Raw genomic sequence first — 222,937 nt, forward strand, 5'->3', positions numbered from 1 at the left:
CAGCGATTCACCGGAGAAGGCCGAGATGGCCAGAGGCACCGTCTGGACCGATTCCTCGGTGCGGCGGGCGGTGACGACGATGTCGTCGACGGCCGACGGTTCGCCGCTCTGCGCGTCCTGCGCCATCGCCATCGACGAGGCGGCGCTCCATGCTGCGCCAGCCAGCAGCACGCTCTTCATGACCTTGTTCATGCGAAACCCCATCCTGTTGTTCGTTTCCAGCCGTTCGACGCTTTATTCAGCGTTCGATGATTTTCGGGAAACTGACGCCGATTGACACGGGTGTCAAACGGCTCCGCTTCCCGAGCGTAAAGTCGGCAGGTGGCTGTGGCGCCGTTGCACCGACGCGGTCCTCATGGCTAGCTGGCTTCGATGACCAAGCTTGACCTTCCATCTCCGTCGGCTGCGGCTCCCGCCAGACGCGGCCGACCGCCCAAGGTGAGAGCTCAGGCCGAAGGCGGCGATACCCGTGAGGCCATTCTGGACGCGGCCGAGGATCTGTTTTCCAAACACGGCTTCTATGGGGTCACCATCCGCGAGGTGGCGCGCGAGGCGGGCGTGGATACCGCCCTGGTCCACTATTATTTCGGGGCCAAGCGGGGCCTGTTCGACGCGGTCTTCCTGCGCCGGGCCGAGGTCTGGAACGACGAGCGCGTCGCCGCGATCGACCGCTATGCCCTGGCCAACGCCGGGTCCATGACGCTGGAGGGCCTGTTGAGGGCCTTCCTGGATCCGCCGTTCCAGTGGTCGTTGAAGGGCGGGCCGGGCTGGAAGCACTATGCGGCCCTGGTGGCGCAAACCAATGCAAACCCGACGTTTGGGGGCGAGACCATGGCGCGCTATTTCGATCCGGCGATCCGCCGTCTGATCGAGCTGATCCGCACCCTGCTGCCGGAGGCCCGGGAGGTCGATCTGTACTGGGCCTGGCACAATCTGTCGGGGGCCCTGACCCTGACTCTGGGCGAGACGGGGCGGCTGGACCGGCTGTCGGACGGGCTGTGCCGGTCGGGCGATTTGGAAACGGCTTGCGACTACATGGTCCGGTTCGCCGCCGCCGGGTTTCGGGCGGTTTGCCAAAACGCGCAGGGCGCTGCTTGAGAGCGGCCGGTTGCTAACCCAGAAAGACCCGCCACATCAGTCGGCCGGGAAAGAAGGTGAACATCCCCGCGATCAGCAGCGCCCCTACGAACAGGCCGGTCATCCGCGCCCGGTGCGCGGCGATGTCGTGGGTCCGGGCGGCGTAGAGCGCCATCGGCAGGATGATGATGGTCCAGCCGGTGAACAGGTGGATCAACGAGAATGCGCCGTCGTTGATGTTGCGGATGAAGATCGAGCTGATGGCCACGGTCGCCATCGCGATCGCCCAGGTCCAGCCCAGGGTTCGGTGCAGGGTGGTGCCCTTGATGCCCGCCAGCAGGACCACCCCGATCACCAGCGCGATCGCGGCTGCCGCGATATGGACCTGAAGCACGAGGGCCTGACCGGCCAGCAGGGACCAGTCGGGCGCATGAAGGCGGACGGGCAGTCCCCAGCCCGGCGCAACGATGAACAGGAACCATCCCAGAACGGCCGCGCCGATCAGGGGTGGTGCCAACGTCAGGGTCTGGCGAAGGGGGCTCTGGGTCGGGATCACGTGGGTCATGGCGACGGTCCTTGTGGGTTCGAGCCATCGTCCATGCGCGCGCCCCGGCCGCCCAGGGCCACTTCGCCGCCGACCGCGCCGCCTTCGCGAACGGACGCCTCCTACCGCACGGTGAAGGCCGTTCGCGCGCCCCGGGCCGTCACCTCGATCGAGGCGGCGTCGAAGGGTGGGGGTCCGAACCGTCCGCGTGCATCGTTGGAGAAGCCATAGGCCTCCCTCGGCACACCGATGGGCCACAGGGTCAGATCGCCGTTTCCGTCCGTGTCGTGAAACGCCGCCACCGCATAGCGCCCGGGTGCCAGTCCCGGCACGACGACCGAGGTGACCGCGCCTGTGCGCGGCACGGTGCGCGTCGCGACCGGCCCCTCGCCACGGCGGAAGGAGGCTGCGTCGCGATAGACGGCGACGGCGATCGAGCCGCCCGTGCCGCGCGAGGTGATGTCCAGCGTCAAATCGGACGCCAGGGCCGGGCTCGCCAGGGCCAGCGTCGCCAGGGCCGTGACGATCGCCGCGATTGCCAACCTCATCGAAACGCCTTTTGGTGATCCGGGAACGCCCCGACCCCTGATGCCACTCGCCGGAGCCGTCCGTCCAGCCATGACCGCTATCCCCACACCGACCGCGCCGCGTCCGGTTCGTCCGCTGAACACAGGTCTGGCGCGCGGCCTGGGCGTCGCCTCCATCGCGGGGGTGGTGCTGGCCTTGACCGGCGCGTTCGGCACGGTCGAGGTGCCGCTGTGGCTGAGGCTGGCCTACTGGGTGCCCGTGATGCTGGCGGGGGCGTCGTGGGGGCACGTCTGTTCGCGCATCGTCGATCGGTGGATCGACATGGACGAGCGGCCCTGGCTGACGGTCGCGGCGCTGACCGCCGCCATCACCGGCCCGGTCTCGCTGCTGGTGTGGTTCGCGACCGGTCTGGTGTTCGAGGGCCGGGTCTATCCGCTGTCGTCCCTGCCCCTGATGGTCGGGCCGGTGCTGACGATCACAGCGGTGATGAGCGCGATCAACGTCTTCCTGGGCAAGGCCCAGCCGATCCAGACCCACGCCGCCCCGACCGGCACCGCCCCCGCCCGCTTTCCCGACCGCCTGCCGATGAAGCTGCGGGGTGCCGCCATCCGCGCGGTCCAGGCCGAGGACCACTATCTGCGCATCCACACCGATCGGGGCTCCGACCTGATCCTGATGCGCCTGTCCGATGCGCTGGAGGAGCTGGAGGGGCTGGAAGGGTCCCAGACCCACCGCAGCTGGTGGGTCGCGCGGGATGCCGTGCGCGACATATCCCGGGGCGACGGCCGCGCGACTTTGACGCTAGACGGCGGACTTACCGCGCCGGTCAGCCGCCGCTATGCGCGGGCCTTGCGGGAGGCGGGCTGGTACTAGGCTCGCCACGCCCCGTGAAATCCGGCAGGCAGGGCCACGTCGGCCCGCCACGTCGCGACCGGCCCGTCCGCGACCCGCGCCACGTCGAAGACGTGCAGTTCGGTCACGCCTTCGGCCAGATTGATGGATGGCGCGACCAGCCAGGCGTCGCGCTCGGCGGTGGTGCCGGGCTTGGGCACGAACACGGCCTCTTCCATGATCTGGGTGTCGTCGAAGTTGAAGCCGTGGCTGCGACCGGTCTTCCAGTCCTGGATCGCCAGTCCATTGGGAAGCGGTCGACCGCCGCGTTCGCCGGCGACATGGACGGTCAGGTCGCGGGCGAGGCCGGCGCGGCGCGGATCGCCCTTGGGAAACTCTGCCGCCATTCCCGACGACGCCATCTCGGCGCGGCCGTCGGCGTACAGGGTGATCAGCTTCAGCACGCTGGGCCGACCGGGGACCGTGCCGCGTCCGGCGACCAGGATCCGCGCGCCCTCGATGGCGAAGGTATTGTCGACATTGGCCGCGACGTCGAAACGGATGGTGCCGTCCGCCTCTTCCCAGGCATCGCCCAGGTGGAAGAAGGAGAAGGTCTCCAGCTCGAACAGTCGGGTCCGGGTCAGGTCAGCCTTGTCGACCACCAGGATCTGGGTGCCCAGCTCAGGCTTCCAGGCGAACTGGGTCAGAAAGGGCATGCTGCGATGGTCGAACACCCAGGGCTGCAGCACGAAGATCAGCGACCGCTCCGTCGCCGTGAAGTCATGCAGATAGCTGGCGCGCGGCAGGGTCACGACCTGGGCGTCGATCAGACTGCCGTCGCGGTTCAGGTGCCAGACGATGGCCTGCTCGCCATTGGTGCCGACGTTCCAGATCGTGCCGTCCGGCGCGAACCGAGGATGGGCCTGGAACGGCATTCCCTTCAGATCCGAACGCAAGGTCACGAAGTCTTCCGTGGCCAGGGTCGCGGCGTCCATCGCCAGGGGCGCGCCGCCCTCCCACAGCGCCCACACCTTGTCGCCGGTGACCATGACGGCGGTGTTGGCGGCATTGGCGTCGTCGTTGGACCCGATCCGGGCGCGCGCATCGCCGGGAGTGCCGAAGCCCGGCGTGACGACGGCGTCCAGCTCGGTCTCGGTTCGGCGCTTGGGCGTGTCTGCGAACCGGGCCGCCAGGGTCGCGCTCCCTTCGGCGAGCGTGAACGACCGCATAAGGCCGTCGCCGTCGAACCAGTGGGTGGCCGATCCGCCCGGCCTGCGGAACTTGCCCGGACCATTGCGGAACAGGGTCCCCCCCAGCCCCGCCGGTGCCCGGCCATGGACCAGCCGCATGGCGCGCGGCGTGATGTCGCCCTCCAGATCGGCGGTCGCCAAGGCCCAGGGGGCGGCGACGTCCTGGGCGATCGCGGCGCGCACCATCTCTGGCGTGGCGACGGCGGCGGACAGGGCGGCGGCACCCATCAGGACATGGCGGCGGGAGAGGGTCATGGCGCGTCTCATTTGAAAGTGTTGGAACAATCCGGGCTCAAGCAGCGAGCGACCGCGTCGCGAGCGGTAGCCCCCCTAGGCTTCAGCGAATGCTGATCGTCTGGGCCGTCGCGCCGGCCACGGCGAAGTGCGCGCGGTCCCAACCCGCCGGACCCATGTTGCCGACCGCGTTGTTCGAGAAGGCGAAGGGCTCGGTCGGCATGCCGAAGGGATTGGTGTCCATGCGGCCATTGCCGTTCACGTCGTGGAAGGCCTTCACCCCGTAATCCCCGGCCGACAGGCCATCGAAGGTGACCGAGTGCTCGCCAGCGGCGACATCGATGCGGGCGGCGCGGACGGGCTGGCCCCCGCCATAGGTCGCTTCGTCATACAGGGCGACCATCACCGCGCCGGTCTCGGCACCGGTCTCGAAGGTCAGGCTGACCGAAGCCTCAGCGCCGGGTTCGACGGCAAGGGCGGGAGCGGCGGACAGCATTACGGCGACGATCATGGAGGCGGTGCGGAGCATGGCGGGTATCCTCGGCTGGAAGGTCCGACCACCGGCCCTTCGACGACCGACCCTCGGAGAACCGACCGATGGCTGCCAGCGCGTTTGCGGCGATGCCCGCTCGGGGTTCGCGAACGGCGGGGTATGGTCATCGGCGCTGCGTGAACGGACAGGTGGCCGCACGGCCTCCGCCAACGAACGCTTTTCGCGCCGACGTTTGAGGCGCATCATGGCCAGCGACGAAAATCCGGAGACCGTCGATGACCAAGTCCGTTCCCCAGGCCGCGCTCGCCCTGTCCCTCGCACTCGCCGCCTCGGCCTGCGCAAGCACCGGCCGACCGAACAGCTATGCCGCCGAACTGGCTCAGCTGGAGCAAAGCTGCACCGCGCGCGGGGGCATACTGACCCCGGCGGACGTCGGACGACAGCTGGATCGGCCCCAGACAGAATACGCCTGCAAGATCAACGACGGCGGGACGCGACTGCGCGACTGAGCGCACGATTCGACCCCGGTTTGACCGTGTCGCCGCACCGGTTCAGAACCCGGTGATTGTGCGGGAGGCTCAGTGACCGGACCGATCGACAGCGTGGCCATCGTCGGCGGGGGGTTCTCGGGGGCCATGCTGGCGGCGCGGCTGGCCGAGCGAGGCATGTCGTCGACCCTGATCAACCGGACGGCCGATTTCGGGCTGGGGGTCGCCTATTCGACGCCGTTCGACGGGCATCTGCTGAATGTTCGCTCGGGACGGATGAGCGCCCTGGCCGACCGACCGGACGATTTCGTCGAATGGCTGACCGTGAACCATCCGTCTATGTCGGACCCCGACGGTTTCGCGCCGCGCCGTCTGTTCGGCCTCTACGTCCAGTCCCGCCTGGCCTCGGTCGAAGCCGCCCGGCCCGGTTTAATCCGAAAGGTGATCGGAGCAGTCGCAGCCATCGATCCTGCCGGCCTTCGCCTGCAGGACGGCCAGACCCTTGCCGCCGACGCCGTCGTCCTGACCACCGGCAATCCTGCCCCGTGCACCGCGAGCGCCGCCGATCCGTCGAGCGCCGTCATCCGCGATCCCTGGGACAGGGGTGCGCTCGGCCGGATCGGGATGGCCGACGACATCCTCCTGATCGGCACGGGCCTGACGATGGTCGATGTCCTGCTGAGCCTGGACGCCGGCGGATGGACCGGTCGTGCGACGGCCCTGTCTCGTCGCGGGCTGCTGCCCCGGGGCCATGCCCTGCGCCCGGACAGCCCCGTGTCGCCGACGCCTTTGCTCCTGACCTCCACCCTGTCCAGCCGGCTGGCAGAGGCTCGCCGCCTGTCCGCTGAGGGCAGTTGGCGCGAGGTGATGGAGGGCCTGCGCCCCCTGACTGCCGATCTATGGGTGCAGGCCGACCTTCGGACACGCGGCCGGATGGTCCGCCATCTGCGGCCCTGGTGGGATGTCCATCGCCATCGGGTGGCACCCGCCATCACCGCCGTCATCGACGGTCTGCGCGGGAGCGGCCGTCTGGATGTCGTCGCCGGGCGGGTTCGCGAGATCGCGGCCGATGGCGAGGGCGTAGGCGTGACCTGGACCCCACGGGACGGCCGCGCACGCCCGGCGCTGAACGCCCGCTGGCTGATCGACTGCACGGGGCCGGGCCACGCGCCCGACGCCGATCCCCTGACCGCCCCACTGCTGGTTTCAGGCCGCGCGCGACTGGATCCGCTCCGCCTGGGGCTCGATCTCGACCCGTACGGTCGGGTGCTCGATGCTGCCGGCGATCCCGACCCCCGGCTTTATGTCCTCGGCCCGCCGGCCCGCGCCGCCTTCTGGGAGACCATCGCCGTGCCCGATATCAGGAAGCGGGTCGAGGACGTGGTGGCTGCCCTGGCCGGTCAGGCATAGGCCCCGCTGCGCAGGTTGATGCCATATTCGACGTGCGCCTTGAGCGCCGACAGCATCTGGGTCCAGCCCATGCAGTTGCCATAGGACGCCTTCAGACCTTCGGGCGTTTCCTGCCAGCGTTCCTCGGCGATGGTCACCAGGGTCCGCCGGTCATCGTCCAGCGGCCTGAACGTCATGGTGACGGTGGTCTTGCCTTCGTCGGCCGCCTTGGCCGACCAGCGCAGGACGATCCTTTCGTCCTGCACGACCTCGATCACCTCGACCGGAAAGGCACCGGGGAAATCGGCGAAGTCCCACTGGACCGTGGCCCCCGTCTCCAGCCGCCCGACCGCGCCGCCGGTGGTGAAATACTGGGACAGCTTGGCCGGATCGGCGACCGCCTCGAACACCTCGTGGACCGGCTTGCCGACCCGCGTCGACACCTCGAATTTCAGCTCCATCGTCCCACTCCATGGTTGATGGCGGGCCTTATATGTTATAGAAACATAACATGTCAAACGACGACGCTCTGGACGCCGTGTTCAAGGCCCTGGCCAACCCCGTCCGCCGCCGTCTGCTGGATGCGATGAAGGACGCCCCGCGCACGACGGGCCAGCTGTGCGAGGCGGAACCGTCGCTGGATCGATGCACGGTGATGCAGCATCTGAAGGCGCTGGAGGGGGCTGACCTGATCATCGTCCGGCGCGAGGGTCGGGAACGCTGGAACCACCTGAACGCCATGCCGATCAAGGCGGTGCACGACCGCTGGCTCGCGCCCTATACGCGGGGCGCGGTGGCCATGCTGGCCGACCTGAAAGACCGCGTGGAGGGCTAGCCCGCCGCCTTCACGGCCGCCGAAACATCGGCAACGACACGTTTGACCAGGGCGCCGTCATCGCCCTCAGCCATTACGCGGATCAGTTTTTCGGTGCCGGAAGGTCGGACCAGCAGGCGGCCCGAGCCGTTCAGCGCCGCGTGCCCCTCGGCGATGGCCGCCTTCACCCCGGCGTCCTCCAGCGGCTTGCCGCCGGTGAAGCGCACATTCTGGAGCAGCTGCGGCACGGGCTCGAACTGGCGGGCCAGTTCGCTCATCGGCTTGCCGCTCTCGACCAGCACGGCCAGCACCTGAAGCGCCGCCATCAGGCCGTCGCCTGTCGTGGCATGGTCGTGCAGGATCAGGTGGCCCGACTGCTCGCCGCCCAGGTTGAACCCGCCCGCGCGCATCCGCTCCATCACATAGCGGTCGCCCACGCTGGTTCGCTCCAGCGTCAGGCCGTCGGCCTTCAAGGCGCGTTCCAGCCCCAGATTGGACATGACCGTCGCCACCACGCCGCCGCCCTTCAGCACGCCGCGCCGCGCCCAGTCTCGGCCGATCAGGGCCATGATTTGGTCGCCGTCCACCACCTTGCCGTTCTCGTCGCAGATGATCAGCCGGTCCGCGTCGCCGTCCAGGGCGATGCCGATGTCGGCCCTGTACTGCTTGACCGCCGCCGCCAGGGTTTCTGGATGGGTCGAGCCACAGTCGGCATTGATATTGGTCCCGTTCGGCGACACGCCCACGGCGCAGACCTCGGCCCCCAACTCGAACAGGGTGGTCGGCGCGACGCGGTATCCAGCCCCGTTGGCGCAGTCGATAGCGATGCGCAGGCCCGACAGCGACAGGTTGCGGGGAAAGGCCGCCTTGGCGATCTCGATATAGCGCGGCGGGGCGTCGTCGATCCGTTTGACCCGACCCAGCCGGTTGGACGGGGCCAGACCCTCATCCAGGCCGGCGTCCATCATCGCCTCGATCTTCAGCTCGATCTCGTCCGACAGCTTGTAGCCGTCGGGCCCGAACAGCTTGATGCCGTTGTCGGCGTAGTCGTTGTGCGAGGCCGAGATCATGACGCCCAGGTCCGCGCGCATGGAGCGGGTCATCATGGCCACGCCCGGCGTCGGAATGGGGCCGAAGGTTCGCACGTCCATCCCGACCGATGCGAAGCCCGCGACCAGGGCCGGTTCGATCATATAGCCCGACAGGCGGGTGTCCTTGCCGATCACGACCAGATGGCGGCGGTCGTCGCCCGACATGAACAGCTTGCCTGCCGCCAGCCCGACCCGCAGGGCGATCTCGGCCGTCATCGGCGACACATTGGCTTTGCCGCGAATGCCGTCGGTCCCGAAATATTTGCGCTCGCCCATCGTCAGCTCCCGGCCGAAATCATCCGAAACGCCTTTTTAGGTGATGACGTCTTAAGCCCGTCCTAGAGCAGGACATCGACGCCGTCATCATTGGGCGGGGCGGACCCACGGAGACCCCCTATGTGCGGCATCATCGGCGTCACCGGCACGGGTCCGGCGGTTCCCCGGCTGATCGACAGCCTGAAGCGGCTGGAATATCGCGGCTACGACTCCGCCGGGGTCGCCGCCATGGTCGACGGGCGGATCGAGCGTCGTCGCGCCAAGGGCAAGATCCGCGAGCTGGAGGCGGTCCTAGCCACCGAACCCCTCAACGCCACGATCGGCATCGGTCATACCCGCTGGGCCACCCACGGCGCACCGACGACGCCCAATGCCCACCCGCACAAGGCCGGTCGCGTCGCCCTGGTCCACAACGGCATCATCGAGAACTTCGCCGAGCTGAAGGCCGAACTGACCGCCGAAGGCCGCGTCTTCGAGAGCCAGACCGACACCGAAGTCGTCGCCCATCTGCTGGACCATGAACTGTCGTCGGGAAAGGCGCCGCTGGACGCCTTCAAGGCGACGCTGGATCGCCTGACCGGCGCCTATGCCCTGGCGGTGCTGATCGAAGGCGAGGACGAGCTGATCCTGGGCGCACGCAAGGGCTCGCCCCTCGTCGTCGGCTGGGGCGAGGGGGAGATGTACCTGGGCTCGGACGCGCTCGCGGTCGGGCCTTTCACCCAGAAGATCAGCTATCTGGAAGAAGGCGATTTCGTTGCCGTCACCCGCTCGGGCGCGACGATGTTCGACGCGTCCGGTGCTCCGGTGGACCGGCCGGTGGTGCAGGTCTCCGCCTCCTCGGCCATGGTCGAGAAGGGCGCCTATCGCCACTTCATGGAAAAGGAAATCCATGAACAGCCCGACAGCGTACAGCACACCCTGTCTCATTATCTCGACCTGGTGACCGGCAAGGCCAAGGTGCAGACACTGCAAGCCGGGGCGATCGACTTCGCCGCCGTCGACCGCATCCAGATCGTCGCCTGCGGCACTGCCTTCTATGCCGGCCAGATCGGTCGCTATGCCTTCGAGAAGATTGCGGGTCTGCCCTGCGACGTCGAGATCGCGTCCGAGTTCCGCTACCGCTCGCCCGCCGTGACGCCTGGCACCCTGGCCGTCGCCGTCAGCCAGTCGGGCGAGACCGCCGACACCCTGGCCAGCCTGACCTGGTGCAAGGGTCAGGGACTGAAGACGGCCGCCGTGGTCAACGTCCATTCCTCGTCCATGGCGCGCGAAGCCGATGTGCTGTGGCCCACCCATGCGGGGCCGGAGATCGGCGTCGCCTCGACCAAGGCCTTCACCGCCCAGGTGTCGGCCCTGCTGGCTCTGGCCGTCGCCGCGGGCGTGGCGCGCGGCAAGGTCGACGGCCAATCCGAGGGCGAACTGGTCAAGGCCCTGTTCGAGGCTCCCCGCCTGATCGCGGAGGCCTTGCAGATGGACGCCGACATCCGGGCCGTCGCCCACGACCTGGCCAAGGCGACCGATGTCCTGTTCCTGGGGCGCGGGGCGATGTTCCCTCTGGCCATGGAGGGCGCGCTGAAGCTGAAGGAGATCAGCTACATCCACGCCGAGGGCTATGCCGCCGGGGAGCTGAAGCACGGCCCCATCGCCCTGATCGACGAAGCGACCCCCACCATTGCACTGGCTCCCCTGGACGATGTCTTCGAGAAGACCGCCTCGAACCTGCAGGAGGTGGCCGCGCGGGGTGGACCGGTCATCATGATCGCGCCGCGAACGGCCCCCGATCCGCACGGCGCGGGCATTCAGCGCATCCATGCGCCGGACTGCCATCCCCTGATCGCGCCCCTGGTTTATGCCGTGCCGGTGCAGCTGCTCGCCTATTACACCGCCGTCCAGAAGGGCACCGACGTGGATCAGCCCCGCAACCTGGCCAAGTCCGTGACGGTGGAGTGATCCCCAAGCGGAGGGAGACGAAGCCGCGCGACATGCGTTAGGCTGCCACCACTGTCAGGGGAGCTCGTCCATGCCGTCATCGTCGTCCCGCGTCCGCAAGGCCGTATTGCCCGTCGCCGGTCTGGGCACCCGCGTCCTGCCCGCCGCCAAGACGACGCCCAAGAACATGCTGAACGTGTTCGACCGGCCGATCCTGTCGCACATCGTCGAGGAAGCGCGCGCCTCCGGCATCGAGCACATCATCTTCGTCGTCGGGCGCGGCCAGGGCTCGATCGAGGACTATTTCGACCACGCCTACGAGATGGAGGCGATCCTGAAGGCCAAGGGCAAGGATGCGATCCTGGACATGGTGGTCGCCGACCTGCCCCGGCCGGGGGAGATGAGCTTCGTGCGTCAGATGGCACCGCTGGGTCTGGGTCACGCCGTCTTCTGCGCGCGAGACCTGATCGGGGACGAGCCGTTCGCCGTCATGCTGCCCGATATGCTGATGATGGCCGACACCCCCGCCCTGAAGCAGGCCATCGACGCGCACGAGCGCACCGGCGGCAATGTCGTCGTGGTCGAACAGGCCCCCGAGGGCGAGACCCACAAATACGGCATCGTCGCCCTGGACGGTCACGACGGCCGCCTGAACCGCATGGTCGGCATGGTCGAGAAGCCGCCCCTGGGGACCGAGCCGTCCAACCTGTTCATCTCCGGCCGCTATGTCCTGACGCGCGACATCTTCCCCTTGCTGGCCGACCAGCAGACCGGCGCGGGCGGCGAGATCCAGCTGACCGACGCCATGGCCCGGCTGATGAAGGTGCGCGATTTCCACGCCCTGGAATACGAAGGCACGACCTATGACTGCGGTGATCCGGTCGGTCTGCTGCGGGCCAACGTCGCCTATGGGCTGAAACACGCCGGCCTGGGACAGGCTGCGCGGGCAGCGATCGAAGGCTTGCTTTAGGCCCTGGGCCGAACCGTCACGCTTTGCCCGCCCTCGTCCTTCGGCTACGCATATCCCAACGATCACAAAGGGAAGCGACGGCATGAAGGTTCTGGTCCTGGGCGGCGACGGTTTTTGCGGCTGGCCGACGGCGCTGCATCTGTCGGCGCGGGGCTGGGACGTGGTCATCGTCGACAACCTGAGTCGCCGCGACATCGACGTCGAACTGGGCGTCCAGTCCCTGACGCCCATCGGCACGATCCAGGACCGGATCGCCGCCTGGAAGGACGTGTCGGGCAAGGACATCGGCTTCGTCAACCTGACGGTCGGCAAGGATTTCGACGGCCTGGTCGCCCTGATCCGAGAGGAGAGGCCCGACAGCGTGGTCCACTTCGCCGAACAACGCGCGGCCCCCTATTCGATGAAGTCGGCGCGGCACAAGCTCTACACCGTCGACAACAACATCAACGCCACCAACCACCTGCTGGCCGCCATCGTCGAGAGCGGGCTGGACGTGCACCTGGCCCACCTGGGGACCATGGGCGTCTATGGCTACACCACCGCGGGTCTGCGCATCCCGGAAGGCTACCTGACCGTCACGGTCCAGACGGACTTCGGCCCGACCGAGCAGGAAATCCTGTTCCCGCCGAACCCGGGCAGCATCTATCACATGACCAAGACCCAGGACGCTCTGCTGTTCCAGTTCTATGCCAAGAACGACGGCGTCCGGATCACCGACCTGCACCAGGGCATCGTCTGGGGTGCCCAGACCGAGGAGACCAGGCAGGACGAGCGGCTGATCAACCGGTTCGACTATGACGGTGACTACGGCACGGTGCTGAACCGCTTCCTGATGCAGGGGGCTCTGGGCCATCCGCTGACGGTGCACGGCACGGGCGGGCAGACGAGGGCTTTCATCCACATCCAGGACACGGTGCGCTGCGTCGAGCTGGCGTTGCAAAACCCGCCGAAAGGGGGCGATCGCGTCAAGATCCTGAACCAGATGACCGAAAGCCGCCGCGTCCGCGACCTGGCCGCCCTCGTCGCCGACCTGACGGGGGCCGAGGTCCATAATGTCGCCAATCCGCGCCAGGAGGCGGACGAGAACGAACTGGTGGTCGCCAACGACCAGTTCCGCGATCTGGGCCTGAAGCCGATCACCCTGGCCGAGGGGCTGATGGCGGACGTCACCGACATCGCCCGCCGCTATGCCGACCGGGCCGACCGATCGAAGATTCCGTGTGTGTCCGCCTGGAATGGCGCGCGGGCCGAGGCGATTCGGGCGGCCCCCGCCTGTGACGCGGCCCCGACCCGGCCAGCGCGCGCCAAGGTCCTCGGCTGATCCGCTCATGACCAAGCCGTCGCTGCTGATCTTCGGGACGGGCTATCTGGGCCTGACGGCGGCGCATGAGGCGACGCGGCGCGGCATGGGCGTCGTCGCCACCTCGCGCGACCCGGACCGCCGCGCGGCCATGGAGGCGCAGGGCATCACGGCCGTCGATCCAGAGGATGAAAGGGCGATGCAGGCGGCGGTCGCCGAGGCCTCGGCCATCCTGATCACCGCCCCGCCGGACGCCAAGGGCTGTCCCGGCGCGCGCGGCCTGTTGCCCGCCCTGACCGCCAGCGGGGCCTATCCGGACTGGATCGGCTATGTGTCCTCCACCGCCGTCTATGGCGACCGCGCGGGCGGCTGGGTGTTCGAGGACGACGCCCTGAACGCCGCCAGCCTGGAGGGCGCGCGCCGCGTCCGGGCCGAGGCGGACTGGCTGGACGCCGGGCGCGGCATGGGGCTGACGGTGCAGATCTTTCGTCTGCCCGGCATCTATGGACCTGGCCGTTCGGTGGTGGATCGTCTGCGTGACGGCTCGGCCCGGATCGTGCGCAAGCCCGGCCAGATCTTCAACCGGGTCCATGTCGAGGACGCGGTGGCGGGCACGTTCGCCTCCATCGCCCGCCCACGACCCGGGGCCGCCTACAACCTGTGCGACGACGAGCCGTCCTCCGCCGACGTAGTCATGATCTGGGCCGCCGCCCGCATGGGCCTGCCCAGCCCGCCCGAGGTCGACTGGACCGACCCCTCGGTCTCCGACGCGATGCGGCGGTTCTACCTCGACAGCAAACGCATCTCGAACGCCCGCGCCAAGGCCGAACTGGGCTGGCGACCGATGTATCCGAGCTGGCGGGAGGGACTGGAGGCGCAGCTGGCCGATTAGAACGGCAGCAGGTTTCTCTGCCGCGAATAGGCCATCGTCCCGACGTTGGCGCCCAGGCGCAGGCCGACGCCGGTGCGGACGGGGGCCAGGACGATGCCGTCGGCTCGCTGGTAGTTCACGCCCACGCCGCCGACCAGATAGGCCGAGCCCTCGACCCCTGGATAGCGGCGATAAATCGCGTCGGGCGCATACAGGCCATAGACCAGGGTGAAGACCCTGGAGGCGTTGCCGCCGACGTCCCAGCCGACCGAAATCCCCTGCCAGAACACCTCCTGCGAGGCCGACAGGTCCTTCATGTGCAGGGCGCCGCGACCGTAGCGCAGGCCGACGACAGCAGCCCCGGCACCCTCTTCGCCCGCGATATAGGCCGTGGGGCGGTCGCCCTGATCGGCGAAGATCTTCTCGATCGCGGCCCCCATGGCCTCGGCCGCGATGCCCAGCTCGCGCGACCCTGCCGCGACCAGTTCGTCGGCGGTATAGGCCGGTGCCGTGTCGTCCGAGGCAATCGGATACTGCGGCTCGTTCGGCGCACCCGCCTGGGGCGTGGTGGCACAGGCGCCGAGCGCGGTCATGGCTGTGGCGGCGAAGCCGGTCTGGATCAGGTGGCGGCGGTGCATGGCGGTGTCCCCGAAAGCTGTTCGTCCGCGACGCGGGCGAGGCCGCAGGGTCGCTGGGTTTTGCGGCAGACTTGGGGCTGTAGAGTTAACGAGACCTTACCGGCCCCATCAACTTCGCAGGACCGCCCCCAGCTTTCCGGCCGCCGTTACGATCCGAGACGAAAGTGCCTCGATCTCCGGCTCGGTCAGGGTCGCCTCGCGGGGCTGGATGACGACTTCGAGGGCGATCGACTTCGATCCTTCGGCCACGCCCGGCCCGCGATAGACGTCGAACACGCGAACCTCGGCGATCAGGGCCTTGTCCGCGCCCTGCACCGCCCGGACCAGATCGCCCGCGGCCCGGTCGTCCGCGACGACGAAGGCGAAGTCGCGGGTCAGGGGCATCAGGTTGGGAAGGTCCGCATTGCCGCGCGCCTTGGTCGGCTTCGACTTGGGCTCGGGCACCGCGTCCAGGACGATCTCGAACGCCAGCATGGGGCCGTCCGCATCGAGTGCCTTGAGCACGCGCGGGTGGACCGCGCCGAACTCGGCGATCACGGTCTTGGGTCCCAGCTGAAGCCGCGCCGACCGGCCCGGATGCCACCAGTCGCGGTTGGACCCCTGCGCCAGCTGCAACGATCCGACCGGCGCGCCGATGGCGTCCAGGACGCTCATCAGATCACCCTTGAGCCCGAACAGAGCGTCTTCGCCCGGCCCGGCCCAGTGACGCGCGGCGCGGGCGGAGATCAGGCCCGCGATGACGGTGCGCTGATCGCGAGGCTGGTCGCCCAGATAGATCGGCCCGATCTCGGACAGGGCGACGTCGGCGTGGCCGCGCGCGGCGTTCCTGGCCGCCGCCTGGATCAGGTTGGGCAGGATCGAGGGCCGCATGCAGTCCAGGTCGGACGCGATGGGGTTGTCGACGATCAGCCGTTCGTCGCCACCCCCGAACAGGGCGGCGATATCGAGCCGCGTGAAGGACCAGGTGACCGCCTCGGCATAGCCCAGGGCCGCCAGGGCGCGGCGGGCGATGCGCACCCGGGTCTGGCGCGGGTTCAGCACGCCCTTCGACGGCGATCCCTGATCGGGCAGGGGGGTGGAGGGCAGGTGCTGGAAGCCGTGGATGCGGGCGACTTCCTCGACCAGATCGGCCTTGCCCGAAACGTCGCGACGCCACGACGGGGGGGTCACGATCCACGGACCGGGCGCATCGGCGGGCGCGGCCTGCACGAGGAAGCCCAGCTGGCCCAGGATGGTGCCGATCCGGTCGTTCGTCAGGTCCATGCCCGACAGCTGTTTCACATAGGCGGGGTCGAAGGCGAAGGCGGCCGGGCTGGCCGGGGGTTCGCCGACGAAGACGATCTCGGACGGTTCGCCGCCGCACAGGTCCAGGATCAGCCGCGTCGCCAGCTCCAGCCCCGGCGTGACCGAAACCGGATCGACGCCGCGCGCGAACCGGTACTGGGCGTCGGAGCTGATGCCCAGGCTGCGACCCGTCTGGGCCGTGACCAGCGGATCGAACCAGGCGCTTTCCAGGAAGACGTCGGTCGTCTCGTCCGAACAGCCGGTCGATTCTCCGCCCATGACACCGCCCAGGCCGACGGGGCGCTCGCCCCCGGCGTCGGCGATGACACAGACGGTCGGATCGGCGGAATAGGTCTTGCCGTCCAGGGCGATCAGATGCTCGGGCGTGCCGGCCGCGATGTGCTCGCTCCCGGCCGAGACCTGTCCCGCCCGCACCAAGATCTCGGAGCCGACCAGCTTGCCCACATCATAGACGTGCAGCGGCCGGGCGCGGTCATAGGCGATCAGGTTGGTCACATCGACCAGCCGGTTGATGGAGCGCAGGCCGATGGCCTGAAGCCGGGTCTGCAGCCAGGCCGGCGACGGACCATTTCGAACGCCCCGGATCACCCGCCCGGCGAACACCGGGCACATCTCGGGCGCGTCCAGCCGCACCGTGATCGGACAGGGGAAGGCCCCCCGCACCACGGCGATGTCGAAATGCTTCAGCGTGCCCAGCCCCGTCGCCGCCAGATCGCGCGCGATCCCCGTGACGCCCAGCCAGTCCGGCCGGTTGGGTGTGACCTCGAAATCGATGACCGGCTCGGCCCCGAACAGTTTGGCCACGGGCGTGCCGACCGGAATCTCCGGCGGCAGTTCCTGGATGCCGTCGCTCTCGTCGGCCAGCTGCAGTTCGGAGGCCGAACACAGCATGCCGTTGGACACCACGCCCCGAACGGGCTTTTCGACCAGGGTGACGCCCAGACCCGGCACCCAGGCGCCGATCGGGGCATAGATGGTGGTCAGGCCCGCCCGCGCATTGGGAGCACCGCAGACGATCTCCTTCATCCCGTCGACCGTCTCGACCTGACAGACCTGCAGGCGGTCGGCGTTCGGATGCCGCTCGGCCGACACGATCCGGGCCACGGTGAACGGGGCCAGCGCCACCGTCGGATCGGTGACGTGCTCGACCTCCAGCCCGGCCATGGTCATGGCCTCGGCCACCTCGGCGGCGGAGGCGGTCGTCTCGAGGTGGTCCTTCAGCCAGGAGAGCGTGAACTTCACGAGAGGGTCCCGAACCGCGGCGTCGTGCGGATCGCCTTCATGCTGTCCATGAAGGCGGGTGCGCCGGTGAAGCCCACTTCGGTGAACTCGCACCCTTCGAACTTGCAGTTCAACAGGGGCACCGCGCCCGTCGCCCGCTCGCCCAGCGGCTGGAACAGCAGGTTGTTGATGTCGCCGCGCGGATCGCCGAAATTGCAGTCGTCGAAGCTGGTGCCGCGCGAGGGCATCAGCAGGGCCGGTCCGTTGATCCGACAGCCCCGGAACACCCGGTCCTGAATGGCCGGAACCATGCGGGCCATGCTGGCCGCCAGGATCTGGTGCACGAACAGGTCGACGTCCTCGAACAGGGCGGCGTCGAAATCGGTCGGGGCCTTGAAGGCGCGCGTGATCGGCAGTCTGGAGGTCATGTCAACTCAGTCCACTGGAGGGATTGGGGGCGGCGAAGGCTGAAAAGCCGTAGTGGGCCAGCCAGCGCACGTCGGCCTCGAACATGGGGCGCAGGTCCGGCACGCCGTATTTCAGCATGGCCATCCGATCGACGCCCATGCCGAAGGCGAAGCCCTGCCATTCGTCCGGGTCGATGCCGCAGCTTTGCAGAACATTGGGATGCACCATCCCGCACCCCAGGATTTCCAGCCAGTCGTCGCCTTCGTTCAGCACCAGCTTGCCGCCCGAACGGTCGCAGCGGATGTCCATCTCGGCCGAGGGCTCGGTGAACGGGAAGTGGTGCGGCCGGAACCGTGCATGGATGCCCTCCAGCTCGAAGAAGCGCGCGACGAAGGTCTCCAGCGTGGTCTTCAGGTGACCCATGTGGATGTCCCGGCCGATCACCAGACCCTCGATCTGGTGGAACATGGGGGTGTGGGTGGCGTCGGAATCCTTCCGGAAGGTGCGGCCCGGCGCGACGATGCGGATCGGCGGCTCCTGGCTCATCATCGTCCGCACCTGCACCGGGCTGGTGTGGGTGCGCAGGACCTTGCGCTCGCCCGTTTCGGGGTCGGGCCGAAGGAAGAAGGTGTCGTGGGTCTCGCGCGCCGGGTGTTTGGGTGGGAAGTTCAGGGCGGTGAAGTTGTGGAAGTCGTCCTCGATGTCCGGGCCCTCGGCCACGGCGAACCCCATCTCGGCGAACAGGGCGATCATCTCGTCCATCACCTGCATCGTCGGGTGGACCCCGCCCTTGCGGCGCGGGCGAGACGGCAGGGTCAGGTCGATGCGTTCGGCCAGCAGTCGGGCGTCCAGCTCGGCGGCTTCCAGCTCGGTCTTTCTCGCGGCGATCGCGGAGGTCACCCGATCGCGCAGGCCGTTGATGACCGGCCCCTGTTCGCGTCGCTCGTCCGGGCTCATCGCCCCCATGCCCTTCAGCAGGCCCGAGATCGTGCCGGTCTTGCCCAAGGCGGCGACACGGACGCCTTCGACCTCGGCCACGCTGGTCGCGCCGCCGATGGCGTTGATCAGGTCGAGTTCGAGGCTGGCGAGGTCGGTCATGGTGCGGTTCGTCTAGCGGCTGCGGGCCACAGGGGAAAGTGCGTGGGCATCCGCTGGCGCGCCGCGCAACGAAAAAGGGCCGACGCGATGCGCCGACCCTTCAAAGTCAGTCGTCAAATAATCCGTACGGACTATTCAGCGGCCTTCAGTTGACCTGCCGATTCCTTGCCGGTGCGGCGATCTTTTTCGACTTCGTACGAGACCTTCTGGCCTTCGTTCAGGCCGTTCATGCCAGCGCCTTCAACGGCCGAAACGTGAACGAACACGTCCTTGCCGCCGTCCGAGGGCTCGATGAAGCCGTAGCCTTTAGTGGAGTTGTACCATTTGACAGTGCCGGTAGCCATTTTAAGGACCTCCGTTAGCAGTTTGCATCAGGCAAGAGCGCCTGAAGCCTGTCGGGTCTGAATGGGATCGGCCAGAAACTCGGTGCGTTCGCAAAGAGAGAGGGGCGTTACGCAGAGAGATCGACAGCCGTCATATGGACCGAAACGGCCCTGTGCACAACCTGAGTCTCGATGGCGCGGGATTCAGGCCGGGACCGGCCCGTCCTCGTCCTCATCCTCAAGATCCGCGTCGGTGGGCTTGGAGGCCGGGTCTTCGCCCTCCGGCGCGACATAGTGCGCGACGCACAGCTTGCGCAGGGCCGATGTCAGGGAACCGCCGTACAGACGGTCCTGGACGCGTTCGTGGCCTTCCTGCTGCAGGCGGGTCTTGATGTCGCCCACGGTGCGGCACTCGCCGCTGCGGGCCAGTTCGTAGGCGCGTTCGAGGGTCGTGGGTCGAAAGTTATTGCTCATCGCCCCTAGATAGGGACGCCCGGGCCGATAAGCGAGACGGCTCAGTCAGGCGTCACCCCTGGGGCCACGCCCAAGAAGCCGCCCGACGGTCGCCGCCTGCCTGCGGGTGAAGGCGACCACTTCGCGGCTGGCCTGGGGCGAGCCGACGGTATCGGCCATGGTTGCACCCCGCGCACCGATGTCCGCGCCCCGAAGGATCGTCGTGTCGATCGCGGTCTGATGCTCGATCTCGGCGTTCAGCTTGGCTCCCATCAGCACGACCTGAACCGACAGCCAGACCCACAGCAGAAAGCCCATCGCCGTGGCCAGCGGCCCATAGGAATCCATCCTCACGAAGGTCGTCAGATACCAGCTGAAGGCAAACGAGATGAACACGCTGACGCTGGCGGCGAAGACCGCGCCGGGCACCAGCCAGCGAATGCGGGCCCGGGTCCGGCTGGGGCCGAACCGGTACATGGCCACGAGCGTCAGGATATAGACCGCGAACAGCAGGGGCCAGCGCAGGGGGGCCAGTCGCTCCCAGTCGTCGGCCAGACCGAACAGCCCCAGGAAGATCGGCACGCCGACCACCAGGGCGGCGCTCAGCAGGACCGCCGCGAGCCCGGACAGGGTGAAGGCGAAACACAGCAGATTGTACTGCAGGAAATCGCGCTTCTCGACCTCGCGGTAGGCCACGTTGATGCCGTGAAACAGCGTCTTGATCCCGTTGTTGGCTGTCCACAACGACAGCGCCAGGGTCCAGATCAGGGTGAAGGTCAGGGCACCGGTCGATCCGGCCGCCAGCCGTGTCATCTCCTGACCCAGGAACCCTGCGACATTGGCGGGCAGGAAGGAATACAGGAAGGCGACGCGCGCGGAAGCGTCGGCCGGATCGGCGAACAAGCCATAGACGGTGACGAACGCCGCCAGCGTGGGAAAGAGTGACAGCAGCATCAGAAAGGTCACCCCGCCGGCGACAAACCCCACCTGCTCGGTGAAATAGCCGTTGGCGACCCGCCATCCGATGTCGATCCATCCCTTGGGCGGGATGTGGGCGGGTCGCCGCGCCAGGCGACCGCGCCTGGGGGCCATCAGGTCCAGCGCCTCGGGGGTCGGTGGCTTGACCGGCGTCGGGCCCGGCCGTTCACGCCGCAGTTCCAGCCCGTATCTGTGCCCTTGGCTATAGATCAGGTGCGCGGCCCCCGCGCCCGCCGCCAGCCCGCCCGCGACGGCCGCCGCGATTTTCCAGAGGGTCGAGAAGGCGCGCGGCTGGTCAGGGGTCATCGGGGCGGTGAACGGCTCAGGCTCCGGAGGCGTTCCGGCAGGGTGAGCTTGCCTGAATAAACGACCTGGGGCACTGACGCGATGTGGCCAATCCCCCTATCGCAACGATCGCCGCTCTGTACCGCCACCCGGTCAAGGGCTTCACGCCCGAGCCGCTGCCGGAGGCGAGGCTGGCCCCCGGCCAGGCCTTCCCCGGCGACCGGTTGCGCGCCGTCGAGATCGGACCGTCGGGGTTCGATCCCGCCGCTCCCGCCCACATCTCGAAGATGCGGTTCGCGGTGCTGGCGCGCCTGCCGGAACTTGCCCGGGTGCGGACCCGGTGGAACGAGACGGCCGACACGCTGACCCTGTCGGTTCCGAATGCGCCCGCTCTGACCGTTCGGCTGGGTCGAGCCGACGACGACCGCAAGCTGGAAGCCTGGCTGACCGATGTCCTGGGCGAGGCGGCGACGGCTCCGTTGCGCCTGCTGGACGGGGCCCGGCACCGGTTCATGGACGATCCGGCAGGGGCCGTTTCCGTGCTCAACCTGGCCAGCGTGCGTGATCTGTCCGAACGGCTGGGCGTGGAGGTCGATCCCCTGCGGTTCCGGGCCAATGTCTGGGTCGAAGGCTGGCCCGCCTGGATCGAGAACGACTGGACCGGCCGGGGGCTCATGCTGGGCGAGGCGAGTCTGAGCGTGGTCAAGCCGATCGTCCGCTGCGTGGCCACCCATGCGAATCCGGCCACCGGAGAAAGCGACATCGACGTGGTGTCCGCCCTCCACGACCTCTATGGCCATCGCTGGTGTGGCCTCTATCTCTCGGTCCAGGCGGGCGGCGCGTTGCGCCCCGGAGACCGCGCGGAGCTGATCTGAATGACCGATACGCCGACCCTCGTTTCCGCCTGGAAGGCGACGCAGGCTGAGCTCAAGGCCGCGCGCCTCGACAGCCCCGCCATCGACGCCCGCCTGTTGCTGGAGGCGGCGTCGGGTGCGTCACGTCTCGACATCCTGACCGACCCGCACCGGCCGCTGACGTCGGATCAGCAGACGACCCTCTCTGGCTATCTGGAGCGGCGGCTGAGGCGAGAGCCCGTGTCGCGCATCCTGGGCCGCAAGGGGTTCTGGAAGATCATGCTGAACGTGACGCCGGATGTGTTGAGCCCCCGCCCCGACACGGAGACCCTCCTGGATGTGGCCATGCTGGCGTTCGAGCCGGCGCAGGCGTTCAGCGTGATCGACCTGGGCACGGGCTCCGGCGCCATCCTGCTGGCCGTGCTGTCCGAACGGCCCGGCGCACACGGCGTCGGCACCGACATCTCGTCGGAGGCCCTGGCCGTGGCGCGAGAGAACGCGGCCAACCTGGGCCTGGACGGCCGCGCGACCTTCCTGCGGACCGAATGGGCGACCGGCTTCGGTGACGCCAGCTTCGACTTCGTCGTATCCAACCCGCCCTATATTCCATCGGGCGACATCCCCGGTCTGGACCCCGAGGTGCGCGACCACGATCCGATCCTGGCGCTGGACGGCGGGCCTGATGGCTTGCAGGCCTATCGCGACCTGGCCCCCGAGATCGCCCGCATCCTGAAACCCGGCGGCATCTTCGCCGTCGAGATCGGTTGGGACCAGGGTCATCAGGTCAAGGCCTTGTTCGAGGCTGCGGGGTTCAAGGACGTCAAGGTGGTCAAGGATCTGGGCGATCGACATCGGGTGGTGACGAACGGTCCCGACCCCCGAACGACGCCGATCCGGGCCTCATAGGAGCGACCGAACAAACCCCTTCCAAACCGCACCGACCCGCGCTAAGTCTTCGTTTGTCTCCCTCCCAACCGCATCTCGCTGGACCGCCTCTCGAGGTTCCGTGACGCTCGGCCGGGACGCGCGTGAAGGTCGGTGGCTGAAAACAGTCCCCAGCGGACCACGACGGGCGGCGCAAGTCTTTCCGATCACATCGCTGCCGGGATTGGCCCCCAGCGAACCGGAACCTCGAACACCGGCCTGTCTCCCTCGCACCTGTCGCGCAGGGCCACGCCAAACCAGCACGGTAAGCCTCGATGCGAGATTTCAAGGGCATGAAGCGCCAGCGCGGCCGCAACCGGAAACCCGGTGGTGGCGGCGGCAATGCCAATGCGGCCAACCCGAACCGGTCCTGGGACTCGCAAGGGCCCGAGAACATCAAGGTCCGGGGCAATGCCCAGACCGTCTATGAGCGATACCAGCAGCTGGCGCGCGACGCCGGATCCTCGGGCGACCGGGTGCTGGCCGAGAACTACCTGCAGCACGCCGAACATTACTTCCGCGTCCTGCGCGCGCTTCAGCCCCAGCGGCCGGTCAGCGAGATCGCCGCGCGCGAACTGTCCAACCAGGGCTATGACATCGATTTCGAGGACGAGACCGGCGCCCAGGCCGCCGCCTTCCTCGCCGCCCAGCAGGCCGCCGACCGCATCCAGCAACAGAGCGACGCCCGCGACGCCGAGGCCGCACAGGGGTCGCAGCAACCGCGCGAACAGCGCGAATGGACGCCGCGCCCGCCGCGTGAAAACCAGAACCGCGACAACCAGGACGGCGGACAGTCCCGGGCCGATGGCGATCAGGGTGAGGGTGGCCGTCGCGAGACGCGTCGCGAGCGCTGGGAGCGTCGTCGCGAGGAACGCAACCGACGCTACGAGGCCGAAGGCGGCACCCCGGACACCCGAACCTATGAAGAGGCGGAAGGCAACCGTAGCGAGCATCGGGGCGACAACGGTCGTGACGGGGCGCGCGGCGAAGACCGCAACGAAGGCATCCGCGAGAGCGGGTCCGATGCCATCGCCTCGACCGCGCCGATCGCCTACACACCGCCTGCGGAGGCCGCGACTGTCGTGGCTGAACAGTCGGCCCAGCGACCCGCGCGTCGAACGCGCAGCCCGCGAGCCGAAGCGGACACCGAGGGGTCCGGCGCGCTTCCCGGGTTTCTGACGCGCTCCTCGGCTCCCGCGCCCGCCGCCGCCGACGCCCCTGCGGAGCCGGCACCGAAGCGCCGGGCACCTCGAAAGAAGGCCGACGTCCCCGCCGAGGGTGAATAGAGCGGTCACAACTCCCGCGTTTACAGCAATACAACTAATGCGCGTTATCCCTGATGCCAGGGAGGATGCGTCATGCAGTTTGTTCTACTGGTTTTGGCCCTGGCCTTGTCGGCCTGCTGGGCCGGGGTAAGGCTCGGTCTTCAAGCCCGGCGTGAGTCGTCGCGGCTGGCCGAGATGAACGCGACGCTGGAATCTCGTGTCGAGGACCGGACCCAGGCCCTGCGGCTGGCCCTCGACGCCGCCGATGAACAGGCCCGGCGACTGGGGGCCGCCAATCAGGCGAAGTCGGATTTCCTGGCCGCCATGTCGCACGAGCTGCGCACGCCGCTGAACGCCGTGATCGGCTTTTCCGAGCTGCTCCGCATGAATGCGGCGGCCGAACCCCTGACGCGCCGCCAGACACAGGCCGTCGAGCAGATCGCCGCCTCCGGCCAGCATCTGCTGGCCCTGATCGAGGAGGTGCTGGACCTGGCGCGCATCGAGGCGGGCAAGCTGTCGATGTCGATCGAGCGGGTCGATCCGCAGCTGGTGGTGCGACAGGTCTGCGACGCCCTCCGACCCCAGGCGGAGGCGGCTGGGGTTACCCTGCGCAACCCGCCCCCGACGGCCGGGTTCGGCGTCGTCGCCGACCGGACGCGGTTGCGCCAGGTGCTGATCAACCTGGTCTCCAATGCCATCAAATATAACCGGGCCGAGGGCTCGGTCCTGCTGGAGGTGCGACAGACGGCCCAGGGCGTCGCCCTGTCGGTGCACGACACGGGCTTCGGCATTCCCGAGGACCGGATCGCGGAGCTGTTCCAACCCTTCAATCGGCTGGGGCGCGAGACCTCCGACGTCGCCGGCACCGGAATTGGGCTCGCCGTTTCGCGTCGCCTGGCCGAGGCCATGAACGGACGTCTGGAAGTGGCCAGCCGGTCGAACGAGGGCTCGACCTTCACCCTGCATCTGCCGTTGGCGGCCGGGGTCGCTGCCACGACCCTGGCCACCGCGCCGGTCACGATCGGCACCTTGCCAGCGGCGACCCTTCTGTATGTCGAGGACAATCCCTCGAACGTCGCCCTGATGCGCCACGTCGTGACGGCCCTGGGCCCGATCCAGCTGCACGTCGCCGAGACCGGCCACGAAGGTTTGGCCCTGGCCCGCGACCTGCGGCCCGACGTCATTCTTCTGGACATCAACCTGCCGGGCTTGTCGGGGTTCGAGTTGAAAGCGCGACTGGACGCCGATCCGTTGACACGGGGCCTTCCGGTGCTCGCCCTGTCCGCCAGTGCCATGCCCGCCGATATCCGGCGCGGGCGCGAGGCGGGATTCAGGGACTACCTGACCAAGCCGCTGGATATCCCTGCCCTGGCAGCGGCCCTGAACCGCGCGTTGACGACGGACAGTGAGACCGAACGCCCCAGAGCGGCCTGATCAGCCACGCCGGAGCCCGGCGACGAAGAACCCGTCGAGCCCCCCCTGTTCGGGCCAGTGGGAGGGCAGAATCCGAAGCCAGCCCTCGGGGGTCAGCGCCTCGCCCGGTGCCCCGACGGCGGCGGGGTCGGCGGGCACCGTCCGGAAGTCCGGGTTGCGACGCAGGAAGGCGATGATCTGGGTCTCGCCCTCCTCGCGTTCCAGCGAGCAGACGCAATAGACCAGCCGACCGCCTGGCTTGACCCGCAGGGCCGCCGCATCGAGCAGACGGTGCTGGACGTCGGCCAGCTTGGCGACCTCGGCGGGCTTGGTGGCACGCAGGACTTCGGGATTGCGACGCAGCGTGCCGGTCGCGGTGCAGGGCGCATCCAGCAGAACCGCGTCGAAGGTGCTGGGATCGTCCCAGTCCTCTGCGGCGGTGACTACGATCTCAGCAGACAGCCCGGTTCGCTCCAGGTTCTGGCGAAGGCGACGCAGCCGCGCCTCGGACCGGTCCATCGCCACGACAGACGCGCCCGACGCCGTGAGCTGCAACGTTTTGCCACCAGGGGCCGCGCACATATCGAGGGCGGTCTCTCCGGCCTTGGGCGCCAGCAGCCGCGCAGGAATGGCGGCGGCCGCATCCTGGATCCACCATCCGCCGGTCTCATAGCCGGGCCAGGTCGAGACATCGCCGCGCACGCCCGAACGGACTGTTCCGCCCGGAAGGATCGTCGCTTCCAGCGCTTCGGCCAGCGCGGACGCGTCCTCGGCCGGCTTCAGGCTGATATCGGTCGGCGGCTCCTCGCGGGCGGCCAGGGCGATGGCGGCCAGGGTGGCAGGGCCATAAGCCTGACGCCAGCGCGCCGCGATCCAGTCAGGCAGGTTGGACTCGGCCGTCGTCAGGCCGGGCCCTTCGCGCTCGATGCCGCGCAGAACGGCGTTGATCAGGGCCTTGTAGGGCCTCGTCTTGGCATCGCGCTCGGCCAGTTTCACCGCCGTGGACACGGCCGCGAACGCGGGGGTGCCCAGCACCAGCGTCTGGGCCAGCGAAACCCGCAGGATGGTGCGCACGGCCTCGGGTGGCGACTTCTGCAGCCGCTGGTTCAGGATGTGATCGATCTCGCCCAGCCGCCGCAGGGCGGCCATGGCGACCGCGCGGGCAAAGGCGCGGTCCGGTCCCGGTAACGCCGCGACGGCGGGCAGGGCCATCGCCTCGTCCAGCCCGTTGCGACGCTCCAGCGCCGCGTTGAGCAGGATACCGGCCGCGATCCGGGCCTCGACCCCGATGTCGACCGCTCCATCCGGGTCGGCGGGACGCTGAATCGGCTCACGCCTCGGCCCGCGCGCCTTGTCGGCCATGCGTCGGCCCCGGGCACCGGAATCCTTGCCTCTGGGGGAACCCCCGCTCAAACCGACACCGTCATACTGAAACCTGCGCGCCCAGCTCGACCACGCGTCCCGGCGGGATGTGGAAGAAGTCGGTCGGGTTGGCGGCGTTGCGCATCAGGAAGATGTACAGCTTGTCCTGCCACAGCGGCATGCCCTGCGCCGCCGACGGCACCACCGAGCGACGGCCCAGGAAGAAGCTGGTCGACATGATGTCGAACTTCAGCCCCTGTTTGCGGCACAGACCCAGCGCACGGGGCACCTGCGGGCTTTCCATGAAGCCGAAGGACAGGGTGATCTTCTTGAAGTCGTCGTTGATCGGCTCCATCGTCACGCGCTGGCTGTCGGGCACGCGCGGTCGGTCGGTGGAGCGGACCGTCAGGATGATGTTCTTCTCGTGCAGCACCTTGTTGTGCTTGAGATTGTGCATCAGGGCCACCGGGGCGACGTCGGGGTCGCTGGTCAGGAAGATGGCGGTGCCCGGCGCGCGATGCGGCGGCCGCGCCCGCAGCATCTCGATCAGATCGGCCAGCGGCAGACTGTCCTTCTTGGCCTTGGCCGACAGGATCTGCGACCCCCGCGTCCAGGTCCACATGATCAGGATCAGGATCGCCCCCAAAACCAGCGGCAACCAGGCTCCGTCGGGGATCTTCAGCAGGTTCGAGGTCAGGAACACGCTGTCGATGAAGCCGAACGGGATCAGGCAGCCCAGCACGGCCCACAGCGGCCATCTCCAGCTCTTGCGGATGACCGAGAAGCTCATCAGCGTATTGATCAGCATCACGCCCGTGACCGCCACGCCATAGGCGGCCGTCAGATTGTGCGAGCTCTGGAACACGAACAGCAGCGCCAGCACCCCCACCATCAGGAAGGTGTTCACCGCCGGCACGAAAATCTGTCCGGCTTGCGTTTCGGACGTGAAGCGGATGTCGATGCGCGGCAGCAGGCCCAGCTGGACGGCCTGTTGCGTGACCGAGAAGGCCCCTGTGATCACGGCCTGGGAGGCGATCACGGTCGCCGCCGTAGCCAGGGCCAGCATCGGCCAGTAGGCGAACTGCGGCACCATCGACCAGAACGGGTTCTCGGCCGCGCCCGGGCTGTCGAGGATGAGCGCGCCCTGGCCCAGATAGTTCAGGGTCAGGCAAGGCAGGACGAAGCACAGCCAGCCCATGCGGATCGGGGCCTTTCCGAAGTGGCCCATGTCGGCATACAGCGCCTCGGCCCCCGTCACCGCCAGGAACACGCTGCCCAGGATGATGAAGCCCAGCACGCCGTCGTGCGCCAGCAGCATCACGCCATAATGGGGCGAAAGGGCCCGCAGCACGCTCAGGTCGTCGAAGATGTGCACAAGGCCGAGCCCGCCCAGGCTCAGGAACCACAGGGCGGTGATCGGACCGAAATATTTGGCCAGCCCGGCCGTGCCTCGCGACTGCGCCAGGAACAGGCCGATCAGGATCGCGGCCGAGATCGGCACGATGAAGGCATCCAGCCGCGTACCGATGCCCGGCGCGTCCTTCACCCCTTCGATGGCCGACAGGACCGAGATCGCGGGCGTGATTATGCCGTCGCCATAGAACAGGGCCGCGCCGCAGACCCCGAGCGCGAAGATCCAGGCCGATCGACGCCCGACCGCGTGGGTGGCGAGGGCCATCAGGGCCAGGGTCCCGCCCTCGCCCTTGTTGTCCGCCCGCATCAGGAAGATGACGTATTTGAACGTCACCACGATCATCAGCGCCCAGAAGGCCAGCGATACGACGCCGATCACAGCCAGGTCGCCGCCAACGCCAGATTGGGCATGGCCGATCGCTTCACGCAGCGCATAGAGCGGGCTGGTGCCGATGTCGCCGAACACGACGCCGATCGCGCCGATGGTCAGGGCCCAGAATCCGGCCTTGCCATGCCCCGGGGCCACGACCGGCGCGGGCGTGCCATGAATCGCGTTGATGAGCGGGGCGGGGGGGGCGCCGTCGCTCGGTGGGGGGGATGCGTCCCCTGCCATGAAGATCCTCCGGGCACCGCGACTGCGGACCCATCAAAGCGGAGCGCCTTTAGGCGCATTGCGCGGGGGTTTCAATCGCGCGACGGCGGTTTCGGTTGCACCGTGTCGGTCGCGCCGGAAGACGACATTTGTGATTCGCCCGCCGGGTGCCTACCTTGAGGGCTGGAACCGAACGAAAATGTCAGACAGCCAACGCTTTCCCGTCGCCGCCCACGCCCTGGCCTATCTGGCCCACAAGGGCGCGTATGACGCCGCCCATGCCGCGCCCAGCGCCATTCTGGCCGCCTCCGTGCCGACCAACCCCGTGGTTATTCGCCGCGTCACGGCCCTTCTGGCCAAGGCCGGGCTGATCGCGACCCGACCCGGTGCTTCCGGGGGATCCTGGCTTTTGCTTCGCCCCGAGGACATTCGGCTGGATGTCGTGCTGAAGGCCGTCAACGGTTGCGCCCACCTGGGCTCGGCCCCGGCCGGCGCCAAGGGCTGCCCGGTCGGTGAACACATTCCGCGCCAGGTGGGCAAGGTCCTGACCCTGGCCGATCAGGCGGCGTCGGAGGCGCTCAGCCGCATCACCATCGCCGACCTGCTGGCCGAGAACCCGCCGGCCCTGGCCGGGCTTGCCGTTCACGGAGCCTGCACCGAAGCGGTCCGTGCCGCGTCCAGGGTGCCTGCCTGACCCCCGATGCGTCGCCGCATCCTGATCACCGGAGCCTCGGCCGGAATTGGAGCCGCCCTGGCCCGGGTCTATGCCGAGCATGACTGGGACCTGATCCTGACCGCGCGGCGCGAGGCGGCCTTGACGGCGCTGGCCGACGAGATCGCCGCCCGTCACGGCGTGGATGTGGCTGTCATCCCCGCCGATCTTGCGAATCCGGACGCGGCGACGGGGTTGATCGAGGCGGTCGGCGCGCGCGGCCTGACCGTCGATGGCCTGATCAACAATGCGGGGTTCTCTCGCACGACCGGCTTTCTGGCCACCGATCCGACGCAGCACTCGGCCATGATCCAGGTCATGCTGTCGGCCCCGGTCGCCCTTTCCCGGCTGGTTCTGCCCGGCATGGTGAAGCGCGGGTTCGGACGGATCATCAACGTCGCCTCCCTGGCGGGTCAGATGCCCGCGACCGGCGGCGACACCCTTTACGGCCCGATCAAAAGCTTTCTGATCAAGGCCTCGCAGGGTCTTTGGCTGGAGACGCGAGGCACCGGCGTCCACGTCACCGCCCTGTGTCCCGGCTACACCCTGACCGAGTTTCACGACGTCAACGGCTCGCGCGCTCAGGTGTCGTCGGCCTATCCGGCCTGGATGTGGCAGACGGCCGAGCACGTCGCACAGGTCGCCTATGCCGCCTGCGAGGCGGACAGGCCCCGGGTCACGCCGGGTGTGATGAACAACGTTCTCGCCGCATTGGGCAAGCTGTTGCCGGACAGCCTGGCGCTGCGGTTGGTCGCCGGCCATGCGCGGCGGCTGAAGCGGATATGACCCGCCTTGCTTGAGCCCAGGCGCAAATCAGGCGCTAGGATAGACCCATGGCGGCATCGTCCCGGGCAATCTTCGGTCTGATCGGCACGGGTGGCCATGCGCGCGAGACCATGGCCTTCGCCAGCGCCTTCATCGAGACAAGGCCGGACCTGAAGATCGACGGCGACCGGATCGTGTTCGTCGACCGTCAGCCGGGCCCGGCGATCGGCGGCCACGCGGTCATGAACGAGGACGGCTTCATCGCGCTGGACAGCCCTCGGCATTTCGCTGTCGCCATCGGCGACGGAGCAACGCGCAGGGTCGTGGCGGAGCGGCTGGAGGTGGCACGGTGTCGGCCTCTGAGCCTGATCGCGCCCAGCGCCACGGTCGCGGCCGGCGCGGCGGTCGCGCCTGGTGCCCTGATCGGCCCCTATGGCCTGGTGAGCCCCGACGTGACCATCGGCCGGAGTTTCGTTTGCAACGCCTATGCCAGCGTCGCGCACGACAGCGTGGTCGGTGACTTCGTCACGCTGGGCCCGCGCGCCTGTGTGAACGGCGCGGTCCGGATCGGGGACGGGGTCACGATCGGGGCCGGGGCCCTTATCAAACAGGGTCTGACGCTGGGGCGGGGCTGCGTCATCGGCATGGGGGCGGTGGTCATCCGCGATGTGCCGCCCGGGGCCACGGTCGTCGGCAATCCGGCGCGGGTGCTGACCGCATGAGCGAACCCGTCTTCTTCATCGCCGAGGCCGGGGTCAACCACAACGGCGACATAGGGCTGGCGCTCAAGCTTGTGGATGTCGCCCGGCAGGCCGGGGCCGACGCCGTCAAATTCCAGACCTTCCGCGCCGAGGCCATCTCCGCGCCCGAAGCGCCCATGGCCGACTATCAGAAAGCTCGGGCCGGCGCGCCCAGCCAGGTCGAGATGCTGCGGCGACTGGAATTGCCTCACGCCGATTTCGCCCGCATCGCCGACCACTGCCGCGCCACCGGCATCGAGTTCATGTCCTCGCCCTTCGACCTGGACAGCGCCACCTTCCTGGCCAGCATCGGCATGACGAAGTTCAAGCTGGCCTCGGGCGAAATCACCAACGCCCCTTTCGTGCGCGGGGTCGCCCGGCTGGCTGCGGAGGCTGGCGGGTCCGTCATCCTTTCGACCGGCATGAGCACCCTGGACGAGGTGGCCGAGGCGGTCGGCTGGATCGGAGGGGCGGGGTGCAGCGACCTGACCATCCTGCACTGCGTGTCCAACTATCCGGCCCCGGCCAAGGACGCCAACCTGCGGGCGATGGACACCCTGGCTGCGGCGTTCGGACACCCGATCGGCTGGTCGGATCACACCCTTGGCGACGCCGTGTCCCTGGCCGCCGTGGCGCGCGGGGCTCGGATGGTCGAGAAGCATTTCACGCTGGACAAGGCCCTCGCCGGCCCCGACCACGCCATGTCGCTGAGCCCCCAGGAGCTGACCCACCTGATCGCCGGTGTACGCGCGGTCGAGGCCGCGCTGGGCGACGGGATCAAGCGGCCGGTGGACGCCGAGCGCGAGATCATGACCGTGGCCCGCCGCAGCCTGTTCGCCGCGCGCGATATCGCGGCCGGGGCGGTGGTGACCGACGCTGACCTGATCGCTCTCAGACCGGGCGATGGCTTGTCACCGGCGCGGACGGATCACGTCGTGGGCCGGACGGCGAAGGGTCCGCTGGCGGCCGGGACCAGGATCGCGACGACCGATCTGGCGTAAGGCCTTAGTGGCCTGCGTCCGGGTAGGGGGTGGTCACGCCGCTGGCGAACATGCCCGGCAGGGCCTCGCCCAGACCCGCCAGGATGAACTGGATCGCCAGGGCGCACAGGATCAGGCCCAGCACCCTCACGATGATCGCCATGCCCACGTCGCCCAGCACGCGGCTGATCGGCGCGGTGGCCGAAAAGGTCACGAAGGTCGCGAACGCGGCCGCTCCGATGGCCAGCATGCCCGCGACGGTCCCCGCATAGCCCAGCTTCTGCGCCTCGCCCGCCTGGATGATGATGGTCGAGATCGCGCCGGGTCCGATCAGCAGCGGCATGGCGAAGGGCACGATCAGCCGCTTGAACCGCCGCTGGGCATAGCCGCGCACGTCCTTGGCGTCGGCGGCGGCATCGGCGTCCGCGAACATGGTCAGGAAGTCGCCCCGCGTCATGTCCAGCCCCAGCAGCAGCAACAGGATGCCGCCCGCGATCCGGAACGCCGCTAGCGAGATGCCGAAGAACTGCAGCAGCCACAGTCCCGTGAAGAAGAAGAAGGCCAGGAACACCGCGATGAAGATGCAGATCAGGGCCGAGACCGACAGCCGCTGACGCGCCGTGGCTCCCGTCGTGGCGGCGGCGAAGATCGGGATGTTGCCGATCGGGTCGACCAGAGCGAACAGGGCCACGAACAGGTTGACCCCCAGATCGAGCGCGTTCATTGCCTTGTCCTTAGCCTACATCGTCAAACGCCGGTCCGCCGACGCCCCTGTGCGCGGTGTCTAGCCGGTCATCCGGAGAACGTCGATGACCTCGCCTCTCGCGTCGGACCCGCGCCTGATCGTCGGACTGGACCTGCCCTCGGTGGAGGCCGCGCGCGCCCTGGTCGATCGGCTGGGCGAGGGGGTGACCTTCTACAAGGTCGGGCTGACGCTCTTGGCCCGGCCGGGCGGCGTGGCCTTCGCCCACGACCTGCGCGCCATGGGCAAGTTCGTGTTCCAGGACTGGAAGCTGCACGACATCGGGGCCCAGGTCGAAGGCGCGGCCCGCTCGGTGGCCGAGGGCGGCTGCGACCTGCTGACCGTCCATGCCGAGCCGCAGGTCATGCAGGCGGCCGTGAAGGGACGCGGTCCGTTCGGCACGAAAATCCTGGCCGTCACCGTCATGACCAGTCTGTCGGACGAGGACCTGAGGGAGATCGGCTATTCCGCCCGCGCGGCCGATCTGGTCGAGACCCGCGTGCGCCAGGCGCTGGACTGCGGGGTCGATGGCGTCGTCTCCAGCCCGCTGGAGGCTCAGCGCGTCCGAGAAATCGCGACCGAGGCGGGCCGTCCGGACTTCCTGATCGTGACGCCAGGCGTTCGTCCGGCCGGAGTCGACGTCGGCGACCAGCAGCGCGTGGCCACGCCCGCCGCCGCCCTGACCGCAGGGGCGAGCCATCTGGTGGTCGCCCGCCCGGTGATCGCGGCCGCCGATCCGTGCGCTGCCGCTGCCGCGATCGTCGCCGAGATGGCCGGAGCGGCCTAGCCCCGCTCGCCCGGCTCCTGGCGATAGGGAATCGAGACCCCGTCGTCGCCGGGAGGCAGGTCGCCGTAGTAGTCGGCCGGGGCCTGAATATAGACCGGAGCCTGCTCGATCACCTGCGGCGCGTATTCAGCCGGCGCATAGCTCTGCGGGGCATAGGGCTGGGGCGCATAGGTCACCTGGGGCGGCGCATAGGGCGCGGCTTCATAGCCGCCGCCACCGTAGGCCTGGGCCTCGTAGCCGCCGTCAGAAGACTGGCTCTCGTAGCGCTCGTAGGTCTGGGCCGAGTAGCCCTGCTGCGCGTAGCCCTGGCTCTGGTAGGATTGGCTTTCGTAGCCACCCTGATAGCCATGATCGCCATACCCGACCGGCTCCAGCGGGGCGGCATAATAGGGCTGGGCCACGTAACGCGGACCCTCGCAACCGCAGTCGCTCGGACCATACTGGCCGCGATCCGAGTGATCGTCGCGCTCGGAATACCGGTTCCCGCGATCATGGCCGCCATCGTATTCACCGCCGCAGCGGTCGTGGCAGGACGGAGGGGGCGGCGGAGGCGGGGCTCCACACGATCCGCACCGATCCGTCGTCACATAGCGGCGTCCGAACCCGCGTACGGAATAGCCGAACGGGCGGCTGGGACCATAACCGGGCCCCCGCACGACCACCGCACCCGCATTGCCGCCGTAGCCCAGCGAGTCCCATCCGCCATAGCCGCTGCCCGAGACGATCGCGCCGCCGTATCCGCCACCACCCCGGATCGCGCCGACGTCATAGCCGCGTGCGTTGATCACAGCGCCCGCGCCCGCATACGAACCGGAATAGGCGCTGGCACTCGCGTTGGCGTTCACATTGACGTTGACGTTGGTGTTGTAGCCACCGCCGCCGTGGCCCGGATAACCGCCGCCCGGGTGACCGCCACCGCCGCAGCCGCTCATGCAGCCACCACCACCGGGATGGCCCCCTCCGCCGGGAGGTCCGCCGCGCTCGCCCGCCAGAGCAGGTCCGGCCAGCGCCAACAGGGCTGCGAATGTCGAGATCAGAAGGGTTTTCACTGGGCGAGACTCCACGCGTTGCGTGCAGCCTAGAGCGTCAAATCGCGCTTCGGTTCCGGATGCGCCTGACGCGGGAGGGATGCGTTTCAGACGTGGTTAAATCTCCCGTCCCCGGCGTGAAGCTGACCCTTACCGGTCGTAGAGGTAGGCCCCGGTGCCGCAATAACAGTCGTGTCCACGCGGGGCCCGATCGTCGTTGTATCCATAAACGTCGTGGTAGCCGCGGCCCGGCGGGCTGGACCACCGGGTCCATTCTCCGCTGCGGGATTGCCCATAGCCGTGATGGCCGTAACCGCCGCCGTAGCGGGTGTAGCGAACCGGAGGCCGGTAGGCGTAGGGATCGCCGAACCGGCCGTCCCAAGCCGACCCATAGCCGTAGGCGGAATACCCCGGTGCGTAGCCTGTGGCCGCCCGCCCGGTCGCCCCATAGGCGCGACTGTTCCATTCCGTGATCGGCGGCGCATAGGCCGGGGCTGAGCTGTAAGATTGGCCATAGGTCGTGACCGGCCCCTGTCCGTAGGCGGGCTGGCCCCAGGTCTGCGCGGAGGCTGTCGATGCGGCAGCGGTGAAGGCGACGGCGACGAGCGTGGCGGGCAGACGCATGGGCAGGCTCCAGCGGGATGTGTTTGGTTAACACCGTTCCGCCGAATTCGTTCGCGCCGCGCCCGAGCCGGGCCCCGATGCCCGGCGACGGTTGTCCGCAAGGCATGCCCTCGCTACGACAGTCCAGCCCCTCTCCTGCAGACTGATCCCTGACCCATGGCCGACCAGACCGACAAACAGACCTTTTCCGACCAGGAGGCCCTGGACTTCCACCGGCTGCCCCTGCCGGGCAAGATCTCCATGGCCCCGATCAAGCCGATGGCGACCCAGCGCGACCTGTCTCTGGCCTATTCGCCAGGCGTGGCCGTGCCCGTGCTGGCGATCGCCGCCGATGCCGACAGGGCCTACGACTACACGTCCAAGGGCAATCTGGTCGCCGTCATCTCGAACGGCACGGCGATCCTCGGCCTGGGCAACCTCGGCCACATGGCGTCCAAGCCGGTGATGGAGGGCAAGGCCGTCCTGTTCAAGCGGTTCGCCGACGTCGACAGCTTCGACGTCGAGGTCAAGACCACCGACCCGGACGAGTTCATCACCGTGGTCAAGAACATCGGCGACACCTGGGGCGGCATCAATCTGGAGGACATCAAGTCCCCCGAATGCTTCGTGATCGAGAGCGAGCTGCAGGACCTGCTGGACATTCCCGTCTTCCACGACGACCAGCACGGCACGGCCATCATCTCGACCGCCGGCCTGATCAACGCCGTCCACATCACCGGCAAGAAGATGGACGAGATCAAGGTGGTGCTGGCCGGGGCCGGGGCTGCGGGCCTGTCCTCGATCGGCCTGATGAAGGCCGTGGGCGTCAAGGCCGAGAACACCGTCATCTGCGACCGCGACGGTGTCGTCTACAAGGGTCGCCCCACCGGCATGGACCAGTGGAAGGCGGCCCACGCCACCGACACGCCGCTGCGGACCCTGGCCGAGGCCATGGTCGGGGCCGACGTGGTGCTGGGGCTGTCGGCCAAGGGCGCGATCACCAAGGAGATGGTGGCCTCCATGGCCCCCAATCCGATCATCTTCGCCATGGCCAACCCGGACCCGGAAATCACGCCCGAAGACGTGATGTCCGTGCGCTCCGATGCCATCATCGCCACCGGCCGGTCCGACTATGTGAACCAGGTCAACAACGTCCTGGGTTTCCCCTACATCTTCCGGGGGGCCCTCGACGTCCGGGCGCGGCGCGTGAATCACGAGATGAAGGTCGCCTGCGCCCACGCCCTGGCCCAGCTGGCGCGCGAGGATGTGCCCGACGAGGTCGCCGTGGCCTATCGCGGCAGGAAGCTGAAGTTCGGCCCCGACTACATCATCCCCACGCCCTTCGATCCGCGCCTGATCTGGTACATCCCGCCCTTCGTGGCGCAGGCGGCGATGGACACCGGGGTCGCCCGCGTCAACATCGACGACATGGACGCCTATCGCGCCCAGCTGCGCGAGCGCGTCGATCCCTCCGCCGCCCTGATGCAGAAGATTTCGTCGGCTGTGCGCGCCGCGCCGAACAAGCGCGTGGTCTTCGCCGAGGGCGAGGAATCGACCGTCATTCGCGCCGCCTGGGCCTTCAAACAGGCCGAGCTGGGCACGCCGATCCTGCTGGGCCGCGAGGACCTGATCAAGAAGAACGCGGCCGAGGCCGGTCTCGACTTCGCGGAGATGGGCATCGAGATCGTCAATGCGCGGGTGTCGGAGATGAACGACGCCTACACCGACTGGCTCTACGAAAAGCTGCAACGTCGGGGCTACCTGCGGCGCGACGTCCAGCGGATGATCAATCAGGACCGCAACTACTTTGCCGCCGCCATGGTCGCGCGGGGCCAGGCCGATGCGGTGGTGACCGGCACGACCCGCAACTTCAACATGGTGCTGAAGGAAGTCCGGCGGGTCCTGGATGTGAAGGACAGTCTGATCGGCCTGTCGATCGTCCTGGCCAAAGGACGCACCATCTTCGTGGCCGATACCTCGATCCACGAACTGCCCGATGCCCAGGAACTGGCCGACATCGCCATCCAGGCGGCCGCGACGGTCCGCAAGCTGGGCCGCACCCCGCGCGTGGCCTTCCTGTCCTATTCGACCTTCGGCAATCCGCCGGGCGAGCGCGGCGACAACGTCCGCGCCGCCATCCGCATCCTGGATTCCATGGGCGTCGATTTCGAGTACGAGGGCGAGATGCCACCGGAGCTGGCGCTCGATCCCGGCCAGCGGACCAACTATCCGTTCATGCGCCTCAGCCGCGATGCCAACGTCTTGGTCATGCCGGCCCTGCATTCGGCCGCCATCTCGACCCAGCTGGTCCAGGCCCTGGGCGGCGCGACCGTGATCGGGCCGCTGCTGGTCGGGCTGGAGAAGTCGGTCCAGATCGTGTCGCTGGGGGCCTCGGTGTCGGAGATCATCACGGCCGCCACCTTCGCCGCCTACGAGGAAGGCGTCAGCGTCGCCTTCGAACCCGAGGATGAAGGCGGTGCCCCGCATCCCAGCCGGGAAGCGGAACAGTCCATGGAAAGCTTGCCGATCTAGGCCGTACGGGTCCGGCGCGCTTCCAGCGACAGCCGGACCCATTCGATGAGCACGAAGACGATCGCCGCCACGCCCAGCCAGGCCGCGATCACGAACATGGCGGCATAGCCCTGCGCCTCGATCAGCTCGCCCAGCGCCCCGCGCCCCAGGGTGCCGATCAGCAGCGCCAGCGAGATGAAGACCGCGAACTGCACCGCGCCGAACATCCTGTTCGACAGGGCGGACAGATAGGCCACGAAGGCCGCGCCTGCGAACCCGCCGGCGATGTTCTCGCCCGTGATCGCCAGCATCAGGCGGGCCAGGGCCTCGTGGATGCCGAAGGCTCCGAACAGGGCGTATAGCCCGGTCGCCGACATGAACGGCCCGATCGTCGGCGCGCCCAGCGCCAGATCCATCATCAGCAGATTGGTCGCCGCCGACAGGATGGCTCCGATCAGCAGGCTCCACATCCGGCCGATGACCAGGAGCGCCCAGCCGCCCAGGCCGATGCCGACGATGGTCATGATCACGCCGAACGTCTTGGACGCCAGCGCGACCTCGGCCTTGGTATGGCCCAGCGCCCCGCCCGTGTCGCCCATGTAGAAGGGAAAGGCGAACGGTCCCCAGACGCCGTCGGTGATGCGGTAGGTCAGGATCAGGCACAGCACGACCACAGCGCCCCAGCCGAGACGCCCCATCAGTTCGACCAGCGGGGCCAGGATGGCGTCGTAAAGCGTGTCTGCGAAGCGCGGCGCGCGGACCGATTCCGCCTCGGTCGCGCCCCGGCCTTTCCAGACGATCAGACCGGCCAGGGCGGCGGGCAGGATGACGGTTGCCCCGACGATCCAGGGTCCCCACTTGGCCGTGAAATCACCCGCGCTGGGTGCGGGGCTGGTCGTCAGGGCCACGATCATGAAGGTGATCAGCATATAGGCGGCCCAGCCCCAGGCCAGCAGCGTCGCGGTCAGGACCGCCAGCCTCAGCCGGGGCGAGCCGCGCCGCTCGCGCGCGACATGGGCCTGTGACGTCGGCTTGGGCTCGGGCGCGATCAAGGTGCCGATCAGGCCCAGACCCATCAGGATGCCCGCCGTGACGAAGACGCCGGGCCAGCCGATCGCCGTGGCCAGCAGCAGCGACCCGGCCCCGCCCGCCAGCGCCGCGGTGCGATAGCCGAGCTGATAGATGGTCGACAGCAGGTCGATGGGCGTCGTCTCGTCGGCCACCTCGATCCGCCAGGCGTCGATGACGATGTCCTGGGTGGCGAAGGCCAGGGCACCCAGAGCCGCGCCCAGCGCCAGCGGGCCGAGCACGCCCGATTCCGGACGCGACAGGGCAACCAGGCACAGCGACACCCCGATGATGACCTGAAGCACCAGCAGCCAGCTGCGGCGTCTGCCGAAGCGCTTGCCGATCCCCGGCGGGGTCCAGCTGACGGCGGGCGACCACAGGAAGCGGAAGGCGCCGAACAGTCCGATCCAGCTCAGGATGCCGATGGTCGCGATCGGTACCTCGGCCTCGGTCAGCCAGGCGTTCAGCGTGCCGATCAGCATGGCGAACGGCAGACCGGCAGAGAACCCCAGCAGCAGCATGGCCAGGGTCCGCCGCTCGCGGAAGGCGGCCTTCAGCACCGCCAGTCCCTTGGGCTTCAGATCGGTGGCGGCCACGGGTGCGGCATCGGTCGGTGTCGTGTGCGTCATGGACGGCGGCGGCCTCATTCTTTCGAGCGGCCGGTCTTTCGCCGGTTCGCCCTATCCTGCGGCGACCTTGGCGCGGAAGTCCCCGGTCGTCCAGCGGGCCAGGGATGAGCGCAGCGCGTCCAGCTCCAGCGGCTTGACCAGATGATCGTCCATCCCGGCTTCCAGGCAGGCCTTGCGGTCCTCGGCGAAGGCATTGGCGGTCAGGGCGACGATGGGCGTGCGGTCGCCCGTGGCGCGGATCGCGCGGGTGGCGGCGGGGCCGTCCATGACCGGCATCCGCATATCCATGAACACCAGATCGTAGCGGGCGCGTTTCATGGCGGCGACGGCTTCGCTGCCCGTGGCGGCCGTCTCCACGACGCAGCCTTCGCGCCGCAACAGGGTCTTGGCCAGAAGCGCACCCACCGGATTGTCCTCGGCCAGCAACACACGGGTGCCGGCGAACCGGACGGGCAGGACCCGGTCGTCCTCGGGCGCGGCCAGGCGCGGAATGCCGGGCATGACCTCGGCCTGCTGGGCGGCCAGCACCCGCTCGACCAGAGAGGCGCGTCGCAGGGGCTTGATCAGATAGCCTGCGAAACCGACCCCGCGATAACGAGCGATCAGTTCGCGCTCGGACGGCTTGAGCAGGATGATCCCGCGTCCACCCTCGGGCAGGGCAGCGAGCGGTAGGCCCGTCTTCTGGGTCTCGGCATGATCGACCAGGGTCACGGGGGCCAGGTCGCCTGCGGGCCAGGCCGAGCCGCCGCTGGCCAGAACCTGAGCCTCCGCTGCCGCGCGGACGAAGGGGTCGGGGCTGCGGACCGCGACAGGCAGCCCATCCAGCGGACGGGCGCGCGGTGCCGCGTCGGTGGCGGCATCGAACGTCGCCTCGAACCGGAACCGCGACCCACCGGTTGCGCCGGCCTCGGGGCGATCCTCGACCGTGACGGTCCCGCCCATGGCCCGTGCCAGTTTCTGCACGACCGCCAGGCCCAGCCCGGCCCCGCCGTGGCGGGTGGCGTCCGAGGCATCGACGTGGCCGAACTCCTCGAAGATGCGCGTCCGAGCCTCGGCCGGAATGCCCGGGCCGGTGTCGTCGACGATGAAGGCCAGGACCGGACGGGCGTCGTGGCCCCCCGCGCGTTCGACGGCGATGCGGACACCGCCGGTGTCGGTGAATTTCACGGCGTTTCCGGCCAGGTTGAACAGGACCTGACGCAGACGACCCTCGTCGGCCATGATGTCGGGCGCATCGGCCGCGACCGACCAGACGATTTCCAGGCCTTTTTCGTGGGCGCGCGGGCTCAGCAGTTCGGCCACGCCGCGCACCAGCCCCTCGGGATCGACCGGGGCCAGATCGAACTCCAGCTTTCCCGCTTCCAGCCGGGCATAGTCCAGCAGGTCATTGACCAACCCCAGAAGGTGCTCGGCCGAATCCCGCGCGGCTTCCGCATAGGCGCGCTGGGCTCCGTCCAGCCGGGTGCGGGTCAGCAGGCCCAGCATGCCGATCACGCCGTTCAGCGGCGTCCGCATCTCGTGGCTCATCAGGCGCAGGAAGGGGTCTGCCCCGCCCAGAGCCTTCTGCTCGGTCGCCCCTGCCGATATGCTCGCCCTGGTCCGCCGCGCCATGCCCGCCTCCACTCAGGCGGCAGAGTGGGCGAAAGGCGTTAACGACGGCCTATCGCTTCACCACGCCGGCATCGCTGCCCGACCGCCACCCTGACGTTCGAAGTCGCCCTGTGCCCCCACGGTGGACCGTCGATAGATCAGGGCCTCGGCGATGTGGCGACGCAGGACGCCGGTCGACCCTTCCAGGTCGGCGATGGTGCGGGCCAGGCGCAGCGTCCGCGTCCAGCCGCGCGCGGTCAGGCCACCCGCTTCGCCCGCTCGCATCAGCAGGGCCCGCCCCGCCTCGTCCGGCGTGGCGAACCGCTCCAGCACCTCGCCCGACGCCCGGGCATTCAGCGCCTGCATGGGGTCGAGCCCCGCCTCTCTCACCCGGTCTTCCTGCATGGCGCGGGCGACGGCGACACGGGCGGCGGCCTCGGCCGTGCCTTCGGCCGGACTGGGCAGGGCCATGTCGGCGGCGGTCACCGGCGGGGTCTCCACCGTCAGGTCGATGCGGTCGAACATCGGGCCGGAGATGCGGTTCTGATAGTCGCGCTGGCACCGGGGGGCCTTGCCGCACGCCCCCTTGCCCGCGCCGCCCAGCCCGCACCGACAGGGGTTCATGGCCGCGACCAGCTGGAACCGGGCCGGATAGCGGACATGGGCATTGGCGCGGGCCACCACGATCTCGCCCGTCTCCAGCGGCGCCCGCAGACTATCCAGCGCCTGGGCCGAATATTCGGGCAGCTCGTCCAGGAACAGCACGCCGTTGTGGGCCAGTGACGCCTCGCCCGGCTTGGCGCGCAATCCCCCGCCGGTCAGGGCGGCCATGGAGGCCGAATGGTGCGGCGACCGGAACGGCCGCTCGCGCGTCAGCGCCCCGCGCTCGATCAGCCCCGCGACCGACCAGACCATCGAGGTCTCCAGAAGCTCGGTCGGGGTCAGGGGCGGCAGCAAGCCCGGCAGGCGCTGGGCCATCATCGACTTGCCCGACCCCGGCGGGCCGACGAACAGCAGGTTATTTCTTTGACATGACGATTTTTTGGGTATGGTCGGAGGTATGCTAGCGATCGGATACGCACGATGGAGTTCCCTCGAACAGGGCAAGGGCAGTACGCTAGATCGTCAACTTCAAGCTATCCGTGGATACTGCACGTCGCAAAAGCTGCAGCTTACGGAGATGGTCGTCGACGAGGGATCTAGCGCCTACGCCGGGACCAATATCAGCTCAGGCAATCTCGGCCGCCTCGTCCGAAAAATTGAAGAGGGTGCGATCGGCAGGGATTCCGTTCTTGTCGTGGAGCAGCTCGACCGCATCAGCAGGCTGCCGCCAAGTCAGGTGGTAGCCTTCATTCAAAGGGTCACCAATCTTGGCGTTACGATTGCCACGGCAAATGATGGCCAATCGATAAGTGCCAGTTCGATCGATGCCGACCCGATAAGTTTCATGGCATTGGTGTTCAATTCTTTTCGAGCGCACCAAGAAAGCAAGCACAAGAGCGAACGCCTAGCAGCTAGTTGGAGGATCAAGCGGGAGCGCTTGGAAGGCAACGATCTGCTTCCCTTAACGGGAGTCTGTCCCGCATGGCTTGTTCTCGATGCGGCTACCCGAAAGTTCGTTCCCGTTCCGGCCCGTGTTTCCATCGTCGTCGAAATCTTTGAGAGGACGGTGGGGGGTGAAGGCAAGCGGTCAATCGCTACGGACCTAAACAGGCGTGGCGTTCCGACGTGGGGGAGGGGCAAGAGCAAAGCAGCTGGCTGGCATCCCAGCTACGTCCAAAAAATTCTGACCAATGCCGCGGTGGTCGGAGAGTATCAGCCGCATTCAAAGCCAAGGGGCGAGACCAAGCGCTCGAAGGTTGGCGATCCTATACAAGGCTACTTCCCTTCGGTGGTGTCCGAAAGCTTATGGGCGGCCGTTCGGAGCATGAAGGCGATCCGTCCAGGGAACAACGGTCAGCGGGGCGATGTAAATAATCTGCTCACGGGTCTCACCAGGTGCGGTCACTGCAAAGGTTCCATGGTTTTTCAGATGAAAACCGGTGAGGGCGTTAGGGTCCGAAATGGTAAGGCTTCAGTCCAGCATAGAGCCAGCTACCTGAGTTGTTCGGGTCGCAGCCGGGGCTTATCGTGCAGGAACGGAAGGCATTTCCGTTATGAGCCATTGGAAAAGGGAATACTGGCAGCATTTCTCAACGCAGCACTGAGTGACCGTTTTTTTGAACGCCCCCTGACCCTGACCGCTTTGGTGGAAGAGGAACACCGGGCTCTCCGTCAGTTCGGGAGCGAGAAGGATAAGGCTGCTCGCCTTTTGGACTTATTCGCTGAGACAGGCGATATGGATGTCCGAGAACGGTGGCTTTCGGCGAGCGCCGAGGTGAAGCGGTTGGAGTCGCAGCTTCAAAACACTGCCGTCAGGCTTGCGACGGCTAGAGGATCGACGACGCCAGAGCTTCATGTTGGACGGGTGCAAGCTGTTCAACATTTGATCAGCGGCGAACGCACCGATGAGCGGCGAGACGCCCGAGTGAAGGCTGCCAACAGCCTCCGAGAACTTATCGACCACATAGAATTCCACGCAGGTGGCGATTTGTATCTCGCACTGCGGGGGTCGAACACCGTAGTTCACATGGACTCAACCGGCGCTGTGCTCGGCGATGTGAGTGTCGGCGGCCCGACGATCCCAGGCGCTCACGAAGCCGGAAAGAGCATTCTTAGAGCTGGCGATTAGCCGGTTTTTCGAGTATAATATTCGCATAAAACGAGCCCCTAAACTCGTCCAAATCTCCACAATAGAACTTCAATAACCCACTCTCGTGCGGCCCTATACCCGTGCGTCTTACCCTCCCCACATCATCACCCACCATCATGTCCGCGTGTCCCGTGGGCACCCATACCTCATGACCGTTCCACCCACCTTCGCCCGCAACGATCCCCGATTACGCTTCCGGCACGTCGAGCAGTTCATCCAGGGCTGCCCCGACCGCTATTTCGTCACGCTGACGATGAACCGGCGTTTCGACCCGATGAGGTTCTCAGCCGAAGTGGGCCAGACGATGCACCGGGTGAACGCCAAGCTGTTCGGCAATCACTATGGGCGAAGCCGAGACGGCAAGAAGATGCGACTAGCGACGCTGGCGACCCAGGAGACGACCCTTAACGGCGGCCTTCACACCCACATGCTGGTCGGCGTGCCAGAGGGGTCGTTGTCGTTGAAGACCAACCCCTGCCCTGTCGCCGTACCCGACCTGATCATCCAGACCTGGATCGAAGGCGACCCAAAATATCGCCGCCGAGACGGTCAAGACGCTTGTGACCTGTACGATTTTTCGGGCGGCCAAGGCTACATATACAAGGGCGTCAGATCCCTGCTGGACCTCGACAACGTCGATGTCCTGAACACCATAATTCCCTGATCCAGAGATACTGCCCCCGACTAGATGCCGGGGATAAGCCATAACCCACACGGGCAGGCCCCTCTCAGCGAACCCTGATAATTCAGCCCTCGGTCAGACCCCTGTCAGACCTTGATTATTAAGTGTGTCTGAAAGGCATTAGAGAGCTCTGAGAGTGATTGAAATAATATTCAAATATCATCAGAGACGCCCGAAGGGCATCGACGAACGCAGTGAGGAGATCAGTTAATACCCTCTGCAGCCCCTTAGGAACCCGGTGGCCCTTAGCGCATGCAGGACTGGTCTGGGATCGGTCGGCAGCTTCAGTATCGGGTGTTTAGATCAGACGCAGACGGTCGAGGTAGCGGCTGCGCTGGTTCGGTCTGGAGCGCTGGCTTAGTTGAATATCGTTATACCAGCTATGTCGCGGTCCATGTCGCTGGTGCATTGAGCCGTTTGTAACGGCTAGCGGTACTGTTCCGACCTTTATGACGGCTGCGAAAGGCCGCTTGCCTTCTCGATCAACCGCACGATGGAGTGGATGGTCGCGAGGTAGAAATAGAACATCCAACTGAGCCAGATTTTCCGATCGTAGTCGGTCTGCTGGTCGGCGTTGTGGTGACGGATGCCGAAGTTGTTCGCAATGTCGAAAAGCGCACCGTCATCCTTCTTCGTCATCACCTTTTTGGCCTGCGGACGCAGGTACTCCAGCACGTCAGCGAGGTCCCTCACCGCATCGCGCCTGTCGTCGGGCGTGGACTGCCGCTTGCGGAACTTGGTGATGGCTGACTGAACGCGATCTTGGATGTTGGCGTCGCCGTGCGGCAGCGAGACGTTCACGAGGTTCTCAGTCCCCATGGGCGCCCGCTCCATGATCTCGCCCGTGGGGCTAAGCTCATAGCCCTCGCTGTAGCGATCCAGCAGCACGTTAATGGTGTCGCGGAACTCGGTTTGACCTGGCCCGGCCTTGAAGGTCTGCCAGTGCATCCCGCAACCGAGCTGCATGTGCATCTGCCCGCTGGTGGGCTTGGAGACGTGGTCGAACAGGTACTCGATGACGCTGAAAAGGTCGTCCTCGGAGTAGCTCTCGAACCGTTTCTCGATAGGCCAGAGATTGGGCTTGTTGAGGCTGAATAGCATTCGAGCGCCAATGTCTGCGCCTAGCAGCCCTTCAATCCTGTCGGGCTCGTCGATGCACCAGAAGCCGAAGTGCTCCGCGAAATACCCTGCCAGCTCCAAGCGCGTGTACTCGGACAGGAAGAGCGTCTTGATGGTCGGAAGATCCAGTCGCCCACCTGCCGGCCCAATTCCGTTCCTCTCCGCGTAATAGGTTCGGCGCTGAGGCTGGAGACCCGGAGGCAACGGAGGCATGGGCTTGGTGTCGATCACATCCAAGAGCCGCGCGAGGGTTTCATCACCCTCTTCCTGAGCGATATCGCGGGCGATCTGCACCACCCTGTCATTCGGCAGCTCAAGGAGGCGCGCCTTGGCATACTTCTGCTTCCCGCCCATCGCCTCATTCCGATCCCCAGCCCTGAGGCCAAAGCGAAGGCAGAACGAGGGAACTTCGTTGGCCGACTGCGTCTCGACCACGATGGCGATCTGGTCCCGCAGTTGCTTAATGAAACCAGCCGGATAGGGCTTCTGAGGGCTGTTGGTCGTCATAGCCGGTACAAATGCAACCCTGTTCGCCAGCAGTGTAGCTTGGCTTCGCGGACACGGCTACCGTGGGTAGATGACCGAAGGGCAGACCACCCTGGCTATCCAACTCAGCGTCAGCGCGGTCGTGTCGATTGTGGTGGCTTGGCTGGCCGTGTCACTGGCCGCCAGCCCCACCCTCCAGCGGTTCTACAAAGAGCGCATCTGGGAGCGAAAGGCGAACGCCTACACCACGATCCTTGAGGCGCTCTTTGTTTGGCTCGACTACTACGGGACGCATTTCGAGGCAGCGATTGAGCGGCGGGATTTGACGCCCGAGCGGATCGCAGAACTGAGCAAGCAAAAGACGAAAGCGCGGACAGCCATGATGCGGAGCGTCGAGGGCCAGAGGTGGCTGCTAGGCAGCGAACTCAACGATGCCATCGACACGATGGATCGAGCCCTCCGGCAACAGAAGAACAGCTTGGAGGAAGAGCTCGATGACGCGTGGGGCGCCGTTCGCGACGCGAGGGTGACTATCACGGCTCTGGCCCGAAAGGACCTAGCAGTTGCGGAGCCCATTCAGGGCGATCAAGGGCAGGGTAATGCGATGGGTAGGAAGCGCCGTATTTGGGCTTGGCTGGAGGTCGGCAACCGACCAGTCACGGCCAAAACACAGAGGAAATGTTCAGCTTCCTCTTTGAGGTCTTAAAGCGGACAGCCGTGGTCGCCGCTCTCGCCTACGCGGTGATGCTGGCGAACAATAGCGGCGACATGTCCATGTTGGCTTTGGCGGTCGGCTACCTACTGCTGACGTTCTGGTCGCTCACTTGGCTGATTAAGACCCAAAAGGCCGATGACGCGCCCAACACTATGTGGGGCAAGTTCGTTATTTGGGCGTTTTTTGCCATCGCAATCGCCATGTTAGCTAGCAGCTTCTGGGCGTTCATCCACCAGCATCATGACTGGTCGCAGTATATCAAAACTGGAGTCATGCCGGACGCCCGCCCGGAGTCGTGAGCGTGCTCGCCGACCACGGCTTGTTCAGAGGTAGAGTTTGCCGCTTGGCACATAGTCGACGATTGATCCGATGGCGGTTTAAACCCTACCTTTCTGGTGATTACGCTGAGGCCGTGGGGCTTGTTTCCTCAAATAGAGGGCGTGGCTGATGTCATGTTTTTGCCGATCGTTGAATGACCGCTCCGGTGCATTGCGCGGCTCAAAGAAGGGCGAGTAGCGCCATCGTCGTGGATGGATACCACTTGCCGTTCCGAGGCGATGCGATGCCGCGCCGATTGAGTTCAGCCGCGATGGCGTAAGCGCTGGAATGGCCCGCTGCCTTGATGCTCTCGACCACACACGCCAACTCCTGTCTGTACCGCAAAACGAGGTTACGCTTTGCAATACGAGCCGAGGTAAGGTCGCCACAGTGACGCCCCAACGCCGCTGCGCCTGTGGGATTGCCAAGTCGCGACACAGCACGACCAGACCGCGCCGAAACGTGGATCTCACCACCATCAATCTTCTGTTTGATTGCCGCGAGCGCCTCTTTGGTGCGACGGGAAATGGCTTCACGTTCGGCCTGGGCGATGACGGCAAGGACGCCGATGGTAAGGTCGTTTGCGTCGGGTACGTCGGCGGCAAGGAATCTGACTCCGCTGTCTCGGAGGGTGAGCAGGAAGGCCGCGTTCCGCGATAGACGATCCAGCTTCGCGATGACCAGAACGGCGTTCGTGATTTTGGCATGGTGCAAGGCGCGGGCGAGGGTCGGACGGTCGTTGCGCTTTCCGCTTTCGACCTCTGTGAACTCCGCCAACAGGGTCAGATCACGCTGGCGAGCGAGGTCCGCAACGGCGGCCTTCTGAGCATCCAGACCGAGGCCGCTTCGCCCCTGTGCTGCCGTGCTGACGCGGTAGTAGGCGACGGCTTTCATTCGGCCTCCAGATCGTCGTTTCGATGCTGGGGCGTCCTCTGGAATGTTGGTAGAGGGCAACGGCGATCATGTATCGCAGCCAGGAAGCGGACTCTTCCAAGGTCCGCTATGGGTGGTTAGCGGACATTGCCTTTGCAGAGGCGCAGCGGCCCTCAGAGCGCCAGAAGCGGAAGTTGAACTCGCGCCAGGAAGGCGACGTCACATGTGCAACTGACCAAGATAAATCTGCGTGGTCAGGCGAAGCCGATGGAGACGGAGGCTTCGTCAATCGTCATTGGTCGGCGACGTCAAACCCGTCTCCGGGCGTCATCGGCCGGTGCAGCTTAATCCCGACTTTGTCCAGATAGGGCTCGTAGACGTCGTAACGCTGCTTGAGGAAATAGTCGCGCGCGTAGCCGTCATGGACCGGCATGACAGATTTCGGCTTCATCCGCTTGGCGAAGGCATGGACGGTGAGCTCGGTCAGAAAGGGCGCCATCACCGGAAGGGCCAGCACCTCCACGCCCACGAATCGATCCAGACGGCTGTCGAAACTGTCGCCCGGGTTGAGGAAAACGTCATTGACGAGGAAGGCGGTCAATTGCGGGCTCTCGTCCGACAGGATGGGCTCATGCGCGACCGCCTGAGCCTGCAGTCGGAACGCGCCGAAGATCCGTTCACCCACCTCGAAGACCGTGACCGACAGGCCCTTCTCGCTGAGCTTGTTGGCGACCTCGCCGTTGCCGACGAGCGTTGCGCCACTCGCCTGCACGATCCTGCCCAACGCATCAGGGTCGATGTGATCCGGATGGCCGTGCGTCAGGACGATCGTCGAGACGTCCGAAAAGACAGCGGGATCGACCCGTCCGTCGACGAACGAGAATTTGCCCGGATCGAAGAGCAGTCGATCTGCACCGACCGTCAGGCGCAGGCAGCTATGGACGAACTTGTCGATACGCATGCGGCCGGTCCTATTCCGACTGTCTCTGGACGACCGGGCCGATCGCCTCGGGCGAGCCCGAGGCGATGACCAGCCAACGGCGGGGTGCGCCGGCGTCGGCGGCGACCACCTGACGGATCGGGCCCACGGCATTGACGACCGCGGACCCGGCCGGATTGGTCATGAACTTCGCCAAAGGCTGCAGCATCCCCGATCCGTCCGCCGTCTCGGCGAAGGCGATGACATAGGGCTTGCCGGGTTCGAGGCCTGCGGCGGCGATCTGCAGCATCTGCACCTGCCCCTGCTCGAACAGGGTCGCCTGCGACCGGGCGTCACCGTCGCCCGTCAGGACGAGTTGACGCGAGGCGCGGGCGGTGCCCAGGGGCATGAGGTTGGCCTTGCCGTCACCCTCGGTGACCGCACGCGGCACATAGGTGACGCCCTGCGGTCCTTGGCCGATCGGCACGGTGGCGATCACGCGGTTGGCCAAGGTGTCGATGACCGCCACGCCGTCGCCATTCTCCAGCCCGACATAGATCCGCGAGCCGTCGCCGGAAGGCCACAGACCATGCGGCAGCGACCCCACCGCGATCTCGGTCACGGGGTCGAAGGTGTCGGTGCGGAAAACCTTGACGACGTTCTCGGTCCCCACGGTGACATAGGCGAACTGACCATCCCGATTTCGCACGATGTTGACGTGGTTGGTCAGCGGGCCGGTGTCGAGCGTCTGAAGCACGGCGAATGGCGGACGGGCGTCGAACACCATCGTCTTGCCCACGTCCTTCAGCGTCATCCAGACCTGGCTCCCATCGGGCGTGGCGGCGATGTCTGGGCAGAACGGACTGGCCTGGGCCACCCGACCGACGATCTCACGGGTCGCAGTCTCGACCACGACTGTCTCGGGGCTGAAGCTGGAGCAGATGTAGGCATAACGGCCGTCCGGCGAGAAGATCGTCATGCCCGGCCCGTTGGGCGTCTCGACCCGGGCGGTCTCCTGATAGGTCGCGGCGTCCAGCACCGAAACGTAGGCCTCGCCCCGCACCGTGACCCAGACCTCTTTGCCGTCCGGTGTGAAGAAGGCCTCGTGCGGAGAGCGTCCGACATAGGTCGTGTGTTTGACGGTGTTGGTGGCCGTGTCGATGAAGCTGACCGAGTTGGACCCGATCGAGACCACGGCGATCGTCTTGCCGTCCGGCGCCGCGCCGATGCCGTGGACCAGCAGCTGACCCCTGTAGAGCGGGCTGAGGTTGGCCGGGGTCGGCTCACCGAGGGAGATCACGCCCAGAAGGCTGTTGGTCGAGGGATCAACCACCGAGACCGTGTTTGAGAACTGGTCGGCCGAATAGAACCGGTCCTGCCCGGTGATCGGGATCGCGGGCGCCGCCGCCGCGCCCGGAACCTGATCGGCGAGAACCGGGGACGCCATCAAGGCCAGGGCCATGGCGAAGGGCGTTTTCGAAACGAAAGTCATGGGTCAGTGTCCGATATGAGGTGCGGCGGGCGCGTTGGGCGTCGGGCGGGTGGCCGAGCGGTCGAGGAAGCCTTGCATTAAGGCGATCTCCTGGGTCTGTTCGACGATGATCCCCTGGGCCAGACGGCGCATCGGCTCGTCCTTGCCGTAGGCGAGTTCGATCCGCGCCATGTCCACCGCGCCCTGATGATGGGGGATCATCATGGCGGCGAAGTCCCGGTCGGGATCGCCGATCGGCGCGATCATCATCGCGGCGTGCATGCGCGACATGGCCTCGGCCATTTCCGTATTGAAGGGGGAGCGGGGTGCCTGGGCGAAGGCCATAAGCACAGCCCCGGCGAGGGCTGATCCGGCCATGAGCGCAATGAGTTTCAGCGGTGAGGTCATGCGGCGGTCATCCATGATCGCCTGATCCTGGACGCCGTTCACGCCCGCCGCCAACGCGAAGTTCCGCTCGGAACGTTCGTCGCCATCGAACGATCCCTGTGCTTGGACCGGCGGACGCCTTAGGCTTCCGATATGACGCTCGACCAGCTCCGCATCTTTGTCGCTGTCGCCGAGCGGCAGCACGTCACCCGCGCGGCCGAGGCTTTGAACCTCACCCAGTCGGCCGTCAGTTCGGCGATCACTACGCTGGAGGGGCGGCATGGCGTGGCCCTGTTCGACCGCGTCGGCCGCAGCATCGTCCTGAACGCGGCGGGACAGGTCTTTTTGGAAGAAGCGCGCGCCGTCATCGCTCGCGCCTCGGCGGCAGAGGATGCGCTGGATGATCTCGGCGCGCTGAAGCGGGGCCGGCTGTCGATCCAGGCGAGCCAGACCATCGCCGGCTGGTGGCTTCCCGCCCGTCTGGCAGACTTCCACGCTCGACATCCCGGCATCCGCATCGACGTCGCCATCGGCAATACCCGGGACGTGGCCCAGGCCGTCATCGACGGACGGGCGGAACTGGGGCTGGTCGAGGGCGAGGTGGACGAAGCGGTCCTGACACGCACGGTTCTGGATCACGATGAACTGGTGCTGGTCGTCGCCGCCGATCATCCCATGGCCCAGGACGGCGCCGGTCCGCCCGACCTCAAGACCCTGTCCTGGGTCCTGCGCGAGCCCGGCTCGGGCACCCGTTCGGCCTTTGAGGCGGCTCTGGCCGAACGCTGCCTGACGGTAGAAGATTTGGACATCTCCATGACGCTGCCGGGCAACGAAGCGGTGGCCGCCGCCGTCGCGGCTGGTGTCGGGGCGACCGTCGTATCGCGAACGGTCGTCGCCGCCCGATTGCGCTCAGGCGAGCTGGCGTTATTGCCGCTCGATCTGCCCGCGCGCCCTTTCTGGCTGCTACGCCACAAACAGAGATATCGGTCAAAGGCGGGCGAGACCTTTCTTGGCCTGCTCCCGACCTCTTGAGCTGCCGAAAACCGTTCGCTCTGGCCGATCAATCAGTTCGCATCATTCCGTTGGAACACCCGAGCGCTGGCGCTCATTGTCGGCTGGCAGCGCACGCTCCTGATCGAGGACGCGGGTCGCGCTTCGGAGTTCTGCCCAATGGTTCACGACACCCACGCCCGCGACGTCGCCTTCGGCCTTCATCCGTTCGCAAATCTGCAGTCCCCTGCCGAGGTCGTGCGTCAATTCACGCCGAACTGGTTCGCCGCCACCATGGGAACCGGGATACTGGCGCTGGCGCTGAACCAGCTGCCCGTCACGATCCCCGGCGTGAAGATCGTGGCGGAGGGGCTGTGGCTGTTCAACATCGGACTTTTCGTCCTGTTCAGCGGTCTCTATGCGGCCCGCTGGATCTTCTTCTTCGACGGCGCGCGACGGATTTTCGGCCACTCGGTGGTGTCTATGTTCTTCGGCTGCATCCCCATGGGGCTGGCGACGATCATCAACGGGCTGATGGCGTTCGGCCTGGCGCGCTGGGGCGACGGGGTCGCGCCCTGGGCCGAAACCCTGTGGTGGATCGACGTGGCAATGGCCGTCGCCTGCGGGATCGCCATCCCCTTCATGATGTTCACGCGCCAAACCCATACGATCGACCAGATGACCGCCGTCTGGCTCCTGCCCGTCGTCGCAGCAGAGGTCGCCGCCGTGACGGGAGGGTTGATCGCGCCGCATCTGGCCGATCCTTCTTCGGCGCTGGATGTGCTGGTGGTCAGCTATGGCTTGTGGGCCCTGTCGGTGCCGCTGGCGATGAGCATACTGGTCATCCTGGTGCTGCGCATGGCCGTCCACAAACTGCCGCACGCCAGCATGGCGGCATCCAGCTGGCTGTCTTTGGGTCCAATCGGGACCGGCGCTCTGGGGATGCTGGTGCTGGGTCAGGCCGCGCCCGCCATCTTCGCCGCAAACGGCCTTGGCCAGTATGGCGACGCTGCGCGCGGGATCGGGCTGATCGGCGGACTTCTGTTGTGGGCATATGGCCTGTGGTGGGCGGCGATGGCCGTCCTGATTACCCTGCGCTACCTGCGCCAGGGTCTGCCGTTCAACCTGGGTTGGTGGGGCTACACATTCCCACTGGGCGTCTTCTCCGTCGCGACCCTGAAGCTGGGGACGCTGCTGCCGATTGCGGCCTTCAACATCCTCGGCCTCGGACTGGTCGGGGCGCTGTTGGTTCTCTGGCTCGTCGTCGGCGCTCGAACCCTGCGCGGCGCCTGGAGAGGCGACCTGTTCGTCGCGCCCTGCCTGTTGGACGCCGCCTCGCGAGACATTCCCTGCGAACGGTCGGCGCCTCCGGCTTGACGCAGGTGTCAGACCAATCTTCGTTTGAAGCCGGTAAGCAGACGTTCCGGAGGGCTGAGATGAGCCAGACTCGGACTTAGAGACTCAAGACTGCGAATGTCCGCAATGGGTCGAAAGCGGTCAAAGCCGTTGGGCCGGAAAGCGGACATGCACGAGGAGCGTTCAGTGTTGATCATCGCATGGCCACCGCGCCGATACGCCGTCTAGAATGTCCGACGACGGTCGGCTTTGCAGGTATAGCGCAGGTCGGAATTCCAGTTTCGCCCACGGGAAGGCGCCGCAACCTTAGAACGTCCGAACACTCCGCTTCGGCCAGTCTGGGTAGGGTGTGGGTCGGCCAGGTTTCTGCAAGGCGAAAGGGCCCTCAAACCCAGGTGTGGCATGGCCTACGCCCAACTTCTTCCCTGGATTTCGTAATGCGGGGGTCAGGTGTTCGAGTCACCTAAGCGGCACCACTTCCTTTGACATGGCAGACCGTTCGTGACGCCAGGGCATGGCTGCGCCCGCTGTCGTCCTCACTTGAACATATAAGCATATCTTTATATGTCTGCCCGCCACCCCGCCCATCATGGGCTGCTCGGAGCATCGCCTTGTCCCGTTCTTCCTTCCTGTTCACCTCGGAAAGCGTTTCCGAGGGCCATCCCGACAAGGTCGCGGACCGCATCTCCGACACCGTCGTGGATCTGTTCCTGTCCAAGGACCCGTATGCCCGCGTGGCGTGCGAAACCCTGACCACGACCAATCTGGTGGTGCTGGCCGGCGAGATTCGGGGCGAGGGCGTGATGGACACGGCCGGCAACTGGGCCCCCGGCGTCGAGGCCGAGATCGAGGCCGCCGTGCGCGCCGCGGTCAAGGACATAGGCTATGAGCAGGCCGGCTTCCACTGGGAGAAGTTCGAGTTCATCAACCGCCTGCACGGCCAGTCGGCCGACATCGCGGTCGGCGTCGACGCCGCCGGCAACAAGGATGAAGGCGCGGGCGATCAGGGCATCATGTTCGGCTATGCCTCGAACGAGACGCCGGAGCTGATGCCGGCCACCCTGCAGTACAGCCACAACATCCTGAAGCGTCTGGCCGAGGTCCGCCACGGCGGCGAGACCCGGCTGGAGCCGGACGCCAAGTCCCAGGTCACCATCCAGTACGAGGACGGCAAGCCCGTCCGCGCCACCTCGATCGTGCTTTCGACCCAGCACGCCGCCGGCCTGTCGTCCGAACAGGTGGCCGAGATCGTCAAACCCTACATCCTCGAAGTGCTGCCGGAAGGCTTCACCGACGAGAACACCGTCTGGCACATCAACCCGACCGGCATCTTCGAGATCGGCGGGCCCGACGGCGACGCGGGCGTGACGGGTCGCAAGATCATCGTCGACACCTACGGCGGCGCGGCCCCCCACGGCGGCGGCGCCTTCTCCGGCAAGGACCCCACCAAGGTCGACCGGTCGGCCGCCTACGCGTGCCGTTACCTGGCCAAGAACGTCGTGGCGGCGGGTCTGGCCGATCGCTGCACCATCCAGATCTCCTACGCCATCGGCGTGGCCAAGCCCCAGTCGATCCACGTCGACCTGCACGGCACCGGCAAGGGCGCGGTCACCGAGGCCGTTCTTGAAGACAAGATCCTGGGCCTGATCGGCGGTGCCACGCCGCGCGCGATCCGCGAGCATCTGGGCCTGAACAAGCCGATCTACGCCCGCACCTCGGCCTACGGCCATTTCGGCCGCACGCCGGATGCGGATGGCGGTTTCAGCTGGGAGAAGACCGATCTGGTCGATCAGCTGAAGGCGCTGGCCTGACCCTGTCGCTTCGGCCCCCGCGCGACCGCGCGCAGGGGCCGAACCGCCCGCCATGGGGCGCTGACGGTTCCTGACTCGGTGCCCCGGTGGGGATCGCGACGCTTGACGACAGACCCGTCTCAGCGCCTTTGTGCGGCTGATCCGGGCGATCTCCGCTCGGGCTGGGGAATTCGACTATGAAAAAGATGCTCGGCGCAGCCGTCTGCGCTCTGATGATGATCGCCGCCGGCGGCTCCGCCATGGCCCAGGACGGTGACGAGGACGACTACACCTTCACCCTGTACAACAACTCGTCCTCGACGATCGTGACCTTCCACCTGGTCGCCAAGAACGACGACAGCTGGAGCGAGGACCTGATCCCGAACAACGTCATCGAAAGCGGTGACGAGTTGTACATGACGTTCAACCCGAACGAAGACGAGTGCGAATACGCCACCGCCGTGACCCTGTCCGACGGTTCGGAATTCGCCGACGTCATCGACTACTGCGGCATCGACGGCGTGGCCGTGGACGACGACGGCATCCGCGCCTATTGATCTATCTCATCCCGGCCCCGTCGCGCGACGGGGCCGGGATGCTCTTCTTTCCGGCACGATCAGGCTCTAGACAGCCCCGATGCCCGCCTCGCGCCCCCGATCCGAACAGTCCGAACCCCGCAGCCCCGACGCGCCCTTGCGCTCGTTCGGTCGCATCAAGTCGCGTGCGGTCAAGCCGCGACAGGCGGCCCTGTTCGACACCCTGATGCCCACCATCCGCCTGCCCGATCCGTCGGCCGGTCCGATCGATGTCGCGGCCCTGATGCCTCAGGCGACCGAGGCCTGGCTGGAGATCGGGTTCGGCGGCGGCGAGCATCTCGCGGCCCAGGCAGCGGCCCATCCGAACGCCCTGATGATCGGCTGCGAGCCCTTCATCAACGGCGTCGCCTCGGCCCTGCGCCATGTCGAGGAGGGCGATCTGAAGAACGTCCGCCTGCATGACGACGATGCCCGCGCGGTGGTCCAGGCCCTGCCGGACGCCTCGCTGGACCGGATCATGATCCTGTTCCCCGACCCCTGGCACAAGGCGCGCCACAACAAGCGCCGCCTGATCCAGCCCGCCTTCACCGCCGACCTGGCCCGTGTGCTGAAACCCGGCGGACGCCTGCGGTTCGTCACCGACTGGAAGGACTATGCGGGCTGGGCGCTGGAGCGGATGCTGGCGACGCCGGACCTGATCTGGCTGGCCGACGAGGCCTCGGACTGGCGCGTCGCCCCCACCGATCACGTCGTCACGCGATATGAAGAGAAAAAGCTGGGCGATACCGAGCCGCTGTTTCTGGAGTTCGAGAAGGTCGCCTGACGCAGAGAAAACTGCGCTCAAGCAGCGAGCGACCGCGTGGCGAGCGTTAGCGCGTCGCGAAGCGACACAGGCGCTATGCCTGCCTGAACCCCAGCACGTCCTGCATGTCGTAGAGACCCGCTCGGCGCGTTCGCACCCAGGCCGCGGCGGCGACGGCCCCCTTGGCGAACAGCGACCGATCGATGGCCGAATGGCTGAGGGTCAGGACTTCGTCCTCGGAGGCGAACAGCACCGTGTGTTCGCCGACGATGCCGCCCGCGCGGATCGAGGAAAAGCCGATCCTGCCCGTCTCGCGCGCCTCTCCCACGCCGTCGTACGGCGGGCTGCGCAGATCAATCAGATCCCGGCCGCGCCCGTTGGCGGCCGCTTCGCCCAGCATCAGGGCCGTGCCGGACGGGGCGTCGATCTTGCGCCGATGGTGCGCCTCGGTGATCTCGATGTCCCAGTCGCGCGCGTCCAGACGCAGCGCGGCGTGTTCGACCAGACCGATCAGGATGTTGACGCCCAGCGAGAAGTTTCCGCTGCGGACGATGGCGATCTTCTCCGCCGCCGCCGCCAGGGCCGCGTCCTGCTCGGGCGAGAAGCCGGTCGAACCGATCACCAGGGCCGGTCCGCCGGTCTGGGCGCAGGCGCTCGCCAGGGCGACCGAAGCCTCGGCAGTGGAAAAGTCGATCACCACGTCGCAGCGCGACAGGTCCGGCGTCTCGCCCCAGTCGAAGCGCGCGGCGACCATGACGTCGCTGCGGGCATCCAGAACCTGATCGACGGCCCGGCCCATCTTGCCGCGTGCGCCGGAGATTCCGACATGGAACAGCTCACTCATGCGCTGGCCGTCACTGGACGTTTTCGCGAGACGTCTTGGTGTCCTCGGCCCCCAGGATATCCGCCCAGAACCGCTTGGCCTTGCCCGCGAAAGAGGAGTTCCGGGGGTTCTGGCTGTCGCCGAACGAAGCGGCCAGTTCCTGCATCAGCTCCTTCTGGCGCGCGGTCAGATCGGTCGGGGTCTCGACGAACAGTTCGACCACCAGATCGCCGCGCTGACGGCCGTTCAGGTGCGGCATGCCCTTGCCCTTGATCCGCACGGTCTTGCCGGTCTGGGCACCCGCGGGGACCGATACCGGGGCCTTGCACTGACCGTCGCAGGCCTCGGAGATCAGGCAGGGCGCCTCGATCTCGCCCCCCAGGGCCGCGACCGTCATCGGCACGGGCACCGTGACCAGCAGATCCAGATTGTCGCGCTCGAACAGGTCGTGCGAGGTCACCGACAGGAAGACATACAGGTCGCCGCGCGGTCCGCCCCGCGTCCCCGCGTCCCCCTCGCCCGACAGACGGATGCGTGAGCCGTCGTCCACGCCGGCCGGCACCTTCAGCGCCAGCTTGCGGGTCTTTCGGACCTGCCCGTGGCCATGACAGGTGACGCATGGGTCCACGATCTGGCCCGATCCGCCGCAGCCGGGGCAGGTCCGCTCGACCTGAAAGAAGCCGTTCGCCTGCCGAACCCGACCGGCCCCGCCGCAGGTCGTGCAGGTCTTGGGTTGGGTGCCCGGCTTGGCCCCCGAACCTTCGCAGGTGTCGCAGGTCGCGGTGGTGGGCACGGCGATATCGACCTCGGCCCCCTGATAGGCCTGCTCCAGCGTGATCTCCAGGTCGTAGCGCAGGTCCGATCCCCGGCGCGGGCCGTTCGACTGGCGCCGCCCGCCGAAGACGTCGCCGAACGCGTCGCCGAAGACCTGGCTGAAGATGTCGTTGACGTCGTGGAAGCCCTGCTGGCCCCCGCCTCCGCCGCCGTTCACGCCCGCATGGCCGAACCGGTCGTAGGCGGCGCGCTTCTGGTCGTCCGACAGGACCGTATAGGCCTCGGAAATCTCCTTGAACCGGGCCATCGATTCCTCCGATCCGCCGTTGCGGTCGGGATGGTGCTCCATCGCCAGCTTGCGATAGGCGGATTTCAGGCCGGCGGCGTCGATGGTCCGCTCGACCGACAGCACCTCGTAATAATCACGCGCCATGCGCAGATATCCTAAAAGCCAGCCCCGGACATTCCGTTCACGTCTCTTTTGCGGACATGCAAGCGGAACAGCGTCCCATGATGGACATGGGCACCGGGTGGGCGGATGCAAGTTTCATGAAAGACACGGTCCCCGCCCGCCACAAGCAGGCAGGGACCGCACATGCGCCTTAGGCGCTCTTCTTCTGGTCGTCGTCCGAGGAGACTTCCTCGAACTCCGCGTCGACCACGCCGTCGTCGGCGGGCGCGTCGTCACCACCCGATGCCGCGTTCTGGGCGTACATCGCCTCGCCCAGCTTCATCGACGCCTGGACCAGGGTGTTGGTCTTGGTCCGGATGTCTTCCGGATCGGTGCCGTCGCGGGCCGCCTTCAGCTCGGTCAGGCCGGTCTCGATGGCCGACTTCTCGTCCGCACCGACCTTGTCGCCGTGTTCGGCCAGAGCCTTCTCGGTCGAGTGGATCAGGCTGTCGGCCGCGTTCTGGGCCTCGACCAGGTCCTTCCTGGCCTTGTCCGCCGATGCGTTGGCCTCGGCTTCCTTGACCATCTTGTCGATGTCGGCGTCCGACAGGCCGCCGTTGGCCTGGATACGGATCGACTGTTCCTTGTTGGTCGCCTTGTCCTTGGCCGAGACGTTGACGATGCCGTTGGCGTCGATGTCGAAGGCCACCTCGATCTGCGGCATGCCGCGCGGCGAGGGTGGAATGCCCATCAGGTCGAACTGACCCAGCATCTTGTTGTCGGCGGCCATCGGACGCTCGCCCTGGAAGACCCGGATGGTCACGGCCGACTGGTTGTCGTCGGCGGTGGAGAACACCTGGCTCTTCTTGGTCGGGATGGTCGTGTTGCGTTCGATCAGCGGCGTGAAGACGCCACCCAGGGTCTCGATGCCCAGGGTCAGCGGGGTCACGTCCAGCAGCAGCACATCCTTGACGTCGCCTTGCAGCACGCCGGCCTGAACCGCGGCCCCCAGAGCCACGACTTCATCGGGGTTCACGCCCTTGTGCGGCTCCTTGCCGAAGAACGCCTTCACGGCCTCCTGCACCTTGGGCATGCGGGTCATGCCGCCGACCAGAACCACCTCGTCGATGTCGGCCGCCTTCAGGCCCGCGTCGGCCAGGGCCTTCTTGCAGGGCTCGATCGTGCGCTGGATCAGGTCGTCGACCAGGGCTTCCAGCTTGGCGCGCGTCAGCTTGATGTTCAGGTGCAGCGGACCCGACGCGTTCATGGTGATGAACGGCAGGTTGACCTCGTACTGGCTGGTCGAGGACAGCTCCTTCTTGGCCTTTTCCGCTTCTTCGCGCAGGCGCTGCAGCGCCAGCTTGTCCTGGCGCAGGTCGACGCCCTGTTCCTTCTTGAACTCGTCGGCCAGGTAGTCGGCCAGGCGCACGTCGAAGTCCTCGCCGCCCAGGAAGGTGTCGCCGTTGGTCGACTTCACCTCGAACACGCCGTCGCCGATCTCCAGGATCGAGACGTCGAAGGTGCCGCCGCCCAGGTCATAGACGGCGATCTTCTGGCCGTCGTTCTTGTCCAGGCCGTAGGCCAGGGCGGCCGCGGTCGGCTCGTTGATGATGCGCAGGACTTCAAGGCCGGCGATCTTGCCGGCGTCCTTGGTCGCCTGACGCTGGCTGTCGTTGAAATAGGCGGGGACGGTGATGACGGCCTGGGTGACCTTTTCGCCCAGATAGGCCTCGGCGGCCTCCTTCATCTTGATCAGGGTGAAGGCCGAGATCTGCTGCGGGGAATAGTCCTTGCCGTTGGCGCGCACCCAGGCGTCGCCGTTCGGACCCTTGACGATCTCATAGGGGACCATCCCCTTGTCCTTGGCCACGACGGGGTCGTCGAAGTTGCGGCCGATCAGGCGCTTGATGGCGAAGAAGGTGTTGGCGGGGTTGGTCACCGCCTGACGACGCGCGGGCTGACCCACCAGGGTGTCGCCGCCGTCCTGGATCGCGACCACCGACGGGGTGGTGCGGTTGCCCTCGGCGTTCTCGATGACCTTGGGGTTCTTGCCGTCCATGACGGCCACGCAGGAGTTGGTGGTGCCGAGGTCGATACCGATAATCTTGGCCATGAGCCTTACGTTTCTCCGTCTGGCGGGCGATGCGGCGGCCTTCTCAAGCTAAGCGCCGCGCGTGACCGCCCCCGTTTTGTTTGCGCCGCCCCACCAGAAGGCAGGATCGACAGGTTGGGTTCGTTTCCCGTGAAACCCCACGATCGGCGGGGTCTCTCGGGCTGGTCGGGATATGGGAAAGTCGCCATGCCCCGCAAGGCCTTGATGCGATTCAGGCGGGTGCGACACCTGAGTCAGGTCGCATCAGGTGATTTAGGGGCGCGGGTTGGGCACACTGATCCCCGATCGTGGGTCGTGGGCACCCGGGCTCGGTCCTGCAGAGTGTTCCGACATGGCAATGAAATCACCGTCGGCGAAGCAAAAGGCCACGCTGGCCGCGATCGTGCTGGCGGGTCTGGTGTCACTGGGCGGCCAGAGCGCGGCCGACGCCGCCGTTAAAAGGGTGTCCCGGCCCCTGACCCCCCCGGCGGCGCGCCAGTCTCAGGACAGCTACAATCGCGACGTCAGGGTCCACAATCAGACCGGCTGGACCATGACATACTTCTATGCCGCCAGTTCCGGCGGCGGCGATTGGGGCGCGGACCTTCTGGGCTCCGATACCCTGTCGTCGGGCGAAAGCATCGTGATGACCGTCGACGACGGCTCCGGGGCCTGCCGCTACGATTTCCGGGCCGAGTTCGACAACGGCGAGGTCCTGCGACGCAGCGGCATCAACGTCTGCCAGGTCGCGGACTACTATTTCACCCGGTGATCAGACCGTCGTATGGACGCGCTCAAGCAGCGAGGCTCCGCGAGCCGAGCGGTAGCGCCCTTCTAAACAGCCTCACCCCTCAGAAGCCGGGGCAGGTCGCCCGTGGCCCCGCCCGCCTCGCGCATGAAGGCCCGGCGCAGGGGGCTGATGCGGTTGACCGCCGCCATGCCGAGGTCCCGCGCCAGCCGGATCGGCGCGATGTCGTTGGAAAACAGCCGCACGAAGGCGTCGAACCCGGCCGCCAGGGCCATGATGTCGAACCGCCGCCAGCGGGCGTAGCGATCCAGCACGGTGTCCGACCCGATGTCCTCGCCCAGCCGCATGGCCTCGACCAGCACCTCGGCCAGTACGGCGGCGTCCTTCAGCCCCATGTTCAGCCCCTGACCCGCCACCGGGTGGACGCCGTGCGCCGCGTCTCCGATCAGGGCCGAGCGGGTCGCGGTCAGGCGCGTCGCCAGCTCCAGCGCCAGCGGATAGACGAAGCGCGGCCCCTCGGGCGTCGCCGTGCCCAGGAATTCGCCGAACCGCCGCATCAGGTGGGACTGAAACGCCTCGTCCGAGGCATCGCGCAGCGCCTCGGCCGCCCGCGTCGTCTCGGTCCAGACCAGGCTGGCCCGCTGGTCCGTCAGGGGCAGGATGGCGAAGGGGCCGTGGGGCAGGAAATATTCATGCGCGACATTGCCGTGGTCGCGGTCCAGCCGGACGGTGGCGACCACCCCCGACTGGCCATAGCGCCAGCCCACGGTCTCGATCCCGGCGGCGGATCGCACCAGCGAGCCCCGCCCTTCGGCACCGATCACCAGCGGTGCGGTCAGAACCGTTCCGTCCGCCAGCGTCACCGTCGCCCGCGACGAGGCGGTCTCCACCGCCACGACCGAGGCCGGAGCCATCAGCTCGATGTCGGACGCCGCGATCCGCTCGGCCAGGGCCGCCCGGATGTGGCGGTTCTCGACCAGATAGCCCAGGGGCTCGCCCCCCGTCGCGTCGCCGACCTCATCGGCGTCGAAGCGCAGATAGGCCGGGGAGGCGGCCTTGGACGCCGCCCCGGGCCTGCGCCCGTCGGTCACCAGGATATGGTCCATCCGGCAGGCGTGGGGCCGCAAGGCCTCGCCGAGACCCAGCACGTCCAGCATGCGAAAGGTGGACCAGGCGATCGCCGTCGACCGCCCGTCGAACGTGGGTGCCAGCTGGGCCGAGAACGGCTGGGGATCGATCAGGGCGACGCGAAGTCCGCCCTGCGACGCGGCCAGGGCGAAGGTCGCGCCGGCCAGGCCCGCGCCGGCGATGATCACGTCGTGGGTGTGGGGTCCGCTCATGGCCGTCTTGTCGCGCTCTCCGCCCGGGGCGTCCAGTGTCGGAGGGGTCGCACAGCCGGACTAGGGCTGAAGCCGGTAGCCGCCCGCGTCGGTCAGCAGCAGCCGCGCCTGACCCGGCTCCGGCTCGATCTTCTGACGCAGGCGATAGATGTGGGTTTCCAGCGTGTGGGTGGTGACCCCGGCGTTATAGCCCCAGACCTCGGTCAGCAGTTCCTCGCGCGAGACCGCCTTGGCCCCCGAGCGATAGAGGTATTTCAGGATATTGGTCTCCTTCTCGGTCAACCGCACCTTCTTGCCCCGCGCATCCAGCAGCATCTTGCCCGCCGGTCGGAACTCGTAGGGGCCGATCTGGAAGACGGCGTCCTCGGACTGTTCGTGGCTGCGCAGGTGCGCCCGGATGCGGGCCAGCAGGACGGCGAACCGGAAGGGCTTGGTGACATAGTCGTTGGCCCCGGAGTCCAGCCCCAGCACTGTGTCGGCGTCCGAATCCTGGGCCGTCAGCATGATGACGGGGGTGGAGACGCCGTCCTTCCTCAGCAACCGGCAGGCCTCGCGGCCATCCATGTCGGGCAGATCGACATCCAGCAGGATCAGATCTGCGCGGATCTCGCGACCCAGGCGCACGCCCTCGGTGGCGGTCGAGGCCTGAACCGTCTTGAACTCCTCGTGCAGCGCCAGCTGCTCGGCCAGCGCCTCGCGCAGGTCGTCGTCGTCGTCGATGATGAGCAGGGTCTTGGCTGTGGGCATCTGTCTAGAATGGCGAGGCTTGAGGCAAACGCCAAGGCGGTGCCGGAAATTGGACGAAAATCAGAGACTAGAGGGCGCATCGGCGGGTTTTCGTTCCCCGAACAGCGCCGATCCGATCCGCACATGGGTCGCGCCCAGCCGGATCGCGGCCTCGTAGTCGCCGCTCATCCCCATCGAAAGAACCTCCAGGCCGTTCCGTTCGGCGATCCGCGCCAGCAGGGCGAAGTGCAGGATCGGCTCCTCGTCGGCGGGCGGAATGGCCATCAGACCCTCGACCGCCAGCCCCTGCGCCCGCGCCAGGGCGATCAGGGCGTCGGCGTCGCGCGGCGCGACCCCGGCCTTCTGCGGTTCCTCGCCGGTATTGACCTGGACCAGCAGGCGCGGCGAGCGCCCGACCCTGGACGCCGCCGAAGCCAGGACCCCGACCAGTTTCTCGCGGTCCAGCGTCTCGATGACGTCGAACAGCGCGACCGCATCCTCGGCCTTGTTGGACTGCAACGGCCCGATCAGGCGCAGTTCGAGGTCCGGCAAGCCTGTACGCCGATCCAGCCAGCGGCCTTGCGCCTCCTGCACCCGGTTCTCGCCGAACACCCGCACGCCCGCCGCCAGGGCCGCATCGATGGCCTCGGGCGGCTGCGTCTTGGAAACCGCCGTCAGGGTGACCGACGACGGATCGCGGCCGGCCAACTTCGCCGCGGCAGTCATCCGGGTGCGGACCGCCGCCAGTCGTTGCTCGAAGCCGGGCTCGCTGGACGCGGAGGCGGAAGCGGGGATAGAGGCGGTCATGACTAAGCCGGTGATGATGGGCGCGCCCCCCCTGAAGCAAGCGGCCGCGCGACTGTGGGCCAATGCCCAGGCCTTAGCCCGCGCGGCGGCCTCTGTCAGGGGGGGTGCCCCCTCGCGGGTTCCGCCCCTGTTGTTCTTCACCGATCCCGACCGGACCCCGCGCCCGTGGGAGGTCGCCGAACGCATGCCGGCGGGTTCCGGCGTCGTCTATCGGTCCTTCGGCGCGAACGATGCGCGCGACACGGCGGACCGACTTCGCGCCGTGACCGCCTCGCGCGGCATCGCCCTGCTGATCGGCATGGACAGCGGGCTGGCCGAGGCCGTGGGCGCGGACGGCCTGCATCTGCCCGAGCGGGCGTTGTCGGCGGCCTACGCCGTCTCCGGGCGACGGCCTGACTGGATTCTGACCGGGGCCGTGCATTCGGTGGAGGCGGCTCTGGCGGCACGGGACGTCGATGCGGTCGTCCTGTCTCCGATCTTTCCGGCGGGTGGGGCCTCGTCCGTCAGAAACGCCCTCGGTATCGAGGCCTTGGTCGGCGTCGCGCTCAATCGGCCGGTCCTCGCGCTGGGCGGGGTGACGTCAGAAAACGTGGAGACGCTGCTGGGCACGGGCGCGGCCGGAGTCGCGGCCGTCTCCGGCATCGCCGAAGCGTTCGGCCCCTAGAAGCGGAACAGGGTCTCGAGGCGCACGCGCGGCTGGGCGCGACGATCGGTTTCCGGCGCGCGGGCCGGATCCTGCTCGGCCGGCGCCAGGCCGGCGGCGGCCCCGACGCGCAATGACGGCGACAGGCGATAATAGGCTCCCGCCTCCACGTCGCCCCACCGGGTGTCGCGGCCGACCGGCTGGTTCAGGTTGAAATCAAGGCCCCAGCGGCCATTGGAGTTCCAGCGCAGACCCCGACGCGGAGCGGCGGAGGCGACGCTGTTTCGCGCCGCACTCGCTTCCGAAAGGCTGACGGCCGGTGCCCGCGATCGCGATTGCGCAGCCGCCTCGCCCGCCACGCCCAAGAGGGCGGCGGTGACGAAAAGCCCGGCGATGACGACGCGAAGCCGCATTTCCAACCCTTCGGTCCGACGTTTCGTCGCCGGACCCTGTTTCCTGAACCGGCATTTTCGCCGTGAACCGACCGATTAGACACCGGTGGTCCGCCCGGTCAACGGAACCCGGACGAACGACCCCGGTTCCACCGACTCTAATCGCGCCCTGTGGCGCAAGCGTCACGGGAATGCGTCCGCAAGTCGTTCGCCCGCGCGGCGAGCGTCCGGCAGCGTACGCCGTGTGACGGACCGGAACGCCATTGCCTTGTCATCGCCCCTTTTCAGCGTGTTATAGAGCTTCGCTTCGCCGCGCGCCCTGAAACGGGGCCGTCGACGCGCCTGTGACTCCGGGGGAGCCACGGGTCGATCTGGGATGGAGACAAGACGAATGGCGTTTGTTCGCGGCAAGACGATGGTTGCGGTTACCGCCCTGACCCTGGGGGGTCTGGTTCTGGCGGGTTGCGGCGGCCTGCCCTTCGTCGGCGACCGTCCGGCGGCGCGAGCCAATGCCCAGACCGGCATCGGCGTCAACGGCTACCTGTGGCGCGCCACCCTGGATACGCTCAGCTTCATGCCGCTTCTGACCGCCGATCCGTGGGGCGGCGTCGTCAACTACGACTGGTACATCAACCCCCAGACCCCCAACGAGCGGTTCAAGGCCACGGTCTTCATCCTCGACACCCGCCTGCGCGCCGACGCCCTGAACGTCACGGTGACCAAAGAGGTCAAGGACGCCTCGGGGGCCTGGACCGGCGCGCCGGTGGCGGCCCAGACCGAGGCCGATCTGGAAAACGCGATCCTGACCAAGGCGCGCCAGCTGAACCTGTCCAACGCGAGCTAACGACGCGGCGTCTCCTCTCTTTCCCGAAGGGATGGGGAGGGGGACCGCCCGCCGCTTGGCGAGGGGTGGAGGGGCTCTTGACGCCCCGCACCTGCGTCCGCTTCAAGAACTCCTCCGTCTCCTCCGCTTCGCTGCGGATCCACCTCCCCATTCGCCAGGCGGCGAACAGGGAGGAGACGCCTTGAAGGAATCCCGTGTCCGCTGCTCCGACCCGCTACGACCCCAAGACCGCCGAACCGCGCCAGCAGGCCCGCTGGGCCGAGGCGAACGCCTTCGTCACCCGGGATACCGGTCGTCCCAAATACTATGTGCTTGAAATGTTTCCCTATCCGTCGGGGAACATCCACATGGGGCACGCCCGCAACTATGTGATGGGCGACGTGGTGGCGCGCCACAAGCGGGCGCAGGGGTTCGACGTTCTGCACCCCATGGGCTGGGACGCCTTCGGCATGCCGGCCGAGAACGCGGCCATGGAGCGGGGCATCCACCCCAAGGGCTGGACCTACGACAACATCGCCCAGATGCGCGCCCAGCTGAAGCTTCTGGGGCTGTCGCTGGACTGGTCGAGAGAGTTCGCCACCTGCGATCCCGAATACTACGGCAAGCAGCAGGCCTGGTTCCTGGAGCTGTATCGGCGAGGCCTGGTGTACAGGAAGGACGGCACGGTCAACTGGGATCCGGTCGACAACACCGTCCTGGCCAACGAACAGGTCATCGACGGGCGCGGCTGGCGCTCCGGTGCCCTGGTCGAAAAACGCAAGCTGAACCAGTGGTTCCTGCGCATCACCGACTATGCCGACGACCTGATCGAAGGGCTGAAGACCCTTGACCGCTGGCCCGACAAGGTCCGGCTGATGCAGGAAAACTGGATCGGCAAGTCCAGGGGCGCGACGGTCTGGTGGGATATCGCGGAGGCACCCGATTTCCTGCCCGCGTCGCCTGAAGGCGAACCCAACCACGCCCGTGATCCGATCGAGGTCTATACGACCCGACCCGACACATTGTTCGGAGCCAGCTTCCTGGCCCTGGCCCCCGATCACCCGCTGACGAAGGCCATCGCCGAGCATCGGCCGGACGTCGCCGCCTTCGTCGCCGCCTGCGGCCAGACCGGCACCTCGGAGGCCGAGATCGAGAAGGCCGAAAAGCTGGGTGTCGATCTCGGTATCCGGGTCCGTCATCCCTTCGACGCCGCGCGGACCGTGCCGGTCTGGGCGGCCAACTTCGTGCTGTCGACCTATGGATCGGGCGCCATCTTCGGCTGCCCCGGCCATGACCAGCGCGATCTCGACTTCGCCCGCAAATACGAACTGCCCGTCGTGCCGGTCGTCCGTCCCGAAGGGGCCGACGACGTCGAGATTGGCACAGAGGCCTATGTGGGACCAGGCACGATCTTCAACTCGGACTTCCTGGACGGCCTGTCGGTCGAGGACGCCAAGGCCGAGGCTATTCGCCGGCTGGAAGCCTCCGACCACGGCAAGGGCACCACCATCTATCGCCTGCGCGACTGGGGCGTGTCGCGTCAGCGGTATTGGGGCTGTCCCATCCCCATCATCCACTGCGCCGAATGCGGCGTGGTCGAGGTCCCGGCCGACCAGCTGCCGGTCGTCCTGCCCGATGACGTCACCTTCGACGTGCCGGGCAATCCTCTGGACCGGCACCCGACGTGGAAGCACGTCAAATGCCCGTCCTGCGGGGCCGATGCGACACGCGAGACCGACACCCTGGACACCTTCGTGGACTCCAGCTGGTATTTCGCCCGGTTCACCGATCCGACGTCACCTGCGCCGATCAACACCGCGGCCGCCGACCGCTGGCTGGCCGTCGATCAATATATCGGCGGGGTCGAGCACGCGGTCCTGCACCTGCTCTATGCCCGGTTCATCACCCGCGCCCTGTCCGACACCGGCATGCTGTCGGTGAAGGAGCCCTTCGCCGGCCTGTTCACGCAAGGCATGGTCGTCCACGAGACCTATCGCCGGGCGGACGGCACCTGGGTCGAGCCGACCGACGTCGACCTGACCAACACCGCCGGCGTCCGCAGCGCCCGCCAGCTGTCGACCGGCGAGACCCTGACCATCGGCGACATCGAGAAGATGTCGAAATCCAAGAAGAACGTCGTCGCCCCCCAGGAAATCCTGGACTCGCACGGGGTGGATGCCGGGCGCCTGTTCGTCCTGTCCGACAGCCCGCCCGAACGCGACGTGCAGTGGACCCCCGGCGGCGTCGAAGGCGCCAGCCGCTTCGTCCAGCGCGTCTGGACCCTGTTCGACGGCTTTGACGAAACGGCAACGGGCGATCCGACCCAGGATGCCGCCCTGCTGAAGGAAACCCACAAGGCCATCAAGGCGGTGTCCGAAGGGGTCGAGGGCTTCCGCTTCAACTCCGCCATCGCCAAGCTCTATGCCTTCGTGGCGACGTTGCGCGATCATGACACGGCGTCCGGCCCTGCCCGGCGCGAGGCCCTGTCGGCCCTGGCCCGTCTGATCGCGCCCTTCACCCCGCATCTGGCCGAAGAAGGCTGGAGCCGCCTGGGCGAGGCCGGCATGGTGCTGGACGCCCCCTGGCCCGTGTTCGATCCGGCCCTGGCCGCCGACGACGCGGTCGTCCTGCCGATCCAGATCAACGGCAAGCGCCGGGGCGAGATCTCGATGCCGCGCGGGGCCGACCCGAAGGCCGTCGAGGCCGAGGCGCTCGCCAACCCGGCCGTTCAGGCCTATCTGGAGAGCCAGGGTCAATCCATCCGCAAGGTGATCGTCGTGCCGGACCGCATCGTCAATCTGGTGGCCGGTTAGGTGGCGGCGCGCGGCCTCGCGGCCCTGATCGCCGCATCCCTGCTTCTGGCCGGATGCGGGTTCACGCCCCTGTACGGGGATACCGGGGCCTCCGGGTCCCTGTCTCGCATCGCCGTGACGACACAGGACGACCGTCTGGGATACAGGCTTCGCGAACAGCTCGAGGACGCCCTGGGCTGGGATCGGGGCCCGGCCCCCCTCTACCGACTGGAGACGGCTGTCACCCAGAATCGCCGCCCGCTGGGTCGCCGGATCGACGATACCGCCACCCGTTACGAACTGACCGTCCGAGGGGCCTGGACCCTGACGCCGACGTCGGGGGGCACGCCCTTGAGCGGAACCCAGACCGTCACCACCACCTATGCCGCCGCAGACCAGCCCTATGCGGCCATCGCGGCCCAGCAGGACGGCGAGGACCGCGCCGCGTCCGAACTGGCCCGCATGATCCGCCTGGACCTGATGCGGGCCCTGGCAGGCCGATGATTCTGGCCAAGCGGCCCGAGGTGGACCGCTTCCTGGCGCGGCCCGACGCCGGGATCCGCGCCGCCGTGATTCACGGCAAGGACCGCTCGGGCGTCGCCGAGCGCGCCGAAATCCTGTGCAGGGCCATCACGCCCGACCTGAACGATCCCTTCAACGTCACCGTCCTGACCGACAGCGACATCGACGGCGACGAGGCGCGACTGGAAGAGGCCCTGACCGCGCTCAGCATGATCGGCGGACGGCGTCTGGTCCGGGTGCGGCTGGGCGCAGACAAGGCCTCGATCGACAAGATGCTGGCCGCGGCGCTGAAGACCCACGGCGACGGCGGCTACAATCCGGACTGCATGCTGGTGGTCGAGGCGGGGGCGCTTGGGCGGGACTCGGCCCTCAGGAAGGCGGCCGAGGCGGGTAAGGCCTCCGTCGGCATCGCCTGCTACGAGGACGAGGCTGGCGACATCGCCCGAATGACGCGCGAGGCCCTGGCCGCCGACAAGGTCGGGCTGACGTCCGATGCCCTGGCCGCCTTCGTCGCCCGGCTGCCCAAGGAACGGGGCCTTATGCGCCAGGAAATCGAGCGGCTGGCCCTTTACGTCGGCCCCGGCTCCGGCCGCACCATCGACGTCGAGGAACTGGAGGCTCATCTGGGCGTCGAGGCCGATGCCTCGCTGGCCGATGCGGCGCTCCAGGCCTTCGGGGGTCGCCCGGCACCGGCCCAGAGCGGCCTGCGCCGCGCCCTGGCCGAGGGCGAAAGCGCGGTCATGGCCGTGCGATCGACCTCGATCCACCTTGGAAAACTGCGCCGGATCAATGTCCTGCAAGGATCCGGCGCGGGCGCGAAGGAGGCCGCCAAGGCGGCCGGTGTGTTCTGGAAGCAGGAGGCCGAGATGCTGCGTCAGGCCCGGGCCTGGCGTCTGGAGGAACTCGACATCGTCCAGGACAGCGTCAACACCGCCGACATCGCCACCAAGACGACCGGTCTGCCCGAGCACCTGATCGCAGAGCGGCTTTTGCTGGAGATCGCCGCGCGGGCCAGACGGCTGGGGCTCTGAGGCTCCTCCACCCCCTCGGTGGGGGCGAGGTGGCGTCAGGCCAGGTCCTCGATCTCGGCGTCCGTGAGTTCGCCGGGCACGATCGTCACCGGCAGTTTGCGCCCCCCGAAGGCCGCGCCCTGTTTCAGGACGGCGGACACCAGCGGACCCGGCCCGCGCGCGCCCGAACCCGAGGCCAGCACCAGGATCTTGATCTCCGCGTCCTCGCCGCAGACCTTGCGGATCGCGGCCTGGGGTTCGCCCTCCTCGATCAGGAAGATCGGCGCGGCCCCCGATCGGGTCTGCGCCTCCTCGCCCAGGCGGGTCAGCAGGGCTTCCGCCTCGGCCCTTTGCTCGCGCTGGATTTGCTCGCGCACCCCCGCCCACTGCTCGTCCGACTGGACCGGGATGATCCGCAGCAGGGCCACCCGGCCCCCCGTCGATTTCGCCCGCCGCGCCGCATAGCGCAGCGCCGCCTCGAACTCGGGGCTGTCATCCACGACGACAAGGAACTTGCGCGGCATCAGGCTGAGCCTGCCACGCTGCGGATCTGCCCATTCGCAATCGTGAGTTTCGCGAAGGTCCACCCGGTGCCGGAGGCCTCGATCTCGTCCACGGCGGCGCGGACGCCCTCGACCTGGTCAAGACGCGCGCCGATCCAGGCATCGACGGCGGCCTCGGCCGTGGCCTCGCTGTCGCCGACGGACGGATCGGACGCCTTGGCCACCGCGCGGGTCAGGGTGACCTGCTCGGCCATCAGATCCTCGATCAGACGGCGCACGGCCAGTCGATCGAAGTGATCGCCAGAGGGCACGGCCCCGGCCGCCGCCCTCAGCCGGTCGAAGTCGAACGCCGCCCCGACCTGGTGATACAGCCGCGCCATCCGGGGTTCGGACCACCCGGCCTCCTGCGCGAGATCGCCGATGTCGGCGGTCGCCACCAGCGGCCGCAGCATGGAGACGGTCTGGGCCAAATCTTCGCCCACGCCCATGTCCGCGAACCGTTTCAGCCGCTCGGCCAGACGGTTCTGCTCGAAGCGGGACAGAACATCCCCGCCCGCGCCGCGCAGGGCATCCGCCGCCGGGCGATAGGCCTCGATCAGCCCCTGCACCGTCGCGCCGGCCTTCGCGCCGCGCCGGGCCAGCCAGAAGGTCTGACGCCGCAGGACGGTGGCGATCTCCTGATAAAGCGCGGTCTGGGTCTCGGCCGGAACCTTGAGGTCCAGGGCGTTGACGGCGTCCCAGGCCTCGTCCAGGCGAAACACGCGCCGCGCCGCCTCGAAGGCGATCACCAGGGCGGTCGTGTCGCAACCGGCCGCCGCGCGCAGGCGGTCGGGGAAGGTCGGGCCCGTCATGTTGACGATCTCGTTGCACAGCACCGTGGCCACGATCTCGCGCCGCAACCGGTGGCCTTTCATCTGATCCTCGAACCGGGCGAGCGGTCCGGGGAAGTATCGGACCAGCGTCTCCTCGAAGAACGGATCCTCGGGCGCTTTCGACGCCACGATCTCCTCGGCCAGCTCCAGCTTGGAATAGGCCATCAGCACCGCCAGTTCCGGCCGGGTCAGGGCCAGGCCCGTCGTCTTCATCTCGCCGATGCGGACATCGCCGGGCAGACCCTCGACCTTGCGATCCAGCTTGCCTCTGGCGGTCAGCGCCTGCATGAACCGCTGCTGCTGATCCAGGGCACCGGCGCCTTCCGCCTGTTGCAGCGTCAGGGCCAGGGTCTGGTCGTAGTTGTGGGCCAGGACCTTCAGGCCCACCTCGTCCGTCATCGAGGCCAGGAGGGGCACCCGATCCGCCAGCGGCAGGACGCCGTTGGTGACGGCCGAGCCGATCAGTATCTTGATGTTGACCTCGTGGTCGGAGGTGTCCACGCCCGCCGAGTTGTCGATGGCGTCGGTGTTGATCCGCCCGCCGCCCGCCGCATAGGCGATCCGGCCGGCCTGGGTCAGGCCCAGGTTGGCCCCCTCCCCCACCACCTTGACCCGCAGTTCGTCGGCGTTGATCCGCAGGGCGTCGGTGCCCTTGTCGCCGACCTGGGCGTCGGTCTCGGCGGCCGACTTCACATAGGTGCCGATGCCGCCGAGATACAGCAGCTCGGCCGGGGCCTTCAGGATCGCGCGGAGCAGGCTGACGGGGTCCAGGACGTCGTCGGCGATATCGAGCGTGGCCTTGATCTCGGGCGTCAGCTGGATGGACTTGGCCGAGCGCGAGAAGACGCCGCCGCCTTTCGAGATCAACGATGGATCGTAGTCCTGCCAGGACGAGCGCGGCAGCTGGAACAGGCGGTTGCGCTCATCCCACGACGTCGCCGGGTCCGGCGTCGGGTCGATGAAGATGTCGCGGTGATCGAAGGCGGCGACCAGTTTCGAGGCTTTGGACAGCAGCAGGCCGTTGCCGAAAACGTCGCCCGACATGTCCCCCACGCCGACGACGGTGAAGGGCTCGGCCTGGATGTCCTTGCCGATCTCGCGGAAGTGACGCTTGACCGCCTCCCACGCGCCGCGGGCCGTGATGCCCATGGCCTTGTGGTCGTAGCCGACCGAGCCGCCCGAAGCGAACGCATCGTCCAGCCAGAAGCCGTAGTCGGCCGAGACGCCATTGGCGATGTCGCTGAACGTCGCCGTCCCCTTGTCGGCGGCCACGACCAGATAGGGGTCGTCCCCCTCGAACGCGACGACGTTCGACGGGTGGACCACGGCCCCGTCGGCCCCGATGTTGTCGGTGATGTCCAGCAGGCCCGACAGGAAGGTCCTGTAGGCGCGGATGGCCTCCGCCTGCTGGGCGTCGCGGTCACCGCCGGCACGCACGATGCCCGACAGGTATTTCGGAAAGAAGCCGCCCTTGGAGCCGACCGGCACGATGACGGCGTTCTTGACCTGCTGGGCCTTCACCAGCCCCAGCACCTCGGTGCGGAAGTCGTCGCGGCGGTCGGACCAGCGCAGCCCGCCCCGCGCCACGGGGCCGAAGCGCAGATGGACGCCCTCGATGTGCGGGGCCCAGACGAAGATCTCGCGATACGGCTTGGGCAGGGGCAGATCGTCCAGTTCGCGCGAGGCGATCTTGATCGAGATATGCGGCTTGAACGCGCCGTCCGGGGTCTTCTGGAAATAGTTGGTCCGCTTGATCGCGCCGATCAGGGCGGCCATGCGGCGGAGCGCCCGGTCGTGGTCCAGCGACTTCACGTCCATCAGCAGGGCCGTGATCTTGTCGGTCAGTTCGCTCGCCGCCGCCGTGCGCTCGTCGGCCGATCCGCCGTGATCCGGGTCGAACTTGCAGGCGAACAGGCTCAGCAGGGCGCGCGCGATGGCTGGATAGTCGCGCAGCGCCTCTTCCTGAACGGCCTGGGACGGATCCAGACCCGTCTGCTGGCGATAGCGGGCCAGGGTGCGGATCAGGGCCGCCTCGCGCCAGCCGACGCCCAGTTCCAGCACCAGCCTGTTGAACCCGTCGCTTTCCGTCAGTCCGGTCCAGACGGCCGAGAAGGCCGCCTCGAACGGCCCCTTGACGTCGGCGAAGGCGATCGCGGCTCCGCGCGGGTCCTCCAGCAGGAATTCATGGACATGGATTTCCTCGGCATCGACCGGCCGGATCGCGTGGCCGAACTCTTCCAGGGTCTTCAGACCCATGTCGGCCAGGATCGGCAGGACGTCGGACAGCGGCACCGCCGCGCCCCGGTGGTAGAGCTTGAACCGGAACTGCAGCGGTGTGTCCCCGGCGGAGCGGAAGGCGCGAACCGCGACCGGCTCACCCGATCCGACCGTGCCCGAGGCGTTCAGGCGGTCGATTTCCTGCAGATCGGCCACGGCCTCGGCGGCGTCATAGCGATCGCGATAGCCGGCCCCGAAGGCATCCGACCATTTCCGGCTCAGCGCGCCGATTTGCGCGTCGTCCACGTCGGCGGCGCGCAGGGCCGCTTCGAAGCGGTCGATCCAGCTGCGTCCGGCCTCGGCGATCTCGGCCTCCAGCGCCTTGGCGTCGGGGATGGGGTGATCGCCCGGCGTCACGCCGATGATGTAGTGGATGCGCACCAGGGGCGCGTCGGACAGCTGCGGATACCAGGCCGACAGACGGCCGCCCCATGCCCTGGCCAGGATGCGTCCGATGCGTTCGCGCACCGCCGCCTCGAACCGCTCGCGCGGCACGAAGGCCAGGACCGAGACGAACCGGTCGAACGGGTCCAGCCGGGTGAAGGTCTTGATCCGGGGCCGGTCGTACAGATGCAGGATGCCGAGCGCCGACGTCAGCAGCTCGTCCTCGGTGATCTGGAACAGCTCGTCGCGCGGATAGTTCTCCAGGATGTTCTTCAGCCGCTTCTCGTTGTGGCTGCCGGGCACCTTGGCGGCGCGGGTCAGGGCGTTGGTGACCTTGCGGCGGATCAACGGGACTTCGGACGCTGTGCGGTCATAGGCCTCGGCGGTGAACAGGCCGACGAAGCGGGTCTCGCCAGACGGGCGGCCGTCGTCGCCGTAACGCTTGACCCCGACGTAATCCATATAGGCCCGGCGGTGCACGCGGCTGCGCAGATTGGCCTTGGCCACCGTGACCGGATCGGACAGGTCCATCTGCCGTTTCATCTGGGCGGTCAGGACGGCGGGCTCCGAGGTGCGACGCAGGACGGTGCGGGACGGATCGCGCAGCACCCCGACCCCCGCGGTGGCCTGATCCAGCGGTGCCTCGGCCGCATAGCCTCCGTCCGCCGTGCGCGGATAGTCGTAGTCGCGTGCGCCCAGGAAGACGAAATGGTCGTCGTTCAGCCAGCGCAGGAAGGCCAGGTTCTCGGCCACCACCTGGGGATCGATGCCGCCAGGGCAGGCCTCCAGATGCGCCACAGACCGGCTCATCAGGTCGCTCATGGCCTGGAAGTCGCCGACCGCCGCATGCACGTCGGCCAAGGCCTGTTGGACCTCGGCCTTCAAGGCGTCCCGACGTTCGGAGGGCAGGGGATCGACGACGATGACGATCAGCGATTCGCGGCCCTGCTCGCCTTCACGCGCCAGGACGGGGTGAAACAGGGCGCGCACCGAGACGCCGGCGTCGGCCAGCTCGCCCATGACGCTGTCGACCAGGAAGGGACGATCGTCCTGCGCGATCCAGATGGTGTCATAGGAGCCGGCCTGACCGTCGGCGGTCTTCAAGGGCTGCACGAGCACGCCGGGCGCGTCCCCGACCTTGCGCTGGCGCGCCCAGCGCCAGGCGTCGCCGAGCAGGGCGGCCATGGCGGCCACGTCCAGTTCGGGGGTCTCGTCCTCCGCATAGTCGTCGGCGGCCTGGTCGATGAAGGACTTCTCGAGCGTGTCGAGGACGGCGTCCGCCCTCAATGTCTTTGCGAACGCTGTCCGCAACGCCTCCGCGACGGGGGACGGGACGGAAGGACGCGGTTCGCCGGACATGGGCAGGGTCTCGTTCAGCGCGGCTCTGATGGCCGCCAGGTGCTGAGACCGGGAATAGGCCCGCCGGCGTCCGCCGGGAAGCCCAGAAAGCGAAAACGCCGGACCCTCTTTTCGAGAGCCCGGCGTCGATCGACGATCCTTTGATGGACCTAGAAGCGGTAGTTCATGCCGATGCGGATCGCATGCAGGCCGAACCGGCCGTTGGAGCGCTGGATGTCCGTTCCGGTCGTGTTGGGGGCCAGAACGAACGGGTTGGTCGCGACGGCGATGCCGCGCGTCGCCCGGACGGTGAAGTCCGAGGCTTCCAGCGACGTATAGATATATTCGCCCGTGACCGTCAGGTGCGGGGCCAGGGCGTATTCGATACCGCCGCCGGCCTGGTAGCCGTCGGCCTGATCGTCGTTCACCGTGGCCGCGAATGCATTCTGGCCGTTGGACGAATAGAAGCGGTTGGTCATCTCGGCCCGCGCCGCGCCGCCCGTCGCATAGACCAGGGCCGGCCCGTAGGCATAGCCGATCCGGGCGCGGATGGCGGCCAGATTGTTCACGTCTCGCTCGAACACATAGTAGGCGGGCGTGGTCGAGAACGACGTCACGCTGTCTTCGGCATCGACGCCGGAATACTCCGCCACGGCTCCGACGACGAAGTTTCCGAACTGGAGGTCGTAGCCGATGCGACCGCCGCCCTCGACCCCGTTGGAATCCTCATCGCATCCGTCGGTCGGCAGATTGCCCTTGGCGCTGCCTCCGCACGATCCGGGGCCGAAGGCATCGGCCGCCAGGGACGTGGTGACGGTATCGCCGTAGTTGCCGTCCAGATTCCGGTCGAACCGCAGGCGCTCGTCGTCCTGGTCGTTGGTCTTGGTGCCCGCGCCATAGACGCCGACATAGAGGCCGCTCCAGTCCTGCGACTGGGCCATGGCCGGCGCGCCGACGGAGGCGAGCATCAATGCGCCTGCCGAAACCGTGAGTGTCTTGATCATCGATCTGTATCCCTGAGCTGTTGTGCGCCGCGGTGGGACGGCGCTGCCCTTCCGCCGGGCCTAACGGCAGGAACGATGCGTCGTTCCTGCCGGATGCGCGCCACGGGGCCTTGCGCGGCCCGTGTGTCGCTTTTGCGCACCAGTGAAAGAAGAGAAAAGGCCGCCGGACGGGGGGGTCCGGCGGCCTCGACTGGAACCCGCGCTGGAGGGGGAGGGGCGCGGGTTCGATGTCGTCGCGACCGGGAGGGGGAGGGGTGGGCCGCGACGCCTGGATGGGAGATGGGGACCTCGGCCCGGCCTGCAAGGGCGCGACCCTTACGGTTCTCCCGTCGCCGGGCGCGGCGGTTTGACGCGGGCCGGGTGTTTGGCCGGGGTGTGGTGGCCGCTGTGCTCGTCCTCGTCGGCATAGGGCTTGCCGTCCCCGCTCAGCAGGACGGCGATCCACATCGATCCCTTGAACTCGGCCAGGATCGCCATGGCCATGACCGCCAGGGGCGTCGACAGGAACATCCCGACCACGCCCCACATCTTGCCCCACAGCGCCAGCGCCAGCAGCACCGCGACCGGGTCGATGTTCTGGTTCTCGCCCTGCATGCGCGGCTGGATCAGGTTGCCGACCACGAACAGGATGACCTGCAGCCCGACCAGCAGGATCAGGGCGGGCCAGTAGGTGGGGAACTGCACCAGGGCGAACAGTGGCGGGGCCAGCCCCGCGACGGCCCCGCCCAGCACCGGAATGAAACCGACCACGAAGATCACGAAGGTCCAGAACTCGGCATGCTCCAGGCCCACGACCCGCATCAGGATCCAGGCGGCGGCGCAGATGATGGCCCCCGTCACGGTCTGGACCCACAGATAGCCCTCGACGCCGCCCCGCACACGCTGGAACACCTCCATCGCCTCGCCACGCTGCTCGCGCTCCGGAAACATGGCGATGATCTTGCGGCGGAAGCCGACCTGGGAGGCCAGCAGGAACCCCAGATAGACCAGGACGAAGAACGACCCCGACGCCACGCCCTGGGCCTGGCCGGCCAGGCCGATCAGATAGCCGCGCAGGTCGATGCTGCCGATCAGCTCCTGGGCCGTCGGGGCGGCCTGCATGCCGAACAGTTTCGCGCCATCCGCGATGATGGCGTCGATGCGGGGCCCGATCCCGCTGGAGACGCCCGACATGTCGGTGAAGAAACTCGCGGCGCCGTTGACGATGAAGGCGATCGACAGGAAGAAGCCCACGACTACGACCAGCAGCGCGGCGGTCCCGGCCCAGTGGGCCGGCAAACTGGTCCGGTCCTCGATGAACCGCTTCACCCCGTCGATCATGATCATCAGGAAGATGGCCATGGCCAGCGGCGTCAGGATGTCCCGCAGCCAGTAGAGCGCGGCCCCCGTCGCCACCACCGCGATCAGGACCAGGGCGTTGCGGGCGACCGTGTTGGTCGGGACGGCGAGGGGCAATTTCATGGCCGGACTGTCGGGGTCGTCGCCCGCCCGGTCAAGCCGACCCTAGCCCTGCGCGCCGGGCTGTCTGTATGGTGTCGGCTGCAGAGGAACCCCGAATGACCGACACGACATCCGCCGCCGCGCCCGTCCCGGGGCTGTTCCTCGGTCAATCCTCCGACAACGGCGTCGCGCGGCGGGAATATCTGCTGTGGAACCGCGCCAATCGGCACGGCGTGATCGCGGGCGCGACCGGCACCGGCAAGACGGTGACGCTTCAGATCATGGCCCAGGGTTTCTCGGAGATGGGCGTCCCCGTCTTCTGCGCCGACGTGAAGGGCGACCTTTCGGGCATCAGCCAGGTCGGCACGCCGAACGAGAAACTGGTCGCTCGCGCCACCGGCATGGGACTGACGCTGGACCCGAAGGCGGCCCCGACGGTCTTCTGGGACCTGTATGGCCAGAAGGGTCATCCGGTCCGGGCGACCGTGTCCGAGATCGGGCCGCTGCTGATGGCGCGGATGCTGGACCTGAACGACGTTCAGGAAGGCGTGCTGACCGTCGCCTTCCATGTCGCGGACAAGGAGGGCCTGCTGTTGCTCGACCTCGACGATCTGCGATCCATGCTGGTCTATGTCGCCGAGAACGCGGCCCGGATCGGGCGCGAGGTCGGCAACGTCGCGCCCGCCTCCATCGCCTCGATCCAGCGCGCCCTGCTGCAGCTGGAACAGGACGGCGGCGACGCCTTCTTCGGCGAGCCGGCGCTGAAACTGACCGACATGATGAAGACCGGCGTCGACGGACGCGGGCAGGTCAACGTCCTGGACTCGACCCGGCTGATGAACAGCCCGCGCCTGTACGGAGCCTTCCTTTTGTGGCTGATCTCCGAGCTGTTCGAACAGTTGCCAGAGGTCGGCGATCCCGAAAAGCCACGCCTGGTCTTCTTCTTCGACGAGGCGCACCTGCTGTTCAAGGATGCGCCAAAGCCCCTTTTGGAAAAGGTCGAACAGGTCGTGCGCCTGATCCGGTCCAAGGGGGTCGGCATCTATTTCATCACCCAGAACCCGGCCGACATCCCCGACAGCGTCCTGGCCCAGCTGGGCAACCGCATCCAGCACGCCCTGCGCGCCTATACCCCCGCCGATCAGCGCGGCCTGAAGGCGGCGTCCGAGAGCTTCCGCATCAACCCGGCCTTCGACACCAAGGACGCGATCCAGGCCCTGGGCACCGGTGAGGCACTGGTGTCGGTGCTGGACGAAAAGGGCGCGCCCACCGTCGTCCAGCGGACCCTGATCCGCCCGCCCGACAGCCGCCTGGGTCCCGCCACCGACCCCGAGCGCGCCGCCGTCATGGCCGCCAGCCCGGTCAGGGGTGTCTATGACACCGTGATCGACCGCGAGTCGGCCGAGGAAGTCCTGGCCGCCCGCCATGCGGCCGCGACCGAAGTCGAAGTGCCTGAAGCCAAGGCCGCCCCCAAAGGTCGGGCCGCGCCCGCGCCACGCGCCCCGCCGGCACCCAAGGCTCCGCGCCGCTCCAACCGCCAGAGCCCGCTGGAGGCTCTGACCAAGTCCGTCCTGCGCACCGCCGGTTCCACCCTGACCCGCGAACTGCTGCGGGGCGTGCTCGGCGGGCTGCGAAGAAAATAGCCGTTCAGATCATCGACCCCAGCCGGGCGCTGGCCAGTGTGCTCAGGACGCTGGTGACCTGTGCGCCCGATCCGGTCTGGGTCAGCAGTTTGGAATGATGCGGCGACAGGGCGCGGGTATCCACCATGGCCATGGCCCAATCCAGGAACAACTGGGCCTGCACCGGCCAGCGGGCCAGGACCCGGACGTTGCGATGGCGCGCGTCCGCCTCGATCGCCTCCATAAGGGCCGTGAGAGCCTCGGGATCGCCCTCCAGCACCTGGACAAAGACGCCATCCTTCAAGGCCAGAGCGCCGGTCAGACGGCGGCGTCCGTTATTCCTGACAGAGATAGAGACGATGTTCGAGACATCGACGGGGCCGTCGGTCGGGGCGACCGCATCGCTGCGATAGACGATGCGTTCGATGGGCGATGTCATGCGACTGGGGGACCGTGGCGGGCAATCCGCCCGTCGCTCTAGGCGCTTTCGCCCCGATTCCCTAACGCGGAACCAGTCGCCACATGCGCAAAGGATGGCGCACGACGCCGGCCTCCGCGCCCGCTGCCTCGCCCCGGCCCATGTAGAGGTCCGCGCGCACGGGCCCGCGAATGGCCGATCCCGTATCCAGCGCCATGACCAGCCCCCGATAGCCGTGCCGAGCTCCGGCCAGATTGCCCGCGTCGGCCGAGAGCCAGACCAGATCGCCATAGGTCCAACTGGCCGGATCGACCGCGATGGCGCGCCTGGCGGGCAGGGGCACACCCGCCGCCCCTGCAGGATCGCCGCCGTCGTCGGGGTCGAGGCTGAAATAGATGTAGCGGGGGTTCAGGGCGGTGATCGCGCGGGCCTCGGCCCCGCGATGCGTCGCCAGCCAGGTCCGGATCGCATCGCCCGACGTGCCGTTGCTCGGCAGAAGACCGCGCTCCGCCATCGGTCGGGCGATACCGACGAAGGGTCGGCCGTTGTCGGCGGCATAGGCGGCGCGCGCGGTCGTGCCGTCCTCGAACGTCAGGTAGCCCGACCCCTGAATCTGCAGGAAGAACAGATCCTCGGCCCGCATCCAGGCCAGTGGCGGCGAGGGCGGCGGTCCGGCCTCGATCACCGCCCGTTCGGGCAGGACCTGGCCCCGGGTCCAGCCCTCGGGCCGGGCCAGGACCGGGGTGTCGAACACGGTGTCGGGTCGGCGACGGGCCTGATATTCGGGTGCGAAATAGGCGGTCATCAGCCCCGGGCGACCGTCGGCGGTCGTGGCCTGCACCACGCCGAAGCCGCGTTCGAAGAAGGCGCGGGCGGCCGAAGGGGTCACCGGTTTCGACACCCGGCGGATCTGCTGGGCCTCCTCGCATCGGGCGGCGGCCAAAGTCTCGCGCGCGACCCGGCAGATGTCGGCATAGGCCTGGAATGCCGCCAGATGGTCCTCGTCCGCCCAACCGGGCAGGGTTTCCGGCCCCGGCAGGGCATTCGTCGGAGCGGCAGGAGATGTCTGCGGCGTCGGCGGGGCGACAGGCGTATCGACGACCGGCGGGACCGGCGTCACGACAGCCGACGTGGCACACCCAGCCAGGAGCAGAAGCGCTGCCGCCAGTCCGAGCCTCTGGTCAAATCCCACCGGGCGGTCGCCCGGACTAGGCGTTGGCGGGTTCGACCCGGGCCAGGACCCAGTTGGGGTCCGAGGCACCCAGCGAGCGTTCGAACGTCCAGTGCTCGGCGGTGCGGCGCTCCTCGACGCGCTCCTCGGCGGGGGCGCCCGGCGTGGCCTCGTCGGCCGGTGGCATGATGCGCGAGCGCAGCTCGGCCAGGAACCGGACCTTGGCCACGGCGCGGTCGCCTTCGGCCGAGGCCAGTTCGAGATCGGCGCGGGGGGGATGCAGGAACTCGACCTGTTCGGTCTCGCCGCGCGTCTCGCGGGCCGCGATGCCGGTCTCGAACGATTCCAGCACTGCCGGGGTCAACAGGGGCTTGAGAGCGGCGCGATCGCCGGACGCATAGCCACGCACGATGGTCTCATAGGCCTGGCGGGCCCCGTCGATGAACTTGGCCGGGTCGAAGGCCGGGTCGCGAGCGCGCAGCGAGGCCGCGGCCGCCAGAAGGGTCGCATCCACGCCCGGCGTGCGACCCGGAGCGTCCGGACCCGCAGCAGCCGGCAGGGCGGTCGGAGCCTTGGCGTCCTCCTGCGGCTGGCGGCCGACCTTCTTGCCCAGCACATTGTACAGCTGGAACAGGACGATGGCCGCGATGACGGCGAAGATGACGATCAGGAACTGAGAGGGCACGGTCTATCCCGGGTTTTCGATGCGCGCCTCGGTGCGGAGGCGAACGGCGTCTGCTGGACGATTACGGTCCTATATAGGCCCGCGCAAGGCGACACGCATCCGCTGCGTCATAGAGGCGAGTGGATGCCACCGTTGCGGGGCGGGACGGCGGATGCTAGTCGCGCGGCCTCCTGTCCCTCGTCCGCCCCGGCTTTGACCCCATGACCGATAGCGCCCCGCCCGAGCCGAACGGCTCCGCCCCCACCGGCCAGCCGCCCGTTCCGGGCTTCCGCATCCTGGCGCAGTATGTCCGCGACCTGTCGTTCGAGAACCCCAAGGCTCCGGACTCCCTGCGGATCGAGGGCCGCCCCTCGATCGACATGGGCGTCGAGCTGAACGCCCAGGGTCGTCCCGACGGCCTGTTCGAGGTCGACATCAAACTGTCGATCAAGGCCTCAACCGAGGCCCTGGCCGTGTTCCACGTGGAACTGCTGTACGGCGGACTGTTCCAGCTGTCGGGCGTGGCCGAGCAGGACATCGAGCCGCTGCTGCTGATCGAATGCCCGCGCTATCTGTTCCCCTATGCCCGCGAGATCATCGCCCGGGCGACGGCGGACGGCGGCTTCTATCCGCCCTTCATGCTGGACCCGATCGACTTCGCCGGCATCTATGCCGCGCGGATGCAGCAGCAGAACGGCCAGCCGTCGGGCGCGGCCTGACGGATCAGGCCGTGGCCCCGGTCCCGACACCGTAGCCTTCCCACAGCGACCGGTCCTTCAGCGTCGCGGCCAGAAAGGCGGCGTGGGCCTCGGCCTCCCCGGCATTCAGGCGCGGGGCCAGGGGTCGGGGACGGACGCCATAGCCGCCGGCCGCCGCATGGGCGGCGGCGGCCGCGCTTTCGCGACGGCTGGACAGATCCAGCACCCGCTCCTTTCCGCCCTTCAGCTCCAGATAGACCTCGGCCAGCAGCCGGGCGTCGATCAGAGCCCCGTGCAGGGCGCGATCGACCAGGCTGATCTTGTAGCGCTTGCACAGGGCGTCCAGCGAGTTGGCCATGCCGGGGAACCGCTTCTGGGCCAGCTGAAGCGTGTCGATCCAGCGGGTCTCGTGCAGCAGGGGATGACCGCACCGGCCGCATTCGTGGTCGATGAAGTTGCGGTCGAACTGGGCGTTGTGGGCAATCACCGGCGCATCGCCGATGAAGTCCATCAGGTCGACGACGATCTCGGCGAACTTCGGCGCGTCCCTGACCTTGTCGTCGGTGATGCCGTGGACCCGGATGGCATCGGCGGGGATCAGCCGCTCGGGATTGACGAACCGGTGGAAGGTCCGACCCGTCGGCAGCAGGTCCATGATCTCGATGCAGCCGACCTCGATCAGTCGGTCGCCCGTCCTGGGGTCGAAGCCGGTGGTTTCGGTGTCGAGAACGATTTCGCGGGCCATCCCCTTCTAATGGGGCGGTTCGCCGGGTTGCGAAAGAGTCCGCGCCGGCCGTTTCCAGTCCGGCGACAGAACCATCCCCACGATTTCGGCCACGCGGGCGCGGGTCGCCTCAAGGCTTTCGCCCGTATCGATGACGAAGTCGGCGCGGCGGCGCTTCTCGGCATCCGGCATCTGCCGGGCCAGGATGGCCTCTAACCGTTCCGGCGTCATGGCGGGCCGGGCCAAGACGCGGGCGCGCTGCACCCCTTCGGACGCAGACACCACCACGACGGCATCGACCGCGCGCTCGCCACCGGTCTCGAACAGCAGGGGGATGTCGAGCACGGCAAGCGGCACACCCGACGCCCGCGCCGCCTCCAGTTCGGCCAGTCGCCCGGCCGCGACCAGGGGATGGATGATGGCTTCCAGCCGCCGGAACGCCGTGTCGTCGCGCCCGAGCGCCTCGGCCAACCGGGTTCGATCGACGGCCCCGTCGACCAATACGCCCGGAAAGGCGTTTCCGACCGGACCCACCGCCGCCCCGCCCTGGGCATACAGCGCATGGACCGCGTCGTCGGCATTCCAGACCAGGGCGCCGTGGTCGGCGAACATGGCCGTCGTCGTCGACTTGCCCATGCCGATCGAACCGGTCAGGCCCAGCACGATCAAGCCGTTTCTCCCAGATGCGCCAGCAGCAGCGGTCGGGGATCCAGATCCGCCGGCGCGACGCCGAAAATCGCCTGGAACGACGGCCTCGCCTGACCGATCAGCATGGCCAGGCCGTCGACGGTGGTCAGGCCCGCGCCCTCGGCGTCGGTCAGCAGAGGCGTCCGGACGGGACGATACGTCATGTCCATCACCACCGTCGCCGGATCGAGCCACCCAAGGTCGAGCTTTGGCCGCACGCTCAGCGCGTTGACGACCAGGGCCGCGCCGTCGAAGGCCGTTTCCGGCTCGGCCACTTCGATGGAGCCGCCCAGATCGCGGGCCAGGGCCACGGCCCGGTCCCGGGTACGATTGACGATCCGCACCGTGGCCCCGGCATCGCGCAGGGCAGCGACGGCGGCCCGCGCCGCGCCGCCCGCGCCCAGCATGACGACGGTCGCGCCGTCCAGGGCAAGCTCGGGGGCCTGTTGCGCCAGGGCCCAGAGCAGACCCTCGCCGTCCGTGCTGTCGGCTCGCACCTGACCGTCACGGAAGACCAGGACGTTGGCCGATCCGCTGGCCCGGGCCGTGTCCGACACTCCATCGGCGCTGGCGAAGGCCTGTTCCTTGAAGGGCGCGGTGACATTGAGCCCCGCCAGCAGGCCCGCCCGCCCGAAGACCACCAGGGCGTCGAAGCCTGTGGCATCGCGAGGCGCGAAGGCGGCATAGGTCCCGTCCACTCCCGCCGCCTCCAGCCAGGCGTTGTGGATGACAGGGCTGAGCGAATGGGCGACGGGGTTGCCTACGATCCCGCCCAGGCGGGCCGCGCCCGTGATCCGGGCCTTCATGTCGGGATTACCCCCGCGCGGCGCAGCTCGTCCAGCACGGGCCACAGCGGCATGCCCAGCACGGTGAAATAGTCGCCCTCGACCCGGTCGAACAGCTGCGACCCCATCCCCTCCAGGCGATAGCAGCCGACCGAGCCCAGCAGCGCCTCACCCTCCGCCTCCAGATAGGCCTCCAGAAAGCCATCGGAGAAAGGTCGCATCGTCATCCGGGCGGTATCCACGCCGGACCAGACCACCGTCCCGTCCCGGGCCAGGGCCGCCGCCGCGTTCAGATGGTGGGTCTTGCCCCGCATCGAGCGCAGACGCGTCCTTGCCACGTGCAGATCCGGACTTTTGGACACCATCGCGCCTTCCAGATCGAGCGTCTGGTCAGAGCCCAGCACCCAGGCCTCGGGATCGTGACGCGATACCGCCAGCGCCTTGGCCCGCGCCAGTTCCAGCGCCAGTTCGGCGGGGTCGATCCCGGTGAGGGATGTCTTGATCGCGTCCTCGTCGACGCCGGCGTCCTGAGCGACGAAGGGCACGCCGGCCCCGGTCAGCATGGCCCGCCGCGCCGCGCTGCGGGACGCCAGAATCAGCCGCTCGCCGATTTCGCCCGTCACCACGAGACCCCAACCGTCTTGGTGCGCCGTTCGTTCAGCAGGTTCAGGATGGCGGCGGCCGTCTCCTCGACCGAGCGACGGGTCACGTCGATGGTGGGCCAGCCACGACGCTCGAACGCCCGCCTGGCCTTGATCGTCTCCTCGCGCACCGCGTCGGGCTCGACATAGGAAGAGGCGTGGTTGGCGTTCAGCCCGTCCAGCCGGTTCCGGCGGATCTGGATCAGCCGATCCGGCGACACCGTCAGGCCTACGACCAGGGGATTCTTGAGGCCCACCAGCCGCTCGCCGTCTTCCTGACCGGGAACCAGGGGCACATTGGCCGCCCGGACGCCCCGGTGGGCCAGATAGATGCAGGTCGGGGTCTTGGAGGTCCGGCTGACCCCCACCAGAACCACATCGGCCCCCTCCAGCTGTTCGGCCGTGCCCTGGCCGTCGTCGTGGGCCATGGCGTAGTCCAGCGCCCCCATCCGGTTGAAATAGTCATGGTCCAGCGCGTGCTGGGCTCCGACGCGAGTCGAAAGCGCCGCGCCAAGATAGCGCGACAATGCGCCCACCAGCGGATCCAAGGCGCCGATATGGGGGATGTCCAGCGCCCGGCAGCCCTCTTCCAGCTGGGCTCGCAGCGCGCGATCGACGATGGTGTGCAGGACCACGCCGGGCGCGGTGGCGATCTCTTCCAGCACCCGTTCCATCTGCCGGTCCGAGCGGACCAGGGCATAGATGTGTTCGATCGGAATGACTCCGTCGAAGCGGGCCGTTACGGCCTTGGCCATGGCGTTCAGCGTCTCGCCGGTCGAGTCCGAGACCAGGTGGACGTGGAAATAGGTCGCCAGCCGCGACGCCCCGGCGGGCTTGGCCGGGCTCATGCCGGACCCCGGCGCTGGATAACCAAGAACAGATGCGGGCGAATGGCGCGATTTCCTGTGGGTCGGTCGGGGCGCCACGCGGTCCGGCCACGGGCATGAAAGCCTATAGCGCGGTGCCGGACATGGGGCGAGCGGGGAGAATGGCGGATCGTCCGGCGACTGTCGGCCCAACTGTCCAACGGCCCTTCGCCGCCGATCGATCGGCTGGGGAAATCATTAATGAAGGGTAAACGGCCCCCACCCTGCGCGCGCCGCGGCGGTCCGTCCCGGCCCCGTCCGTTAAGGATTGGTTAAGGATTATCCCCGGTTTCCACGGACTGTCACGGCATCGGGTCGAAGTCTTTCGCAGGACGTGGACAGCCCGTTCGGAACGGCCGGATCGTCGCGATTTGTCCCCGCCGTCCCGCCCCCTGCTGTCTTCCTCCAATCCTTTTATGATTCTCATTGGAATAAGGAGGAGGCCCTGGGCTTGAGGGGACGCCCGGGCCTGCGTAAAGCCAAGGTCATGAGCATCACGCCGTCCTTGATCCGTGTCCTGCAGGGCGAGACCCTGGAGCGCCCCCCCGTCTGGTTCATGCGCCAGGCCGGGCGGTATCTGCCCGAATATCGGGCGCTGCGGGCCGAGGCTCCCGATTTCATCGCCTTCTGCCTGAACCCGGAGATGGCGGCCGAGGCGACGCTTCAGCCCATGCGCCGGTTCGGCTTCGATGCCGCCATCGTCTTCGCCGACATCCTGCTGATCCCTCAGGCCCTGGGTCAGGACGTCTGGTTCGAGACGGGCGAAGGCCCGCGTCTGGGTCTGCTGCCCGGGGTGGGGCGGATGCAGGAGCTGGCCGAGGGCGCGGGCGAGCATCTGCACCAGGTCGGCCAGACCCTGAGCCTGGTGCGCAAGCAACTGGAGCCGGAACGCGCCCTGATCGGCTTCGCCGGCGCGCCCTGGACCGTGGCGACCTATATGCTGGACGGCCATCACAACACGATCGGCAAGGGCGAACGCGCCACGGCCCGTTCTTATGCCTATGCTGAGCCGGAAAAGGTCGATCAGGTCCTCGCCGTGCTGGTCGAGGCCACCGCACGCTATCTGAAGATGCAGGCCGACGCTGGGGCCGACGCGCTGAAGATCTTCGAGAGCTGGGCCGAGGGCCTTCCGGACGACCTGTTCGAACGGCTGGTGCTGAAACCCCACCAGGCCCTGGTGAAGCGGGTGCGCGAGCTGGGCGTGACCGTGCCCCTGATCGGCTTCCCGCGTGGGTCGGCGCTGCACGCGGAACGCTACGCCCGCGAGGTCGATGTCCAGGGCGTGGCGCTGGATACGGCCTGTTCGCTGGAACGCGGTCAACAGGTCCAGAAGATCAAGCCGATCCAGGGCGCGCTCGATCCGCTGCTGCTGCGCGTCGGCGGTGCGGCGCTGGACCGCAGGGTGGATCAGCTTGTGGAAGCCTGGGGTTCCGGCCCATGGATCTTCAACCTGGGCCACGGCATCCTGCCGGACGTGCCGATCGCTCATGTCGAGCAGGTTCTGAAGCGGATCGGGGCGCAGTGAACGCAAATCCGGGGAGCCCGCGGCCCGGTCGCCGGATCGCCGTCGTGCTCTTCAACCTTGGGGGGCCGGACGACGCGGCCACCGTCAAGCCGTTCCTGTTCAACCTGTTCAACGACCCGGCCATCATCGGCCTGCCGGGCCTGTTCCGCACGCCTTTGGCCAAGCTGATCTCGTCGCGGCGCGAGGCCAGCGCCCAGGCCAACTATGCGATGATGGATTCCAACGGCGGCTCGCCGCTGAAGGGGGAGACCCATGCCCAGATGGACGCGCTGGACGCAGCTCTCTCGGCGCGCCTGCCCGGCGACGAGGTCAGGAGCTTCATGGCCATGCGTTACTGGCACCCCCTGACCGAGGAGGCCGCCGTCGACGTGGCTGCCTGGGGCCCGGACGAGATCGTCCTGCTGCCGCTGTATCCGCAGTTCTCGACCACCACAACCCGGTCGTCGCTGAAGGCCTGGAACGCCGCCTATGCCGGATCGGGGCGGGTGCGCACCATCTGCTGCTATCCCCGGGCCGAGGGCTGGATCGCCGCCCAGGCCGAGGGCATCCGCGTGAAACTGGCCGAGGCCGAGCGCGAGCATCCGGGGCACCCGATCCGCGTCCTGTTCTCGGCCCACGGCATCCCCGAGAAATTGGTCGAGAAGGACGGCGATCCCTATCAGGAACAGGTCGAGGCGACCGTCGCCGCCGTGGCGGCACAGGCCGGACTGACCGACTGGCTCCTGTGCTACCAGAGCCGGGTCGGGCCGCTGAAATGGCTGGGGCCGTCGACGCCCGACGCGATCCGCGCCGCTGGAGCCGAGGGCATCGGCCTGGTCGTGACGCCCATCGCCTTTGTCTCCGAGCACATCGAAACCCTGGTCGAGCTGGACATCGAATACGGCGAACTGGCCGAGGAAGCCGGCGTCCATCCCTATCTGCGCGTGCCGGCCGTGGGGACCAGTCCTCTGTTCATCGACGGTCTGGCCGACGCGGTGACTAACAGTCTGGGCCGCACCGGGATCGCGCCCGCAGGGCCGGGCTGCCAGGGGCGCTGGAAGGCCTGTCCGTGCCAGGCGCAAAAGCAGGCAGCTTGAGGAGCACGACGGCATGAACCTGTACGACCTGGCCCGGGGGCTGCACATCCTGGCCGTCATCGCCTGGATGGCGGGCTTGCTGTTCCTGCCCAGGCTCTATGCCTATGACGCCGAGCAGGCCGACAAGCCCGAGCCCCTGAAGACCGAGATGCGGACCCTGCTGCGCCTGTGGCAGGGGCGGATGCTTAAGATCATCCTGCAGCCCGCCATGGGACTGGCCCTGATCTTCGGGGCCTGGCTGATTCACCTGGATGTGCAGATGCGCGGTGCGGGATTCCTGGCCGAGCCCTGGATGGTCACCAAGCTGATCGGCGTCGTCCTGCTGCTGGGCTGGCACTTTTACCTCACGGCCGAGCGCAAGAAGATCCTGGCGGGGACCTCGATGCGAACCTCGAAGTTCTGGCGCATGACCAATGAGGTGCCGTTCGTGCTGGCCATCGTCATGGTGCTGTCCGTGACCACGGAGTGGACATTTTAGAAGGGGGCTGACGCCCGCCACGCGGTGGCGGGCTGCTTGAGCCCGCGGCGGCTTCCGAATGTCTATGCCTGAGCGCGGTTGACCCTCGGGGGTGTTTCGTGGTTTCGCTGGTGGTGAGGTGTCGTTCGCGGCACTGCCCTTCTCTTCGCGCCGACCGATCGCAGAGCCGCTAGGCCGCCTTCGGACCCGGCGCTCCCCCTCCGGCCGCGAGGCCACACCTTCCCATCCCGCTCCGCCTGACGTCATCCGACGCCGGGCCGAGACGGCATGTATCCCGAGTTCCGACATGACCGACGTGCGCGACACCGACAACACCGCTCCCGAAGCCGAGGCGCTGGACGCCCTGACGCCCGAGACGACCGAGGACGCAGCCCAGGTCGACACCTCCCAGGCAGACGGAGCCAATGACGCTGATGTGGCCGCGGACATCGGCGACGATGCGGAGGACGAGGGCGAATCCGTCGTTCCGTCAGGCCGCATCACCCTGCAGGAACTGAACGACAAGTCGCCGGTCGAACTGGTGGCCTTCGCCGAGCAGCTGGACATCGAGAACGCCTCGAACCTGCGCAAACAGGACCTGCTGTTCGCAATCCTGAAGACCCTGGCGGACGAAGAGGTCGAGATCATCGCCTCCGGCACGTTGGAGATGCTGCCCGACGGGTTCGGTTTCCTGCGCTCGCCCGATGCCAATTATCTTCCGGGTCCGGACGATGTCTATGTGTCGCCGTCGCAGATCCGGCGCTTCGGCCTGCGCTCGGGCGACACGGTCCACGGCGCGGTGCGCGGCCCGCGCGAAGGCGAGCGTTATTTCGCCCTGCTGAAGGTCGACACGATCAACTTCGAGGACCCGGAGACAGTCCGCACCAAGGTCAATTTTGACAACCTGACGCCGCTGTATCCCAACGAGCGGCTGACCATGGAAATCCAGGACCCGACGCTGCGGGACCGATCCGGCCGGGTCATCGACATCGTCGCCCCCCTGGGCAAGGGCCAGCGCTGCCTGATCGTGGCCCCGCCGCGCGTCGGCAAGACGGTCATGTTGCAGAACATCGCCAAGTCGATCGAGGCCAACCACCCCGAGGTCGCCCTGATCGTGCTGCTGATCGATGAGCGGCCCGAGGAAGTCACCGACATGCAACGCACCGTGAAGGGCGAGGTCGTGGCCTCCACCTTCGACGAGCCGGCGACCCGTCACGTCGCCGTCGCCGAAATGGTCATCGAAAAGGCCAAGCGCCTGGTCGAGCACAAGCGCGACGTCGTCATCCTGCTGGACTCGGTGACCCGCCTGGGTCGCGCCTACAACGCCACCGTGCCGTCGTCGGGCAAGGTCCTGACGGGCGGCGTGGACGCCAACGCCCTGCAGCGGCCCAAGCGCTTCTTCGGCGCGGCGCGCAACGTGGAGGAGGGTGGCAGCCTGACCATCATCGCCACCGCCCTGATCGACACCGGCAGCCGGATGGACGAGGTGATCTTCGAAGAGTTCAAGGGCACCGGGAACTCGGAAATCGTCCTGGACCGCAAGGTCGCCGACAAGCGCATCTTCCCCGCCATCGACGTGCTGAAGTCCGGCACCCGCAAGGAAGAGCTGATCACGCCGAAGGATCAGCTGACCAAGACCTATGTCCTGCGTCGTATCCTGAACCCGATGGGACCCCAGGACGCCATCGAGTTCCTGCTCGACAAGCTGCGCCAGTCCAAGAACAACGCCGACTTCTTCCAGTCGATGAACACCTGATCCTGCGCGGGTCTCCTCCCTGTCGCCTCTTGGCGATGGGAGGAGACGGTATGCCTACGGGATCAGCAGCGTCGATCCGGTCGTCTGGCGACCCTCCAGCGCCTCATGGGCCTCGCGGACCTGCTCCAGCGGAAAGGTCTGGCCGATTTCGACCTTGATCGCACCCGACTGGATCATGGCGAACAGGGCCGATGCGCTGTCGTCCAGCTCCTCGGTCGTGGCGACATAGTCGAACAGGGTCGGGCGCGTCAGGAACAGGGACCCGCCGCGCGACAGACGAAGCGGCTCGATCGCCGGGACCGGCCCCGAGGCATTGCCGAAACTGACCAGCATGCCGCGCCGGCGCAGGCTGGCCAGCGATGCGTCCAGCGTGTCCTTGCCGACCGAGTCGTAGACAACCGCACAGCCTTCACCGTTCGTGATCGCCTTGACCCGTTCGATGATGTCCTCGGTTTTGTAGAGAATGACGTGATCGCAGCCGTGGGATCGGGCGAGCTCGGCCTTGCGCGCGTCGCCCACGGTGCCGATCACCGTTGCGCCCAGGGTCTTCAGCCACTGGCACAGGATCAGGCCGACGCCGCCTGCGGCCGCGTGGACCAGAACGAAGTCGCTCTGTTTCACGTGAAACACACGCCGGGCCAGAAACTCCGCCGTCATGCCCTTGAGCATGACGGCCGCGGCTGTGTGCGAGGAAATGCCCGATGGGACAGGCACCGCGCGGCCCGCGTCGATCACGTGCGCCTCGGCATAGGCTCCGACATCACTGGTTCCATAGGCGGCGCGATCCCCCACCTTGAACCGCGTCACGCCCTCGCCGATCGCCTGGACCACGCCGGCTCCCTCGCGGCCGAGGCCGGAGGGATAGGTCATCGGATAGAATCCGGTCCGCTGGTAGATGTCGATGAAGTTCAGGCCGATGGCCTCGTGCCGGATCAGGATCTGGCCGGGGCCGGGCGTGGGCACGGGCACATCCGTGACCTGCATGACCTCGGGCCCGCCCGCTTCGTTCAGCCTGACGGCACGCATCGTGGAGGTCATGAGGGTTCCTTTCGACGGCCGGATCGGCCTATGACGGGCCCTTGAGAGGTTGGAGCGCCGTGATGAAAGTCAAGATCGAGGCCGAGTGCACGCCGGAGGAAGCCCGGGCCTTTCTGGGCCTTCCCGATGTCACGGTCCTGAACGATCATCTGGTCAACGAGATGAAGACCCGGATGGATGCCAACATCACGGCCATGCAGCCGGAAGAACTGATGAAGACCTGGACCAGCTTCGGGCTTCAGGCCCAGGACCAGTTCCGCCAGATGATGGCGGTCGTCACCCAGGTGCCGAAGGCCTGATTTCGGGTGACCGACACCATCTTCGCCCTTGCGACCCCGCCTGGCCGGGGCGCGATCGCCATCCTGCGTCTGTCCGGGCCGGGGACCAGCGCGGCGCTGATCGGCCTGGGGGCGACGTCGGTTCCCCCCAGGGTCGCGTCGCTGCGGACCCTGCGACAGGGATCCGACGTCATCGATCAGGCCCTGGTGCTGAATTTCCCCGGACCCGGCAGCTATACCGGCGAAGACTGCGCGGAGCTGCACCTGCACGGTGGGCGCGCCGTGGTCGAGGCGGCGAGCGCGGCCCTCATCGCCTCGGGGCTTCGCCCGGCAGATCCGGGCGAGTTCACGCGCCGGGCCTTCGAGAACGGCCGGATGGATCTGGCCCAGGCCGAGGCGGTCGCCGATCTGATCGACGCGGAAACGACGGCTCAGGCGGCCCAGGCCCTGGGTCAGCTCGAGGGAGCCCTGTCGCAGACCTATGCCGGATTCCGGCGCGATCTGCTGAAGGCCCTGGCGCTGGTCGAGGCCGAGATCGATTTTCCCGACGAGGACGTCCCCGATCATCTGGCTCTGACCGCCGGTCCGGTGCTGGACGGGCTGATCGAGGACCTGAGCGCGGCCCTGGCCGACGCGGACCGGGGACGGCGGGTGCGCGAGGGCTATCGCATCGTCCTGATCGGTGAAACCAATGCCGGCAAGTCCGCCCTGTTCAACGCCCTGGTCGCCCGCGAGGCGGCCATCGTGACGCCGATCGCCGGGACGACGCGGGACGTTCTGGATGCCGACGTCGTCATCGGCTGCTATGCGGTGACCCTGTCGGACACCGCCGGGCTGCGCGAAAGCGATGACCCGGTCGAGGCCGAGGGCGTGCGACGCGCCCGCGCCCGGGCCGAGGCGGCCGATCTGCGTCTGTGGGTGCGTGGACCGGGGGATCCGGAGGGCGATGCCGCAGTCTTCGCGACGGCCCGGGACCTGATCGTCTGGACCAAGGCCGACCTTCCGCCCCTGTCCCCGACCTCAGGCGGGTTCGTCGTCAGCTCCGCCACGGGGCAGGGACTATCCGCGCTTCTGGCCGCTATCGAGGCGCGGCTGCATCGGGATCTGGCCGGTGCCGATTTTCCGGCTGTGACGCGCGAACGCCATCGGCGTCGGCTGACAGAGGCCCTCGCTGCGGTGCGGGCCGGTCGCGCGCGCTTGCGCGATGCACCCGAGCTGGCGGGCGAGGATCTGCGCCGGGCGGCCGAGGCGCTGGGGCGGGTGACAGGAACGATCGGCGTCGAGGACATCCTTGGCGAAGTCTTCTCGACCTTCTGCATCGGGAAATAGACTCGCCTTGTTTCACGTGAAACATCGGGTGAGTGGCATTGGCCTGGCGTTTCGCCTATGTCCCCGCCCATGAGGTCTCCTAACCCTTTCGACGTCATCGTGATCGGCGGCGGCCATGCCGGCTGCGAGGCGGCTGCCGCTTCGGCCCGCACCGGCGCGCGCACCCTGCTGCTGACGCAGAAGCTCGAGACAATCGGCGAGATGAGCTGCAACCCGGCCATCGGCGGACTGGGCAAGGGCCATCTGGTGCGCGAGATCGATGCCCTAGACGGCCTGATGGGGCGTCTGGCCGATGTCTCGGGCATCCAGTTCCGGATGCTGAACCGGTCCAAGGGCGCGGCGGTGCGCGGACCCCGCAGCCAGATCGACCGCCGTCTCTATCGGGAGGCGATGCAGGCCGAACTCGCGCAGACGCCGAACCTGACCCTGATGGCGGGCACGGCCGAGGCCCTGATCCAGGACGGTGACAGTGTCGTCGGCGTCACGACGGGCGACGGTGTCTCCCTCCGTGCGGGCGCGGTCGTTCTGACCACGGGCACCTTCCTGAACGGCGTGATCCACCAGGGCGACGTTCGTACGCCCGCCGGACGTCATGGCGAGGCCCCTTCCACGGGGCTGGCGCAGGACCTTTATGGCGCGGGTCTCAAGATGGGACGTCTGAAAACCGGCACGCCGGCGCGGCTGGACGGCCGCACCATCGCCTGGGACCGGCTGGAGATGCAGGCGGCCGATGCCGAGCCCGTGCCGTTCAGCTTCCTGACCGACCGGATCTCCGTGCCCCAGATCGCCTGCGGCATCACCCAGACCACGCAGGAGACCCACGCCATCATCGCCACCAATCTACGCGAGAGCGCCGTCTATGGGGGTCACCTGACCGGGCGCGGCCCGCGTTACTGCCCCTCGATCGAGGACAAGGTGGTCCGCTTCGCCGACAAGACCTCGCATCAGGTCTTCCTGGAGCCCGAGGGTCTGGACGACCCGACGGTCTATCCCAACGGCATCTCCACCTCGGTCTCGCCCGAGACCCAGATGGCCTTCCTGCGGACCATGCCGGGGCTGGAGGGGGTCGAGGTTTTCCGGTTCGGGTATGCGATCGAATACGACTATGTCGATCCGCGCGAGCTGACTGCGGCGCTGGAGGTCAAGCGTCGGCCTGGCCTGTATCTGGCAGGTCAGATCAACGGTACGACCGGGTATGAGGAGGCGGGCGCTCAAGGGTTGATCGCGGGTCTGAACGCCGCCCGGGTCGCCGCTGGATCGGCGGAAATCATGCTGGGGCGGGACCAGGCCTATATCGGGGTGATGATCGACGATCTGGTCACACGCGGTGTGACCGAGCCCTACCGCATGTTCACCAGCCGGGCGGAATACAGATTGACGCTGCGGGCCGACAATGCCGATCAACGGTTGACCCCGGTCGGGATCGCCGCCGGCATCGTGTCGTCCGAGCGCCGGCGCGCCTATGAGGCCAAGGCGACCGCGCTCGCCGAAGCGACCGCCATGGTGCGGGACACCCGCTTCACCCCCAACGAGGCCCAGGCCCTGGGCGTCGCCGTCAATGCCGACGGCCAGCGCCGCTCGATGCGCGACCTGCTGGCCTATCCGGGGGTCGATCTGGCGCGGTTTGAGACCGCCTATCCCATGATCCAGTCCTGGCCCCCGGCCATTCGCGAGCAGGTCGAGATCGACGCGGGCTATGCGGGTTACCTTGATCGCCAGACGGCGGACGCCGAGGCCCTGCGTCGGGAAGAGGCGCTGACCCTTCCGGCCAATCTGGATTATGCGACTATCGGCGGCCTGTCGAACGAGGTGCGCGAGAAGCTCTCGCTGGTCCAGCCCCGAACCCTGGGGCAGGCCGGACGGATCGAGGGGGTCACGCCCGGTGCGCTCACGGCGCTGCTGTCGCACGTGAAGCGGACGGCGGTCGCTGCCTGATGACGGCCGAGGAGTTTCAGCGGCTGACCGGGGCCTGGCCGGAGCGGATGGCCGACCTCGAACAGTTCCGTCTCATGCTGACCGAGGCGAATGAGGTCATGAACTTGGTCGGCCCCGACAGTCTGCCCGATTTCTGGAGCCGCCATGCCTGGGATTCGGCGCAGCTGGTCGACATGGCCGGGTTCGGCAAGACCTGGGCGGACCTGGGCGCGGGCGCCGGCTTCCCGGGCGTCGTGCTGGCGGTGCTGGCCAAGGGTCGGACCGGATCGCACGTGTGGCTGATCGATTCCCTGCAGAAGCGGTGCCGTTTCCTGCAGACCGTGGTGGATGCGCTGGCCCTGCCCGCGACCGTCGTCTGGGGCCGCGCCGAGGATCAGGCGTTGAAGGTCGACATCGTCACGGCCCGCGCGGTCGCGCCGATGGAGAAGCTGCTGGGTTATGCACAGCCGTATCTGTCGCGCGGTGCACAAGGTCTGTTTCTCAAGGGAGAGAAGGCGGAAGCCGAGTTGCAGGAAGCCTCCAAGGTCTGGCAAGTGGAAGCCGGTCTCACCGTTTCGCGCAGCGACCCGCGCGGCCGTATCGTGACCGTCCGGAGCGCCAAACGCCGTGGCTAGCATGACCAAGAAAGCCCGCGTTCTCGCCGTCTCCAACCAGAAGGGTGGGGTGGGCAAGACCACGACCGCGATCAACCTGGGGACGGCCCTCGCCGCGATCGGCGAAAAGGTTCTGATCGTGGACATGGACCCCCAGGGCAATGCCTCCACCGGGCTGGGTGTTCCACGTGAAACACGACGGATCACCATCTACGACGTGATCGTCGATGGGCGTTCGGTGCATGACGCGGCCGTACCGACGGCGGTTCCGGGTCTGCACATAATTCCTGCCGACGCCGACATGTCCGGCGTCGAGATCGAGCTGAGCCAGGCGGACCGGCGGTCCTATCGCCTGCGCGACGCCCTGGCGCGTCAGGGCGAGGACGGTAGCGCCGGGTATGACTACGTTCTCATCGACTGCCCGCCGTCGCTGAACCTGCTGACGCTGAACGCGATGGCGGCCGCTGACGGCGTGCTGGTGCCGCTGCAGTGCGAGTTCTTCGCGCTGGAAGGGTTGACGCAGTTGATGAAGACCATCGAGATGGTCCGTCAATCATTGAACCCGTCGCTTGAGATCCAGGGTCTGGTCCTGACCATGTACGATCGCCGCAATGCCCTGTCGGGGCAGGTGGCGGCCGATGTTCGCGCCCATTTCGGCGACAAGGTCTATGAGGCCGTCATCCCCCGCAACGTCCGGGTGTCGGAGGCGCCGTCGTTCGGCAAGCCCGTCCTGATCTACGACCTGAAATGCACGGGCAGCCAGGCCTATCTGCGTCTGGCCAAAGAGGTGGTCGGCCGCGAGCGGCGCCGGATGAAGTCCCTGGTCGCGGCCTGATAACGAAACGGAACGAAGAGTTTGTCTGAACGTCAAAGAGGTCTGGGTCGCGGTCTGTCGGCCCTGCTGGGCGAGAATGTCGCCGAAAACGCCGTGCCGGTGACCGGCGGCCAGCCTGTGCCCAGCGGCGTCCAGATGGTGCCGATCGAAAGCCTGAAGCCCAATCCGGATCAGCCCCGTAAGATCTTCGAGATCGAGGATCTGGACGAGCTGACGGCCTCGATCCGGGACAAGGGCGTGCTGCAGCCGATCCTGGTGCGCAGCCAGCCGGGCGAAGACGGGGTCTGGCAGATCATCGCCGGCGAGCGGCGGTGGCGGGCATCGCAGCAGGCGCGGCTGACCCAGGTGCCGATCATCGTCCGCGAGATGGACGATCTGGAGGTGCTCGAGGTCGCCATCATCGAGAACGTCCAGCGCGCGGACCTCAATCCCCTGGAAGAGGCCGCCGCCTATTCCACCCTGATGGACCGCTTCGGCCGGACCCAGGACGCGGTGGCCGGCATCGTGGGCAAGTCGCGCAGCCATGTGGCCAATACGCTGCGGCTGATCATGCTGCCGCCCCGGGTGTCCGACTACGTCATGACGGGCAAGCTGACGGCGGGTCATGCGCGCGCCCTGCTGACGGCGCGCCATGCCGAGGACCTGGCCGACCAGGTGGTGCGTCAGGGATTGAACGTGCGGCAGACCGAGGCCCTCGCCAGGAAGTCTCAGGGTCCATCGAAGCCGCGCAAGGGCGGCGCGGGTCCGGCCATGGCCTCGCCCGACACGGCGGCTCTGGAACAGGATCTCGCCGATGCCCTGGGCCTGAAGGTCACGCTGACGGACCGGGGCGGCAAGGGCGAACTGACCCTGTCGTATGCCAGCCTGGAACAGCTGGACGACCTGTGCCGACGCTTGATGAAGGCTTGACCCGGCCGCTGTGCTAGAAGGGACGCATGACCGACACCCCCGAAACCGCATCCGAAGCCCTGAAACGCGTTCTCGCCGCCAAGCAGGCCACCACCGGCTCCGGCGGCCCGGCGTTCAAGGCCGGCCAGCATCCCGAACAGGCTGCGGCCCGCAAGAGCGCCGCCCTGGCCAAGCCGGCCTTCCGCAAGGCGTCCAAGCGGGGCTGAGCGCTTTCTCGAAAGGAAAGAGGTCAACCTTGCGAACCGGCCGGGCCGGGCGCATTTCTCGCCCATGTTCATCCAGACCGAACCGACCCCGAACCCCAATGCGCTGAAGTTCCTGCCGGGCCGCGATGTCGCGCCGGACGGGCCGCGCGAGTTTCGCGACATCGACCAGGCGACGGCCTCGCCCCTGGCCGAGGCCCTGTTCCAGTTCGAGGACGTGTCGGGCGTCTTCCTGGGAGCCGACTACGTCTCGGTGACCCGCAACGCCCACGGTCGCGACTGGGCCGAGCTGAAGCCCGAGATCCTGACCGCCATCATGGATCACTACGCGTCGGGCCAGCCCATGCTGCGCGACGCCGGCGAGGTCGCGGACGACAGCGACGACTCCGAGATCGTGGCCGAGATCAAGGCGCTGCTCGACAGCCGTATCCGCCCCGCGGTGGCCCAGGACGGCGGCGACATCCTGTTCGACGCGTTCGACGAAGCCTCCGGCGTTCTGCGCCTGCGAATGCGCGGGGCCTGCGCCGGCTGCCCGTCCTCGGCCATGACGCTGAAGGCCGGGGTGGAGCAGATGATGCGCCACTACGTCCCCGAAGTGACCAGCGTCGAACAGGTGATCTAGGCTCGCCCTGAAAGGCGCAGCGCCTCCACCGCCGCGATCAGGCGGTCGAGATCGATCGGTGTCGACAGGCGGTGATCCCCGCCCTCGATCAGGTCCAGCCGCACGTCACCGCCGGTCAACCGTTCGGCCAGGCCCATCGCGTGGGACCACGGCACCGTCTCGTCGGCTCGCCCCTGCAGCACATGGACCGGGGCCTCGATCGCCACCGGCCCGTCCAGCAGCAGCCAGTCGCGCGCCTCCTCGAACATCCGGGCCGTCAAGACATACGCCCCCAGACCCGGTTCCACGATGGTCGCCTCGCCGTCGCGCAGGATCGCCTGGCGCACGTGGTCGGGCAGGGACGGCCACATCAGCCGCTCGGTGAAGTCCGGGGCCGGATTGATCAGCACCAGCCCCGACATCCGCTCCGGCCGGGCCAGCGCGGCCAGCAGGGCGACCCAGCCGCCCATGGACGACCCGACCGGAATGACCGGTCCCTCCAGGCTGTCGATCACGCCGATCGCATCCTCGCGCCAGCGCCCGATGGTCGCCCGTCGCCAGTCGCCCGACGACCGGCCGTGGGCGAAATGGTCGTAGCGAACGAAGGACCAGCCCCGTTCGCGCGCGGCGGCGTCCAGGGCCAGGGCCTTTGTGCCCTCCATGTCCGAGCGGAAGCCGCCGATCCAGACGACGGTCGGACCGGTTCCCCTTACACGTTTGAGGGCCAGGGTTTCGCCGTCGGGGCGGTTCAAGTGTTCAAGGGTGGACATCGAGACTCCGGAATGGTCGGTTCAGCCTGTCATTGGAGCAGGTCATGAAAGCAATCGGAATTCCGCCGGCGGCGTTGGAAGACGCCAATGCCGTCGAGATGGCGCGGGTGTGGGTGGCCCAGCAGGGGCTGCATTGCGTGCTGAACGTCGGCATTTATCGGGACAGCGCCTATCGGGAGGCGACCGCCTGGGGCGTGATCCTGGCGGATCTGGCGAGGCACGCCGCCGACGCGCTCGTCGGATCGGGCGACGAGCCGGACGTCGCCGCGGCGCTCGAGGAAATCCGCCGAAGCTTCATCGCTGAAATCGGAGAGCCCACCTCTCCGGCCTCCGGCGCGTTTCAGCAGACCAGGCAGTAGCGAGCTTGATCTTCCTGCCAAGCCGTCGATAAGGCGCAAATGCCCAAGGTCCTGTTCGTCACCTCCAACCGCATCGGCGACTGCGTGATCTCTTCGGGGATCATCCGCGAGATCGCGCGTCAGGTTCCGGGGGCCGAGATCACCGTCGCCTGCGGCCGCCCGCCCGCGCCCTTCTTCCGCTCGGCTCCGGGGGTGGAGCGCGTCATCGTGCTGGACAAGAAGAAGGCCGCCGGACACTGGCTGGACCTGTGGCGACAGGTGGTCGGCACCCGCTGGGCCATGGTCATCGACATTCGGGGCTCGGCCCTGGCGTATCTGGTCCGGGCGGATCGGCGGGTCGTCTACAACCGGCGCTGGGAGACGGGTCTGCCCAAGGTGGAGATGGTCTCGCGTCTGATGGGGTCGGACCGGCCGCTGGAGCCCGAGCTGTTCATCGACGACCGCGCCCGCACCGAGGCGGCAGCCGTGATCGACCCCCAGCTGGCGACCGCGCCCGGACCCATCATGGCATTGGCGCCCATCGCCCACCAACCCGGCAAGAGCTGGCCCGCCGATCGTTGGGGGGAGCTGGTCCAACTTCTGAAGGCCGAGCCGCGCTTCCAGGGCTGGCGGTTCATGCCCGTGGGCGGACCCGGCGACCGCCCGCCCGCGACGCCGGCGCTCCAGGCGGCCGGACACCTCGCCATCGACTGCGTGGGCAAGGGCGACATCCTGTGCTCGGCCGCCGCCATCGACCGGGCGACCCTGTTCGTCGGCAACGATTCCGGCCTGATGCATGTGGCGGCGGCGGCGGGAAAGCCGACGCTGGGCCTGTTCGGGCCGACCGAGTGGTGGTTGTACGGCCCGCGCGGCCCCCGGACCGCCATCGCGGCGTCGAACCCCGTGCGGGGCGAGTTCGCGCCGATCGAGGCGCTGACCACCCGGCGTGTCTTCGAGGCCGTCATCGCGCTGCATGACACCTGGATCGAGGCAGACACGGCCGTCACGCCTTGAAGATCAGGGCTTTCGCGGTCATATAGGGCCGGTGAGGGAACGCGGCGGTATGCCGTGCGCTGTCCCTTGCGACATCGCTGCTCATTCAGAAACACAAGGAAACGACGCTCATTCGCCGTCCGATGAACCAGCCGCCCACCAAGGACGGCCCCCCTATGAACCAGGATATCCGCGCCCCGCGCGTTCTGCTGATCGATCAGAACGGCGAGAAACAGGGGGTCATGCCGACCTCCGCCGCGCTGGAGGCCGCCGAGGAGGCGGGCATGGATCTGGTTCAGATCGTCTCGACGTCCGAGCCGCCCGTCGCCAAGATCCTCGACTACGGCAAGTTCCGCTTCCAGGAGCAGAAGAAGAAGGCCGAGGCGCGCAAACGCCAGAAGGTCGTCGAGCTGAAAGAGATCAAGCTCCGTCCCAACATCGACATCCACGACTATGAGGTGAAGGCCAAGGCCATGCACCGCTTCTTCGACGAGGGTGACAAGGTCAAGGTGACGCTTCGCTTCCGCGGCCGCGAGATGGCCCACCCCGAACTGGGCATGAAGCTGCTGAACAAGGTCCAGGCCGATTTCGACGAGATCGCCAAGGTCGAATACGCGCCCCGCATGGAAGGCCGCCAGATGATCATGATCCTGGCCCCGAAGTAGGCTTCGTCCGGCATTTCGGGGGCGATGTCTGCCACCTCCGCCCGGTCAATCGTCGATCGATCCGTGCGGCGAAAAACCACTTGAGATTATGCGGGTGGTAGAGATGATGGAGGCCTGTTCGAGGCGGGGGTCTCCATTTTGCGTCCAGTACAAGCGGCCGACCTGAAGGCCCTTCTTTCTGTAGCCTGTGCGTTGGCAGCGTGTGTCGGGGGTCCGGTCTTGGCCCGACAATCGACCGAGCCGCCGCCGCTCTCGGCCTATGGCGCCTTGCCCTCGATGGAGATGGTCGAGCTTTCGCCCTCCGGACAGCGGCTGGCCTTCGTTACCGTCTCGGGCGAGACGCGACTACTGGTCATGATCGACGTCGCGACCCAGGCGCAGGTGGGCGGGATCGGTGTCGGTAGCGCAAAGGTCCGGGACCTGGACTGGGTGGGCGAGGATCGGATCCTCGTCACCACCACCAAGACCGAGACCATTCCCACCCTGGGGTTGGTGAACTTCGAGCTCGCGACCGGACAGATCTATGATCCCGGTCGGAACCGTGTGGTCAGAATGCTGGCCAATACCCGCGGCCTGTTTCCGGCCCTGTTCAGCCGGGTGGGCGTCGTGGCCGCCGACGATCCGCTGGTCCTGGTCCGCGCCTATGACTTTGGCAACCCCGATCGGCTGGACCTTTATCGCATCAATCTGGAGAACGGCCGGGCCAGCCTGTCCGAGGTGATGGGCCGCAACGTCGATGACTTCGTTCTGGACGGCGCGGGCCGCTCCCTCGCGCGCGGCGAGTTTGAGTCTGCCAGCCAGACCTGGAGCCTTCATCTCCGTCAGGGCGAGACCTTCCGCCGGGTGTGGTCGACCGTCGCGCCGATCGATCAGCCCAGCCTGCTTGGCTTGGGCCTGAACGGCGACAGTGTGATCCTGGCCGCGGAACGACCGGACCTGAGCCAGCCCGATCGGGAAGACGCCGCCTTCTTCGATGTGAACCTGGCCACCGGGAATTGGCGGCCCGTCCGGTTCGAGTTCGTGCCCGATGCCGTCTTCTTTCACCCCGCCACACATCGGCTGATCGGGGCCGCCCGATCGACGGACGAGGGCACCGTCTATGCCTTCGCCGATCCCCAGGCCCGCGCCCTGTCGGACGCCGTCCAGCGCGCCTTCGCCGGGCGGGGCCCTGTGCTGATGAGCTGGAGCGACGATTTCAAGAAGGCCGTCGTCTATACCAGCGGCGACCGCGACGCCGGGACCTACCGTCTGGTCGATCTGGAGGCGTCGCAGATCACGCCCGTGGGCACCGCCTATGAGGGGATCGCCGCCGATCAGGTCGCCTCGGTGCGCCCGATCAGCTATCCGGCCGCCGATGGGCTGGAAATCCATGGCTATCTGACCCTGCCGCCGGGCAAGGGGGACGCCCGGGGCCTGCCGCTGGTCGTGCTGCCCCATGGCGGCCCGCAGGCGCGCGACTCCGGAGGCTTCGACTGGTGGGCCCAGGCCCTGGCCAGCCGGGGCTATGCGGTCCTCCAGCCGAACTTCCGCGGTTCCACCGGCTATGGCGACGCCTTCATCGAGGCCGGCTATGGCGAGTGGGGCAAGAAGATGCAGACCGATCTCTCGGACGGCGTCCGCTATCTGGCCACCCAGGGTGTGATCGATCCGGAACGCGTCTGCATCGTCGGGGCCAGCTACGGAGGTTATGCGGCCCTGGCCGGCGTGACCTTGAACCCGGGCATCTATCGCTGCGCCGTCTCGGTCGCGGGTGTGTCGGACCTGAGGGTCATGGTGGACGCCGAGGCCAACCGGGGGGTGAGCCGCCGCGACAACACCTCCACGCGGTACTGGAACCGCTTCATGGGTGCAGAGCGTCTGGGCGACCGATCGCTGGACGAGCGGTCTCCGGCCCGCCTCGCACGGCAGGCCGACGCCCCGATCCTCCTGATCCACGGCCGCGACGATTCCGTCGTTCCCATCCAGCAGAGCCGACTGATGGAACGCGCCCTTCGCGATGCGGGCAAGCCGGTCGAGATGATCGAACTGGCGGGCGAGGATCACTGGCTGTCTCGAGGAGAGACCCGCCAGCGAATGCTGACGGAAACGGTTCGCTTTCTGCAGGCGAACAATCCCGCGGATTAGGGACGGCGGCGATGGCGCGCCGGGGGGGTGCGTCGCGACCCTCTCTCGCCGGTAGCGATCAGGTCGGCTAGAAGACGATATGAGCCAGACGCCGCCGTTCGTTCCCGCCCCGACCCCCAGAAGCGAGCGACGTGCCCTGGGCGTGCTGTTCGCCATCGTCTTCATCAACCTGGTCGGGTTCGGCCTGGTCGTGCCCTTGCTGCCCTTCTTCGGCAGCAGCCTGAACGCCGCACCCTGGCAGGTGGCGCTGATGTTTTCGGCCTATTCGGTGGGTCAGTTCTTCGCCGAGCCCTTCTGGGGGCGGCTGTCGGACCGGATCGGGCGCAAGCCCGTATTGCTGATCACGGTCGCGGCCAATGCCGTCGGCTATCTGATGCTGGCCTTTGCCCCGAACATCTGGGTCGCGATCGGCATCCGGCTGTTCACGGGCCTGGGCGCGGGCAATGTCTCGACGGTCCAGGGCTATGTCGCCGACGTCACTCCGCCGGAAAAGCGCGCCGGGCGGATGGGCCTGATCGGCGCGGCCTTCGGGGCCGGCTTCATCGCCGGGCCGGGCCTCAGCGGCATTCTGGTGCGCGAGGACCTGGGGCGGCTGGGCTATCAGCTGCCGATCTTCGCCGCCTGTGGTCTGGCGACCCTCGCGGCCCTGGGCGTGATGTTCCTGCTGACAGAAAGCCTGGTCCGGCGCGACGGACCGGCCCCCGCGCGTACGCCCTTCCTCGGCGGGGTCAGGGATGCGGCCGCCAATCCGGTGGTGTCGCGCGTGATCCTGGTCACCCTGATCTACATGGCCGGGTTCTCGGGGATGGAATCCACCTTCGGCCTGTTCACCGGCGCACGGTTCGGCTGGGGCGCGCGCGAGGTCGCGTTCTCCTTCATGGCGGTCGGGATCGTGTCGGTGATCTGCCAGTCCCTGGTCACGGGACGGCTGTCGCGCCGGTTCGGCGAAAGCCGCATGCTGTCGGTGGGGTGCATCCTGTTCGGCTGCGGTTTGCTGGGTCAGATGCTGGCGCCCGTCGCCTGGGCCGTGCCCGTGGCCATGAGCGTGGGAGCCTTCGGCATGGCGATGACCATGCCCAACATCTCGGCCATGATCTCGCGCGCCAGCCCACCCGACCGGCAGGGGGCGATGCTGGGTCTGAACATGGCGGCCAGTTCGTCGGGGCGGATGTTCGGACCGGTGGTGGCGGGCTTCATGTTCTCCAGCCTGGGCCATGACTGGCCGCTGGCGGTCGGGGCCGCGCTGATGATCCCGGCGGCCCTGATGGCGGTGAACGCCGGACGGGCCGTGGCGCGGCAATCGGCGGTTCCCGTCCCGGCGGAGTGAGACCGCTTGCCCTGTGGCCGCGCTTCCGCTACTAGCCGCGCCTTCGCGTAACGAACCGCCGGGCTAAAGGCATGCCTGGGCGGTTCATGAACCCTGCTCCCTCACCCCTCGGGCTCAAGTAGTCCAAAGGACGGTAGCCCCAAAGGATATGAAATGCCCAAATTGAAGACGAAGTCGGGCGCCAAGAAGCGCTTCAAATTCACCGCGACAGGCAAGGTCAAGGCCGGCGTTGCGGGCAAGCGTCACCGCTTGATCAGCCACAACTCCAAATACATCCGCCAGAACCGCGGCACCTCGGTCATGGCCGACGCCGACGCCAAGAAGATCAAGTCCTACATGCCGTACGCGTAAGCGTAGCGGAGCAGCACTGACCTCATCGCACTGAATTTGAAATCAGGTGTCCCTAAAGTCGCAAGCGCCCGCGGCGTACGCGGTAGGGACCCATCCGAAGGATATAAGATATGGCTCGCGTCAAACGCGGCGTAGTTTCCCACGCCAGACACAAGAAGGTTCTCGAACAGGCCAAGGGCTTTTCGGGTCGCCGCAAGAACACCATCCGCACGGCCAAGGCCGCCGTCGACCGCGCCGGGCAGTACGCCTATCGCGACCGCCGCATCAACAAGCGCAACTTCCGCGCCCTGTGGATCCAGCGCATCAACGCCGCCGCCCGTCAGGAAGGCTTCACCTACTCGCAGTTCATGCACGGCCTGTCCAAGGCCGGGATCGAGCTGGACCGCAAGGTCCTGGCCGCGATCGCCATGGAAGGCACCGGCTTCGCCGACATCGCCGCCAAGGTCCGCGACGCGCTGAAGTAAGACGGCCCGGTCCGCCGGATCGATTCAAGGCCCCCCGGTTCGCGCCGGGGGGCCTTTGTCGTGTCAGGCCCCGGCCTTCACTGCAAAGGACCACGCGGCCTTGGCCAGAGGCGTGACCTGCTTGGCTGTCTCCACCGCGTGGGCGGAGGCGGCCGTGCCGTCGCGCACGCGCCCGGCGATGCCCTGACAGATGGCCGAGAGGCGGAACAGGTTGTAGGCCATCAGCCAGTCCAGGTTCTGCGGCCTCTGACCCCCGCTGCGGGCCGCATAGCGCTCGACCGTCTCCTCGATCGTCGGAATGCCCAGCGCTTCCAGATCCAGCCCCGCCAGACCGTTGCGCACCGTCGGCGGCAGGACCCAGCCGATCAGCAGATAGGAAAAATCCGCCATCGGATCGCCCAGGGTCGACAGTTCCCAGTCCAGCACGGCCCGGACCTGGGGGGCATCGGCGGCCATGATCAGGTTATCGAGCCGGAAGTCGCCATGGACGATCCGGGCCGGGCCCTCGGGCGGCAACCCTTGCGGCAGCCAGTCGATCAGCCGGTCCATCTCGGGGATCGGGTCGATCTCGGACGCCCGGTACTGCTTGGTCCAGCGGCCGACCTGACGAGCGAAATAGTTGCCGGGCCTGCCATAGTCGGCCAGCCCGATCTCGGCCGGATCGAACCGGTGCAGGTCGGCCAGGGCATCGGTCTGGGCCTCGAAGATGGCGCGGCGTTCGGCGGGCTCCAGGCCGGGCAGCTTCAGGTCCCACAGCACCCGGCCCTCGACCTTGCTCATGACGTAGAACATCGAGCCGATGACGCCCTCGTCCGTGCACAGGGCATGGGGCCGGGCAACGGGGAACCCTTGCGCGTGCAGGGCCGAGATGACGGTGAACTCGCGGTCCACGGCGTGAGCGGATGGAAGCAGCACGCCCGGCGGCTTTCGACGCAGGACGTAGGCGGCGGTCGGCGTCGTCAGCTCATAGGTCGGGTTCGACTGTCCGCCCTTGAACTGGCGGATCGTCAGCGGGCCGGCATAGCCTTCGACATGGGTCGCCATCCAGTGATCCAGCGCGGCCTCGTCCAGGCGGTATCGCGGATCGACCTCCCGCGTTCCGGAAAAGGCGTTCTGGGCGTCTATCGAGAGGTCTGTCATGCGGCGGCGATGATGGCGGCCTTGACCGCGCGACGCCAGCCCCGCAGCAGCCTGCCGCGCTCATCCTCGTCCATGCGCGGCGTCCAGACGGCGGGGGCCTCGTCGTTGTGCGGTTCCAGACTGTCGATCAGCCCGGCACCCAGGGCCGCCAGACGCGCGGCCCCAAGGGCCGTCATCTCCTGAAAGGCCGGGCGTTCGACCGGCACGCCGCAGATGTCGGCCACGAACTGCATGGCGAAGGCATTGGCGGTGACCCCGCCGTCGACCTTCAGCACCTTCAGCGGCGGCGCCCCGTCCTTTTCCAGCGCATCCAGCAGGTCGCGCGTCTGATAGGCCAGGGCCTCCAGCGCCGCCCGGACGAAGTGGGCGGGTCTGGAATCGCGCGTCAGGCCGATGACCGCGCCGCGTGCCTCCGGCTCCCACCAGGGTGCCCCCAGACCGGTGAAACCGGGCACCAGATAGACGCCGCCGTTGTCGGGCAGAGTCTGGGCGACCGCTTCGGACTGGCGGCTTTCGGTGATCATGCCGACGCCGTCCCTCAGCCACTGAATCGCCGACCCGGCCGAGAAGATCGATCCCTCCAGCGCATAGGCCACGGTGCCACCGACCGAATATCCCAGCGTGCCGAGGAGCCGGCTGGAGGAGGCGACCGGCGCGTCCCCGACATTGGCGACCAGGAAGGCCCCCGTGCCATAGGTGATCTTGGCGTCGCCCGCCTTCAGCGCCCCATGCCCCACCAGCGCGGCCTGCTGATCGCCCGCCGAGCCCGTGATCGGCAGGGCGCGCCCGAACAGGGCGGGGTCGCTCTCGCCCATCGGCTCCGCACAGCCGACGATGCGGGGCAGGGCGGCTCTGGGCACACCGAACAGGTCGCACAGGTCGTCGCGCCACTGGACGGTGGTCAGGTCCATCAGCGAAGTGCGGCTGGCGTTGGTCGCGTCGGTGACGTGGCCGGCGCCCCCTGTCAGCTTCCAGATCAGCCAGGACTCGATCGTCCCCAGCAAAACGTCGCCCTTGGCCGCCCGTTCGCGCGCGCCCGGCACGGCGTCCAGCAGCCAGGCGAACTTGGTGGCCGAGAAATACGGGTCGAGGATCAGTCCCGTCGCCGACTGAACCATGGCCTCATGCCCCTCGGCCGCCAGACGCGCGGTAACGGCGGCGGTGCGACGGTCCTGCCAGACGATGGCGCGATGCAGGGGTTCGCCGGTGGCGGCGTCCCAGATCACCGACGTCTCGCGCTGGTTGGTGATGCCGATGGCGCTGAACCGGCCGACCCCACCCGTCTTCTTGATGACCTCGCGACAGGTCTGCAGCGTCGCGGTCCAGATTTCGGCGGCGTCATGCTCGACCCAGCCGGAGCTTGGGAAATGCTGGGCCAGCTCGATCTGGCTGACCGCGATGGGGTGCAGGCCGCCATCGTCCCTGAGCTCGAAGGCGATGGCGCGCGTGGAGGTCGTGCCCTGGTCGATGGCGAGTATGCAGGTCGTCATGAGGGCACCTTACGCGCAGCATCGTCATCGGGTTAAGTGGGGTTCATGACCGACCGCATCGCTTCCTACGAAGGCGTCCTGGACGCCGCCCGCCAGATCGCTCCGGCGGCCGTGCGCACCCCGCTGATCGAAAGCCCGGCACTGAACGAACGGATGGGCGGACGGGTCTTGATGAAGGCCGAGACGATGCAGGTCGCGGGGGCGTTCAAGTTTCGGGGGGCGTACAACCGGATCAGCCGGTTCAGCGCGGCAGAGCTGGCTTCGGGCGTCGTCGCCTTCTCTTCGGGCAACCATGCGCAAGGGGTCGCGGCGGCGGCGAAGCTGATGGGCACGCGGGCCGTGATCGTGATGCCGGCCGACAGCCCCACCATCAAGATCGAGGGGGTCAAATCCTTTGGTGGCGAGGTGCGTCTGTACGACCGCTGGACCGAGAGCCGCGAGGAGATCGGCGCGGCCGTGGCCAGGGAGCGGGGCAGCGTTCTGGTGCCGCCGTTCGACGATCCGTATGTGATCGAGGGCCAGGGAACGACGGCGCTGGAGCTGCTGGACCAGGCCGATGGTCCCATCGATCAGTTGATCTGCTGCTGCTCCGGCGGCGGTCTGATGGCCGGGATCAATCTGGTGCTGGAGGCACAGAGCCCGGCGACCAGAAGCTGGGCCGTGGAGCCCGAGGCCTATGACGACACGGGTCGGTCGCTGGCCGCCGGCGAGCGTGTCGGCCATCCGAAGGGACCCCCTTCGATCTGCGACGCCCTGCAGACGCCGATCCCGGGCGTGCTGACCTTTCCGATCAACCGACGCGTCCTGTCCGGGGCCGTGACCATCAACGACCAGGAAGCCGCCGACGCGGTCGCCTATGCCTTTCGCACGCTGAAACTGGTCGTCGAGCCGGGCGGGGCCGCCGCCCTGGCCGCCGTGCTGGCTGGCAGGTTCGAGACGCAGGGTCGGACCACGGCCGTCATCCTTTCGGGCGGCAACATCGATCCCGCCCTGTTCGCCGCCATCATCGAGGGCCGGTTCGTTCCGGCGACGCAGCACGGAGCCGCCGCATGACCAAACCGTCCGACCTCCAATCCCTGATCGGCACCGAGATCGGCGTCTCGAAATGGATCCTGGTCGATCAGGCCCGGATCGACGCCTTCGCGGAGATCACCGAGGACCGCCAGTTCATCCACATCGATCCGGTGGCGGCGAAACAGACGCCCTTCGGCGGCACGATCGCCCACGGATTCCTGACGCTCAGCCTCGCCTCGGCCATGTCCTATGACGCGGTCAAGCCACTGGAGGGCGTGGTGATGGGCGTCAACTACGGCTTCGACAAACTGCGGTTCCTGGCCCCGGTCCCGGCGGGTTCGAACGTCCGTGGCCGGTTCAGGCTGCTGAGCGCCGAGGACAAGGGCGGCGGCCGCTGGCTGCTGAAGCACGAGCTGACGGTCGAGATCGAAGGCGCGGAGAAGCCCGCCCTGATCGCCGAATGGCTGGGCATGCAGATGGTCGCGGGCGGCTGATCGCGATGGACGCCACCATACGAATGTCCGATAAACACGAGACTTCGGTACGGTAATCGACTTGCACCACCACCACGGCGCGACCTTTCTGCTTCTGGCCTATGCGGTCGCGGTCCTGGCCGCGTGGACGGCGCTCGACCTGTTCCAGCGCGTGCGGGGCCGGGAGGGTCGCGATCGCGCGCCGTGGTTGGGCGCGGCCGCCCTGGCCATGGGCGGCGGGGTCTGGTCGATGCATTTCATCGCCATGCTGGGCTTCGATCCCGGCGCGCCCGTTCGCTATGACCCCCTGCTGACGATCCTGTCGTTCGTGCTCGCGGTCGCGGGCACGGCCGGGGCCTTCGTCGCCGCGTCGCGCCAGCAAATGGGGCCGGGACGTATTCCGCTGGCCGGGACGGTCATGGGCCTGGCCATCGCCGGTATGCACTATGTCGGCATGGCGGCGATGGAGACGACCGCCGCCGTCGGCTGGCGGGCGGGCATGGTCCTCGTCTCGATCATGATCGCGGTCGGGGCCTCCACGGCGGCGTTGTGGGCGGCCAGGCGCGAGACGTCGCTGGGATGGCGCGCGGTGGCGGCGGCCATCCTGGGCCTGGCCGTCGTGGGTATGCATTACGCCGGGATGGCGGCGCTGGAGCTGCGTCCCGTCGAGGTCGAGATGGTCGCCGGCGGGGCCTCGCCCCTGGCCATCGCCATCAGCATCGCCGCCGTCACGGCGGTCATCCTGTTCATCGCCCTGGCCGCCTCCATGGCGGATGAGCGGGCCGGTCTGGTTCAGGTGCTGGCGGCGGCGGGCGTCGGCTATTGGGAAGTCAACCTCAAGGATCGATCCTTCGTCCTGTCGCCCCGCGCCCGCGAGTTGATCGCCCATCCCGTGGATCGGCCGGACGGCGATGTCATGAACCCCGTCTGGCTCGCCGACCAACGCCATGTCGCGGCGCGGGCCGCTGCCCTGGATGCGGCGATCGCGGGAAAGGCGGACTATGACGTCGAATATCCGATCGTCGGCACCGACCGCTGGGTCCAGTCGCGCGGCAGCCTGGTGCGCACCCGCTCCGGTCGGCCGCTGAAACTGGCCGGCGTCGTCAGCGACGTCACCGATCGCCGCCGGGCCTTCGAGGCGCTGGAAACCAGCGAACGCCGCCAGAAGCTGCTGATCAACGAGCTGAACCACAGGGTCAAGAACACCCTGGCCACCATCCAGTCGATCGCGGCCCTCACCGCCCGCCGGTCCGGGTCGGTCGAGGAGTTCTCACGCCTGTTCGAGGCGCGGCTGATGGCGCTGTCGGACACCCATAACCTGCTGACCGCCTCGGGCTGGGAGCAGGCGACGCTCGGCGACCTGCTGACCAAGGAGTTCCGGCCCTATGCGCCCGAACAGATCCGGCTGATCGGGCCCGACGTGATGTTCGAGGCCCCACAGGCGCTGGCCATGGGGATGGTGGTCCATGAACTGGCGACGAACGCCGCCAAGCACGGCGCCCTCAGCCGGCCCGAGGGTTGCGTGACCGCCACCTGGTCGGAGCCGGACGCGGACGGCTTGATCGTGCTGGACTGGGTCGAGACCGGCGGCCCGGCGGCCGTGCCCCCCAAACAGCGGGGCTTTGGATCGCGCCTGATCGCGACGAGTTTGAAAGGCGACCTCGGCGGTTTCGCCGATATGGACTACGCCGAGGCCGGCCTCCGCGCTCGCCTGTCTTTGCGGCCCGCACCCGGCCGGGCGACCGACCCGGTGCTCGACGAGGCCCTGTCTGCGACGTCCGGCGACTAGCCGACGGTCTGGGTGGCGTCGCCCGAGGATACCACCACCAGCTTCCTGTTCACGAACTCCAGGATGCCGACATCGCCGAGCTCGCGGCCGAAGCCGGAGCGTTTGACCCCGCCGAACGGCAGCTCGGGCATGGAGGTGGTGGTCGTGTTGATGAACACCATTCCGGTCTCGATCCGCGAGGCCAGTCTGCGCGCCCGGGCGGTGTCGCCGGCGAAGATCGAACCGCCCAGCCCGAAGTGGGAATCGTTGGCCTGGGTCACCACCGCATCGTCGTCCTCCACCACGAAGACCTGGGCCACGGGGCCGAAGAATTCCTGGTAGTAGGCGGGGTTGTCCCGGGTGATGTCGGTCAGGACCGTGGGCTCGTAGAAAAAGCCGGTGCGGTCGGCGCGCTTGCCGCCGGTCAGGACTTTCGCGCCGTGAGCGACCGCGTCATCGACCTGTTGGCTCAGGGTATTCAGCGCGTCCTCGGATGACAGCGGCCCCAGCACCGTGGCCTCGTCCAGAGGGTCGCCCATCACCGCGCCCTTCATGCCTTCGACGAAGCCGCTGACGAAGGCCTCGGACACCGATTTCTGGACGATGAACCGCTTGGAGCCCGTGCAGACCTGACCGGCATTTGACAGTCGGCCCTCCACGCCGGCCACCACGGCCTTTTCGATGTCCGCGTCGTCCAGAACGACGAAGACGTCGGAACCGCCCAGCTCCAGCGTGGATTTCTTGAGCTTCTCGGAGGCCTTTGCGGCGACCTTGGACCCCGCGCCCTCCGATCCCGTCAGGGCCACGCCCTGGATGCGGTCGTCACCGATAAGCTCGGCCACCTTGCCCGACGAGACATAGAGGTTGGTCACACAGCCGTCGGGCGCGCCCGCTTGCCGGCACAGGTCCTCGAACAGGGCCGCGCACCGCGGCACGATCCCGGCGTGCTTGAACATCACCGGATTCCCGACCGCGATGGCGGGGGCGACCACCCGGATCAGCTGATAGATCGGGAAGTTCCAGGGCTCGACGGCCAGCAGGACCCCGATCGGGTGAAACTCGGTCCAGGCCTCGCCCAGATCGCTGTCGATCGTCCGGGGCTTCAGGAAACCTTCCGCGCGCTCGGCATAGTAGGCCGCGATCCCGGCGCAGAGTTCGATTTCCAGCAGCCCCTGGGCCAGTGGCTTGCCCATCTCCTCGGCCATGGTGCGAGCCAGTCGGTCCTGGTTTTCGGCCAGCAGGCCAGACAGGGCCTTCAGAACCTTCAGGCGCGGGGCGATGTCACCTCGTGACCAGTCGGACCGAAAAAGCGCATCGGCCTTGGCCAGCCTGGCTTCGACCTCGGCATCGGTGTGTTCGGCATAGGTCTCGACGGTCCGTTCGGTGAACGGGTTGAGGGTGCGATAGGCCATGGGTCGGGCTTCCTGTCTGTGCGAGACAGCCCAACGTCACCCGGTCATCGGGGTTCAATCGCAACACCCGCTGCGACGATGGCGACATCCGTCCGAGCGGCCGGGTCAGCCCTCGCCCAGGCACCTCAGCGCGACCTCGAGGTTGCGCAGGCCGTCCTCGCCGGTGACCGCCGGGGCCTCGCCGGTGCGGATGGCGTGGGCGAAGCTTTCCAGTTCCCTCTTCAGCGGCTCGGCGGGCCAGCTCATGACGCCCCGGGTGGAGTAGGACCCATCGGGCTGCTGGCCGAAATATTCGGTGACCTGGCGGGTCATCAGATCGGCCACCACGAACTTGTTGGCGGTGGCGACCTGAAGCGTGCGGGTCTTGTAGGGCGTGACCCAGTTGGTGGTGATGTGGGCGATCACGCCGTTGTCCATGCGGAACTGCAGCAAGGCCGTGTCTTCGCGCTCGGCGCGGGTGCGGGCCAGTTGCGGCTGGACCTCGGCGACTTCGGAGTTCGTCAGGTGGCGGATGATGTCGATGTCGTGCACCGCCAGGTCGATGACCACCCCCACCTCGCCCATGCGTGGCGGGAAGGGGCCGACGCGGGTGATCTGGATCGAGATGACCTTTTCGTCGGCGATGGCGCGCTTCACGGCCTCGACCGCCGGATTGAACCGCTCGACCTGACCGACCATCAGGACGCGATCGTTGGCCCGGGCCGCGTCGATCATCCGCCGGGCGTCTTCGACGGTCGCGGCGATGGGCTTCTCGACCAGGACGTGGACGCCCTTTTCCAGCAGGGCGACGGACAGGTCGGCATGGGTCCGGTTGGGGGTCGAGACGACGGCGGCGTCCAGACCGGCGTCGACGAAGGCCTGGACCGTCGTGACCGGCGTGGCGTCATACAGCTCGGCCACGCCCCTGGCCGTCAGGTCGTCCATGTCGAAGATGGTGGTCACGTCGAAATCGCGGATGTCGGACAGCACGCGCGCATGGTTGCGGCCCATAACGCCGACGCCGGCGACGCCGACCTTCAGGGGGGTGGACTGGTTCGGCATGGGTCTAACCCTTGTAGCTGGCGACGGCGGCGACGATCCGGTCCTGGGTCGCCTCGTCCAGGTCGGAGTGCATCGGCAGACTGATGACCGTCTCCTTCTTGGCTTCCGTGACCGGCAATCCCTGCGGCCCGCGCGGGTGGTGCTCATAGGCCGGCTGAAGGTGACAGGGGATCGGATAATAGACCGCCGAGGGCACGCCCTGGTCCTTCAGATGGGCCGCCAGCCCGTCCCGGTCCGGATGCTCGATCGTGTACTGGGCCCAGTTAGAGACGTTGCCGGCCGGCACGAAAGGCACGGCCGTGACGTGGGGGGCCAGCATCTCGTTGTATCGGGCCGCGATGCGGTTGCGCCATTCGATCTCCTGCGGGAAGACCTTCAGCTTCTCGATCAGGACGGCGGCCTGGACGGTGTCCAGACGGCTGTTCATGCCGACGCGCATGTTCAGATATTTGGTGTCGTGTTCGAAGGTCCGGCCGGTTTCAGCAAAGAGGGCGAGGTCCTTGGCCACCGCCTTGCCGTGCACGCGATAGGAATCCATCTCCTGGGCCAGGTCGTCGTCGTTGGTCAGGACCGCCCCGCCGTCGCCGTAACAGCCGAGCGGCTTGGCCGGAAAGAAGCTGGCGGTGGTCACATCCGCCCATTTCAGAGGGTGAACCCCGTCGATCGTGCAGCCGAACCCTTGCGCCGAATCCGAGATCAGCTTCAGGCCGTGCCGGTCGCAGATGGCACGGATCGCCGGATAGTCGGCCGGCTGACCGAACAGGTCGACCGCGATGACGACCTTGGGTCGCAGTTTCCCTTCGGCAATCGTGGCCTCGATGGCGGCTTCCAGATGGCCGGGGTCCATGTTGTAGGTCCGGGCGTCGATGTCGATGAACACCGGCGTCGCCCCCAGCCAGGGCACGACCTCGGCGGTGGCGCAGAAGGTGAAGCTGGGCACGAAGACCGCGTCACCCGGGCGGATACCCCAGGCCATCAGCGGCAGGACCAGGGCCTCGGTGCCGTTGGCGCAGCCCAGGGCGTGTTTCGCCTGACCGAACGCGGCCAGCATCGTCTCGAACTCGCGCACGGGCGGACCCATGACATAGGCCCCGCTCTCGACGGCGGCCATCATGGCGGCCTCGATCTTTCCGCCCAGACGGCGGCGTTGGGCCTGCAGATCGATGAAGGCGATGCTCATGGGGGATTGCCTCTTTGCGGACGGCCTGGCCGTCGAAGGTGGCGCGATCTAACGCACCCGGGGCCAGAACACCAAACACGAGGGGGTCACTTCGCGTTGCGCCTTGCAACGGGCGCTTCTATCCAGTGAGCCGTCAGTACCCGGAGCCGCATTGCCTTGACCGATCCCGCGTCCAGCGTTCCCGCCGTCTTTCTCGACCGCGACGGCGTCCTGATCGAGGACAGCGGATATCCGCATCTGGACGAGCATCTGGTCCTGATCCCCGGCGCCGCGGAGGCTGTCCGCCGGCTGAATGGCCTGGGGTATCTCGCCGTCATCGTCACCAACCAGTCGGGCGTGGCGCGCGGTCTGTTCAGCAAGGATCGGATGGACGCCTTCAACGCCCTGCTGGTGCGCCGGTTCGCGGCCAAGGGCGCCCGCATCGCCGCAGTCTATGCCTGTCCGTTTCACAACGAGGCCGAGGATCCGCAGTGGTTCCATCCCGACCACCCGGACCGAAAGCCCAATCCTGGAATGATCGTCCGGGCCATCGCCGATCATCATATCGACCCGGCGCGATCGTTCCTGATCGGGGACCGGCAGAGCGATCTGGAGGCCGCGCGACGCGCCGGGATCCCGGGCTTCCTGTTCGAGGGCGGCGATCTGGATCATTTCGTCCGGGACCTGCTGGGGGGCTGATCGCAATTCCGCGCGCGATGAAATAGGCTGAAGGGCGACGCGAGGGCGTCGCTGTCAGGAAGGTGCCCGATGGCCGAACAAGACCTGTTTTCCGAACGCCGCTGGACGTCGTCTGACGGGCTGAGCCTGTTCGCGCGTGACTATCCGGGGGCGGACGGTCCGGCGAGACTGCCGGTCATCGCCATCCATGGCCTGACGCGAAACAGTGCCGATTTCGATGCCATCGCCCCCCTGATCGCGCGCGGCGGCCGTCGCGTGCTGGCGCTGGACGTGCGCGGTCGCGGTCGGTCGGACCGGGCCACCGACCCCATGACCTATCAGCCGCCGGTCTATGCCAAGGACGTGCTAGCCCTGCTGGAACAGGCGGGAATCGACCGCGCCGTCTTCCTGGGCACCTCCATGGGCGGGCTGATCACCATGGCCCTCGCGGCCATGAAGACCCGCGTGGTCGCCGCCGCCATCCTGAACGACATCGGCCCCCAGGTCTCGCCCGAGGGCCTGGCCCGCATCGCCGCCTATTCCGGACAGCCGGTCGACACGCCGGACTGGGCCGCCGCCGCCGCCTATGCCAGGCGGATCAACGCCGTCGCCCTGCCCCACTATTCCGACGCCGACTGGGACGCCTTCGCCCGCCGCACCTTCCGTGAGGGCACGGAGGGGTCACCGATCCTCGACTACGACCCCGACATCGCCGTGCCGATCCGGGCGGCGGGCGCCAAGGCCCTGGCCCCGAACCTTTGGCCCTACTTCCGTCGGCTGGCGCGCAAGCGTCCGACCCTGCTGATCCGCGGCGCGACCTCGGACCTGCTGGGGGCCGACATCGCCGACCGGATGAAGAAGGCCGCCCCCGACATGGCCTATGCCGAAATCCCCGACGTCGGCCATGCCCCCATGCTGGACGAGCCGGAATCGAAAGCCGCGATCTTCGAATTCCTGCGGGACGCGCCCTAGGTCAGTTCAGGCCCACGCTCTGCTGCAGGCTGGCGAAGATGGCGGCGGTGTCATAGCCGACGCCCGCCTTGAACACGAGCGGCATGCGGTCCAGCGCGGCGGGATCGGCCACCGGGTCGCCGTCGATCAGCACCAGATCGGCGCGCTTGCCCGCCTCGATCGAGCCGATATCCGCCTGTCGCCCCAGGAACCGCGCCCCGTCCAGGGTCGCGATCCGCACCGCTTCCTCGATCGGGAAACCGCCCTCGACCATCAGCTGAAGCTGGCGCTTGGACGACCAGCCGGGAATGACGCCGCCGTATCCCGTGGGATCGGTGCCCGCGATCAGATGCCCGCCCGCATCGGCGAAGTTCCGTTCCATCCGCATCATCCGATGCAGAAAGCCGGGCGCGGCCGGATTGGCACTGGTCTGCACCCGCGCCCATCCCGCCTCGTACTGAGCCCGGATCTGCGGGATCAACAGGTCGCGCGCCGCCTCGGGGGCCATGGGTCGACCCGGCGTGGTGGTCTCGAAGATCGTCAGGGTCGAGGTCAGGGTGACGTCGTGATCAACCAGGAACCGGATCAGCGCCGCGGCCTCGGGGCCATCGGGGTCCAGCGCCATCAGCGAGGCCTGAACCGCACCACCGCTCGGGCAGACGTCGGGCTGCTTGTCGGCGACGAAATCGCTGGCGGCATAGAAGCCGTGCTCCAAGTTGTCGATGCCCGCCTCGGCCGCCTCGCGATAGGTGACTGAGCACAGATGGCCGGTGACACGCTGGTGCCGCGCGTGGGCCAGTTCGACGATCCGGGCCAGTTCGGCCCGCGTGATCTGCATGTAGACCTTGTAGGAGGTCGCCCCTTCATCGGCCCAATAGGTCACCATCCGCTCGGCGTCGGCGACATCGCCCAGGGCGTTGACCTTCAGGATCGGCAGGCCCGGCCCGTTCAGATAGGGGGCCGTCACATCGATGTCCGGGCCCGGAATGCGTCCGGCCAAAATCTCGTCGCGCAGGTTCAGGTCGGCATAGGGGGCCATGGTCCCGGCGGTGCGCAGGCTGGTCACCCCGCCGGCCAGATACAGGCGCGGAAAGCTGTAGACCATCTCCGTATAGTTGGCCCGGCCGGTCGGATAGAACATATGCTCGTGCATCAGGACGAGCCCCGGCATCAGGGTCTTGCCGTGACCGTCGATGACGGTCGCGTCCCCGGTGTCGGTCAGATCGGCGGCCGGGGCCACCCGGGCGATCCGGCCGTCCTCGATCAGCACGCTCATCCCGGACTGCGCGGCCGCGCCCGTGCCGTCGATCAGCTGGACGTCGCGGACCAGGATGCGCGGCTGGGCATAGGCCACATAGGGCGCGGGCGTCGGCGCCGTCTGCGCGGTGGCGAAACCGCCGGACAGGACGGCGGCGGCGAGGGCGAGACTGGCGATCAGTGTGCGGGTCATCCCCCATCCAAGCCCGCCTCGCCCCCGCTGTCGAGGCCCCGGCCCGGACCTGGCGCTCAGGGCACCCTGGCGTCCAGTTCGTCCAGCCACACCCGGGCATTGCCGTCCGAGGGCGCGCGCCAGTCGCCGCGCGGAGACAGCGACCCGCCGGTCACCACCTTGGGGCCGTTGGGCAGGGCCGAGCGCTTGAACTGGCTGGTCTGGAAGAAGCGGATCAGGAACTTCCTCAGCCAGGCCTTGATGGTGGGCAGGTCATAGGCGACCCGATCGCTCTCCGGATGATGCGCGGGCCATTCCCCGCGCGCCGCGTCGCCCCACGCCTGATGCGCCAGGAAGGCGATCTTGGACGGCGCCATGCCGAACCGGGTGAGGTGGAACAGGAAGAAGTCGTTCAGCGCATAGGGGCCGACGGTCGACTCCGTCGACTGGATCTTTCCGTCCGCGCCCGCCGGAACCAGCTCCGGCGAAATCTCCGTGTCCAGAATGGCGTGCAGGACGTCGGCGGCGGCCGCCATCTCGTCTCGACCGGCGACCCAGCGGATCAGGTGCCGGATCAGGGTCTTCGCCACCCCGCCGTTGACGTTGTAGTGGCTCATGTGATCGCCGACGCCATAGGTGGCCCACCCGAGCGCCAGTTCCGACAGGTCGCCGGTGCCGAGCACGAAGGCCTGGTTCTGGTTGGCCAGCCGGAACAGATAGTCGGTCCGCAGGCCCGCCTGCACGTTCTCGAACGTGATGTCGTGGACGGGCTGGCCGTCCGCATAAGGATGACCGATGTCGGCCAGCATCCGCTCCGCCGCAGGACGGATGTCGATCTCCTCGCCCGTGACGCCCAGCGCCCGCATCAGCGCCCAGGCGTTGGATTTCGTGCCGTCAGAGGTCGCGAAGCCCGGCATGGTGAAGCCCAGGATGTTGGTCCGGGGCAGGTTCAGCCGGTCGAAGGCGCGACAGGCGACCAGCAGGGCCTGGGTCGAATCCAGCCCGCCCGAGACGCCGATGCAAAGCCGCTCGGCCCCCGTCGCCGTCATCCGGCGCATCAGTCCCTGCACCTGGATGTTGAAGGCCTCGAAACAGTCCTGGTCCAGCCGGGCGGGATCGTCGGGCACGAAGGGGAAGCGGTCCAGCGGGCGGATCAGGGACGTGACCGGCGCGGCGTCGCGCGTCCTGAAGCCCAGCCGGATGTAGCCCTCCTCGTCCAGCTCTCGCCGGGCGCAGTCGGCGAAGGTGCCGTTCCTCAGCCGGTCCTGACCGATCCGCTCGATGTCGACGTCGGCGATGGTGAGATGGCTCTCCAGGGCGAACCGCTCGCCCGAGGCCAGCTTCGCGCCCAGTTCGTGGATCGTCGCCTGTCCGTCCCAGGCCAGGTCGGTGGTGCTCTCGCCCCAGCCCGAGGCCGTGAAGACATAGGCCGACAGGCTCCGCGCCGACTGGCTGGAACACAGCATGGCCCGTTCGTCAGCCTTGCCGATGACGATGTTGGACGCCGACAGGTTCAGCAGGATGCGCGCTCCGGCCAGCGCCTGTCGTGTCGAGGGCGGCACGGGGGCCCAGAAGTCCTCGCAGATCTCGACGCCGACGACGAAGCCCGGCCGGTCGTCCGCCTCGAACAGCAGCCGGGTGCCGATCCAGCTGTCCTGCCCGCCGATCCGGATCGTCTCGGCCCCGATGTCGTCGCCCGAGCTGAACCAGCGCTTCTCGTAATATTCGCGGTAATTCGGCAGATAGGTCTTGGGCACCACGCCCGTGACCTCGCCGCCCGCCAGCACGACGGCGGTGTTCAGCAGCCGGTCGCCATGCCGGACCGGCGCGCCGACGACCGCGACCAGTCCGGCCTCGCCCGCGACCTTTGCCAGTTCGCCGATCTGGCGATCCACCTCGGCCAGCAGCGCCGCCTGCATGTGCAGGTCGTCGATGGCGTAGCCGCTCAGGGACAGTTCCGGGAAGACGATGAGGTCGCAAGCCGCTTCGCCCGCCTGACGGATCAGGGCGGCGTGTTCGCGCGCGTTCTCCACCGGATCGGCGATATGCACCACCGGCGTCGCCGCGGCGACCCGGACGAAGCCGTGGGTGCGGGGAGAATGAAACGGATGCGGTTCGGCCAAGGCACGTCCTCGTAACGGGTTATGCTCATATAGAGCCAAAGTCGCGACAAGGCCACGTTACCCCGTGACCTGCCCGCCCGCGACGGCTAAAGGCGTGTAATGACCGACACGCCCAAGAAGGGCTGGTTCCAGCGCCTCAGCGCGGGGCTGGCCCGCTCCAGCCAGCAGATGACCGAGACGGTCGTCGGCACCTTCGTCAAGGAGCCGTTGTCCGAGGCCGCGCTCGACCGGCTGGAAGAGCATCTGCTGGAAAGCGATCTGGGCCCCGCCGCCACTGACCGCATCGTCGCCCGCTTCCGCGAACTCCGCTTCGGCAAGGTGTCCGACGAGCGCGAGGTCAAGGAGGCCCTGGCCGAGGCGGTCGCGGCCGAACTGCTGCCGCGCCAGGCGACGTTCGATCCGCTGTCCGAGGGCATCAAGCCCTATGTCGTCCTGTTCGTGGGGGTCAACGGATCGGGCAAGACCACGACCCTGGGCAAGATCGCGGCCGACCTGACGGGCAAGGGCGCCAAGGTCATGATCGTGGCAGGCGACACCTTCCGCGCCGCCGCCCGCGAACAACTGAAGGTCTGGGCCGAGCGGGCCGGGGCCGATTTCGAGAGCCGCCGCGACGGGGCCGACCCGGCCGGTCTGGCCTTCGACGCCTATACGAAGGCCAAGGCCGAAAACTACGACGTCATCCTGATCGACACGGCCGGGCGGCTGCAGAACAAGTCGGCCCTGATGGATGAGCTGCTGAAGATCGTGCGGGTGCTGAAGAAGATCGATCCGGACGCCCCGCACGAGACCCTTCTGGTGCTGGACGCCACCGTAGGCCGCAACGCCCTGGCCCAGGAACAGATCTTCGGCCGCACCGCCTTCGTCTCGGGCCTCGTAATGACCAAGCTGGACGGCACGGCGCGGGGCGGGGTCCTGGTACCGGTCGCCCAGGCGTCGGATGCTCCCATCAAGCTTATCGGGGTGGGCGAGGGGATCGACGACCTGCAACCCTTCGACGCGCGGGCGTTTTCGCGCTCGCTGGTCGGACTGGAAGACTAGAGCATGACCCAAGCGCCAGAGACCGCTCGAAGGACGCCGCCGGCCTGGATCCGGCAGGCGGTCGATTTCGGGGCCCTGGCCGCCTTCGCCGCGACCTTCGTCTTCTTCCGCGTTCGCGGCCTTCCGGGCGATCAGGCGCTGGTGCACGCGACCTGGGGTCTGGTGGCAGGGTCGGTCGTGGCGGTGGTCGTCGGGCTGATGGTCGAGAAGCGGCTGGCCCTGATGCCGTTGCTGGTCGGCGGGTTCGCCCTGGTGTTCGGCGTTCTGACGCTGCTGACCAACGACGATGTCTGGGTCAAGGTGAAGGTCACGGTGCTGAACGCGTCGCTGGCCGTCGCCCTTCTGGGGGGCTTGCGGCTGGGCAAGCAGCCGTTGAAGGCCCTGCTGGGCACGGTCCTGCCGATCAACGACGCGGCCTGGCGGACGCTGACCTTCCGATACGGGCTCTATTTTTTGGCGGTCGCCATCGTCAACGAACTGGTCCGGTCAGAGGCGCTGGTGGCCTGGACCGCCGCGCGGATCGGCATGGCAGGCGTCGATCCCGCCGACGTCTGGGTCAGCTTCCGGGGCGTCCTGTGGATCGCCTCGTCCGTGTTCGGCCTGTCGCAGGTGCCGCTCATCATGAAGAACATGGTCCCGGACGCGGACAAGGACGGCCCCGTCGATCCGTCTGCGCCTGCCCGGCCGGACACCGCGCCTTAGCCACATAATCTTGCGCTCAAGTCGGGAGGCTCCGCGAGCCGACCATAGCGCGCCGCGTCAGCGGCCAGGATCCTGCGCTCAAGTCGGGAGGCTCCGCGAGCCGACCATAGCGCGCCGCGTCAGCGGCCAGCACCATGCCACAAAACTGTAAAGCCTCGCTGATAACCCTCCGCATACGGCAGAGGGGTGCATGCGATGGTCAAGTCCGGCAAACAGGCGAGGCGGGCGGGCACGCTGGCGGAATCGCCCAGCCATCTGATGCACCGCGTCTTGCAGCTCGCGCTCGACATCTATGCCGACGAAGCTGGAGCCGACGGCCCGACCCAGCGTCAGTTCGCGGTGCTGGAAGCCGTTTCCGTCAAGTCCGGCCTGACCCAGACCGATCTGGTCAAGGCGACCGGCATCGATCGCTCGACTCTGGCCGATCTGGTCGCCCGTATGACGACCAAGGGTCTGCTGGCTCGCGAACGCTCCAGCCTGGACGCCCGCGCCATGGCTGTCAGTCTGTCGGCCGAAGGCAAGGCCATGCTGGAGGCGGCCCGGCCCCGCGTCGAGGCCGCCGACAAGCGGATCATGGGTCTGATCCCCAAGGCCAAGCGCGACGGCTTCCTGGAGCTTCTGGGTGAACTCGCGGCCTCCGCCGATGCCGCGCCCGAACAGGCCAAGGCCGAGATCAAGGCGCTGAAGAAGGCCCAGAAGGAAGCTCGCAAGGCGGAAAAGGCAGCCAGGAAGGTGGCGGAACCGGCCAAGAAGGTCCGCAAGCCCAAGAAGGCGAAGGTCGCCGAACCGGTCGCCTAGACCCGGATATCCAGCAGCTGACCGGGGCGCGGGGCGCGGGGCGTTTCGGGTTCCGCCGACGTCGCAGCTGCCGCAGTCGCCTGCTGTGGCGCTGCCGCCTGCACATCGCCCATCGCCGCGCGGAAGAAGGCCGCCTGGGCCGCGCGCATCTGCACCGCCTGCCCGGTGGGCGAAGCAGACAGTGAGGACGGCAGGTCTGTGCGGATCGTGCTCATGCCGACAGGGTTAACGAATCCTGTCGACAAAAGGTTAATGGGAGGCTTGGCGCGCTATCGCTCAGCGCGCGGCGCTTCGCTTCTTGAGCGCGGAGTTAGCGCGACGTCGCCGTCGGCAGCGGCCGTGGCGGCGCGACCAGGGCGTCGGTCATCCGCTTCAGGTCTTCATCGGTCAGCAGAGGCCCGGAGGACTTGGCCACGACCTGCCCCATCGCATTGACGGCGAAACTCTCGGGCACGCCCGAGATGCCGAGTTCCAGCCCCGCCCGACCGTCCTGATCGACCAGGACCATGGCGAACGGATCACCCAGTTCGTCCAGGAAGGCCTGGGTCGCCTCGGGTTCGTCCTTGTAGGCGACGCCGACGATGGCCACGCCCTGGGCCTTCAGCTTCAGCAGCTGTGGGTGCTCGACCCGGCAGGGGGCGCACCAGCTGGCGAAGACGTTGACGATCATCGGCTTGCCGACCCCGGCGGTGCGGATGTCGACGTTCTGGGGGCCGGGCACGCCGTCCTGAAGGATCGGCAGCACCGTCTCGGGCACGCTGCGGCCGACCAGGGCGGCGGGCTTGAACTCCGGATCGCGCTTCAGCGACCAGCCGATGAACAGGGCCGCCAGCGCCGCCAGCACCACCAGCGGTATCAGCGGTATCAGCGATAGCCAGCGACTCATTGTTCTGGGGCTACCGCGCGGGGCGCTGCTTGAGCCCGGGTTTCGGTGGTGTCGTCGGCTTCCAGCCGCTTCAGCTCGGCCTTCCATCGGCGCGATGCGACGACGGCGCGGATCACCACGGCCCCCAGCACCACGACGCTGATTCCCCAGGCGGGCCAGACGAAGGCGGCGTAGGGGCTCATGTCCAGGTCGAACATCCTACGCCTCCAGCGCCAGACGCGCGCGGATCGACTGCACCCGACGGCGCACGATCTCGGTGCGGATGGACGTCAGCCAGACGGCCAGGAACAGCGCACCGTAAGCCGCCATCATGGTCAGCAGCGGGGCCAGAAACACCGGCGCCAGGGCCGATCCGCCCGCCCGCAGCAGCGACGCCGGTTGATGCAGGGTATTCCACCAGTCGACCGAGAACTTCACGATCGGCAGGTTGATCAGCCCGACCAGCCCCAGAATCGCCGCAGCCCGTGCCGCGCGTGCCTCGTCGTCGATCGCCGAGCGCAGCGCCATGTAGCCGAGGTAGAACAGGAACAGCACCAGCACGCTGGTCAGCCGCGCGTCCCATACCCACCAGGTCCCCCACATCGGCTGGCCCCACAGCGAGCCGGTGACCAGCGCCAGCAGGGTGAAGGCCGCGCCCGGCAGGGCCGCCGCCCGCGCCGCCGCGTCCGCCAGCGGATGACGGAACACCAGGGCGAAGAAGCTGGAAATCCCCAGCGCGGAATAGGCCATCAGCCCCAGCGACGAGGCGGGCACATGCACGAACATGATCCGCACCGTGTCCCCCTGCTGATAGTCGCCCGGCGCGGTGAAGCTCAGCCAGATGCCGATCAGCAGCAATGCTGCGGCCACGACCCACAGCACCGGCACGAGCGGCCGGGTAAACGACATGAAGCGTTGGGGATTGGCGAGGCCGAACATGGTCTTTGCGCTCTACGCGCGGCGGCGGCACCCGGCAAGGGCACCGTGGTCGCGGGGTTCAGATCAGGCGAACTCGGCTTCCAGGTCCGACAGGCGCGCGGCCTGATCCTCGGCGATCAGGGCGTTCAGCAGGGCGTCCAGGTCGCCCTCCAGAATCTGGGGCAGGCTGTGCAGGGTCAGGCCGATCCGGTGGTCGGTCACGCGGCCTTGCGGAAAGTTGTAGGTGCGGATGCGCTCGGACCGGTCGCCGGATCCGACCTGGGACTTGCGGGCATCCGAACGGGCGTTGTCCTTCATCTGGCGCTGCATGTCGTACAGGCGCACGCGCAGGTTCTTCATCGCCTTGTCGCGGTTGACGTGCTGGGACTTTTCCGAGGACGTGACCACGATACCGGACGGGAAGTGGGTGATCCGCACGGCCGAATCCGTCTTGTTGACGTGCTGCCCGCCCGACCCGGACGCGCGATAGGTGTCGATGCGGATGTCCTTGTCGTGGATCTCGATTTCCACGTCCTCGACCTCGGGCAGGACGGCGACGGTGGCGGCCGAGGTGTGGATGCGCCCGCCCGCCTCGGTGGTCGGCACGCGCTGGACGCGGTGCACGCCGCTCTCGAACTTCAGCCGCCCGAACACGCCGTCGCCGGTGACGGTGGCGATGATTTCCTTGTAGCCGCCCGCATCGCCCTCGGTCGCCGAGTCCAGCTCGACCTTCCAGCCCCGCGTGGAGGCATAGCGGGAATACATGCGGAAAAGGTCGCCCGCGAACAGGGCCGCCTCGTCCCCGCCCGTGCCCGCCCGCACTTCCAGCACGGCCGAGGCGTTCTCGTCGGCGTCGCGCGGGGCCAGCAGCAGGGCCACGTCGCGCTCCATGTCCGGCAGGCGGGCGTTCAGCGTGTCCAGCTCGTCGGCGACCATGGCCGCCATCTCGGGATCGGCCGTCATGGCCTGCAGATCCTCGATCTCCTTCCTGGCCTTGGCCAGCGCCAGGACCGCGTCGGCCACGGGCTTCATCTCGGCGTGTTCCTTGGACAGGCGCACAATCTCCTGCCCGTCGCTGGCCGCGCCCATGCGTGCTTCCACCTGATGGAAGCGATCCAGGACCTGGTCGAGCTTGGACTGGGGCAGATGCAAAAGCGGGGATCCCTAAAACGGTGGCGAGCGAGGCGCGGTCATACTCCGGCGAGAGCCGGAATGTCGATCCGCGCCCCCCGCTCACGCGTCGATGCCGGGCTTGTGCATCGCCGTCACGATGGCGTCAGAGCCGCTACGCCCGGAAGGCGGACTGACTACCTAGGGGTCACCACAGAGGGAGCTCATGATGTCTGATGCAGCAGAAGGCGGCCACGCGCCTTTCGATGACGCGACGGCCGATGGGGATCGCCGCGACCTGAAAACCATCCTCGCGCGATACGACGGGGCAATCGACACGGGGCATCCGCTGTCGCCGGCCCACGCGGCCGAGCTGGTGGCCATGGCCGGCATCTTCGATCTGGAGCCCGATCGACCCCCCGAGACCCTGTGGCCTCAGGTCCGGGCGATCCTGGTGGCCCAGGGTCCCCGCGTGCCGGACGCGGTCGTCGCCTCCGACGGGACGGGGCCGCTGACCCTGCTGATCGTGGAGGACGATCCCCACATGGCGCAGGATCTGACCGCCCTGATGTCGGAAGCCGGCCACGCCGTCATCGGGCCGTTCCACAGCGCCGAGGCCGCAGAGGCCGCCGCCGGGCTGCATGCCATCGACCTGGCCCTGCTGGACATCAACCTGTCCGGGCCCGTCGACGGCGCGACCCTGGGGCGCTCCCTGAGGTCGCGATGGGGCATCAAGGTCATCTTTCTGTCGGGCGACGTCACCGCGGCGTCGCGCCACGCCGACATCGCGGAGGCCATGGTGATCAAGCCCTATCGTGGCGCGGACGTCTTCGACGCCATCCGGCGCGCGGTCGCGGGCGTCTCGGCCTAGGGGTCGCGCCAGCAACGCTATCGACGGCGAGCAGTTATTCCCGCTGCGGCCTCGGTTCGCGGTGCGCTACGGGTCGGCAAAGAGGGCTGAATGGATACGTTTTTCCTGTTCCTGCTGGTCGGTGCCGTGGCCCAGGCGGTCGATGGCGCTCTGGGGATGGCCTACGGCGTGATCTCCTCCTCGGTCCTGCTGGCCCTCGGCGTCCCGCCGGCGACGGCATCGGCCAGCGTGCACGGCGCGGAGGTCTTCACCACCGCGGCCTCGGCCGGATCGCACATCTGGCACAAGAACGTGGAATGGCGGCTGCTGGTCCCGCTGGCCATCGCAGGCGTCATCGGCGGGTGTCTCGGGGCCTATGTGCTGTCGGGCATCAAGGGCGACGTCATCAAGCCGTTCATCATCGCCTATCTGGCCGGAATGGGCTGCTACATCCTGTATCGGGCGACGCGCGATCATCGTCCGCGCCAGATCCCGCGCTGGCTGGTGGCGCCGCTGGGGCTCGTCGGAGGCTTCTTCGACGCCGTCGGCGGGGGCGGATGGGGGCCGACGGTGTCCTCGGCCATGGTCGGCGCCGGCGCCGAGCCTCGCCGCGCGATCGGCACGGTCAATACGGCCGAGTTCTTCCTGACGGTCGCCATCTCCGCCACCTTCGTCTGGTCGCTGGTGACCGGCCACTGGCGCGAGGCCGACGCCCTGGAAAACCATTTCTCGGCCGTGGCGGGTCTCGTGGTCGGCGGCCTGCTGGCCGCGCCCTTCGCGGGCTGGATCACCAAGGCGGTGCCCCAGCGCGCCCTGACCTATGGCGTCGGCGGTCTGCTGATCCTGCTCGCGGGCTTTCAGGGCCTGCAACTGGCGGGCGTGTTCGCCTGACCGTCAGGCCACAAGGCTCAATCTTCTTGCCGGTAGCGGCGACAGACGCGACCTGAACGTGCATTCTGCGCACGACGCATGTTCGCGTCCTGTATGGGGGTTATCCTTGAAATCGTCACTTCTGGCCATTCCGGCCATTCTGCTCGTCGCTGCCTGCTCCAGCGCAGGCGGCACATCCGTCACCACCGCCCTGCCGTCGGCTCTGGCGCAATCCGCGCGTGTCTCGGCCGTGACACTTCAGGGCGCACCCGCGCAGGGTGTGAGCGAAAACTTCACCGAGACCTTCCAGTCGGGCGTTCAGGCCAAGCTGAACGAATGCGCGACCGGCTCCACGCCGCTGACGCTGCAGGTTACCCTGACCATGTTCGACAAGGCCAATCCGGCGATGACCTGGCTGATCGCCGATGCGAACCGGATTTCCGGAACGGCCCGCCTGATGGACGCCTCCGGCGCGGTCGTCGGCGAATACCAGATCTCGCGCCAGTTCGCGGCGTCCGGCCTGATCGGCATCGCCATGATGGCCAATGCCGAAACCCAGATGAGCGAAGCCTTCGGGGCCGAGGTCTGCAAGCAGGCCTTCCCCGATCGGTAATCATCGATCCTGAAGGGCGCGGTGGCGGCGATCGCCGCCGCGCCTATTCGGCGGCCTGAAGCTCGGCGGCGTCGCGGGCGGCGTTCAGCTCGGCGGCCTTGGCCTCGACCATCTCGACGATGTGATCGACCATGCCGTCGTTGGCCAGTTTGTGGGCGATCTTGCCGTTCATATAGACCATGCCCGACCCCGCCCCGCCGCCGGTGAAGCCGATGTCGGTGTAAAGCGCCTCTCCCGGCCCGTTGACGACGCAGCCGATGATCGACAGCGACATGGGCGTGGCGATATGGGCCAGCTTCTCTTCCAGGATGCCGACCGTCTCGATGACGTTGAACCCCTGACGGGCGCACGACGGGCAGGCGATGATGTTGACGCCCCGGTGGCGCAGGCCCAGCGACTTCAGGATGTCGAAGCCGACCTTGATCTCCTCGACCGGATCGGCGGCGAGCGAGACGCGGATCGTGTCGCCGATCCCGGCCCACAGCATGTTGCCCATGCCGATGGCGGACTTGATCGTGCCGGTGCGCAAGGGGCCGGCCTCGGTGACGCCCAGGTGCAGGGGACAGTCGATGACTTCGGCCAGCTGCTGATAGGCGGCGACGGTCAGGAAGGGGTCGGACGCCTTCACCGAAATCTTGAATTCGTGAAAGTCGTGGTCCTGCAGAATGCGGGCGTGGTTCAGCGCTGACTCGACCATGGCGTCGGGGCAAGGCTCGCTGTATTTTTCGAGCAGCTCCTTTTCCAGCGATCCGGCATTGACGCCGATCCGCATGGAGCAGCCGTTGTCCTTGGCCGCCTGGATCACGTCGCGGACGCGCGACGCATTGCCGATATTGCCCGGATTGATGCGAAGGCAGGCGGCACCGGCCTCGGCGGCCTCGATGCCGCGCTTGTAGTGAAAGTGGATGTCGGCGACCAAGGGCACCTTGGCCTCGCGGGCGATGGTCCGGAAGGCGGCGGTGGACGCCTCGTCGGGGCAGGAGACGCGAACGATGTCGGCGCCGGCCTCTTCCAGCTCGCGGATCTGGCCGATCGTCGCATTGGCGTCCGAGGTCGGGGTGTTGGTCATCGACTGGACGCTGATCGGGGCGTCGCCGCCGACGGGCACGTTGCCGACCATGATCTGGCGGCTCTTGCGGCGCTCGATGTGACGCCAGGGTCGGATGTGGCTGTGATCGGAGCTCATGACCCGATCAATATAGGCGCGTCCCGACGACAAGGCCATGACGCGCGACGAAGCGTCTGACCCGCGGCCGGATCAGCCCGGATTGACGGTCGTCGACAGGGTCTGCTCGGCCGAACCGACCGTCTGGGTCACGCTGGCCTGGGTCGCCAGGGTGGCGCGGGCGGCGGCGGCCTGGGCGGCGGTCGCCTCGGCCTGGACCTGGGCCGCCGTCTGACGCGCCAGCGCCTGGGCACGGGTGTTCAACTGGGCCAGCGGCGTCAGGACACCGGTCAGGGCTCCGCCGAGTTCGCCGTTCAGATAGACGTCGAAGGCGGCGGGATCGGACACGTCGATGACCGCGGGCACCCCGGCCGGGGCGCGCCAGGCCTCGCCGGCCGCCAGCTGACGGGCGAACAGCACGCGCCCGTCGGCCATGCGTACGACCAGGGCTCCGGCCTTCCGGGCCTGAAGCACGACCTGTGATGCGGTCGCCGAGGCGCCGTAGATGGCTCCGCGTGGATTGAAGGCGGCCTGGACCGGCGGCGCGTTCCGGGCCGCGGCGGCCGCGAGCGCGGCCGTGTCGGTCGGGTCGATGCCGGTCAGCTCGGCCTCGAGGCCCGGCGTGATGTAGAGGGCGGGCGTGGTCTGGTCGGGGGGGGCGGCCATCGGCGCGCCGACGCGCACGACGTTCTGGCCCGGGACATCGCCCAGCGACCAGCTCTCGGGGACCTCGGCGATGTCCGACGGCTGGGGCGCGCGCATCAGGCTGACGCGCTGGAACACGTTCCAGCCGATCACCGCCAGCGCGAGCATCAGAACCGCGCCGATGATGCGCGGCGAATAGCGTTTGACGTCCTCGAAGGCGACGCCGACCGGGGCCTGAAGCGCGACGGAGGCGTCCGGCGTCTCGCGCTTGTAGCGTTCGACGGCCAGCTGTTCGTCCAGACCCAGCGCCCCCGCATAGGCACGGACATAGCCGATGGCGAAGACGCGCGACGGCAGGGCGGAGACGTTGTCTTCTTCCAGGGCGCGCAGATAGCGTTCGTGGACACGGGTGTCGGCGGCCAGTTCGGCCATGGACCGGCCCGACAGCTCGCGGGCCTTGCGCAGGCCGGAGCCGAGAGTCGCTGCATCGGTGATGGAGGGCACGGGGTCCTTCCAGTCCGGGTGGGCCCGAAACTCATCGGGGACATTCCCCGTATCCAGCGCCATCACGCCTTGCCCCATACTCGACGTGGTCCTGACAACCGACGTCGTACTCAACCAGTCACCGCCTACCACGTCGGTATGACAGCGACCGCCTCCCCCCGGAGGCACATGCGTAGCGTCTTGTGGATAACCCAATCTGGTTGCCATATCAACGTCTTGTTAAACCTGTTTCCGTCCCGCGAAGGCACGGCTCACAGACCGACGTTCAACTTCCGGGCCAGACTTTCGATCTCGTTGCGGATCGAGCCGGCCGAGGATCCCAGCAGATTGGCCATCCCGCGCCGCGCCGCGACCAGGTCGGCGGACAGGATCATTCGCTTGACCGGGCCGACGCCGCCCGCCGGGGCGGACAGGCGCGTGAATCCCAGGGTGATCAGGGCGAAGGCCTCCAGCGGGCGCCCCGCCAGCTCGCCACAGACGGATACCGGCGTACCGGTCTCGATGCAGGCCTTCTGGATCGATTGCAGAGCGCGCAACGCCGGTGGCGACAGGGCGTCATACCGGTCCGACACCAGCGGATTGGTCCGGTCCGCCGCATACATGTACTGGAACAGGTCGTTGGACCCCACCGACACGAAGTCGGTCAGGGGCAGCAGGGCGTCCAGATGCCACAGCAGGCTGGGGCACTCGATCATGGCCCCGACGCGCAGCCGGGCAGGCAGGGGCCGTCCTCGCCGCCGCGCCCATTCGCATTCGACGTCGACCAGCTCGCGCGCGGCGCGGAACTCGTCCACCGTGGCGATCATCGGGAACATCACGCGCAGCTCCCGCCCGGCCCCGGCCGCCAAAAGCGCGCGTAGCTGAAGGCGCAGCAGGCTGGGCCGGTCCAGCCCCAGGCGGATCGCGCGACGTCCCAGGGCGGGATTCTCCTCCCGCTCGGTGGTCTCCATATAGGGCAGGACCTTGTCGCCGCCGATGTCCAGGGTCCGGAAGGTCACCGGTCGGTCGCCCGCCGCGTCCAGCACCAGTTTGTAGAGCGCGGTCTGGGAGTTCAGGCGCGGCAGTTCCTCCGACACCATGAACTGGAACTCGGTGCGGAACAGGCCGATGCCCTCGGCACCCGTGGCGTCCAGGTTCTCCAGATCGACCGCCAGCCCGGCATTGGTCAAAAGCGTGATCCGCGTGCCGTCGGCCGTGATCGCGGGCACATCGCGCAGCTTGGCGAACTCGGCCTGGCGCTGGTCCCGGACCGCCATGCGCGACTGGACCGAGTCCACCATGTCGGGTCGGGGCCGCAGATGCGCCTCGCCCGTCTCGCCATCCACGATGACCAGGTCGCCTTCGCTCAGCCGGTCGCGGATGCCCTGAAGGCGGCCGACGCACGGGATCTGCAGCGCGCGGGCCACGATGGCCGCATGGCTGGCCGCAGAGCCTTCTTCCATCAGCAGGCCGCGGATGCGGTCGCGCGGATATTCCAGCAGGTCCGCCGGACCCAGGTTCCGCGCCACCAGGATCGCATCGTCGGGCAGGTCGCGCTGGCCCGGCTTCTCGCCGCCCAGCACGCGCAGCAGGCGGTTGGCCAGGTCCTCGAAGTCGTGCAGCCGCTCCTTGATGTAGGGGTCGCGCGCCTGGGCGAAGCGGGCACGGTGCTCGTTGCGCACCCGGTCCACCGCCGCCTCGGCCGTCAGGCCGCCCCGCACCGCCTCCTCCAGCGACCGGTTCCAGCCCCGGTCGTCGGCGAACATCCGGTAGGTTTCCAGCACCTCGAACGACTGACCCGCCAGCTTGCCCTGGCCGCCGTCCAGGAGGGCGTCGATCGAGGCCTTCAGCGTATTCAGCCCCTCGCGCAGGCGGATTTCCTCGACCTGCTGGTTCTCGGCCAGCAGCCGTTCGGGCGGCAGGGGGGCCTCGTGCAGGACCACGTGGCCGAACGCCAGCCCTTCGGCGAACCTCTGGCCCTTGATGCGCTCGGGGCGGTGTGGCGCGACCTCGATGTCGCGCAGTTCCTCCTGGGCCAGCAGTTCGCCACTGGCCACGGTCTCGGCCAGGACCATGGCGATGGTCTGGATGTCCTCGACCTCGTCGGGGTCATAGCGCCGCTCGGACTTGTTCTGGACGACCAGCACGCCGATGGCCCGCCCGCCGCGCAGCAGGGGAGCACCCAGAAAGGCGTGATAGGGGTCTTCGCCCGTCTCCGGCCGATACGAAAAGCTGGGGTGGTTGGGCGCGTCCGACAGGCTGATCGGCTGGGCCATCCGGGCCACCTCGCCCACCAGACCTTCGCCCGCCTTCAGCCGGGTGTTGTGAACGGCATCGCGGTTCAGACCGTGGGTGGCGAACAGCTCCAGCTCGCCCGACGCCCGCCGCAGATAGATGGAGCAGACCTCCGCCACCATGGACTGGGCGATGGTGGTGACGACGACGTCCAGACGGCCCTGCGCCGGGCCGCCATCGGCCATCGCCTCGCGGATCTGGCGCAGGAGGACCCGCGGCCCCCTCGTCATCGTTCCGCCCGCTACCGGCATCCGTCGGTCACCCTCAGAGTTTTACGCCTGCGCGCCCCGCGACCCAGACGGTCACAGCATACAGAATCACCGTCAGGACACACCCCGCCGCGAGCGACGGCCAGAACCCCACACCGCGCCGCAATAGCATCGGCATCAGCAGGAACATGGGCAGCGACGGCAGCACATACCAGAAGGTCGCCTCGGCATGATCGGCCAGCCGCGCCGTGTCGCGCGTGTCGCGCCACAACCAGACCATGCCGAGCACCGACACCAGCGGCAGCGACGCGAACAGGGCCCCCAGCGCCGCGTTCCTGCGCGCAGTTTCGGACACCAGACCGACCAGGGCACCCGAGATCAGCGCCTTCAGGACGGCATATAGCATGGCCGATTCTCAGACCCCCTCCAGCCCATAGGCCGAATGCAGGGCACGGACGGCCAGCTCGGCATAGGCGGCGTCGATCAGGACGCTGATCTTGATCTCGGACGTCGAGATGGCCTGGAACTTGACGCCCTTGTCGGCGAGCGCCCGGAACATGGTCTGGGCGACGCCGGCGTGGCTGCGCATGCCGACGCCGACGACCGAGACCTTGGCCACGTCCTCGTCGACGCGGATCTCCTCGAAGCCGATGTCGGCCTGGTGCGCGCGCATCAGATCGGCGGCGCGGGCGGCGTCGCGGCGGCCGGTCGTGAAGGTCAGGTTCACCGCCCCTTCGGTCCGCGCCTGGGACTGCACGATCATGTCCACGTTCACGCTGGCCTCGGCCAGGCGGGTGAAGACGTCGGCGGGGGCGTCGACCCGGTCGGACAGGCCCAAGAGGGTAATGCGGGCCTCGTCACGGCTCATGGTCACGCCGGACACGATGCGTTTTTCCACGATTTCTTCCTCGTCACAGATGAGCGTGCCGGACTTGGCGGGCAGGTCGCCGTTCTGGTCGGGTTCGATGAAGCTGGACAGGACGCGCACCGGCACCTGTTTGGCCATGGCCAGCTCGACCGAGCGGGTCTGCAGCACCTTGGCCCCCAGCGACGCCATCTCCAGCATCTCCTCGTAGGAGACCTTTTCCAGTCGGCGCGCCCGGCTCTCGATGCGGGGGTCGGTCGTATAGACGCCGTCCACGTCGGTATAGATGTCGCACGGACAGCCCAGGGCCGCCGCCACCGCCACGGCCGAGGTGTCCGATCCGCCACGGCCCAGGGTCGTGATCCGGCCCGACGGCGACACCCCCTGGAACCCCGGCACGACGGCGATCTCTCCGGAATCGATCGCGGCACCCAGAACCTTGCCCGGCACATCCACAATGCGGGCGCGGGCATGATCCTCGTCGGTCAGGATGGGGATCTGCCACCCCATCCAGCTGCGTGCGTTCAGGCCCATGTTGCGCAGGGTGATGGCCAGAAGGCCCGAGGTCACCTGCTCGCCCGAGGCGACGACCACATCGTATTCGTCGTCCGACAGCGGCAGTCCGGCGGCTGCGGCCCCCGCCCCGTCGGTCCAGGCCACCAGCTCATTGGTCTTGCCCGCCATGGCCGAGACGACGACGGCGACCGAATGCCCGGCCTGGACCTCTGCGGCGACGATGCACGCGGCACGGCGGATCCGCTCCAGGTCGCCCATGGAGGTGCCGCCGAACTTCATCACCAGTCGTTTCGACGCCGGCGTCGTCATCGTGTCCGCGTCATCGTGGCGGAAATCCCCGTCTTGCATGGCGGGCGCAAAAGGGGTTCACCCTTGCGCCATGGCCGCTTCTACCGACCCCTCGTCCGGGCGCAAACCCCAAACGGGGCAGGATTTTGCCGATATTCCCGCCGATCGGGCCGAGGGGGCCAGCATCGACCCCGCCGACGTCGCGCGGTTCTCGGCCCAGGCCGCCGAATGGTGGGACGCGCGCGGGCCGTTCGCGCCCCTGCACAGGTTCAATCCGGCGCGTCTCGCCTTCATCCGCGACCGGGTCGCCGAACGGTTCCTGCGCGATCCGGCAAAACGCGAGGCCTTCGCGGGCCTGAGCCTGATCGACATCGGCTGCGGCGGCGGGCTGATCGCCGAGCCGATGCGGCGGATGGGGTTCGCCGTCACGGCGGTCGACGCCTCGTCCGAGAACATCGGCACCGCCCGTGCCCATGCCGCCGAACAGGGTCTGGACATCGCCTATCGCGCCGCCACCGTCGAGCAGATGGAGGCCGAAGGCGCGGGGCCGTTCGAAGTCGTCCTGGTGCTGGAGATCATCGAGCACGTCGCCGACCCTGAAAGCTTCCTGCGCGCCTGCTCCCGGCTGGTGGCGCCGGGCGGCCTCATGATCGTCGCCACCCTGAACCGCACGCTGAAGTCCCTGGCGCTGGGCAAGGTCGCAGCCGAATACATCTTGCGCTGGGTGCCGGCCGGAACCCACGACTGGCGGCAGTTCGTGAAGCCGGACGAAATCCGCATGATGCTGTCGGCCGAACCGCTCGCCGTCAGCGGCCCTTACGGCCTGGTCTACAGCCCGCTGTCGGACCGCTGGAGCGAAAGCGCCGATGCCGATGTCAACTTCATGATGGTGGCGACGAAGGACTGAACCTTCGCCCTTTCCCCATTCTTCATTGGGGAAAACCGTCCGTCTTCGAGCGTAGCGAGAACAGGATGGATGGGAGAACTTCATGCTGTCGAAGTCAGACGAGACTTCCCCCATCGGTCCTGGCTGGCTGCGCCAGCAACGGACCGCTTTCCCCCGCAAGCGGGGGAAGGACTACAGATTTCGCGTCATGTAGCGGGCGTCGGAGCCGTAGCTGGCCAGTTTGGCCGCCATGTCCGGCGTCTGCTTCACCTCGAACCCATGGCCGCGCCAGAAGTCGACGGCGTCGTTGACGGCCACCAGGGCGATCGTCGCCCAGCCGCCCGCGACGGCCAGATCGACCACCGTCCGCACGGCCGGTTTCGACCAGCCCCGCCCCCGGACCGCCGGGGTCAGGGCGAGGTCGTGCAGATACAGGACCCCCGCGTCCGACGGGATCGCCTCGATCAGGGTATTCAGCGCCGGCGCCGAGTTCGCTCGCCATGGATAGGCGACCAGATAACCCTCCAGCGCCGCCTCGATCTGGAGCACCAGACAGCCGTGGGGATGGAGCGCCAGCCGGTTCTCGAAACAGTCGCGGCCCTCGAAATGATCCGGAAAGCCGACCGCCGCGATCTCGGCCACGCGGTCCAGGTCGTTGGCCCGCATCGGCCGCCAGCCGGCCGGCATCAGTTCAGCTTTTCCGGCTCGATCGGCACAGGCGGCAGGGCGGCGCAGGGCACGCCGTCCGCCTTCAGGGCGCGCACCTCGGCCGGGGTCGCCTCGCCATAGATTTCCCGCTTCTCGGTCGTCCCTTCGTGAATGGCGCGGGCTTCGCGGGCGAAGGCGTCGCCGACGTAGTCGAAATTCGCCTCCACATGGCTGCGGACCTCGCGCGCCATCTTCGTCATCATGGTCCGCACCTTGGCTATGTCCGGTGTGGCGGGCTCGCGCCGTGTCCCTGCGACCGCCGGAGACATGATCTGTTTGGTCACCCCGTGCGATCCACAGAACGGGCATTCGACCAGGCCCCGCGCCGCCTGGTCGTCATAGTCGCCGGACGACCCGAACCAGGCCTCGAACGGATGGTCGGCGTCGCACTTCAGGGCATAGCGGATCACGCCTGAGCTCCGGGCGCCGCGAAATCCCGGTCGTGGCGCAGCTGTGGCACAGAGGCCCGCGCCGCCTCGACCGCCGACAAATCCAGCGTCGCGTGCAGGACGCCGGGCGCGTCGTGATCCAGTTTCGCGACCACCTCGCCCCACGGCCCGACGACGATCGATCGGCCCCAGGTCTTGCGCCCGTCCTCGTGTGTCCCCCCTTGCGCGGGAGCGAGGACGAAGGCCCCGGTCTCGATGGCGCGGGCGCGCAACAGGGTCTCCCAGTGGGCCTCTCCCGTCGGCACGGTGAAGGCGGCGGGCACGGCGATCATGCAGGCCCCGGCCTTGGCCAACTGCCGGAACAGGTGCGGGAACCGCACGTCGTAGCAGACGGTCAGACCCAGCCTGCCCCACGGCGTCTGCGCCACGCAGGCTCCGTCGCCCGGCCGGATCGACGCGCTCTCGCGATAGGTCTCGCCATTGGCCAGATCGACGTCGAAGACGTGCAGCTTGTCATAGCGCGCCCCGATCGTGCCGTTGGCGTCGATCAGCAGCGAGCGGTTGGCCGCCCGGTCATCGCCCGTATGCCCGGACCGCACGATGGCAGAGCCGATCAGCAGCCAGACGCCCAGCTCGGCCGCCAGATGGCGCAGGCCGATCACGGCCGCGTCCTGATCCTCGTCGACGATCGCCAGGGCGCGCCGGTCCCGGCGTTGCTCCAGCAGGTTCGTCCCCTCGGGCGTCAGGATCAGCTTGGCCCCCTCCGCCGCCGCGCGCCGGATCAGCGGCTCCACATGGGCCAGGGCCGCGGCCGCCGTCGCCGGCGTCCGCGTCTGGATCAGGGCGATGGGAAGGCTGGACGACATCAGGCCGCCAGCAGAGGGTCCAGGCCGCCGCGCCGGTCAAGCGCGCTCAGGTCGTCGGCCCCGCCGACGTGTTTTCCGTCGATGAAGATCTGCGGGAAGGTGGCCTTGCCGCCCGATTTCTCCATCATCTCGGCTTTCTTGGCCGGGTCGTTGGAGGCGACGATCTCGGTGTATTCGGCGCCCTTCTTGTCCAGCAGCGCCATGGCCGCGTGGCAATAGGGGCAACCGGGCTTGGTGTAGAGGACGACGTCGGCCATGAGGGAGAACTCCAGAATATCCGTGTTGCCCCTTATCTAGGCACTTCGCGCGCGGTTCGCACCCTCGCGATGACCGCCAGATCGACGGCGCGCGCTCCGCCCTCCAGCAGCGCCTTTGCGCAGGCCTCGGCCGTTGCCCCAGTCGTCAGCACATCGTCGATCAGCAGGATGCGCCGACCCTTGATGCGCCGCGCGCCCATCTCGGTCAGAGCAAAGGCCGATTTGACGTTCAGCCGCCGTCCCCGCGCGCTGCGCCCGCCCTGGGATTCGGTCCGCGTCGTGCGCGACAAGGCATCAGGCAGGTAATCCAGCCGCGCCGACCGGGCCAGTGGCCGCGCGATCTCCGCCGCCTGGTTGAAGCGCCGCGACAACAGTCGCGTGGGGTGCAGCGGCACGGGCACCACCGCGTCCGCCTGTTCGATCAACGGGGCGGCCGCCCGTCCCAGCCAGCGCGCGAACAGGCCGGCGAACTGTTGCTGGTCGCCGTGCTTGAACTTCAGGATCAGCCCGCGCGACGCCTCGTCATAGACGCAGGCGGCCCGGCAGCGGGAAAACCGATAGGGCGAGGCCACGCAGGCCGCGCACCGGTCCGAGGCGAAATCGCCGCCGTCGTATTCGAACGCCGCACCGCACCCGTCACAGACCGGATCTTCCAGAAAGACAACGCGGCTCCAGGCGTCGGCCGTCAGCCCGGCGGCCTGAGTCGCCTCACGGCTGTCGTGCGCCATGGGCGGCAGGACCAGATCGGCCAGGCCGCGCCCCAGATCGGTCAAGCCGAGCATCGCGCGCGCGCGCGCCGCTTCCCAACGCGCGCTCCAGTCCCCATCCTGAAGTCTCATGACCGCCCCCGGCCCCCCATCCATATTCGATCCCGCGCGCCGCGCCCTGCGGCTGGCGCGCGCCGCCCGCCTGTTCGCTCAGGCCGACTTCCTGCATCGCCGCGCCGCCGAGAACGCGGTCCTCAGCCTGGAAGCCACCTTGCGTGCGTTTCCCGCCGCCGTCGACCTGTCGGCCCATCCGGGTGTGTTCGGCGCGGCCCTGGCGGACAGTGATGCAGCCACGCGGGTCGGCGTGCCCGTGACCTTTGAGGATGGAGGCCAGGCCGCGCCTGGCGCTCGCCCCCTTTCGGTCGCCGAAGGTTCGACCGATCTGATCGTGTCGCTGATGACTTTGCACTGGGCCAACGACCTGCCCGGCGCGCTCAGCCAGATCCGCCGCGCGCTGAGGCCCGACGGGCTGTTTCTGGGCACCCTGCTGGGCGCGGGCACCCTGAAGGAGCTTCGGGCCGTCCTGACCGAGGCCGAGCTGGCCGAGCGCGGCGGAGCCCAGGCGCGTGTCTCGCCCTTTGCCGACGGGTTCGACGGCGCGGGCCTGCTCCAGCGGGCCGGATTCGCCCTGCCCGTGGCCGACGTGGATCGGCTGACGGTCCGCTACCCCGACCTGTTCGCGCTGATCCGCGATCTGCGGGCCATGGGCGAGACCAATGTGCTGGCCGGCGCGACTCGACCCTTGACGCGCGGCATCGTCGCTCGTGCCGCCGCGCTCTATGCCCAGCGATACGCCGAACCCGACGGCCGCATCCCCGCGACATTCGAGATCGTCAATCTGGCCGGCTGGGCTCCGCACGACAGCCAGCAGCAACCCCTGCCACGCGGGTCGGCCAGGGTTCGTCTGGCCGACGCCCTGGGCGTCGTCGAGCACGGTCGCACAAAACCCTAGAGCGGCGTGGCTTCGACCAGGACTTCAGTGCGGCGGCGCAGCGGTTCCTGCACCCCGTCCGCGGTCGTCGCGCCCGCGTCGCCGGCCGCCGCGATCTCGAAGGCGGGCACCGGCCATCCGGCTGCGGTCAGTGCCTCGGCCACCGCCAGGGCCCGGCGTTCGGAGAGGTCCTGATTGGCATCGGCCGCGCCGCTCGCGCTGGCCAGGCCCAGAACCTTGACCGAAGTGATCCGGCAGCCCTGCAGCTGCGTCGCCGTCAGGCCGATCGCCTCCAGCGCCGGGCTGGTCAGTCGGTCCTGATTCTCGTTGAAATAGACGTCGAACCGTTTGGCGGCACAGGCGCTGGGCGTGGCCACCAGCGCCTCGCGATCCATGAACTTCGGCCCCATCGAGCAGGCCGACAGACCGATCGCCCCCATGGTCGCGGCCAGAAAGATCTTCTGCGTCGTCATCATCGCCCTGTTCCCTGTGTTCGCTCAAGCAAAGGGCGGCCCGTCGATCGACGAGCCGCCCTGAGAGTCGTCTGTTGTCAGGGCCTAGTAGCGGCGCTGACCATTTTCCCAGTAGCACTCGTCCTGACGGTTGTCGTAGCAGTAGTAGTACTGGCCACGGTTGTCGCGGTAACGCTGCTGGTTGTTGCGGTCGGCTTGAGATCCTCGGATCGCGCCGATGGTGCCACCGGCGGCGGCGCCGATCAGCGCGCCGGTCGCGGCATTGCCGCCGCCGACGTTGTTGCCGATGATGGCGCCGGCGACGGCGCCCAGGCCGGCACCGATCGCGCCTTGGCGAACGGTCTGGTTGCTGGTGCTGTTGCCGTAAGGATCGGTCGCGCAGGCCGATGCGAGCAGGCCGGCGGCACCGATCGCGATAATTGCCGTCTTCATGGATGTGTCCTTCATTCCTGATGTTCGCCCCGAAAGCGAGAACGCTGGATTATGGCTCAGGTTCCGCGCCTATGCTCGTCGTCAACGATGACATAGACTGTAGCGGGTCGCGCGAGGGGCGCGGATTTCGAACACGTCCAGCGTTTGTGAGGGGTTTTCAATGCGTTTTCCTGAGCCGGTCCGTAACGCGGACGATCACGCCAGCCCGGTCTGGGCCCGTTCCAAGCGCCGTTCAGGCGGCGGCGGGGGCGGATTCGTCGGTCTGCTGGTCACGCTTCTGGCGCTGTTCGGCGTTCTGACGGCCGTGCTGGGCATCAAGGAGCAGTCGCTGGCCAAGGGCGGGGCGATGATGGACGGCTGGATCACGGCCGGCGTCTCTTCGGCCAAGGGTCTGATCGGCAAGGCGCCGGAAGCCGCCGAGGTCGCCGCCGACAAGGCGGGCGACGCCGCCGACAAGACCGGAGACGCGCTTCAGGCCGGCGCCGCGACCACGGCGGACACGCTCAAGGCGCAATAGTCACGCTTGGCGGAACAGGGGCCTGACAGGCGCGTTCGGGCGGGATGACCGATACCATCGAGCCTGAATCCGTGGCCCTGGGCCTGCCCGAGACCGAGCCGGTCGAGGCGGTCGCCGAGCCGCGCGCCCTGACGCCCCATGTCGCGATCTCGCGCGTGGTGATCCTGGTCAACACCCTGTCGGGATCGGTGGGGCCGCGCGCCGTGGCCGAGGTCGAAGCCATCATGGCCGACTATCCGTGCGAGGCGGAGATCGTCGAACTGGTCGGATCGACCATGGACGATCAGATCGATGCGGCCCTGGCATCCAAGCCCGATGTTCTGTTCGTGCTGGCGGGCGACGGCACGGCGCGCGCGGCCGCTTCCAGGGCGGGACCGAAGGGGCCGCTGGTCGCGCCCCTGCCGGGCGGGACGATGAACATGCTGCCCAAGGCGCTTTACGGCACCGCCGACTGGAAGGTCGCCCTGCGCGACGCCCTGGAGAACGGATTGCCCCAGTGCGTATCGGGCGGCATCGTGGAGGGGCAGTCCTTCTATTGCGCCGGCATCTTCGGATCGCCCGCCCTGTGGGCACCGGCCCGCGAGGCGATGCGCACGGGCAAGCTCAGCCTGGCCTGGACCTATGGACGACGGGCGTTGAAGCGGGCCTTTTCCGGCAAGATTCGCGTCGAACTGGACGGCGGCAGGGTCCGTCGCAGCGAGGCCCTGGCCCTGATCAGCCCGATGATCTCCAAGGCCATGGACGAGCCCGTCGGGCTGGAGGCGGCCGCCATGGACCCGGCCGACGCGGCCCAGGCGTTCCGACTGGCCGCCAACGCCCTGTTCAGCGACTGGCGTCAGGACCCGTCCGTCGTGACCCAGCCCGCCCGCAAGATCCGCATTCGTGCGCGATCCAAAATCCCCGCCGTTCTGGACGGTGAGCCGACGCTGCTGCATCACGACGCCATGGTGACCTTCATTCCCAAGGCCTGGCAGGCCCTGGCCCCCGATCCCCAGCCTCAGGGCGAGGCGGTCTGATGCGGTCGATGGCGAGAGGCGACGCCCGGTGAGAGCCGGCCGTCTGCTGCAGTTCTCCGACGTTCATTTCGGGGTCGAACACCCGGACGCCTGCGCCGCCGCGCTTGATTTTGCCCATGCCACGCCCAGCGACCTGATCCTGATCACCGGCGACATCACGCAAAAGGGCCTGCCGGACGAGTTCGCGGCGGCCGCGGCCTGGATCCGGGCGATGCCGAAACCGCGCTTCGTCATCGTCGGCAATCACGACGTCCCCTATTACAATCTGGGCGCGCGGCTGTTCCGGCCGTGGAAGGCCTTCGAGGATGCGACCGGCTATCCGGCCCATGACGGCGAGTTCGTCTCCGACAGCGTGATGGTGCGCGGCGTCGTCACCGCGCGCGGTTGGCAGGCCCGGGCCAACTGGTCCAAGGGCGTCATCGACCTGGACCAGACGCGCCGCGCGGCCGAGGCGCTGCGTCAGGCCCCGGTCGGAGCCCTGCGCATCCTGGCCTGTCACCATCCGCTGATCGAGATGATCGGCACGCCCATGACCGGCGATGTGAAACGCGGCGACGCGGCGGCCGAAATCTTCGCCGAGGCGGGCGTCGATCTGATCACCACCGGCCACGTCCACGTCCCCTTCGCCATTCCGATCGACCTGTCGGATCGGTGTTCCTACGCTGTCGGCTGCGGGACCCTGTCCAAGCGCGAACGCGGCGCACCGCCCAGCTTCAACCAGATCGAATGGTCCGCGCACGAGATCGTGGTCACGGCCATCGCCTGGGACGGCCAGACCTTCAAGCCCGCCCAGAGCTGGCGGCTGCCGCGGCGTCAGGACACCCGCCATCCGGCCTCCGCGCCCGATCCGGCGACGCCCGGTACGCTCGAAGCGGCGATCACCTGAGGGCCAAGAAAAAAGCCGCGACCCGTGAGGATCGCGGCTTTGGTCTTTGATCGGTCGCGGCGGCTAGGCGCGCGGCCCGCGTCGCAGCCCACCGGTGAAGAACGAGATCACCATCAGGACGAGGAAGATCACGAACAGGACATAGGCGATGTTCATCGACAGGCCAGCGACGCCACCGGCACCGAGAGCGCCTGCGACCAGCGCGAGAACCAGAAATATGAGAGCCCAGCGGAGCATGGACGATCCTCCCTTGGAAGATTGATGACGGGCGTCGCCACCATCGACGCCGCCTGCCTGATCAATGTTCGCCGGGCGATCCCGTTCCGGTCAGCGGCGGTAACGACCGTGCGATTTCTCTGTGAAGGCCGCCGCCACCATGGTGGCCAGGGCCGGGTTGCGCAGGAAGATCCAGCCGCCGGCCAGGGCCGCGACGGTGCCCAGGATCGGGCGCGAGCGGAACAGGGCATAGGCGCGACCGCCCAGGCCCTCGGGTTCTTCTTCCTCTTCCTCCTCGAAGGCGCCGCCGACGCCCAGGAAGACCACCGCCACGATCACCGCGACCAGGGCGAAGACCCCGGCCGTGATCGCCGCCGCGCCGAGAGGCGGCAGGACAAGCGCCAGCGCATAATAGAGGGTCGCGCCCAGCGCCACGACGGCCACGAAGGCGCAGCCGGCGACCACGAAGGCCGCCGACAGCTTTTTGACCAGCCCCTTGCCGAACATCAGCGGCGACGACCGGCCAGCAGCAGACCCAGCACCACGCCGACGCCGAGCGCGATGGCCGTGGACTGAACCGGACGCTCCTGCACCCGCTCGGTGATGTAGCGTTGCGCCTCGTCGAAACGCTCTGAAGCGTCGTCATAGTATTCGCGGCTGCGCACGCGGGCCTGGTCGTAATAGCCACGGGCCTGTTCGCGCAGTTCGTCGGCGCGTTCGCGGACGCGGGCGTCGGCTTCGGCGGCCTTTTCGCGCAGGCGGGCTTCGGTTTCCGAGGCCTTGGCCTTCAGCTTGGCGGCTTCTTCGCGCGCGCCGACCTTTAGATCCTCCTTGAGGGTGTTCAGGTCGTTCTTGATGTCTTCGCGCGCCTTGCTGGTCGCCATGATCCCACTCCGTTGATGCAGCTTTGCCATAAATAGGGGCCTTGTCGGCTGAACGCCACTGCTTTGCGGGGGTTCCCCTGCGGTGCAGCATTGTGCAGGGAGTGGGGCTTAGGGCTTAGGAAGGACTGGGCCGCTGGCCTTGAACGACGTCGCGCGGCCCGAGGCCATGATGGCCCACTCCCCAAGACCTAAGCCCTACTCACTGAGCCCTATCACCGTTCCCCCGGTAACGAACCGGTAGGGTCTCCCTCAGCCTCCCTTAAACTTTCCCGGTCAGGATCGACCGGTGATGTCCCCCTCCTGCCCTTCTCCGGTCGCCAAGCTCGCCCTGGCGGTCGTGACCGAGCCCGAGCATGCGCTGCCCGCGCCCGTCGGCGCGCGCGAGGAGGCGATGCGGACCCTGCTCCAGACGGCGGCCGATGCCGGCGTGTCGATCGTCGCCACGCGTCCGACGGGCGATGCCGAACGTCTGCTGGGTCAGGCCTGGCCGTTTCCCTCGCCGTTCTCCGTCACGGTTCGAACCGTCGCCCTGTCCGAGGGCCTGGACCGGGTCGAGGCGCGCGCCCGGCGGTCGCTGGAACGCATGGGGTTGCCGCGCGGCGACACCCTGCTGGTGTCCGGTGCGACCGACCTGGCCGGGGCCGAGGGCCGCGCCCTGTGGGACCGGATGCTGGCGCTGAAGGATCGCGGGCTCTATCGCCGCGTCGGATTCCTGGCGACCATGGAGGACGGGCCGACCCTGCTGGCGCGGCGCTATCAGCCCGATGTCGTGCAGATCGCCTGCAACATCCTGGACCAGCGCCCGGTGACCGAGGGGGTGCTGTCCGACCTCGCCGGTCTGGGCATCGACGTCCATGTCTCGTCGGTCTTCGCGCGCGGCCTGCTCTTCGCCAGCCGAGAAACCCTGCCCGCCCATCTGGTCGATCAGGGCGTGGCCCTGTCGCGCACGCGCCGACGCCTGGCGGAGGCCAGGGTCGATCCGATGCAGGCCGCGCTCGCCTTCTGTCTGGGCCTGCCGCCCGTGGCCGCCGTGGTCGCCAGCGTGGCCTCGGCCGCCGAGATGCGGGCGGTCCTGGCGGCCGCTCACGCCCCCCGGCCCGACCTGGACTGGGACGCGCTGGCCCTGTCGGAGCCGGCCGCGATCACGACCGGCTCCGCGGCGCGGATCAGTAACGCAGCCTGATCCCGACATAGCCGGACCGCCCCGGCTCTCCATATCCGAACACCTGCTGATAGTGTTCGTCGGCCAGGTTCTCGAGCCGCGCCGTCAGGGTGACGGCGTCGTTCAGGTCATAGGCCGCGTTCAGGTTGGCCGTGACGAACCCTTCGCGAAGGCCCCCCGAATCCGGCTGGTCGCCCTCGGCGCGGATGGTCAGGGCGCCGGACAGACGCCCGCCGCTCCATCCCAGGGTCGCCGATCCCGCGTGCTCGGGCACGCGCAGCAGCCGGTCGCCGGTCGTCTCGTCGACCGCGTCGGTCCAGGCGTAGGCCAGGGTCAGATCGAATCCGCCCCCCAGGATCGCGCGCGCCTCCGCCTCCACCCCGTCGGTCCGGGCCCGGGCGACGTTGACGTAGTAGGAATCGAACGTCACCGGATCGAAGAAATAGGTGATCTGGTCCTCGACCTTCAGCCGATACAACGTCAGCCGCCCGTCGATGCGACCGTCGCCCGAGGCCCAGCCGACCGCCCCCTCGACGCTGTCGGCGGTTTCGGGCCGAAGCTCGGGGTAGGGGATGGCGCTAAAGCAGTAGTCGCAGACCGCCTGGCTGATCGACGGGGCCTTGAAGCCGGTCCCATAGGCCCCCGACAGGACGAAGCCGGCGGGCAGGTCATAGGCGGCCGAGATTCGGCCCGTGACCTCCGACCCGAAATCGTCGGTGTCGTCGTAACGCAGCCCCCCCGTCACGCTGAAATCGTCGGACACGTCGACCCGCGCCACGCCGAACGCCGAGGTGGTGCCCAGCGCGACCGCTTCGCCGGTCGAGACCGTGCCTCGCGTATCCTCCCGCTCCGCCCCGACCGTGAAGGCCGCTCGGTCGTCCCAGCCGGTGCCCTGCCCCTGCCAGCGATAGACCTGGCGATCGGCGTCGAACTGTGAGGCGAAGTCGCCGTCGTTCTCGCGCGCGATATCACTGGCCGAAAAACTGAACTGCTGATCCAGGCCCAGGAAGGCCGTCGACAGCCGCACGAACCCGGACCACTGCTCGCTGGCCGTGGTGTCGGGCGTGTCGGCGGGGACATAGTCGGGCGGGGGGGATCCGTCGATGTCGCCGTGGCTGTCCGACCATCGGGCCGAAGCCTCGATCGTGGTCGTGGTCGTCAGCGCATAGCGGCCCCTGGCCCCGACCGTCGTGGTCTTCAGTCCGTCCGGCTCGGGATTGCCGTCGGCCTCGTCGGCCGCCGAGATGCCCTCGCTGTCGAAGCGCGACACATAGGCGCTGGCGGCCCAGGTCTCGCTGACGGTGCCGAGCGCCAGCCGCCCGCGCCAGGTGTCGAAGCTGCCGGCCTCGGCCTCCGCGCGCAGCCCGTCGATCTCCCGGGTGGTGAAGGCGATGACCCCGCCGATGGCGTCCGATCCCCACAGCGAGGATTGCGGACCGGACAGGACCTCGACCCGCTCGACATCGCCCAGCTCGAATCCGGAGAAGTCGAACGCGCCATTGACCTCGGCCGGGTCGTTGACCGGCACGCCGTCGACCAGGACCAGGGTCTTGCCGGGCGTCGCGCCGCGCATGCGCACTTGGGCGGGACCGGCATAGGCCCCCGAACGCGTGACCGACAGGCCGGGAATGTCGGCCAGGATGTCGGCGGCGAACACCGCGCCGCGCCGATCGATGGCGCGCGCGTCGATGACGCGGGCGCCCGGCGTGTCCTGCTGGATCGCGGGCAGGCGGGTGGCGGTGACGATGACTTCCGGCAGGGTGTCGTCCGGGGTCTCCTGCGCGAGGACAGGCGAGGCGATGAGCGCGACGAGGGCGCTGCTCGCAAGAAGCAGGCGTTTCATGGAATTAGCTCCGACAGGCCCGACTTCGGCGCGCGCCGGGCGTGTGAACAGCGACCAATCCGCCGTGACGCGGTCACGACGGCTCCGAGATCGGGTCGCTTCGACGGAACGGCCTCCCGGCTTTGCGGAAGGGGCTGGTCCCACGCCTCTGTCTGGTCCCGGACAGCGGGCGAGCGACGTCGGCGGCCAGGTCTCCTGGCTTGCGGGTCAACGGACGCCGTCCTCGCCTTCCCGGCTCTGCGAAAGCAGGACCAGTGACGCCGGATGCGAACACCCGGACCGGACGACGGCCTAACCGCCTACAGTTGCGGGCACAGCCGCGGTGTTCGACCGCGTTCCCTTAACCGCCTGACCGGCTTGTCGCAGCGCAGCAGAGGTTGCGCAAGATCGCTTGAGCCGGGCCGCCCGATCCGTCACCCTGACGCCACGCCATGAACGCCCCCCTGTCCCATCCGCCGAAGATCGAGACGCCCGACGGCACCACGCCCGTCATGGCCCAGTTCCTGACGGCCAAGGCGTCGCAGCCCGACGCGATTCTGTTCTTCCGCATGGGCGATTTCTACGAGCTGTTCTTCAGGGATGCCGAGGTCGTGGCCGCCGCCATCGGCATCACCCTGACCAAGCGCGGAAAGCATCTGGGCGAGGACATCCCGATGTGCGGCATGCCGGTCCATGCGGCCGAGGGCTATATCGCCCGCCTGATCCGCCAGGGCTTCAAGGTCGCGATCTGCGAACAGATGGAGGATCCGTCGGAGGCACGGAAGCGCGGCTCCAAGGCCGTGGTCCGGCGCGACATCGTGCGGGTGGTGACGCCGGGAACCCTGACCGAGGATTCCCTGCTGGATGCGCGCGGCGCGAACCGACTGGCGGCGGTGGCCATCCGCAAGGGCCGCGCGGCCGTGGCCGTGGTCGAACTGTCGGCCGGAGCCGTCGACTGTGTCGCCTGCGAGATCGGCGACCTGGGCGCGACGCTGGCGGCGTTCCGGCCCAGCGAGGTCCTGGTCACCGACAAGGTCTTTTCCGATCCTGACCTGAAGGGCGCGCTGGACGGGTCCGGGGGCGTGGTTCAGGCGCTGGCCTCCGCCATGGCCGAACCGGCGGCGGCAGGGGGTCGGGTCGCGCGGCTGTACGGCGTCGCCTCGCTGGACGGGTTCGGCGCGTTCGAGGAGGCGGAGGTCTCGGCGCTCGGCCTCATCGCCGCCTATCTGGAGACAACGCAGGCGGGCAAGGTTCCCGCCCTGTCGCCGCCGAGACGGTCGGGGGATGCGGGGTTCCTGGCCATCGATCCGGCGACGCGGCTGTCGCTGGAGATCGACCGGACCCAGCGCGGCGAGCGCGAGGGCAGCCTGCTCGCCTGCATCGACCGCACGGTCACCTCGGGCGGGGCGCGGGCCCTGGCGGAGCGGATCGCCCGGCCGTTGAGGAATCCGGTCGAAATCAATCATGGATTGGACGCCGTCGAATGGCTGCTGGAGCGTCGGTCGCTGCGACGCGACCTGCGCGACGGGCTGAAGGCCTCGGCCGATGTGGCGCGGGCGGTGTCGCGCCTGGCGCTGGGTCGGGGCGGGCCTAGGGACCTGGCCGCGATCCGCGCGGGGCTGACGATCGCGGAGGCGCTGGCCGGGCTGTTCACCGTCTCGCCCGATCCTCTGACCGGTCCGCCACAAAGGATCAGTTCATGTCTGGACCGTCTGACCCTGTCGCCCGATCTGGCGCGGCTGATGCTCGATCTGGCGGACGGGCTGGCCGAGGAGCCGCCACATCTGGCGCGCGACGGCGGCTTCGTGAAGCCGGGCTTCCGGCCCGAACTGGACGCGGCCCGGACGCTGAGGGACGACAGCCGCCGCGTGGTCGCCGATCTGGAGGCTCGCGCGGTGGCCGAGAGCGGCGTGCCGTTCAAGGTGCGGCACAATGCGGTGCTGGGCTATTTCCTGGAGACGACGGCCAAACACGCCGAGCCCCTGTTCCGCGCGGGTCCCGAAAGCCCTTTCATCCATCGCCAGACCCTGGCCGCCCAGGTCCGGTTCACGACGGTGGAACTGTCCGAGCTGGACGCGAAGATCAGCCAGGCCGGGCACCGGGCGCTCGCCATGGAGGGCGAGACCTTCGAGGCCTGGCGACGCACCGTTCAGGACCTCGCGCGACCCCTACAGGCCGTGGCCGACGCCCTCGCCGAACTGGACGCGACGGCGGCCCTGGCCGAATGGGCCGAGGAGGTCGGGGCGGTGCGGCCCGTGGTGGATGACAGCCGCGTCTTCTCCGTCGAGGCCGGACGGCATCCCGTGGTCGAGGCGGCGGTGAAGAAGGCGGGCGATCCGTTCACGCCCAATGACTGTCGGCTGGATGGTGACGGTGTCGGATGCGCCCGCCTGTCGATCGTCACCGGGCCGAACATGGCGGGCAAGTCGACCTTCCTGCGACAGAACGCCCTGCTGGTCGTGCTGGCGCAAGGGGCCTGTTTCGTGCCGGCGAAGTCCATGCGGCTGGGCGTCGTCGACCGGCTGTTCAGCCGGGTCGGGGCGGGCGACGACCTGGCGCGCGGACGGTCCACCTTCATGATGGAGATGGTCGAGACCGCCGCCATCCTGACCCAGGCGACGCCATCAAGCTTCATCGTCCTGGACGAGATCGGACGCGGCACCGCGACCTACGACGGCCTGGCCATCGCCTGGGCCTGTGCCGAGGCCCTGCACGACGTGAACCGGTCCCGGACCCTGTTCGCCACCCATTATCACGAGCTGGCCCGGCTGGAGGAACGGCTGGACCACGTCTGCAACCTGTCCATGCGGGCGCGCGAGTGGAACGGTGACCTGGTCTTCCTGCACGAGGCGGTGCCCGGCGCGGCGGACCGGTCCTACGGCGTTCAGGTGGCCAAGCTGGCGGGCGTGCCGCCGTCGGTGGTGGCGCGGGCGCGGGCCGTGCTGGACCGGCTGGAGACCGAAAAGGCGGCGCAGGGGCGGCTGGACGACCTGCCCCTGTTCGCGGTGATGGAGCCGCCTGCACCGGCGTTGCAGTCGGCGGTGGACGAGGCGGTGGCGGCGTTGGACCCGGATGCGCTCAGCCCGCGCGAGGCGCTGGAGGCGCTGTATCGGCTGAAGGGGTTGGCAAAGTGACAATCCTCACTCGTGAGCGGAGCGAAACGGGGGAGGGGGACCGCCGCGCGCTTGCGCGGGGGTGGAGGGGGCGACCCCAGACACGGGCGTGCGTTTCCGCCCCCTCCAACACCCTTCGGGCGGTCCCCCTCCCCCGCTTTGCGGGTGAGGATTAGATGCCGACCCTCGACGCTCGTCTCGACGCCATCGTCTCCGGCCCCGGGGTTCGTCCGGCCGTCGCCGCCATCCTGAAATCCCATCACGATGCCGCCCGTGAGAAGATCGCGACCAAACTGGGCAACGGCCTGCCCGGCGTCGAGGTGGCCCGTCTGTATGCGGCCGCCGCCGACGACCTGCTGATCGCCCTGTGGCGGTTCACGACCGAGACCCTGTATCCGTCCCACAATCCGACCGAGGCGGAAAAGCTCAGCCTGATCGCGGTCGGCGGCTACGGCCGGGGGGTGCTCGCCCCCTTTTCGGACCTCGACCTGGTCTTCCTGCGCCCGTGGAAGACCACCGCCCGCACCGAGACGGTGGCGGAGTTCATGCTCTATGTCCTGTGGGATCTGGGCCTGAAGGTCGGATCGTCGGCGCGGTCGGTGGAGGAGGCGCTGAGCCTGGCCCGCACCGACATGACCATCCGCACCGCCTTGCTGGAGGCCCGGCCGCTGGCGGGCGACGCGGCGCTGACGGAAAACTTCCTGTGGCGCTTTCGGGGCATGGTGACCAACGCCGACCCCCGCCCCTTCATCGCCGCCAAGATGGAGGAGCGCGACGGCCGCCACCAGAAGGCGGGGGCCACCCGATACCGCGTCGAGCCCAATATCAAGGACGGCAAGGGGGGCCTGCGCGACCTGAACACACTGTTCTGGATCGCCCGGTCCCTGGCCCCCGAAAGTCCCCTGGGGGCGAAGGTTCTGGATGACCTGCTGACCGCCCGCGAGCGGCGCACCTTCGAGGAGGCGTTCGACTTCCTGTGGCGGGTCCGGTGTCACCTGCATCTGGCGGCGGGGCGGGCCGAGGAGAAGCTGACCTTCGATTTGCAGCCCGAGGTCGCCCGTCGCATGGGCTGGCGCGGACGCGGCGACGAACCGGCGGTCGAGCGGTTCATGCGGCGATATTTCCTGGTCGCCCGCGACGTCGGGGCCCTGACCCGCGCCATGAGCGCCACGCTGGAGGCGCGTCAGCAGAAGAAGACGATGAGCCTGTCGCGCCTGATCCCGGGGCGGAAGCGGAACCTGGGCGTGGCCGGCTTCATCGAGGATCGGGGGCGGCTGTCGGTCACCGGGCCGGAGGTCTTCGCCGAGGATCCGGTCAAGCTGCTGACCCTGTTCGTCACGGCCGATCAGCACGACCTGGACGTCCACCCCCATGCCTTTTCGGCGGTGACCCGGTCATTGTCGCTGGTGACGCCCCGGCTGCGGCGCGACCCGCGCGCGACGGCCGCGTTTCTGCATGTGCTGGCGCACGGGCAGAGGCCTTATCGCGTCCTGACGCTGATGAACGAGGCGGGGCTGCTGGGCCGGTTCCTGCCGGAATGGGGCCGGATCGTCGGCCAGACCCAGTTCAACATGTATCACGCCTATACGGTCGACGAGCACACGCTGCAGGCCATCGGCATCATCAACGACATCCAGCGCGGCAAGCTGAAGGCCGACCACCCCCTGGCCTCGGAGGTCGTGCATCTGATCGCCGATCCGGAGGCGCTGATGCTGGCCATGCTGCTGCACGACGTCGGCAAGGGCGGAGAACGCGGTCAGCTGGAGGACGGGGCCATCGCCGCCCGGCGCGCCTGCGAGCGGCTGGGGATCGAGACGCGGCGGATCGAGATCGTCGTCTGGCTGGTGCGCCATCATCTGGCCCTGTCGGACTATGCGCAGAAGCGCGACATCTCCGACCCCGCGACGGTGCGGGCGTTCGCCGAGATCGTCGGCGATCCGGAACGGTTGAGGATGCTGCTGGTCCTCACCGTGGCCGACATCCGCGCGGTCGGGCCGGGCGTCTGGAACAGCTGGAAGGGCCAGCTGATGCGGACCCTCTATGCCCGCGTCGAGGCCCTGTTCCGGGGCGAGGACGCGGAGGGGGCCGATCCCCTGGCCGACCATGCCGATCTGGTGGCCCGGGCCTGCGCGAGCGGCGCGGCGGCCGAGGCCCGTCAGGGGCCGGGCACGATGGAGGCGACGACGGAGATCGCCCTGGCCGCCCGCGACCGTCCCGGGCTGTTCGCCGATCTGACCGCCGTGCTGGCCGCCGCCGGGGCCGATGTGGCCGGGGCGCGGGTCGCGACGGCCGCCGACGGCACGGTGCTGGACGTCTTCCAGGTCCAGGACGGGGCCGACCGCCCCTACGGCCAGGACGAACCACGCCGCCTGACGTCGTTGATCGCGGCCCTGGAGGCGGCCGCGCGGGGGGAAGCTCCGGTCGCCCCCCCCGCCATGCCCGCGCCCTCGCCACGTCGCGCCGTGTTCGACGTACGACCCGTGGTGATGATCGACCCCGCCGCCAGCGAAGCCGCCACGGTGATCGAGGTGTCCGGCGCCGACCGGCCGGGCCTGCTGGCCGAGCTTTCGCGCACCCTGTCGGATCACGACCTGTCGATCCGCTCGGCCCATGTGGCGGGCTTCGGAGAACGCGCCGTCGACAGCTTCTATGTGACCGACGCCAAGGGCCGGAAGGTCACCTCCGACGCCGTGCTGGACCAGGTGCATGCCGCCCTGGAGGCCGTGCTGGACCGCGCGCCCGAACCCCCGCAGGGGCGCCGCATCACCGCCGCGCGTGCCAGCGCCCGCGACGTCTCCGACCTGCGCCCCCGGAAGGCCGTTTCGCCCGAGCCGGAACCGCGCTAAGGCGCATCAGTACTCCCCAACGGACGCTTCCATGAGCCTGGCCCGCAATACGCTCGTTCAGGCGACCCTGACGCTGGGCAGTCGCATCCTGGGGTTCGCGCGCGATCTGGTCCTGTCGGCCCGCTTTGGCCAAGGGCCGATGATGGACGCCTTCACCACGGCGTTGATGCTGCCCAACATGTTCCGTCGACTGTTCGCGGAAGGGGCCTTCGCGCAGGCCTTCGTGCCCATCTATGGCGGGGTGCGGGCGCGCGACGGCGAGGACGCGGCGGCCGTGACGGCGTCGGAAGCGCTCAGCTTCATGTTCGCCGTGGTGGCCGGGTTCTGCATCCTGCTGCAGGTCGCCATGCCCTGGGTCATGCCCTTCCTGCTGTCCGCCTGGAAGGACGACAGCGGCGTCATGTTCGCGGCCACCACGGCCGCCCAGCTGACCATGCCCTATCTGGCCTGCATGACCATCGCGTCCCTGCTGTCGGGCGTGCTGAACACCTCGGGCCGGTTCGCCCTGTCGGCGGGGGTGCCGGTGTTCCTGAACCTGTGCACCCTCGTGCCGCTGCTGGCCCCCAGTTTCATCGACATGAGCCAGCCGACGACCCTGCTGGCCGTCTCCGCCGCCGTGACCGTCTCCGGCGTCATCCAGGCGGGCCTGCTGTGGTGGGGCGTGCGGCGGCTGGGCATCCGGCTTCGGATCAGCTGGCCCCGGTTGACGGCGGGCGTGGCGCGGACGCTGAAGCTGGCCATCCCTGGCGTTCTGGCGGGCGGCGCCCTGCAGCTGAACTCGGTGGTGTCGCAGCTGCTGACCGGCTCGAACGAGGGTGCCCGCTCGGTGCTCTACAACGCCGACCGCCTGTATCAGCTGCCGCTGGGCCTGGTGGGCGTCGCGATCGGCCTGGCTCTGGTCCCGCGCCTGACCAAGGCGTTCGTCAGTGGCGACCACGAGGGCGGACGGCGCACGCTGGACGACGGCATCACCCTGTCGATGGCCTTCACGCTTCCCGCGGCCGTGGCCCTGTTCGTCATTCCCTTCTTCATCATCGACGCCACCGTGACGCGCGGGGCCTTCACCAGCCTGGATGCGGCCCGCACCGCCGACGTGTTGCGTCAGTTCGCCTGGGGCGTGCCCGCCTTCGTCCTGGCCAAGGTGCTGACGCCGCCCTTCTTCGCGCGCGAGGACACGCGGCGACCGATGATCTTCGCCGTCATCTCGGTCGTGGTGACCGTGGCCCTGGGGTCGGGGCTTTTCTTCTGGTTCAGCCGGACCGGCGTGGACGGCGTGCTGGGCCTGGCCATCGCCACCTCCGTCTCGGCCTGGATCAACGTCGCCCTGCTGGGCGGCACCCTGATGCGCGAAGGGGTCTGGGCCCCCTCGGCGCGGTTCGTGTCCAGGTTCTCACGCGTGCTGGCCGCCAGCGCCGTCATGGCCGCCGTCCTGATCCCCGCCAGCCTCTTCTATCGCGACCTCAGCCGGCTTCTGCTGGCCAAGGAGATCGCCGTGATCGCGGTCGTCGTCGCGGGCGCTCTTGTGTATGGCGTCTGCATCGTGCTTTTCCGCGCCGTCAGCGTCTCCGAACTGAAGGCGACGCTGAAGCGTGAACCCGGAGCGACCGCTTCGACCGGACTGGACTGATGACCGACGCCTCTGCCTCCCCCGCCTATGATGGCCCCCGCCGTATCCTCAGCGGCATCCAGGCCTCGGGCGCGCTGCACCTGGGCAACTATCTGGGTGCGCTGAAGCGCTTCACGGCGCTTCAAGACTCGGGCGCGCCCTGTTTCCTGTTCGTGGCCGACCTGCACGCCATCACGGTCTGGCAGGACCCGGCCCTTCTGGCGGCCCAGACGCGAGAGATCGCCGCGGCCTATATCGCCTCGGGCCTCGACCCTGCCAAATCGACCATCTTCCCGCAGTCGGCCGTGCGCGCCCATTCGGAGCTGGCCTGGATCCTGAACTGCGTCGCCCGCCTCGGCTGGCTGGACCGCATGACCCAGTTCAAGGAGAAGTCGGGCAAGCACAAGGAGCGCTCGTCCGTCGGGCTTTACACCTACCCCGTTCTCCAGGCCGCCGATATCCTGCTCTACAAGGCGACCGAGGTGCCGGTGGGCGAGGACCAGAAGCAGCATCTGGAACTGACCCGCGACATCGCCGCCAAGTTCAACACCGACTTCAACGCGCCCGGCTTCTTCCCCCTGCCCGAGCCCCTGATCCAGGGGCCGGCGACGCGGGTCATGAGCCTGCGCGACGGCGCGGCCAAGATGTCCAAGTCCGACCCCTCGGACCAGAGCCGCATCAACCTGACCGACGACGCCGACACCATCGCGGCGAAGATCAGGAAGTCCAAGACCGACATGGGCGTCATGCCCGAACCCGGCGAGGCCCTCGACGACCGGCCCGAGGTGCGCAACCTGATCGCCATCTATGCCGCCTTGTCGGACCAGACGCGCGACGAGGTCACCGCCCAGTTCGCCGGCCAGGGCTTCGGCGCCTTCAAGCCCGCCCTGGCCGATCTGGCGGTGTCGTCCCTCGCCCCCGTCACCGCCGAGATGCGCCGCCTGATGGACGACCCGGCCGAGATCGACCGCGTGCTGAAGGACGGTGCCGAGCGTGCCTCCGCCATCGCCGATCCGGTGGTGGACGAGGTCAAGAAGATCGTCGGCTTCTGGCGGGGCTGAGACGTCGCGCCTTTCGGACGCGGCGTTTTGATCGTGGCTGACGAACGCCGGCTCATACTCTAGAGCGTGGCCATGCCCCATCCGCTGGACCGCGCCGTCTGGAACGCCCTGACCACGCGCCTGACCTCGTTCGCCACACCCGATTCCGACGGCCGCGCCGTCCGGATCGACCCGGAGGTCGGGGTCTTCCTGTCCGGTGCCGACGCCAGAGCCGAGACGCTCCAGGCCATGGCCGCGCTGGCCTTGCGTCATCCGGGGGCGGGGATGGTGGAGCGCACCGGCGGCCCGATGGCGGCGCTCGATCTGCCGGGGGTCGAGGTCGTCAGCCGAATCCCTCTCGTGCAGATGGTGGCGACCTCGCTGACGCCGGGCGGCCCGGACCTCGGGTTCGAGACCCTGACGGAGGCGGACGCGCCGGACATGCTGGCCCTGGCGACCCTGACCAGGCCGGGGCCGTTCCGGTCGGCGACGCGGCGGCTGGGGCCGTTCATCGGCGTGAAGTCGGAAGGTCGGCTGGTGGCCATGGCGGGGCGCCGAATGCGGGTCGAGGGCTTCACCGAGCTCAGCGGCGTCTGCACCCACCCCGACTGGCGCGGCCGGGGCCATGCAGCGGCCCTGTCGCGCGCCGTGACCGCCGAGATATTGGCCTCAGGCGAGGGGGTCTTCCTGCACGCCTTCGCCGAACACCCCGCCACGATAGCCTTCTATCGGTCGCTCGGCTTCGAGGTTCGGGCCGAGATGACCTATACGATCCTGCGCTGAAGGAGACCGTCATGAGCGACCACATCGCCACCGTCGAATGGCGTCGGGGCGATCAGCCCTTCGCCGACAACAGCTATTCCCGTGCCCATGACTGGATGTTCGACGGCGGGGCGGTGGTCCGGGCCTCGTCCGCGCCGACCAGCGTGCCTGCGCCGATGTCCGACCCGACGGCCGTGGATCCGGAAGAGGCGCTGGTGGCCGCCGTCTCCAGCTGCCATATGCTGTTCTTCCTGGCCCTGGCGGCCAAAGGAGGTTTCGTCGTCGACCACTACCGGGACGCGGCCTCAGGGACGCTGGCGCGCGACGACCGGGGCCGGATGTCGATGACCGGGATCGTCCTGCGTCCCGCCATCGCCTGGTCGGGCACCGAACCCGACGCGGAGACGCTCGCCGACCTGCACGGCCAGGCGCACCGCCTCTGCTACATCGCCAACTCGATCCGGGGCGAGGTGCGGGTGGAACCGGCCTGAGGCTCAGCCCACCGGCGGTGCCACCGCTGTGTCCTCCAGCAGGGCGACGAACCGGCGGATCGCTTCCTGGGTCAGGTCGGGGTCGTAGCGCATCGGCAGGGCGGTCATCGGCTCGTCGAAGCTGTGGGTGCCGTCCGCGACCCAGGTCTCGACCTCGGCCCCGCAGTTCCTGACCATGGCGTGGATCCGCTCGGCGTTGCGGACGGTGGTCAGGTGATCCTTCGCCGAGATGACCGCCAGGGTCCTGGGGCAATGCTTCCACGGCCGCATCCGGTTCAGGGCGGCGATGCCGACGTAAGGATAGGCCAGATAGGTCGCCTTGACCCCGTTCAGCGACACCGCGCCCGGATCGGCGACCCCGAGCGACCCGGCCGCGCGGTCCGCGCTCATCGCCTCCATGATGCCCCAGCCGCCGTGGCTCCACCCCGCCAGGACCAGTTTGGAGCCATCGACGTCCGGGCGTTCCGAAACCCCCCGGATCGTCGCCAGGATGTCCCCCGCCCGCTCGTGCCCCCGCAGCATCAGGCCGGTGCAGACCGTGGCCATGGCGAACTGGCGGCTCCAGCCGCGCGGCGCATAGGAATCCACGATCACCGCCCGCCACCCCGCCGCCTTCGCCGCCTGCGCATACATCGGCAGATGCCCCCTCAGGCCGCCGCAGCCGTGGAACAGCAGGGCGGTCGGACGAGGGCGGTCGTCGTCCGGGCCGACGACGGTCGTGGCAGGCTCGAGTCTGGCCCAGCGGGCGGAGAGGGTGTCCATGGGTGTGATCCTACTGCCTTCTCCCCTTGCGGGAGAAGGTGGCCCGCAGGGCCGGATGAGGGGTGCGAAGATGCAGAGGGACTGCGTCGGGCAGGTTCCTCATCGGCGAGACCGGGCTTCACCCCTCATCCGACCTCGCTTCGCTCGGCCACCTTCTCCCGCAAGGGGAGAAGGATGCTAATGCCGGAAGACCCGCACGCCCGTGAAGGCCATGGCGATGCCCTGTTCGTCGGCGGCGGCGATGACCTCGGCGTCGCGCATCGAGCCACCCGGCTGGATCACCGAGGTGGCCCCGGCGGCGACCGCTTCCAGCAGTCCGTCGGCGAAGGGGAAGAAGGCCTCGGACGCGCACGCCGACCCTTGCGCCAGCGAATGGGCCAGGCCTTTCGCCTCTCCGGCCTCGCGGGCGCGGATGGCGGCGATGCGGGCGCTGTCCCTGCGGTTCATCTGGCCCGCGCCGATGCCGGCGGTCTGGCCGTCCTTGGCGTAGACGATGGCGTTGGACTTGACGTGCTTGGCCACGGTGAAGGCGAACAGCATGTCCTCGATTTCCTGCGGCGTCGGCTGGCGGCGGGTGACGATCTTCAGGTCGGCGGGCTTGATCAGTGAGGTGTCCCGCGACTGGACCAGGAATCCCCCGGCGACGCTGCGGAACACCTCGCCCGCGCCGTGCGGATCGGGCAGGCCGTCGGTCAGCAGCAGGCGCAGGTTCTTCTTGGCGGCGAAGACGGCCCTGGCCTCTTCATCCGCGCCGGGCGCGATGACCACCTCGGTGAAGATGTCGGTGATGGCGCGGGCGTCGGCTCCGTTCAGCGACCGGTTGACCGCGATGACCCCGCCGAAGGCCGAGACGGCGTCGCATTCCAGGGCGCGGGCGTAGGCCTCGGCCAGGGTCGCGCCGACCGCAACGCCGCAGGGGTTGGCGTGTTTGACGATGACGCAGGCCGGGGCCTCGAACTCCGCCACCAGCTCATAGGCCGCATCGGCGTCGGCGATGTTGTTGTAGCCCAGCTCCTTGCCCTGGATTTGCTGCGCGTGGGCAACGCCGGGGCGCATTTCGCCGGTGCGATAGAAGGCCCCGGTCTGGTGCGGGTTCTCGCCATAACGAAGCGTCTGGGCCAGCGACCCGGCGATGGATTTGCGAGCGGGGGCCGCCTCCTCCAGCTGGCCTGCGAACCAGCCGGAGACGGCGGCGTCATAGGCGGCGGTGCGGGCGAAGGCGCGGGCGGCGAGGCGCTTCCGCAGGGCCAGATCGGTCGACCCGTCGGCCTTCAGCGCGTCGACGATCTCGCCGATGGACGCCGCATCCACGGCGACGGCGACATAGCCATGGTTCTTGGAGCCCGATCGGATCATGGCCGGGCCGCCAATGTCGATGTTCTCGATCACGGCGTCAAAACCGGCCCCGGAAGCAACGGTTGATTCGAACGGATACAGATCGATCCAGACGATATCGATGGGACCGATCCCATGCTCATCCATCGCCGCCTTGTGCGGGGCCGCGTCGCGCACGCCCAGCAGGCCGCCGTGAACCACGGGGTGCAGGGTCTTGACCCGGCCGTCCATCATTTCGGGGAAACCGGTCAGGTCGGCCACGTCCTTCACCGGCAGGCCGAACCCCGCGATGGCGGAGCGGGTGCCGCCCGTGGACACCAGTTCGACCCCCGCCGCGTGCATCGCCCGCGCCGCCTCTTCCAGCCCCGTCTTGTCGGACAGGGAGATCAGGGCGCGGACGGGCCGGACGGCGTCGGGCGCGGGCGGAAAGTCGGGGGCGGCGGGCATGGGGCGGTCCTTGCTCGCCCAATCTCCGCTCATCCCGGCGAAAGACGGGATCCAGACCTTTGGGCGATCGATGCTGGCGTTGAGACCCGGCTCCTATCCCACGCGTCCTTGATGCGAAAGAACCGGGTCCCGGCTTTCGCCGGGATGAGCGGAAAAAATCACTGATCCGCCGCCGCCCGCACACCGGCGAACGTCCAGCGCAGCGTCCTGGCCAGCCCCATCGTCCCGGCCCGCACCAGGGGCCGCGTCAGGACCGGGGCCGACAGCCCGTGCATCCGCCTTGCCCAGACCGGCAGAAGCTCGATGCCCGCCTGTAGCGTCATGGTCTGGATCGGAGCCGTGGCCGGGCTGGACGACGGCTGGCTGAGGACCAGGCGGGCGACCTCGCGCGTGCGGTCGTCGGCGCGCAGCTGCGGCCGCATCCGGTCGATCAGACGCCGCGCCTCGATCCGCGATCGTGGCAGGGGATCGGCCCCCAGCATGGCCCCCATGGTCGCCATCTCGGCGAAATAGCGGTCCTGATCGGCCGCCGACATGCCCGGCTCGCCATAGCGGATCCAGCCGTTCAGAAAGCTCCAGCACTCCGTCACATGGACCCAGGCCAGCAGCTCGGGATCGGATACGCGATAGGGCTCGCCGGACGGCAGGGTGCCGCCCAGATGGCCGTGAATCGTGCGCACCCGGTCGATGGCGCGCGTCGCCTCTTCCGGTCCGCCATAGGTGGTGACGGCAATGAACCGGGCGGTCCGCCTCAGCCGCCCGTGCATGTCGGCGCGAAAGTTGGAGTGGTCCCAGACCCCGGCCAGCACCTTGGGATGCAGCATCTGCAGCAGCAGGCCGGACACCCCGCCGACCAGCATGCCGACCACGTCGCCATGAACCCGCCAGGCGACCGAGTCTGGCCCGAACAGCCCGTCGGGTCGCCGCACGATCGGCGTCTCGCCCTTCTTCGGATCGTTGAACATGGCCACGACCTGCCTAGCGATCGCCCGCTGGGCGACAAGCGCCAGCGGGGGGCCGATGGCGCGCTGCGTGGACAGGGCAAGGGGGCTGCGGGCCATCAGTCCGGATCTGGCGCGATGTTGGTCGAGGCGGCCGGGCACATCAGGCGGAAGGCAGCCGTCAGGACATAACCCCCGCCCGCGCCGGAATAGTCGCGAATGTCGCCGCTGTCCTTGTCCTGCCAGACGGGCATGACCTTGCCGTCCTCGGCCTCCTCGTCGCGGACCCAGGCGGCGGAACTGCCATCGGAGACCGTGCGGGCGATGCAGTCGGCGGTCATCTCGTCCTGCGGCGGAGCGGTTCTCTGATCGGCGCACCCGGCGATAGCCTCGGCGTTTCCGGCACCGAACGAACCCATGCAGTAGGCATAGTTGTCCTCGGCCATCGTCTGTCCGACCAGTCTGGCCGACGCCGTGTCGATGCCGTCGATCGACACGATCTGAGCGCGGGGAACGTGATTGCCGAAATAGAAGTAGCGGACCGGCGTCGCGGCCGGCGCCTGCGGGGCCGAAACGGCAGGATCGGCGGCCGGTGCGCGAGGGGCCGGTTCGCCGGTCGGCTTGCAGGCGGCCAGGAGGGTCAGGGCGGCAGCGGCGGCGATCGCGGTCTTCATGTCGGCATCCTCGGTGTGGTGTCGGACAGGACTAGCACGGGGCCGGTTCCGCCAGAGTGCCTGTTCCTGACGCGGTCAGGTCGGATCGCCCGCGGCCCCGGCAGGGGAAAGCTTCCAGCGGATCTTGGTTTCCGCGTCGGTCCGCGCCGATCCGCGCACCACGACCTGAAGCGACCGACGCGTCAGTCCGTCCTCGACATGGACGGACGGCTCGATCGCCACATCCGGTCCGTCGGTGCGGAACCACCAGCCCCGCCCCGAATGACCGCGCAACAGGATCGAGCGCCGGTCGCGCGCCAGCGACGCCTGTGCCCCCGGCTCCAGATGGAACCTCACGGCATAGGGCGCGGCGATGGCGCGGACCGTATCCCGATGGTCGGGGCAGGGATGCAGCCGCTCCTCGGCCCTCAGCTCGTCCAGCCTCTGGTCCAGATACAGCCGCCGCTGGTGAAGCAGGCCATATTGGACCGCCCAGGCGTCGTGCTCGACCTCCAGCCAGACAGCGCCCTCGCCGTCGCGCTGCTCGGTGGTGCATTTGTAGGGGCGGCCGAACAGGCGCGGCCCCAGAAGCTCGCCCTTCCATCCGCCCAGGGGTTCGGCGAACGACTGCTCGCCCAGGGTCAGGGTCGAATGGCCGGGGGCCAGACGCAGGCCCTGGCGGTCCGCCGCGCGCGGCGTCCAGCCACAGCCGGTGATCAGCCGATCGCGCCCGCAGACGATCTCCAGCGCCAGGGGCTGGGCGCAGGCCGTTTCGGACCAGGCGCCCTTTCCCGGCGATCCGGCGTCGGCGACGACGGTCAGCAGGGGCGAGCGGATGCGTATCAGGGCGCCCACGGTGCCCGCCGTGCCGCCCGGCGTCTCGGCATGGTCGTCGTGGGCGCGGGCGGCGGCCACGCGCGCGGGTGTCGAGGGGCCGCCCCCCTGGAAGCCGGCCAGCCGTCCGTCGGGCAGGGTCTGCAGCCGCAGCGCCGTGGTCAGCCGGACGATGGCCCCGGCCATGGCCTCGGGCGGGGTTTCCGACAGCTGCGACAGGGCGTCGTTCAGGCTCAGGAGGTCCAGCAGCAGCTCCAGCCCCGCCTCCGGACTGCGCGAGGCATGGCCGCCGTCGCCGAAGACCGTGACGCGCAAGGCTCCCGTCAGTCGCCCCAGGGCCGCCCGCCGGATCCGCGCGCCCGGCGGTCCGGCCAGCACGCATCCCGCCAAAGCCGCGGCGACCAGACGCTCGGCCTTGCCCGCCAGTCCGCCGGGCGGTCGCAGCAGCTGGCGCGCCTGACGCCCCAGCACGTCGGCCAGCCTCAGGCGATCTGCCTCGGAGGCCACCGCCCCCATGCGCCGGGCGGCGCAGGCCAGGTTGAAGGTGCGCCGCGCCAGGATCTGCGGGTCCCACGCGAAGGGCGACCAGCGGGCGAAGGTCTCGGCCCAGATCAGGGTCAGACGCACGGCCTCGCGCGCCCCGCGATCCTCCTGCAGCATCAAGGACGGCAACCAGGCGAAGGCATGCAGGTCGGTGGCGAAGGCCCTGGACGGACTGGGGCGATTGAACGGATCGGCCGGAGCCTCGGCCTCCATATGGGTTCCGGCCAGATGGAAGCGGCCGCCCAAGACCGCCTTGCCCGGCGCCGGATCGACGGGTCGGAAATCGCGCGGTGTGGCGGCGAAGGCCACGGCCTTTCCCGCCGCCAGGGTCATGGCATAGCCGGGCAGGCCATACAGCTCGATCCACATCTGGCGGGTCAGCATCCGCCCGGCGATGGCGGGCCACAGGGCCGGACCGGTCTGGGCACCGCTGGTCCTGACCGGCGTCCGCACCGGCGCCCCTCTCAGGCCCGGAATGCTGCCCTCGCCGACGGGCGGCGCGGGCGTGCGATCGGCGAAGGGCCCGATCGGGTTCATGCGGCCTTCAAAGCCGCGATGTTGGCGGCATAGGCGTCCGGCCCGCCCCGGAACACGGCCGTCCCGGCGACCAGGGCATCGGCCCCGGCGGCGACGCAGGCCCCGGCATTGGCTGCAGTCACCCCGCCGTCGACCTGAAGGTGCGCCTGTGATCCCGCCGCATCCAGCATGGCTCGCGTCCGCTCGATCTTCTTCAGGGTCGAGCCGATGAAGGACTGACCGCCGAAGCCCGGATTGACCGACATCAGCAGCACCAGATCGACCAGCTCGATCACGTCCTCCAGCACGCTCAGCGGCGTACCAGGGTTCAGGACGACGCCCGCCTTGGCCCCCAGCTGGCGGATGCGGCCCAGCGTCCGGTGCAGGTGCGGCCCGCTTTCGGGGTGGACGGTCAGGATGTCGGCCCCGGCCTCGCGATAGGCCTCCAGCCACGGATCGACCGGCGCGACCATCAGGTGCACGTCGAACGGCAGGGATGTGTGGGGCCGCAGCGCCTTCACCACGTCGGGGCCGATGGTGATGTTGGGCACGAAATGGCCGTCCATGGCATCGACGTGGACCCAGTCGGCCCCCGCCGCCTCGATCGCGGCGACCTCGGCCCCCAGTTTGGCGAAATCGGAGGCCAGGATGGACGGGCAGATCAGGGGCGTTGTCGGCATGGTCAGGGGATAGGCCCGGAGCGTCCGGGGGGCAAGCGCGACGGATCGCATCCCCTCGCACCGCTTGACGAGAGGGCCGGGCTGGGGCTCCGTCCGCCCTGCTTATGCCGCTCCGGAGTGTCCATGCGTTTCGCCCGCCTCTCCAGCCTGATCCTGCCCATGATCCTGGCCGCCTGCGCCAGTACCCCGCCGCCGCCCCCGCCACCGCCCCCTCCGATGTCCGCGCCGACGGCATCGGGCAGCATCAACAGCGGGGCGTTGCGCGACTGGCGCGGCATCGTCCGCTCGGCCGACCGCGACCGCTATGCTCGCAGGGACGCGGCCTGGCGGCTGGCGCTGGAACAGGCGCGTCGCCAGACGGGGTCGGGTGACCTGCGATCCCTGGGCGATCTGACCGATCCCGGCGCGGCCCGCCGCGACGTGACCCCGCCGGTCGGCGACTACCGCTGTCGCACGGTCAAGCTGGGCTCCCAGGGCGGCGAGCAGGGTCTGGGCTATGTCGTCTACGACTGGTTCGCCTGCCGGATCGAACAGACTCCGCGCGGCTTGAAATTCTCCAAGACCACCGGCTCGCAGCGCCCGTCCGGCCTGCTGTTTCCCGAGGACGACCGCCAGATGGTCATGCTGGGGTCGCTCGCGCTCGCCGCCGAGCCGCCCGCCAACTCCTATGGTCAACGGCCCGAACGCGATCTGATCGCGGTGCTGGAACGGATCGGCGACGCCCGCTGGCGGCTTGTGATCCCTTGGCCCCAGACCGAATCCAACCTCGACCTGATCGAACTGGTCCCGGCCTGACGGTGAGAGGCCCGGTCGAGGTCGCCATCGTCGGGGCCGGTCCGACCGGGCTGGCGCTGGCCCTGATGCTGCGGCGTCAGGGGCGTCGCGTCGTCGTCCATGAACGGTTCGATGCCCCCCGCCCCATCGGCGCGGGCTTCATGCTGCAATCGACGGGGCTGCATGTGCTCGACCGGCTGGGACTGACGCCTCAGGTTACGGCGCTGGGCCAGCCGCTGAACCACGTCTTCGGGCGCGAGGCGCGCCGTCGCCGGGTCGTTCTGGACGTCAAATACTCGGACCTGAAGGTGCCCCGCCCCGACGGCATCAACGCCATGGGCATCCACCGGGCCAGCATCTTCCATGTGCTGCACGACGCATGCCGGGCCGAGGGAGTCCAGTTCCAGACCGACACCGAGATCGTCGCCGCGTCCGCCGGCCGTGTGACGTCGGCACGCGGCGCGGTCGGCTCGGCCTTCGACCTCGTCGTCGATGCCTCGGGCGCGCGTTCTTCCATCGCGCACGCCCTCTTGGTCGCGCAAGGACACCGCCGCGCCGAACTGCCCTGGGGCGCGCTGTGGGCCACGGTGCCGTGGCCCGGCGCGCCGTTCGATGAGGGCGCTCTGGAACAGGTCTATCGCGGGGCATCTCGCATGATCGGCGTCCTGCCCTGTGGCACCCGCCCCGATGCGCCCGACCGTCTGGCGACCTTCTTCTGGAGCCTGAAGCACGCCGACCATCCCGAATGGCTGGAGACCGGGCTGGAGCCCTGGAAGGCCGAGGTCCGCGCGCTGTGGCCCGACGTCTCGCCCGTCCTCGACACGATCACCGACCCCGATCAGCTGACGCTGGCCCGCTATGGCCATCACACCCTGCCGTTGCCCGTGGCCGACCGTCTGGCCGTCGTCGGCGACGCCGCCCATTCGACCAGCCCGCAGTTGGGCCAGGGGGTGAACATGGGCCTGCTGGATGCTCAGGCTTTGGCCGATGCGCTCGACACCCACCCCGACCTGACTGAGGCGCTCGCCGCCTACGCCGCCGCCCGGCGCTGGCATGTCCGACTGTATCAGGCCCTGTCGATGGGCTTCACCCCCTTCTATCAGGCCGACGGAAAGGCCCTGCCCTGGGTCCGTGACCATGTGCTGGGCAAGCTCGCCCGGCTGCCCTTCGCCGCCCGGATCCTGGCCGCGACGGTATCGGGGGTGTTCCTGGATCCGAGGCGGTGAAACAGAGCGTCTCCTCCCCGTCTGCCGCTTGGCCGATGGGGAGGTGGCAGCGAGCCCTTGCGAGTTGACGGAGGGGTTCTGGCACGCACGCCGAAAGAACCCCTCCGTCTCTTCACTAGGCCACGAGCCGATCGCAAGCCCCATGCTTCGCATGGGGAGGAGACGTGCAGCACTACACCCGCGTCAGCCGCAGATCCTGGTAGTCGTAGCTGAAGTCGATGTCGGGGCTGACGCCCTTGACCGTGGCCCGGACCGGCCGCCCGTCCTCGATCTCGAAGGTGACGAAGGCGTCTTCCTCGCGCTTGTCGGGGAACCTCGTCCGCATCGTCTCGCCGTCATAGGGCTCCAGCGGTCCCTGCAGCGACGGCGTGTGGGTGAACTTCAGCCACAGGGTCACGTCGCGCGCCTCGATCGTGATGTCGCCGTACCAGGGATCGCGCCACGTCCCGACATAGGCCGACAGCGGCAACGACGGCTTGGCCCCGGCCGCCTGTTTCGCATCGATCTCGACCGCCGCCGCCAGCGACTTGGCTGTCCCGTCGGCCTCCAGCTTTTTCGAGTCCGCGATCCAGTCGAAGCCCGTCTTGCCCATCACGATGTCGGCGATGCCGCTGCGCAGGGTCCGCAGCAGGAAGCTCTCCTCGGCATTGGAGAACACACAGAATCCCGCGTTGCGACCGGGGATCAGCACCGTCGCCGAAATCCCGCCGGGCGATCCGCCGCCATGGCTGATCAGCCGCTCGCCGCGATAGTCCTGGACCTGGAAGCCCATCGCATAGGTCGAGGCGATGGCCCGGCCGGGCAGGGCGGCGGTCGGCCCCTCGGTCCCCGAGATGATGACGTTGGGCCGCCACATCTCGCGCGCCGTCTGCTCGCTGAACAGGCGCGTGCCGTCGGGCATCAGACCCAGGTTCAGCCGCACCGCCATCCATTTGGCCCAGTCGGTCGGGGTGGTGCAGATGCCGCCCGCCGCCGCCGCATTGTCCCAGTTCCAGACCTCGGCGATGCTGTCCGCGATCTGCGTCATCGCGCCCTGGTATCGCAGGGGCGGCCCGACGCGCGCGTGGGGCAGGGCCGACTTCGCCGGATCGGCCAGCCGCGCCAGGGGCACGGTCTCGGTCATGCCGACCTTGTCCAGCACCCGGGTCTGGACGAAATCCTCCCACGCCATGCCGGACACTTTTTCCAGCACCGCCCCGGCGATCACGAACATCAGGTTGCAGTAGTGGTAGTGGGCGCGGAAGCCGTCCTCGATCGGCACGAAGGCGGCCTGGGCCACGACCTCGGCCCGCGTCCGGTCGGTGTTTGGCCAGAACAGCAGGTCGCCGGCCCCCAGGCCGAACCCCGCCCGGTGGCTGATCGTGTCGCGCACCGTGATGTGTTCGCCGATATAGGGGTCCGACAGGGTGAAGCCGGGCAGATAGGTCCGCACCGGCTCGTCCCACTTCACCTTGCCCTCATCGACCAGCATGGCCAGGCAGGCGGAGGTCACGTTCTTGGTGTTCGACGCGATGGCGAACAGGGTGTGTTCGTCGGCCTTTGCCGCCTGCCCCTGGACCTTGACGCCATACCCCTTGGCCAGCACCGCCTGCCCGTCCTTGACCACCGCGATGCCCAGCGCGGGTTGATCGGGCCAGGCGGCCATGCAGGCGGTCACGAAGGCATCGACCTGTTCGGCCAGCGATCCGGCGTCGTTCGCCGCGTCTTGTGCCCATCCCACGGCGGGCGTCACCATGGCCCCCAGGCTGGCGGACATCAGGGCCGAGCGGCGGGTCAGCGAAAGCGACATGGCGGTCTCCGGGAAGGTCAGACCGCGACGCTATCCCGCCCTGCCCGGCGCTGTCCATGCGGCCTCGCTCAGCCGCGCGTCTCCCACGCCATCCAGACCGCGACCACGGCAATTCCCAGCGCCATCGCACCCCGGGTCCAGCCTCCTCGGACGCGCCCGGCGGTCATCGCCGCGACCCGCGACGCCCCCAGAACGATGGAGCCGTGAACCATCACGGCGACCGCCAGATGCAGCGATCCCAGCATCAGGGCCTGCGACAGCGGCGATCCGTGGTCGGGGCGGATGAAGGTCGGCAGCAGGGCGATGTAGAAGACCGCCGCCTTGGGATTCAGCAGATTGCCGGTCAGCCCGCGCAGGAAGAGGCCCCGCCGCGACCCGTCGTCGGCCGCCGGGTCCGCCCCGGCCTTGCCGCCACGCCAGGCGTCCCACGCCAGCCACAGCAGAAACGCCACCCCGGCCCAGCGCACTGTCTGGAACGCGACCGGCCAGATCAGCAGCACCCGCGTGAGCCCGAAGGCCGACGCCACCATCCACACCGCCAGGCCCAGGGTGATGCCCGCGACTGCCGCCAGCCCGGCCTGTCGCCCCCGCGCCGCCGCCACCAGCGCCAGCCAGCCCATATTCGGCCCCGGTGTCAGCTCGATCAGCGATACCGCCACCAGAAAGGGCAAGATGACGGACGGATCGACGGGCCAGATGGCGTGGGACATGGCTGGACCCTAGCGCCATCCGCCCCCCTTGTGTGGCTCGCGGCCCACGACCACCTTTGCCCCAGATCAAGGCGTCGCTTCGTGTGAGGGCGTCAGGGTAACTTCCGCCATCCGGGGAACACAGATGAATCTCGACCTCTATTCCGACCGCGCCAAACAGGCGGTCCAGTCCGCCCAGTCGCTGGCCCTGGCCAGGAAGCACCAGCAGTTCGCCCCCGAACACCTGCTGAAGGTGCTGCTGGAGGAGCGCGACGGCCTGGCCAGGAACCTGATCACCTCGGCCGGCGGCGATCCCGGCAAGGCGACCGACGACGCGGAAGGCCTGCTGAAGAAGCGGCCCCAGGTCGAGAGCGCCAACAGCCAGCTCTATCTCGACGGTGCCACCGCCCGCGTCTTCGCCAAGGCCGAGGAAGCCGCCAAGAAGGCCGGCGACGCCTTCGTCACCACCGAACGCATCCTGGCCGCCATCGCGCGCGAGGGCGGTCCCGCCGGCGACGCGCTGAAATCCGCCGGCGTCACGGCAGACAAGCTGGACGCCGCCGTCGCCGATATCCGAAAGGGCAAGACCGCCGACTCCGCCGGGGCCGAGGACGCCTATGAGGCGCTGAAACGCTATGCCCGCGACCTGACCCAGGCCGCCCGCGACGGCAAGATCGACCCCGTCATCGGCCGCGACGAGGAGATCCGCCGCACCATCCAGGTCCTGGCCCGCCGCACCAAGAACAACCCCGTCCTGATCGGCGAGCCCGGCGTCGGCAAGACCGCCATCGTCGAGGGTCTGGCGCTCCGCATCGTCAACGGCGACGTGCCCGAGAGCCTGAAGGACAAGACGGTCATGGCCCTCGACATGGGCTCCCTGATCGCCGGCGCCAAATACCGCGGCGAGTTCGAGGAGCGGCTGAAGGCCGTGCTGGGCGAGGTCACGGCCGCCGAGGGCCAGATCATCCTGTTCATCGACGAGATGCACACCCTGGTCGGCGCGGGTAAGGGCGACGGGGCCATGGACGCCTCCAACCTGCTGAAGCCCGCCCTGGCGCGCGGCGAGCTGCACTGCGTCGGGGCCACGACGCTGGATGAATACCGCAAATACATCGAGAAGGACGCGGCCCTCGCCCGTCGCTTCCAGTCGGTCTTCATCGACGAGCCCAGCGTGGAGGACACCGTCTCCATCCTGCGCGGCCTGAAGGAGAAGTACGAGGTCCACCACGGCGTGCGGATCTCGGACAGCGCCATCGTCGCCGCCGCCACCCTGTCGAACCGCTACATCACCGACCGCTTCCTGCCCGACAAGGCCATCGACCTGATCGACGAGGCGGGCTCCAGAGTCCGCATGGCCGTCGATTCCAAGCCCGAGAGCCTGGACGAGATCGACCGCCGCCTGGTCCAGCTGAAGATCGAGCGCGAGGCCCTGAAGAAGGAGACCGACACCGCCTCCAAACTCCGCCTCGAGAAGCTCGACGACGAGATCAGCGACCTGCAGGTCGAATCCGACGCCCTGACCACCCGCTGGAAGGCCGAGAAGGACAAGGTCGGCCAGGGTGCCCAGCTGCGCGAGACGCTGGACCGCCTGCGCGCCGAACTGGCGGCGGCGCAACGCAACGGCGACCTCGGCCGTGCGTCAGAGATCGCCTATGGCCAGATCCCCCAGATCGAGAAACAGCTGGATCAAGCCGAGGCCGACGAAAACTCGGGCGGCGGCCCGCTGACGCCCGAGGTCGTCGACGCCGAACAGATCGCGGCCGTCGTCTCGCGCTGGACCGGCGTGCCCGTCGACAAGATGCTGGAGGGCGAGCGCGAGAAACTGCTGTCGATGGAGGACGCCCTGCGCGGCCGCGTCGTGGGTCAGGACGCGGCATTGGAAGCGGTCGCAGATGCTGTCCGCCGGGCGCGCGCGGGCCTGAACGACCCCAACCGCCCGCTGGGCAGCTTCCTGTTCCTCGGCCCCACCGGCGTCGGCAAGACCGAGCTGACCAAGGCGCTTGCCGCCTTCCTGTTCGACGACGAGACCGCCATCACCCGCATGGACATGTCGGAATACATGGAGAAACACTCGGTCAGCCGCCTGATCGGCGCCCCTCCGGGCTATGTCGGCTATGACGAGGGCGGCGCCCTGACCGAGGCGGTGCGCCGCCGCCCCTATCAGGTCGTCCTGTTCGACGAGGTCGAAAAGGCCCACCCCGACGTCTTCAACGTCCTGCTTCAGGTGCTGGACGACGGCCGCCTGACGGACGGGCAGGGCCGGGTGGTCGACTTCAAGAACACCCTGCTGATCATGACCTCCAACCTCGGCTCCGACGCCCTGGCCAACCAGGGCGAAGGCGACGACGTCGAACAGGTCCGCCCCTACGTCATGGAGGCCGTCCGCGCCCATTTCCGGCCGGAGTTCCTGAACCGCATCGACGAGATCATCCTGTTCCGCCGCCTGGGCCGCGACCAGATGGCCGGCATCGTCCGCATCCAGCTGGCGCGGCTGGAAAAGCTGATGGCCGACCGCCGCCTGACCCTGTCCATCGACGACGGCGCCCTCGCCTGGCTGGCGGACAAGGGCTACGACCCCGTCTACGGCGCGCGCCCGCTCAAGCGCGTCATCCAGAAGGACCTCGTGGACCCGATGGCCAAGAAGCTGCTGGCCGGAGAGCTGGAGGACGGCTCGGTGATCGCCGTGTCAGCGGGGGCGGACGGGCTGGAGATCGGGAAGGCGCGGGTGCATTAGCGCCCGCATCTAACCTGCAACCCGGATATAGGCCTCTTCCAGCATTTCCAGTTTGGCAGCCAAGCTTCCGTGGCCGTCGTCGATTTCTGCGGTGCTAAGAGCGTAGGTTAGGCCTCGGCGCACATCGGTGACTTCAAACAGGTCGTTGTCATTCGCCTCTACCCCTTGGCGCATCAACGCACATCCGAAATGGGCAGCGTCGAGGCCAAGTGCCGGGGTCTTGTTGTTCCAGATCAAGCCCCAGTGCTTTCGCCCGTCGCGCTCAAAACTAAAGTGAGCCTTGGTGCCAGCCAACAAAACCCCCTTGGGTGCCGATATGGGGTTGGTCAGTTGGACCGCTCCAGCCTCCCAGGTGCCCGTCCCAAGATAGTCGATGAAGTTTGAGAACGCTTGACCGAACTCCGACCGAGCGGCGGCGGTGGGCAGTGAAGCGATAAACTCCAAGCATTGAGCGAGGGATCGCCGCTTTCGAAGGTAGCTAAGCAAAAAAGTGAAAACGGTACCGTGCGGATTTATTACACCGCCTCGCGCTCGACTTTTCATCGCGCCGGTTAAATCTGCGCCTTGAGCCTGCGCCCATTTCACTGCGGTTCCGAGACCGATCCTGGTTGGGATCGGATTGTTACGCTCACTCGACATTCGGACATCTCCGACTCAAGAGTTCTTGTTTCGTTCAATTTATACCGATGTTCTGGCACTCGCAAGTGTTGAGCAGCAATACGACAAAGTCGGTCGCATGCCTGGCGGCGGATCGATTTTTATTTCAGACGATATGTCAAAGAATCGGGCTTGGGCGTTTTGCCTTTGGCAAGCCAGAAAATTGGGGACGATGCCGCATCTTGTGGGAGAATCACGGAATCCCCACTTGACTTAGTGGATAAGAATCGCCCGGTTTTCGATTCAAGGTTCTCAAATGAGGAACTTTTCGATAACATTTAGGGTACGGTCGGCATTATCCTTCGGAGCGAATCACATGGCAGCACGCAAAGCATTTTTGAGGACCGCCCCTCAGGATGAGGGATTCCAGCAGCTTCTGATTGAATCCGCTCGGACGGGTGTGACTGAAGCTCAGCTTAAAGAACAGCGCATTAGCTTCGCGTACGGGAACGCGCCTGCTGATTCGAAAAGCACTAAAGATTCAGTTCGCCAAGCGTCTGAACACCAGCATCTAGTACCTGCGTAAACATCAATCGCATGGGTAGGGGCTCGGCTCACGCTGGGCCCCTTTTTTTAAATGATCGTACTAGAAGCGCACGACCCCGAACTATACAGGTCAGTTCAAGAAAAAAATCTGATCCGTCAGTACGATCTGCTGACAAACTGCATCGAGATCGGACTTAGGCAGGGCCATACCTCCTTCGACAAGTACGTACTTTGGGCGCTCAATCACTCTGCCGTTGCAAACATCTCTCAGTTTGGCGGCCGGTTTAGAGAAGAACCTATATACGTCGGAAATCATATTCCACCTCACTTTAATGCGGTGCCGGATTTGATGGATCGGTTCATTTCAACCATCCACGAAAACTGGCCGAACATGACGCCAACCGCAGCGGCGGCCTACGGGCTGTGGCGCTTGAACTGGATTCATCCGTTTATCGAGGGCAACGGCCGGACCGCGCGGGCTGTTTGCTATTATCTTCTGTGCACTCGCGCAGGAGGATTGCTCCCAGGACGAAAGATTGTTCCAGAGCGGATTCGGGAGAATCGCGAACCTTATTACGCTGCCCTTCAAGCGGCAGATCGAGCTTGGGCACAGGGGCATTTGGACTGTTCGGAACTGGAGAATTATCTGATTGGCCTTGTCAGAGACCAGCTTCAGGACGCCGGTGTTGATGACCCGCCAGTAGAAGAAAATCCAGATGTAGCGGCTCCTCCCAGGTGATGCGGACTTGATGCCATTCGAGCCGAGCCCCAGGCGGCCTATGCCTCGACAGTGACAATGTCCTCACCCAACCAACGAGAAGGCCCCCGCGTCTCCACGGGGGCCTCCGGTCTCCTCGCCGTCGCGCGCCCGCGACCTAGGGGTTGATGACGACCTTGATGCAGCCGTCGTTCTTTTCCTGGAACATCTTGTAGGCGTCGGGGCCGTCTTCCAGCTTGATCTTGTGGGTGATCAGGAAGCTGGGGTCGATCTCGCCGTCCTCGATGCGGCGCATCAGGGGTTCGAGGTAGCGCTGCACGTGGGTCTGGCCGGTCTTCAGGGTCAGGCCCTTGCCGACGAAGGCACCCATCATGGTGGGGATGACGCCGACGAAGACGCCGGGCAGGCTGATGGTGCCGCCGGGGCGGCAGGCGACGATGGCCTCGTTCAGGGCATAGGGGCGCTCCATCTCGCCGGCGACGGTCTCCTGGACCTTTTCCATCAGGCCGCCCGAGCCGTGGCTTTCCAGGCCGACGGCCTCGATCACAGCGTCGGGGCCGACGCCGTGGGTCAGGGTCTTGATCCGCTCCTGCAGGTCGCCGTCGGAGAAATCGATGGTCTCGGCCCCGGCGTCGCGGGCCAGCTGCAGCCGCTCGGGCACCTGGTCGATGGCGATGACGCGCTCGGCCCCCATCATGAAGGCGGATCGGATGGCGAACTGGCCGACGGGGCCGCAGCCGAAGACGAGGACGGTCTGGCCGGGCTGGATGTCGGCGTTCTCGGCCGCCATCCAGCCGGTCGGAAAGATGTCGGACAGGAACAGGACCTGGTCGTCGGTCAGGCCGTTCGGCACCTTGATCGGGCCGACGTCGGCATAGGGGACGCGCAGGTATTCGGCCTGGCCGCCCGGGATGCCGCCGTACATGTGGGTGTATCCGAACAGGCCGGCGGTCGGATAGCCGGTCTGCTTGGCCTGTTCCGCGCCGTTGGGGTTGGACCGTTCGCACACGGAATAAAGCCCGCGCCGGCAATAGTCGCATTCGCCGCAGCTGATGGTGAAGGGCACCACGACGCGGTCGCCGACCTTCAGTTTCTGGTTGTCCTTCCCGACCGCGACGACCTCGCCCATCGTCTCGTGGCCCATGACGTCGCCGGACTTCATGCCGGGAACGAAGCCGCCGTACAGGTGCAGGTCCGATCCGCAGATGGCGCAGGAGGTGACGCGGATGATGGCGTCGCGGCCGTCCTGAATCTCGGGGTCGTCCACCGTCTCGCAGCGGATGTCGCCCTTGCCGTGCCAGCATAGCGCTTTCATGTCGATCTCCTCTGGGATGAGGAGAGGGAAGGCGCGTGGAGGCGGGCCGTTCCTAAGTCGGGTGTCCGACATCCGGCAACGAAATGTCCGCGTTCGCGCTCAAAACGCCTGCGATTTCAACGCCCGTCCGGTTTAATGGGGCCTCGAACGCGCCCGCACTCAAAACCCCTTTATCCTCTTCCCGTCCCGTCGCATGGGGAAGGCGTCCTGGGCCCAGGACCCGGACGCGCGACGGGGTCGATCGCAGGGTATGCCGGGGCGAAACCCCGGGTCCGGCGGCGCACTGGGCGTCGTCGCCTGTCGTGGGCTTGAAATTCGGGTCGAGGACTAATCGGGTACGGCCAAGGCGGCGGGGAAGTGGCCCCGTCGCTCCCGACGAACGACATCCCGCCCCCGAAAGCTTGCGAAAACCGGTCGAGCGGAGCCACGGCGACCACGCCGAAACTCTTTTACAGGCGGCCGTCGGCGACGGCGTCCGCCACGGTCCCGGGCGAGATCGCCATGGCTCCGCCGCTTCCCCGCCTCTCCCGGCCCTTTGGTCAGGGAGCGTAGACGCCTGCCTTAGATTTCCTGGTTGTATTCCCCGACCTCGGGGTGGGCAGCCAGGCGGGGTTTGACCTCCTGCTGGAACAGGGCGCGCATGTCGTCTTCGGACCGCATGGATTCGACCACGACCACCAGTTCCGGCTTGTTGGAGGAGGCGCGCACCAGCACCCACGAACCGTCCTCCAGATGCACGCGGGCACCGTTGACGGTGATGACCTCGACGATCTTTCGGCCCAGGATCGATCCGCCCTCGGCCCCCAGCTTCTCGTATTCGGCGACGACCTTGGCCAGGACGTCGTATTTGATCTCGTCGTCGCAGTGGGGCGACATGGTCAGGCTGGTCCAGGCGTCGGGTAGGGACGACTTCAGCTCGAACAGGGTCTTGCCCGGGTTCCGGTCCATCATCTGCAGGACGGCGGCGGCGGCCACGATGCCGTCGTCGTATCCACGGCCGATCGGGTTGGCCAAAAAGAAGTGTCCCGACTTCTCGAACCCGGCCAGGGCCCCCAGCTCGGCGGTCTTGCGCTTGATGTAGCTGTGCCCCGTCTTCCAGTAGACGGTGGTCGCGCCGTTCGCGGCCAGGACTTCGTCGGTCTTGTACAGGCCCGTCGATTTCACATCGACGACGAAGGTGGCGTTGGGATGAAGCGCCGACAGGTCGCGGGCCAGCAGCAGGCCGATCTTGTCGGCGAAGATCTCCTCGCCGGTGTTGTCGACCACCCCGCAGCGGTCGCCGTCGCCGTCGAAGCCCAGGGCCAGATCGGCGCCTGTCTCGCGCACCCGATCCGCCATCTGCATCAGCATGGCGTGATCTTCCGGGTTCGGATTGTATTTGGGGAAGGTCCAGTCCAGGTCGGTGTCCATCTCGATGACCTCGGCCCCCATGCGGCGCAGGGCCTCGGGCGCAAACGCCCCGGCCGTGCCGTTGCCGCAGGCGCAGACGACCTTCAGCGGGCGGGTCAGCTTGATGTCGCCGACGACCTCGTCCCAATAGCGTTCACGGAAGTTCTCGACCCGCTCCAGACGACCGCCGGGCCGGGCCACGCCGGTGCCGGACAAGACGATCTCCTTCAGCCGACCGATCTCCTCGGGGCCGAAGGTGACGGGCGGGTTGGTCCCCATCTTGACCCCGGTCCAGCCGTTCTCGTTGTGGCTGGCGGTGACCATGGCCACGCAGGGGGCGTTCAGGGCGAACTGGCCGAAATAGGCCATGGGCGACAGGGCCAGGCCGATGTCCAGCACCTCCATCCCGCCTTCCAGCAGGCCCAGGATCAACGCCTGTTTGACGTTGATCGAATAGGACCGGAAGTCGTGGCCCACCACGATGCGCGGCTGGACCCCCGTCTCGTGGACATAGGTCGCCAGGGCCAGACCCAGGGCCTGGATGCCCAGCAGGTTGATCTCCTTTTCCAGGATCCAGCGGGCGTCGTATTCGCGGAAGCCGGTGGGCTTCACCAGAGCGGTGGTCTCGTACTCGAAGGTGTTCGGGACCAGGTCCTGGCGGGGCTTCTGCATCGGGGCGTCCTCGGGGAGAAAGGTCTGACCGGCGCGGTATAGCCGCAGGGTCGGGGGCGGACAACAACGCGCGACCGGTGGTATGGCTGCGACGGAATGGGGGGTTCGAGGGGATGCGGACGATGAAGGCTTTGAAGATCGCGGCTCTCGCGCTCGCCGTGTCTCTGGGTGCGGTCGCGGCGCAGGCCCAGACGGCGGCGGACGGTCTGGCGGCCATGCAGGCGCGGCTCGCGGCGTCCGACGGCTACTCCGGCGTGTTCGGGGTGATCCGTGACGGCCAGAGTGCGGTCGCGGCGACCCCACGGGCCGATGGGACCTATCCCGTCGATGTCGCCACGCCGGTGCGCTGGGCCTCGGTGTCCAAGATGATCACGGCCATCCTCGTGTTCCAACAGATCGATGCCGGGACGATCGGCCTGGACGCGCCGGTGTCCACCTATCTGACGAACACGTCCCTGCCCAACGGCGACCGCATCACGATCCGCCAGTTGATGGCCCACCGGTCGGGACTGGCCGCCCAGGCGGACACGCCCGACGCACCTCCCGGCGACCTGATGCAATACTGCATGACGGCCGCGGCGGAACCGGGCTCGGTCTTCCTCTACAACAACTGCGATACCATCGTGCTGGGCAAGGTGCTGGAGGCGGTGACGGGCACGCCCTTCCTCGATCTGGTCAATGCCGGCATCGGCACGCCCCTGGGCCTCAGCGTCATCCTGCCGGAGGAACCCCGCATCGAGGCGACGATGGAAGATGGCACGGCCGAGGCGCGCGTCTGGGCCTCCGCCTTCGGCCCCTCGGGCGGGCTGTACGGCACGCTCGGCGATCTGCTGAAGATCGACGCGGCCCTGATCGACGGTCGCCTGATCTCGCAGGCGTCGCTGGACACCATGCTGACCGGCGATCCGGCCTCAGGATATGCCGCGCTCAGCGTCTGGTCCTATTCGCCCGATCTGGGCGGCTGCATCGGCAAGACGCGGCTGGTCGAGCGCTATGGCGAGATCGGCGGCGTGCAAGTCCGCAACTTCCTGCTGCCGGACCTGAAGATCGCGCTGGCGACCTATTCCAACGATCACCGGACCGCCTTCGGCGAGGTGTGGCAGGGGCGGGGACTGTCGATCGACCTGATCCGGGCGGCGGCGTGCGGGGCACAACCCGCCGCTTGACCGGACCGGGAGCGCGCCCTACCCCGGTAGGCCGTTTCCGGAGAGCTCGCATCCATGCCACGACTGATCCTGCTGCGTCACGGCCAGAGCCAGTGGAACCTCGAGAACCGCTTCACCGGCTGGGTCGACGTCGATCTGACGGCCGAGGGCGAGGCCCAGGCGCGACGCGGCGGCGAGCTGATTTCGCAGGCAGGCTTCAAGCCCGCCGTCATGTTCACCTCCGTCCTGACGCGGGCCAGGCGGACCGGCGCCCTGGCGCTGCAGGCGGCGGGTCTGACCGACGTGCCTGTCATCGCCGACTGGCGGCTGAACGAGCGGCACTACGGCGGCCTGACGGGATTGGACAAGGCCGAGACGGCGCGTCTGCATGGCGAGGATCAGGTGAAGATCTGGCGGCGCAGCTATGACATCCCGCCGCCGCCTCTGGAGGCCGGCAGCGAATGGGATTTCGCCGCCGATCCCCGCTATGCCGGGCAGGCCATCCCGGACACGGAAAGCCTGAAGACCACCCTGGACCGGGTCCTGCCCTACTGGAACGAGGCCATCGCGCCCCGGCTGGCGGCGGGCGAGGACGTTCTGATCGCGGCCCACGGCAATAGTCTTCGCGCGATCGTCAAACATCTGTTCGCCGTGCCGGACGATCGGATTGTGGCTGTCGAGATCCCCACCGGCAATCCGCTGGAGATCGATCTCGATGCGGCGTTGAAGCCAACGGCGGCGCGGTATCTGGATGCCGATCGGGCCACGCCGCTGCCGGGACTTCCTGCGTGAGCGACGTCGCCGCCGATCAGGTGCACATGCGCCGGGCCATCGATCTGGCCCTCGGGCGCATGGGGGAGACGTGGCCCAATCCGGCGGTCGGCTGCGTCATCGTCAAGGACGGCGTGGTCCTGTCGGAGGCGGCCACGGCTCCGGGCGGGCGCCCCCATGCCGAGGAACAGGCCGTGCCCGCCGCCGGGCCCGATGTGGCCGGGGCCACCGCCTATGTGACGCTGGAACCGTGTGGGGCCCGGTCGTCCGGCCGCGCCTCCTGCGCCCAGTTCCTGGCCGAAGCCGGCATAGCGCGGGTCGTCGTCGCAGCGCTGGACCCATCGCCCTTCGCCTCGGGACGGGGCACCGAGCGCCTGCGCCAGGCCGGACTGGTCGTCGAGACGGGGCTGATGAAAGACGAGGCCGGCGTGCTGTCCGAAGGTTTCCTGCATCGGCTGGAGACCGGCCGCCCCATGGTGCGGATCAGCGCAGACGGGACCGGCTTCGACGCCCGCTTCGCCGCGTCGCCGCGCGCCGATCTGGTGACGGAACTCAAGCGGCTCGGTGAGGCGGGCTATACGCGGCTGTGGACCGGTCCCGGCGAACTGGCCGACGCTCTGTCCGAGCAGAACCTGCTGACGCTCTAAGAGAGCGCTACCGCGAGCGTCTGCAAGCCGAGCGGAAGCGTCCTTCCGGGCATCGGGCGTGAAAAAGCCCGCTGCGGGGGATACATCGCAGCGGGCTTTCTCGCTCTCTGTGGAGCGGACGTTTCCTCCCCGAAACGCCTTCGTCCAGCGGCTGCGCCTTGCGGCACCGCGCCGTTCGAGTGAGATCAGATGACCGATCCGACGGCTTCAAGTCAATCAAACCGCACGACATTTCGCGGTCGCCGATGACTTATCGACGATAAGTCAAAATATTGGCGTCACGTTATCGAAGGATTGTCGATAATCTTGCGAATGGCTTGCACCAAGTCCGCGCGCGCGACTTTCAGCTGCCCGGGGCGTTCGGCCTTCCAGGCGTCATTGTCTGCGACCCCGGCGGCCAGCTGGCGACCGGCATCAAGGTCCTTGATCGTCACCTGACCGGCCGCGATCTCGTCGCCGCCCAGCATGACGACCGCCGGGGATCCGCGCCGATCGGCGTATTTCATCTGCGCCTTCATGCCCGCGCGGCCCAGGTAGAGCTCGGCGGCAATGCCGGCGGTCCTGAGTTCCGACACCGCGTCCAGATAGGCCTGCATGTCGTCCTGGCCGAAGACGATGACGACCACGGGCCCCCGTGTCGCGCTGTCCGTTCGACCCGCCGCCCGCAAGGCCGACGCCAGCCGGGAGACGCCGAAAGAGAAGCCCGTCGCCGGCGTCGATTCATCCGTGAAGCGCGCCACCAGGTCGTCATACCGCCCGCCGCCGCCAATGGAGCCGAACCGAACGGGCCGTCCCTTCTCGTCGGTCGTATCCAGCAGAAGTTCGGCCTCGAACACCGCGCCGGTATAGTATTCCAGCCCGCGCACGATGGTGGGATCGAAGCGCACGGCGTCCTGGCTGACCCGCATGGACGCCAGCGCCCGGTCGATCCCGGCCAGTTCTTGCAGCGCCGCCTCCCCCGCCGGGCCGAGGCCGCCCGCACGGGCGATCGCGTCCAGCGTCTCGGCCCGGCTGCGCCTGCCGTCGCCCGCCGACCCCAGGAAGGCCTCGATCGTCGTGGCCACGCCCAGCGGCAGGTTGGCCCCCTTGGTATAGTCCCCGCTTTCGTCCAGTCGACCTTCTCCCAACAGGGCCGAGACGCCGGACCAGCCCAGCCGGTCGAACTTGTCGATGGCCCGGAGCGCGATCAGCCGCTGGCCCGGATCGGTCACGCCGCCCGCCTCGAACAGGCCGTCGAACAGCTTGCGGTTCGAGACGCGCACCACGGCCTGACCCGGTTGCAAGCCCGCGGCCTGGAGACCTTCGCAAGCCATGGCGATGATCTCGGCATCGGCTTCCGGTCGGTCGGAGCCGACGGTGTCGGCGTCGCACTGGGTGAACTCGCGGAATCGGCCGGGTCCCGGCTTCTCGTTCCGCCAGACGGAGCCGAAGGCGTAGCGGCGGAAGGGCTTGGGCAGGACTTCCCAGTTCTGTGCCGCGAACCGGGCCAGGGGCGCGGTCAGATCGTAGCGAAGCGCCATCCACTGGCCACCCTCGTCAGGGCCGGTGTCGTCCTGAAGCGCGAACACGCCCTCATTGGGCCGGTCGGCGTCCGGCAGGAACTTGCCCAAGGCGTCGGCATATTCGAACGCTCCCGTATCCAGCGGCTCGAACCCCCAGCGCTCATAGACTTCCGACACCCGCTGAACGATCTGGCGCTCGGCGATCAAGCCGGGGCCGCGACGATCGGCGAATCCGCGCGGGCTTCGGGCTTCGGGGCGGGCAGGGGTCGGCGCGGCGTCGGTCATGGCGGGGGTGTTTAGAGGGATTAGGGATTAGGGACTAGGGATTAGGCGGCAGGTGGAGCGCGAAGTCGCACGCACGTTCGACTCGGCCCAATCCCTGGTCCCCAATCCCTCTCGCCCTAATTCCGGATCGGGACCATCCGCCCGTAGGTCAGGCAGCGCCACACCCATTCCAGCGGTCCCATGCGGAAGGCGGACAGCCACAGTGGCGACCAGATCAGCTGGACGACCCACACCGCCGCGACGATCCCCCACAGCGGGGCGGGCTCCACCGAGCCGAACAGGCGCGGCCCCCAGGGCATGTAGAACAGCGTCGTCATGATCAAGGTCTGGCTCAGGTAGTTGGTGAAGGCCATCCGCCCCACCGGGGCCAGCCGCCGCGTGACGATGCCAAGGCCGTGCCGTGTCATCAGGATCAGCAGCCCCACCCAGGCCAGGGTGATGAAGGGAGCCAGCGCCCCCAGCACGCTGTCGGCGACCAGCACGTCCTTGGGGGCCATGGCCGGGTCGAGAACCATCCAGTGGACGACACCGAACGCCGCCAGGATGGCGATGCCGATCGTCAGCGCCCGGACATAGGCCCAGCCTGACGCGCGCCCCGCCAGATAACCGGTCTTGAACAGCCCGAGGCCCAGCATCATCAGCCCGACCGTCGGGAAGACCAGGATCAGCAGACTGGCCCCCTGCAGCATCGCCCACATCTTCAGGTTCTCGAACATCGCGCCCGACCAGGACGTCCGGACGCGCTGGATGATCTCCAGCGTCGCGGCCTGACCCTTGACGACGGTTTCAGCGAAGGCGGCGGCCGACGGGCCGGGGTGGATCAGCGCGGGTATCGCCTCGCCCGCGGCGACGATGAGAGAGAAGACGCCGACCATGGCGCCGCCGACCCACAGCAGGCGACGGGGCGACCACGATCGGCAAAGCGCCATGAACAGCCCTGACCATGCGTAGAGCAGCAGGATGTCGCCAAACCAAAGCGCCAGGCCGTGAAGAAGGCCGAACGCCGCCAGCACCAGCAGACGTCGCCTCAAGATCGCGCCACGGTTTCGGTCGGACCGCTCGCCCCCCACCAGAAAGACCGAAACGCCGAACAGCATCGAGAACAGCGTCCGGCACTTGTCATGCAGGAAGACGTCGACGACCCAGATGGCCCAGCGATTGTCGCCTTCCATGGAAAACGGAACGGTGGCGGATGACGTGTCCATCATGCCCGGCCAGGCGAAGGCGATGGCGTTGACCGCCAGGATGCCCAGCACGGCGAAGCCGCGCAGGATGTCGAGCGCCTGAATGCGATCGCCCGCATCGACGGGTCCGAGGATCGGAGACGAGCGCTTTTCAACCCCACGGGTGTTTTCGGTCATCGGCGGCTCCCCCAAGCCGGTTCAGGACCGTGATCCTTGCAGGATCACGGGCGTCCTCAGAACGGCGTCCGCGGCGGAGCGGACGACATCACGCCCAGACGGTCGCGGACCTTCTCGGGAGCCGGCATGAAGGCGAGGTAGGCGGCGCACAGCCCGGCCCACAGCGCATAGCTGACACCCACCAGGATCGCGACAGGCAGGCCACCGACGCCGTAGATCAGAAGCACCGTCTCGGTCGATCCGACGGCTTCCAGCGGATTGGCCGAGCCGAACCAGCCCAGGATGGTCATGGTCAACGCCAGGACCACCTGCAATGCAGCGGCCAGGAGCCCGCCGTACAGCATGAAGCGCCAGACGATGCCCAGACGCGTGGCCGGTCGACCCGTCCGCCGACGTTCCCGGGCGATGAGCCAAAGACCCAGCGGCACCCCGATCAGACCGATCAGGACGGCCAGCAGCCGAAAATCGAACTCGCGGCCCGGCAGCCAGTTCTGGGGCGGCCAGACCAGGAAGGTCAGGATGAACGGGGGCCACAGCACACCGGCCAGGATCGCAAGGGCTATCGCCGGTCGCGTGCGCCTCCAGGTCACCGTTGTCTGGCCTGGAAACCTCGACGGTGTGTCGAAGCGCGACATCATCGGGTGGGCACCGGAACGTCGCCCGAATAGTCGTAGAAGCCACGACCGGACTTGCGCCCCAGCCACCCGGCTTCGACATATTTCACCAGCAGCGGACAGGGACGGTATTTGCTGTCGGCCAGGCCCTCGTACAGCACGTTCATTATGGCCAGGACGACGTCCAGCCCCATGAAGTCGGCCAACGCCAGTGGCCCCATCGGGTGGTTGGCGCCCAGTTTCAGCGCCTTGTCGATCGAGGCGACGTTGCCGACGCCTTCGTACAGCACATAGATCGCCTCGTTGATCATCGGCACCAGGATGCGGTTGACGATGAAGGCGGGGAAATCCTCGGCGTTGGTCGTGGTCTTGCCCAGGCTCTCGGCAAAGGCGACCGCGGTCTCGTAGGTCGTGGCCGATGTGGCGATGCCGCGGATGATCTCCACCAGCTTCATGACCGGGGCCGGCTTCATGAAATGCAGGCCGATGAACCGGTCGGGCCGGTCGGTCGCGGAAGCAAGGCGTGTGATCGATATGGAGGAGGTGTTCGACGCCAGCAGGGTATCGGGACCCAGATGCGGGACCAGATTGGCGAACACGGCCTTCTTGGTCGCCTCGTCCTCGACGGCCGCCTCGATCACCAGATCGGCCTTGCCCGCCTCGGCCAGCGTGCTGATCCCGGCGATCGCGGACAGCGCGGTGTCGGCCTGGGCCTGGCTCAGGATGTTGCGCTCGACCTGACGCGCCAGACTTGCACCGATGGCGGCGATCGCGGCGGGCAGGCGGTCGGCATCGACGTCGAACAGGCTGACGCCATAACCGCCCAGCGCCACGGCCTGGGCGATGCCGGCGCCCATCTGGCCGGCGCCGATGATGGCGACTGTCTTGATCGAGGAAGTCATGAAGTCGTGGTTTGAAACGGCGGTACGCCCGGTCGTCGGCACCTTAAGAGCCTATCGACGTGGTGCAAGGCTGGAATCGTGCGGTGCAGCATGAGGCCCGCCTTGTCGGTGTCAGACACCGCCGCCGAGCAGCATCGCCAGCGCGTTGCAGAACGGAGGCAGCAAATACCGCTGCACGCCCGAGATGATCAGCAGGGCGATGATCGGGGTGATGTCGATCCCGCCCAGCGGGGGGATGAAGCGGCGCAGCGGCGCAAGCAGTGGCGTGACCACGCTGTCGAGGAAGCTGGCCAGTTGGGCCACGAAACGATTGCGATAGTTGATGATGTCGAAGGCGAACAGCCAGCTGAGGATGGCCGAGATCACGATCGCCAGCCACAGAAGCTGAAACAGCGAGCCGACGATGAAACAGATGAAACCCGCGATGCCGACGCCGATACCCACGATGTGCTCCTGAAGCTTGTTCCGCCTGTCCTAGACGCCCCCGGCGAGAACGCCAAGGACGAGGGTGTCGCGCGGCTGGCCGATTGACACCCACGGCCTGCGCCGCCTATGTCCCGCCCTCGCCTTCACCCGGTAACGGGGCCGTAGCTCAGTTGGTAGAGCGCGTCGTTCGCAATGACGAGGTCAGGGGTTCGACTCCCCTCGGCTCCACCAATCCTGCGGCGCAGGATTGCCCTTCCAAGTCTCGGGCGAAGGAGGCTGTTGGCCATGACACACCCCATCCGCGTCGCAGCCCTTTATCGGTTCGCCACTGTGAGCAAGCCGGAAGGCCTGCGGAATCGACTCGAGGCGCTGTGCGGCGAGGACGTGCGCGGAACCCTGCTGGTCGCCCACGAGGGCATGAACGGGACGGTCGCGGGGTCGCCAGGCGCGATCGCTCGCGTGATCGACGGACTGCGCGCCGAGCCGGGGTTCGCCGACCTCGACGTCAAATACAGCACGGCCGAACGGATGCCGTTCCATCGGCTGAAAGTCCGGGTGAAGGCCGAGATCGTGACGATGGGACAGCCGGACATCGACCCCGTGCTGGACGCCGGGACCTATGTCGCGCCCTCGGACTGGAACGCCCTGATCGCGGACCCCGACACCGTCGTCATCGACACCCGCAACGAGTACGAGGCCGACGTCGGGGCCTTCGAGGGTGCGGTGCAGCCCAATACCCGGTCGTTTCGCGACTTTCCCGACTGGTTCGAGCGAGAAGGGCGTGTCCTGCTGGACCGCCCCGTTCTACCCAGGGTCGCCATGTACTGCACCGGCGGCATCCGTTGCGAAAAGGCGACCGCGTACCTGAAGGCGCGAGGGGTGGCGAACGTGCACCACCTGCAGGGCGGCATCCTGCGTTATCTGGAGACGGTGCCCGCAGGACAAAGCCTGTGGCAGGGCGAATGCTTCGTCTTCGACGAGCGTGTCGCGGTCGGCCATGGGCTGGAAGCGGGCACGCACAGCCTGTGCCGGGGTTGTCGGATGCCGGTCAGCAAGGCCGGGCGGGCGTCCACGAACTTCGTCGAAGGGGTCTGCTGTGATCGTTGCCACGACACGCTTAGCGACGAACAACGCGCGGGTGCCCTCGAACGCGATCGTCAGGTCAAGCTGGCCGAGCAACGGGGCCAGGCGCACATCGGGGCAAAACAGCAGGGCGCGGGCACAAGCAGCGAGGCTCCGCGAGCCGAGCGGTAGCGCCCCTAACGTATCAGACGTCCTCGTCGAAGCGGCGGGCGACCAGATCGGCCAGGGCCTCGATCGCGGCGTCGGCGTCGGAGCCCTGCGCGGTGACCTCGATCGAACAGCCGTTCCCGGCGCCGAGCATCAGCAAGCCCATGATCGAGCGGGCGTCCACCGTCGTGCCGTCGCGCGTGACCTGGATCTCGGATTCGAAGCTGGAGGCCAGTTTGACGAACTTGGCCGAGGCCCGGGCATGCAGGCCGCGGGTGTTGCAGATGTTGGCGGTGGTCCGCGCGGTCGGCAGGGTCTGGCCCACGGCTATTTCTCGCCCGCCAGAACCCATGAGGCGACGGAGATGTATTTGCGGCCCGCGTCCTGGGCGTGGGCGACGCAGGTCTCCAGGCTTTCGCGCGTCCGCACGCTGGCCAGCTTGATCAGCATGGGCAGGTTCAGACCGGCGATGACTTCGGCGTGGGTCTGCTCCATCACCGAGATGGCCAGGTTGGAGGGCGTGCCCCCGAACATGTCGGTCAAGAGGATGACGCCCGAGCCGTCGTCGACGGCGGCGGCGGCATCGACGATGTCCCGCCGGCGGCGTTCCATGTCGTCTTCCGGCCCGATGCAGATGGCCGCGACGCCGCGCTGAGGGCCGACGACGTGTTCCATGGCGGACAGGAACTCCGACGCCAGTCCGCCGTGGGTAACGATCACCAGGCCGATCATGCCGACCCCATCCTGAAGGCGTTCAACTGCGAAGCATCCCGTTCACACTGCATCGGTGCCCCCCGGTCCGATCCGCAAGCCGGCCTAGATAAAGGAAACCCGCGCCGGATCAAAGCCGCCTGATGGCGAGCGTCAGGGTTTCCACAGCGGAAGCGGGTCGGATGTCCAGCGCGAGGCGGAAGAGAGTCACCCCCGCGATGGTCGCCGTCCGCGGCTCCGGCAGGCGCTCCACGCTGCATTGCGCACACTCCACGACAAGGACGACCCGGCCCACCGGCCTGTGTGCGGCCGGGAGAATGCCCAATCCGCGCGCCTCCATCCGTCCAGCGATGGTTTCGATCGGCGCGGCGAAGAGAGACCCGTCGGAGGCCCACGCATGGACATAGTCATCGCCGATCAGCCGCCAGCCGCGGGCCATCAGTCTCAGGGCGAGATCGCTCTTGCCGCTGCCGGAAGCGCCCATCAGCAAGACCCCCTTCCAGGTCTCCGCGTGATAGGTCGCGACGGCGGTGGCATGGATGGGCGACGGGAGGGCGGACAGCGTCACCCCCGGCGACCGGCGGCCGGCAGGGTCACCTCGAAAACGGCGCCCCGGCTCGCGCCGGCAGGGTCGGGGCGGTTGCTGGCGATGACGCGCCCGCCATGGGCCTCGACGATCTGGCGCACGATCGACAGGCCGAGGCCGGAGTTCGACCCGAAAGCGGTGCCGCGCGGTCGCGACGTGTAGAATCTCTCGAACACCGTCTCCAGGTTCTCGGGCGGGATGCCCGGACCGTCGTCCTCGACCCGGATCGACAATGGGCGGTCCGGATCGGTGTCGTCCCGGCGCACGGTCACGCGAACCGGTCGATCCGCCGGGCTGAAGGAGCGGGCGTTGTCGATCAGGTTGCGGAAGACCTGACCCAGTGGACCGTCCCGCCCCATGACGCGCGCCGGTCCCTCGAGCGCGATATCAAGATGCACAGCCGCTTCCCCAGGCTTTCCGGTCGTTTCGTAGACGCCGACGATGTCGGTCAGCAGGGCGGCGAGATCGACGGGGCGCGGGCGGTCGCGGGACAGTTCCGCATCCAGGCGCGAGGCGTTGGAGATGTCGGTGATCAGGCGGTCCAGGCGTTTGACGTCTTGTTGCAGGACCAGGGTCAGACGGTCGCGCTTGTCCTTGTCCTTGACCAGATCAAGGGTTTCCAGCGCCGAACGGATCGAGGTCAGGGGGTTCTTGATCTCATGCGCCACATCGGCGGCGAACCGTTCGATCGCATCCATCCGGGCCGACAGTGTCTCGGTCATGGATTCCAGCGAGCGCGCCAGGTCGCCGATTTCGTCGCGACGATCCTCGAGGTCAGGCAAGGAGATGGCGCGGGCGCGTTGCAGCCGGACCTGATCGGCCGCCGCCGACAGACGCATGACCGGCCGGGCCACGAACAGGTGCAGCAACAGGCTGGCCAGCAGGTTCACCGCCAGCGCGACGAGGGCGAACGGCACCAGCGCCCGGCGCTGGGCCCCCAAGATCTGGTCGACGTCCCCGGCCTCCAGGGTCAGGACGCCGAGAACCTGTTGCACGTGGCGCACCGGCAGGGAGACGGACACGACCCGGTCTCCGTTCTCCGACCGACGAACGGTCGCCTGCGGATCGCCGCCCAGGGCGGCCTCGATCTCCTGGCCCAGAGCGGTGTTGGCGCGCGACAGATTGGCCTGTTCCCGCGCGGGATCGGCCTTTTCCTCAGGCGGGGATCCCGCCGGGAGGGCGGGTGGCAGCGGCTCGCCCGGGATCTTGTCGGACACCGCGAAACTGTCCGACACCAGCAGGCCATAGCTGTCGTAAAGTCGCGCTCGCTGGCCGCTGGGGATGAAGTTGTCGCGCAGCCAGCGACTGGCCTGGATCGGGTCCAGGGTCGGCTCCGGCTCGCCTTCGGTGATGCCCAGCTGGCCCAGGACGTTCGACAGCAGCTCAGCCTGGACCATCAGGCTTTCCTGCCGCGCCTGGACGAGCCCCCGGTTCCATTCATTCAGCGCCAGGGCCCCGCCGAACAGGATCAGCAGGCTGAGCAGATTGAGCGCGAGGATCAGCCCGCCGAGCCGCGAGCCGCCGAAACGGATCAGGCGTCGGCGAAGCGGTGTCTCGTCCGCCCCGTCCAGACCGTCAGCTTTCGCGGTAGCGATAGCCGACGCCATACAGGGTCTCGATTGCGTCGAACTCGGGATCGACGACCCGGAACTTCTTGCGCATCCGCTTGACGTGGCTGTCGATGGTGCGGTCATCGACATAGACCTGGTCGTCGTAGGCGGCGTCCATCAGGTTGTCGCGGCTCTTCACGAAGCCGGGCCGCTGGGCCAGGGCCTGCAGCAGCAGGAACTCGGTCACCGTCAACTTGACCGGCTTGCCGTCCCAGGTGCTTTCGTGGCGCGCGGGATCCATCAGCAGCTTGCCGCGTCGGATCGCCTTGCCGCTGATCTCGGCCGAGGGTTCCGGCTCGCCGCCGTCGCCACCCGAGCGACGCAGCAGCGCCTTGACCCGCTCGATCAGCAGACGCTGGCTGAACGGCTTGTGCATATAGTCGTCGGCACCGAGGTTGAAGCCGAGGATCTCGTCGATCTCCTCATCCTTGGACGTCAGCATGATGACGGGGATCTGACTGGTCTGGCGCAGGCGGCGCAAGACCTCCATGCCGTCCATGCGGGGCATCTTGACGTCAAGGATGGCGAGATCGGGCGGCGACGCTTCCAGCGCCTCCAGCCCCGTGGCCCCGTCGTGATAGGCGACCACCTTGTGGCCGTGGCTTTCCAGCGCCAGCGACACGGATGCGACGATGTTCTCGTCGTCGTCCACCAGGGTGATATTGGCCAAATCGGTCTCCTCGTCAGTTCCGGCACGGATCGGACCCGACCGATGTCGGGAGCGACTGAACGCACGGCAAGCGTAACCGTTCGCCCGCGAACGCGGTGACTTTACGGCCACAGTTCGTTGCTGACCAGATTTCGTTCGCGAAACCGGACCTTAAACCCTGGTCGGTAAGGTTATCGCTCAACGTCGAAGCGAGACCATGGCCGGACCCGTCCATTACGAGCTCTATATCCGCAAGACGGCCCCCTCGCCGTGGACACTGATGCAGGCCACGGAAAACCGCCAGCAGGCGATCGAGGCCGCCGAGGAAATCCTGCGCGACAAGCATGCCGTGGCCGTCCGGGTCACCAAGGAGACGCTCGATCCCGATACCATGGAGTTCAACAGCGTCACCGTCCTGACCAAGGGCGCGCCGGAAGCGCCCAAGAAGCGGGTCGTGGACGACGCGGACCGGCCCAACTGCATGGCCCCGGCCGACCTCTACACGCCGCACGCCCGCGAACTGCTGGGGCGGGTCCTGGAAGACTGGCTGATGCGGAATGGGGCCACGCCGTTCGAACTGTTGCACCGCCCCGATCTGGTCGAAAAGCTGGAGGCCTCGGGGGTCGAGGTCCAGCACGCGATCCAGAAGGTCGCCATCCCCGAAAGCCAGGCGACGGGCCAGCCCGCCCATGACCTGATCCGCCATTACCAGCGGTTGACCGAACAGGCGATGGAGCGGGTCGTGACGGCGGGACGCAAGGGGACGTTCCCCGACCTGGCCAACCGGTCGCTGGCCGACGTCGCCCACCGGCTGGCGGGAACGCCGGACCGGGCCTTCGTCATGGGCGGCGTCATTGCCGGGGCACTGGTTGGCGTCAGGGGCGCGCGGGCGCGACTGGACCGGCTGATGGACCTGGCCGACCGGGCACCGATGGAGGGCGCGCCGCGCGCCCTGGTCATGGTCGGGATCGAGCAGATCCTGGTCGAACTGCTGGGCGCGCGGACCGGTCTGGCCGAAATACTGGGACCCGCCCTGGATCAGGGCGGCAGCCTGGCGGCCGTTGTCCGAATGGTGGCCCCGCGCGAGATCGAGGCCCTGATCGCCATGGATCCGCGCATGGCCCTGTTGATGCCGGCCGTGGACGGCGCCGCGGCCCGTCTGGGTCAGCGGCTCGATGCGGGGGAATACCCCATCCTGGGGGCGTCCCTGGCCCGGATGGTCCTGCGCGAGTTGCAGGGGCCCCGCCGCTTGCGCCCCTCCGATGCGCCGGGAGAGATCGACATCCTGCGCACCCTGGCCATGTCGCTGACGGCGACGGCCGGGCGGTTGCTGACGCTGGAAGAGGTCCAGAACGCCTTTATCGAACGGTCCAAGAGCCTGGTCACCGCCGACTTCGTCCAGGCCTATGTCGTGTCGTGCGAAACGGTGCTGTGCGAGGCCGAGCAGCTGACCCGCCTGTGCGAGAACGTCACGGGGTCGTCGAACAAGCGCTCGGCCGCCCGCTGGCTGGCCGCCTGCGTGACCTCCTTGCGGTTCGAAAGCGAGATGCGCGGGTCCGGCCCTACGCCTGCGCGCAAGCTGCAGGTCCTGGCGCAGCTGCAACGCTCGGTTCGCGCCGCGGCCCTGTCCCAGCACGATACCGAACAGATCGGTGGCGCGATCGGCGTGGTCGGCGGCGTGATAGAGGCGGAGGCCAAACTGACGGCGCAGTTGGGGCGTGCGCCGGCGCCGATCCCTCAGAAACTGTCGGCCCTGCTGAGGCTGGCGGCGGGCGAGACCGCCCCGTTCGGCCCGGCCGCCGACCGCGCCAAGGCCGAGGCGATCAAGCTGTTCCGCGCACCCGAGGCGCGGGCATCGCTGACGGCCTCGCCCGAAGCCCTGGCTCCCTTGAAAACCTTGATGCGCGCTGCCGGGCTGGCGGCCTAGACCGTCTGTTCAGTCGAAAATGTCAAAGAGGCTGTCGCGCTTCTTCTTCTTGTAGTGGCGGTCGTCGTCGCGATAGCGCGGCAGTTCGCGATAGGGCTGCTGGGTCTGGCCCCAGGGCTGGCCTTGCGTTGGCGGTGCGTAGGCTTCGGAAGAAGGTGGCGCCGGCGTGCCTTCCATCAGCTTTTCCAGTTCACCGCGATCCAGCCAGACACCCCGGCAGGTCGGGCACATGTCGAACTGGACGCCATTGCGATCCAGCGTCTGCATCTGGGCATTGTCATTGGGACACATCAGAAGCGGCATCGGCGTCTCCTATTGAGAATAAGTCTCAATGCCAGTTCGGGTCGCCGGTGCCAAGCGGCGGGGTGTCGCACGACCCCGCCGCGTCGCTTGCCTGCGGTCAGTCCTCGGCCAGCACGATGACGCGGTCTTCCGGCAGATACTCCAGTGAGTCCGACTTGTTCGGATTGACCACCACACCGCCCATGTTGCGGCCGTCGTCGTCCTCGCTCTCGCGCTTCCTGCGATAGCCGATCGCCGTCTCGCCGCGCTGACGGGCGGCCTCCGCAATCGTGTAGAAGCTCACCGGTCCCGACAGATCCACATAGTCGCCCACCGGGCGCATGTAGATTTCGGATCCGTCCTCATCCAGCAGGTCGTCGAAGATGGACGACAGGTATTCGTTCTCCGAGGCCTGGGCCAGCATCAGGCTGACCAGCTTGTTGGACACCACGAAGTCGTCGGCACGGGTCACCTCGGCCAGTTCGCGATTGCGGATGTCGATCATCTCCGAGACGACGGAGATGTGAGTGCCGAGCCGCTCCGACAGTTTTCTCAGATGCAGCAGGGTGATCAGCGTACGGGTATCCGCCGACTGGGCCTCCATGCTGTCCGAGTAACCCAGCACCATGATGCTGTCGTAGCTGACCGGGTCCAGGGCCTCGATCGAGGCCGAATGGCTGGTGTCGATGGTGCGGGCCTCGACCTTCATGTTCTTCGATCCCAGCGGCATCGTCAGGATTTCCTGCTCGAAGCCCGGCGTGTCGCCCGCCACGGTCAGGACCGAGCCCGGCCGCACATATTTGGACAGCTCATAGGCGATCATCGGCCCGCGCCGGTTCCAGCCGATAATCAGGGTCCGCTCGGCCTTCCTGCGCACCGCCTTGGGCTGGCGGATGGCGGAGGTATCGACGGCGTCGTCAGGCAATGGGGTCAGTTTGATGGAGGCGTCGTCCTCGGCGATGATGATGGCGCGCGCCCCTTCGGGGATCACCGTGTCCATCGCCGGGTTCATCTTCACCGTGCCGTCGGCATAGCGCAGGCCGATCAGGGCCGAGTCCTCATAGCCCATGACCGCGTCGCCATAGGTGACCCCGACCAGGTCCTCCAGCTCGGTCGTGTAGATTTCGCAGCCGTCGAAATCGAGCAGTTCAGAATAGACGGCCGACAGCCCGGCCTGGCGCGACGATTGCACCACGATGCGCGAGATCAGGTCGTCGGCCAGCACCAGCTGGACCTCGTCGCCGCCCACGATGCGGGCGACCTCGGCGTTCCGCGCGTCGCGCAATTCGGCGGCGATCAGATAGCGTTCCTCGCGGCGCTTGGGGTCGTTGGTCAGGGCCAGAACCGTCTTGATGACCTGGCTGTCCGGATCGTCGACGCCTTCGGGCGAGACCACGATGATCGAGCGGCAGGCCTGGGGGTTGACGATCGACAGGTCGAACAGGTCGGTCGGATCGCCCGACCGGCAGATGATCTGCGTGTTCTTGAGATCGGCGACCTTGTCGGCGATCTCGTCCTCCATCTCGACCTTGTCCTTCGTGGCCATGATGACGATGCGCGGAGCCTTCCGGCTTTCGTTGGCGATGACCAGTTCGGAGATGATGTCGAAGATCGAGGCCGACCAGTTCAGGATGATGGTGTGATCGGTCTCCAGCACGCGCGAGCGACCCTTCCTGGCCTCGTCGATCTTGGCGTCCAGCCCGGCCGAGATGATCGAGATCAGGGCCGAGAACACCAGGATACCCATCATGGTCACGAAGATGTTCAGGGCGCGGAACGGCCAGCCGGCGTCCCCTGCGACCGTCCCGGCGTCCATGGTCCGCATCAGCGACTGCCAGGCCGCCTCGAAGAAGTTGTAGCCTCCGTCCGGTCCCATGTGGGTGATCGCCAGCACGGTCGCGGCGAACACGATCACGATCAGGGTGACGATGCTGAGCCAGCCGACCAGCGCGACCGGCCCCCCGGCCATCGACTTGTCGAAGCCGTACTTCAGCCGTTCGCCCAGACTGACGTCGCCGACGTTCTGAGCCTTGGTCGAGTTCGGCTTGGCGTTAGTCGCGCCCTTGACGGCGCTGCGGGCGGCATTCGCCCGAGTGAGAGAGCCCATGGTCGGCTGTCGATCCCAAGAATTCCGCCGGCCCCCCTGACCGACGATCGCGGTCGCTGGATGGTTCGCACCCGGACGTTGAACGCCGTGATGCATAAGGCCGTTCTCAAGCCTTTGGAAGCTGACGATTTCCGACTAGAAGGGCGGCCTCGCTCTCCCACAGCATCCGAGCCTTCCCATGCGATATCTGCACACCATGGTCCGGGTCGCCGACCTGGACGCCTCGCTGCATTTCTGGACGACCCAGCTGGGTCTGGAGGAGGTGCGCCGGATGGAAAACGAGAAGGGTCGCTTCACCCTGGTCTTCCTGGCGGCCCCCAAGGACAGGGATCGGTCGGCCGCCGAACGGTCGCCCGAGGTCGAGCTGACCTACAACTGGGACCCCGAGGTCTATACCGGCGGGCGCAACTTCGGCCACCTGGCCTATCGCGTCGACGACATCTACGCGACCTGCCAGCACCTGATGGACTCCGGCGTGGTCATCAACCGCCCGCCCCGCGACGGCAACATGGCCTTCGTCAAGTCGCCGGACGGCATCTCGATCGAGCTGCTGCAGGAAGGGCCCGCCCTGCCCCCGGCCGAGCCCTGGCTGTCGATGCCAAACACCGGAACCTGGTAGTATGCGAACGGCCCTGACCGGGCTGTGCCTGCTCTTGGGAGCCTGCGCTTCCACCTCCGAGAGCAACACGGGGCGAACGGCGACCGAGCAACTGCTGATGGCGCGCGCGGCCGACCAGGCCGTCGAAGGGTTGCGGCTACCCGTCCCTCCCGGGTCGAAGGTGTTCGTCGAGACGCGCTTTTTCCAGGGCGAGGGCTCCAACTATGCCGTGTCAGCCATTCGCAGCGCCCTGTCGGAGGCGGGCTTCGCCTTGGCGGACGGCCGTGACGCGGCCGAGGTCGTCTTCGAGCTGCGGGCGGGGGCCCTGTCGCTGGAACAGATGCGTCGGGTCGTCGGCATCCCCGCCCTGGCCGTGCCGATCAACGAAACGCTGAACGTCGTCTCCCTGCCCGAGCTCAGCCTCTACAGCCGGCGCGACCGGGTCGGGGTCGCCGAGTTCTCGGGCTTTGTGTACGACGCGCGGACCGGCGCGCCCCTGGGGGCCGTCGCGCCGATGATCGGAGAATATCGCATTCGCAGCCACAAGGTGCTCATGGTCGTGGCCTGGGGCCAGCAATCGGCCCGCCCCGGACAGCGCGATCCGGGCGACAGCTGGCGAGAGTTCTAGACCGCGCATTGGCCCGGTGACGTGGCTCGCGTGTCCCCGTATGCTCGCTCGATGTCCGACACCCTGCCCGAAACCGATCGTCCCCTGACGCAGGACGGGCCCGCCGTGCGGTTGTGGCTGATCGATGCATCGGCCTACATCTTTCGCGCCTATCACGCCCTGCCGCCCCTGACACGCAAGTCCGACGGCCTACCGGTTGGGGCCGTCCAGGGCTACTGCAACATGCTGTGGAAGCTGCTGAAGGACATGAAGGGGGCGGATGGCCCGACCCATCTGGCCGCCATCTTCGACCATTCGGAAAAGACGTTCCGCAACGACCTGTACGACCAGTACAAGGCCAACCGGTCGGCCCCGCCCGAGGATCTGATCCCGCAGTTTCCGCTGGTGCGGGACGCGACGCGGGCGTTCGGCGTCCACTGCGTCGAGCTGCCGGGCTACGAGGCCGACGACCTGATCGCGACCTATGCCTGCAAGGTGCGGGACGCGGGCGGCGAATGCGTGATCGTCAGTTCCGACAAGGACCTGATGCAGCTGATCGGCCCCTCGGTCGTCATGTGGGACCCGATGAAGGACCGTCGCCTGGCCGAGGAGGCGGTGATGGAGAAGTTCGGCGTCACCCCGGACAAGATGATCGATCTGCAGGCCCTGATCGGTGACAGCGTCGACAATGTCCCCGGCGCCCCGGGCATCGGGCCCAAGACGGCCGCCCAGCTGCTGGACGAATACGGCGACCTGGACACCCTGCTGGAGCGGGCAGGCGAGATCAAACAACCCAAGCGGCGCGAGACCCTGATCAACTTCCGGGACCAGATCCTGCTGAGCCGCCAGCTGGTCCGCCTGACCTGCGACGCGCCCGCGCCCGAGCCGATCGACGACTTCAAGGTCCGCGACCCCGACCCCCAGGTCCTGGCCGACTTCCTGGAGACGATGGAGTTTCGGTCGCTGCTGCGCCGGGTCGGCGACGGGAAGCTGGCTGGCCACGACGGGTCCGCCTTCGCCCCCGCCCGGCCCGCACCCCTCAGCGCTGCCGTCATTTCGCCCCGCTACGCCCCCCAGGCGGTGTCCACCGACGTCGAGAAGCAGACCGTAGACCACGACGCCTATCACTGTATCCGCGACCTGGTCGATCTGGACGCCTTCATCGCCCGCGCGACGGAGGCGGGCGTCGTCGGGTTCGACACCGAGACCGACGCACTGTCAGCGACCCACGCGGGCCTGTGCGGCGTGTCGCTGGCGATCGGGCCGAACGACGCCTGCTATGTGCCGCTGACCCACGAGCACCCGCCGGTCGAGGGCGCGGGCGGGCTGGACTTCGGCGTGGAGGCCGACACGCGCGAGCCGTTGAACCAGCTGGACAAGCCCATCGTTCTGGCCCGGCTGAAGACCCTGCTGGAAGACCCTGCCGTGCTGAAGGTCGTCCAGAACGGCAAGTACGACCTGGCCGTCATGGCCCGGCGCGGCATCCGCGTCGCCCCGATCGACGACACCATGCTGATTTCCTACGTCCTCGAAGGCGGCCTGCACGGCCACGGCATGGACGAGCTGTCGAGGCTCCACCTCGGCCACGAGCCGATCCCGTTCAAATCGGTGGCGGGGACCGGCAAGGCCCAGAAATCCTTCAAGCATGTCGAGCTGAAACCGGCGACCTGCTACGCCGCCGAGGACGCGGACGTGACGCTGCGGCTGTGGCGCATCCTGAAGCCCCGGCTGGCGCGCGAGGGTCTGACGACGGTCTATGAGACGCTGGAGCGGGGCATGCCCGCGGTCCTGGCCGACATGGAGCGGCTGGGCATCCGCGTCGATCCCGCCCGGCTGCGCCGCCTGTCGTCCGAGTTCGGATTGAAGATGGCCGAGCTGGAGGCCCAGGCCCACGAGATCGCCGGCCGGCCCTTCAACGTCGGCTCCCCGCGCCAGATCGGCGAGATCCTGTTCGGTGAGCTGAACCTGCCCGGCGGCAAGAAGACCGCCAGCGGCCAGTGGGAGACCGGTGCCGCCACCCTGGAGGGACTGGCCGAAACCCACGCCCTGCCCCGCGTCCTGCTGGACTGGCGCCAGTTGTCCAAGCTGAAGGGCACCTATACCGACGCCCTGGTGGCGGCGATGGACCCCGTCACCGACCGCGTCCACACCAGCTATCAGCTCGCCGCCGCCACGACCGGCCGCCTCGCCTCGTCCGACCCCAATCTGCAGAACATCCCCATACGCACCGAGACGGGCCGCCAGATCCGCCAGGCCTTTATCGCCCGGGACGGCCACGTCCTGATCAGCGCCGACTATTCGCAGATCGAGCTGCGCCTTCTGGCCCACATCGGCGACATCCCCGAACTGAAGCGCGCCTTCAAGGCCGGCATCGATATCCACACGGCCACGGCCAGCGAGATGTTCGGCGTCCCCGTCGATCAGATGGACCCCGAGACCCGTCGCCGCGCCAAGGCCATCAACTTCGGCATCGTCTATGGCATCTCGGCCTTCGGCCTGTCGAACCAGCTCGGCATCGATCAGTCCGAGGCCGGGGCCTATATCAAGACCTATTTCGAGCGCTTTCCCGGCATCCGCGACTATATGGACAAGACCCGGGCGGAGGTGCGCCAGACGGGCTTCGTCTCCACCGTCTTCGGCCGCAAGATCCACATCCCGGCGATCCATTCCAAGTCGGGGGCCGAGCGCCAGTTCGGTGAACGCGCCGCGATCAACGCCCCGATCCAGGGCGCCGCCGCCGACATCATCCGCCGCGCCATGATGCGGATGCCGGGCGCGCTGGAGGCCGCCGGCCTGGAGACGAAAATGCTGCTCCAGGTCCACGACGAACTGGTCTTCGAGGCCCCGGAGGCCGAGGTCGCGGCGGCCATCCCCCTGATCCAGAGGATAATGGAAGGGGCGGCGGAACCCGCGGTGGCCCTGTCGGTGCCATTGACGGTGGACGCCCGCGCGGCCGCGAACTGGGACGACGCCCACTAGGTCAAGCAAAAGGGCGGGTCCGTCGCCGGACCCGCCCTCTCTTTTCGTCAGCGCGATGCAGGCGTGGACTAGAAGTCCATGTCGCCCATGCCGCCCATTCCGCCGCCGCCCATGCCGCCACCGGCACCGCCGCCCGACGCCTTCTTGGGAGCGTCGGCCACGGCCGCTTCAGTGGTGATCAGGATGCCGGCGACAGACGCCGCGTCCTGCAGAGCCGTGCGGACGACCTTGGCGGGGTCGATGACGCCCGCCTGGATCATGTCGACATACTCTTCGGTCTGGGCGTTGAAGCCGTAGGTGGCCGAGGGGTTCTCGAGCACCTTGCCGACCACGATAGAGCCTTCGACGCCCGCGTTTTCCACGATCTGACGGATCGGGGCCTGGATGGCGCGGCGGATGATGGCGATGCCGGCGGTCTGGTCGGCGTTGTCGCCGGTCAGGCCTTCCAGCGCCTTGGTCGCCTTCAGCAGGGCGATACCGCCGCCGGGGACGATGCCTTCTTCAACCGCAGCCCGCGTGGCGTTCAGGGCGTCGTCGACGCGGTCCTTCTTCTCCTTGACCTCGACCTCGGTCGAGCCGCCGACGCGGATGACCGCGACGCCGCCGGCCAGCTTGGCCAGACGTTCCTGCAGCTTTTCCTTGTCGTAGTCGGACGAGGTGTCCTCGATCTGCTTCTTGATCTGGCCGATGCGGGCCTCGATCGCGTCCTTCTCGCCGACGCCGTCCACGATGGTGGTGTCGTCCTTGGTGATGGTGACCTTCTTGGCCTTGCCGAGCATGTCGAGGGTGACGTTCTCAAGCTTGATGCCGAGGTCCTCCGAGATGACCTGGCCGCCGGTCAGGACGGCGATGTCCTCCAGCATGGCCTTGCGGCGATCGCCGAAGCCCGGCGCCTTGACGGCGGCCACGCGCAGGCCACCGCGCAGCTTGTTGACCACCAGGGTGGCCAGGGCCTCGCCCTCGATGTCCTCGGCGATGATCAGCAGCGGACGGCCCGACTGAACCACGGCTTCCAGGATCGGGAGCATGGCCTGCAGGGACGACAGCTTCTTCTCGAACAGCAGGATGAGGGGTTCCTCGAGCTGAACCTCCATCTTGTCGGCGTTAGTGATGAAGTAGGGCGACAGGTAGCCGCGGTCGAACTGCATGCCTTCGACGACGTCCAGTTCGGTCTCGGCGGTCTTCGCTTCCTCGACGGTGATGACGCCTTCGTTGCCGACCTTGTCCATGGCCTTGGCGATCATCTCGCCGACCTCGGTGTCGCCGTTGGCCGAGATGGTGCCGACCTGGGCGATCTCGGAGTTGGCGCTGACCTTCTTGGAGGTGGCCTTGATCTCGGCGATCACGGCGGCGACGGCCTTGTCGATGCCGCGCTTCAGATCCATCGGGTTCATGCCGGCGGCGACGGACTTCAGGCCTTCCTGCACGATGGACTGGGCCAGGACGGTGGCGGTGGTGGTGCCGTCGCCGGCCTTGTCATTGGTCTTGGAGGCGACTTCCCGGATCATCTGGGCGCCCATGTTCTCGAAGGCGTCTTCCAGCTCGATTTCCTTGGCGACGGACACGCCGTCCTTGGTCGAGCGCGGGGCGCCGAAAGACTTCTGGATCACGACGTTGCGGCCTTTCGGACCCAGCGTCACCTTGACCGCATTGGCCAGGACGTTGACGCCGCGCAGCATCTTCTCGCGCGCGTCGGTGGAGAACTGTACTTGTTTCGCAGCCATGTGCCGGCTCCTAAATCGTTGGTTTCAAAGAAAGAAGGTCGAGGTCGCAGGGGGCTTACAGCACGCCCAGGACGTCGGATTCCTTCATGATGATCAGGTCTTCGCCTTCCAGCTTGACCTCGGTGCCCGACCACTTGCCGAACAGGATGCGGTCGCCGGCCTTCAGTTCCAGCGCGTTGACGGTGCCGCGCTCGTCACGAACGCCCGGGCCCACGGCGACGACTTCGCCTTCCTGGGGCTTTTCCTTGGCGGTGTCGGGGATGATGATCCCGCCCTTGGTCTTGGATTCTTCTTCCACGCGCTTGACCAGCACGCGATCGCCGAGAGGACGAAACGCCATCTGTGTGTTCTCCGAATAGCTCTAGAGTGTGATGTCGCCCTCGGGGGCCGGCCGTTTTGGCAGCCGTGACCCGCGAGTGCTAACGCAAGGCGCAAGTAGGATGGCGCGAAGCCATCGTCAAGGCGGCGGCACGATGAACGGCAGATGAACGATGCCTGCCCTGAGCGTTCAGATTGGCCGCCTTAAACCTTCACCATGGGGAGGGGCGTCGTGCCCGGACACCGTCCATCAGGAGACTGGGACATGAAGATCATCAAGCTCGCTTTCGCCGCCGTTCCGATGCTGGCATTGACCTTGGCGGCCGCCGCGCCGGCCGAGGCCCAGAGCCGCTATTACGGCGGTCAGAATCCGTACGATCAGCGTCGTGACAACGGGGGCGATGTCGTGGCCGGCGTCGTGATCGGTGCCATCGCCGGCGGCCTGCTGGCGTCCGCTGCATCGAACAACGACAACGATTGCGGCTATTATCGCGACGGGCGCTGCTGGCGGAACCAGGGGCACTGGGAACGCGAGCACGGCATCAACAGCCGCTATGGCTACAACGATCGTCGCGACTATCGCTACGACCGCCGCGATGACCGCAGGGATCGTCGCTACGATCGGCGCGACGACCGCCGCGACTATCGCTACGACCGCCGCTGGTAGTCGCTGACGAACCGGCCGAATGAAACGGGCTTCCTGGCGGGAGCCCGTTTTTTCATCCCAGCAAGCGTGTCAGCAGCCCGGCTGTCGATGGATCCAGATCGGCCGAGGGGCGCCCCTCCGCGACATCGTGCAAGACGGCCTTCGCCAGCACCTTGCCCAGCTCCACCCCCCACTGGTCGAAGCTGTTGATGTTCCAGATCACGCCTTCGACGAAGGTCTTGTGCTCATACAGGGCCAGCAGCGCGCCGAGCGATTCGGGCGTCAGGCGATCCATCAGGATCGCCGTAGACGGGCGGTTTCCGGGGAAGGTCTTGTGCGGGGTCAGAAGATCGGCTTCCGCTTCCATCACGCCGGAAGCGATCAGCTCGGCCCTCGCATCATGGGCGGTCCGACCGACCATCAGCGCCTGGCCCTGGGCCAGGGCGTTCGACCACAGCGGCGCACCGCCCGCGTCCGGCAGGGTTTCGGCCACGATCACGAACTCGGCGGGCACGACCTGCGGCCCCTGATGGATCTGCTGGAAGAAGGCGTGCTGGCCATTCGTCCCGGGTTCGCCGAACACCACCGGACAGGTCTGGCGGGTGACGGGCGATCCGTCCCGGTGGACGCTCTTGCCGTTCGATTCCATCTCCAGCTGCTGCAGAAAAGCGGGCAGACGGCGCAGTCCATGGTCATAGGGGGCGACTGTGCGCGCAGGGCGCTTGAGCCCATCGACGTTCCAGACCTGGGCCAGGGCCATCAGCACCGGGGCGTTTCGGTCGAGCGGCGCTGTGACGAAGTGGTCGTCCATCGCCCGCGCCCCGGCCAACAGGCGATCGAAGACGTCTGCGCCCAGGGCGATCACGCAAGACAGGCTGACCGCCGACCACAGGGAGTAGCGGCCGCCGACCCAGTCCCTGAAGGCGAAGGTCCGCCCGCAGCCAAAGGCCTCGGCCCGCTCAGGCGCAGCGGTGACGCCGATGAAATGCTTTTCACGCCCCGCCGGCGGAAGGCTCGCCGCCAGCCAGGCCTTGGCCGCTTCGGCGTTGGCCAGGGTTTCCTGGGTGGTGAAGGTCTTGGATACGACGATGATCAGGGTGGTCTCGGGATCGAGGCCGTTCAGGGCCTCGGCCATATCGCGCGGATCGATATTGGCGACGAAGCGCAGGTCGATCGTCGTCTCCAGCGGCCTCAGCGCGTCCCAGACGACGCGGGGTCCCAGGTCCGAGCCGCCGATGCCGATATGGACGATGGCCTTGAAGGCCTTGCCGGTACCGCCGGTCTGCTCGCCGGCGCGCACGGCGGTCGCATAGTCCGCCATGGCCGCCCGCACGGCGCGGACCTCGCCCGAAACGGACTCGCCCAGGGCCTGGAAGTCCGCGTCCTTACCGGCCCGCAGGGCCGGATGCAGAACGGCCCGACCTTCTGTGTTGTTGACGGCCTCACCCGCGAACAGGCGCGCGCGCTCCCGCTCAATCCCGGCAGCCCGGGCCAGATCCAGACACGCTTCGAAGCTCTCCCGCGTCCAGCTCTGCTTGGATAGATCGAGGTAGAGCCCCGCTGCCTCCACGCTCATTCTCGCCAGCCGGTCGGGATCGGCGGTGAACTGGTCGACGATACGGGCCTCCGCATCGCGCGCGGCGGCGGCGTCGAATGCGGCCCAGATTGCGGGATCGGACATGAGACAGCCTTTCGTTAATCAAGGTCTCGTTTACGGGTGGGGCGTAGACCGGTTCAATCGCTTCGTCGCGAAAAGGACCAGACCATGTCGTGTGGCATCGCCATCGCCGTCTCGCTGTTGCTGTCGGACCCCAATGTCGCGCTGGCTGCGGCCCAGCCCGTGGCGGTCGCCGGCGCGCCCGTCTCGGTCGCGGGTGAGCCCATGTTCGTCGACATCGTGACCCAGGCCAGTGCGCTGAAAGCCGTCGTCGATGCCTGGGGCCCGTCGGGCGCGACCGGCGACGACTTCGATGTCTTCAAGACGCGCGCCACGGCCCTTTCGGCCCTGGATATGCAGGCGCACCTGATTCTGAAGGAACGCGGCACCGACGGCGACCTGAAATGCATCCTGCGGGGTATTTCCGAGGACATCCCCGTCAAGATCCAGGCGGTGGAGACGGCCGTGACGCCCGAGGCCCGGGCCACGGCCCTGTCGGAGCTGTCCTATCTGCTGAACGACAACGTCGAGGTCATCACCGCGCCGCCGCAGCCGGACGCCCAGTCGGGCGTGGCGACGAACTAGCGGCCTCCAGCGCCTCGATCACCAGGCCCTCGGTCAGCAGTTGCGGCAGGATGCGCGGTTCGGCCGCGCCTGGCGCATAGACCAGATACAGCGGCACGCCCGACCGGCCATGATTGGCCAGTTCGCGCGCGATGACCGGATCGCGCCGCGTCCAGTCCGCGACCAGATAGACCGTCCCGGTCCGGGCCAGGGCCTCGGTCACCTTTGGCGAATGCAGGGACGTGCGTTCGTTGATCTTGCAGCTCACGCACCAGTCGGCGGTGAAGTCGACCAGCACGGGATGCCCCTGCGCCCGCGCATCCGCCACGGCTTGCAGTGACCAGGCCCGGGCCGTCGGGTCGCTGGCGTTCGCCATCAAAGGTCCGCTCTGAGGGGCCAGGCCGGCGGCGACGCCGACCATCCCGAGTGCGACGACCAGGGCGAGCGCCGAGGTCAGGGTCAGCGGCCGTGCCGTCGATCCGGCCGCGACGGCCAGCTGTCGAAGCCCGAAAACCCAGACGGCGACGGTCAGAACGGCGGCTCCCCCGGTCAGCCACGCCGCAGCGGGCCATCCCTGCTGCCGCTGGAACACCCAACCCAGCCAGAAGGCTGCGGCGAGCATGGGCAGGGCCAGCATCTGTTGCAGCCGCTCCATCCAGCGGCCCGGGCGCGGTAGCCGGGCCAGAAGTCCCGGCGACAGACTGACCGCCACGTAGGGCAGGGCCAGACCCAGACCCAGGGACAGGAAGACCAGCAGGGCGATCGGCGCGGGCAGCACCAGCGCCGCTCCCAACGCCACGGCCATGAAGGGCGCGGTGCAGGGAGCCGCGACGACCACGGCCAGAACGCCCGTGAAGAAGGCGCCCACCGGGCCGTTCAGGCGCGAGAGCCTCGATCCCCCGGCCGCCTGCAGGCCGAGGCCGATCTGGAAGATGCCCAGCAGGTTCAGCCCCACCACCAGCATCAGCAGCGACAGGACCGCGACGACCGGGGGCGACTGCAGCTGGAAGCCCCATCCGATGTCCTGGCCAAGTCTTCGAAGCGACAGCATGGTCGCGCCGAGCAGCAGGAAGGTGGCCAGCACGCCGACCAGATAGGCCAGGCCATCGGCGCGCGCTTCACCGGCGTCTCTCGATGAACGCGCCAGCGCCGCCGCCTTCAGGGCCAGGACCGGAAAGACGCAGGGCATCAGGTTCAGGATCAATCCGCCAAGGAAGGCGAACAGGATCGCCTGACCCGCCGCTCGCGCGTCCAAAGCGCCGCCTGCGGGGCCGTCGGCCGTCGCCAGAGCGCGACCTGTAGCTCCGGCCAGGGGCGGACCGGATATCGCCGCGATTTCCCAGGCCCCGGCATCGGTCGCAAGAACGCCCGCCAGCGGTCGGGTCAGCCCGCGCGCGGCCAGGTCATCGGTCGGATCAAGCGTCAAGGTCACGCCGTCCGGCCCCGCCACGGCGGAAAGAGCGACGTCATGGTCGATCAGGCCCGGCTCGAACGGATAGAAGGTGGCCCGGTCGATGTCGGCACCCACCAGCGGCCCGCCCGTCGCGCCGAGGATCAGGCGGTTGCCTTTCAGACCGGCGTGGGCCGTGATTCCCGCCGGGCGCGGCGCGGTCTCCACCAGCCGCTGGATCGTGGCCCCGTCAGGTCCCAGCAGCGGCGCGGCCCCGTCGCGAATCGGCAGGTCCAGCCGCAGGGTGAAGCTGTCGGGCACGCACATCTCGTCGCTGCAAACGAACAGCAGGGCGGTGACGTTCAGCGTGAGGGTCGTGCCGGGCCTGGCGCTGGCCGGGATGTCGATCGGCACAGGCAGGAAGACCTGGCCTTCATAGCCCAGGTTGACGATGTCGCCGAGGCGCTGGCGATGGGGCAGGGGCCACAGGATGCCGCCGGCTACCACCCCCTTGGGCAAGCTCCAGTCCAGTGTCGTCGGTCCGCCGGAATCGCCGGGATTGCGCCAGTAGGTGTGCCACCCCGGCTGAATCTTCTGGCGCAGGGCCACCACCGCCGTCGATCCCGGCGCGGCCCAGCGGTTCATCGGAACCAGCTCGACCTCGATCCGCGAATTGCGCTGCGGTCCCGTGGCGGCGGGCACGGCCGCGCGGGACATGCCCGCCTGCGCGTCCGCCGGTCCGGGCAAGCCGGCCAGGCCCGCGAACAGGACGATCAGCCAGGCGAGAAGAACGGGCAGACGCAAGGGCGGACGGCTTTCGAACGACGAAACAGGGGCGACCCTTAACCGGCCGACGCGACGACCGCCACGCCCCTCGGGGTCGCGCCGGAGGCGGGCGGGGTTACACCCACCGTTCGCTCAGCCCGCGGCGGCCGTCATGGCGGCGCTGGCCCGGTTGAACATGACGATGACCTTGTCGGAAAAAGCCGTAGCGCCGGCCACGATGACCAGGAAGATCGCGCCGACGATCATGCCGTATTCGATCGCCGTGGCCCCAGATTCATCGTTCAGAAAGCGGCGGATCAGGGACATGGTCACGCAACCTTTCGTCACTCGACGCCTAGAGCAGATCCCGCAACCAGGCCACGAGCGGGGCATCTGCGGGGGGCATGGGATAGTCCGACAACGCGTTCGGCCTGACCCAGGCCAGGGCGGCGTGCTCGCGCGCGACGACCAGGCCCGACCAGCGCCGACACAGATACAATGGCATCAACAGGTGAAACGAATCGTAAGCGTGGCTGGCGAAAACGAACGGGGCCAGACAGGCCTCCTGCACGTCGATGCCCAGTTCCTCGTTCAACTCGCGGATCAGCGCCGCTTCGGGGCGTTCGCCGGGCTCGACCTTGCCGCCGGGAAACTCCCACAAGCCCGCCAGCGCCTTGCCCTCAGGCCGTTTGGCGATCAGGACGCGTCCGTCGATGTCCACGAGCGCGGCGGCGACGACGAGAACGGTGGGCAGGGCCATGTCGGTCATGGGACCCCATACCGGTTCGTGTAACGCGTCCGCAATCATTGGTCACACAGTGTGGCCGCCGCGTCCTTGCCGATTGGGGCCACAATCGGGCAAGACGTTTTGCTTTCGTTCCGCCGGCCCGTTCCCCGTTCCGCCCATCCTGAGGCCTCATGGCTCCCTCATCCCTGTCCGAGACCCTGACGAGCCCTGAAGTCCAGGCCTTCGCCAGCGGATTTCCGGTTCTGGTCCTGCACATGGTGGTCACCTTCGGCCTGCTGGGCGCGGGCGCGGTGGTCTATGGCCTGCTGACGCCCTGGAAGGAGATCGCCCTGATCCGCGAGGGCAATGCCGCGGCGGGCGTGGCCTTTGGCGGTGTGCTGATCGGACTGGCCATTCCGCTGGCGGTGTCGATGTCGGTCTCGACCTCGGTCGTGGACATCGCCTTGTGGGGCGTGGCGACCCTGGTGCTGCAACTGCTGGCGTTCCGCGTCGTCGATCTGCTGCTGACCGGCCTGCCCCAGCGCATCCAGGAGGGGGAGATTTCCGCCGCCGTCCTGCTCGTATCGGCAAAGCTGGCGACCGCCCTGATCCTCGCCGCCGCCCTGACGGGCTGAGGCCCCCGGTGAACCTGCCCCGTCCCGCCGATCTGCTGCTCTATGCCGGGGCGGGCTCGCTGCTGGTCTTCGCCTCCCTGGCCCAGCGCGAGAACGCGGACGCGCCCCCCGCGCCTCCGCCGCCCGATGCCATCGAGGGCGCCTTGCTGGGTCCCGTCACGCCCTTCGATCCAGCCGTGACCGTGATCGCGCCCGACATCCCCTTCCAGCCCGCATCGGGCACAGCCTTCTCGATCGCCGGCGACGGTCGTTGGTTGACCGCAAAGCACGTGGTCGAAGGGTGCCGACGCCCCGCCCTCGTCGTCGGCGGTGGCCGTGCGGTCGCGGCGGATGTCCGTCTTTCGCCGCGCGCCGACATCGCCCTGTTGATCACTTCCGGCGGGCCGCCCGCGCTGCCGGTCACCACGGCCACGCCCTTGCGAGTCGGCCAGCGCGGCTTTCACCCCGGCTTTCCGCAGGGGACGGCCGGCGAGGTCGCATCTCGCCTGCTGGGGCGCGAGGTTCTGCACGTCCGGGGACGGGGTCGTCACGACGAACCGGTTCTGGCCTGGGCCGAGGTCGGCCGCACGGAGGGCCTGGACGGCACTCTGGCGGGGCTGTCGGGCGCTCCGGCCATGGACCGGCGGGGGCGTGTGGTGGGGGTGACGATCGCCGAGGCACCCCGGCGGGGACGAATCTACACCACCGCGCCCGATACACTCGGCCCGGCGATCCGGGGCGTACAGGCACCAGACGAGCCGTTGATGAGCGAACCGGTCACGACGGAAAACTATGGCCGTGTCGCCGACGATCTGCGGCGCGACCTGCGCGTGGCGCAGGTCGTCTGCCTGTCCGCCTGACCGAACGTCGCCGATGACGCTGCCGGTCGATCCGCACCTGTTCTGGGTCTTCATCGGGGTGATGACGGTGCTGGCCGTCACGCCCGGCCCCGCGAACCTGTTCTCGGTCGCCACAGGGATCGAGCGCGGGCGGCGCGCGGCTCTGATCGCGGTCCTGGGCATGAATACCGCGACCCTGGTGTGGTTCGCCGCGGCGGCCCTGGGTCTGGGGGCCCTGGTCGCGGCGTTTCCGCACATCTTTCGTGTCGTGGCCATCGGTGGCGCCCTCTATGTCGCCTGCCTGGGCGTTTCGTCCCTGCGATCGGCCTTTGCCGATCGGCCCGAGACACACGTCACCGAAGGCCGCACCCATCCCCGCCGCCCGGCCTTCGTGGACGGGTTTCTGGTGCAACTCGCCAACCCCAAGATCGTGCTGTTCTTCTCGGCCGTCCTGCCGCCCTTCATGGACGCGGAACGGCCCGCCGCGCCTCAACTGGCTGTCTTTGCCTGCGTCGTCGTCGGCATGGACCTGATCACCATGAGCGCCTACGGTCTGGGGGGCGCGGCCATGGCCAGACGGATGAGCGAACCCCGGTTCCGAAGGGCGTTCGGCGTCTTTGTCGGAATTCTGCTGTTGGCCGCCGCCGCACTGATTGTGTCGCGATTAGAATGACTTGCCGATGTCCGGAACGGAGCTGTTCATGCCCCGTTCAGGTGCCAAGGCTGATTTTCAGTCCTCCCTGTGGAGTCCCCCGATGAAAACCCCGACCAAGACCCTTCTGCTGGTCGCCGCGGCCACCCTGACGCTCGGCGCCTGCGCGACCGCCACCCCCTATGCCCCAGCCGGCTTCAACGGCCAGCGCGGGGGCTATGCCGAACAGCGGCTCGAGAACGATCGATATCGCGTCAGCTTCTCCGGCAACTCCGTCACCTCGCGCGAGCAGGTGGAGATGTCGCTGCTGCTGCGGGCCGCCGAACTGACCACCGAAAGCGGCTTCGACTGGTTCTCGACAACAAACCGGGCCACGGACCGTGATACCCGCTACCAGACGATCGGCGATCCCTTCTTCGATCGCTATCGCTACTGGGGTCCGTCCTGGCGCTATTACGGTCGTCGCGGCTGGAGCCCGTGGGGCGATCCCTTCTGGGGTCGTGACGACTTCGATGTACGTCAGGTCGATCGCTACGAAGCCACCGCCGAGATCGTCATGGGCCGGGGGCCCAAGCCCGCCGGCGACGCCAATGCGTTCGACGCTCGTGAAGTGATCGCCAATATCGGGGGGCGGGTCGTCCGCCCGATGTAGGTCCTGGACGCCCCGGTGTCGGTCAACCGACCCGGGGCGTCTTCAGCCTGCGCTTGTTGGCGTGACTGTCCGGTGCCGAACCGAGCGCCTCGGGAATCTCGCCCTTGAAATAGAACCTTTGCCAGGCCTCCTTCGCCGCGTCCGGGTCTCCGGAAGCCAGGCGGGTGTTAAAGTCGGTCCGCTGGCGGTTCCACGCCTCGAACTGACCTTTCATCACCGGATTCGAGTCCAGCGTGCGGATCACCGGCTGGACCGCCTCCATCTTGCGATGTTCGACCAGGTTGATGAAGCAGAACGGTTCGCCGCGTTCGAACTTCACCCGGCCAGGCCGGGTGAAGATCCAGTTCATCGTGAACGGAAATGGAAGCCAGTCGGTCTCGATCAACCCGACCAAGGGCTGAATGCCGTCCTTCAAATGATTGGGGCTGCCCGAGCAGATCATTCCCCAGCCGGGCGGCGTACGAAACAGATACTGCGGGTGCATGGTCAGCACGCCCCTGGAGAAGTGCGAGGTGACGAAGTGGTCCAGTTCAGGCTGGGGCCGTTCCGGGCTGATGGTGATGTCCGACTGCGACGGCCCCCCGTTCCACTCGGCCGTGAAGGTAAAGGGACACAGGATTTCCCATCCCGTCGTATTGGCCATGGTCAGCGGCAGGCATCGATAGGGATGGCGGCTGACGAAGGCGTCCATCCAGTTCCGGGACTGACGACCCGGCACCATGTCCGGCGGCCGCGACGACATCGGATAGCATTCCAGTTCCACGCGGGCGCATCCTTCGGTATCGAACAGACCCGACCCTAGCCCGGCACCCGATGACCCCTCAACCTCTGCATGATCGCGACAGCCTGCTGCGATGGATGGTCGATCGCGACATTCCGCAGACGACCCTGGATCACGAGGCCGTTTTTCGCGTCGAGGAAGGGCTGGAGCTGAAGGCGTCGATGCCAGGTGCCCACACCAAGAACCTGTTCTTGAAGGACAGGAAGGCGCGGCTGTGGCTGATATCCGCTCGTCAGGACACCGTCATAGACCTGAAGGCCGCGCCCCGGATTATCGGGTCGGACCGCCTGTCGTTCGGCAACGAGGAATTGATGTTTCAGACCCTGGGTGTCCGCCCCGGCTCCGTCACAGCCCTGGGTCTGATCAATGACGTGGAACGCCAGGTCACCCTCGTGCTCGATCGTCGGTTGTGGGAAGCAAACGTGGTCAACTTCCACCCCCTCGCCAACACCGCGACGACGGCGCTGACGCAATCTGCGTTCCGGCGATTCCTGGCGGCGATCGGTCGTGAACCCCTCGTGATCGACTTCGCCGCTTGAGTTGGCGCACCCCCGCGACCATCTGAGACGTTCCGCATTATCGAAGCCTAGAGCAGAGACCAACGATGAGCCTTGTCGATCCCTCCCCGACCGCCGGAACCGACGATCTGATCAAGGATGGATCGGACGCCGGTTTCATGGCCGACGTGATCGCCCAATCCAAGATCCAGCCGGTCATCGTCGACTTCTGGGCCACCTGGTGCGGGCCCTGCCGGACCCTGACGCCCGCCCTGGAAAAGCAGGTCCGCGCGGCGGGCGGCGCGGTCAAGCTGGTCAAGATCGATGTCGACAAGAACCCGGCCTATGCCGGACAGCTGCGTGTCCAGTCGATCCCGACCGTCTACGCCTTCGTCGACGGCCAGCCGGTCGATGGCTTCCAGGGCGCGGTGCCGGAAAGCCAGATCAAGGCCTTCATCGAGAAACTGTCCGGCGGCGCGGGCATCAATTCGGATGTTCAGCAATTGCTGGCGCTGGGCGAGGAATCCCTGGGGCTGGACGATTTCGGCGGCGCGGCCCAGGCCTTCGCCCACGTCCTGACCCTGGAGCCCGAGAACGAGGACGCCATCGCCGGGATGGCGCGGGTCTATCTGGCCGGGGGGGACGCCGATCAGGCGCGACAGACACTCGCCATGGCCCCGGCCGACTCCAGGAATGCCACCGTCATCAGCCTGCGGGCCCAGCTGGCCCTGGCCTCGGCCGCCCCGCCCAGCGAGACCGCCGCGCTGGAAGCTGCGTTGCGCGCCAATCCGGCGGATCACCAGGCGCGCTATGACCTGTCGTTGGCCCAGGCGGCGTCCGGCGATCTGAAGGGGGCCGTGTCCAGCCTGCTGGACATCGTCCAGGCCGATCTGGAGTGGAACGAGCAGGCTGCCAGGAAGCAACTGCTTGTGGTTTTCGAGGCCGCCGGACTGTCGTCCGACATCGCCAGGGACGGTCGCCGGCGACTGTCCTCGATCCTGTTCGCCTAGAGGAACGCGCCATGGCCCAGGGCTACGTCAAGGCGGCCGATCTTCCACAGGTGATCCCGGTCTTCCCGCTGCCGGGATCCATCCTGCTGCCGCGAGGGCAGTTGCCGCTGAACATCTTCGAGCCGCGCTATCTGAACATGATCGACGACGCCATGGCGGGCGACCGGGTCCTGGGTCTGATCCAGCCGCGGACGGGGCCGGCCATTCTGCCCAGTCTGTCCGCCGTCGGCTGTGCCGGGCGAGTGACCAGTTTCGCGGAGACCTCCGACGGGCGCTACCTGATCACCTTGACCGGCGTCGCCCGGTTTCGCGTGGCCTCCGAACTGCCCTCTCAGACCCCCTATCGCCAGGTTCGCGCCACCTTCGCCCCGTTCGAGGCCGACCTGACCGCGCCGACAGGTGGCGAGGGGTTCGAGCGCCAGACCTTCCTGGCGGCCCTGCGGGCGTATCTGGAGCGCCGCCAACTGGAGATCGATTGGGAAACCGCCGAAGCCGCGCCTCAGGAAGCCCTGATCAACAGCCTGTCCATGGCTCTGCCGTTCGACGGGCCGGAGAAGCAGGCCCTGCTTGAATCGCCGACGCTGGAAGACCGGGTCGCCGTCCTGACCGCCCTGATGCGCATCGACGCGGCGGAAACGGGCGACGGCGACAGCCCCACCTCGATGCAGTAGGTTAGGGCGCTAACGCTCACGACGCGGTCGTTCGCTGCTTGAGCGCAGACTTCTTTTTCCAAGGCCGCAGGGAATGGGCTCAAGCAGCAAGCGCCGGCGGCGCGAGCGGTAGCCCACGAAAAATATGTCCGATACCTTCAACACCCCGTCCTCCGTCGATCCCCGCCTGCTGGAGGTGCTGGTCTGTCCTGTGACGCGGGGCCGGCTGGACTATGACCGCGCGGCCAACGAACTGATCTCCAAGGGCGCCAAGCTGGCCTTTCCGATCCGAGACGGCGTGCCGATCATGTTGCCGGAAGAGGCGCGGGCGCTGGACTGACGGCGCTCGGTCGCCGATGGAGCCGTTTCCCGACCTGCCCGGGTTTCACTATTGGCCCGGCGCGCTGGATCTGGCGACGCAGGTCGATCTGCTGGTCGAGGTTGAGGCGGCGATCGCGGACGCGCCGCTTTACCGGCCCGTGACGCCGGGCGGCAAGCCGTTCTCGGTCCAGATGACAAATCTCGGTCCACTGGGTTGGGTCTCCGATCGCGCAGGCTATCGCTATCAGGCGTTCCATCCCGAAACCGACCGGTCGTGGCCCCCTATCCCTCGCGCCTTGCTGGACCTCTGGACACAGGTCGTTCCCGACGCGGCACCGCCCGACGCCTGTCTGGTCAACCTGTACCGCGACAGCGCGCGGATGGGCCTTCATCAGGACCGGGACGAGGCCGACATTTGCGCGCCCGTCGTGTCGGTGTCCCTGGGCGATACAGCCATCTTCCGCATCGGCCCGGCGGTCGGGGGCCCGACACGATCGATCCGGCTGGCGTCGGGCGATGTCTGCGCCCTGACCGGGGCCTCGCGCCTGGCGCGCCACGGCATCGACCGTCTTCTGGTCGGCTCGTCGAAACTGATCCCCGGCGGCGGACGTATCAATCTGACGCTGAGGCGCGCGACCTGAGGCCGCATCCCGCCGCGACTCGACCCCGCGTCATCCAGACGCCACACTCGCCGCAACCGAGAGGAAATCCCATGACCCTGCTGACCCGTCCCGAAGGCCTGACCGCCGAAGACCTGAAACTGTCGCGCCGGGGCCTGGGCGCCCTGACCGTGGGAGCCGCCGTCTTCACCGGCTATGCGCCCGCTGCCCTGTCGCAGTCGGCCCAGCCGATCGTGACCGATGCCGAAGGGCTCGAGGTCGGTATGGTCACCTATCCGGCCCCCGACGGCTTTGCCCTGCCGGCCTATGTCGCGCGCCCGGACGGCGACGGTCCCTATCCGCTGGTGATCGTCGTGTCCGAGATCTTCGGGCTGCACGCCTATATCCAGGACGTATGCCGCCGTCTGGCCAAGATGGGCTATGCCGCCATCGCCCCGGCCTTCTTCGTGCGGGTGGAGGACCCCGCGCCCCTGGCCGACATGCAGCGCATCCAGGCGATCGTCGGAGCGGCTGGCTACGAGCAGGTCATGGGCGATATCGACGCGACCCTGAACTGGGCCTCGGGCCAGCTGTGGGCCAATGACGACAAGGTCGGCATCACCGGCTTCTGCTGGGGCGGCAAGGTCGTCTGGCAGGCGGCGGCCCGGTTCGCCGCGATCGACGCAGGCGTGGCCTGGTACGGCCGTCTGGCCCCCTCGCCGACGGCGACGATGGAGCAGGTCGAGGCGGGACGCCCCTATCCCGTCGATCTGGCGGCCGATCTGAAGGGTGTCGTGATCGGCAACTATGGCGGGCTGGACCAGGGAATCCCGCAGGACACGGTCCAGGCCATGCAGGCGGCTCTGACGGCCGCAGGCGCGACCGAGAGCGGCATCAAGGTCTACGAGGATGCCCAGCACGGGTTCCACGCCGATTACCGCCCCAGTTACAACGCCGCCGATGCGGCCGATGGCTGGGCTCGACTGACGGACCTGTTCGAGGCGAAGCTGAAGTAGAGACCTACGCCTGACCGTCGAAGGTGCCGCCGTTGCCGTTCGGCGCGGCGGCATAGGGGTTCGCAGCCTGTCCACCGGACTGCGGACCCGATCCCTTGGCCGCGACCACGACCATCGCGGGGCGCACGGTGCGGCCGAACAGTTCGTAGCCCGCCTGCATGGTCTGGACGACGGTGCCGCCGGGGGCCTCTGTCGAGGGCTGTTCCATCATGGCCTGATGCAGGTGCGGATCGAATGGATCGCCCAGGCCGGGGGCCAGCCGCTTCAGCCCATTGGTCTCGAACGCTTGCAGCAGCGACTTCTGCGTCAGTTCCAGCCCGTTGATCAGGCCGGCCGCAGCCGAGTCCGCATCCTTGGGCGCGGCCATCAGGGCGCGTTCCAGATTGTCCGCCACACCCAGCAGGTCCTTGGCGAAGCGCTGGATGGCGAAGGCCCGCGCGTCGTTCATCTGGGTTTCCGTGCGGCGCTTGACGTTGTCGGCCTCGGCCGCAGCCCGCAGGGCGCGGTCCTTCCACAGGTCGCGATCGGCGATCATGGCGTCCAGCGGGGCCAGACTTTCAGGGTCGGCATCGAGTCCCGCCTCGGCATTGGCCAGGGCCTCGTCCAGTTGGGCTTCCAGGTCGTTCGGGTTTGTGGCGTCGGTCACGTGTCTTGTCCGTCCAGTATGCGGCCCAGCACCCGGGCGGTGTAGTCCACCAACGGGATGATGCGGGCGTAGTTCAGTCGTGCGGGTCCGATCACGCCGATGGCGCCCAGAACCCGCTGGCGGCCCGTCATATAGGGTGCGGCCACCACAGCGGAACCCGAAAGCGAAAACAACCGCGTCTCCGCCCCGATAAAGATGCGCACGCCCTGAGCCGCATTGACCCCGTCCAGCAGGCCGATCAGCTGTTCCTTCTGCTCCAGGTCGTCGAACAGGACCCGCACCCGCTCCAGATCCTCGGCCGCGCCCGCGTCCTGCAACAGGTTGGCGCGCCCCCGGACAATCAGCGATCGCTCCCGGTCCGGCCCGCCCGACCAGGCGGCCAGTCCGTCCTCGACCAGACGGGCGGCGGCGGTGTTCAGTTCTTGACGCGCAGCGGCCAGTTCGGCCCCCATCTCGCTGCGCGCCTCGGCCAGCGGTCGGCCCTTCAACCGCGCGTTCAGAAAGTTCGACGCCTCCTGCAGGGTCGAGGGCGTCACCCCGGCCGCCAGGGTCATGATCCGGTTCTCGACCGAGCCGTCGTCGCCGACCAGCACAGCCAGGGCCTGATCGGTCCCCAGGGCCACGAACTCCACGTGCTTGACGCCCGCGTCCCGGATCGGGGTCGCCACGATCCCCGCCCCGCCTGCCAGGCCCGACAGCAGCGACGTCGCCTCGTCCAGCGCCTCCTCGAACCCCTTGCCGCGCCCGGCCAGCCGCCCGTCGATCTCGCGACGTTCCTCGGTGCCGATGTCGCCTATCTCCAGCAGGCCGTCGACGAACAGCCGAAGGCCCGCGTGGGTCGGGATGCGCCCGGCCGAAGTGTGGGGCGCCGCCAGCAGGCCCGCCAGGGTCAGGTCCTGCATCGTGTTGCGGATCGAGGCGGGCGACAGCTGGACGCCCCCCCGGGACACCGTGCGCGATCCCACCGGCTCGCCCGTCTGCAGATAGGTCTCCACCACCCGGCGGAAGATGTCGCGCGCGCGGGCGTCCAGGGCCGTCAGCCCGGCCGTGGGACCGGCCTGGTCGGCGAAGGGTGACGGGTGGGGGGCATACAGGCTCACGCTTTCAGGATAAGCACCCGCGCATTCGCTTCAAGGACTACCGCATGCGCCCCTCCGACCGCACCCCCGAACAGCTTCGCGCCGTGACACTGGAGACCGGCGTTAACCGCTATGCGGAAGGGTCCTGCCTCGTCTCCTTTGGCCATACCAAGGTGCTTGTGACGGCTTCGGTCGAGGAGAACGTGCCCGGCTGGATGCGCGGCAAGGGCGCGGGCTGGGTCACCGCCGAATACGGCATGCTGCCCCGCGCCACCCACACGCGCGGCCGGCGCGAGGCCGCCAGTGGCAAGCAGACCGGCCGGACGCAGGAGATTCAACGATTGATCGGCCGCAGCCTTCGCGCCGTGGTCGATCTGAAGGCGCTGGGCGAACGTCAGGTGCTGATCGACTGCGACGTCATCCAGGCGGACGGCGGCACCCGCACCGCCTCCATCACCGGGGCCTGGGTCGCCATGGCCACGGCGCTGAACTACCTGCGCGCCGAGGGCGTCATGAAGACCGAGCCGATCCTGGATCAGGTCTCGGCCGTCTCCTGCGGGATCTTCGCCGACACCCCGGTGCTGGACCTCGACTACGAGGAGGACTCCAACGCCGAGGCCGACGGCAACTTCGTCCTGACGGGATCGGGCACCATCGTCGAGATCCAGGCGACGGGCGAGAAGCGCGGCTTTTCCCGCCCGGAGTTCGACCGGCTGTTCCAGCTGGCCGAGCTGGGCTGCACCGACCTGTTCGCGATGCAGCGCGCCGCCGTGGACGGTGCCGTCGCGCGCTGACGGCCAGGGGCTTGCCGGGGAGGGCTTTGCAGACGGCGAGAAGCGGCGCATCGTCGCCCTTTCCCGCCCCGGAGACGGCCATGATCCGCTTGCCCGCGTCCCTCGCCCTGATCGCCGTCTTCGGTCTGGCGGCCTGCCAGCAACCGGCCGAGACCCCGGCGGCCGACCCTGCGTCGGACGCGGCCGCCACGCCCGTGCAGTCGATGGCGGAAATGCCCGCCGACGCCCCGCCCCAGGAAGAGGCGGCTGTGCCGGAAGGCGAACTGCTCGGCGAGGCTGACCGCACCTGCCGCGACACGATCGGCGAGGCCGCCTCGGCCCGGATGGTGGCCCGCTGCATCGCCGTCAGCCCGGCCACACACCCGCCCTGCAACGCCGACAACGCCTGCGCCCTGATCCAGGACGAGATCGACCGCGCCTGCGGCCAGTACGGCCCCGGCGAGGAGAAGCCGTCGGAGTGCGCGGCGTAAGGCGATGTAAAGCCCTTCCCCCATTCGTCATGGGGGAAAGCCGTCCGTCTTCGAGCGCAGCTCGAACAGGACGGATGGGGGAACCAAACGGCGTCGAAGCAAGACAAGACTTCCCCCATCGGCCCTGGATCGCTGCGCGATCGATGGGCCGCTTTCCCCCGCAAGCGGGGGAAGGGCACAGAAAAAGGCCCCGCTGTCGCCAGCGGGGCCTCATTCATTTCAGCGGTGACGCGACCGATCAGTCGCGGCGGCTGCGGCCGCGACCGCGATCGCCGCCACGGTCTCCGCCGCCTTCACGCTTCTTGCCGCCGCCGCCGGTATCTTCGGTCAGGGGGGCCTCGCCGCGCTCGGCGCGCTCGGCGTTGATCTTGTCGGTCAGGTCCTCGCCCGTAGCCTGATCGACGACCTTCATCGACAGCTTGGTCTTGCCGCGATCGTCGAAGCCCAGGAACTTGACCTTGACCTCCTGGCCCTCGGACAGAACGTCTGCCGGGTTGGCGACGCGTTCCAGAGCGATCTGGGACACGTGGACCAGGCCGTCCTTGGCGCCGAAGAAGTTCACGAAGGCGCCGAAGTCGACGACCTTCACGACCTTGCCGGAGTAGATCATGCCGGGCTCGGGCTCGGACACGATCGAGGAGATCCAGTTCTTGGCGGCGTCGATCTTCTCCTGGTCCGAGGCCGCGATCTTCACCGTGCCGTCGTCCTCGATGTTGATCTTGGCGCCGGTCTTTTCGACGATCTCACGGATGATCTTGCCGCCGGTGCCGATGATGTCGCGGATCTTGTCGACCGGGACCTTGATGGACTCGATCTTCGGCGCGTACTCGCCGAGCTCGGTGCGCGCGCCGTCGATGGCCTTGTCCATCTCGTCGAGGATGTGAAGACGACCGGCCGACGCCTGAGCGATGGCCTTCTTCATGATCTCCTCGGTGATGCCGGCGACCTTGATGTCCATCTGCAGCGAGGTGATGCCGTCACGGGTGCCGGCGACCTTGAAGTCCATGTCGCCCAGGTGATCTTCGTCACCCAGGATGTCGGACAGGATGGCGAACTCGCCCGACGGCTCCAGGATCAGGCCCATGGCGATGCCCGAGACGGGCTTCTTGAGCGGAACACCCGCGTCCATCAGCGCCAGCGAGGCGCCGCAGACCGAGGCCATGGACGACGAGCCGTTGGACTCGGTGATCTCCGACACGATGCGGATCGTGTAGGGGAACTCTTCCGCCGACGGCAGCATCGGACGGATCGCCCGCCAGGCCAGCTTGCCGTGACCGATTTCGCGACGGCCCGCGCCGCCCATACGACCAGTCTCGCCGACCGAGTAGGGAGGGAAGTTGTAGTGCAGCAGGAACTTCTCTTTGTAGGTGCCTGCGAGCGAGTCGACGTATTGCTCGTCTTCGCCGGTGCCCAGGGTGGCGACCACGATGGCCTGCGTTTCACCCCGGGTGAACAGGGCCGAACCGTGGGTGCGCGGGAAGACGCCGACTTCCGAGACGATGTCGCGGACCTTGTCGAGCGCACGACCGTCGACGCGGTGAGCGTTGTCGATGATGTCGCGACGCAGGACGTGGGCTTCGCATTCCTTCCAGGCGACGCCGAACTTGGCGGAATCGACGCCGTCCGGGTTCTCGTCGGTCTTCACCAGAGCGGCCGAGGCCTTCTTCTTGGCGGCGCCGACGGCTTCATGGCGAGCATGCTTGCCGGGGTGGGTGTAGGCGGCCTTGATATCGTCGCCGACCATCGACTGGATCTGGGTCACGACGTCGGAGTGGTCCTCGGCGGTGAAGTCGAACGGATCCTTGGCGGCGTGTTCGGCCATCTCGATGATGGCGTCGATCACGGGCTGCATGCCGCGATGCGCGAACATCAGGGCGTCCAGCATGACCTGCTCGGACAGTTCCTTGGCCTCGGATTCGACCATCATCAGGGCGTCCGAAGTGCCGGCCACGACCAGGTCGAGCTGGCTGTCAGGCATCTGGTCCAGCGTCGGGTTCAGCACGAACTCGCCGTCGACGTAACCGACGCGCGCGGCGCCGATCGGGCCCATGAAGGGCACGCCCGACAGGGTCAGGGCGGCGGAGGTGGCGACCATGCCGACGATGTCGGGATCGTTCTCCAGATCGTGCTGCAGCACGGTGATGACGACCTGGGTCTCGTTCTTGAAGCCCTTGACGAACAGCGGGCGGATCGGACGGTCGATCAGGCGGCTGACCAGGGTTTCCTTCTCGGTCGGACGGCCTTCACGCTTGAAATAGCCACCCGGGATCTTGCCGGCGGCGAAGGTCTTTTCCTGGTAATTGACGGTCAGCGGGAAGAAATCCAGGCCGGGCTTGGGCGCGCGACCGTAAACGACGGTGGCCAGGACGATGGTCTCGCCATAGGTGGCCAGGACGGCACCGTCGGCCTGGCGGGCGATGCGGCCCGTTTCCAGCGTCAGCGGGCGGCCGGCCCAATCGATCGTCTTGCGTTTGATATCGAACATGTTTTCGTCTTTCGTATCCCGGGCGGCGTATTCCGGCCGGGGTCCCATCAGTGGGTGCGGATGCGTCGGGTGTTCAGTCCTTCGATCCAGGAACCCCTCGCCCCATGGCGAAGGTTCGTAAGGAGAGGACCGCTTGGCCCTCGCGTCAGTCTGCGCCGAAACTCCGGCGGCGCGCCGGTCTCTGGATGCGGAAAGAGGCGCAGGCATGGCCCGCGCCTCGAAACTGTTCCGCAGATCTGCGCTTAGCGGCGCAGGTTCAGCTTGGTGATCAGGGCGGTGTAACGCTCCTTATCGACCTTGGTCAGGTGGTCCAGAAGGCGGCGACGCTGCGAAACCATCTTGAGCAGGCCGCGGCGCGAGTGGTTGTCCTTCTTGTGCGTCTTGAAGTGCTCGGTGAGGTTGGCGATGCGTTCCGAAAGGATCGCGACCTGAACCTCGGCCGAACCGGTGTCGCCGGCGGTGCGGGCGTTCTCGGTGATGACTTCGTTCTTACGCTCTGGCGTAATCGACATCGTGTTTCTCCAAAATTAGAGATTGAATACGCGGTCGGGTTCTAGCCGGCCGGCCCGCATCTGACCGAGAGCGACGAGGGTCTGACCCTGAAAGGCGGAAACGGTGCGCGAGCCGTCCCGAAGGCGGCTCAGAAGCGTCTCTACCTGTCGGGGGAGCAGAACGATCGGTCGTCCCTGACGAAGCGAGAAGGCGTCCTGTTCCGTTATGGCCAGCTCCGGGATGTCGTCCAGGGCGGTCGCAACGGGCAGTAGGCCTTCCAAGGCGGCGTCCCTATGCACCAGATCGGTCAGGAAATCCAGCGTGACGGCGTTCCGGGTCGAAAACGGCCCCACCCGCTCGCGCCGCAGGGCCGAGACGTGCCCCTCGGCCCCCAGCAGGATCGCCAGGTCGCGGGCCAGAGACCGCACATAGACGCCCTTTCCGGTACGGATGGTCAGTTCGACGTGATCGGCGTCGGGCGCATCGGTGACCTCGGCCGAATGGATCATGACCCGGCGGCTTTCCAGCTCGAAGTCCGCCCCTTCGCGGGCCAGGTCATAGGCGCGCTGACCGTCCACCTTGATGGCGCTGAACCGGGGCGGGGTCTGGTCGATCTCGCCGACGAAGGCCGGCAGGGCCGCCTGCACCGCCTCGACCGGCGGCCGCAGGTCGGACCGGCCGATGATCTCGCCCTCGCGGTCGACGCTGTCGGTCGAGACGCCCCAGTTGATGGTGAAGCGATAGACCTTCTCCGCCTCCATCATGAAGGGCACGGTCTTGGTCGCCTCGCCCAGCGCGATCGGCAGGATGCCGCTGGCCAGCGGATCCAGCGTCCCGGCGTGACCGGCCTTCTGCGCGTCGAACAGTCGGCGGACCTTCGACACGGCGTCGGTCGATCCGAGGTCATAGGGCTTGTCCAGGCACACCCAGCCGTTGACGACGAGGCCCCGCTTCTTGCGGCCCACCCCTAGTCCTCGTCGTCTTCGACGGGCGGCACGAAGGAGTCCGCCCTCACACGCGGGTCGTCCAGCAGCCGGTTCAGCCGTTCGGCAGCGGCGAAGCTCTCGTCGTGGCGGAAGCGGAGGTCCGGCGTGAATCGCATGTCGATATGGCGGCCCAGTGCTCCGCGCAGGAACTTCGCGTGAGCATTCAGCGCCTTGATGATCTCGTCGATATGTCCGGCCGTGTCCGAGGTCTCGATCCCGGCCCCCAGCGGCTCGACGAAACAGGTGGCGTGCTTCAGGTCGGGCGACAGGCGAACCTCGGTGACCGTCACCGAAACGCCGACCAGCGCCGGATCGCGGATCTCGTTCTCGCGCATCACCTCGACCAGGGCGTGACGGATCATTTCGGAGGCCCGCAGCTGGCGCTGGCTGGCCAGCCCGGCGGTGGATTTGGATTTCTGCTTGCTCATGGGGCACGTCCTGTTCGCCGCCAGGGATCGGACCCGGCTTCCGAAAAAAGCGAAGGGGCGGGGTCTAGTCTCGTCGGGCCGACCTGTCCAATTGCGCCCGATCGATCGCGGCGATCACCTCCCCCGCCGTCTCGGACCGCTGGGGCCGGACGGGCAGGCCTCCGGCATTCAGCACCCGCGCCGTCCAGCTGTTGCACAGGTAGCCGATCCAGAAATGCTCGCGACTGGCAAAGAAGTACGCGCCGTCGCCAGGGCGCGCGGTCGACAGCCGGGGTCGCCCCTCGATCAGCGACAAGGACCCCTCGACCCGATCCGCAAGAGCCGCGAATCCCTCCGGCGTCAGGTGCAGCGTCCGCCGAGCGGCCGGCGCAAACCGTCGCGCCGGATCGCCCGTCTCCGGGTCCAGCATCACGACGGATGCATTGCCAGGCCAGAAGAAGGCGCGCAGTCCGTCGGGAATACGGCCCTCCATCGGACTGGTATCGACGAAGAACCTCGCATCGCCCCAGCCGATCAGCACCCAGTCGCCGTCGCCGATCGACCGCGACGCCTCGGCCAGCGGCCCGCCCTGGGCCTCGAGTGCCGCCCGCGGGACGGCGATGTCGGTGTGAAAGCCGTTGTTCAGGACGTGGACCGTGACGCCCTGAGAACCCCCGGCCAGCGACGCCGCATCGCCGGGCAGGGTCCAGGTCCACAGGGCCAGGATCAGGCCGAGCCCTCCGGCCAGCAGGACCCCGACGACCCGCCCCATCAGCGCGCTTCGGGTGGCGGCGTGCGCGGCGGCAGGCTCCATTCGCCCCGGTAGTCGTAGGACAGGGTCACGCAGTGCCGGAACTGCCCGTCGGGCCAGCGCCCGGTCGCCTGCATCGCCATCGGATGGCCAGCCTGCACGCGGCCCAAGACCAGAAACGTCTCGTCCGCCCCCGGACACAGGGCCCGTGCCAGCCCGCGCCCGTCGCCCTGTTCGTCGATCGAATAGACCGTCGCCTGGGTCGCGCCCTCCGGCACCACGGACCGCGCCCCCTCCGGCCCGCCCTTGCGGATCGTGGCCGACCCCCGCGCGCTGGTCGAGATGATCCGCCGGACGCTGACGGCACCGAAAAGCCCCCGCTCGACCTCCAGCGTGATGCCGCGCGTCAGGGCAGTGGTGATCCGGTCAGCCGGGTTGAACGACAGAAAGCGCGTGTCCGCCGCCGCCGGTGTGGCGAGGGCGGCAAGGATCAGAACGGCGATCAAACGGTGGAGCATGACGTCACTTCATACCGCGACTTGCGGCGGAAGGGAGGCGGTTGGCGTCTCCTCCCTGCGCCGAAGGCGTGGGGAGGTGGCAGCGAGCCTTCGCGAGCTGACGGAGGGGGTCTTCACGAAGCGAGGTCGGTGGGGCGTCAAGAACCCCTCCACCACCCGCCAAGGAGGGCGGGCGGTCCCCCTCCCCATCCTTCGGACGGGGAGGAGACAGATGCTCGCGCTCAAGCAGCGAGGCTCCGCGAGCCGAGCGGTAGCGCCCCTAGACTTAAAGCGTCCGCTTGATCTCTTCGACGGTGAAGCACTCGATGTAGTCGCCGACCTTGATGTCCTGGAAGCCCTGGAAATGCATGCCGCACTCCTGGCCCGACGGGACCTCGTTGACCTCGTCCTTGAAGCGCTTGAGCGTGGCCAGCGTGCCCAGTTCCAGCACCACGACGTCGTCGCGGATGATCCGGACCTTGGCACCCTTGCGGACCACCCCTTCGGAGACCCGGCAACCGGCGATCTTGCCGGTCTTGGAGATGTCGAACACCTGCAACACCGCCGCGTTGCCCAGGAAGGTTTCCCGTTGCAGCGGGGCCAGCATGCCCGACAGCACGCCCTTCATGTCGTCCAGCAGGTCGTAGATGATCGAGTAGTACCGGATTTCCACGCCTTCGCGCTCGGCCAGATCCTTGGCCTGTTTCGAGGCGCGGACGTTGAAGCCCAGGATCGGAGCCCCGGCCGACTTGGCCAGCTGGACGTCCGACTCGGTGATCCCGCCGGCACCCGAATAGACGACGCGCGCACGCACCTCGTCGTTGCCCATCTTCTCCAGCGAACCCTGGATGGCCTCGCCCGATCCCTGGACGTCGGACTTGATGAGGACCGGCAGTTCCGAGATCTTCTTGGATCCCAGCTTGGCCATCATGTCGACCAGGCTGACCTGGTTGATGCCGCCGGTGGCCTTCTCGCGCTTGGTGCGGGCGCGGTATTCCGTCAGCTCGCGGGCGCGGGCCTCGGATTCAACCACGGCCAGCGGTTCGCCGGGCGAAGGGGCCTCGTCCAGACCCAGGATTTCGACGGGAACCGACGGACCGGCCTCGGTCAGCTGTTCGTTGCGCTCGTTCAGAAGGGCGCGCACCTTGCCCCAGGCCGAACCGGCCACGACGATGTCGCCGCGACGGAGCGTCCCGCGCTTGACCAGGACGGTCGCGACCGGGCCGCGACCCTTGTCCAGCTTGGCCTCGATGACCACGCCTTCGGCCGAGCGTTCCGGATCGGCCTTCAGGTCCATGACCTCGGCCTGCAGCAGGATGGCTTCGATCAGGCCGTCCAGATTGGTCTTGGCCTTGGCCGAGACCTCGACGATCTGGGTGTCGCCGCCCAGGGCCTCGCCGATGATCTCGTATTGCAGCAGTTCGTTGACGACCTTCTGGGGATCGGCGTCCGGCTTGTCGATCTTGTTGACGGCCACGATGATCGGGGCACCCGCCGCCTTGGCGTGCTGGATGCTCTCGATCGTCTGGGGCATGACGCCGTCGTCTGCCGCTACCACCAGGATGACGATGTCGGTGACGTTCGCGCCGCGCGTCCGCATGGCGGAAAAGGCCGCGTGACCCGGCGTGTCCAGGAAGGTCACGGCGTCGCCGTTCGGGGTCTTCACCTGATAGGCGCCGATGTGCTGGGTGATGCCGCCGGCCTCACCCGCCGCCACGTCGGTGGTGCGCAGCGCGTCAAGCAGCGAGGTCTTGCCGTGATCGACGTGGCCCATGATGGCCACGACCGGCGCGCGGGGCGTCACCGCCTCATCGTCGATCGCGTCGGACAGGAAGCCCGTCTCGATATCGCTTTCCGAAACGCGGCGGACCGTCATGCCGAATTCGTCGGCGACCAGCTCAGCCGTGTCGGTGTCGATGACGTCGTTGATCTTCATCATCAGGCCCTGCTTCATCAGGAACTTGATGATGTCGACGCCGCGCACGGCCATCCGGTTGGACAGTTCCTGCACAGTGATGACGTCAGGAATGACGACTTCGCGCGGACGGTTCGGCGCGTCGGTGGAGCCGCCTTTACGCTTTTCCTTTTCCCGTTCGCGCGCACGACGGACCGAGGCCAGGGACCGCATCCGCTCGGCCGTGTCGCCGTCACCGGCCACGGACTGGATGGTCAGGCGGCCTTCGCGGCGCTTGGGCTCGCCGCGCGTGCGGCTGACCGCCTTGCCGGCGTCGCTGAAACGCTTGTCGCGATCGTCCTCGGGCTTGACCGGACGGGCGAAACCGCCGCCGGGCGCGCGACTGGGGCGCGAGACCTCGGCTG

At 68.0% G+C, this 222,937-nt stretch carries 218 protein-coding genes, 1 tRNA gene, 1 pseudogene and 1 riboswitch (2 of these 221 cut by a window edge); of the genes and pseudogenes, 105 read left to right on the forward strand and 115 right to left on the reverse strand.

The genetic code is table 11. The features are described 5' to 3' along the window. Positions 1-192: the 5' end (the start) of a TonB-dependent receptor gene (locus tag AC1DW4_RS06815; RefSeq protein WP_477016496.1), read on the reverse strand. The gene continues 2,061 nt to the left of window position 1, outside the view; the window shows 192 of its 2,253 coding nt (coding positions 1-192); the start codon lies at positions 190-192; the stop codon falls past the left edge of the window. A gap of 180 nt (positions 193-372) precedes the next feature. Between AC1DW4_RS06815 and AC1DW4_RS06820 the strand changes: the two genes are divergently transcribed. Beyond that, the gene (locus tag AC1DW4_RS06820; RefSeq protein ID WP_477016497.1) at positions 373-1,098 is read left to right on the forward strand and encodes a TetR/AcrR family transcriptional regulator; all 726 of its coding nucleotides are present in this window, start codon (positions 373-375) and stop codon (positions 1,096-1,098) included. A 13-nt stretch (positions 1,099-1,111) separates the two neighbouring features. Here the strand turns inward: AC1DW4_RS06820 and AC1DW4_RS06825 are convergent, their stop codons facing one another. After that, the gene (locus tag AC1DW4_RS06825; RefSeq protein WP_477016498.1) at positions 1,112-1,642 is read right to left on the reverse strand and encodes a DUF2306 domain-containing protein; all 531 of its coding nucleotides are present in this window, start codon (positions 1,640-1,642) and stop codon (positions 1,112-1,114) included. A gap of 101 nt (positions 1,643-1,743) precedes the next feature. Next, positions 1,744-2,169, reverse strand: a complete 426-nt coding sequence (locus AC1DW4_RS06830; RefSeq protein WP_477016499.1) for a DUF2141 domain-containing protein — start codon at positions 2,167-2,169, stop codon at positions 1,744-1,746. A 70-nt stretch (positions 2,170-2,239) separates the two neighbouring features. Here AC1DW4_RS06830 and AC1DW4_RS06835 point away from each other — a divergent pair, with 70 nt between their 5' ends. Then, positions 2,240-3,022 (forward strand): LytTR family DNA-binding domain-containing protein, encoded by a 783-nt coding sequence (locus AC1DW4_RS06835; protein WP_477016500.1) that lies wholly within the window; start codon positions 2,240-2,242, stop codon positions 3,020-3,022. Here the strand turns inward: AC1DW4_RS06835 and AC1DW4_RS06840 are convergent. Both AC1DW4_RS06840 and AC1DW4_RS06845 read right to left on the reverse strand, forming a co-directional pair. Then, a complete protein-coding gene (locus AC1DW4_RS06840) occupies positions 3,019-4,485 on the reverse strand; it encodes a carotenoid oxygenase family protein (protein WP_477016501.1) in 1,467 nt (488 codons plus the stop codon). The two genes, AC1DW4_RS06835 and AC1DW4_RS06840, sit on opposite strands and share 4 nt — an antisense overlap. An 82-nt stretch (positions 4,486-4,567) precedes the next feature. After that, positions 4,568-4,993, reverse strand: coding sequence for a DUF2141 domain-containing protein (locus AC1DW4_RS06845; RefSeq protein WP_477016502.1), 426 nt, complete (start codon positions 4,991-4,993; stop codon positions 4,568-4,570). Between the two features lie 239 nt (positions 4,994-5,232). Here AC1DW4_RS06845 and AC1DW4_RS06850 point away from each other — a divergent pair, with 239 nt between their 5' ends. Together AC1DW4_RS06850 and AC1DW4_RS06855 are read left to right on the forward strand one after the other, a co-directional pair. Further along, entirely contained in the window at positions 5,233-5,466 is a 234-nt protein-coding gene (locus AC1DW4_RS06850; protein WP_477016503.1) for a hypothetical protein, read from the forward strand. A gap of 72 nt (positions 5,467-5,538) precedes the next feature. Next, entirely contained in the window at positions 5,539-6,855 is a 1,317-nt protein-coding gene (locus AC1DW4_RS06855; protein ID WP_477016504.1) for an FAD/NAD(P)-binding protein, read from the forward strand. On the opposite strand, the gene AC1DW4_RS06860 is transcribed toward AC1DW4_RS06855, so the two are convergent. After that, positions 6,846-7,295 (reverse strand): SRPBCC family protein, encoded by a 450-nt coding sequence (locus tag AC1DW4_RS06860; RefSeq protein ID WP_477016505.1) that lies wholly within the window; start codon positions 7,293-7,295, stop codon positions 6,846-6,848. The genes AC1DW4_RS06855 and AC1DW4_RS06860 overlap by 10 nt on opposite strands. 50 nt (positions 7,296-7,345) lie before the next feature. Between AC1DW4_RS06860 and AC1DW4_RS06865 the strand changes: the two genes are divergently transcribed. Continuing rightward, positions 7,346-7,669: an ArsR/SmtB family transcription factor gene (locus AC1DW4_RS06865; protein WP_477016506.1), complete on the forward strand. Its 324-nt coding sequence runs from the start codon at positions 7,346-7,348 to the stop codon at positions 7,667-7,669. On the opposite strand, the gene glmM is transcribed toward AC1DW4_RS06865, so the two are convergent. Further along, complete coding sequence (gene glmM / locus AC1DW4_RS06870; protein WP_477016507.1) at positions 7,666-9,015, reverse strand: phosphoglucosamine mutase; 1,350 nt, start codon at positions 9,013-9,015, stop codon at positions 7,666-7,668. The two genes, AC1DW4_RS06865 and glmM, sit on opposite strands and share 4 nt — an antisense overlap. Positions 9,016-9,135: 120 nt before the next feature. Between glmM and glmS the strand changes: the two genes are divergently transcribed. From glmS to AC1DW4_RS06890, 4 genes are all read left to right on the forward strand, one after another. Next, a complete protein-coding gene (glmS, locus tag AC1DW4_RS06875; protein WP_477016508.1) occupies positions 9,136-10,965 on the forward strand; it encodes a glutamine--fructose-6-phosphate transaminase (isomerizing) in 1,830 nt (609 codons plus the stop codon). Between the two features lie 70 nt (positions 10,966-11,035). Beyond that, positions 11,036-11,914, forward strand: coding sequence for a UTP--glucose-1-phosphate uridylyltransferase (locus AC1DW4_RS06880; protein ID WP_477016509.1), 879 nt, complete (start codon positions 11,036-11,038; stop codon positions 11,912-11,914). Positions 11,915-11,996: 82 nt separating this feature from the next. Then, positions 11,997-13,235, forward strand: a complete 1,239-nt coding sequence (locus AC1DW4_RS06885; RefSeq protein ID WP_477016510.1) for an NAD-dependent epimerase/dehydratase family protein — start codon at positions 11,997-11,999, stop codon at positions 13,233-13,235. A gap of 7 nt (positions 13,236-13,242) precedes the next feature. Next, on the forward strand, positions 13,243-14,106 hold the full coding sequence (locus AC1DW4_RS06890; protein ID WP_477016511.1) for an SDR family oxidoreductase: 864 nt from the start codon (positions 13,243-13,245) through the stop codon (positions 14,104-14,106). Here the strand turns inward: AC1DW4_RS06890 and AC1DW4_RS06895 are convergent. The 7 genes from AC1DW4_RS06895 to AC1DW4_RS06925 form a co-directional block, all read right to left on the reverse strand. Continuing rightward, positions 14,103-14,723, reverse strand: a complete 621-nt coding sequence (locus AC1DW4_RS06895; protein WP_477016512.1) for a DUF1134 domain-containing protein — start codon at positions 14,721-14,723, stop codon at positions 14,103-14,105. The genes AC1DW4_RS06890 and AC1DW4_RS06895 overlap by 4 nt on opposite strands. Before the next feature lie 108 nt (positions 14,724-14,831). Further along, positions 14,832-17,270, reverse strand: coding sequence for a phenylalanine--tRNA ligase subunit beta (gene pheT / locus AC1DW4_RS06900; RefSeq protein ID WP_477016513.1), 2,439 nt, complete (start codon positions 17,268-17,270; stop codon positions 14,832-14,834). Then, complete coding sequence (locus AC1DW4_RS06905) at positions 17,267-17,677, reverse strand: hypothetical protein (protein ID WP_477016514.1); 411 nt, start codon at positions 17,675-17,677, stop codon at positions 17,267-17,269. The genes pheT and AC1DW4_RS06905 overlap by 4 nt, the downstream gene beginning before the upstream one ends. Position 17,678: 1 nt before the next feature. Continuing rightward, on the reverse strand, positions 17,679-18,755 hold the full coding sequence (gene pheS, locus AC1DW4_RS06910; RefSeq protein WP_477016515.1) for a phenylalanine--tRNA ligase subunit alpha: 1,077 nt from the start codon (positions 18,753-18,755) through the stop codon (positions 17,679-17,681). Between the two features lie 131 nt (positions 18,756-18,886). Continuing rightward, positions 18,887-19,099, reverse strand: a complete 213-nt coding sequence (locus AC1DW4_RS06915) for a cold-shock protein (protein ID WP_013267912.1) — start codon at positions 19,097-19,099, stop codon at positions 18,887-18,889. A gap of 183 nt (positions 19,100-19,282) precedes the next feature. Further along, positions 19,283-19,552, reverse strand: a complete 270-nt coding sequence (locus tag AC1DW4_RS06920; protein WP_477016516.1) for a hypothetical protein — start codon at positions 19,550-19,552, stop codon at positions 19,283-19,285. A 45-nt stretch (positions 19,553-19,597) separates the two neighbouring features. Continuing rightward, the gene (locus AC1DW4_RS06925) at positions 19,598-20,815 is read right to left on the reverse strand and encodes a YihY/virulence factor BrkB family protein (protein ID WP_477016517.1); all 1,218 of its coding nucleotides are present in this window, start codon (positions 20,813-20,815) and stop codon (positions 19,598-19,600) included. A gap of 83 nt (positions 20,816-20,898) precedes the next feature. Here AC1DW4_RS06925 and AC1DW4_RS06930 point away from each other — a divergent pair, with 83 nt between their 5' ends. The 4 genes from AC1DW4_RS06930 (at position 20,899) to AC1DW4_RS06945 (ending at position 25,271) form a co-directional block, all read left to right on the forward strand. After that, on the forward strand, positions 20,899-21,669 hold the full coding sequence (locus tag AC1DW4_RS06930; protein WP_477016518.1) for an MOSC domain-containing protein: 771 nt from the start codon (positions 20,899-20,901) through the stop codon (positions 21,667-21,669). Beyond that, positions 21,670-22,554: a peptide chain release factor N(5)-glutamine methyltransferase gene (prmC, locus tag AC1DW4_RS06935; RefSeq protein ID WP_477016519.1), complete on the forward strand. Its 885-nt coding sequence runs from the start codon at positions 21,670-21,672 to the stop codon at positions 22,552-22,554. A 293-nt stretch (positions 22,555-22,847) separates the two neighbouring features. Beyond that, the gene (locus AC1DW4_RS06940) at positions 22,848-23,858 is read left to right on the forward strand and encodes a DUF4167 domain-containing protein (protein WP_477016520.1); all 1,011 of its coding nucleotides are present in this window, start codon (positions 22,848-22,850) and stop codon (positions 23,856-23,858) included. Positions 23,859-23,930: 72 nt separating this feature from the next. Next, on the forward strand, positions 23,931-25,271 hold the full coding sequence (locus tag AC1DW4_RS06945) for an ATP-binding protein (RefSeq protein WP_477016521.1): 1,341 nt from the start codon (positions 23,931-23,933) through the stop codon (positions 25,269-25,271). On the opposite strand, the gene AC1DW4_RS06950 is transcribed toward AC1DW4_RS06945, so the two are convergent. Further along, positions 25,272-26,612 (reverse strand): RsmB/NOP family class I SAM-dependent RNA methyltransferase, encoded by a 1,341-nt coding sequence (locus AC1DW4_RS06950; protein WP_477016522.1) that lies wholly within the window; start codon positions 26,610-26,612, stop codon positions 25,272-25,274. 61 nt (positions 26,613-26,673) lie between these two features. Next, positions 26,674-28,638 carry a potassium transporter Kup gene (locus AC1DW4_RS06955; RefSeq protein WP_477016523.1) on the reverse strand — a complete coding sequence of 655 codons (1,965 nt, stop codon included), beginning with the start codon at positions 28,636-28,638 and terminating at the stop codon, positions 26,674-26,676. 178 nt (positions 28,639-28,816) lie between these two features. Here AC1DW4_RS06955 and AC1DW4_RS06960 point away from each other — a divergent pair, with 178 nt between their 5' ends. Genes AC1DW4_RS06960 through neuB form a run of 4 tightly spaced genes read left to right on the forward strand, consistent with a single transcriptional unit; the run spans position 28,817 to position 31,835 of the window. Then, positions 28,817-29,311 (forward strand): Rrf2 family transcriptional regulator, encoded by a 495-nt coding sequence (locus AC1DW4_RS06960; RefSeq protein WP_477016524.1) that lies wholly within the window; start codon positions 28,817-28,819, stop codon positions 29,309-29,311. Between the two features lie 6 nt (positions 29,312-29,317). Then, positions 29,318-30,115 carry an SDR family NAD(P)-dependent oxidoreductase gene (locus AC1DW4_RS06965; RefSeq protein ID WP_477016525.1) on the forward strand — a complete coding sequence of 266 codons (798 nt, stop codon included), beginning with the start codon at positions 29,318-29,320 and terminating at the stop codon, positions 30,113-30,115. 47 nt (positions 30,116-30,162) lie between these two features. Then, entirely contained in the window at positions 30,163-30,816 is a 654-nt protein-coding gene (locus AC1DW4_RS06970) for an acetyltransferase (protein WP_477016526.1), read from the forward strand. Next, positions 30,813-31,835: an N-acetylneuraminate synthase gene (gene neuB / locus AC1DW4_RS06975; RefSeq protein WP_477016527.1), complete on the forward strand. Its 1,023-nt coding sequence runs from the start codon at positions 30,813-30,815 to the stop codon at positions 31,833-31,835. Before AC1DW4_RS06970 ends, neuB begins: the two co-directional genes overlap by 4 nt. Before the next feature lie 4 nt (positions 31,836-31,839). On the opposite strand, the gene AC1DW4_RS06980 is transcribed toward neuB, so the two are convergent. Next, positions 31,840-32,538, reverse strand: a complete 699-nt coding sequence (locus AC1DW4_RS06980) for a MarC family protein (RefSeq protein ID WP_477016528.1) — start codon at positions 32,536-32,538, stop codon at positions 31,840-31,842. Positions 32,539-32,623: 85 nt separating this feature from the next. Between AC1DW4_RS06980 and pyrF the strand changes: the two genes are divergently transcribed. Beyond that, positions 32,624-33,343, forward strand: coding sequence for an orotidine-5'-phosphate decarboxylase (gene pyrF / locus AC1DW4_RS06985; RefSeq protein ID WP_477016529.1), 720 nt, complete (start codon positions 32,624-32,626; stop codon positions 33,341-33,343). On the opposite strand, the gene AC1DW4_RS06990 is transcribed toward pyrF, so the two are convergent. Continuing rightward, positions 33,340-34,392 (reverse strand): hypothetical protein, encoded by a 1,053-nt coding sequence (locus tag AC1DW4_RS06990; RefSeq protein WP_477016530.1) that lies wholly within the window; start codon positions 34,390-34,392, stop codon positions 33,340-33,342. The two genes, pyrF and AC1DW4_RS06990, sit on opposite strands and share 4 nt — an antisense overlap. 129 nt (positions 34,393-34,521) lie before the next feature. Beyond that, a complete protein-coding gene (locus tag AC1DW4_RS06995; protein ID WP_477016531.1) occupies positions 34,522-34,995 on the reverse strand; it encodes a hypothetical protein in 474 nt (157 codons plus the stop codon). Between the two features lie 156 nt (positions 34,996-35,151). Between AC1DW4_RS06995 and AC1DW4_RS07000 the strand changes: the two genes are divergently transcribed. Beyond that, the gene (locus tag AC1DW4_RS07000) at positions 35,152-37,506 is read left to right on the forward strand and encodes an NADP-dependent malic enzyme (protein ID WP_477016532.1); all 2,355 of its coding nucleotides are present in this window, start codon (positions 35,152-35,154) and stop codon (positions 37,504-37,506) included. On the opposite strand, the gene AC1DW4_RS07005 is transcribed toward AC1DW4_RS07000, so the two are convergent. From AC1DW4_RS07005 to AC1DW4_RS07015, 3 genes and pseudogenes are all read right to left on the reverse strand, one after another. Further along, the gene (locus AC1DW4_RS07005; RefSeq protein ID WP_477016533.1) at positions 37,503-39,182 is read right to left on the reverse strand and encodes an AmpG family muropeptide MFS transporter; all 1,680 of its coding nucleotides are present in this window, start codon (positions 39,180-39,182) and stop codon (positions 37,503-37,505) included. The genes AC1DW4_RS07000 and AC1DW4_RS07005 overlap by 4 nt on opposite strands. 51 nt (positions 39,183-39,233) lie before the next feature. Continuing rightward, positions 39,234-40,793 carry a response regulator gene (locus AC1DW4_RS07010; protein WP_477016534.1) on the reverse strand — a complete coding sequence of 520 codons (1,560 nt, stop codon included), beginning with the start codon at positions 40,791-40,793 and terminating at the stop codon, positions 39,234-39,236. 57 nt (positions 40,794-40,850) lie between these two features. Then, positions 40,851-41,795 (reverse strand): annotated as a pseudogene (locus AC1DW4_RS07015) (ATP-binding protein); the annotation flags it as partial. A gap of 37 nt (positions 41,796-41,832) precedes the next feature. Here AC1DW4_RS07015 and AC1DW4_RS07020 point away from each other — a divergent pair. After that, positions 41,833-43,503, forward strand: coding sequence for a recombinase family protein (locus AC1DW4_RS07020; protein WP_477016535.1), 1,671 nt, complete (start codon positions 41,833-41,835; stop codon positions 43,501-43,503). Between the two features lie 169 nt (positions 43,504-43,672). Further along, the gene (locus AC1DW4_RS07025) at positions 43,673-44,188 is read left to right on the forward strand and encodes a hypothetical protein (RefSeq protein ID WP_477016536.1); all 516 of its coding nucleotides are present in this window, start codon (positions 43,673-43,675) and stop codon (positions 44,186-44,188) included. Positions 44,189-44,653: 465 nt separating this feature from the next. Here the strand turns inward: AC1DW4_RS07025 and AC1DW4_RS07030 are convergent, their stop codons facing one another. Continuing rightward, positions 44,654-45,832, reverse strand: a complete 1,179-nt coding sequence (locus AC1DW4_RS07030) for a hypothetical protein (protein ID WP_477016537.1) — start codon at positions 45,830-45,832, stop codon at positions 44,654-44,656. Positions 45,833-45,902: 70 nt separating this feature from the next. On the opposite strand from AC1DW4_RS07030, the gene AC1DW4_RS07035 reads away from it, so the two are divergent. Then, a complete protein-coding gene (locus tag AC1DW4_RS07035; protein WP_477016538.1) occupies positions 45,903-46,517 on the forward strand; it encodes a hypothetical protein in 615 nt (204 codons plus the stop codon). Next, positions 46,490-46,825: a hypothetical protein gene (locus AC1DW4_RS07040; RefSeq protein ID WP_477016539.1), complete on the forward strand. Its 336-nt coding sequence runs from the start codon at positions 46,490-46,492 to the stop codon at positions 46,823-46,825. Before AC1DW4_RS07035 ends, AC1DW4_RS07040 begins: the two co-directional genes overlap by 28 nt. Before the next feature lie 199 nt (positions 46,826-47,024). On the opposite strand, the gene AC1DW4_RS07045 is transcribed toward AC1DW4_RS07040, so the two are convergent. The 4 genes from AC1DW4_RS07045 to copM all read right to left on the reverse strand — a co-directional run bounded on the left by AC1DW4_RS07045 (position 47,025) and on the right by copM (position 50,698). Continuing rightward, a complete protein-coding gene (locus AC1DW4_RS07045; RefSeq protein ID WP_477016540.1) occupies positions 47,025-47,738 on the reverse strand; it encodes a recombinase family protein in 714 nt (237 codons plus the stop codon). Positions 47,739-48,009: 271 nt separating this feature from the next. Then, positions 48,010-48,678: an MBL fold metallo-hydrolase gene (locus AC1DW4_RS07050; protein WP_477016541.1), complete on the reverse strand. Its 669-nt coding sequence runs from the start codon at positions 48,676-48,678 to the stop codon at positions 48,010-48,012. 10 nt (positions 48,679-48,688) lie between these two features. Next, positions 48,689-50,128, reverse strand: coding sequence for a YncE family protein (locus AC1DW4_RS07055; protein ID WP_013268668.1), 1,440 nt, complete (start codon positions 50,126-50,128; stop codon positions 48,689-48,691). A gap of 3 nt (positions 50,129-50,131) precedes the next feature. Further along, a complete protein-coding gene (gene copM / locus AC1DW4_RS07060) occupies positions 50,132-50,698 on the reverse strand; it encodes a CopM family metallochaperone (protein ID WP_280990774.1) in 567 nt (188 codons plus the stop codon). On the opposite strand from copM, the gene AC1DW4_RS07065 reads away from it, so the two are divergent. From AC1DW4_RS07065 to trmB, 5 genes are all read left to right on the forward strand, one after another. Then, positions 50,648-51,526 (forward strand): LysR substrate-binding domain-containing protein, encoded by an 879-nt coding sequence (locus AC1DW4_RS07065; protein ID WP_013268666.1) that lies wholly within the window; start codon positions 50,648-50,650, stop codon positions 51,524-51,526. The two genes, copM and AC1DW4_RS07065, sit on opposite strands and share 51 nt — an antisense overlap. A gap of 138 nt (positions 51,527-51,664) precedes the next feature. Further along, positions 51,665-52,861, forward strand: a complete 1,197-nt coding sequence (locus AC1DW4_RS07070; RefSeq protein ID WP_013268665.1) for a TDT family transporter — start codon at positions 51,665-51,667, stop codon at positions 52,859-52,861. A gap of 590 nt (positions 52,862-53,451) precedes the next feature. Then, complete coding sequence (gene metK, locus AC1DW4_RS07075) at positions 53,452-54,651, forward strand: methionine adenosyltransferase (RefSeq protein WP_477016542.1); 1,200 nt, start codon at positions 53,452-53,454, stop codon at positions 54,649-54,651. Between the two features lie 176 nt (positions 54,652-54,827). Beyond that, positions 54,828-55,187 (forward strand): hypothetical protein, encoded by a 360-nt coding sequence (locus AC1DW4_RS07080; protein ID WP_477016543.1) that lies wholly within the window; start codon positions 54,828-54,830, stop codon positions 55,185-55,187. A gap of 79 nt (positions 55,188-55,266) precedes the next feature. Next, complete coding sequence (gene trmB / locus AC1DW4_RS07085) at positions 55,267-55,989, forward strand: tRNA (guanosine(46)-N7)-methyltransferase TrmB (protein WP_477016544.1); 723 nt, start codon at positions 55,267-55,269, stop codon at positions 55,987-55,989. Positions 55,990-56,062: 73 nt separating this feature from the next. Here the strand turns inward: trmB and dapB are convergent, their stop codons facing one another. The 3 genes from dapB to dnaK all read right to left on the reverse strand — a co-directional run bounded on the left by dapB (position 56,063) and on the right by dnaK (position 60,069). Continuing rightward, a complete protein-coding gene (gene dapB, locus AC1DW4_RS07090; protein WP_477016545.1) occupies positions 56,063-56,812 on the reverse strand; it encodes a 4-hydroxy-tetrahydrodipicolinate reductase in 750 nt (249 codons plus the stop codon). Between the two features lie 10 nt (positions 56,813-56,822). Next, positions 56,823-57,998, reverse strand: coding sequence for a molecular chaperone DnaJ (dnaJ, locus tag AC1DW4_RS07095; protein ID WP_477016546.1), 1,176 nt, complete (start codon positions 57,996-57,998; stop codon positions 56,823-56,825). 169 nt (positions 57,999-58,167) lie between these two features. Further along, on the reverse strand, positions 58,168-60,069 hold the full coding sequence (gene dnaK / locus AC1DW4_RS07100; protein WP_477016547.1) for a molecular chaperone DnaK: 1,902 nt from the start codon (positions 60,067-60,069) through the stop codon (positions 58,168-58,170). Positions 60,070-60,400: 331 nt separating this feature from the next. On the opposite strand from dnaK, the gene AC1DW4_RS07105 reads away from it, so the two are divergent. Beyond that, a complete protein-coding gene (locus tag AC1DW4_RS07105; protein ID WP_477016548.1) occupies positions 60,401-60,820 on the forward strand; it encodes a hypothetical protein in 420 nt (139 codons plus the stop codon). A gap of 62 nt (positions 60,821-60,882) precedes the next feature. Here AC1DW4_RS07105 and AC1DW4_RS07110 read toward each other — a convergent pair whose 3' ends face one another. Genes AC1DW4_RS07110 through AC1DW4_RS07120 form a run of 3 tightly spaced genes read right to left on the reverse strand, consistent with a single transcriptional unit; the run spans position 60,883 to position 63,669 of the window. After that, complete coding sequence (locus tag AC1DW4_RS07110) at positions 60,883-62,136, reverse strand: UbiH/UbiF/VisC/COQ6 family ubiquinone biosynthesis hydroxylase (RefSeq protein WP_477016549.1); 1,254 nt, start codon at positions 62,134-62,136, stop codon at positions 60,883-60,885. Positions 62,137-62,196: 60 nt separating this feature from the next. Further along, complete coding sequence (locus AC1DW4_RS07115) at positions 62,197-62,883, reverse strand: response regulator transcription factor (protein WP_477016550.1); 687 nt, start codon at positions 62,881-62,883, stop codon at positions 62,197-62,199. 60 nt (positions 62,884-62,943) lie between these two features. After that, positions 62,944-63,669 carry a YggS family pyridoxal phosphate-dependent enzyme gene (locus AC1DW4_RS07120; protein WP_477016551.1) on the reverse strand — a complete coding sequence of 242 codons (726 nt, stop codon included), beginning with the start codon at positions 63,667-63,669 and terminating at the stop codon, positions 62,944-62,946. Here AC1DW4_RS07120 and AC1DW4_RS07125 point away from each other — a divergent pair. Next, entirely contained in the window at positions 63,668-64,333 is a 666-nt protein-coding gene (locus AC1DW4_RS07125) for a thiamine phosphate synthase (RefSeq protein ID WP_477016552.1), read from the forward strand. The genes AC1DW4_RS07120 and AC1DW4_RS07125 overlap by 2 nt on opposite strands. Here AC1DW4_RS07125 and AC1DW4_RS07130 read toward each other — a convergent pair. Further along, a complete protein-coding gene (locus tag AC1DW4_RS07130; protein ID WP_477016553.1) occupies positions 64,330-64,725 on the reverse strand; it encodes an NtrZ family periplasmic regulatory protein in 396 nt (131 codons plus the stop codon). The genes AC1DW4_RS07125 and AC1DW4_RS07130 overlap by 4 nt on opposite strands. A gap of 370 nt (positions 64,726-65,095) precedes the next feature. Here AC1DW4_RS07130 and AC1DW4_RS07135 point away from each other — a divergent pair, with 370 nt between their 5' ends. The 4 genes from AC1DW4_RS07135 (at position 65,096) to holA (ending at position 69,872) form a co-directional block, all read left to right on the forward strand. Then, entirely contained in the window at positions 65,096-65,548 is a 453-nt protein-coding gene (locus AC1DW4_RS07135) for a DUF3576 domain-containing protein (RefSeq protein WP_477016554.1), read from the forward strand. A gap of 194 nt (positions 65,549-65,742) precedes the next feature. After that, positions 65,743-68,340 carry a leucine--tRNA ligase gene (gene leuS / locus AC1DW4_RS07140; RefSeq protein ID WP_477016555.1) on the forward strand — a complete coding sequence of 866 codons (2,598 nt, stop codon included), beginning with the start codon at positions 65,743-65,745 and terminating at the stop codon, positions 68,338-68,340. Beyond that, the gene (lptE, locus tag AC1DW4_RS07145; RefSeq protein ID WP_477016556.1) at positions 68,341-68,823 is read left to right on the forward strand and encodes an LPS assembly lipoprotein LptE; all 483 of its coding nucleotides are present in this window, start codon (positions 68,341-68,343) and stop codon (positions 68,821-68,823) included. Next, positions 68,820-69,872: a DNA polymerase III subunit delta gene (holA, locus tag AC1DW4_RS07150; protein WP_477016557.1), complete on the forward strand. Its 1,053-nt coding sequence runs from the start codon at positions 68,820-68,822 to the stop codon at positions 69,870-69,872. Before lptE ends, holA begins: the two co-directional genes overlap by 4 nt. A gap of 35 nt (positions 69,873-69,907) precedes the next feature. Here the strand turns inward: holA and AC1DW4_RS07155 are convergent, their stop codons facing one another. The 4 genes from AC1DW4_RS07155 to AC1DW4_RS07170 all read right to left on the reverse strand — a co-directional run bounded on the left by AC1DW4_RS07155 (position 69,908) and on the right by AC1DW4_RS07170 (position 77,690). Further along, a complete protein-coding gene (locus AC1DW4_RS07155; protein WP_477016558.1) occupies positions 69,908-70,375 on the reverse strand; it encodes a universal stress protein in 468 nt (155 codons plus the stop codon). After that, a complete protein-coding gene (locus tag AC1DW4_RS07160) occupies positions 70,375-75,246 on the reverse strand; it encodes an NAD-glutamate dehydrogenase (RefSeq protein WP_477016559.1) in 4,872 nt (1,623 codons plus the stop codon). Before AC1DW4_RS07160 ends, AC1DW4_RS07155 begins: the two co-directional genes overlap by 1 nt. Positions 75,247-75,395: 149 nt before the next feature. Further along, positions 75,396-76,229, reverse strand: a complete 834-nt coding sequence (locus AC1DW4_RS07165; protein ID WP_477016560.1) for an outer membrane protein — start codon at positions 76,227-76,229, stop codon at positions 75,396-75,398. A gap of 315 nt (positions 76,230-76,544) precedes the next feature. After that, on the reverse strand, positions 76,545-77,690 hold the full coding sequence (locus tag AC1DW4_RS07170) for an AI-2E family transporter (protein ID WP_477016561.1): 1,146 nt from the start codon (positions 77,688-77,690) through the stop codon (positions 76,545-76,547). 95 nt (positions 77,691-77,785) lie between these two features. Here AC1DW4_RS07170 and AC1DW4_RS07175 point away from each other — a divergent pair, with 95 nt between their 5' ends. Beyond that, positions 77,786-79,312 carry a helicase HerA-like domain-containing protein gene (locus AC1DW4_RS07175; protein WP_477016562.1) on the forward strand — a complete coding sequence of 509 codons (1,527 nt, stop codon included), beginning with the start codon at positions 77,786-77,788 and terminating at the stop codon, positions 79,310-79,312. Positions 79,313-79,316: 4 nt separating this feature from the next. Here AC1DW4_RS07175 and AC1DW4_RS07180 read toward each other — a convergent pair whose 3' ends face one another. The 3 genes from AC1DW4_RS07180 to timA all read right to left on the reverse strand — a co-directional run bounded on the left by AC1DW4_RS07180 (position 79,317) and on the right by timA (position 81,565). Next, the gene (locus AC1DW4_RS07180; protein ID WP_477016563.1) at positions 79,317-79,730 is read right to left on the reverse strand and encodes a BLUF domain-containing protein; all 414 of its coding nucleotides are present in this window, start codon (positions 79,728-79,730) and stop codon (positions 79,317-79,319) included. 61 nt (positions 79,731-79,791) lie between these two features. After that, positions 79,792-80,829 carry an MltA domain-containing protein gene (locus AC1DW4_RS07185; RefSeq protein ID WP_477016564.1) on the reverse strand — a complete coding sequence of 346 codons (1,038 nt, stop codon included), beginning with the start codon at positions 80,827-80,829 and terminating at the stop codon, positions 79,792-79,794. Between the two features lie 88 nt (positions 80,830-80,917). Then, positions 80,918-81,565, reverse strand: a complete 648-nt coding sequence (gene timA / locus AC1DW4_RS07190; protein WP_477016565.1) for a TIM44-related membrane protein TimA — start codon at positions 81,563-81,565, stop codon at positions 80,918-80,920. 200 nt (positions 81,566-81,765) lie between these two features. Here timA and secB point away from each other — a divergent pair, with 200 nt between their 5' ends. Then, positions 81,766-82,263 (forward strand): protein-export chaperone SecB, encoded by a 498-nt coding sequence (gene secB, locus AC1DW4_RS07195; RefSeq protein WP_477016566.1) that lies wholly within the window; start codon positions 81,766-81,768, stop codon positions 82,261-82,263. Positions 82,264-82,267: 4 nt separating this feature from the next. Here secB and dnaQ read toward each other — a convergent pair whose 3' ends face one another. Genes dnaQ through AC1DW4_RS07220 form a run of 5 tightly spaced genes read right to left on the reverse strand, consistent with a single transcriptional unit; the run spans position 82,268 to position 85,927 of the window. After that, complete coding sequence (gene dnaQ / locus AC1DW4_RS07200; protein ID WP_477016567.1) at positions 82,268-82,987, reverse strand: DNA polymerase III subunit epsilon; 720 nt, start codon at positions 82,985-82,987, stop codon at positions 82,268-82,270. 6 nt (positions 82,988-82,993) lie between these two features. After that, positions 82,994-83,635 carry a dephospho-CoA kinase gene (coaE, locus tag AC1DW4_RS07205; protein WP_477016568.1) on the reverse strand — a complete coding sequence of 214 codons (642 nt, stop codon included), beginning with the start codon at positions 83,633-83,635 and terminating at the stop codon, positions 82,994-82,996. Then, positions 83,632-84,459 carry a shikimate dehydrogenase family protein gene (locus AC1DW4_RS07210; protein ID WP_477016569.1) on the reverse strand — a complete coding sequence of 276 codons (828 nt, stop codon included), beginning with the start codon at positions 84,457-84,459 and terminating at the stop codon, positions 83,632-83,634. Before AC1DW4_RS07210 ends, coaE begins: the two co-directional genes overlap by 4 nt. Continuing rightward, positions 84,456-85,061, reverse strand: a complete 606-nt coding sequence (locus tag AC1DW4_RS07215; RefSeq protein ID WP_477016570.1) for a Maf family protein — start codon at positions 85,059-85,061, stop codon at positions 84,456-84,458. The genes AC1DW4_RS07210 and AC1DW4_RS07215 overlap by 4 nt, the downstream gene beginning before the upstream one ends. Then, positions 85,058-85,927: a pyruvate, water dikinase regulatory protein gene (locus AC1DW4_RS07220; RefSeq protein ID WP_477016571.1), complete on the reverse strand. Its 870-nt coding sequence runs from the start codon at positions 85,925-85,927 to the stop codon at positions 85,058-85,060. The genes AC1DW4_RS07215 and AC1DW4_RS07220 overlap by 4 nt, the downstream gene beginning before the upstream one ends. Positions 85,928-86,432: 505 nt before the next feature. On the opposite strand from AC1DW4_RS07220, the gene hemE reads away from it, so the two are divergent. From hemE to rho, 4 genes are all read left to right on the forward strand, one after another. Beyond that, positions 86,433-87,470, forward strand: coding sequence for a uroporphyrinogen decarboxylase (hemE, locus tag AC1DW4_RS07225; RefSeq protein ID WP_477016917.1), 1,038 nt, complete (start codon positions 86,433-86,435; stop codon positions 87,468-87,470). Further along, positions 87,467-88,546 carry a ferrochelatase gene (hemH, locus tag AC1DW4_RS07230; RefSeq protein WP_477016572.1) on the forward strand — a complete coding sequence of 360 codons (1,080 nt, stop codon included), beginning with the start codon at positions 87,467-87,469 and terminating at the stop codon, positions 88,544-88,546. The genes hemE and hemH overlap by 4 nt, the downstream gene beginning before the upstream one ends. Before the next feature lie 13 nt (positions 88,547-88,559). After that, positions 88,560-89,024 (forward strand): CopD family protein, encoded by a 465-nt coding sequence (locus tag AC1DW4_RS07235; protein ID WP_477016573.1) that lies wholly within the window; start codon positions 88,560-88,562, stop codon positions 89,022-89,024. A 286-nt stretch (positions 89,025-89,310) separates the two neighbouring features. After that, positions 89,311-90,759 carry a transcription termination factor Rho gene (gene rho, locus AC1DW4_RS07240; RefSeq protein WP_477016574.1) on the forward strand — a complete coding sequence of 483 codons (1,449 nt, stop codon included), beginning with the start codon at positions 89,311-89,313 and terminating at the stop codon, positions 90,757-90,759. Between the two features lie 54 nt (positions 90,760-90,813). Here rho and AC1DW4_RS07245 read toward each other — a convergent pair whose 3' ends face one another. Beyond that, positions 90,814-91,785, reverse strand: a complete 972-nt coding sequence (locus AC1DW4_RS07245) for a quinone oxidoreductase family protein (protein ID WP_477016918.1) — start codon at positions 91,783-91,785, stop codon at positions 90,814-90,816. Positions 91,786-91,859: 74 nt separating this feature from the next. Between AC1DW4_RS07245 and AC1DW4_RS07250 the strand changes: the two genes are divergently transcribed. From AC1DW4_RS07250 to AC1DW4_RS07285, 8 genes are all read left to right on the forward strand, one after another. Next, positions 91,860-92,096, forward strand: a complete 237-nt coding sequence (locus AC1DW4_RS07250; RefSeq protein ID WP_477016575.1) for a DUF6489 family protein — start codon at positions 91,860-91,862, stop codon at positions 92,094-92,096. Between the two features lie 6 nt (positions 92,097-92,102). Continuing rightward, a complete protein-coding gene (mnmE, locus tag AC1DW4_RS07255) occupies positions 92,103-93,404 on the forward strand; it encodes a tRNA uridine-5-carboxymethylaminomethyl(34) synthesis GTPase MnmE (RefSeq protein WP_477016576.1) in 1,302 nt (433 codons plus the stop codon). A 69-nt stretch (positions 93,405-93,473) separates the two neighbouring features. Continuing rightward, on the forward strand, positions 93,474-95,339 hold the full coding sequence (mnmG, locus tag AC1DW4_RS07260; RefSeq protein ID WP_477016577.1) for a tRNA uridine-5-carboxymethylaminomethyl(34) synthesis enzyme MnmG: 1,866 nt from the start codon (positions 93,474-93,476) through the stop codon (positions 95,337-95,339). Beyond that, positions 95,339-95,953 (forward strand): 16S rRNA (guanine(527)-N(7))-methyltransferase RsmG, encoded by a 615-nt coding sequence (gene rsmG / locus AC1DW4_RS07265; RefSeq protein WP_477016578.1) that lies wholly within the window; start codon positions 95,339-95,341, stop codon positions 95,951-95,953. Before mnmG ends, rsmG begins: the two co-directional genes overlap by 1 nt. A 1-nt stretch (position 95,954) precedes the next feature. Further along, complete coding sequence (locus tag AC1DW4_RS07270; RefSeq protein ID WP_477016579.1) at positions 95,955-96,767, forward strand: ParA family protein; 813 nt, start codon at positions 95,955-95,957, stop codon at positions 96,765-96,767. A gap of 21 nt (positions 96,768-96,788) precedes the next feature. Continuing rightward, positions 96,789-97,676: a ParB/RepB/Spo0J family partition protein gene (locus tag AC1DW4_RS07275; RefSeq protein WP_477016580.1), complete on the forward strand. Its 888-nt coding sequence runs from the start codon at positions 96,789-96,791 to the stop codon at positions 97,674-97,676. Between the two features lie 26 nt (positions 97,677-97,702). Further along, complete coding sequence (locus AC1DW4_RS07280) at positions 97,703-97,882, forward strand: hypothetical protein (RefSeq protein WP_477016581.1); 180 nt, start codon at positions 97,703-97,705, stop codon at positions 97,880-97,882. Between the two features lie 64 nt (positions 97,883-97,946). Beyond that, entirely contained in the window at positions 97,947-98,501 is a 555-nt protein-coding gene (locus tag AC1DW4_RS07285; protein ID WP_477016582.1) for a NifU family protein, read from the forward strand. Here AC1DW4_RS07285 and AC1DW4_RS07290 read toward each other — a convergent pair. After that, the gene (locus AC1DW4_RS07290) at positions 98,498-99,250 is read right to left on the reverse strand and encodes an alpha/beta fold hydrolase (RefSeq protein WP_477016583.1); all 753 of its coding nucleotides are present in this window, start codon (positions 99,248-99,250) and stop codon (positions 98,498-98,500) included. The two genes, AC1DW4_RS07285 and AC1DW4_RS07290, sit on opposite strands and share 4 nt — an antisense overlap. Positions 99,251-99,294: 44 nt before the next feature. Between AC1DW4_RS07290 and AC1DW4_RS07295 the strand changes: the two genes are divergently transcribed. The 7 genes from AC1DW4_RS07295 to rplT all read left to right on the forward strand — a co-directional run bounded on the left by AC1DW4_RS07295 (position 99,295) and on the right by rplT (position 105,512). Next, positions 99,295-99,609 carry a DUF5076 domain-containing protein gene (locus tag AC1DW4_RS07295; protein WP_477016584.1) on the forward strand — a complete coding sequence of 105 codons (315 nt, stop codon included), beginning with the start codon at positions 99,295-99,297 and terminating at the stop codon, positions 99,607-99,609. A gap of 39 nt (positions 99,610-99,648) precedes the next feature. Then, a complete protein-coding gene (locus tag AC1DW4_RS07300; RefSeq protein WP_477016585.1) occupies positions 99,649-100,602 on the forward strand; it encodes a glycosyltransferase family 9 protein in 954 nt (317 codons plus the stop codon). Between the two features lie 122 nt (positions 100,603-100,724). Beyond that, the gene (gene infC / locus AC1DW4_RS07305) at positions 100,725-101,246 is read left to right on the forward strand and encodes a translation initiation factor IF-3 (RefSeq protein WP_041761204.1); all 522 of its coding nucleotides are present in this window, start codon (positions 100,725-100,727) and stop codon (positions 101,244-101,246) included. 219 nt (positions 101,247-101,465) lie between these two features. Further along, complete coding sequence (locus AC1DW4_RS07310; protein WP_477016586.1) at positions 101,466-103,370, forward strand: alpha/beta hydrolase family protein; 1,905 nt, start codon at positions 101,466-101,468, stop codon at positions 103,368-103,370. Positions 103,371-103,449: 79 nt separating this feature from the next. After that, the gene (locus AC1DW4_RS07315) at positions 103,450-104,697 is read left to right on the forward strand and encodes an MFS transporter (RefSeq protein WP_477016587.1); all 1,248 of its coding nucleotides are present in this window, start codon (positions 103,450-103,452) and stop codon (positions 104,695-104,697) included. 153 nt (positions 104,698-104,850) lie between these two features. Further along, positions 104,851-105,048 (forward strand): 50S ribosomal protein L35, encoded by a 198-nt coding sequence (gene rpmI / locus AC1DW4_RS07320; protein ID WP_003166435.1) that lies wholly within the window; start codon positions 104,851-104,853, stop codon positions 105,046-105,048. Positions 105,049-105,158: 110 nt separating this feature from the next. Further along, the gene (gene rplT, locus AC1DW4_RS07325) at positions 105,159-105,512 is read left to right on the forward strand and encodes a 50S ribosomal protein L20 (protein ID WP_477016588.1); all 354 of its coding nucleotides are present in this window, start codon (positions 105,159-105,161) and stop codon (positions 105,510-105,512) included. A gap of 63 nt (positions 105,513-105,575) precedes the next feature. Here the strand turns inward: rplT and AC1DW4_RS07330 are convergent, their stop codons facing one another. Both AC1DW4_RS07330 and glpK read right to left on the reverse strand, forming a co-directional pair. After that, the gene (locus AC1DW4_RS07330; RefSeq protein ID WP_477016589.1) at positions 105,576-106,652 is read right to left on the reverse strand and encodes a phosphotransferase family protein; all 1,077 of its coding nucleotides are present in this window, start codon (positions 106,650-106,652) and stop codon (positions 105,576-105,578) included. Beyond that, on the reverse strand, positions 106,649-108,142 hold the full coding sequence (glpK, locus tag AC1DW4_RS07335; protein WP_477016590.1) for a glycerol kinase GlpK: 1,494 nt from the start codon (positions 108,140-108,142) through the stop codon (positions 106,649-106,651). Before glpK ends, AC1DW4_RS07330 begins: the two co-directional genes overlap by 4 nt. A gap of 45 nt (positions 108,143-108,187) precedes the next feature. Here glpK and AC1DW4_RS07340 point away from each other — a divergent pair, with 45 nt between their 5' ends. The 3 genes from AC1DW4_RS07340 to AC1DW4_RS07350 all read left to right on the forward strand — a co-directional run bounded on the left by AC1DW4_RS07340 (position 108,188) and on the right by AC1DW4_RS07350 (position 111,418). Beyond that, complete coding sequence (locus AC1DW4_RS07340) at positions 108,188-109,195, forward strand: threonine ammonia-lyase (RefSeq protein WP_477016591.1); 1,008 nt, start codon at positions 108,188-108,190, stop codon at positions 109,193-109,195. Next, positions 109,192-109,650 (forward strand): MaoC family dehydratase, encoded by a 459-nt coding sequence (locus AC1DW4_RS07345; protein ID WP_477016592.1) that lies wholly within the window; start codon positions 109,192-109,194, stop codon positions 109,648-109,650. Before AC1DW4_RS07340 ends, AC1DW4_RS07345 begins: the two co-directional genes overlap by 4 nt. A gap of 61 nt (positions 109,651-109,711) precedes the next feature. Then, the gene (locus AC1DW4_RS07350; protein ID WP_477016593.1) at positions 109,712-111,418 is read left to right on the forward strand and encodes an MHYT domain-containing protein; all 1,707 of its coding nucleotides are present in this window, start codon (positions 109,712-109,714) and stop codon (positions 111,416-111,418) included. On the opposite strand, the gene AC1DW4_RS07355 is transcribed toward AC1DW4_RS07350, so the two are convergent. The 3 genes from AC1DW4_RS07355 to AC1DW4_RS07365 all read right to left on the reverse strand — a co-directional run bounded on the left by AC1DW4_RS07355 (position 111,415) and on the right by AC1DW4_RS07365 (position 115,030). After that, entirely contained in the window at positions 111,415-112,809 is a 1,395-nt protein-coding gene (locus AC1DW4_RS07355; protein WP_477016594.1) for an NAD-dependent succinate-semialdehyde dehydrogenase, read from the reverse strand. The genes AC1DW4_RS07350 and AC1DW4_RS07355 overlap by 4 nt on opposite strands. 105 nt (positions 112,810-112,914) lie before the next feature. Further along, positions 112,915-113,850, reverse strand: a complete 936-nt coding sequence (locus tag AC1DW4_RS07360; protein WP_477016595.1) for a Gfo/Idh/MocA family protein — start codon at positions 113,848-113,850, stop codon at positions 112,915-112,917. A gap of 4 nt (positions 113,851-113,854) precedes the next feature. Continuing rightward, entirely contained in the window at positions 113,855-115,030 is a 1,176-nt protein-coding gene (locus AC1DW4_RS07365; protein ID WP_477016596.1) for a DegT/DnrJ/EryC1/StrS family aminotransferase, read from the reverse strand. A 156-nt stretch (positions 115,031-115,186) separates the two neighbouring features. Here AC1DW4_RS07365 and AC1DW4_RS07370 point away from each other — a divergent pair, with 156 nt between their 5' ends. Both AC1DW4_RS07370 and AC1DW4_RS07375 read left to right on the forward strand, forming a co-directional pair. After that, positions 115,187-115,708 carry a D-glycero-alpha-D-manno-heptose-1,7-bisphosphate 7-phosphatase gene (locus AC1DW4_RS07370; protein WP_477016597.1) on the forward strand — a complete coding sequence of 174 codons (522 nt, stop codon included), beginning with the start codon at positions 115,187-115,189 and terminating at the stop codon, positions 115,706-115,708. A gap of 69 nt (positions 115,709-115,777) precedes the next feature. After that, positions 115,778-116,659, forward strand: a complete 882-nt coding sequence (locus AC1DW4_RS07375) for an alpha/beta fold hydrolase (RefSeq protein ID WP_477016598.1) — start codon at positions 115,778-115,780, stop codon at positions 116,657-116,659. A 1-nt stretch (position 116,660) separates the two neighbouring features. On the opposite strand, the gene AC1DW4_RS07380 is transcribed toward AC1DW4_RS07375, so the two are convergent. Further along, the gene (locus AC1DW4_RS07380) at positions 116,661-118,088 is read right to left on the reverse strand and encodes an amidohydrolase family protein (RefSeq protein WP_477016599.1); all 1,428 of its coding nucleotides are present in this window, start codon (positions 118,086-118,088) and stop codon (positions 116,661-116,663) included. A gap of 56 nt (positions 118,089-118,144) precedes the next feature. Next, positions 118,145-120,190 carry an NAD(+) synthase gene (locus AC1DW4_RS07385; RefSeq protein WP_477016600.1) on the reverse strand — a complete coding sequence of 682 codons (2,046 nt, stop codon included), beginning with the start codon at positions 120,188-120,190 and terminating at the stop codon, positions 118,145-118,147. A gap of 99 nt (positions 120,191-120,289) precedes the next feature. Between AC1DW4_RS07385 and ftsY the strand changes: the two genes are divergently transcribed. The 3 genes from ftsY to AC1DW4_RS07400 all read left to right on the forward strand — a co-directional run bounded on the left by ftsY (position 120,290) and on the right by AC1DW4_RS07400 (position 122,728). Further along, complete coding sequence (gene ftsY, locus AC1DW4_RS07390; RefSeq protein ID WP_477016601.1) at positions 120,290-121,228, forward strand: signal recognition particle-docking protein FtsY; 939 nt, start codon at positions 120,290-120,292, stop codon at positions 121,226-121,228. A 3-nt stretch (positions 121,229-121,231) separates the two neighbouring features. Then, on the forward strand, positions 121,232-121,930 hold the full coding sequence (locus AC1DW4_RS07395) for an inner membrane-spanning protein YciB (RefSeq protein WP_477016602.1): 699 nt from the start codon (positions 121,232-121,234) through the stop codon (positions 121,928-121,930). 195 nt (positions 121,931-122,125) lie between these two features. Beyond that, complete coding sequence (locus tag AC1DW4_RS07400) at positions 122,126-122,728, forward strand: MarR family winged helix-turn-helix transcriptional regulator (RefSeq protein WP_477016603.1); 603 nt, start codon at positions 122,126-122,128, stop codon at positions 122,726-122,728. Here the strand turns inward: AC1DW4_RS07400 and AC1DW4_RS07405 are convergent. The 5 genes from AC1DW4_RS07405 to prfA form a co-directional block, all read right to left on the reverse strand. After that, positions 122,725-122,943, reverse strand: coding sequence for a hypothetical protein (locus AC1DW4_RS07405; protein WP_477016604.1), 219 nt, complete (start codon positions 122,941-122,943; stop codon positions 122,725-122,727). The two genes, AC1DW4_RS07400 and AC1DW4_RS07405, sit on opposite strands and share 4 nt — an antisense overlap. Before the next feature lie 95 nt (positions 122,944-123,038). After that, entirely contained in the window at positions 123,039-123,614 is a 576-nt protein-coding gene (locus AC1DW4_RS07410; RefSeq protein WP_477016605.1) for a DsbE family thiol:disulfide interchange protein, read from the reverse strand. Beyond that, positions 123,611-123,811, reverse strand: coding sequence for a heme exporter protein CcmD (gene ccmD, locus AC1DW4_RS07415; RefSeq protein ID WP_477016606.1), 201 nt, complete (start codon positions 123,809-123,811; stop codon positions 123,611-123,613). The genes AC1DW4_RS07410 and ccmD overlap by 4 nt, the downstream gene beginning before the upstream one ends. Before the next feature lies 1 nt (position 123,812). Next, a complete protein-coding gene (ccmC, locus tag AC1DW4_RS07420; RefSeq protein WP_477016607.1) occupies positions 123,813-124,532 on the reverse strand; it encodes a heme ABC transporter permease CcmC in 720 nt (239 codons plus the stop codon). Between the two features lie 63 nt (positions 124,533-124,595). Next, complete coding sequence (prfA, locus tag AC1DW4_RS07425) at positions 124,596-125,663, reverse strand: peptide chain release factor 1 (RefSeq protein ID WP_477016608.1); 1,068 nt, start codon at positions 125,661-125,663, stop codon at positions 124,596-124,598. A 184-nt stretch (positions 125,664-125,847) separates the two neighbouring features. Here prfA and AC1DW4_RS07430 point away from each other — a divergent pair, with 184 nt between their 5' ends. From AC1DW4_RS07430 to AC1DW4_RS07440, 3 genes are all read left to right on the forward strand, one after another. Beyond that, complete coding sequence (locus AC1DW4_RS07430; RefSeq protein WP_477016609.1) at positions 125,848-126,492, forward strand: response regulator; 645 nt, start codon at positions 125,848-125,850, stop codon at positions 126,490-126,492. 90 nt (positions 126,493-126,582) lie between these two features. Beyond that, the gene (locus AC1DW4_RS07435; protein WP_477016610.1) at positions 126,583-127,362 is read left to right on the forward strand and encodes a sulfite exporter TauE/SafE family protein; all 780 of its coding nucleotides are present in this window, start codon (positions 126,583-126,585) and stop codon (positions 127,360-127,362) included. Positions 127,363-127,468: 106 nt separating this feature from the next. Further along, entirely contained in the window at positions 127,469-127,954 is a 486-nt protein-coding gene (locus AC1DW4_RS07440) for a hypothetical protein (protein ID WP_477016611.1), read from the forward strand. Positions 127,955-127,997: 43 nt separating this feature from the next. Here the strand turns inward: AC1DW4_RS07440 and ispG are convergent, their stop codons facing one another. The 5 genes from ispG to AC1DW4_RS07465 all read right to left on the reverse strand — a co-directional run bounded on the left by ispG (position 127,998) and on the right by AC1DW4_RS07465 (position 134,441). Then, positions 127,998-129,140, reverse strand: coding sequence for a flavodoxin-dependent (E)-4-hydroxy-3-methylbut-2-enyl-diphosphate synthase (gene ispG, locus AC1DW4_RS07445; RefSeq protein WP_477016612.1), 1,143 nt, complete (start codon positions 129,138-129,140; stop codon positions 127,998-128,000). 72 nt (positions 129,141-129,212) lie between these two features. Continuing rightward, positions 129,213-130,346, reverse strand: coding sequence for a helix-turn-helix domain-containing protein (locus tag AC1DW4_RS07450; RefSeq protein WP_477016613.1), 1,134 nt, complete (start codon positions 130,344-130,346; stop codon positions 129,213-129,215). 173 nt (positions 130,347-130,519) lie between these two features. Then, positions 130,520-132,772 (reverse strand): phosphoenolpyruvate--protein phosphotransferase, encoded by a 2,253-nt coding sequence (gene ptsP, locus AC1DW4_RS07455; RefSeq protein ID WP_477016614.1) that lies wholly within the window; start codon positions 132,770-132,772, stop codon positions 130,520-130,522. 34 nt (positions 132,773-132,806) lie between these two features. Beyond that, on the reverse strand, positions 132,807-133,157 hold the full coding sequence (locus AC1DW4_RS07460; RefSeq protein ID WP_477016615.1) for a DUF3147 family protein: 351 nt from the start codon (positions 133,155-133,157) through the stop codon (positions 132,807-132,809). Positions 133,158-133,166: 9 nt separating this feature from the next. Beyond that, positions 133,167-134,441 (reverse strand): aspartate kinase, encoded by a 1,275-nt coding sequence (locus AC1DW4_RS07465; protein WP_477016919.1) that lies wholly within the window; start codon positions 134,439-134,441, stop codon positions 133,167-133,169. Between the two features lie 70 nt (positions 134,442-134,511). On the opposite strand from AC1DW4_RS07465, the gene ubiG reads away from it, so the two are divergent. Further along, on the forward strand, positions 134,512-135,327 hold the full coding sequence (gene ubiG, locus AC1DW4_RS07470) for a bifunctional 2-polyprenyl-6-hydroxyphenol methylase/3-demethylubiquinol 3-O-methyltransferase UbiG (RefSeq protein ID WP_477016616.1): 816 nt from the start codon (positions 134,512-134,514) through the stop codon (positions 135,325-135,327). 171 nt (positions 135,328-135,498) lie between these two features. Here ubiG and AC1DW4_RS07475 read toward each other — a convergent pair whose 3' ends face one another. The 5 genes from AC1DW4_RS07475 to AC1DW4_RS07495 are packed head-to-tail and all read right to left on the reverse strand — an operon-like array spanning position 135,499 to position 138,365. Continuing rightward, positions 135,499-135,993 carry a GNAT family N-acetyltransferase gene (locus tag AC1DW4_RS07475; RefSeq protein ID WP_477016617.1) on the reverse strand — a complete coding sequence of 165 codons (495 nt, stop codon included), beginning with the start codon at positions 135,991-135,993 and terminating at the stop codon, positions 135,499-135,501. Further along, positions 135,993-136,424 carry a DUF1178 family protein gene (locus tag AC1DW4_RS07480; RefSeq protein WP_477016618.1) on the reverse strand — a complete coding sequence of 144 codons (432 nt, stop codon included), beginning with the start codon at positions 136,422-136,424 and terminating at the stop codon, positions 135,993-135,995. The genes AC1DW4_RS07475 and AC1DW4_RS07480 overlap by 1 nt, the downstream gene beginning before the upstream one ends. Continuing rightward, a complete protein-coding gene (locus tag AC1DW4_RS07485; RefSeq protein WP_477016619.1) occupies positions 136,421-137,269 on the reverse strand; it encodes a carbon-nitrogen hydrolase family protein in 849 nt (282 codons plus the stop codon). The genes AC1DW4_RS07480 and AC1DW4_RS07485 overlap by 4 nt, the downstream gene beginning before the upstream one ends. Continuing rightward, positions 137,269-137,526, reverse strand: a complete 258-nt coding sequence (grxC, locus tag AC1DW4_RS07490) for a glutaredoxin 3 (RefSeq protein WP_477016620.1) — start codon at positions 137,524-137,526, stop codon at positions 137,269-137,271. Before grxC ends, AC1DW4_RS07485 begins: the two co-directional genes overlap by 1 nt. 32 nt (positions 137,527-137,558) lie before the next feature. Further along, positions 137,559-138,365 (reverse strand): phosphoribosyltransferase family protein, encoded by an 807-nt coding sequence (locus AC1DW4_RS07495; protein WP_477016621.1) that lies wholly within the window; start codon positions 138,363-138,365, stop codon positions 137,559-137,561. Between AC1DW4_RS07495 and AC1DW4_RS07500 the strand changes: the two genes are divergently transcribed. Further along, positions 138,364-139,245, forward strand: coding sequence for a methyltransferase domain-containing protein (locus AC1DW4_RS07500; RefSeq protein ID WP_477016622.1), 882 nt, complete (start codon positions 138,364-138,366; stop codon positions 139,243-139,245). The two genes, AC1DW4_RS07495 and AC1DW4_RS07500, sit on opposite strands and share 2 nt — an antisense overlap. On the opposite strand, the gene AC1DW4_RS07505 is transcribed toward AC1DW4_RS07500, so the two are convergent. Together AC1DW4_RS07505 and AC1DW4_RS07510 are read right to left on the reverse strand one after the other, a co-directional pair. After that, the gene (locus AC1DW4_RS07505) at positions 139,242-139,700 is read right to left on the reverse strand and encodes an OmpA family protein (RefSeq protein WP_477016623.1); all 459 of its coding nucleotides are present in this window, start codon (positions 139,698-139,700) and stop codon (positions 139,242-139,244) included. The two genes, AC1DW4_RS07500 and AC1DW4_RS07505, sit on opposite strands and share 4 nt — an antisense overlap. Positions 139,701-139,781: 81 nt before the next feature. Further along, a complete protein-coding gene (locus tag AC1DW4_RS07510; RefSeq protein ID WP_477016624.1) occupies positions 139,782-140,129 on the reverse strand; it encodes a YMGG-like glycine zipper-containing protein in 348 nt (115 codons plus the stop codon). A 160-nt stretch (positions 140,130-140,289) separates the two neighbouring features. On the opposite strand from AC1DW4_RS07510, the gene AC1DW4_RS07515 reads away from it, so the two are divergent. The 3 genes from AC1DW4_RS07515 to AC1DW4_RS07525 are packed head-to-tail and all read left to right on the forward strand — an operon-like array spanning position 140,290 to position 142,548. Next, on the forward strand, positions 140,290-140,646 hold the full coding sequence (locus AC1DW4_RS07515) for a hypothetical protein (RefSeq protein ID WP_477016625.1): 357 nt from the start codon (positions 140,290-140,292) through the stop codon (positions 140,644-140,646). Positions 140,647-140,690: 44 nt separating this feature from the next. After that, a complete protein-coding gene (locus tag AC1DW4_RS07520; protein WP_477016626.1) occupies positions 140,691-141,662 on the forward strand; it encodes a diacylglycerol/lipid kinase family protein in 972 nt (323 codons plus the stop codon). Between the two features lie 28 nt (positions 141,663-141,690). Then, positions 141,691-142,548 (forward strand): metallophosphoesterase family protein, encoded by an 858-nt coding sequence (locus tag AC1DW4_RS07525; protein WP_477016627.1) that lies wholly within the window; start codon positions 141,691-141,693, stop codon positions 142,546-142,548. 63 nt (positions 142,549-142,611) lie between these two features. Here the strand turns inward: AC1DW4_RS07525 and AC1DW4_RS07530 are convergent, their stop codons facing one another. The 3 genes from AC1DW4_RS07530 to AC1DW4_RS07540 form a co-directional block, all read right to left on the reverse strand. Beyond that, complete coding sequence (locus tag AC1DW4_RS07530) at positions 142,612-142,785, reverse strand: DUF1328 family protein (RefSeq protein ID WP_477016628.1); 174 nt, start codon at positions 142,783-142,785, stop codon at positions 142,612-142,614. A 90-nt stretch (positions 142,786-142,875) separates the two neighbouring features. Beyond that, positions 142,876-143,271 (reverse strand): hypothetical protein, encoded by a 396-nt coding sequence (locus AC1DW4_RS07535; protein ID WP_477016629.1) that lies wholly within the window; start codon positions 143,269-143,271, stop codon positions 142,876-142,878. Then, complete coding sequence (locus AC1DW4_RS07540; protein WP_477016630.1) at positions 143,271-143,648, reverse strand: glycine zipper domain-containing protein; 378 nt, start codon at positions 143,646-143,648, stop codon at positions 143,271-143,273. Before AC1DW4_RS07540 ends, AC1DW4_RS07535 begins: the two co-directional genes overlap by 1 nt. A gap of 289 nt (positions 143,649-143,937) precedes the next feature. On the opposite strand from AC1DW4_RS07540, the gene AC1DW4_RS07545 reads away from it, so the two are divergent. Continuing rightward, complete coding sequence (locus tag AC1DW4_RS07545; protein ID WP_477016920.1) at positions 143,938-144,831, forward strand: aldo/keto reductase; 894 nt, start codon at positions 143,938-143,940, stop codon at positions 144,829-144,831. Here the strand turns inward: AC1DW4_RS07545 and AC1DW4_RS07550 are convergent. Further along, positions 144,815-146,653: a TonB-dependent receptor plug domain-containing protein gene (locus AC1DW4_RS07550; protein ID WP_477016631.1), complete on the reverse strand. Its 1,839-nt coding sequence runs from the start codon at positions 146,651-146,653 to the stop codon at positions 144,815-144,817. The two genes, AC1DW4_RS07545 and AC1DW4_RS07550, sit on opposite strands and share 17 nt — an antisense overlap. A gap of 188 nt (positions 146,654-146,841) precedes the next feature. Beyond that, positions 146,842-146,994: riboswitch (cobalamin riboswitch) on the reverse strand. 90 nt (positions 146,995-147,084) lie between these two features. On the opposite strand from AC1DW4_RS07550, the gene mutS reads away from it, so the two are divergent. The 6 genes from mutS to AC1DW4_RS07580 all read left to right on the forward strand — a co-directional run bounded on the left by mutS (position 147,085) and on the right by AC1DW4_RS07580 (position 156,490). Beyond that, positions 147,085-149,766, forward strand: a complete 2,682-nt coding sequence (gene mutS / locus AC1DW4_RS07555; protein ID WP_477016632.1) for a DNA mismatch repair protein MutS — start codon at positions 147,085-147,087, stop codon at positions 149,764-149,766. Between the two features lie 155 nt (positions 149,767-149,921). Continuing rightward, positions 149,922-152,591, forward strand: coding sequence for a [protein-PII] uridylyltransferase (gene glnD / locus AC1DW4_RS07560; RefSeq protein ID WP_477016633.1), 2,670 nt, complete (start codon positions 149,922-149,924; stop codon positions 152,589-152,591). Between the two features lie 31 nt (positions 152,592-152,622). Beyond that, complete coding sequence (gene murJ / locus AC1DW4_RS07565; protein ID WP_477016634.1) at positions 152,623-154,218, forward strand: murein biosynthesis integral membrane protein MurJ; 1,596 nt, start codon at positions 152,623-152,625, stop codon at positions 154,216-154,218. After that, on the forward strand, positions 154,218-155,258 hold the full coding sequence (trpS, locus tag AC1DW4_RS07570; protein WP_477016635.1) for a tryptophan--tRNA ligase: 1,041 nt from the start codon (positions 154,218-154,220) through the stop codon (positions 155,256-155,258). Before murJ ends, trpS begins: the two co-directional genes overlap by 1 nt. Before the next feature lie 72 nt (positions 155,259-155,330). Continuing rightward, on the forward strand, positions 155,331-156,020 hold the full coding sequence (locus AC1DW4_RS07575) for a GNAT family N-acetyltransferase (protein WP_477016636.1): 690 nt from the start codon (positions 155,331-155,333) through the stop codon (positions 156,018-156,020). Positions 156,021-156,031: 11 nt separating this feature from the next. After that, positions 156,032-156,490, forward strand: a complete 459-nt coding sequence (locus AC1DW4_RS07580; RefSeq protein WP_477016637.1) for an OsmC family protein — start codon at positions 156,032-156,034, stop codon at positions 156,488-156,490. A 3-nt stretch (positions 156,491-156,493) separates the two neighbouring features. Here the strand turns inward: AC1DW4_RS07580 and AC1DW4_RS07585 are convergent, their stop codons facing one another. From AC1DW4_RS07585 to rpe, 6 genes are all read right to left on the reverse strand, one after another. Further along, positions 156,494-157,252, reverse strand: coding sequence for a dienelactone hydrolase family protein (locus AC1DW4_RS07585; protein ID WP_477016638.1), 759 nt, complete (start codon positions 157,250-157,252; stop codon positions 156,494-156,496). A gap of 177 nt (positions 157,253-157,429) precedes the next feature. Then, on the reverse strand, positions 157,430-159,034 hold the full coding sequence (purH, locus tag AC1DW4_RS07590; protein WP_477016639.1) for a bifunctional phosphoribosylaminoimidazolecarboxamide formyltransferase/IMP cyclohydrolase: 1,605 nt from the start codon (positions 159,032-159,034) through the stop codon (positions 157,430-157,432). 158 nt (positions 159,035-159,192) lie between these two features. Next, positions 159,193-160,095, reverse strand: coding sequence for an oxygenase MpaB family protein (locus tag AC1DW4_RS07595; protein ID WP_477016640.1), 903 nt, complete (start codon positions 160,093-160,095; stop codon positions 159,193-159,195). Continuing rightward, positions 160,095-160,649 carry a hypothetical protein gene (locus AC1DW4_RS07600; RefSeq protein WP_477016641.1) on the reverse strand — a complete coding sequence of 185 codons (555 nt, stop codon included), beginning with the start codon at positions 160,647-160,649 and terminating at the stop codon, positions 160,095-160,097. The genes AC1DW4_RS07595 and AC1DW4_RS07600 overlap by 1 nt, the downstream gene beginning before the upstream one ends. A gap of 75 nt (positions 160,650-160,724) precedes the next feature. Continuing rightward, positions 160,725-162,542: a heparinase II/III family protein gene (locus AC1DW4_RS07605; protein WP_477016642.1), complete on the reverse strand. Its 1,818-nt coding sequence runs from the start codon at positions 162,540-162,542 to the stop codon at positions 160,725-160,727. Further along, positions 162,539-163,201 (reverse strand): ribulose-phosphate 3-epimerase, encoded by a 663-nt coding sequence (gene rpe / locus AC1DW4_RS07610; protein WP_477016643.1) that lies wholly within the window; start codon positions 163,199-163,201, stop codon positions 162,539-162,541. Before rpe ends, AC1DW4_RS07605 begins: the two co-directional genes overlap by 4 nt. 123 nt (positions 163,202-163,324) lie before the next feature. Here rpe and AC1DW4_RS07615 point away from each other — a divergent pair, with 123 nt between their 5' ends. After that, on the forward strand, positions 163,325-163,996 hold the full coding sequence (locus tag AC1DW4_RS07615) for a DUF4893 domain-containing protein (RefSeq protein ID WP_477016644.1): 672 nt from the start codon (positions 163,325-163,327) through the stop codon (positions 163,994-163,996). 2 nt (positions 163,997-163,998) lie between these two features. Then, positions 163,999-165,201: an FAD-dependent oxidoreductase gene (locus AC1DW4_RS07620; RefSeq protein WP_477016645.1), complete on the forward strand. Its 1,203-nt coding sequence runs from the start codon at positions 163,999-164,001 to the stop codon at positions 165,199-165,201. Positions 165,202-165,373: 172 nt separating this feature from the next. On the opposite strand, the gene AC1DW4_RS07625 is transcribed toward AC1DW4_RS07620, so the two are convergent. Both AC1DW4_RS07625 and AC1DW4_RS07630 read right to left on the reverse strand, forming a co-directional pair. Further along, complete coding sequence (locus tag AC1DW4_RS07625) at positions 165,374-166,990, reverse strand: serine hydrolase (RefSeq protein ID WP_477016646.1); 1,617 nt, start codon at positions 166,988-166,990, stop codon at positions 165,374-165,376. Between the two features lie 68 nt (positions 166,991-167,058). After that, complete coding sequence (locus tag AC1DW4_RS07630) at positions 167,059-167,700, reverse strand: LysE family translocator (protein WP_477016647.1); 642 nt, start codon at positions 167,698-167,700, stop codon at positions 167,059-167,061. Positions 167,701-167,824: 124 nt separating this feature from the next. Here AC1DW4_RS07630 and clpB point away from each other — a divergent pair, with 124 nt between their 5' ends. Next, the gene (clpB, locus tag AC1DW4_RS07635) at positions 167,825-170,413 is read left to right on the forward strand and encodes an ATP-dependent chaperone ClpB (protein ID WP_477016648.1); all 2,589 of its coding nucleotides are present in this window, start codon (positions 167,825-167,827) and stop codon (positions 170,411-170,413) included. Between the two features lie 9 nt (positions 170,414-170,422). On the opposite strand, the gene AC1DW4_RS07640 is transcribed toward clpB, so the two are convergent. Continuing rightward, positions 170,423-171,052, reverse strand: a complete 630-nt coding sequence (locus AC1DW4_RS07640) for a hypothetical protein (protein WP_477016649.1) — start codon at positions 171,050-171,052, stop codon at positions 170,423-170,425. Between the two features lie 595 nt (positions 171,053-171,647). Between AC1DW4_RS07640 and AC1DW4_RS07645 the strand changes: the two genes are divergently transcribed. Then, positions 171,648-172,295 (forward strand): Fic family protein, encoded by a 648-nt coding sequence (locus AC1DW4_RS07645; protein ID WP_477016650.1) that lies wholly within the window; start codon positions 171,648-171,650, stop codon positions 172,293-172,295. A 136-nt stretch (positions 172,296-172,431) separates the two neighbouring features. On the opposite strand, the gene AC1DW4_RS07650 is transcribed toward AC1DW4_RS07645, so the two are convergent. Both AC1DW4_RS07650 and AC1DW4_RS07655 read right to left on the reverse strand, forming a co-directional pair. After that, positions 172,432-173,589, reverse strand: coding sequence for a zinc-dependent alcohol dehydrogenase (locus AC1DW4_RS07650; protein ID WP_477016651.1), 1,158 nt, complete (start codon positions 173,587-173,589; stop codon positions 172,432-172,434). Positions 173,590-174,150: 561 nt separating this feature from the next. Then, the gene (locus AC1DW4_RS07655; RefSeq protein WP_477016652.1) at positions 174,151-175,650 is read right to left on the reverse strand and encodes a phosphomannomutase/phosphoglucomutase; all 1,500 of its coding nucleotides are present in this window, start codon (positions 175,648-175,650) and stop codon (positions 174,151-174,153) included. Positions 175,651-175,772: 122 nt separating this feature from the next. Between AC1DW4_RS07655 and AC1DW4_RS07660 the strand changes: the two genes are divergently transcribed. From AC1DW4_RS07660 to AC1DW4_RS07670, 3 genes are read left to right on the forward strand one after another with little or no spacing between them, the layout of a single operon-like run. Beyond that, positions 175,773-176,816, forward strand: coding sequence for a serine hydrolase domain-containing protein (locus tag AC1DW4_RS07660; protein ID WP_477016653.1), 1,044 nt, complete (start codon positions 175,773-175,775; stop codon positions 176,814-176,816). Between the two features lie 54 nt (positions 176,817-176,870). Next, the gene (gene gpmA / locus AC1DW4_RS07665) at positions 176,871-177,587 is read left to right on the forward strand and encodes a 2,3-diphosphoglycerate-dependent phosphoglycerate mutase (protein WP_477016654.1); all 717 of its coding nucleotides are present in this window, start codon (positions 176,871-176,873) and stop codon (positions 177,585-177,587) included. Further along, entirely contained in the window at positions 177,584-178,213 is a 630-nt protein-coding gene (locus tag AC1DW4_RS07670) for a bifunctional diaminohydroxyphosphoribosylaminopyrimidine deaminase/5-amino-6-(5-phosphoribosylamino)uracil reductase RibD (RefSeq protein WP_477016655.1), read from the forward strand. Before gpmA ends, AC1DW4_RS07670 begins: the two co-directional genes overlap by 4 nt. Before the next feature lie 278 nt (positions 178,214-178,491). On the opposite strand, the gene hisS is transcribed toward AC1DW4_RS07670, so the two are convergent. The 5 genes from hisS to AC1DW4_RS07695 form a co-directional block, all read right to left on the reverse strand. Beyond that, the gene (hisS, locus tag AC1DW4_RS07675; protein WP_477016656.1) at positions 178,492-180,000 is read right to left on the reverse strand and encodes a histidine--tRNA ligase; all 1,509 of its coding nucleotides are present in this window, start codon (positions 179,998-180,000) and stop codon (positions 178,492-178,494) included. Between the two features lie 116 nt (positions 180,001-180,116). Beyond that, entirely contained in the window at positions 180,117-181,361 is a 1,245-nt protein-coding gene (locus AC1DW4_RS07680) for a DUF418 domain-containing protein (protein WP_477016657.1), read from the reverse strand. 56 nt (positions 181,362-181,417) lie between these two features. After that, on the reverse strand, positions 181,418-181,900 hold the full coding sequence (locus tag AC1DW4_RS07685; RefSeq protein WP_477016658.1) for a phthalate transporter: 483 nt from the start codon (positions 181,898-181,900) through the stop codon (positions 181,418-181,420). Between the two features lie 95 nt (positions 181,901-181,995). After that, the gene (locus AC1DW4_RS07690; RefSeq protein WP_477016659.1) at positions 181,996-182,877 is read right to left on the reverse strand and encodes a 3-hydroxybutyryl-CoA dehydrogenase; all 882 of its coding nucleotides are present in this window, start codon (positions 182,875-182,877) and stop codon (positions 181,996-181,998) included. A 111-nt stretch (positions 182,878-182,988) separates the two neighbouring features. Further along, positions 182,989-183,321 (reverse strand): YggT family protein, encoded by a 333-nt coding sequence (locus AC1DW4_RS07695; protein WP_477016660.1) that lies wholly within the window; start codon positions 183,319-183,321, stop codon positions 182,989-182,991. A 137-nt stretch (positions 183,322-183,458) separates the two neighbouring features. On the opposite strand from AC1DW4_RS07695, the gene AC1DW4_RS07700 reads away from it, so the two are divergent. Next, positions 183,459-183,534, forward strand: a tRNA-Ala gene (locus tag AC1DW4_RS07700). A gap of 54 nt (positions 183,535-183,588) precedes the next feature. Then, entirely contained in the window at positions 183,589-184,557 is a 969-nt protein-coding gene (trhO, locus tag AC1DW4_RS07705; protein ID WP_477016661.1) for an oxygen-dependent tRNA uridine(34) hydroxylase TrhO, read from the forward strand. A gap of 13 nt (positions 184,558-184,570) precedes the next feature. Here trhO and AC1DW4_RS07710 read toward each other — a convergent pair whose 3' ends face one another. The 5 genes from AC1DW4_RS07710 to AC1DW4_RS07730 all read right to left on the reverse strand — a co-directional run bounded on the left by AC1DW4_RS07710 (position 184,571) and on the right by AC1DW4_RS07730 (position 188,110). Continuing rightward, positions 184,571-184,858: an HPr family phosphocarrier protein gene (locus AC1DW4_RS07710; protein ID WP_477016662.1), complete on the reverse strand. Its 288-nt coding sequence runs from the start codon at positions 184,856-184,858 to the stop codon at positions 184,571-184,573. 2 nt (positions 184,859-184,860) lie between these two features. Beyond that, a complete protein-coding gene (locus AC1DW4_RS07715; protein ID WP_013267681.1) occupies positions 184,861-185,265 on the reverse strand; it encodes a PTS sugar transporter subunit IIA in 405 nt (134 codons plus the stop codon). Between the two features lie 109 nt (positions 185,266-185,374). Next, a complete protein-coding gene (locus AC1DW4_RS07720; protein WP_477016663.1) occupies positions 185,375-185,812 on the reverse strand; it encodes an HPr kinase/phosphorylase in 438 nt (145 codons plus the stop codon). Next, the gene (locus tag AC1DW4_RS07725; protein ID WP_477016664.1) at positions 185,809-187,437 is read right to left on the reverse strand and encodes an ATP-binding protein; all 1,629 of its coding nucleotides are present in this window, start codon (positions 187,435-187,437) and stop codon (positions 185,809-185,811) included. The genes AC1DW4_RS07720 and AC1DW4_RS07725 overlap by 4 nt, the downstream gene beginning before the upstream one ends. Then, positions 187,406-188,110: a response regulator transcription factor gene (locus AC1DW4_RS07730; RefSeq protein WP_477016665.1), complete on the reverse strand. Its 705-nt coding sequence runs from the start codon at positions 188,108-188,110 to the stop codon at positions 187,406-187,408. Before AC1DW4_RS07730 ends, AC1DW4_RS07725 begins: the two co-directional genes overlap by 32 nt. Positions 188,111-188,306: 196 nt before the next feature. On the opposite strand from AC1DW4_RS07730, the gene AC1DW4_RS07735 reads away from it, so the two are divergent. Continuing rightward, a complete protein-coding gene (locus tag AC1DW4_RS07735; protein ID WP_477016666.1) occupies positions 188,307-190,016 on the forward strand; it encodes a hypothetical protein in 1,710 nt (569 codons plus the stop codon). Between the two features lie 9 nt (positions 190,017-190,025). On the opposite strand, the gene AC1DW4_RS07740 is transcribed toward AC1DW4_RS07735, so the two are convergent. Continuing rightward, on the reverse strand, positions 190,026-190,319 hold the full coding sequence (locus tag AC1DW4_RS07740; RefSeq protein ID WP_477016667.1) for a TFIIB-type zinc ribbon-containing protein: 294 nt from the start codon (positions 190,317-190,319) through the stop codon (positions 190,026-190,028). Positions 190,320-190,416: 97 nt separating this feature from the next. Beyond that, a complete protein-coding gene (locus AC1DW4_RS07745; RefSeq protein ID WP_477016668.1) occupies positions 190,417-192,405 on the reverse strand; it encodes a CASTOR/POLLUX-related putative ion channel in 1,989 nt (662 codons plus the stop codon). Between the two features lie 178 nt (positions 192,406-192,583). On the opposite strand from AC1DW4_RS07745, the gene AC1DW4_RS07750 reads away from it, so the two are divergent. Genes AC1DW4_RS07750 through polA form a run of 3 tightly spaced genes read left to right on the forward strand, consistent with a single transcriptional unit; the run spans position 192,584 to position 196,589 of the window. Beyond that, positions 192,584-193,024, forward strand: coding sequence for a VOC family protein (locus tag AC1DW4_RS07750; RefSeq protein WP_477016669.1), 441 nt, complete (start codon positions 192,584-192,586; stop codon positions 193,022-193,024). A 1-nt stretch (position 193,025) separates the two neighbouring features. Further along, positions 193,026-193,631: a DUF6655 family protein gene (locus tag AC1DW4_RS07755; protein ID WP_477016670.1), complete on the forward strand. Its 606-nt coding sequence runs from the start codon at positions 193,026-193,028 to the stop codon at positions 193,629-193,631. Positions 193,632-193,682: 51 nt separating this feature from the next. After that, the gene (gene polA, locus AC1DW4_RS07760; protein WP_477016671.1) at positions 193,683-196,589 is read left to right on the forward strand and encodes a DNA polymerase I; all 2,907 of its coding nucleotides are present in this window, start codon (positions 193,683-193,685) and stop codon (positions 196,587-196,589) included. A 68-nt stretch (positions 196,590-196,657) separates the two neighbouring features. On the opposite strand, the gene groL is transcribed toward polA, so the two are convergent. Together groL and groES are read right to left on the reverse strand one after the other, a co-directional pair. Next, complete coding sequence (gene groL, locus AC1DW4_RS07765; protein ID WP_477016672.1) at positions 196,658-198,313, reverse strand: chaperonin GroEL; 1,656 nt, start codon at positions 198,311-198,313, stop codon at positions 196,658-196,660. Positions 198,314-198,368: 55 nt separating this feature from the next. Next, a complete protein-coding gene (gene groES / locus AC1DW4_RS07770) occupies positions 198,369-198,653 on the reverse strand; it encodes a co-chaperone GroES (RefSeq protein ID WP_013267610.1) in 285 nt (94 codons plus the stop codon). A 243-nt stretch (positions 198,654-198,896) separates the two neighbouring features. Between groES and AC1DW4_RS07775 the strand changes: the two genes are divergently transcribed. Continuing rightward, positions 198,897-199,298, forward strand: a complete 402-nt coding sequence (locus AC1DW4_RS07775; RefSeq protein ID WP_477016673.1) for a hypothetical protein — start codon at positions 198,897-198,899, stop codon at positions 199,296-199,298. Positions 199,299-199,350: 52 nt separating this feature from the next. Here AC1DW4_RS07775 and pgi read toward each other — a convergent pair whose 3' ends face one another. Then, positions 199,351-200,958 (reverse strand): glucose-6-phosphate isomerase, encoded by a 1,608-nt coding sequence (gene pgi, locus AC1DW4_RS07780; protein WP_477016674.1) that lies wholly within the window; start codon positions 200,956-200,958, stop codon positions 199,351-199,353. An 84-nt stretch (positions 200,959-201,042) separates the two neighbouring features. Between pgi and AC1DW4_RS07785 the strand changes: the two genes are divergently transcribed. Next, positions 201,043-201,519 (forward strand): hypothetical protein, encoded by a 477-nt coding sequence (locus AC1DW4_RS07785; protein WP_477016675.1) that lies wholly within the window; start codon positions 201,043-201,045, stop codon positions 201,517-201,519. Here the strand turns inward: AC1DW4_RS07785 and AC1DW4_RS07790 are convergent. From AC1DW4_RS07790 to AC1DW4_RS07800, 3 genes are all read right to left on the reverse strand, one after another. Then, a complete protein-coding gene (locus AC1DW4_RS07790; RefSeq protein WP_477016676.1) occupies positions 201,470-203,692 on the reverse strand; it encodes a protein-disulfide reductase DsbD family protein in 2,223 nt (740 codons plus the stop codon). The genes AC1DW4_RS07785 and AC1DW4_RS07790 overlap by 50 nt on opposite strands. A 114-nt stretch (positions 203,693-203,806) precedes the next feature. Then, positions 203,807-203,980 (reverse strand): Flp family type IVb pilin, encoded by a 174-nt coding sequence (locus tag AC1DW4_RS07795; protein ID WP_477016921.1) that lies wholly within the window; start codon positions 203,978-203,980, stop codon positions 203,807-203,809. A gap of 28 nt (positions 203,981-204,008) precedes the next feature. Then, positions 204,009-204,413: a (deoxy)nucleoside triphosphate pyrophosphohydrolase gene (locus AC1DW4_RS07800; RefSeq protein ID WP_477016922.1), complete on the reverse strand. Its 405-nt coding sequence runs from the start codon at positions 204,411-204,413 to the stop codon at positions 204,009-204,011. A gap of 158 nt (positions 204,414-204,571) precedes the next feature. Here AC1DW4_RS07800 and AC1DW4_RS07805 point away from each other — a divergent pair, with 158 nt between their 5' ends. From AC1DW4_RS07805 to AC1DW4_RS07820, 4 genes are all read left to right on the forward strand, one after another. Continuing rightward, positions 204,572-205,015 (forward strand): DUF350 domain-containing protein, encoded by a 444-nt coding sequence (locus AC1DW4_RS07805; protein ID WP_477016677.1) that lies wholly within the window; start codon positions 204,572-204,574, stop codon positions 205,013-205,015. Positions 205,016-205,023: 8 nt separating this feature from the next. Beyond that, the gene (locus AC1DW4_RS07810; RefSeq protein ID WP_477016678.1) at positions 205,024-205,854 is read left to right on the forward strand and encodes a S1 family peptidase; all 831 of its coding nucleotides are present in this window, start codon (positions 205,024-205,026) and stop codon (positions 205,852-205,854) included. 13 nt (positions 205,855-205,867) lie between these two features. Beyond that, positions 205,868-206,506 (forward strand): LysE family translocator, encoded by a 639-nt coding sequence (locus tag AC1DW4_RS07815; protein ID WP_477016679.1) that lies wholly within the window; start codon positions 205,868-205,870, stop codon positions 206,504-206,506. Between the two features lie 82 nt (positions 206,507-206,588). Further along, on the forward strand, positions 206,589-207,137 hold the full coding sequence (locus AC1DW4_RS07820; RefSeq protein ID WP_477016680.1) for a CC0125/CC1285 family lipoprotein: 549 nt from the start codon (positions 206,589-206,591) through the stop codon (positions 207,135-207,137). 22 nt (positions 207,138-207,159) lie between these two features. Here AC1DW4_RS07820 and AC1DW4_RS07825 read toward each other — a convergent pair whose 3' ends face one another. Beyond that, positions 207,160-207,900, reverse strand: coding sequence for a DUF6065 family protein (locus AC1DW4_RS07825; protein WP_477016681.1), 741 nt, complete (start codon positions 207,898-207,900; stop codon positions 207,160-207,162). Between the two features lie 50 nt (positions 207,901-207,950). Here AC1DW4_RS07825 and AC1DW4_RS07830 point away from each other — a divergent pair, with 50 nt between their 5' ends. The 6 genes from AC1DW4_RS07830 (at position 207,951) to AC1DW4_RS07855 (ending at position 212,011) form a co-directional block, all read left to right on the forward strand. Then, positions 207,951-208,457 carry a prolyl-tRNA synthetase associated domain-containing protein gene (locus tag AC1DW4_RS07830; protein WP_477016682.1) on the forward strand — a complete coding sequence of 169 codons (507 nt, stop codon included), beginning with the start codon at positions 207,951-207,953 and terminating at the stop codon, positions 208,455-208,457. A gap of 65 nt (positions 208,458-208,522) precedes the next feature. Beyond that, positions 208,523-209,425 (forward strand): tetratricopeptide repeat protein, encoded by a 903-nt coding sequence (locus AC1DW4_RS07835; RefSeq protein ID WP_477016683.1) that lies wholly within the window; start codon positions 208,523-208,525, stop codon positions 209,423-209,425. Between the two features lie 11 nt (positions 209,426-209,436). After that, a complete protein-coding gene (locus tag AC1DW4_RS07840; RefSeq protein WP_477016684.1) occupies positions 209,437-210,096 on the forward strand; it encodes an LON peptidase substrate-binding domain-containing protein in 660 nt (219 codons plus the stop codon). A gap of 124 nt (positions 210,097-210,220) precedes the next feature. Next, complete coding sequence (locus tag AC1DW4_RS07845) at positions 210,221-210,415, forward strand: Trm112 family protein (RefSeq protein ID WP_477016685.1); 195 nt, start codon at positions 210,221-210,223, stop codon at positions 210,413-210,415. Between the two features lie 16 nt (positions 210,416-210,431). After that, entirely contained in the window at positions 210,432-211,037 is a 606-nt protein-coding gene (locus AC1DW4_RS07850) for an alpha-ketoglutarate-dependent dioxygenase AlkB family protein (protein WP_477016686.1), read from the forward strand. A 71-nt stretch (positions 211,038-211,108) separates the two neighbouring features. Further along, the gene (locus AC1DW4_RS07855) at positions 211,109-212,011 is read left to right on the forward strand and encodes a dienelactone hydrolase family protein (RefSeq protein WP_477016687.1); all 903 of its coding nucleotides are present in this window, start codon (positions 211,109-211,111) and stop codon (positions 212,009-212,011) included. Between the two features lie 4 nt (positions 212,012-212,015). Here the strand turns inward: AC1DW4_RS07855 and grpE are convergent, their stop codons facing one another. Further along, positions 212,016-212,657 carry a nucleotide exchange factor GrpE gene (gene grpE, locus AC1DW4_RS07860; protein ID WP_477016688.1) on the reverse strand — a complete coding sequence of 214 codons (642 nt, stop codon included), beginning with the start codon at positions 212,655-212,657 and terminating at the stop codon, positions 212,016-212,018. Then, complete coding sequence (gene hrcA / locus AC1DW4_RS07865) at positions 212,654-213,751, reverse strand: heat-inducible transcriptional repressor HrcA (RefSeq protein ID WP_477016923.1); 1,098 nt, start codon at positions 213,749-213,751, stop codon at positions 212,654-212,656. The genes grpE and hrcA overlap by 4 nt, the downstream gene beginning before the upstream one ends. A 50-nt stretch (positions 213,752-213,801) precedes the next feature. On the opposite strand from hrcA, the gene rph reads away from it, so the two are divergent. Both rph and AC1DW4_RS07875 read left to right on the forward strand, forming a co-directional pair. Beyond that, positions 213,802-214,530 (forward strand): ribonuclease PH, encoded by a 729-nt coding sequence (gene rph, locus AC1DW4_RS07870; protein WP_477016689.1) that lies wholly within the window; start codon positions 213,802-213,804, stop codon positions 214,528-214,530. Positions 214,531-214,610: 80 nt separating this feature from the next. After that, complete coding sequence (locus AC1DW4_RS07875; protein WP_477016690.1) at positions 214,611-215,000, forward strand: hypothetical protein; 390 nt, start codon at positions 214,611-214,613, stop codon at positions 214,998-215,000. A gap of 238 nt (positions 215,001-215,238) precedes the next feature. On the opposite strand, the gene pnp is transcribed toward AC1DW4_RS07875, so the two are convergent. The 7 genes from pnp to infB all read right to left on the reverse strand — a co-directional run. Next, positions 215,239-217,485 (reverse strand): polyribonucleotide nucleotidyltransferase, encoded by a 2,247-nt coding sequence (pnp, locus tag AC1DW4_RS07880; RefSeq protein WP_477016691.1) that lies wholly within the window; start codon positions 217,483-217,485, stop codon positions 215,239-215,241. A 242-nt stretch (positions 217,486-217,727) separates the two neighbouring features. After that, positions 217,728-217,997 carry a 30S ribosomal protein S15 gene (gene rpsO / locus AC1DW4_RS07885; RefSeq protein WP_477016692.1) on the reverse strand — a complete coding sequence of 90 codons (270 nt, stop codon included), beginning with the start codon at positions 217,995-217,997 and terminating at the stop codon, positions 217,728-217,730. A gap of 15 nt (positions 217,998-218,012) precedes the next feature. Next, on the reverse strand, positions 218,013-218,942 hold the full coding sequence (gene truB, locus AC1DW4_RS07890; RefSeq protein ID WP_477016693.1) for a tRNA pseudouridine(55) synthase TruB: 930 nt from the start codon (positions 218,940-218,942) through the stop codon (positions 218,013-218,015). Between the two features lie 2 nt (positions 218,943-218,944). Continuing rightward, a complete protein-coding gene (rbfA, locus tag AC1DW4_RS07895; protein ID WP_477016694.1) occupies positions 218,945-219,391 on the reverse strand; it encodes a 30S ribosome-binding factor RbfA in 447 nt (148 codons plus the stop codon). 64 nt (positions 219,392-219,455) lie between these two features. Beyond that, positions 219,456-220,142, reverse strand: coding sequence for a DUF2459 domain-containing protein (locus AC1DW4_RS07900; RefSeq protein WP_477016695.1), 687 nt, complete (start codon positions 220,140-220,142; stop codon positions 219,456-219,458). Continuing rightward, positions 220,142-220,639 carry a hypothetical protein gene (locus AC1DW4_RS07905; RefSeq protein WP_477016696.1) on the reverse strand — a complete coding sequence of 166 codons (498 nt, stop codon included), beginning with the start codon at positions 220,637-220,639 and terminating at the stop codon, positions 220,142-220,144. The genes AC1DW4_RS07900 and AC1DW4_RS07905 overlap by 1 nt, the downstream gene beginning before the upstream one ends. Before the next feature lie 265 nt (positions 220,640-220,904). Continuing rightward, positions 220,905-222,937 carry the 3' portion of a translation initiation factor IF-2 gene (gene infB, locus AC1DW4_RS07910; RefSeq protein ID WP_477016697.1) on the reverse strand. 985 nt of this gene lie beyond the right edge of the window, so only the last 2,033 of its 3,018 coding nucleotides appear in the window; its start codon lies beyond the right edge, outside the window; it ends in the stop codon at positions 220,905-220,907.

It is taken from the genome of Brevundimonas sp. P2_A6, assembly GCF_056404975.1.

Excerpts from the sequence above, each read along its gene's own strand:
- AC1DW4_RS06820 (WP_477016497.1), top strand. The coding sequence starts at position 373 with ATGACCAAGCTTGACCTTCCATCTCCGTCGGCTGCGGCTCCCGCCAGA.
- AC1DW4_RS06825 (WP_477016498.1), bottom strand. The coding sequence starts at position 1,642 with ATGACCCACGTGATCCCGACCCAGAGCCCCCTTCGCCAGACCCTGACG.
- AC1DW4_RS06830 (WP_477016499.1), bottom strand. The coding sequence starts at position 2,169 with ATGAGGTTGGCAATCGCGGCGATCGTCACGGCCCTGGCGACGCTGGCC.
- AC1DW4_RS06835 (WP_477016500.1), top strand. The coding sequence starts at position 2,240 with ATGACCGCTATCCCCACACCGACCGCGCCGCGTCCGGTTCGTCCGCTG.
- AC1DW4_RS06840 (WP_477016501.1), bottom strand. The coding sequence starts at position 4,485 with ATGACCCTCTCCCGCCGCCATGTCCTGATGGGTGCCGCCGCCCTGTCC.
- AC1DW4_RS06845 (WP_477016502.1), bottom strand. The coding sequence starts at position 4,993 with ATGCTCCGCACCGCCTCCATGATCGTCGCCGTAATGCTGTCCGCCGCT.
- AC1DW4_RS06850 (WP_477016503.1), top strand. The coding sequence starts at position 5,233 with ATGACCAAGTCCGTTCCCCAGGCCGCGCTCGCCCTGTCCCTCGCACTC.
- AC1DW4_RS06860 (WP_477016505.1), bottom strand. The coding sequence starts at position 7,295 with ATGGAGCTGAAATTCGAGGTGTCGACGCGGGTCGGCAAGCCGGTCCAC.
- AC1DW4_RS06865 (WP_477016506.1), top strand. The coding sequence starts at position 7,346 with ATGTCAAACGACGACGCTCTGGACGCCGTGTTCAAGGCCCTGGCCAAC.
- glmM (WP_477016507.1), bottom strand. The coding sequence starts at position 9,015 with ATGGGCGAGCGCAAATATTTCGGGACCGACGGCATTCGCGGCAAAGCC.
- glmS (WP_477016508.1), top strand. The coding sequence starts at position 9,136 with ATGTGCGGCATCATCGGCGTCACCGGCACGGGTCCGGCGGTTCCCCGG.
- AC1DW4_RS06880 (WP_477016509.1), top strand. The coding sequence starts at position 11,036 with ATGCCGTCATCGTCGTCCCGCGTCCGCAAGGCCGTATTGCCCGTCGCC.
- AC1DW4_RS06885 (WP_477016510.1), top strand. The coding sequence starts at position 11,997 with ATGAAGGTTCTGGTCCTGGGCGGCGACGGTTTTTGCGGCTGGCCGACG.
- AC1DW4_RS06890 (WP_477016511.1), top strand. The coding sequence starts at position 13,243 with ATGACCAAGCCGTCGCTGCTGATCTTCGGGACGGGCTATCTGGGCCTG.
- AC1DW4_RS06895 (WP_477016512.1), bottom strand. The coding sequence starts at position 14,723 with ATGCACCGCCGCCACCTGATCCAGACCGGCTTCGCCGCCACAGCCATG.
- AC1DW4_RS06905 (WP_477016514.1), bottom strand. The coding sequence starts at position 17,677 with ATGACCTCCAGACTGCCGATCACGCGCGCCTTCAAGGCCCCGACCGAT.
- pheS (WP_477016515.1), bottom strand. The coding sequence starts at position 18,755 with ATGACCGACCTCGCCAGCCTCGAACTCGACCTGATCAACGCCATCGGC.
- AC1DW4_RS06915 (WP_013267912.1), bottom strand. The coding sequence starts at position 19,099 with ATGGCTACCGGCACTGTCAAATGGTACAACTCCACTAAAGGCTACGGC.
- AC1DW4_RS06920 (WP_477016516.1), bottom strand. The coding sequence starts at position 19,552 with ATGAGCAATAACTTTCGACCCACGACCCTCGAACGCGCCTACGAACTG.
- AC1DW4_RS06925 (WP_477016517.1), bottom strand. The coding sequence starts at position 20,815 with ATGACCCCTGACCAGCCGCGCGCCTTCTCGACCCTCTGGAAAATCGCG.
- prmC (WP_477016519.1), top strand. The coding sequence starts at position 21,670 with ATGACCGATACGCCGACCCTCGTTTCCGCCTGGAAGGCGACGCAGGCT.
- AC1DW4_RS06940 (WP_477016520.1), top strand. The coding sequence starts at position 22,848 with ATGCGAGATTTCAAGGGCATGAAGCGCCAGCGCGGCCGCAACCGGAAA.
- AC1DW4_RS06945 (WP_477016521.1), top strand. The coding sequence starts at position 23,931 with ATGCAGTTTGTTCTACTGGTTTTGGCCCTGGCCTTGTCGGCCTGCTGG.
- AC1DW4_RS06950 (WP_477016522.1), bottom strand. The coding sequence starts at position 26,612 with ATGGCCGACAAGGCGCGCGGGCCGAGGCGTGAGCCGATTCAGCGTCCC.
- AC1DW4_RS06955 (WP_477016523.1), bottom strand. The coding sequence starts at position 28,638 with ATGGCAGGGGACGCATCCCCCCCACCGAGCGACGGCGCCCCCCCCGCC.
- AC1DW4_RS06960 (WP_477016524.1), top strand. The coding sequence starts at position 28,817 with ATGTCAGACAGCCAACGCTTTCCCGTCGCCGCCCACGCCCTGGCCTAT.
- AC1DW4_RS06965 (WP_477016525.1), top strand. The coding sequence starts at position 29,318 with ATGCGTCGCCGCATCCTGATCACCGGAGCCTCGGCCGGAATTGGAGCC.
- AC1DW4_RS06970 (WP_477016526.1), top strand. The coding sequence starts at position 30,163 with ATGGCGGCATCGTCCCGGGCAATCTTCGGTCTGATCGGCACGGGTGGC.
- neuB (WP_477016527.1), top strand. The coding sequence starts at position 30,813 with ATGAGCGAACCCGTCTTCTTCATCGCCGAGGCCGGGGTCAACCACAAC.
- AC1DW4_RS06980 (WP_477016528.1), bottom strand. The coding sequence starts at position 32,538 with ATGAACGCGCTCGATCTGGGGGTCAACCTGTTCGTGGCCCTGTTCGCT.
- pyrF (WP_477016529.1), top strand. The coding sequence starts at position 32,624 with ATGACCTCGCCTCTCGCGTCGGACCCGCGCCTGATCGTCGGACTGGAC.
- AC1DW4_RS06995 (WP_477016531.1), bottom strand. The coding sequence starts at position 34,995 with ATGCGTCTGCCCGCCACGCTCGTCGCCGTCGCCTTCACCGCTGCCGCA.
- AC1DW4_RS07000 (WP_477016532.1), top strand. The coding sequence starts at position 35,152 with ATGGCCGACCAGACCGACAAACAGACCTTTTCCGACCAGGAGGCCCTG.
- AC1DW4_RS07005 (WP_477016533.1), bottom strand. The coding sequence starts at position 39,182 with ATGACGCACACGACACCGACCGATGCCGCACCCGTGGCCGCCACCGAT.
- AC1DW4_RS07010 (WP_477016534.1), bottom strand. The coding sequence starts at position 40,793 with ATGGCGCGGCGGACCAGGGCGAGCATATCGGCAGGGGCGACCGAGCAG.
- AC1DW4_RS07020 (WP_477016535.1), top strand. The coding sequence starts at position 41,833 with ATGCTAGCGATCGGATACGCACGATGGAGTTCCCTCGAACAGGGCAAG.
- AC1DW4_RS07025 (WP_477016536.1), top strand. The coding sequence starts at position 43,673 with ATGACCGTTCCACCCACCTTCGCCCGCAACGATCCCCGATTACGCTTC.
- AC1DW4_RS07030 (WP_477016537.1), bottom strand. The coding sequence starts at position 45,832 with ATGACGACCAACAGCCCTCAGAAGCCCTATCCGGCTGGTTTCATTAAG.
- AC1DW4_RS07035 (WP_477016538.1), top strand. The coding sequence starts at position 45,903 with ATGACCGAAGGGCAGACCACCCTGGCTATCCAACTCAGCGTCAGCGCG.
- AC1DW4_RS07040 (WP_477016539.1), top strand. The coding sequence starts at position 46,490 with ATGTTCAGCTTCCTCTTTGAGGTCTTAAAGCGGACAGCCGTGGTCGCC.
- AC1DW4_RS07045 (WP_477016540.1), bottom strand. The coding sequence starts at position 47,738 with ATGAAAGCCGTCGCCTACTACCGCGTCAGCACGGCAGCACAGGGGCGA.
- AC1DW4_RS07050 (WP_477016541.1), bottom strand. The coding sequence starts at position 48,678 with ATGCGTATCGACAAGTTCGTCCATAGCTGCCTGCGCCTGACGGTCGGT.
- AC1DW4_RS07055 (WP_013268668.1), bottom strand. The coding sequence starts at position 50,128 with ATGACTTTCGTTTCGAAAACGCCCTTCGCCATGGCCCTGGCCTTGATG.
- AC1DW4_RS07065 (WP_013268666.1), top strand. The coding sequence starts at position 50,648 with ATGACGCTCGACCAGCTCCGCATCTTTGTCGCTGTCGCCGAGCGGCAG.
- AC1DW4_RS07070 (WP_013268665.1), top strand. The coding sequence starts at position 51,665 with ATGGTTCACGACACCCACGCCCGCGACGTCGCCTTCGGCCTTCATCCG.
- AC1DW4_RS07080 (WP_477016543.1), top strand. The coding sequence starts at position 54,828 with ATGAAAAAGATGCTCGGCGCAGCCGTCTGCGCTCTGATGATGATCGCC.
- trmB (WP_477016544.1), top strand. The coding sequence starts at position 55,267 with ATGCCCGCCTCGCGCCCCCGATCCGAACAGTCCGAACCCCGCAGCCCC.
- dapB (WP_477016545.1), bottom strand. The coding sequence starts at position 56,812 with ATGAGTGAGCTGTTCCATGTCGGAATCTCCGGCGCACGCGGCAAGATG.
- dnaJ (WP_477016546.1), bottom strand. The coding sequence starts at position 57,998 with ATGGCGCGTGATTATTACGAGGTGCTGTCGGTCGAGCGGACCATCGAC.
- dnaK (WP_477016547.1), bottom strand. The coding sequence starts at position 60,069 with ATGGCCAAGATTATCGGTATCGACCTCGGCACCACCAACTCCTGCGTG.
- AC1DW4_RS07105 (WP_477016548.1), top strand. The coding sequence starts at position 60,401 with ATGGCAATGAAATCACCGTCGGCGAAGCAAAAGGCCACGCTGGCCGCG.
- AC1DW4_RS07110 (WP_477016549.1), bottom strand. The coding sequence starts at position 62,136 with ATGAGCGGACCCCACACCCACGACGTGATCATCGCCGGCGCGGGCCTG.
- AC1DW4_RS07115 (WP_477016550.1), bottom strand. The coding sequence starts at position 62,883 with ATGCCCACAGCCAAGACCCTGCTCATCATCGACGACGACGACGACCTG.
- AC1DW4_RS07125 (WP_477016552.1), top strand. The coding sequence starts at position 63,668 with ATGACTAAGCCGGTGATGATGGGCGCGCCCCCCCTGAAGCAAGCGGCC.
- AC1DW4_RS07120 (WP_477016551.1), bottom strand. The coding sequence starts at position 63,669 with ATGACCGCCTCTATCCCCGCTTCCGCCTCCGCGTCCAGCGAGCCCGGC.
- AC1DW4_RS07130 (WP_477016553.1), bottom strand. The coding sequence starts at position 64,725 with ATGCGGCTTCGCGTCGTCATCGCCGGGCTTTTCGTCACCGCCGCCCTC.
- AC1DW4_RS07135 (WP_477016554.1), top strand. The coding sequence starts at position 65,096 with ATGGCGTTTGTTCGCGGCAAGACGATGGTTGCGGTTACCGCCCTGACC.
- holA (WP_477016557.1), top strand. The coding sequence starts at position 68,820 with ATGATTCTGGCCAAGCGGCCCGAGGTGGACCGCTTCCTGGCGCGGCCC.
- AC1DW4_RS07155 (WP_477016558.1), bottom strand. The coding sequence starts at position 70,375 with ATGCCGCGCAAGTTCCTTGTCGTCGTGGATGACAGCCCCGAGTTCGAG.
- AC1DW4_RS07160 (WP_477016559.1), bottom strand. The coding sequence starts at position 75,246 with ATGTCCGGCGAACCGCGTCCTTCCGTCCCGTCCCCCGTCGCGGAGGCG.
- AC1DW4_RS07165 (WP_477016560.1), bottom strand. The coding sequence starts at position 76,229 with ATGATCAAGACACTCACGGTTTCGGCAGGCGCATTGATGCTCGCCTCC.
- AC1DW4_RS07170 (WP_477016561.1), bottom strand. The coding sequence starts at position 77,690 with ATGAAATTGCCCCTCGCCGTCCCGACCAACACGGTCGCCCGCAACGCC.
- AC1DW4_RS07175 (WP_477016562.1), top strand. The coding sequence starts at position 77,786 with ATGACCGACACGACATCCGCCGCCGCGCCCGTCCCGGGGCTGTTCCTC.
- AC1DW4_RS07180 (WP_477016563.1), bottom strand. The coding sequence starts at position 79,730 with ATGACATCGCCCATCGAACGCATCGTCTATCGCAGCGATGCGGTCGCC.
- secB (WP_477016566.1), top strand. The coding sequence starts at position 81,766 with ATGACCGATAGCGCCCCGCCCGAGCCGAACGGCTCCGCCCCCACCGGC.
- dnaQ (WP_477016567.1), bottom strand. The coding sequence starts at position 82,987 with ATGGCCCGCGAAATCGTTCTCGACACCGAAACCACCGGCTTCGACCCC.
- AC1DW4_RS07210 (WP_477016569.1), bottom strand. The coding sequence starts at position 84,459 with ATGAAGGCCCGGATCACGGGCGCGGCCCGCCTGGGCGGGATCGTAGGC.
- AC1DW4_RS07220 (WP_477016571.1), bottom strand. The coding sequence starts at position 85,927 with ATGAGCCCGGCCAAGCCCGCCGGGGCGTCGCGGCTGGCGACCTATTTC.
- hemE (WP_477016917.1), top strand. The coding sequence starts at position 86,433 with ATGAGCATCACGCCGTCCTTGATCCGTGTCCTGCAGGGCGAGACCCTG.
- AC1DW4_RS07235 (WP_477016573.1), top strand. The coding sequence starts at position 88,560 with ATGAACCTGTACGACCTGGCCCGGGGGCTGCACATCCTGGCCGTCATC.
- rho (WP_477016574.1), top strand. The coding sequence starts at position 89,311 with ATGACCGACGTGCGCGACACCGACAACACCGCTCCCGAAGCCGAGGCG.
- AC1DW4_RS07245 (WP_477016918.1), bottom strand. The coding sequence starts at position 91,785 with ATGCGTGCCGTCAGGCTGAACGAAGCGGGCGGGCCCGAGGTCATGCAG.
- AC1DW4_RS07250 (WP_477016575.1), top strand. The coding sequence starts at position 91,860 with ATGAAAGTCAAGATCGAGGCCGAGTGCACGCCGGAGGAAGCCCGGGCC.
- mnmG (WP_477016577.1), top strand. The coding sequence starts at position 93,474 with ATGAGGTCTCCTAACCCTTTCGACGTCATCGTGATCGGCGGCGGCCAT.
- rsmG (WP_477016578.1), top strand. The coding sequence starts at position 95,339 with ATGACGGCCGAGGAGTTTCAGCGGCTGACCGGGGCCTGGCCGGAGCGG.
- AC1DW4_RS07270 (WP_477016579.1), top strand. The coding sequence starts at position 95,955 with ATGACCAAGAAAGCCCGCGTTCTCGCCGTCTCCAACCAGAAGGGTGGG.
- AC1DW4_RS07280 (WP_477016581.1), top strand. The coding sequence starts at position 97,703 with ATGACCGACACCCCCGAAACCGCATCCGAAGCCCTGAAACGCGTTCTC.
- AC1DW4_RS07285 (WP_477016582.1), top strand. The coding sequence starts at position 97,947 with ATGTTCATCCAGACCGAACCGACCCCGAACCCCAATGCGCTGAAGTTC.
- AC1DW4_RS07290 (WP_477016583.1), bottom strand. The coding sequence starts at position 99,250 with ATGTCCACCCTTGAACACTTGAACCGCCCCGACGGCGAAACCCTGGCC.
- AC1DW4_RS07295 (WP_477016584.1), top strand. The coding sequence starts at position 99,295 with ATGAAAGCAATCGGAATTCCGCCGGCGGCGTTGGAAGACGCCAATGCC.
- AC1DW4_RS07300 (WP_477016585.1), top strand. The coding sequence starts at position 99,649 with ATGCCCAAGGTCCTGTTCGTCACCTCCAACCGCATCGGCGACTGCGTG.
- infC (WP_041761204.1), top strand. The coding sequence starts at position 100,725 with ATGAACCAGCCGCCCACCAAGGACGGCCCCCCTATGAACCAGGATATC.
- AC1DW4_RS07315 (WP_477016587.1), top strand. The coding sequence starts at position 103,450 with ATGAGCCAGACGCCGCCGTTCGTTCCCGCCCCGACCCCCAGAAGCGAG.
- rpmI (WP_003166435.1), top strand. The coding sequence starts at position 104,851 with ATGCCCAAATTGAAGACGAAGTCGGGCGCCAAGAAGCGCTTCAAATTC.
- rplT (WP_477016588.1), top strand. The coding sequence starts at position 105,159 with ATGGCTCGCGTCAAACGCGGCGTAGTTTCCCACGCCAGACACAAGAAG.
- AC1DW4_RS07330 (WP_477016589.1), bottom strand. The coding sequence starts at position 106,652 with ATGACAGACCTCTCGATAGACGCCCAGAACGCCTTTTCCGGAACGCGG.
- glpK (WP_477016590.1), bottom strand. The coding sequence starts at position 108,142 with ATGACGACCTGCATACTCGCCATCGACCAGGGCACGACCTCCACGCGC.
- AC1DW4_RS07340 (WP_477016591.1), top strand. The coding sequence starts at position 108,188 with ATGACCGACCGCATCGCTTCCTACGAAGGCGTCCTGGACGCCGCCCGC.
- AC1DW4_RS07345 (WP_477016592.1), top strand. The coding sequence starts at position 109,192 with ATGACCAAACCGTCCGACCTCCAATCCCTGATCGGCACCGAGATCGGC.
- AC1DW4_RS07355 (WP_477016594.1), bottom strand. The coding sequence starts at position 112,809 with ATGGCCTATCGCACCCTCAACCCGTTCACCGAACGGACCGTCGAGACC.
- AC1DW4_RS07360 (WP_477016595.1), bottom strand. The coding sequence starts at position 113,850 with ATGCCGAACCAGTCCACCCCCCTGAAGGTCGGCGTCGCCGGCGTCGGC.
- AC1DW4_RS07365 (WP_477016596.1), bottom strand. The coding sequence starts at position 115,030 with ATGAGCATCGCCTTCATCGATCTGCAGGCCCAACGCCGCCGTCTGGGC.
- AC1DW4_RS07375 (WP_477016598.1), top strand. The coding sequence starts at position 115,778 with ATGGCCGAACAAGACCTGTTTTCCGAACGCCGCTGGACGTCGTCTGAC.
- AC1DW4_RS07380 (WP_477016599.1), bottom strand. The coding sequence starts at position 118,088 with ATGACCCGCACACTGATCGCCAGTCTCGCCCTCGCCGCCGCCGTCCTG.
- ftsY (WP_477016601.1), top strand. The coding sequence starts at position 120,290 with ATGACCGACACGCCCAAGAAGGGCTGGTTCCAGCGCCTCAGCGCGGGG.
- AC1DW4_RS07395 (WP_477016602.1), top strand. The coding sequence starts at position 121,232 with ATGACCCAAGCGCCAGAGACCGCTCGAAGGACGCCGCCGGCCTGGATC.
- AC1DW4_RS07400 (WP_477016603.1), top strand. The coding sequence starts at position 122,126 with ATGGTCAAGTCCGGCAAACAGGCGAGGCGGGCGGGCACGCTGGCGGAA.
- AC1DW4_RS07405 (WP_477016604.1), bottom strand. The coding sequence starts at position 122,943 with ATGAGCACGATCCGCACAGACCTGCCGTCCTCACTGTCTGCTTCGCCC.
- AC1DW4_RS07410 (WP_477016605.1), bottom strand. The coding sequence starts at position 123,614 with ATGAGTCGCTGGCTATCGCTGATACCGCTGATACCGCTGGTGGTGCTG.
- ccmD (WP_477016606.1), bottom strand. The coding sequence starts at position 123,811 with ATGTTCGACCTGGACATGAGCCCCTACGCCGCCTTCGTCTGGCCCGCC.
- ccmC (WP_477016607.1), bottom strand. The coding sequence starts at position 124,532 with ATGTTCGGCCTCGCCAATCCCCAACGCTTCATGTCGTTTACCCGGCCG.
- AC1DW4_RS07430 (WP_477016609.1), top strand. The coding sequence starts at position 125,848 with ATGATGTCTGATGCAGCAGAAGGCGGCCACGCGCCTTTCGATGACGCG.
- AC1DW4_RS07435 (WP_477016610.1), top strand. The coding sequence starts at position 126,583 with ATGGATACGTTTTTCCTGTTCCTGCTGGTCGGTGCCGTGGCCCAGGCG.
- ispG (WP_477016612.1), bottom strand. The coding sequence starts at position 129,140 with ATGAGCTCCGATCACAGCCACATCCGACCCTGGCGTCACATCGAGCGC.
- AC1DW4_RS07450 (WP_477016613.1), bottom strand. The coding sequence starts at position 130,346 with ATGGGGCAAGGCGTGATGGCGCTGGATACGGGGAATGTCCCCGATGAG.
- ptsP (WP_477016614.1), bottom strand. The coding sequence starts at position 132,772 with ATGACGAGGGGGCCGCGGGTCCTCCTGCGCCAGATCCGCGAGGCGATG.
- AC1DW4_RS07460 (WP_477016615.1), bottom strand. The coding sequence starts at position 133,157 with ATGCTATATGCCGTCCTGAAGGCGCTGATCTCGGGTGCCCTGGTCGGT.
- AC1DW4_RS07465 (WP_477016919.1), bottom strand. The coding sequence starts at position 134,441 with ATGACGACGCCGGCGTCGAAACGACTGGTGATGAAGTTCGGCGGCACC.
- ubiG (WP_477016616.1), top strand. The coding sequence starts at position 134,512 with ATGGCCGCTTCTACCGACCCCTCGTCCGGGCGCAAACCCCAAACGGGG.
- AC1DW4_RS07475 (WP_477016617.1), bottom strand. The coding sequence starts at position 135,993 with ATGCCGGCCGGCTGGCGGCCGATGCGGGCCAACGACCTGGACCGCGTG.
- AC1DW4_RS07485 (WP_477016619.1), bottom strand. The coding sequence starts at position 137,269 with ATGTCGTCCAGCCTTCCCATCGCCCTGATCCAGACGCGGACGCCGGCG.
- grxC (WP_477016620.1), bottom strand. The coding sequence starts at position 137,526 with ATGGCCGACGTCGTCCTCTACACCAAGCCCGGTTGCCCCTATTGCCAC.
- AC1DW4_RS07500 (WP_477016622.1), top strand. The coding sequence starts at position 138,364 with ATGACCGCCCCCGGCCCCCCATCCATATTCGATCCCGCGCGCCGCGCC.
- AC1DW4_RS07495 (WP_477016621.1), bottom strand. The coding sequence starts at position 138,365 with ATGAGACTTCAGGATGGGGACTGGAGCGCGCGTTGGGAAGCGGCGCGC.
- AC1DW4_RS07505 (WP_477016623.1), bottom strand. The coding sequence starts at position 139,700 with ATGATGACGACGCAGAAGATCTTTCTGGCCGCGACCATGGGGGCGATC.
- AC1DW4_RS07510 (WP_477016624.1), bottom strand. The coding sequence starts at position 140,129 with ATGAAGACGGCAATTATCGCGATCGGTGCCGCCGGCCTGCTCGCATCG.
- AC1DW4_RS07515 (WP_477016625.1), top strand. The coding sequence starts at position 140,290 with ATGCGTTTTCCTGAGCCGGTCCGTAACGCGGACGATCACGCCAGCCCG.
- AC1DW4_RS07520 (WP_477016626.1), top strand. The coding sequence starts at position 140,691 with ATGACCGATACCATCGAGCCTGAATCCGTGGCCCTGGGCCTGCCCGAG.
- AC1DW4_RS07530 (WP_477016628.1), bottom strand. The coding sequence starts at position 142,785 with ATGCTCCGCTGGGCTCTCATATTTCTGGTTCTCGCGCTGGTCGCAGGC.
- AC1DW4_RS07535 (WP_477016629.1), bottom strand. The coding sequence starts at position 143,271 with ATGTTCGGCAAGGGGCTGGTCAAAAAGCTGTCGGCGGCCTTCGTGGTC.
- AC1DW4_RS07540 (WP_477016630.1), bottom strand. The coding sequence starts at position 143,648 with ATGGCGACCAGCAAGGCGCGCGAAGACATCAAGAACGACCTGAACACC.
- AC1DW4_RS07545 (WP_477016920.1), top strand. The coding sequence starts at position 143,938 with ATGTCCCCCTCCTGCCCTTCTCCGGTCGCCAAGCTCGCCCTGGCGGTC.
- AC1DW4_RS07550 (WP_477016631.1), bottom strand. The coding sequence starts at position 146,653 with ATGAAACGCCTGCTTCTTGCGAGCAGCGCCCTCGTCGCGCTCATCGCC.
- mutS (WP_477016632.1), top strand. The coding sequence starts at position 147,085 with ATGAACGCCCCCCTGTCCCATCCGCCGAAGATCGAGACGCCCGACGGC.
- glnD (WP_477016633.1), top strand. The coding sequence starts at position 149,922 with ATGCCGACCCTCGACGCTCGTCTCGACGCCATCGTCTCCGGCCCCGGG.
- murJ (WP_477016634.1), top strand. The coding sequence starts at position 152,623 with ATGAGCCTGGCCCGCAATACGCTCGTTCAGGCGACCCTGACGCTGGGC.
- trpS (WP_477016635.1), top strand. The coding sequence starts at position 154,218 with ATGACCGACGCCTCTGCCTCCCCCGCCTATGATGGCCCCCGCCGTATC.
- AC1DW4_RS07575 (WP_477016636.1), top strand. The coding sequence starts at position 155,331 with ATGCCCCATCCGCTGGACCGCGCCGTCTGGAACGCCCTGACCACGCGC.
- AC1DW4_RS07580 (WP_477016637.1), top strand. The coding sequence starts at position 156,032 with ATGAGCGACCACATCGCCACCGTCGAATGGCGTCGGGGCGATCAGCCC.
- AC1DW4_RS07585 (WP_477016638.1), bottom strand. The coding sequence starts at position 157,252 with ATGGACACCCTCTCCGCCCGCTGGGCCAGACTCGAGCCTGCCACGACC.
- purH (WP_477016639.1), bottom strand. The coding sequence starts at position 159,034 with ATGCCCGCCGCCCCCGACTTTCCGCCCGCGCCCGACGCCGTCCGGCCC.
- AC1DW4_RS07595 (WP_477016640.1), bottom strand. The coding sequence starts at position 160,095 with ATGGCCCGCAGCCCCCTTGCCCTGTCCACGCAGCGCGCCATCGGCCCC.
- AC1DW4_RS07600 (WP_477016641.1), bottom strand. The coding sequence starts at position 160,649 with ATGAAGACCGCGATCGCCGCCGCTGCCGCCCTGACCCTCCTGGCCGCC.
- AC1DW4_RS07605 (WP_477016642.1), bottom strand. The coding sequence starts at position 162,542 with ATGAACCCGATCGGGCCCTTCGCCGATCGCACGCCCGCGCCGCCCGTC.
- rpe (WP_477016643.1), bottom strand. The coding sequence starts at position 163,201 with ATGCCGACAACGCCCCTGATCTGCCCGTCCATCCTGGCCTCCGATTTC.
- AC1DW4_RS07615 (WP_477016644.1), top strand. The coding sequence starts at position 163,325 with ATGCGTTTCGCCCGCCTCTCCAGCCTGATCCTGCCCATGATCCTGGCC.
- AC1DW4_RS07625 (WP_477016646.1), bottom strand. The coding sequence starts at position 166,990 with ATGTCGCTTTCGCTGACCCGCCGCTCGGCCCTGATGTCCGCCAGCCTG.
- AC1DW4_RS07630 (WP_477016647.1), bottom strand. The coding sequence starts at position 167,700 with ATGTCCCACGCCATCTGGCCCGTCGATCCGTCCGTCATCTTGCCCTTT.
- clpB (WP_477016648.1), top strand. The coding sequence starts at position 167,825 with ATGAATCTCGACCTCTATTCCGACCGCGCCAAACAGGCGGTCCAGTCC.
- AC1DW4_RS07640 (WP_477016649.1), bottom strand. The coding sequence starts at position 171,052 with ATGTCGAGTGAGCGTAACAATCCGATCCCAACCAGGATCGGTCTCGGA.
- AC1DW4_RS07645 (WP_477016650.1), top strand. The coding sequence starts at position 171,648 with ATGATCGTACTAGAAGCGCACGACCCCGAACTATACAGGTCAGTTCAA.
- AC1DW4_RS07650 (WP_477016651.1), bottom strand. The coding sequence starts at position 173,589 with ATGAAAGCGCTATGCTGGCACGGCAAGGGCGACATCCGCTGCGAGACG.
- AC1DW4_RS07655 (WP_477016652.1), bottom strand. The coding sequence starts at position 175,650 with ATGCAGAAGCCCCGCCAGGACCTGGTCCCGAACACCTTCGAGTACGAG.
- AC1DW4_RS07660 (WP_477016653.1), top strand. The coding sequence starts at position 175,773 with ATGAAGGCTTTGAAGATCGCGGCTCTCGCGCTCGCCGTGTCTCTGGGT.
- gpmA (WP_477016654.1), top strand. The coding sequence starts at position 176,871 with ATGCCACGACTGATCCTGCTGCGTCACGGCCAGAGCCAGTGGAACCTC.
- hisS (WP_477016656.1), bottom strand. The coding sequence starts at position 180,000 with ATGACCGACGCCGCGCCGACCCCTGCCCGCCCCGAAGCCCGAAGCCCG.
- AC1DW4_RS07680 (WP_477016657.1), bottom strand. The coding sequence starts at position 181,361 with ATGACCGAAAACACCCGTGGGGTTGAAAAGCGCTCGTCTCCGATCCTC.
- AC1DW4_RS07690 (WP_477016659.1), bottom strand. The coding sequence starts at position 182,877 with ATGACTTCCTCGATCAAGACAGTCGCCATCATCGGCGCCGGCCAGATG.
- trhO (WP_477016661.1), top strand. The coding sequence starts at position 183,589 with ATGACACACCCCATCCGCGTCGCAGCCCTTTATCGGTTCGCCACTGTG.
- AC1DW4_RS07715 (WP_013267681.1), bottom strand. The coding sequence starts at position 185,265 with ATGATCGGCCTGGTGATCGTTACCCACGGCGGACTGGCGTCGGAGTTC.
- AC1DW4_RS07725 (WP_477016664.1), bottom strand. The coding sequence starts at position 187,437 with ATGGCGTCGGCTATCGCTACCGCGAAAGCTGACGGTCTGGACGGGGCG.
- AC1DW4_RS07735 (WP_477016666.1), top strand. The coding sequence starts at position 188,307 with ATGGCCGGACCCGTCCATTACGAGCTCTATATCCGCAAGACGGCCCCC.
- AC1DW4_RS07740 (WP_477016667.1), bottom strand. The coding sequence starts at position 190,319 with ATGCCGCTTCTGATGTGTCCCAATGACAATGCCCAGATGCAGACGCTG.
- AC1DW4_RS07745 (WP_477016668.1), bottom strand. The coding sequence starts at position 192,405 with ATGGGCTCTCTCACTCGGGCGAATGCCGCCCGCAGCGCCGTCAAGGGC.
- AC1DW4_RS07750 (WP_477016669.1), top strand. The coding sequence starts at position 192,584 with ATGCGATATCTGCACACCATGGTCCGGGTCGCCGACCTGGACGCCTCG.
- AC1DW4_RS07755 (WP_477016670.1), top strand. The coding sequence starts at position 193,026 with ATGCGAACGGCCCTGACCGGGCTGTGCCTGCTCTTGGGAGCCTGCGCT.
- polA (WP_477016671.1), top strand. The coding sequence starts at position 193,683 with ATGTCCGACACCCTGCCCGAAACCGATCGTCCCCTGACGCAGGACGGG.
- groL (WP_477016672.1), bottom strand. The coding sequence starts at position 198,313 with ATGGCTGCGAAACAAGTACAGTTCTCCACCGACGCGCGCGAGAAGATG.
- groES (WP_013267610.1), bottom strand. The coding sequence starts at position 198,653 with ATGGCGTTTCGTCCTCTCGGCGATCGCGTGCTGGTCAAGCGCGTGGAA.
- AC1DW4_RS07775 (WP_477016673.1), top strand. The coding sequence starts at position 198,897 with ATGAAGATCATCAAGCTCGCTTTCGCCGCCGTTCCGATGCTGGCATTG.
- pgi (WP_477016674.1), bottom strand. The coding sequence starts at position 200,958 with ATGTCCGATCCCGCAATCTGGGCCGCATTCGACGCCGCCGCCGCGCGC.
- AC1DW4_RS07785 (WP_477016675.1), top strand. The coding sequence starts at position 201,043 with ATGTCGTGTGGCATCGCCATCGCCGTCTCGCTGTTGCTGTCGGACCCC.
- AC1DW4_RS07795 (WP_477016921.1), bottom strand. The coding sequence starts at position 203,980 with ATGTCCCTGATCCGCCGCTTTCTGAACGATGAATCTGGGGCCACGGCG.
- AC1DW4_RS07800 (WP_477016922.1), bottom strand. The coding sequence starts at position 204,413 with ATGGCCCTGCCCACCGTTCTCGTCGTCGCCGCCGCGCTCGTGGACATC.
- AC1DW4_RS07805 (WP_477016677.1), top strand. The coding sequence starts at position 204,572 with ATGGCTCCCTCATCCCTGTCCGAGACCCTGACGAGCCCTGAAGTCCAG.
- AC1DW4_RS07815 (WP_477016679.1), top strand. The coding sequence starts at position 205,868 with ATGACGCTGCCGGTCGATCCGCACCTGTTCTGGGTCTTCATCGGGGTG.
- AC1DW4_RS07820 (WP_477016680.1), top strand. The coding sequence starts at position 206,589 with ATGAAAACCCCGACCAAGACCCTTCTGCTGGTCGCCGCGGCCACCCTG.
- AC1DW4_RS07830 (WP_477016682.1), top strand. The coding sequence starts at position 207,951 with ATGACCCCTCAACCTCTGCATGATCGCGACAGCCTGCTGCGATGGATG.
- AC1DW4_RS07835 (WP_477016683.1), top strand. The coding sequence starts at position 208,523 with ATGAGCCTTGTCGATCCCTCCCCGACCGCCGGAACCGACGATCTGATC.
- AC1DW4_RS07840 (WP_477016684.1), top strand. The coding sequence starts at position 209,437 with ATGGCCCAGGGCTACGTCAAGGCGGCCGATCTTCCACAGGTGATCCCG.
- AC1DW4_RS07845 (WP_477016685.1), top strand. The coding sequence starts at position 210,221 with ATGTCCGATACCTTCAACACCCCGTCCTCCGTCGATCCCCGCCTGCTG.
- AC1DW4_RS07850 (WP_477016686.1), top strand. The coding sequence starts at position 210,432 with ATGGAGCCGTTTCCCGACCTGCCCGGGTTTCACTATTGGCCCGGCGCG.
- AC1DW4_RS07855 (WP_477016687.1), top strand. The coding sequence starts at position 211,109 with ATGACCCTGCTGACCCGTCCCGAAGGCCTGACCGCCGAAGACCTGAAA.
- rph (WP_477016689.1), top strand. The coding sequence starts at position 213,802 with ATGCGCCCCTCCGACCGCACCCCCGAACAGCTTCGCGCCGTGACACTG.
- AC1DW4_RS07875 (WP_477016690.1), top strand. The coding sequence starts at position 214,611 with ATGATCCGCTTGCCCGCGTCCCTCGCCCTGATCGCCGTCTTCGGTCTG.
- pnp (WP_477016691.1), bottom strand. The coding sequence starts at position 217,485 with ATGTTCGATATCAAACGCAAGACGATCGATTGGGCCGGCCGCCCGCTG.
- rpsO (WP_477016692.1), bottom strand. The coding sequence starts at position 217,997 with ATGTCGATTACGCCAGAGCGTAAGAACGAAGTCATCACCGAGAACGCC.
- rbfA (WP_477016694.1), bottom strand. The coding sequence starts at position 219,391 with ATGAGCAAGCAGAAATCCAAATCCACCGCCGGGCTGGCCAGCCAGCGC.
- AC1DW4_RS07900 (WP_477016695.1), bottom strand. The coding sequence starts at position 220,142 with ATGGGGCGGGTCGTCGGGGTCCTGCTGGCCGGAGGGCTCGGCCTGATC.
- AC1DW4_RS07905 (WP_477016696.1), bottom strand. The coding sequence starts at position 220,639 with ATGCTCCACCGTTTGATCGCCGTTCTGATCCTTGCCGCCCTCGCCACA.